Below are 230,686 nucleotides of genomic sequence, written 5' to 3' on the forward strand. Positions count from 1 at the left end.
GATGGCGGATGCGGTGATGTCTTAGCAGCTGCAGCGCTTCGGCGATCGTATTGGTGGCGCGAAGCGTGATAACCGGTGCTTTCATCACTTGTTCGACAAGCATCGTTCTCCTCTCCCCTTTGTGCGAGGCATTTAGTACATGTAACGGTTCATAAACCGAAGCCGGTCGAACCGTTGAATCGATTCGGCGTCGACCCGTTTGCCGATGCGGACCATCAGGCAGTTCGCCGGATGCGAGCAAATTTCCGGGTCGTCGGTCGCATACCAGACGAGCCCGCCGGCGTTCATCATTTTCTCCATCACTTTTCGGTACTCCCATACGTTCAGCCCCGTGCCTTTTAAATCCCAATGCCAGTAATATTCAGTTGTAATGATGATGTAGTCTTCCATGGCGTCGTCCATCATCGAGACGATCAACAAATTTTTTCCGACGCCAAACCCGCGGAACTCCGGAATGACTTCAATGGCGCCAAGCTCGAGCAAATTTTCCATGTTCCCTTCCGACCAACGCTCAAGCGGATCGGGATACAAAAACGTCACATATCCGACAATCACCTCGCCGCGGCGGGCGATGATGATCCGCCCTTCCGGCAGCTTGGCGATTTCGATCAACGCTTTGTGCTGTTTGGCAGGCGGGCGGAAGGAAGTGAGGTCATGGTGGAATTCGTAGCTGGCCAACGCTTCCGGCGTCACCGGCCCTTCGATGAGGAGCGTTCCTTTCGGGGTTTTCAGCTCTTTGGCGTTATACGTTTTTTTATGTTCCATTCGTCCACCACCTGAATTGGTCGTTCTGCTTCCATTATACATAAAAATGGCGCCGGCTGGCGCGGTTCAAAAAAATTTCAAAAAAGCGGGGACAAGGAATATTTTAAAAATTGAGAAATGGTTTTCAATCGACTATAATAGAAATGTAATCACTTACATAAGGGGGATCGGAGAATGAACACAGAACGGCTTCCCGTCATACAAGGGGACTACAATTTGAAAAACTACGAAGAAACATATAAACAGTTTCAATGGTCGGAAGTGGAGAAAGAGTTTTCTTGGCATGAAACGGGCCGAGTCAACATGGCGTATGAGGCGATCGACCGCCATGCTGAGTCGTTCCGTAAAAATAAAGTGGCGCTCTATTACCGCGACGCGGTGCGGAACGAGAAATATACGTTCAAAGAAATGAAAGAGATGTCCAATAAAGTGGCGAACGTCTTAAAACAGGCGGCGGACATTCAGAAAGGCGACCGTGTGTTCGTGTTCATGCCGCGTTCTCCGGAACTGTACTTTGCGGTTTTGGGCATCATCAAAACCGGCGCCATCGTCGGTCCGCTGTTTGAGGCGTTCATGGAAGGCGCGGTGCGCGACCGCCTCGAAGACAGCGGGGCGAAAGCGATCGTGACGACGCCGGAGCTCTTGCCGCGCGTGCCGGTCGGCGATTTGCCGGAGTTGAAGTACGTCTTTTTGGTTGGCGACGGCATTGTCGAGGAAGGGCCGTACATCGATTTGAAAAAGCGGATGAATGAAGCAAGCAAGCACTTCGACATCGAATGGGTCGACCGCCAAGACGGCTTGATTTTGCATTACACATCCGGCTCGACCGGCAAGCCGAAAGGCGTTTTGCACGTCCATAACGCGATGATTCAGCACTATCAAACGGCGAAATGGGTGCTCGACTTAAAAGAAGATGACATTTACTGGTGCACGGCTGACCCGGGGTGGGTGACCGGGACGTCGTACGGCATCTTCGGCCCGTGGCTGTGCGGAGCGTCAAGCGTCATCGTCGGCGGCCGCTTCAGCCCGGATGCTTGGTATCAAACGATCCAAGATTTCGGCGTCACCGTCTGGTACAGCGCGCCGACGGCGTTCCGCATGCTGATGGGCGCCGGCGATGAAGTCGTGAAAAAATATGATTTAAGCTCGCTCCGCCACATTTTAAGCGTCGGCGAGCCGCTCAACCCGGAAGTCATCCGCTGGGGGATGAAAGTGTTCGGCCGCCGCATCCATGATACGTGGTGGATGACGGAAACAGGCGGGCATCTCATTTGCAACTACCCGTGCATGGAAATCAAGCCGGGATCGATGGGGAAACCGATCCCAGGCGTCGAGGCGGCGATCATTGATGACCAAGGAAACGTCCTGCCGCCGTACCGGATGGGCAACTTGGCCATCAAAAAAGGCTGGCCGTCGATGATGAAAACGATTTGGAACAACCCGCAAAAATATGAATCGTACTTTATCGGCGACTGGTACGTATCCGGCGACTCGGCCTACATGGATGAAGACGGCTACTTCTGGTTCCAAGGCCGTGTTGACGATGTCATCAACACATCCGGCGAGCGCGTTGGACCGTTTGAAGTCGAAAGCAAGCTCGTCGAGCATCCGGCCGTTGCCGAAGCCGGCGTCATCGGCAAGCCGGATCCGGTGCGCGGGGAAATCATCAAAGCGTTCATCGCGCTTCGCGAAGGGTACGAGCCGTCCGAGGAACTGAAAGAAGACATCCGCCAGTTCGTCAAAAAAGGGCTCGCCGCTCATGCCGCGCCGCGTGAGATCGAGTTCCGCGACAAACTGCCGAAAACGCGGAGCGGGAAAATCATGCGCCGCGTCTTAAAAGCGTGGGAGCTCAACTTGCCGACCGGCGATTTGTCGACGATGGAAGACTGATGAGCGAAAAGCGTCTGGAACATCCGCAGTTCCAGGCGCTGTTGTTCTTTTCAGGCTGAGGCCGAAGCGGGGCGGCTGCAAAGACGGTGATGGAACGGAAAACGCGGCCAACAGCGTGATGTCTCCATTTGAAAAACCTGATACATGCCCGCTTTCTTTTCGCTTAAGAACCATCCATTTGCCGAAAATCGTTGTGCTTTCCCCATCTTCACAAAACAAGAAAGGGTGTCCCAACAAGGATCGGGACACCCTCTTTTCGATCACCATATATACGCGCCAACTTTTTGTTCAAAACGAATGGCATCTTCTAAAGAAAGCCAATCAAAGAAAGACAATCAAAGAAAGACAATCTTTTGGGTCAGCTCCTTGTCACTCCACATCACCCGACGGCGGGGGAGAAGACGGCTCGCCGCTCTTTTGATGACCGGAATTGGGCGGCGAGGCGGACGGCAGCGAAACGGGGTTCGACGGCGCCGATTCCTGTCCGGCGATATCCACAGCAGTGACGCAGTACGCGGCGCCCGGCTGCAGCGGCGAAAACGAGGCCGCCTCGTCCGCTTTAACAGCGGCGGCGAGGCGTCGTTCCCCCGTTTCGTTCACTAGATAGACGCGGTAGCCGATGACATCCGGCTCGTTATGGCGATTCCAGACGAGCTTGCCCCCTGCAAGCCGAGCGGCGGGTGGAGCCGGAGGACGGCCGTTTTCCTTTAATGTGGAGACGAGCGATGCATCGCCCGCCTGCCCCTCTCCGTTGATCCCCCAATCGGCGAGAAGCTTCGGATTCACGATCACTTCGCGAGTGACAAACTCTTCCGGCGTCGTCTCAAGCGCCACATAGCGGCGTCCGCCGATGACGACGACCCGGCTTTCCATCACTTCCTCGCCGCTTCCTTCCCGCGGCGCAAACTTCGTATTGTACAGATCGTAGCGGACGAGCCCGGCTTTTTCGCACGCGGCCGACGGACTGAAGCCGCTCGCGGCGCAGTAAGCGCGGCGGACGATGCCGCCTGGCATGAGAAACCGCTTCGGCGGAGCGATGAGCTGCGGATTTTGGTCATAAGCCGCATTCATCAGCTGCGCCCATAACAGCTGGGTGCGCTGGCTGTAGGAAAGCCCTTTGTAGCGGGACTCAAGCGGCGCCGGCCGGTCATAGCCGATCCAAACGCCGAACGTGACGTTCGGATTGACGGCGATAAACCACGAATCGCGCTTGTCTTGCGATGTCCCGGTTTTTCCCGCCCAATCGGCGGAAAAGGTCAAGTAGCGCGGCACCGACGAGGCCGTTCCGCCGTGAAGCACGTCGCGCATCATATCGATCATCAAGTACGACGTTTGCGGCGAAAACACCGGGACGGGTTTGCTTTGATGTTTGTAAACGATCTTTCCGTTTTTGTCCACAATCTTCTCAATCATGTAAGCGTCCACGAACGATCCGTAATTGGCGAACGTCGCATAGGCGTTGACGTTTTCCTCGACCGTGACGCCAATGTGCGTCCCGCCGATCGCCAAAGCCGGATTGGCTTCTTCTTGCTTCGAAACGCTCGTGATCCCCATTTTATGCAAATAGTCGATCGGATGGCGGGATCGAATTCTCATATACGTCCGAACGGCCGGAATGTTGAACGATTGCTGCAAGGCATAGCGCGCCGTGACGAGCCCGTGCGTTTTTCCGTCCGCGTTTTTCGGTGTATACGAACCGATCGAAAGCGGCAAGTCGGGAATGATCGTCGCCGGCTGGATGACGCCCATCTCCATCGCCGGCGCGTATACTAAGAGCGGTTTCATCGTTGACCCGTTGGACCGGTGCGCTTGGGTGGCGTGGTTCAACTGCTCGCGCCCATAATCGCGGCCGCCGACGAAGCTGATGATTTTTCCCGTTTTGTTTTCGATGAGCATCGCCCCGACTTCGACCGGTTGGCGATGGGGGATCGTTTTTCCTGTTTTCTTGTCTTTGGTGTAATACACATTGTCGCTTCCGTAATACGGGTAGCGGGCGGCGATGCGCTGCATTTGTTCATAAATCTTTTTGTCGATTGTCGTATAAATCCGATATCCGCCTTGGCGCAGCTCTTTTTCCGCTTCGCCGAGATAGCGGCGGAAACGAGCGGGTTCGCGCTGCACTTCTTCTGGCTTATAGCCGTCGCGCTTGGCGAACGTCTCGGCGAGCACCTCTTTCGCCCGCCGCTCAATCTCCATCGTCAAAAACGGATATTGTTCAAACGGCGACGGCTTCGGGGCGGCGAAATGCTTCGCCACATCATAGGCAAGCGCTTCCTTATACTGCCTTTCGGAAATATAGCCGGCCCGTTTCATCCGGTACAGCACCGTTTTCATCCGCTTCAAGCCCGCCGAGATGTCCGATTTGACGCTGCCGTCAGCGGCAAACGGGGTGTAGACGAACGGGTTTTGCGGCAGTCCGGCCAAAAACGCCGCTTGAGCGAGATTCAACTCTTTGGCGTTGACGCCAAAGACGCCTTGGGCCGCGGCTTGGATGCCGGCGATGTTGCGCCCTGAAGAATTGCGGCCGAACGGAACGACGTTTAAATACGCCTCTAAAATGTCTTCTTTGGAAAAAAATTTCTCCAGACGAAGCGAAAGCAGCATTTCTTTCGCCTTCCGCTCAAACGACACCTCGTTCGTCAACATCTGGTTTTTGACGAGCTGCTGCGTAAGCGTGCTCCCGCCGCTTTTGACCGGCGAGTTGGTCAGCTCTTGAAACACGGCGCGGATAACGGCCTTCGGAACGACACCGTGATGTTCATAAAAATGTTCGTCTTCGGTCGCGATGATGGCTTGCACGACGTACGGAGACACGTCGGACAGGCGCACCGCCTCGCGGTCGAGGTCAGACCGGAACCGCCCTAAATACACGCCGCCGTCAAAGTACATATGGCTCGTTTCGCCGTAGCTGTAAATCTCCTTTTTCATCTCGTCGGGCGAGGGAACGGGCATATCCTTGACCAAAAAGGCAAAATAGCCGGCGCCGGCGCCGATGGAAAAGCAAATGAGGCAGAGCGCGGCGATGAGCAAAATTAAGATGACGTTCCAAACGACATCGTATGTAAGGGAAAAATAATGCCACGCTTTTTCAAGAGAAATGGAAAGTTGGTTTCGCTTCATGCCAGCCCCCCTATGCGGCAAGTCATTATATATCAGTATACCATAGGAAGGGGAGGCATTGTGGAATTTTGCCGATTTTTCGCCGTTTGTGCGAAAAGCGTTACGGTTGACAGCGGGTGCATTGCTATGGTAATAAGAATGTATATATTTCATATGAGAAAGCGATGATGGGAATAAGTAGCGGCTGTCTCCCTGGTGCAGAGAGCTGGCGGACGGTGCGAGCCAGTCCACAGGCAGGCGTGAATTACCTCCCTGAGCAGCGATGGCGAACGGTTTTGGCACCTAGTAGCCATCCGCCGGCCGGCGCCGTTACCCAAATGAGTGAGAAAGCACCATGCTTTCTAAGTAGGGTGGTACCGCGACGAACACTCGCCCCTTCATCACGGGCGGGTGTTTTCTTTTTTATGACATTCATAGAGAGGTGAAGGACATGGATTTGCTTGCGGAATTGCAATGGCGCGGGCTCGTCAACCAAACGACGGATGAAGACGGGTTGCGCAAGCTGTTGAATGAGGAGCGGGTGACGCTTTATTGCGGGTTTGACCCGACGGCGGACAGCTTGCATATCGGCAACTTGGCCGCCATTTTGACGCTGCGCCGCTTCCAGCAGGCGGGCCATCAACCGATTGCGCTAGTCGGAGGGGCCACTGGTCTGATCGGCGATCCGAGCGGGAAAAAAAGCGAGCGCACGCTCAATGCCAAAGAAACCGTCGAGGCATGGAGCGCGCGCATTCAAGAGCAGCTCTCCCGCTTTTTGGACTTTGAAGCGCACGGCAACCCGGCGAAAATCAAAAACAACTACGACTGGATCGGGCCGCTGGATGTCATTACGTTTTTGCGCGACGTCGGCAAGCATTTCAGCGTCAACTACATGATGGCGAAAGAGTCGGTGCAATCGCGCATCGAGACGGGCATTTCATTTACCGAGTTCAGCTATATGATGCTGCAGGCATACGATTTTCTCCGCCTGTACGAGACGGAAGGCTGCCGCCTGCAAATCGGCGGGAGCGACCAATGGGGCAACATCACGGCAGGGCTTGAGCTTATTCGCAAAACGAAAGGCGAGGCGCGGGCGTTTGGCTTGACGATCCCGCTTGTGACGAAAGCGGACGGCACGAAATTCGGGAAAACGGAAAGTGGCACAATTTGGCTCGACAAAGAGAAAACGTCGCCGTACGAGTTTTACCAGTTTTGGATCAACACCGATGACCGCGATGTGATCCGTTACTTGAAGTACTTTACGTTCCTGTCGAAAGAGGAAATCGAAGCGCTTGAACAAGAGCTTCGTGAGGCCCCAGAGAAGCGGGCGGCCCAAAAGGCGCTTGCTGAGGAAGTGACAAAGCTCGTGCACGGCGAAGAGGCGCTCAGGCAAGCGATTCGCATTTCTGAAGCGCTCTTTAGCGGCGACATTGCCAATTTGACAGCGGCGGAAATTGAGCAAGGGTTCAAAGATGTGCCGTCATTCGTTCATGAAGGAGGCGACGTTCCGCTTGTCGAGCTGCTCGTTTCTGCCGGCATTTCGCCATCGAAGCGGCAAGCGCGCGAAGACATCCAAAACGGCGCCATTTACGTCAACGGCGAGCGCCTTCAAGACGTCGGAGCCATATTAACGGCTGAACACCGCCTTGAGGGGCGGTTTACGGTCATCCGCCGCGGGAAGAAAAAGTATTATTTGATTCGCTACGCCTAAGAAAAAAGATCCGAAATGCATCGGCATTTCGGATCTTTTTTGCGCCTTAACGCGAGTAGAACTCGACGATGAGCGCTTCGTTGATTTCCGCCGGCAGTTCGGAACGCTCCGGCAAGCGGGTGTACGTCCCTTCCATTTTTTCCGGATTGAACGTCAAGTAATCTGGAATGTAGTTGTTCGCTTCGAGCGCTTCTTTAATCACTTGCAAGTTGCGCGATTTTTCGCGAACGGCGATCGTTTGTCCCGGTTTGACGCGGTACGACGGGATGTTGACGCGGCTGCCGTCGACCAAAATGTGGCCGTGCGTCACGAGCTGGCGGGCTTGACGGCGCGTGCGGGCCAACCCTAAGCGATAGACGAGGTTGTCTAGGCGCGATTCTAACAAAATCATGAAGTTTTCGCCGTGTTTGCCTGGCATTTTGCCTGCTTCTTCAAACGTTTTGCGGAATTGGCGTTCGTTCACGCCGTACATATGGCGCAGCTTTTGTTTTTCTTGCAGCTGCAAGCCATATTCTGACAATTTCCGCCGTTGCCCCGGACCATGTTGGCCAGGCGGATATGGACGTTTTTGCAATTCTTTCCCCGTGCCGCTCAACGAGATGCCGAGGCGGCGGGAAACTTTCCACATTGGACCAGTATAACGAGCCATTCGTTGCTCCTCCTTACGCTTTTATTCCCGTAAAATAAAAGCAGATGTGCGCCAACAATTATGGCCATTTTGTTTTCATGCATCCTCGCTCTCGCAGCTAAGAGTTACACGATGCACCTCGGCGGGCCGAGGAACAAAATGAACCATAAAGGTGGGCACAAAGGCTGCTATATTTTACACAAAGGCTATTATATGATTTTTAGAGGATAAAGTCAACATTTTGTTTCCCTTCTTTTCTATTCTTATGATATAATAAAAGATGCAATTTTTAGAAAAAAATTTGTCATCCCATTCTCTCGTTATGGAATGATGATGCTAGTTTGGGTGGAAAAGGCGATGAACAAGGATGAAATGAAGCGGTATGAATCGTTTAAACAAAAATTTTTCCACTGGTTTTTGGCGTTTCAGGACGACGGGCCGTTTTCGGCGGCGGCGGGCGAGTTGCTCGCGCTGCTGAAAGAAGAGCTGGCGCTCGAGCAAGCCGTTTTTTATTCGTACGACCCGGTGCGGGTTGCCTTTTATCCGGAAGCGGCCGCGGTTGGGACGCCGGACGTTGGGCTGATCGCGGCTGAAGGAGAGCGTGAAGTAGTGGTTGTCGATGCCGGTGGGCCGCATATGGCGGCCCGGCTCTTTTTCATGCTTTCCGATGAGGCGTCGGCGATGGTCGAGCTGATGTATCGAAAAGATGGTGGTTTTGACGAGCGATTGTTGTGGGAGATCCGGACGGATTTGGCGCGATTGTTTCGGAAACTTAGCGCGGTGCTGCAAGGAGAGGGCGAAGAGAAACGGTATGGACAGCTGCATCGCTTCGCCGCAAAAATTCATTCCTCGATGCATATCGATGTTGTGCTTGAAGAAATTATCCGCACGCTGCAAAACGTCTATCCATCGTTCACCTACCACCTTCTGTTGTCGCATGACAACCATCTGCGCGGAAATTTGCCGATTAAAACGCTTGTATTGGATGAAAGGGAAAAACAGACGGCGGCGTTGCGGGCGTTTTTGACTGGACAAGTGCAATGCGAGGAGATGGAGGCGCCGCCGCGCTCGGTGCTGTACGCCCCGATTAAAGGGGTGCAGGCGGTATATGGGGTGATTGAAATTATCGCCCCATACGCTGCGCCATTTCCAAAACGAGAGATTCATTTTATTTCGCTGCTGGCGAGCACGGCTGGAAGCGCGCTGGAGAACGCCAAGTTGTATGAACAGTCGCGCCGGCTTGTCGCCGATTTGCAGCTGATCAACGACACAATGCGCCAATTGAATGCCCGGCCGCGGCTTCATGAAGCCATTGAGTACATGATATCGCAAATCCAACAATCGTTCGGCGCGGATGAAGTCGGTTTTTTCTTGTTTGCCGACGGCAAGCGGGAGCTTTTGCCAGGCAGCACGCCGTTTTTTTTCGACCATCGGTCCGAGCCCTATATCGAATGGGTGGAAAAGCGGCGCCAAAGCGGAAATGACATTTTATTTGCCGGCGATGTATGCGTGTCCGCTTTCGGTCCGTTTCGCTCCATCATGGCGGCGCCGATGCAGCAAAACAAGGAAACGAAGGGACTGTGCATTGCGCTCGCCAGCGAGCCATACCGATTTACGTTTGAGATGTTCAAGCTCTTGGAATCGCTCGTTCAACATTCAACGCTGGCGTTTATGAACGCGATGCTGCACGAAGAGCTTGAGAAGCTGGTGGTCACCGATTATTTGACAAAGCTGCATACGCGCCGCTACTTGGACGAGGTGATCCAAACATCCATGGGATCCGATGCATCCGGGGCGCTCATTTTGTTTGACATTGACAACTTTAAGCAAATCAACGATGTGTACGGCCATCAAACAGGCGATGAAGTGCTTGTTCAAGTGGCTGAGACGGTGCGCGCCAACATTCGCGATGGCGATGTGGCGGCGCGTTGGGGCGGGGAAGAGCTGGCGGTGTATTTGCCGAAAGTGCCGCTGTCTGACGCCATTTCGATTGCCCGCCGCATCACAGAAAAAGTCAGAGAACAAACAATTCCGACGGTGACCGTTTCGTGCGGCGTGTCATGGTGGGAGCGCCATGGCTGCGAGGATGCCAACCAGCTGTTCAAACGAGCCGACGCCGCGCTTTATATGGCGAAGGAGACGGGAAAAAACTGCATTTTTGTGCACGATGACTGTCATTTGTATAAGGTGTAAAAAAGAGGAATCCGGGCAAGCGGATTCCTTCTTCGCGCTTGGTGCGCTTTTTTCGTCAGGTGGACATGAGTACGCTGGAAAATTGCTCTAAGTAGCGGCGGTCGATGTCATCGAAGCGGTTTTTCACCGGGCTGTCGATGTCAAGAACACCGATGACGCGTCCGTCTTTGATGAGCGGCACGACGATTTCCGATTGAGACGCCGCATCGCAGGCGATATGGCCCGGGAATTGGTGAACGTCTGGAACGACCACCGTCCGCCGCTCGGCGGCCGCCGTGCCGCACACCCCCTTGCCGAACGGAATGCGCACGCATGCCGGCAAGCCTTGGAACGGGCCAAGCACAAGCTCCTCGCCGTCTGCGAGATAAAACCCGACCCAATTGATGTCGGTGAAAAACTGGTTGAGCAAGGCCGCCGCGTTCGCCAAGTTGGCGATGAAATTCGGCTCTCCGGCAATGAGCGCCTTTAACTGCTCGATGACGAGTTGGTAATTTTCTTCGCGCGTTCCTCTGTAAGCGATTGGATGGAACATGAAACAATCCTCCTTTTTCAACAAGTTCCGATCCCAATACCGGACAGGAAGTAAATGGAATGCGGGCGATTGGCTATATGCGGCTGTCAGTCCGAAAGCGCCGTGCGCTCCATTTCCTCACGCCCCTGGTGCAAGTCGGCGGCGCGATGGGCGTCGGATCCGTAGACGATCGGGATGCCCCGCCGCCGCGCCTCGGCGATCACGCCGCCCGGCGGATACGGCTCAAGGCAGAGCGGTTTGGCGGCGCCGGCACCGTTGTAGTCCAATTCATAGCCGAACTGCTTGATGTCATCGAGAATGGCAACAATCCACTCATCCATTGGTTCCAAGCATGGGAAACGGCGTTGGAACTTGCGCACAAGCGTCATATGGCCGATGCGTCTCGGTTTGTAGCGGCCGAGCTCTGTGCGGATCGATTGCCGCACCGTTTCGTAGTAGGCGCGGTGGACGCGTTCGACCGATCCGAACAAGCGGACGATGTCAGCGAACATATCTTCGCTGTAATCAAGGCATACATATTGCCCTTCGTGGGCCAAAAAGTGAACCGATAAAATGCTGTCGTCAAGCAGTGGGCCGACCTCGTCGAGCAGGCGGGTTGTTTCTTCCTCAAAGCCAGGAATAAAATCGACTTCGAGCCCGACACGGATGGCAATGTCGTTTCGGTAGCGGGCTTTCACCTCAGCGACGGCGTGCAAATAGCGCTCAAGCTGGCTAAGCTTCATCGAACAGTCCTGGTTGGGCGTTGGATCGATAAACTGCTCAGGAAGCGGGGCATGCTCCGTAAAGGAAATGTCGGTATAGCCCAGTTCGATCGCGCGCTCTACATAGGCCTCAAGCGGATCTTGGCTTCCGTGCGGACAAAACGGCGTATGAATATGCCCGTCGCGCATGATCGATTTTCCTCCTTTCTCCCTTATGTATCATAGCAAAAATAGTGAAGATTCTTGTAAAAAAAATAAAAATTTTGGTCAAAAAATGTCGTTAACATGGTATCATAAAAACATTGAAAAACATATATTTTTGCCTTCTCCGCTATTTTCGTTTGTTCGATAGAAGTAGCTTGAATGCAAGGAGGGCATCAGCGGATGGGAATGGCATGGATCGTTCTGCTCCTCGGAGCGGGGGCAATCATATATAATCATGTGTACCGGAAGCGGATGTACCGGGAAATCGATCGGCTCGAGGAATGGAAAATCAACTTGATGAACCGGCCGGTGCCGGATGAGCTGGCGAAAGTGAAACAGCTGAATATGACAGGGGAGACGGAGCAGCTGTTTGAACGATGGCGCCAGCAATGGGACGACATTGTGGCAGTGAAGCTGCCGAATGTGGAAGAACAGCTGTTTGACGCGGAGCGGCTGCTCGACAAATACCGCTACCGGCAGGCGCGCCGGCTGCTTGGGCAGATCGCCGATGGATTGCGTCGTCTTGAGGAAGAAGTGCATGAAATCATTCATGAAGTGAATGAGTTGATCGGCAGCGAAGAACAAAGCCGGGCGGAGATCGAGGAACTGCGTGCGGCTCACCGGGAAGCGAAAAAGGCGCTGCTTGCTTACCGTTATACGTTCGGTTCGGCTGCCGACTTGCTTGACGTCCGTTTAACGGAAGCGGAAAATCAGTTTCAGCGGTTTGCCGAATTGACGGAAGCCGGCAACTATTTGGCGGCGCGCGATGTGGTTCTGACGCTGAAGGAAGAGCTCGGCCGGCTCACATCCATGATGGAAGAAATTCCTAAACTTCTTGGCGAATGCCAAACGTCGTTGCCAGCTCAGCTCGCTGAGTTGGCTGATGGCTATCGAGAGATGGAAGAGCGCGGATACATCCTTGACCATTTGCACATGGAGCGCACGCTTCAGGAAAAACGGGAAAAAATCGAGCAATGTCTGGCCATGATCCATGGGCTGCGCATCGAAGAAGCGAAGCAGATTGTCGCTGAGCTGAAAGAAGAGATCGACGCGCTCTACGATTTGCTCGAAAACGAAGTGCTCGCGCATCAATATGTGCAAACGGAAATGCCGCGCCTCAGCGGCATGCTTCAGGAGCTCGCCGCCGAGGCGAAGGAAACCGAGGCCGAGGCGCTGTTCGTCCAGCAAAGCTACCATTTGGCGCCAAGCGACCTCGAAAAGTACCGGAGCATCGAAAAGCAGCTGCACCAGTTGCAAAAGCGGTTTTTTCTCATTCAAGACCGCGTTGCCGAGGCGAAAACAGCGTATTCGCTCCTAAAAGAGGAGCTTGAGCAGCTTGTGTCCCAAATCGACCTCATGAAGGAAGAGCATGAACAGTTTCGAACGATGCTGCAGACGCTGCGCAAAGACGAATTGATCGCCCGCGAAAAGCTTGACGGCATGAGAAAAACATTGGCCGAGGCGCTCCGCCTTGTGCAAAAAAGCCGGCTGCCGGGGCTGCCTGAACCGTATGCGCTTGAATTGGCGGAAGCGAGACGCAGCTTGCAAGCCGTTGCCGCGCGTCTTGAAGAAAAGCCGCTTGACATGCCGGCGGTCGACCAAGCGTTGGAGGAGGCGAAAGCGGCTGTGGAACGGTTGTATGAGCGGACGGTGGAAATGATCGAACAGGCGACGCTGGCGGAGCGGACGATTCAATACGGCAACCGCTACCGCCGCCGCTATCCAGCGGTCCGCAAAGGGCTGGAAGAAGCCGAATTTTTATTTCGCCATTATGATTATGAGGAGGCGCTCCGGCAGGCGGTGGCGGCCGTTGAAGAAGTCGAGCCGGGCGCGTTTGACCGTGTGCAGAAATTATGGCAGGAGGATAACAGCCGGGAACAGTGATAAACCACCCGATCACGAGTATTGATTATCCATTATTTTACCTAAAAAACACAGAATCATATGGCTGAACACAAGCTTTTCTGCCTCTTCCCTCGAACAAGAACGCCGCCCGGAATATCTTGAATGAGGGGCTTCGTTTGCTGTCTTCGTAAGGCAGCCAAACCGTGGGACGCACGGGGATGGCTTGGCTGACAGCCTGCCGTAGGGCGGGTGTTCCCAAGAATCTCCCACCTCTAAGCGCAGGTGGGAGATTGTTCAATGGGTTTTTGGTGAATAATGTAAATGACTGTGTGTTTTCGTTGCCGATTGGCGCCTGTTTTGGTTAAGATGGACGATGTACAGCGATATTTTGCCGGCAATGAGCGGAGGATGGAAGCGATGATTTATCTTGACAACAGTGCGACGACCAAACCATTTCCCGAGGTGGTCGATTCGTTCGTCGCCGTCGCAACGAACTATTTTGCCAATCCGTCGTCGCTCCATGGGCTGGGCATGAAGGCGGAGCGGCTTTTGGCGCAGGCGCGTGAACAAATCGCCGCCATGCTGCGCGTTAAGCCGAACGAAATCGTTTTTACCTCCGGCGGAACGGAGGCGAACAATTTCGCCATCAAAGGGGTCGCCTGGCAATATCAGCGGCGCGGCCGGCATATCATTACGACGAAAATCGAGCATCCGTCTGTCGCTGAACCGTGCCGCCAGCTTGAGGAGCTTGGTTTTGAGGTGACGTACTTGCCGGTCGACCGCGAAGGAAGGGTATCGGTTGAGCGAGTGGAACGCGCGCTGCGCGACGATACGATTCTCGTGTCGGTCATGCACGTCAATAACGAAGTTGGCACGGTGCAGCCGATCGAAGAAATCGGCGCCCTCTTGTCCCGCTATCCGAAAACATTGTTTCACGTCGATCGGGTGCAAGGGATCAGCAAAGTGCCGCTCGACTTGAAGCAAGCCGGTGTTGATTTATGCACGATATCGGCGCATAAATTTCACGGATTGCGCGGCGCCGGCTTGCTTTACGTCCGTGAAGGCGTCCGCTTGGCGCCGTTGATTGCCGGCGGCGGGCAGGAGCGGCAGCTTCGGTCCGGAACGGAGAACGTCGCCGCCATCGTGGCGATGGCAAAGGCGCTTCGCTTGGCCATGGAGCGGTATGAGCGGGACATCGGCCGGCTTCAGGCGCTAAAAGACGAGTGGCTTGAAGCGCTCTCGGCGATTCCGGACATCGAGATCAACACGCCGCGCGATGGCGCCGCTCCTCACATCATCAATTTTTCGCTGAAAAGCGGCATCAAGCCGGAAGTGTTTGTTCACGAACTGGAGAAAAGCGGAATCTACGTCTCCACGACGTCGGCCTGTTCATCAAAAAAAAAGGCGCCGAGCAAGACGCTTTTGGCTATGGGGCTTGGTGAAGACCGAGCCGAGCGCGGCATTCGCATCAGCTTGTCGTTTGACAACAGCCGGGAAGAAATCGCGCCGGCGGTGGCAGCGATCAAGCAGGCGATCAAAACATTAAGCGAGGTAACGGAATAAGATGATGAACTATGACCGCATTTTGATTCGCTACGGAGAAATGACGACGAAAGGAAAAAATCGGAACATCTTCGTCCGGCGTCTTAAAAACAACATTGCCCGCAAACTGCAGGCGTTCGAGCGGATTCAGATTGAATATATGCGTGACCGAATGTACATTTTATTAAACGGCGAGCCGCATGAACCGATCATCGAAAAGCTGAAAACCGTTTTTGGCATTCATTCGTTCAGCCTGGCGATGAAGTGCGAAAACGATTTGGACGCCATTAAGGAAACGGCGCTCGCCGCCGTCCGCCAGCTCCCATACAAAGGAAAAACGTTTAAAGTGAGCGCCCGCCGCGTCGACAAGCAGTTTCCGTATCGAAGCGACGAGCTGAACTACGAGGTGGGGGCGCATATTTTGCGGCATACGGATGGACTTACGGTCAACGTGCGCGAGCCGGATATTGACGTGCGCATTGAAGTGCGCCAAGACGGGACGTATATCACGTGCCGCGACATTTTCGGCGCCGGCGGCCTGCCGGTCGGGACGAGCGGCAAGGCGATGCTCATGCTCTCCGGCGGCATCGACAGCCCGGTCGCGGGATATTTGTCGATGAAGCGCGGCTTGGAAATCGAGGCCGTCCACTTTTTCAGCCCGCCGTTTACAAGCGAACGGGCGAAGCAAAAAGTGATTGACCTTGTGCGCAAGTTGACGACATACGGCGGGAGAATCAAGCTTCACATCGTGCCGTTTACGGAAGTGCAACAAGCCATTTATCAAGGAGTTCCGAACGAGTACTCGCTCATTTCCACTCGGCGGGCGATGCTTAGGATCACCGATGCGTTGCGCCGCCGCCAGCGGGCGTTGGCGATCGTCACGGGCGAAAGCCTCGGCCAAGTCGCGAGCCAGACGCTAGAAAGCATGTACGTGATCAATGAGGTGACAAATACCCCGATTTTGCGCCCGCTTGTTTCGATGGATAAACTTGAAATTATCGAGCTGGCGAAGCAAATCGGCACACATGATATTTCCATTCTTCCGTATGAAGACTGTTGCACCATTTTTACGCCAAGAGCGCCGAAAACGAAGCCGAAAAAAGAAAAAGTGTTCCATTATGAGAGCCAGCTCGACCTCGCTCCGCTTCTGGAAAAGGCAGTCAATGACACAGAAACGCTCGTCATTGATGAAGAAACAGGGCAGGGCGATGAGTTTGCCGAGCTGTTTTGAATCTCAAAATTTACCAAAAAGCATCGCTGCATATCGCCATCTGTTTTCACACATTCTATAGGTACAAGGAGGTGAAAACAGATGGCACGCAACAACAGCAATCAACTGCTCGTTCCGGGTGCGCAACAAGCGCTGGAGCAAATGAAATATGAGATCGCTCAAGAATTTGGCGTGAACTTAGGCGCTGACACGACTTCGCGCGCCAACGGTTCGGTCGGCGGCGAGATCACGAAACGTCTCGTAGCCATGGCGCAGCAACAATTGGGCGGCGCACGCCAATTCTAATTTCATAATGATGGCTTACGCGGCGGGGGCATTCCCCGCCGCTTTCATATGAGAAAAACGGTATTCAAAATAGAATGACTATTTTGTATAATAAAGATGCCGACCAAGGCGAAACAAGACAGAGGGGGAGAGGAACGATGAGGCGGGAAGACTTGATTGCTCCCGAGCGCTACAATTTAACATCGGAAATGGAACGGCATGCGGCCGCCGGCCCGGATCGGATCGCGTTGAAATGGGAGAGCGAGCAAGGCGAAACGAAAGAGATTACATACGGCCGCTTGATGGCGCGCGCCAACCAAATTGGAAACGCTTTCTTATCGCATGGGCTCGAAAAAGGCGATAAAGTGCTCGTCATGATGCCGCGCCTCATTGAAACATACGAAGTGTATATAGGGGCGCTCAAAGCCGGGCTTGTCGTCATCCCAAGCTCGGAGATGCTGCGGACAAAGGATTTGCAATATCGGCTCGTCCATAGCGAAGCGAAAGCGGTTGTCGCTTATGCGCCGTATACGGACGAATTTGCGCCGATTGACGGCATCGAACGTTTGACGAAGTTCGTCATCGGGGAACCCCGGGACGGATGGATTCCGCTTGAAGACGCCATGGCCAAAGAGAGCGAAACGCTTGAGGCGGCGGATACCTCGCGCGATGATATGGCGTTTTTGTCGTACACATCCGGCACGACCGGCAATCCGAAAGGGGTCGTCCATTGCCATGGTTGGGCGTACGCCCACTTGCGCACGGCTGCGAAAAACTGGCTGTGCATTGAAGAAGGCGACCTCGTTTGGGCGACAGCCGGACCGGGATGGCAAAAATGGATTTGGAGCCCGTTTTTATCGGTGCTCGGCTCGGGGGCGACCGGTTTCGTCTACTACGGCCGCTTTGAGCCGGAAAAATATTTGCAGCTATTGGAAAAATACAACATCAATGTGCTGTGCTGCACGCCGACCGAGTATCGTTTGATGGCGAAAGTGCCGGACATCGGCCGCTATCATCTATCTCATTTGCACAGCGCCGTGTCCGCCGGAGAGCCGCTCAACCGCGAAGTGATCGACACGTTTGCCAAGCATTTCGGCGTCGAAGTGCGCGACGGCTACGGCCAGACAGAAAACACGCTGCTTGTCGGCGTCATGAAAGGAATGCCCATCAAGCCGGGTTCGATGGGGAAACCGACGCCAGGCAACCGCGTCGAAATTATCGATGAAAACGGCGAGCCGTGCCCGCCCGGACAAGTCGGCGACATCGCCGTCCATATCGAGACGCCGGCGCTGTTTAAGTATTATTACAAAGATCCGGAGCGGACAGCGATGCAGTTCCGCGGCGACTACTACATTACGGGAGACAAAGCGCGCAAAGACGAAGACGGCTATTTCTGGTTTGAAGGCCGCGGGGATGACATCATCATCAGCGCCGGCTATACGATCGGCCCGTTTGAAGTCGAAGACGCGCTTGTCAAGCACCCAGCCGTAAAAGAGTGCGCCGTCGTCGCCAGTCCGGATGAAGTGCGCGGCCATGTTGTCAAAGCGTTTGTCGTGCTGCGCGACGGGGTCGACAAAGACGATCCGTCTCTGATTCCGGCCCTGCAAGAACATGTGAAACAGTTGACGGCGCCGTACAAATACCCGCGCAAAATCGAGTTTGTCGACGATTTGCCGAAAACGGCGTCCGGAAAAATCCGCCGCGTCGAGCTGCGCGAGCGGGAAGCCCGCCTTGCCGGCCGGTCGTCGTAAGCAGAAAGAGCCGGTTGAGCTGGCCGTTGCCAGAAGCGGAGCGATGTCCGCGCGGCGACCAAACAAGAGGGTGTCTCGTTGCGAGACACCCTCTTGCCGCATGCGCGTCGAACGGATTCGCCATTTTAGATCCGGTGTTTCGCCGGGAGAACAGACACACGCTTCACAAAAAGACGCGTTTCACTTTATCCCAGAACGAATTGTCTTTCAAGCGCACCGTTTTGACCACCCGGTCGCTTAAACGAATGTCAATCCGCTCAATATGCTGGATGCTGAGCGCTTCATTGTCGAGGCCGATGATCGGAAAATGGCTTGTTTCTTCCGACATTTTCAGCGTCAACGTCCGCGAGCCGCTCAAAATGAACGGCGAGCCGAGCGTCCGATAGCGGTTGCTGTTGAGCGAGGCGAGTTCGCTCACTTGAAAGCACGGCAAGAGCGGATCGACGACCGCTCCGTGCACCGATTTATTGTAGCCGGTGCTGCCGGTCGGCGTCGAAACGATGATGCCGTCGCCGCGGAACGTCTCGAAATGCAAGTCGTCGATGAAAACGTCGATCGCCATCGTTTTAATGATTTGCGAGCGGATCGAACATTCGTTTAAGCAGAAAAACGAAGCCGCACCGTCGATCGTCACTTCGATGATTGGGTAGCGCCGCACTTCGAGTTTCCAATTTTTCGCCGCTTCCACCATATGATCGATGTCGTCAATATGGAAATCGCAGTAAAACCCGCGCGCCGGCAAGACGGACACGCCGACGTACAAACGGTCAGGAAGAAATCCCGTCTGCCGCACCGCTTGCAAAAACGCGCCGTCGTCCCCGATGCTGACGATGATGTTCGCTTCCCGATAGTCGTCGGCGACAACAAACGGACCGCGCTCTGCCAGCTCAATGAGCGGCTTCACCCGTTCGATGAGCTTGTCGTCGCGCTTATAAAAAAATAAAGACGGTTGCGTTCCATATCCATGTTTTGCCCTCCTGCTGGCATCATCTAATCAATCGATGTACAATGAATATTGTACCACGTTTGCCAGGATTCTAAAAATATGGGCAGCCGATGCAGGGGGGAAGACGATGAATCGAAAACGATGGACCGCGTTGGCCATCGCCGCCGCCTTGTTTGTGATCTCGGTGCTTGTTCAAGCGGTTGGCGTTCTTTTGTCCGACAAGGCCGGCGGCTGGTCGGAAAGCTGGCTGGCGCTCATGGAGTCGCCATTTAGCGAAGAAGTCATCGCCGAGGGCGACCCGTTGAAAAAAATCGCTGTGTTGGAAGTGAACGGAGTTATTCAAGATGCGGGGGAAGCGGAGTCGTTTCTTTCCTCATCACAGTACAACCACCAAACGTTTTTGCAAATGATCAAACAGGCGAAAGAGGATCAAGACGTCAAAGCGATCATCTTGCGCATCAATTCGCCGGGCGGCGGTGTCGCGGAAAGCGCGGAAATTTACGATCAGCTGATGAAGCTGAAAAAGAAGACGAACAAGCCGATTTACGTATCGATGGGGGCCATGGCCGCCTCGGGCGGTTACTATATCGCGGCGGCCGGCGATAAAATTTTCGCCAGCCCGGAGACGATCACCGGCTCCATCGGCGTCATCATGCAAAGCGTCAACTATGAAGGGCTGGCAAAGAAGTACGGCGTGGAGCTTGTCACGATCAAAAGCGGGCCGTACAAAGACATCATGAATCCGGCGCGCAAAATGACCGAAGCGGAACGGGAGATTTTGCAGCAGCTGATCAATGATTCGTATGATGCGTTTGTTGATGTGGTAGCCAAAGGGAGAAAGCTGCCGGAAGACACGGTGCGCAAGCTGGCGGACGGCCGCATTTATGACGGGCGACAGGCGAAGGCGCTCCTCCTTGTCGACGAGTTCGGCTACTTGGATGACGCGATCGCTGCGCTCAAAAAAGAGCATCATTTAACCGGCGCTCAAGTCGTAAAATACGTGAACGATGCGCCGTGGAGCTCTCTCTTTGAGATGGTGTCGAACCGGATGAAGCCGGACAGCGAGGCGGCCGGGCTCATCCGCCTGTTGTCGCGCCCATCCTCGCCGCGGCTTATGTATTTATACGCCGAATAAAGGAGTGGAAACATGACGGACATGCAAATAACGGCGACGCTGGCGGATCATCTCCCGCCGGCAGAGCGCCCCCTCTGCTACGGCGGCTTTTGGCTTCGTTTTTGGGCGTATTGCCTTGATGTCATTGTTGTCTCGAGCCTCAACCGGCTCATCGTTTGGCCGCTTTTTCGCCTGTTCGATTGGCCGCTTGCGCAGGACGGTTTGTTCGCGCCAGCGGCGGTCGCGGCCGCCGTCGTCTTTTACGCCTATTTCGTGTTGATGACAAAATGGTTCGGGCAGACACTTGGCAAAATGGTGTTCGGCTTAAAAGTGGTCGATGAGCGCGGCGAGCCGCTCACCTGGCTGACCGTGTTGTTTCGCGAAGTCGTCGGCAAATTCATCGCGAAAAAATTGCTGTTCATCGGTTTTTTGTTTGTTGCGTTTTCCGAAAAGAAAAAAGGGATGCATGACCAGTTCGCGGATACGATCGTCGTCCGCGAGTAACAATCCGCCTGCATCAAGAACAGACCGTCAACCAATGTCCGCCTGCCGAAACGGCAGGTTTATTTTTTTTCTAGATGGCGACAATGGATGATGAAAGGGAGGGCGGACATTGAAAGCAGTCATCGCGGTCATCGCAACGGTTGTTCTTTTGCTTCTTCTCGTCGCCTGGATGAAAGTATCGGTGACGGTCGTGTTTCGCCATATGAAAGACGACGATGAATGCAAAATCGTGGTGCGCACGCTGTTTGGCCTCCTCCGCTATACCGTCCGCATTCCGCTCATCAAGCTGGACATGGATCCGGATGCGCCGGGAGTGGCGTTTCTCCATAAAAAAGGAATGGGGGGCACGCACGGAAAAGAGGAACAGAGAGGAAAAGTGACGCCGCAAAAAATCGCCGACCTGTTTCAGCAGCTGAAACGGTTTCTCGAGCAAGTCGTCGACTTGCATGAAATTATGAAACAATTTTACCGCCACGTGACGATTACGAAATGGGAGTGGAAAACGAGAATCGGCACCGGCGACGCCGCGTCAACGGGCTTGCTCGTGGGGCTTGGCTGGTCGCTGAAATACATGATCATCGGCGCTGCGAGCCGCTATATGAACATGAAAACAACTCCGGCTGTCGCCATCGTTCCGGCCTACGATCGGGCCGCTTCGGAAACGGTGTTTTTATGTATGATTCAGTTTCGAATCGGGCATGCTATGGTAGCAGGATTGCGAGTGGTCAAACATTGGCGCGGACGGCGGTTGCCAAAGCGAAACCCATTGGCGGCCAAGCAGGCAAATGAAGGCTACTAGGAGGAATGACGATGACGAACCATCCGATTCAAGGGCTGATGACAACAGCGATGGAAAACTTAAAACAAATGATCGACGTCAATACGATTATCGGCGACCCGGTGGAGACGCCTGACGGCAGTGTCATTTTGACCGTTTCGAAAGTCGGGTTTGGCTTTGCCGCCGGCGGCAGCGAGTTTATGCTTGACGGCCAACAAAATGGCCACCAAGGGGCGCAAGCCGACGGGAACGGGCAGGCCCAAGGGAACGGACATCCGTTTGGCGGCGGCAGCGGCGGCGGCGTCTCGATTACGCCGATTGCGTTTCTCGTCGTCAACTCGTCCGGGGTGAAGCTGCTCCATTTGGATGAAAGCACGCACTTATACGAAAAAATTCTCGATGTCGCGCCGCAGGCGTTTGAGAAGATTCAGGCGATGCTGAAGAAAAACAAGAAAGACGGCGCCGCAGGCCAAAAAGCAGACGACTTTGACATTTAGCCGGACCGTTGGCGTCCGGCCTTTTGTTTGTCCGCTGTCATGAACGGACAAAATCGTTGAAAAATTCCGTTCCGCGTTTTAGTATGGAAGTAGTACATATTTTTTCTAAAGGGGGAGAGAACCCATGGCCTATGTGACGTTTAAAGGGCAGCCGGTGACGCTTGTCGGCAACGAAGTGAAAGTCGGCGACAAAGCGCCGGATTTCACCGTGCTTGATCAAAACTTGCAGGAAGTGACGCTCGCGGATACGAAAGGGCACGTCCGCCTGATCAGCGTTGTTCCGTCGCTCGACACCGGGGTTTGCGACGCGCAAACGCGCCGGTTTAACGAGGAAGCGGCAAAGCTCGACAATGTGAAAGTGTTGACGATCAGCGTCGATTTGCCGTTTGCGCAAAAGCGGTGGTGCGGCGCCGCCGGCATTGAGAACGTTCAAGTGTTGTCCGACCATCGCGATGTTTCGTTCGGACAAGCATACGGCGTCTTGATCAAAGAACTGCGCCTGCTTGCCCGCGCCGTGTTTGTCATCGACAGCAATGACACAGTGACGTATGTCGAATACGTGCCGGAAGTGACGAACCATCCGAACTACGAAGCGGCGATTGAAGCGGCGAAAGCGGCGAAATAATGAAAAGGCCCCGACCCGTTCGGGGCCTTTTCCGTTCCTATCGGCGCTTTTCTTGCGGCGCGAGGCGGACGGTCGTACAATATACAGAAGGGACGTTGGCAGAAAGGTGGGGACGTACAGATGATGACGCCAGTCGAACGGTTGTTCACGGTATTCGATGAAACGGCCCAACTTTTGCAAGAAGAACTGCAATGCACGTATTTAGAAGCCGTCGCGGAGACGGGGGAGAATTTGTTCCACGGCGACGTGCTGCAAAGCGAAGTGAGCGAGCTGAACGCGAAACGGCTGAAAAAGCAGTATCGCGAACTGATGCTGGAACGGTTTCAAAACGAAGAAATCCGCAAGGCGTTTCAGCTTGCGGTGTTAAAAGGGATGCGCAAGCATGTTCAGCCGCACCACCAAATGACTCCGGATGCGGTCAGTTTGTTTTTGGCGTATTTGGTCCGCGAGTTTACGCGCTCGCATTTGGCGCTTAAGATCCTCGACCCGGCCGTCGGCACGGCGAATTTATTGACGGCGGTGTTAAACGGCCTTCGGGGAAAACAGGCGGCGAGCTACGGCAGCGATGTCGATGATCTGCTTGTCAAATTGGCGTACGTCAACGCGAACTTGCAAAAGCATCCGGTGCAGCTGTTTAACCAAGACAGCCTAAGGCCGCTGTTTGTTGAGCCGGTTGACGTCGTTGTCTGCGATCTGCCGGTCGGCTATTACCCGGATGACGACAATGCCGCCCGCTTCGCCTTAAAAGCGAAGGAAGGCCGGTCGTATGCCCATCATTTGTTCATCGAGCAAAGCTTGCGCTATACGAAAGAGGGCGGCTACTTGTTTTTCCTCATCCCGAATACGTTGTTCTCAAGCCCGCAGGCGGGGCAGCTGAACGAATTTTTAAAAGAGGCGGCCATTGTCCAAGGAGTCTTGCAGCTGCCGCTGTCGATGTTTAAAAACGATCAGGCGGCAAAAAGCGTGTTGATTTTGCAAAAGAAAGGGCCGAACGTCAAAAAGCCAAAACACGTGCTGCTTGTCGAGCTGCCGCGGTTTTCCAACAAATTGGCGATGCAGGCGATGATGGCGAAAATCGACGCCTGGATCACCGCGGAAAAAGAACGTTGAAGAAAGGGTGTCCCAAACGCAGCGGGACGCCCTTTTTGATCACCGTATAGGCCGTCAAGCCCCTTCACAAAACGAGAGGTTGCATCTTCCTCCCCACTTACGCTCACGCGTGGAAGTGGGGGTCTTCTCGGCTCAAGATGATAAATGTTGCTCTTTTCTTCATCGAAGAATCGCTGTTTTTCACCCACCTTTTCGGTCAGCTCCGTTTTCATTTTTCACAACATAAAAACTTTTTCTTGCAACCGGTTGCGAAACAAAGCCGCGCTTGAAACGCGAAAACGGGAGGCATACAATGAAAAAGGCATAGTGAAACGGCGCCCAATCGCGCACACTAACGGTAAGCGCGAGCGGATTTTGGCAAAAAAGGAGCTGTGTTTTCGATGGCGAAAGTGCTAGCCATTAATGCGGGAAGTTCCTCGTTGAAATTCCAGCTGTTTGAGATGCCGGCAGAAACGGTGTTGACCAAAGGGGTCGTCGAACGGATCGGCTTTGACGACGCGATTTTCACCATTGTCGTAAACGGTGAAAAACATCAAGAAGTGACGGCGATTCCGGATCATGCCGCGGCCGTTAAAATGCTGCTTGATAAGCTCATTCGCTACGGCATTATCCGTTCGTTTGACGAAATTGACGGCATCGGGCACCGCGTCGTCCACGGCGGGGAGAAGTTCAGTGATTCGGTGCTCATCACCGAGGACGTCATCAAGCAAATTGAAGAAGTGTCCGAGCTCGCCCCGCTCCATAACCCGGCCAACCTCGTCGGCATTCGGGCGTTTCAGGAAGTGCTGCCGGACGTGCCGGCCGTGGCGGTGTTTGACACGGCGTTCCACCAGACGATGCCGGAACAGTCGTTTTTATACAGCTTGCCATATGAGTATTACACGAAATTCGGCATCCGCAAGTACGGATTCCACGGCACGTCGCACAAATACGTCACCCAGCGGGCGGCGGAGCTTCTCGGCCGGCCGATCGAACAGCTGCGCCTCATCTCGTGCCATTTAGGCAACGGGGCGAGCATCGCGGCGGTTGAGGGCGGCAAGTCGATCGACACGTCCATGGGCTTTACGCCATTAGCCGGCGTGGCGATGGGAACGCGCTCCGGCAACATCGACCCGGCGCTCATCCCGTACATTATGGAAAAAACGGGAATGACTGCGGATGAAGTGATTGAAGTGCTGAACAAAAAGAGCGGCATGCTCGGTCTGTCCGGCATCTCGAGCGATTTGCGCGACTTGGAAAAAGCGGCCGCCGAAGGAAATGAGCGCGCGGAACTGGCACTTGAAGTGTTTGCGAACCGCATTCATAAGTACATCGGCTCGTATGCGGCGCGCATGTGCGGGGTCGATGCCATCATCTTCACCGCCGGCATCGGCGAAAACAGCGAAGTCGTGCGGGCGAAAGTGTTGCGCGGCCTCGAGTTTATGGGAGTTTACTGGGATCCCATCCTAAACAAAGTGCGCGGCAAAGAAGCGTTCATCAGCTATCCGCACTCGCCGGTCAAAGTGCTCGTCATCCCGACCAATGAAGAGTTGATGATCGCCCGCGACGTCATGCGGCTGGCGAATTTGTAAGCGGATTGTAATAAAAAGAATCGTTGCAGCCATGTTGGCCAAAACGGCTGCCCCAAACAAACGGGGCAGCCATTTTTTTGTTTTGCCGCTTTGGTGCGCTTGATTCGTGTTTCAACAACTCGGGGGGGGGGGAGATGTCTTGCGTTTTTCGTCTCCCCGGCAATCGTCGGAATTGCCGGCGGCGTTGTTTCACGCCAAAATGAGAGTGCATACTCGGTTGAAGGGAGTGAACGGATATGGCATTGTTTCGTGATGATGCTCATGTGTATCGGGTGATCGGCGAGTTTATGCAAATCCCGTCGCGCCCAAGGACGGAAATGGAGCTGCGCAGCTGGTGGGGACAGCATCCGGCGTATCAGGAATACGGCGATGAGGTGGAGCAAATCAATCGGATTGGAGAACAAATCCGCCGTTCCCGCGCCGCGTTCGTCTTTTATTTGACCGATCCGGGGGCGGTCATCAGCATCGATGCGAGGCGGCCGGAAACCGGTGAAAACTACGCCATTTATTTCGGGCAGGCAATCGATGCGCCTGATGTCGCCATCAAGACGACCGGCGATATCGCCCACCAATTTTGGGGCGGCAACATCAACGTTCCATTGGCGCTCATGACCGGAAAAATGAAGGCAAAAGGATCGAAAGCGAAGGCGTTGCAGCTGTTGCCGCGCATCGTGCCGGCGTTTCCGCTTTATCGGCGCTATTTGGAACTGATCGATGAGCGCGCGCTTCTCCATGCTTTAAAGGCGTAAAAACATCGGGGAGCGCCGCGAGGGAGGAAAGAAAGTTCCGACGATTTTCGGGATAGGACATGAAACGGAAACGCGATATAGTAAAATTACAAAATGAAATTTCAGACAGTTCTAAATTTTTAAGGAGGCCATGAAGATGACGACGGTAAGAGACATTTTCCAACTGATCGATTCGCAATTGAGGGAAGACCCATCCCGCGCCGATGGGATTGTCGCGGTGTACCAGTTTAACTTAAGCGGGTCTGATGCGGGGGTGTACCAAGTCGTCCTTCGCCCAGACGCTGGATTTGTCATTGAAGGGGAGCAAGAAACGCCTGATTGCACGCTCAGCATGGACAGCGAGGATTTTAAAAAAATGGTGGACGGCGAGCTCAACGGAACGGAAGCGTTTATGAGCGGGCGGCTTCGCATTGACGGGGACATGGGGCTGGCGCTGCGGCTCCAAGAAGTGCTGTCCGCCTACAACAGCGCCAATCAAAACCAATAAGCACAACAAGAAAGCCGGCCGGCATGTTTTTCCGTGCATTGACAACAGCGCCGACCGTCAGAAGGAAGGAGACGAAAGGCGGCGGGCTTGGCCTTTTTCGCAGGCCCGCCTAATTTGGTTAAAGGAGACGGGGGAATGGATTTACGAACGGTTTGGACGAAAAATATCGAGCGGTTCGGTCCTTATCCGGCACTGATTTTTGAAGGAAACGAATATACGAACGTGGACTGCGACGCCCGTTCGTCCCAGCTGGCTCATGCGTTGATTGAACTTGGGGTCAAGCCGGGCGACCGCGTTGTTGTAACGATGCCGAACAGCCCGGAAGTAGTAGTCGCCTTCAGCGGCGTCTTGAAAGCAGGAGCGGTTGTCGTGCCGGTGTTGCCGCTGTTGCAGACGCAGGAGCTCCATTACATTTTTAAAGATTGCGAACCGAAAGTTGTGCTGACGGCGGAAATGCTGTGGGCGAAAGCGAAAGAGGCCGCCAATGGCTTGCCGGCGCCTCCGATGATGTTTACGATTGACGATCCTCATTCACCGCGCTCTCTGCGAACAAGAATGGAGCAAGCTCCTGCCAGCATGCCGCTGGCGGCAGTCACCGAAAATGCCCCTGCCGCCTTGCTTTACACATCGGGAACGACCGGCCATCCGAAAGGGGTCGTGCTGACGCACCGCAATTTGTATGCCAACGCGGAAGCAGCGGCCGAGATGGCGAAGCGGCTGCCTACCGAATATGACCGCGTCGGTCTTGGCGTGCTGCCGATCTCCCATGCGTTCGGTTTTACGATGATGAACGTCGCGCTGTTATTGGGCGACAAGATCGTCCTCCTGCCGTATTTCGAGCCGAAAAAAGTGCTGGAGACGATCGAACGGCATCGGGTGACGCATACGGCGATGGTGCCAGCGATGTTTCACGCTTTATGCCATTACTCGGATGCCGACCGATACGACACATCGAGTTTGGCGGCTTGCGTGTCCGGCTCGGCTTCGTTGCCGCCGTCGCTCGCTTGGCAGTTTCAACGCAAGTTCAATTGCCTGATTTTGGAGGGGTACGGACTGTCCGAGGCAGCGCCGATTGTGACGGCGACCGATCCGACGAAGACGATCAAACCAGGGTCGGTCGGGCTTCCGTTGCCTGGCGTGCAAGTGGCTGTCGTCGATGAACACGGCAACCGCCTGCCGCCGAACGAAGTCGGAGAACTGATTGTTTCCGGCCCGAACGTTTTCCAAGGCTACTACGGAAAAGACGAGGAGACCCGCCAGGCGCTGCGCGACGGCTGGCTGTATACCGGCGATATGGCGCGCATCGATGAAGACGGGTACGTGTTTATCGTCGACCGGAAAAAAGATGTCATCATTCGCGGCGGATTCAATATTTATCCGCGCGATATCGAGGAACTGCTGATGTCCCATCCGGATGTGCTGGAAGCCGGCGTTGTCGGCGTTCCTTCGCCGAAAATGGGGGAAGAAGTCGCCGCGTATGTCGTCGTCCGGCGTGGGGCCCAAGTGACCGAAGAGGAGCTGATCGAGTTTTGCCAAAAGCGGGTGGCGAAATACAAAAGCCCGCGCTTTTTGAAAAAGGTCGGCTACCTGCCGAAAAACATCATCGGCAAAATCGACAAAAATAAGCTGCGTGAATGGGCCAGCGAGTTTATTCCCGCTGTCCAATCGTAATGGAAAAGGAGAGGGACAAGGTGATTTCGTTTCAACCGACTGAAGAAGAACAGGCGTTTTTTCAAGTCGCCCGCAGCCTTGCCGTCGAGAAAATTCGGCCGGCCGCGAGAGAGTGTGAGAAACGCCGGACCGTTTCGGCTGACTTGAGTGACCGGGTGGATGAGCTCGGCTTGTCGGCGCTCGAGCTCCCGGAATCGTGGGGAGGCTTGGAACTGCCCCTTCTTTCGCAAGCGCTCATTTGGCAAGGGCTCAGCTATGGCGATTTAGGCGTCATTCAAGGGCTTCCGGGGGCCGGGGAGGCGTCTTCCCTCTTTCGTCTGTCTTCCGAGCACCGCGTGTGGCACCGGTACCGGGAGATGGCGAAAGGAGGATGGCCGACTGTCGCCTGGATCGACGAAGCGGAACAAAAAGAACCGCTGAAGGAAGCGATTCGCGTGCGCCGGCGCGGCAGCGGATATATTGTGGACGGGGTGTCGTCTCCAGTCCGCTTGGCGTCGAAAGCCGACTGGGCGGTCATCGCCGCTAGGGACGAAGAAGAGGAAACGGTATTGCTCGCCTTTGATGAGCGAGTATGGGAGATCGAAGAAGGAGACATAAGGCTTGGGCTGCTGGCTGCCGGCATCGCTCGCCTTCGGTTTGCGGAAGTGTACGCCGGTCCGGAACAACTCGTTGCCTGGGGCTCGGAAGCGGACGCATTGCTCAACCGCGTGCGCGCCCGAAACCAAGTCATCGAAGCGGCGAAGGAAGTCGGCTTGATGGAGGCGGCGCTTGATTACACCATTGAATACACCGCGGGAAGAAAGGCGTTCGGACAAGAGATCGCCAAGTTCCAAGGGGTGTCATTTACGATCGCAGAGATGGCGTTCGAATGCCGCGGGGCGAAACTGCTTGTATGGCAAGCGGCCGCTGCAGTTGACCGAGGGGATGAACAGGCGGGCGGCTACGCCTGGAGCGCGTTGTCGCGAGCTCATCGCTCCCTGCGCTATGTCACCGACCAAGCGGTGCAAATGCTCGGCGGGCACGGGTACGTGCAAGAATACCCGGCTGAAAAATGGATGCGCGACGCCCAGGCGCAAGTGATGCTGTACGGCCGGGAGCGAGACTGGCTCATCCGCCGCGGCGAACAGCTGCTCAATGAACGGAAAGAGAGGGTGGCGCAATGATTTCGTTTACCTTATCACCGCAGCAAAAACAAATGAAAGAGCTCGTCCATTGGTTCGCCAAACATGAAGTGCGTCCGATCGCGCTGGAGGCCGACCGGCTCGGGCGGGTGCCGGACGAATGGCTGCAAAAAGTCAACAAAATGGGCATCCAGCTGAATGCGTCTTCGTTTGGCGGAGGGCGTCCGCCGTCTCATGCGGAAGGAAAGAAAGAGAAAAAAGAGCGCGAAGGCAACCGCGTGGCCGTCATCGCCGCTGAGGAGCTCGCGTGGGGATGCCCAGGCATCGCCCTTTCCCTTCCCGGCCCTGGCTTAGGCGGTCCGCCGATTCAATCGAGCGGCACGCCCGAGCAAAAACAGCGGTTTTTGTCCATTTTCACAAAAGATGAGCCGCGCTGGGGAGCTTACGCCTTGACGGAACCGGAAGCCGGCTCGGACGCGTCCGGCATCCGCACGACGGCGAAAAAAGTGGACGGCGGCTATCTCTTAAACGGGCAAAAAATTTTCATCACCAACGGCGCCCGCGCTTCTTGGGTCGTCGTGTTCGCCACGGTTGATCCGAAGTTGGGCCGCGCCGGGCACCGGGCGTTTGTCGTCGAAAAAGGGACGCCGGGATTTGTCGCGACCCGCACCGTCCATAAGATGGGTTTGCGCGCCAATGAAACGGCGGAGCTCTTGTTTGAAGACTGCTTTGTTCCTGATGAAAATTTGCTTGGCGGTGAAGAGTTGTATAGCGCAAATGCGAATAAACCGTCCGGTTTCCAAGTGGCGATGAAAACATTTGACAGCACGAGGCCGATCGTCGCGGCCATGGCCGTCGGCATCGCCCGCGCCGCCTATGAATATACGCTTGACATCGTTCGCAGCGAGTACCCGAAACAAGGACGGTTGTACTATGAAGCAGCCGCCCTGCTTGCCGAGGCGGAGCAAGAGATTGACGCTGCTCGCCTGTTGACGTGGGAAGCGGCGTGGAAAGCCGACATTGGCGAGCCGAATGCGATGGAAGCGGCCGTCTGCAAAGCCGTGGCGGGGAAAATGGCGCTTCATGTCTGCGCTATGTGCCTTGAACTGCTCGGTCCCGTCGGCCTTGGCGGACATTTGGTCGAGAAATTGTACCGCGATGTGAAAGTGTTTGATATTTTTGAAGGCACGCAGCAAATCCAGCGCCTTGTCACAGCAAGACGGTTGTATGCGCCATACGGCGTGCACGTATAGAAGAGCGAGGCGGCGACCCAAACATCTCCGCTCGCGGTGGAGAGCGATGATCATTTGTGAAGTTTGCCGGTTCGATTGAACGAAAGGGGGAATTCCGATGCCTTATGAAACGTTGCGCATAGAGCGGCGAAACAAAGGAGTCGCTTGGGTGATGATCCACAACCCGCCGGCGAACGCCATTAGCGAGCGATTAATGGAAGAATTGGAGAAAGCGGCCGATGAATTGGAAGCCGACCGCGGAGTGCGCGTTGTCGTCATCGCGTCGGCCCATCCGAAAACGTTTCTCGCCGGCGCTGATTTAAAGGACATGATTCAGCGAGGAACCCAGTTTGCCGGCAATGAAGCGGGCATCGCCGAACAAAGCGCCCGCATGCAGCGCTGCTTCGACCGATTCGCGACGATGCCGAAGCCGGTCATCGCGGCCATCAACGGCTACGCGCTCGGCGGCGGTTGCGAATTGGCGCTGGCGTGCGATTTCCGCATCATGGGCGGCGGCAAGATCGGCCTGACGGAAGTCTCGCTCGGCCTGATCCCTGGCGCGGGCGGCACGCAGCGGCTGACGCGCCTCGTCGGGCGGGCGAAAGCGACGGAACTCATTTTTCTCGCCAGACGGCTTGACCCGCAAGAAGCGCTCGAACTCGGCCTCATTCATCGCGTCACGCCCCCGGAGCGGTTGGAAGAAGAGGCGTCGGCGTTTGCCGAGCAACTGTCAGAAGGGGCCGTGCGGGCGATGGGGCTCGCCAAGCGGGCCATCTATGCGGCCGAAGGGCTTCCAGAAGACGGATTTGGCATCGAAGCGGCGTCATTTGCGGCAACGTTTAAGACAGGAGAGCCGGCGATTGGGCTGGCGGCGTTTTTCCAAAAGAAACAACCGCAATTTTTACGTTAAACGGAGGGATCACCGATGTCGTCATGGGCGGAACTGCTGAAAGGAAAAGTGGCGGTCGTCACCGGCGCCTCACGCGGCCTCGGGCGCGCGGATGCCTTGGCGCTTGCCGAAGCGGGAGCGGATGTCGTCATTACCGATATTTTGCTCGAATCGGATGAAGAAAGCAAACAGACGGCGCAAAAATATGGGCCGCTCTCACAAGTGATGCAGAGTACAAAAGTGGTGTACGCCGAAAAGACAGCGGAAGACATTCGCGCCATGGGGCGGCGGGCGCTGGCTCTCAAAATGGACGTCACCGACCGCGAGCAAGTGAAAGAAGTGTTTGCCCGCGTCAAAGAAGAGTTTGGTTCCATTGATATTTTGGTCAACAACGCCGGCACGCTCGACCACGTTTCGCAAATCGAAAAGCAAAACGATGAGTTTTGGGAGCGCGATTTGCGGGTGAACCTGACCGGCACGTACAACTGTACAAAAGCGGTATGGCCGTATATGAAAGAGCAAGGATGGGGGCGGATCATCAACATGTCGTCCGTCGCCGGGACGCTTGGCGGCTTCGGCCAGGCGAGCTATTCGGCGACGAAAGGAGCGGTGCTGAGCTTTACGAAAAGCATGGCGCTTGAAGGGGCGCGCTACGGCATTACGGTGAACGCCATCGTCCCGGGCATCATCAACACAGAAGCGTTCCGCATGGGCAACCCGAAAATGAATGAGCGCATGATTCAGCGCACCGCGTTCCGCCGTCCGGGCGAGCCGGAAGATGTGGCCAACGCCATTGTGTTTCTTTGCTCGGATAAGGCGAAATACATCACTGGGATTGGCTTAAACGTCTCCGGCGGCATTGAATTGTTTACGTTTTGACGAAACGGACGCCGCGCTTCGGGGCGTGCTGAAGGAAGTTCGATGTTCAGACAGAAAAGGAGGAGCGGCATGAGGGAAGTGGTGATTGTTGACGCCGTGCGCACGGCGATCGGCAAGAAAAAAGGGGCGCTCTCAAGCGTCCATCCGGTCGATTTGCTTGTTCCGGTGCTGCGGGCGCTTGTCGACCGAAATGGGCTGGATGCCGGCCTGGTGGAAGATGTCATCGTCGGCTGTGTGACAATGACCGGAGAGCAAGGGGGCAACATCGCCCGCCAAGCGGTGCTCGCCGCCGGATTTCCGGTCGGAGTGCCGGCGTTTTCCTTAAACCGGATGTGCGGCTCGAGTCAGCAGGCCATCCATAACGCGGCGCAAGCGATTTTGGCTGGCGACATCGACATCGCCATCGCCGCCGGGGTCGAAAGCATGACGCGCGTTCCGATGGGAAGCGACATGGGGCGGTTCAGCCGCCAGCTGACAAGTCGGTACAACATCGTGCCGCAAGGGATTTCTGCGGAGATGATCGCGAAAAAATGGGGATTGTCGCGGGAAGAGCTTGATGCGTTTTCCTTGCAAAGCCATGAAAAAGCGGCGGCGGCAACCGACCGCGGGATGTTTGAGCGGGAGATTCTTCCGCTTGACGTGCCGGGAGAAGATGGCGCGGTGCGCTTTGCCCGCGATGAAGGGATTCGGCGCGACACCTCGCTCGAAAAGTTAGCAGCGTTAACGCCATCATTTCAGCCAAAAGGCGGTGTCATCACGGCCGGCAACTCAAGCCAAGTGAGCGACGGAGCGGCCGGCGTGCTGCTCATGTCGGCAGAAAAAGCCCGGCAGCTCGGTTTGCGACCGAGAGCCCGCATCGTCGCCCGCGCGGTCGTCGGAGAAGATCCGGTCATGATGCTCACCGGCATTATTCCCGCGACGAGAAGCGTTTTGCAAAAGGCCGGTTTGCGCCTCGATCAGATGGATGCGATCGAGGTCAATGAAGCGTTCGCTTCCGTCGTCAAGGCGTGGGAGCGGGAACTCGAACCGAACATGGCGAAAGTGAATCCGCGCGGCGGGGCGATTGCCCTTGGCCATCCACTCGGCGCGAGCGGCGCCCGGCTGATGACGACGCTGCTCCATGAGCTTGAGGACATGGACGGGACATACGGATTGCAAGTGATGTGCATCGGCTTTGGCATGGCAACCGCCACGATCATCGAGCGGCTGTAAGCAGAAAGGAGGGAAGCGGGTTGCACGCATCACTCGAAACGGCCAAGCCAAAACCGGCGCGCGACTTTGCGGCCATTGGCGCTGCCATTGAAGAGGAGCTGGCCGCCATTACGGCGGGAAAACGACGGCGGAAAATCATCGCTGTGCTTGTCAAAAACGGGCTCGGCATGGTGCTGGGCGACGCCATCGCCCATAAGCTGCGGGGAAAGGGAGGGGACAACGACTATTGGCGCCATGTCGGCCGAAGGCTGCGCCTGGCGTTTGAGGAGCTCGGCCCGACGTTCATCAAGCTCGGGCAAGTGCTTGTCACAAGGCAAGATTTATTGCCAGAGCCGATTACGCTTGAGCTGGAGAAATTGCTTGACCGGGTGCCGCCGATCGAGTTTGCCAAAATTCAATACATTCTCGAACGCGAGCTGTCCGACGGCCTCGAGACGTTTGAGTGGATCGACGAAACGCCGCTCGGTTCAGCGTCGCTTGCCCAAGTATACAAAGCGAAGCTGAAAGATGGTCCGGTCGTCGCCGTGAAAGTGGTGCGCCCGACGGTCGAAAAGCTGTTTCAAACCGATATCGCCATTATCAAAAAAATGGCCGCCCGCTTACAGAAGCGGCTGCCGCCCGAGCTGCAGGCCGCTTTGGATCTTGGAGGGCTCGTGCAAGATTATTACAGCAGCGCCATGGATGAGCTCGACATGACGGAAGAAGCAAGAAAAATGCAAGAAATGAAGCAAAAGTACGAAAGGAGGGCTGAACATGTCACGGTTCCGCACGTGTACGACGCGACGAAAAGCGTCCTAATTATGGAATATATCGACGGCTGGCTCATTAAAGACTTCCCTGTCGATTTTCTCACCTTCGAAGAGCGGGTCAACATTATGATTGACCTTGTCCATCATTACGTGCAAACGATGCTCGACGGCCATTACCACGCCGATGCCCACGGTTCCAACATTATGATCGACAAGCGGACGAAAAAGGCGGTCATCATCGACTGGGGGATGACCGGGCGGATGGACAGCGTGATGGCGCAAATTTTAATGCGCGTCATTTTGCACATCCAGCTCAACCAGGCGGAAGACGCCGCCGAAGTGTTTATGGAACTGATGTCGCCCACCATTTACACCGATGTTGTCAAATTGAAAGATGAACTGCGGACGTTGACGTTAAACTATGTGTCCGCCCATCAAGGGAGCAGCCGCTACAACTACGGCCGCCTCGTCCTTGAAGCGACGGCGATCGGGCTCCGCAACTACTGCAAAGTCCCGAACGGCTTGGCGCTTTGGGCGAAAGGATTTTCCGCCACCGAAGGGACGGCGCGCTGGATTTGCCCGGAAATTTCGTACGGCGAAGTCGTTGAGGCGTATGAAATTCCGATTTTAAAAAGCATCCTCGGAAAGCGCTTTAATTTTCGCGCCAACGCGAGTCTTGTCGCTGAAACGGCGGAAATGATCGCCACCTTCCCGCGCCGGTTCAACAAAGTGTTGGAGACGATGGCCGAAAACAAATGGCGCATGACCGTGCAAGTCCAAACCGACCCGGTGACGCGCAATACGCTCAATCAAATCGCCAACCGGCTGGCGCTTTCCATCATCGCGTTTGCCATCATTATGGCCACCGGGTTTATTGTCGCCAGCATCCCGGGCGGAACGTTTCTCGGCATGGAGAAAACGACGATCGCCAACATCGGGTTGGCCGCTTCTGTCATTTTGGTCGTTTTCCTTGGCTGGCGGCTGTTCCGGACGCGCAAACAGCGGCCGCGATTTTAAAGAGGGAGGAAGGAACATGCGCGAGGAACAAGAAGAGCTGACGATGTCAAAGCGCATCGAGGCGTTTTACCGGCAAAGCGGCGGGCCGGGAAGCCCGACGATCCGACGGTTGCTCGATAAGCATTTGCTGTATGGGAAAGACCACGGCCTGCCGGGGAAAAAGGAAGAGTTTGAGGATGTCATCCGCGATGTGTTTTTGCAAGACCATTCGACCCGGCCGCTCGTCATCGGCCTTTTCAAGCTGAAAGAAACGCTCAAGCAGGAATGGGACGCCTATTTGGATGCATTGCGGGGCCGCGGCATCCGTGAAGAGGAAGCGGATATGGCCGGCAAGCGGGCGTAATGGGCGGATGGAAAAGGAGGGAACGACATGGCAAAAGCCGCAGTATTGCACCGCTACGGGGAGCCGATGTCAATCGAAGAACTGGATTTGGCAAGCCCCAAGAGCGGGGAAGTCAAAGTGAAAATGAAAGCGGCGGGCCTTTGCCATAGCGATTGGCATGTGGTTCAAGGGCAATTGCCGCTCCCGCTTCCCATTGTGCTCGGCCACGAAGGAGCGGGCATTGTCGAGGAAGTCGGGGAAGGGGTGACAAGTGTCAAACAAGGCGACCATGTGGTGCTCAATTGGGTGCCGTCATGCGGGACGTGCAGCTACTGCCGCACCGGGCGGCCCGATATGTGCGAGGAGGCGGCTCGACTGACGGCGACCGGCACGCTGCCGGATGGGACGACGCGCTTTTCGCTGCGTGGGAAACCCGTCTATCAATTTTTAACCGCCGGAGCGTTCAGCGAGTACACCGTCGTGCCGGAACAGGCAGCCATCCCGATTCGCCGCGATGTGCCGTTTGAGTTGGCGGCATTGATCAGCTGCAGCGTCATGACCGGGGTGGGAGCGGTCATTCATACAGCGCAAGTGCGCCCGGGCAGCACAGTCGCTGTGATTGGCGCCGGCGGCGTCGGATTCAATATCATTCAAGGAGCCGCGTTAGCGGGGGCGAAACAAGTTATTGCCATTGATGTCGTCGATGAAAAATTGGCGATGACGAAAACGTTCGGGGCGACGCACACCGTAAACGCCCGCGAGGACGATGCCGTCAGCGCCGTGCTCGACTTGACCGACGGCATCGGCGTCGACTATGCGTTTGAAGCGATCGGCCGCCCGGAGACGATGGCCGACGCGTACAACATGACAAGAAAAGCGGGAACGACGGTCATCGTCGGCATCGCCGCGCCGCATGAAACGGTGGAGATCAACGCCTTTTCGCTGCCGTCCCAATCCAAAACGTTGACCGGTTCGTGGCTTGGCCAAGGCAATCCGCCGGTTGACTACCCGAAGTTGCTTGATTTGTACGCGGCGGGCAAGCTGAAGCTCGAACCGCTCATCAGCGCCGTCTATTCGCTCGACCAAATCAACGACGGATTCGCCGCCCTAAAGAGCGGGCAAAACATTCGCGGCATCATCCGCTTTGATGAATAAAAAAGAGGGCCGCAGCGCCTTGGTCCATCGATGCTTAGAGGGAGGGGGATATGCATGCCGGTGTTTCAAAGCGAGCAGGAAGTATACGACGTTCTCGGCCGCTTTTTTGAACGCGTGGCCGAAACGGAAGAGTCAAAAGAATTGATTGCGGCGACGGAGCTAGGACCTGGATATGACGCGTTTGTCCAATACATTTTCCATAAGCCGGAAGCGAAAATTACATGGGCGCAGGAAAACGGGAAATTGAAAATTGTCTGCGGCGAAACAGCGCTGCACCCGGAGCTCATTTTTGAGCAGACGGCTGATGTGGGGCATAAATTTTGGCTCGGCAAGCTTGATTTGCAGCAGGCGCTCGCCCGCCAGCAAATCAAAGTGCAAGGGCCGCTTGTGAACGCCTTGAAAGTATTGCCGCAGCTTGACGCCATTTACCCGGCGTACCGCGAATATTTGCAGGAAATCGGGCGGAGCGACTTGTTGCCATAGCAGGCGAGCTTGGGAATGCATGGCGGGATGTCGCCAGGGGCGCTGTAAGCACTTGAAAACGCGCTGTCTCCATCGGCTTTGCGCCCGATATAGCGGTTGGGAAAGGAGAAACGACGATGATTTCTATGAAAACAACAGAAGCTGGTTTATGGATTGGCGGCGAATGGAGGCCGGCGGCGGATGGCGCGATGTTTGACGTCATCGACCCGGCGACAGGCCAAGTGACGGCCCGTGTGGCCAACGCCGGGGAAAAAGATGTCGACGCGGCGGTCGCCATCGCCGAAGAGGCGTTTTCGGACCGGCGTTGGCTGTCGATTCCGCCGCTCGAGCGCGGGCGCATCTTGCGGCGCATCGCCGAACTGATCCGCCAGCATCATTACGAGCTGGCGCAGCTCATGACGCGGGAAAACGGCATGCCGATCAATCTAGCGTTGTTTATTGAAATTCCGCTTGCCGCCGACTGCTTCGACTTTTTCGCCTCGCTCGTCGTCAAGCCGCAAGGGGAGGTGCTGCCGTTTTCCGTCGCCGGCTCGGCGCCGGATTATATGGCGTGGACGATGAAGGAGCCGATCGGGGTGGCTGGGCTCATCACCCCGTGGAACTTTCCGCTTTTGATGCCGACGTGGAAAATCGCCCCAGCGCTGGCGGCGGGCTGTACGATGGTGTTAAAACCGGCGCCGGAAACGCCGCTGACGGCGTTGAAGCTTGCTGAGATTTGCCATGAGGCCGGCGTGCCGGAAGGCGTCGTCAACGTCCTGCCTGGACTCGATGAGGCCGGAAAAGCGCTCGTCAGCCACCCTGGCGTGCCGAAAATCGCGTTTACCGGCGAGACGGAAACCGGGCGCCACATCTTGCAAGCGGCCGCTCCCCACATTAAGCGGGTGACGCTCGAGCTTGGCGGGAAGTCGCCGAATATCATCTTTGCGGACGCGGATCTTGAACAGGCGGCGAAAAGCGCGCTGTTTGGCGTGTTCTACAATTCAGGGCAAGTGTGCCAAGCGGGAAGCCGCATTTTAGTCGAACGGCCGGTTTACGAAACGTTTGTCGAGCTGTTGGCCAGCAAAGCGAAAAAGCTGAAAGTCGGGCCCGGCACGGATGCGCGCAGCGACCTTGGCCCCGTCATCAGCCGGGAGCAATACGAGAAAGTATTGCGCTACATTGACATCGGCAAGCAGGAAGGGGCGAAGCTCGTTGCGGGAGGGAGCGCTTTAGATGGGCTTGGCGGCGGCTATTTCATTGAACCGACCGTCTTTGCCGATGTATCGCCATCGATGTGCATCGCCCGTGAAGAAATTTTCGGGCCGGTCGCCGCTGTCATTCCGTTTCAAGATGAAGAGGAAGCCGCCTCCATTGCCAACGATACGATTTACGGCTTGGCGGCGGCGGTTTGGACGAATGACATCAAACGGGCGCTCCGCTTAGCGCGGCGGGTGAAAAGCGGAACCGTGTGGATCAACACGTACCAAGTGCTGTCGCCGACTGCGCCGTTTGGCGGTTATAAGCAGAGCGGCCTCGGCCGCGAGCTCGGGATGCAGGCGCTTGAAGCGTATTTAGAAACGAAAACGGTCATTTGCGATATGAACGACCGGCCGATGACATTGTTTTAAGGAGGGGAATCCGATGGTCCACCATAACGGATTTCATAAGGAGGGGAAAACGATGGTTCACCATGACGGATTTCAAACGGTGAAAGGAACGATCGATTGGGAGCATCCGATGTACAAATTGTATGAAAAAGCAAAGCGGAACGGGAAATGGAACCCGGCGGACATCGATTTCAGCCAAGACAAAGAAGATTTCGCCCGTTTGACAAGCGAAGAAAAGATCGCGGCGTTGCCGCTCGTTGCCGGCTTTTCCGCTGGCGAGGAGGCCGTGACGCTCGATATTTTGCCGATGACCAACGCCCTCGCGCGCCAAGGGCGGCTCGAAGATGTGATGTTTTTGACGACGTTTATGCATGATGAAGCGAAACATGTCGAGATGTTTTCCCGCTGGCAGCAGGAAGTCGGCATCGGGGCCATGGACTTGTCCGTCTTCCATAACGACCATTATAAACGCATTTTTTACGAAGCGCTGCCGGAAGCGATGAACCGGCTGTACACCGACGACTCGCCGGAAGCAGTCATCCGCGCCGCCACGGTATACAACATGATCGTCGAAGGGACGCTCGCCGAATCGGGCTATTACACGTTCCGGCAAATTTACAAAAAAGCCGGGCTGTTCCCTGGCCTTTTGCAAGGCATCGACTATTTGAACATGGACGAAGGCCGCCATATCCAATTCGGCCTTTATACGATCCAGCGGCTCGTCAATGAAAATGAGCGGTATTACGACTTGTTCATCCAATATATGGACGAATTATGGCCGCATGTCGTCGGCTACGTCGCCTATTTGACCGAGCTCGGAAAGCGCCAGCAGCAGCTCGCCCGCACATATGCGCTCGAGATCGACTACGACATGCTGAACAACTATGTCGTCAAACAGTTCAACATCCGCAAAAAACAAATCAGCCGGGCGAAGCGGGTTGACAGCATCGAAGAGCTTGAAAAAACAGTTGCTGAATCATAGAGTGGACGGGCGGGTTGGTCCGCCCGCCTGACCCTAAAAGCAGAGGAAAACGGATCTGCGCCAGCATCCTTTGGGGGTTGGCGGAAAAACAACAGCAAAGAGGCGCGCGATGCGTGCGGCGTGTCAGGAAAATTCGCTTGAGTTGTGGCTGGTTTTGAAGAAAAACAAGGTGTTTATTTTGGGGGGAATAGGAATGAATCCAAGTTTGTCACACAAAGGGGGCATAAAAAATGGGAAGCTTGTTTGCGGTCAATCCAAAACGATTCGTTATTGCGGGCGGAGCGGGATTTCTCGCGGTAATCGCCCTAGTTGCCATGTTGCTTTTGTCAGGGACGGCGTTTGCCGCGTTTCCGCTGTCAGGAGTCGGGGGATTTACAATTAGTGCAGATAAAATTACGGGCACTGGGTTTAAACTGTACCCCGCCATCGGTGAAACCGAACAAAGAGGGGCTTGGGGACAGGCCGCCATCGACTTGGCATCGGCGAACATTACCAACTTGGTGCTGACGAAAAACATTAACACCGAATCGGCGCTCGGCGCTTACGGCATTAAAAGCATTGATGTTGTCGTCACGGGCGGCAATGTGAGCGGGCAAAATTTAAAACTGCGCGTCACTGGCATTCAAGCGGACAGCACGTCATTTGCCGGCTTGGAGACGCAAGAGCATAAAACCGACAACCCGCTCAATGTCATCGATTTGAGCGCACCGAACTTGACTCTTGATAAGCCGAGTTTGAACACGCATTACATGTCAGCAGGGGCGATCACCATTCCAAACATGAAGTTGAAAGTGATAGCCAACATGAAAGACGGCAGCCGTGTCGGCGATTTTTAATCCGGTCTGATCCATCGCTTGGATGGGGCGGTCCATCTCCTATTCCTCCCAAAATGAGCTTGTTATCTTGTTCCGTGCGTCATGATTGATTTCGGTATAAGGATTGCACTGTTTCTTTTCAGACAAAACCGTTTTCTTCTTCCTTCATCGTATAGATAGGCTGCATCACGTTGATCAAAAAGGATGGAAAAAAAGAGAACGCAGAGTGTTCAACTTGTTCTCCATCGTCATTCGCTAAAGGAAAAATGAAAACGGATAAAGGGGGGCTGGACAATGAGAAAGGGGTTCGAGATGATGCAAATAGCGGTCATTGGTGCGCTGACGGGCGCGTTTATCGGCGGAATCGCGCTCCAGGGGGGAGCGGGCGGAGCGGTGTGGGGCGGATCAGTGCTGGCGGTCGTTCTCGCGGCCGTTGTCTGGCCGCTTCTCGAACGTCCAACCGCTTTGATGCGGCTGAAATATGGAACCGCTGCTTTTCTGCCCGGGCTGCTTGTTGGAGGAAGCCAGTGGGTGTCGTTTGGGGTTGTCGGCGCGGCGGTCGGAGGGATGGCGAGCAGCGCTCTGGCGGCTTTTTTCGCTCCTCGCATTATCATTCGCCAAGAAGAACAAGGACGCTATATTCGCACACGTTTCCATTATGTCTGGATGTTTTTCGGTGCCTCCATGGCAACATTTTTCGCTTTGAACGTTCTTTTTGCTGCTGAACGGGCGGCACCGTGGCAAACATGGGCGGGCTCCATTTCTATGGCCGTTCAGTCATCCATCGTTCTTGCTCTCGTGTTGCTCGGATACGTCATTTGCATCAGCTGGAAAAAGAGAAAGACCGAAACATGGAAGCAAGCGCGGGCATCTGCTCGCCGCATGGGGAGAGGGTTGCTTGCAGGGGGAATGGTGGTCATCGGCGCCGCTTCGTTGTTCCATTACGGTTTTTTATCTGTTCACACCGCCTCCCGCGTTGTCGGCCCTCTGTTGTCGTATATCTTGGGTTGGTTGTTGCCGTATGCTGTTGGATGGTTGCTGGCCGCCAACCGCCATCGCCCCGTGCTGGGGTCTATGTTGGCGATCATTGGCGCGATATTCGTCTTGATTGTCGGCATCAGCGTGCTTCCGATGCTGCTGCTTCCTGGAAGCGGACTGATGTGGGCTGGGGTGGTGACGGGGCTAGTAATGATCGTTTTGGCCATTTTAAGCATCATCAAGCCGCAAAGTCACGTAACAATCGGCAGTTTTCTCATTGTTGCTTCCATTCTTTCTTTCGTTGGCGCCGCAGGAGGCTTGATCATCGGAGGGATCATCGGGCTTTTGGGAGGGGCGCTTGTCGTCGGATGGAGCGGTGAGCAGGCCAAAAAATCGAGCCGTGATTCATCTCCTCCCACCTCTCCTCTCCCGCCGCATTCGTCCATGATGACAGGATAAAGAAAAGTATAAGGGAATTTGTCGAAAAATAGTTTTTCGACACCCCTAAGAGGTCGAAAATCTTTTTTAGAGGGAGGAAGCAAATGGGATCCATCAAAGGACTGAAAATGTTGCTTCTTGCTTTGACGCTTCTTCTCTGTCTGCCGCTTGGCGGGGGGCGCTCACTTGCCGCTGGGGAAGAACAAGGATTTGTCATTCATGCTGACAAAGTGGTCGGCATCTTCGATTTAGGCGGGATTATCCTTGGTTCGCCGAAAGTAATCGTCGGCAAGCTTCCGATCGCTTTCATTCAAGCTGACATCAGCGGCTTGTCAATGGAACGGGTCGTCGACACGCCGCAAGGGACAATCGTGTTGTCGATTCGAGCGGGAGAAACGGCGAGCGCCACCTGGATGAAGCTTGATGTGACGAAATTGAAGTTCGGAGGGCTTTGTTTGGATGGATTTCCGGTTAAGCAATGTTTGAAAGACGTCACATTGGTGGCGACGAAAATGACGGCTTCCCGCCTCTCCATTCCCGGCATGTCGCTGTCAGCCTCATTTTCCGGAGCATCTCGGATGCAAGCGGAGCAAAAGGCACTTGAACAAACGGATCTCGCCCAAGAAGCTGAACGGCTCATCTGGCAGCTTGATGAGCAAAAGCAAGGCGACAACAGCGCTGCTCGCATGGTGGAGACGATGCAAGCTAATGTTCGGGCGCTTGAGAAGCGCATAAAAGACAGAACGGACGAATGGGCAGTGCTTGTGGAAAAACAAAGCACCGTTTCGGCTTCCCTCAAACAGCTTGAGCAAGCCATGTCGGGCGGTCAAACAGCTGAAGGAAAAGAGCAGACGAAATATGAAGAAGTACTGATGCACTTTCGCGATTGGAAACAAATGCTTGATCAACAAAGGGTCGCCCTTAGTCAAGACATAGAGAAATGGAATGAACAAGATGCTTTATGGAAGAAAACGGCTTCTTATGTAGCAGAAAAGTTAAACCTCGGCGAACGATCGGAAGCGATGGATCTTCTGTCGGATTTGCGTTCATCGCTTGATGGCATCAAGCGGCGGCTTGATGAGCAGGAGAAGGATGAAGAGGTTTGGAGTCAAATAGTGCACGATTTGGAAGGGAGACTGGATGCGGTGGCTGAATGGTTGAAGCGAAAACCGGATGATGGAGGAAATAGTGCGGAAGAACGTTTCCGACCGCCGCTTTCTTCATCAGGAACAGACGGGGAAGCCACCCCATAAAGACATAGAAATCGAGAGGGCAAGGGGGTTGAGGCCTTGCCCTCCCGGTGTGAAATGATTCCCTCGAGAAGCGCATATCCGGCGATTCGTTAAATGATTCCGTCGCGAATCGCCTTGACGATCGCTTCCGTCCGGTTTTTGGCGTTCATTTTTTGCAAAATGGCCGAAACATAATCGCGCACCGTGTACTCGCTCAAATGAAGCCGTCTCGCTGCCTCATACGTCGACGCTCCTTCGGCAACGAGCTTCAGCACCTCAATTTCTCTCGGTGATAAATGCGGCATTGGCTGAACGAGATCGGAACGCCCTCCGTTGCATTTGGACAAAATCTCCCCCGCGCTTTGTCCGAATTTCATCACCGCTGTGTAGAGGTCATTGGACAATTGAAAGGACGTCTTTGGGCCGCAATCCAAAATGGCGGCGCCGATGAGACGATTTTCCGAAGGCGCGTAAATGGGAGCGATGACAATCGATTCAAGTTGAAACTGCTTCACATACTTCATCGGCAATCCTTGCGCTGCATGGCGGACATAAATCGGCGGCACGTTTGTCATCTGGCGGCCAAGCAGCTGTAGCCGCTGAATGTATTGCTTAATGAATGGAAGGCTATCAATGTGTTCATGAATGCTTTTGATTTCATGATTGTTCAGTTGATAACCGTACAGTCCGAATCCGCTTTCATGAGTGCTCGAATAGGCGAACAGTGCACATCGTTCAAACGGCAAGTAGGTGACAAATCCGGTTGAAATGTATTCAATCGCTTGGTGGAGCGATTTGGCCCGCATAATCCATTGGTCAAACAGCAAGACGGCGTCTTTCCAAAGATGTTGCTCTCTCGTGCGAATGGAGACCTTCTGGGCGGCTTGAAACTGTTCGAAGGCGTGAAGAAGAAATGGGATGATGAGCCGTTCTTCTCCTTCGGCGCAAACGAGCAAAAGATCGCTCCCCCACGGAAGTGGAATCAACTGTTTTCCGCTGGCATCCATGCGGGAAAGAATGTGTTCACATAAAACGAAAATCGTTTCCCCGTACATGCTGCTGTCTGTGAGTGCATCACCCGCATTTCCATACCATTTGGCGACGACGAACCCACCGTCCGCTGTTCTGGACAGCTGGGCGATCCATATGATCGGCAACTGTTTGGATGAAACGATTTGCCCAAGAAACTGCTCCAAATCGAATGACGAGCAGTCAGAAGCATTGACGGACTCATGAAGCCTCGAAAAGACGTATTGAACAGCTTGATGGACGCGAAATTCCACAACGCCAGCCGATTGGATGGTTTCGTGAACCACGTTTTCCATCATTGACAAGATGGCGGTGGACTGGTTGGGCGACAGCTCCCCGTTTCGTTTTTCCCATTCGCGTTGAAACGACGCCAGCCATTCGGCGATATCCTTCACTGGGCCAAGCCATTGCGAAGAGAACGTGTCAATGGCAAGCCGCAAAGGCTGAGCGGCGGCGTGCTGCTTGTCCTCCAGTTCGCCGCATTTGTCCAGCCAAGCGGATAAAATGTCGTCGCGGTGTTGGCGAATCGTCTCCCATCCTTCTTTCAAAATGGCGTCCAATTGGCTTGACAAGCGCAAGTTCATTCGTTTTCCCTCCTTATGTTTCTTGACTTGTTTTTTGTTCCAAAAAATAAAATCGCTTTCGTTTTGTCCGGCGGTCTTTCCATAAAAACGGGCATCTTGAGCGACGGATATTTGTCAAGGTCGGGAGAGAAAAACGAGTCCAAAGGTTTTGAGAACAAGAGCAACCGACTGTGGAACGGCCTTTTATCGTCGTGGTAATATAATTAATAATATTATAACAATTCTGTTTATTATGATACAAATGATTTGCGAACCGTATTTCAGTTGTGTACGATAGAGACAAAAAATAAAGAAAGGGGGATCGTGAACCGATGAGCACAAGCGAACATAAACAAGAAGCCCCCAAAACCGTCCGCTGCAAAGTCATCACCATCAGCGACACAAGAACCGAGGAAACCGACCGAAGCGGCCGGTTGATGATCGAGCTGCTCACGGAAGCCGGGCATGAGGTCGTCGGCTATGAGATCGTCAAAGACGAAGCGGACGCCATTCGCGAGGCAGTGCTTGACGGCTGCCGCCGCGCCGATGTCGATGCGGTGCTCACGAACGGCGGCACCGGCATCGCCAAGCGCGACGTGACGATCGAAACGGTGAAAGCGCTGCTTGAGAAAGAACTCGTCGGCTTTGGCGAGCTGTTCCGCTTCTTGAGCTACACCGAAGACATCGGCCCGGCCGCCATGCTGTCGCGCGCCGTCGCCGGCGTGGCGATGGACACCGCCGTCTTTTGCACTCCCGGCTCCACCGGCGCTGTGCGCCTCGCGATGACGAAGCTCATTTTGCCGGAGTTGGGGCATGTCGTGAGGGAGATTCGAAAGGATAGGGCGCCGCGTTGACGAAAAGAGAACATAAGCGAAAAAGGGGCTGACCCAAAAGGGTCATTTTCCTTAACAAAACACAACATATTGTTTCTTAATGATTGTTTTATACCTATATACGGTAATAAGAAAGGGTGTCCCGATCCTTTTGGGACACCCTCTTTCATTCATCAAGCCTTGATGCATTTTTCCCGCTCTTGATTGCGCAGGATGAACCGCTGGATTTTGCCGCTTGGCGTTTTCGGCAGTTCAGCGACAAATTCGACTTCGTGTCCTTATGCATCCTACGATTTAGCTTCTTTACAAAGACAGCAAATATTCATCTAATTACCATTTGTCCTCACGTGTAGAGGTTGGAGATTTTCTCAAAACCCCCTGTGTTTTGGTGAAGAGCCGAACACATCTTTTTTATTAATGTTGACAAAAAAATAAATTAATAGTAACATTAATTACGTAATTACGTAATTACGTAATTACGTAATTTTAGGGGGTGCATTCGATGATTGATTTGAGAAGCGATACATTGACCTTGCCTACAGAGGAAATGAGAAATGTTATTGCCAATGCCTTGGTAGGTGATGATTGTTATGGAGAGGACAGCAGTGTTATTGAATTGGAAGAATATTGCAAACAATTGTTTCATGTGGAGGATGCTCTGTTTGTTCCGACAGGTACAATGGCTAATCAATTGGCTATAAAGTCACAAGTAACGGAAGGGAATGAAGTGATTACAGAAACAAACTATCATATAAACTTTTACGAAAGTGCTTCGATTGCCATGTTAAGTAGAGTCGTTTTGCATACATGCAGAACAGCCGATGGGATCCTAAGAGTCGAACATGTTGAGGAGTTAATTCATTCTAAACCTATAGGTCCTTTTTACGCTCACCCTCAATTAGTTTCCATTGAGAACACCATTAATTATTATCAAGGGAAAATATTCCCTCTGAAAGTAATTGAGCAACTATATGGGTTTACGAGAGAGAAGAATATATCTTTACATATGGATGGAGCAAGGTTGTTTAATGCACACGTAGCAACGAATATTCCATTAAGGGACTATGCAAAATTTGTGGATTCACTTAGTGTATGTTTTGCAAAAGGACTTGGTGCTCCATTTGGGTCGATGCTTATGGGAAGAAAAGAAGTGATCAGCAAAGCTAGGATTTACAGAAAACAATTTGGAGCCGGGTTTCATCAAATAGGTATGTATGCAGCTGCGGCACTGTATGCTTTAAAACATCATATATCCCATTTGCGTACAGACCATCTGCTTACTAAAAAATTAGCAATGATGTTATCGAAAATAGATGGGCTGTATGTTGATCCTCGTGCTGTTGAAACAAATATGATCTTTTTTCATGTGAATAACTTTCATATAAGTTCATTTGAGTTTGTCGATAGGTGCAAGAAAAAAGGCTTGCTTTTATTTCCTTGGTTACCTGATGAAGTAAGGATTGTGGTTAGTAGAAATGTTAATGAAAAAGATATAGATGAAGCAGCTAATATTATTGAAGCAGTATGCAAAGAGTTGACGAGAGGGGTCATGTATGTTTCCTAAGGTTAATGAGGGAATTTTGACGTTTGGCATCAGGGTTTTCAATTCCGTTGGTTTTTTTGTGTATGTTCCGCTGCTTTCTTTATGGCTAGTTAAAATGAAAGATCTGGATATTACGGAAACCAGTTTGGCAGTGGCGGCATTTACGTTTGTATCGAAGGCGGGTAATGTGCTGGTTGGGGGAGTTGTCAACAAGTTTGGGATCAAAAACAGTCTTATCGTTGGTCTATGGGGATCCGCTTTGTTGCTAACAATGTTAACGATCATTCATTCTTATACATTGATATTCGTGATCGTGTTGCTATTGGGGATATCGATCTCGCTTTACAATGTAAGCTTGAAAACACATATTTCCTTATTAGAGGAAAATGAGAGGCTGCAGGCTTTTGCGTTATTAAACATCGCTGTCAACGTCGGTGCTTCTATTGGGCCTTTTCTAGGTGGATGGTTATTGGACTGGAATTCTTTTGGTATCATCATTGCGGCGATTGTTTGTTATGTTTTGGCCGGGGGGGTTTCGTTGCTATTGCCTCGCATCACCATTGAGGATGCAGAGAAGGGAATCAATATCGTGCAATTCGTTAAAAACAGCAGATCGGACCCGCATTTCTTTATCTTTATAAGATTTATTGCTTTTTCAGGGTTATTTTGGTTTTTGTACACACAACTATTTACAACTTTTCCTGTTGTCGTTTCTCAACATTTTTCAGGAAAAACGATTGGGTTGTTTTTTACGGTGAATGCGATGACGATTATTGCACTTCAAGGTTTCTATCCAAAAATACAGCCGAAATGGAAAATGGAGTATTGGTATGCGCTGGCCTTGGTGCTTATCACTGCATCTTATTTCTTGCTATGGATTTCACATCATTTTTGGATCATCTTTGTTAGCGTGATCTTGTTCAGCATGGCTGAAATCATTTGGGTTCCTACGATTGATCATCAGATTGTAGAAAAAAAGGGGGTGTTAAGCTCTTCATGGGCCTTCGGAATATCAGGGGTGCTTTGGGGAATGTGGGAGTCTATCGGTGGATTCGTTGGTTTGAATTTATATCAGTACGTTGGACATCAAACCTTTTTCTACTTGACCATGATAGGCATTGTGATTTTTATTGGCTATATGTTTCAGCTGCCATATAGAAAAATGTCTTTCTTTACGAATAAAAATCAAGTAGAGAGAAAGGACTGTCGATGATGCACTTGTTATTTGTCGAGACGAATACAACAGGTACCGGTACGAAGGCGATGAAAATCGCTAAACAACTAGGTTATAAAATCCATTTTTGGACGATGGACTTAGAACAATATAACGCAATGACAGATGACCATCCGCTGAACTTCGCTGATCAAGTCGTCATCATCAATACGTATGATACGAATCGAATGAAAGAAGAACTGGCACGCTCTGAGGTGAAATTTGCCGGAATCCTCGCTTTTGATGATTATCACTTGATTCCAGTTGCTGAATTAGCGAGTTATTTGGGAGTGAGGGGTCACGATATCGAAGCATTGAAAAGGGCCCGTTATAAACATATAACGAGAACTTATCTAGAAAGTCAACATTTTAGAGAGTTTTTGCAACCTGCTTTCCATATCATCCATCATCCTGACGAAATCATAAATTTGGAGATCTCGTTTCCTTGTGTCATCAAACCTGTAGATGATAGTGGAAGTAATGGGGTGACGATTTGTCAAAATCGTCGTGATTTAGAACTGTCCCTGCGCCACGAATGGCAAAGACAGCGTAATGAACGCGGATATGAACTGGCAAGGAAATGGCTGATTGAAGAATGGATTGAAGGACAAGAATTTTCAGCCGAGATGTTATACACAGTTGATGGCTGGAAATTAATATCCGTTACGAAAAAAGAAACGTACGGTCCTCATGCCGTTGAATGTGGACATGTAACGGGTCCGAAACTAAATCCTTTTTCCGATTTAGAAGAAAGATGCAAAAAACTGCTGGATCTATTGGGATTAAACTATGGAGCGGCGCACATAGAATTTTTTGTTCGCGGAAACAACTTATATTTGGTTGAAGTCAATCCTAGACTAGCTGGTGACTGCATCCCCGAATTAGTAGAATTCGCTGCAGGGGTGGATATGGTTAGGCATGTTGTTTTACAATCAATCGGGACATATGAAGAGGTAACGATCACTAGACAACGCTATGCCGCCATTAAGTTTATCCTGCCTGTTGAACAGGGGATATATCAAACGGTTAGGGGAATGGAGGAAGCGCAAAAAGTAGCGGGAGTAAAAAGGATAAGTATAGGGAAGTTGCCGTTTAAGGCGAATGGAATTAAAAGCAGCTACCAAAGGTTAGGGTTTGTCATGGCAGAAGGCGATAGTATGGAAAACGTGATCTCCTCGACACAAGAGGCGATGGATCGATTGGAATGGGGGATTGTACATGAATAAATACATCATCATTTTAGGGGCAAGCCGTTATGGAGCGGAAGCAGCATTTCAATGTGGACTCAAACCCATTATTGTCGCGGATCGGTACTCAAGCATTGATAAGGAAATAGCGCAGTTGGCCGAAGTTGTATTTTATGTTCGTGACATTGCAGAGAAAACAGAGGTGTTTTGTACTGTTGAGAAAATCATGAGTTTATATCAAACAGTGGAGCTCGTCGTAAGCTTTACAGAATTAGGGCTAGAGACGGCTGCTTATATTAGTGAAAGGTTGCAATTACCAACGAATTCGCTCGAAACGGTCGTGAATACGAGGAATAAAGGATTGATGCGCCAGATTTTGCGGAAGGATCCGGAATTACGATTAGACGTTGTGAGTGGCAAGGTATCTGTTCTTCCTAAACAGTTTCCATATTCAAGGCCGGCCATCATCAAGCCGCTTGACGGATTTGGAAGCAAAGAGGTTGATTATATTTCCAATCAACAGGAGTGGGAAAAATGGTTAAAGAGAAGTCAAGATCATCCTCACGAGTGGATCTTGGAGCCGTATATTAAAGGCCTGGAATATAGTGTGGAGACGGTATCTTGGAGAGGAACCCATTTCATTTTAGGAATAACCGAAAAACAAACAACCGGAAAACCTCACTTTATAGAGACTGGGCATATTGTGCCGGCGAGACTGGAACAACAGAAAGTCAAACGAATCGAACAAGTGGTGATGAAAGCGTTGCATTTGTTGAATGTCCAATATGGACCGGGGCATATTGAGATTAAATGGGATGTGGAAGAAGATAGACCAGTGGTGATTGAAATGCATACGAGACCGGGGGGAGATTTTATCCCTTATTTACATCGATTAGCGTCTGGTTTCAACCAGTATGAGTTAGGAATTTTATCTTATATGAACCAAATGCCGCCCGATGTAAAACCGATTTATAAAAAAGCAAGCCTTGTCAAGTTCTTTATGTTTCCAGAGGGCATGTTGCGACAAATCTCTCTTGACACAGAAGTCAATCGAGAATATATCCGAGATTGGGCCATCTACTATCAAGTAGGGGATCATATAAAGAAAACGGTGGACTCTTATACGCGCTCCGGTCATGTGATTGTTTGTTCGTCGACAGTTGAAGAATGCCAGCGGTTATGCGACAATTTTGTTGATCAGTTGAAGTATCAAATTGTTCATGAATAAAAACAGAAAGTATGGGATGTCGAATGGCTGTATACACAATGGAAGAAGTGAACCATTATTGTAAAGTAGAACTATCGACCTCTTCTTTATTTGAAATGATGGCGTGTTTAAGGAAGTGTTACATTTCATCGGGAAAAATGGATGGTGAACCTCATTTCTCGGTTGCTCGTTTTGAGCAGTTTTTTCGGGAACATGAATCGTTGCTGAAAAAATTTTACGGTCGGTATGAGTATGGGGCACAGCTCGCAGAATTTTTGGTCGATTTGCCTGCCCCTCATACCTTTTCTCAACTCATGGCATATATCGACCGTGTGTCCCAGTATGAGTTTTTGTATTATTTATTCGGTCGTTACTTGTCTGAAAAGGAGATCGAGATTTGTCTAACGCAAACCGCTTCCCCGTTCGATGAAATTCGCTCGAAAATCACGTCGTTGGGCGGATTTGTGAATGCCGAACAGCTTGAATTCGCGCAGAACTATGAGCAATATTTGCAGGAACTGACCTATCTTTGGGAACATTTTTATCAGCAATGCTACGTCCATATTGAGCCAATCCTGTCCCCTCTTTGGGATCAGGCGAATGAGCGATTGAGAGCAGAACTCAACCAGTCGGGGATTGAGAAAATGGTTCGAAAACTATTGTACGATTACCCAATCCCAGAACAGTTTCCGACGAAAGAGACGAAGTTGATCAAACTGTATCCCTCGTATTTTGTGTCACCGAAATTTATTTTGGTTTGGGGGCTCGGTGAACTTCATATTATTTATGATATAAGGCATTATATAAACGGGAAAGAGCTTTCCTTGAGCGGAAATCGGATGGAGATCCGATATGATGAGGAGCAGCTTCAGTATGTTGCCGATATTGCCAAATCATTGTCTGAAATCGTTCGGATGAAAATATTGTCATTTATTGCGAATGAAGAAAACATGAAGTCGCAGGAGATGGCCGATCAGTTAAATATTACGGTTGCTACCGTTTCACGGCATTTAAATCTCCTGAAGCAATCCAATCTGATCATGGAGCGGAAAGAAAACGGTTATCACCTCTATGAGATCAACGAAAAGGAAGTGAAGAACTATTGCTCCGTTTTAAAGAAGATCTTGGGCATCGGAAACGATGAGCCATAACGGCCAAGAGGATGCTCCGGTGCCGGGGCATCCTCTTTATGGGTTAGGCTTTTTTTTGCTTTTCCCTTTCTTGATTGCGCAGGATGAACCGCTGGATTTTTCCGCTCGGCGTTTTCGGCAGTTCGGCGACAAATTCGACTTCGCGCGGGTATTCATGCTTGGATAAGCGCGTTTTGACGAACAAGGACAGCTCGTCGGCCAGCTCGTCCGACGGCGCAAAGCCTTCTCTGAGCACGACAAACGCTTTGACGATTTCCCCTTTGACGGGATCCGGCTTCCCGACGGCGGCTGCTTCGACGACAGCCGGATGCTCAAGGAGGCAGCTTTCGATTTCAAACGGCCCGATGCGGTAGCCGGCGCTCGAGATGATGTCGTCCGCCCGTCCTTGGAACCAGAAATACCCGTCTTCGTCTTTTGTCGCCAAATCGCCGGTCAAAAACCACTTGCCGACGAGCCGCTCGGCGGTTTTTTCAGGGTCTTTCCAATACCCCTTAAAGACGTTGGGGATCGAGTCGGTGTTAAAGGCAATTTGTCCGACTTCGCCGTCGGCGACTGGGTTTCCGTTCTCATTGAGCAGGGCGACGTCAAAGCCCGGCAGCGGCCATCCCATCGATCCGGGCCGGATTTCCATCTCGGCGGCGTTGAAGTTTCCGATCAGCATCAACGTTTCCGACAAGCCATAATGGTCATGGATCGTAACGCCCACGTGCTCTTGGAAAAAGCGGATGACTTCCGGATTGAGCGGCTCGCCGGCCGAGCTCATGGCGCGCACGTTCAGTTGATAGCGGCGAATGACGTCCGCGCCGGCCGCCGCCATCGCCCGGTACGCGGTCGGGGCGTACGCGAAATTGGTCACCCGGTATTTTTCCATCAAGGAATAGCACGTCTCCGGCTTAAACGGCCCTTCGTAAAAGACGATCGGCACGCCAAAGGCCATCGGTGCAAAGGTGCAAAAGATCAGCCCGTACGCCCAGCCCGGATCCGCCCCGCCGAAAAAGACATCGTCATCGCGCAGGCCAATCGCATAGCGCATATACGGATAAATGTTGATGAGCACGTTATGCGGCCACATGGCGCCTTTTGGCATCCCGGTCGAGCCGGATGTATACTGAATCGCGAGCAGATCGTCGACCGTCGTTTCTTCGATCGAGTGCTCAGTCGACTCTTTCGAAAGCGTTTCCCAAAATGGCTGGTCTTGATCATGAGACGGTCCGTCAATGACAAAAATGTGTTCCAATGTCGGCATGTTGTCCTGCGGCGGCAGTTTGGCGCGCTGTTCCTTGTTCGTCAAGAGGACTTTCGCCTCGGAATGGTTGATGCGATATTCAATCGCCTGTGGGCCAAACGCGGTAAAGAGCGGCACATACACGGCGCCGACTTTCCAAGCCGCCAAAATGTAGACGACAAGGGCCGGGTTTTTCGGCATCAGCGCGCAGACGCGATCCCCTTTTTTCACGCCCAGCTTGCGGAACACGTTCGCCATTTGGTTGGACCAATCGCGCAATTGCCGATAGGTGATCGTTTTTTGCTCTCCTAAAGCGTTTTCATAAAATAGCGCAATGCGGTTCGGATCCTCGGCATACCGGTCGCATACTTCATGGGCGGCGTTGAACCGGCTGCGGGGATCCCAGTCGTAATGAGCGAATGCCTGATCCCAAGAAAATGATTGAATGAGTGAGGCAGGTGATCGATTGTTGGCCATGTCTGATCCCTCCGTTGTGTGAAAAGGAGTCAAATCAATAATAATTCAAATAGAAATAAAATTCAATATATTTTTTAAGGATAATAAATGGAAACCATTTGAGAAAGGGGATAGAATGAAAAAAGAGGAGCTCCCCAGCTTGAGCGCTCCTCTCAATCGCGAAGAAAGCTTTCGTTTGCGACAGCGTATCCTTCGTCATCGCGGCGGAATCCGCCGCATCAATCCCCGATCTTCTGGTCAAAATCGTTGCGGCCGCATGGTTTGTCTGCCGTCTTCAAAAAGGGATAAGCGGCATCGGCGCTCATTTGTTATGGGGTGTTATGGTTTTTCGACCCGCTTTTTTCCGTGTCTGCGATGAAACGGATGGATCAATGCGATACCAAATCCACAAATCGTTGACGATCGAAGCGAGTTCGGCGATGTCAGCATTGAGCTGGCACGAGCGCGCGAAATCCGCTTCTTGGCCGAGTTCGTCTTGTTTTTTGTTGATTTCCCGCTCCAGTTCGGCGATGCGTTCGGGGATCAAGCCGCGGATCGTTTCCCATTCCAGTAAAATCGCCTCTTGTTCGTTTGGGCTGTAGTCCTCCCAAGGCTTGTCCAGATGCGGCAGGCGGATGCCGAGCCGTTTGTCTTCGATGAAGATGCCGTTCATCCTCATGGCCTCCTTTTCTTCTATTATACGAAACGTCCCCTTAGAGCGTGGTGGAATTTTTATGCTTTTTCATGAATACGTATTGAAAAATGATCCGAAAGCTGATAAAGTGATAATGTATTAAATTTGAATATTTATTTATATTTAAGTATATTTATGTGACAGGAGAGGGGAACGACCATGGCAAATCCGAAATTGGTGCTGGCATACTCTGGCGGTTTAGATACATCAGTCGCGATCAAGTGGCTCCAGGAGCGCGGATATGATGTGATCGCGTGCTGCTTGGACCTTGGGGAAGGGAAAGACCTCGATTTCGTGAAAGAAAAAGCGCTCAAAGTCGGGGCGATCAAATCGTATGTCATCGACGTCAAAGACGAATTTGCGAACGAGTATGCGCTCATCGCCTTGCAGGCGAACGCGTTGTACGAAGGGAAATATCCGCTCGTTTCGGCGCTGTCGCGTCCGCTCATCGCGAAAAAACTCGTTGAAATCGCCGAGCTCGAAGGCGCGGTGGCGGTGGCTCACGGCTGCACGGGGAAAGGGAACGACCAAGTGCGCTTTGAAGTGTCGATCAAAGCGCTCAATCCGGATTTGGACGTGATTGCCCCGGTGCGCGAGTGGAGCTGGTCGCGCGAGGAAGAAATCGAATACGCGAAAAAGCACGGCATTCCGATTCCGGTTGACCTTGACAGCCCGTTTTCCATCGACCAAAACTTGTGGGGACGAAGCAACGAGTGCGGCATTTTGGAAGACCCGTGGGCGGCGCCGCCGGAAGAGGCGTATGAGCTGACGGCTTCGCTTGAGAACGCGCCGGATGTGCCGGATGTCATCGAGATCGGCTTTGAACAAGGCGTGCCGGTGACGTTAAACGGGAAGGCGTATCCGCTTGCGCAATTGATTTTGGAGCTGAACGCGTTGGCCGGCAAGCATGGCGTCGGCCGCATCGACCACGTCGAAAACCGCCTTGTCGGCATCAAGTCGCGCGAAGTGTACGAATGCCCCGGGGCGATCACGCTCATTAAAGCGCATAAAGAGCTGGAAGACTTGACATTGGTGAGAGAAGTCGCCCATTTCAAACCGATCATCGAACAAAAAATCGCCGAAGTCATTTACAACGGTCTTTGGTTCTCACCGCTGAAAGACGCGTTGGTCGCGTTTTTGAAAGAAACGCAGAAAAACGTCACCGGCGTCGTGCGCGTGAAGCTGTTTAAAGGCCATGCGATCGTCGAAGGGCGCAAATCGCCGTTCTCGCTCTATGATGAAAAATTGGCGACGTACACGGCGGACGACGAATTTGATCATCAAGCGGCGGTCGGATTCATTTCGCTGTACGGCCTGCCGACGAAAGTGCACAGCATCGTGAACAAGCAAAACAAGGCGTCGGTGCCGACCGGCCAATGAAGGAAAATGAAGGAAACTTCATGAAAGGAAGGAGGAAGTCGCATTCCTCTGCGGCGAGATTCGTGAAAAAGCTTTGGGGCGGACGGTTTACGAAAACAGCGGAAGAATGGGTCGACGAGTTTGGCGCGTCGATCCCATTCGACCAAGAGCTCGTTGAAGAAGACATTGAAGGCAGCCTTGCCCATGTGACGATGCTTGGCGAATGCGGCATCCTGCCTGAAGACGATGTGGAGCAGATCAAAGGCGGGCTCATCCGCCTGTTGGAAAAGGCGAAGCAAGGGGAGCTCGAATTTTCCATTGCCTACGAGGACATTCATTTAAACATTGAAAAAATGCTCATCGACGACATCGGACCGGTCGGCGGCAAGCTGCACACTGGACGGAGCCGGAACGACCAAGTGGCGACCGATATGCATCTATACTTGCGCAAGCGGGTTGAAGAGATTCTCGGCCTCATCCGCGGGCTGCAGCGGGCGCTTGTCGCTCAAGCCGAAAAGCATGTCGAAACGATCATGCCTGGATATACGCATTTGCAGCGGGCGCAGCCGATTTCGTTCGCCCACCATCTGCTGGCTTATTTTTGGATGCTCGAGCGCGATTATGAGCGGTTTTCCGAGTCGCAAAAGCGCATCAACCGCTCGCCGCTCGGCGCCGGGGCGCTCGCCGGGACGACGTTTCCGATCGACCGGCATCGGACGGCGGAGCTTTTGGGCTTTGCCGATATTTACGAAAACAGCCTCGATGCGGTGAGCGATCGCGATTTCATCATCGAGTTTTTAAGCAACAGTTCGATGCTCATGATGCACCTGTCGCGGTTGGCCGAGGAGTTGATTCTTTGGTCAAGCCAAGAGTTTCAGTTCATTGAGCTGGATGATGCGTTTGCGACTGGCAGCAGCATCATGCCGCAAAAGAAAAACCCGGACATGGCCGAACTCATCCGCGGCAAAACCGGGCGCGTGTATGGGCACTTAATGGCCTTGTTGACGGTGATGAAAGGGCTGCCGCTCGCCTACAACAAAGATATGCAAGAAGATAAAGAAGGCATGTTCGACACGGTGAAGACGGTCGTCGGGTCGCTGAAAATTTTCACCGGCATGATTGAGACGATGAACGTGCGCACGGACGTGATGGAGCGGGCGACGAAACAAGACTTTTCGAATGCGACCGAGCTCGCCGATTACTTGGCGGCAAAAGGCGTCCCGTTCCGCGAGGCGCATGAGGTCGTCGGCAAGCTCGTCTTGCATTGCATCGAACAAGGCGTCTTTTTGGCCGACTTGCCGCTTGAGGTGTATAAGGAAGCGTCGCCGCTGTTTGAAGCCGATATTTATGACGCCTTGAACCCGCGCACGGCCGTCAACCGCCGCAACAGCGCCGGCGGCACCGGTTTTGCCGAAGTGCGCGCGGCGCTGGCGAAGGCGAAACAGTTGCTTAGCACCCCGTAACGGCGGGGTGTTCTTTTTTGACCGTCACATGTTTTCGCATCGGACAAGGAAGTTTTTCGGTCCATCTGCTTCATGTGACGAAGACATTATTCTTTCGGCGTCCTTACAACGAGCACATCGCATTTCGCATGGCGGACGATGTTTTCGGAAACGCTGCCGATCAAGAGCCGTTCGACAGCGTTCAACCCGGTCGCCCCGCAAACGATGAGGTCGGCTTTGTATTTCGGAGCGACGTCTTTGGCGATTTTCACTTTCGGCGAGCCGAATTCGACCGCGATGTCCACATCGTCGAGCCCGGCGGCGATGGCTTCGTTTTTATACCGTTCCAGAAGTTCGTTCGCATATTGCTCACATCGTTCGGCGAGGGCGTAATCGTGCGCTTCCACGGTTGTGAACCCGCGCAAATCGATGATGTGGGACAAAATGAGTTTCGCTCCGTTGCGCTTGGCGATTTGAACCGCTTTTTTGAACGCCCATTCCGCTTCCTTCGAGCCATCGACGGCGACGACGATCGTTTGGTAGGTCATGGTCATGTTCTCCCCTCCCTTTGGTGAAAAATGCTATCTCTATATATGGTATACCCATCGCCCTTTGACGAGAAACTAGGCCATATATTGAGATTTTGTGAACAGGGGAGGAAGAGCAATGGAAAAGCGGTATAACGACTGGCCGTACGATGAGGAGGAAGTACGGACGATCACCGAGCAAATTACCGAGTCGTATGAAAGCGGGATGGTGGACGATGACGAATCGTATTACGACCCGCGCCGCGAAGTCGGCGAATAGCCATAGCGCCTACGCGTTATGGTTATTTTTTTGTGTTCGCCCCGGTTTATAGTAAAGTAAAAATGAGACAGCAAATCGCGACGAGGAGGGAGAAGGGTGCGGCACGCCTTGATTACGGCCGGAGCGAAAGGATTGGGGAGAAAAGTGACCGAGCTGCTGCTTGATAAAGGCTACTCGGTGACGGTGAACTACCGGAGCGATGAACAGGCGGTGCGCTCGCTTGCCGAGAAGTACCGCGGCGCCGCTGACCGCCTCCAGTTTGTGCAGGGAGATGTGACGGACAAAAACGATTTAGCGGCGCTTGTGGACGCCGCCATGGAGCGGTTCGGCCGCATTGACTGCCTCATCAACAATGCAGGGCCGTACATTTTTGAGCGGAAAAAGCTGGCCGATTATACGGAAGACGAATGGTACGAAATGATTGAAGGCAATTTGAGCTCGGTCTTCCATTTAGTAAGGCGGACGATCCCGATTATGCGAAAACAGCGGTTTGGCCGCATCATTACGTACGGATTTCAAGGAGCGGCGGATGCCCCGGGCTGGGTGCACCGCTCGGCGTTCGGCGCGGCGAAAGTCGGGCTTGTGTCGCTGACGAAAACGATCGCCCTGGAAGAGGCGGAATATGGAATTACCGCCAATATGGTGTGCCCGGGCAACATTGTCGGCGCCATGAAAGAGGCGGGGATCGCCGACGCCCGCGCGAGAAGGGATGCGGAAACGCCGGTCGGGCGCCCGGGGACTGGCGAAGATATCGCCCGCGTGATCGCGTTTTTATGCGAGGACGACTCGGATTTCATCACCGGCGCCGTCATTGACGTCACCGGCGGAGCGAACGTCATTTACCGCCACCTTTTCCGTTGAGAACAGCGCCCCCTCCTTTTTTCGTTTGCTTTTGCGCGAAACGGGGCACAATAAAAGAAGAAGCGGGAAGGAAAAAGGAGGAAAAAGTGATGAAGATCGGCATTCCAAAAGAAATCAAAAACAATGAAAACCGCGTCGCCATCACTCCGGCAGGCGTGATGACGCTCGTCAAAGCGGGGCATGACGTGTATGTGGAGACGGAAGCCGGCGCTGGGTCGGGTTTTTCCGATTCCGAGTATGAAAAAGCCGGGGCAGTGATCGTGACGAAAGCGGAAGATGCCTGGGCGGCGGAGATGGTGTTGAAAGTGAAAGAACCGCTGCCTGAGGAGTTCCGCTATTTTCGCCCCGGATTGATTTTATTTACGTATTTGCATTTAGCCGCGGCCGAAGCGCTCACGAAAGCGCTCGTCGAGCAAAAAGTGGTCGGCATCGCTTACGAGACGGTGCAGCTTGCGAACGGCTCGCTGCCGCTGTTGACGCCGATGAGTGAAGTCGCCGGCCGCATGTCGGTGCAAGTCGGCGCCCAGTTTCTCGAGAAGCCGCACGGCGGGAAAGGCATTTTGCTTGGCGGCGTGCCCGGGGTGCGGCGCGGCAAAGTGACGATCATCGGCGGCGGCACAGCGGGGACGAACGCGGCGAAAATCGCGATCGGCCTCGGGGCGGACGTGACGATTTTGGACATTAACGCCGAGCGGCTGCGCGAGCTCGATGATTTGTTCGGCGACCAAGTGACGACGTTGATGTCCAACTCGTATCATATCGCCGAATGCGTGCGGGAATCGGATTTGGTCGTCGGCGCCGTCTTGATCCCGGGGGCGAAAGCGCCGAAGCTTGTGACGGAAGAGATGGTGCGCTCGATGACGCCAGGCTCGGTGTTGGTCGACGTCGCCATTGACCAAGGCGGCATTTTCGAAACGACCGACCGCGTCACGACGCACGACGATCCGACATACGTCAAGCACGGCGTCGTTCATTACGCCGTCGCGAACATGCCGGGCGCTGTGCCGCGCACGTCGACATTCGCGCTTACGAACGTCACGATCCCATACGCCTTGCAAATCGCCAACAAAGGCTACCGCGCCGCGTGCTTGGATAACCCGGCGCTGTTAAAAGGGATCAACACGCTCGACGGGCACATCGTGTACGAAGCGGTCGCGGCGGCGCACAACATGCCGTATACGGATGTTCATTCGTTGCTGCAGGGATGAAACCATGAAGATGGAGCCGCCTTGATGGCGATGAGAAAACAAAGCTGTCCGAATCGGCTTAGGGATCGGGCCGGTGGACAGCTTTTTTGATGCGCTCATTCGCGGCAGCTTTTGCCAATGACCTCTCTCGTTAAACAATGATCAACTCCTTCGAAAACGACGTCAACACCTCAACCCCATGATCCGTGACCGCGACGTCGTCTTCAATGCGCACGCCGCCGATGGATGGGACGTAAATGCCCGGTTCGATTGTAAACACCATGCCGGGGGCGAGCGGTTCGTTGTTGGCGCCATGAAGCGATGGGTATTCGTGGATCTCGATCCCTAAGCCGTGCCCGACGCGGTGGGTGAAATAGTCTCCGTAGCCGGCTTGTTCGATGACGTTTCGGGCGGCGCGGTCGATCTCGCCCATCGCGGTTTGCGGGCGGCAGGCGTCGATCGCCGCCTGCTGGGCGCGCCGAACGGTATCGTAAATGAGCCGCTGTTCGTCGCTTGCCGTCTGACAGACGACGGTGCGGGTAATGTCGGAGCAATACCCATCGACGATGACGCCTAAATCGAACAGCACGAAATCCCCCGGTGCGACCGCCGCCGTTCCCGGCACGCCGTGCGGATCGGCTGATTTTGCGCCCGTGAGCACGGTCGTGGGAAACGACATCCCTTCAACGCCGAGTTTTTTCAGCTCATATTCAATAACGGCGACAAGTTCGAGCTCCGTCACGCCCGGGCGGATGGCCGAGACGCCGATTTCGATCGCTTTGTCGGCAAGTTCCGCCGCCTGGCGCAACACCTTCATTTCCTGCTCATCCTTGATCAGGCGAAGCTGGCGCAGCTTTTCTTCGGCGTCGTGCCACTTGGCGTTCGGAAACAACGCCGAGAGACGCTCGAAATGGGCGAACGACAAATGGTTTTTCTCGATGGCAATCAAGCCGGGTTTTGCGCCGCGCGCTTCGAGATGGCGCCCGATCTCTTCCCATGGGTCGGTGCTGTCGTCGTAGCCGATCACCGTATACCCAAAGCCGCTCCGGCGGGCGCGCGGGACTTCCATTTGCGGACAGACGAGCGCGGGCTCGCTGTCAGGGAAGACAAGCAATGCAAGCAGCCGCTCGTGTGGATCGCAAAAAAAGCCGCTCAAATAAAAAACGTTGGCGCTTGACGTAATGAAGGCAAATGAATCATCATGATGTTGAAGCCATGATGAAAAAGCATCCAGCCGTTGGTTCATCGTTCCCTTCCTTCCTTTTTTCGTGATCGTCCATTTTGAGCGTACCAAGAAACGGGCCGTTTGTAAATGGACAGGCGGGAAAAGAAGGAAATGGATGGGCGGCGGCGAATCATGTGTAGTGGAAAGGAGAGATGTGACGATGAAAATCAGCTACCATGGCCATTCGGTCGTCCGCATTGAGACGAACGGAAAAACGATTTTGATCGACCCGTTCATCACCGGCAATACGACGACCGATTTGAACGCGGCGGATGTGAAAGCGGATGTCATTTTGTTGACGCACGGGCACGGGGATCATGTCGGCGATACGGTTGAAATCGCCAAGCGGAACAACGCCCTTGTCGTGGCCACATTTGAGCTGGCGACGTATTTAAGCTGGCAAGGCGTCGAGACGTTTGGCATGAACATCGGCGGGGCGCGCGAATTTGACTTTGGCACGGTCAAGTTCACGCAGGCGTTCCACAGCTCCGGGTTTGTGACGGACGACAAGCAAATCATTTATTTAGGCATGCCGACCGGCATTTTGTTCACGGCCGAAGGCAAAACGATCTATCATGCCGGCGATACCGGGCTGTTTTCCGACATGAAGCTGATCGGCGAGCGCCATAACATCGATGTCGCCTTTTTGCCGATTGGGGACAGCTTCACGATGGGGCCGGAAGACGCGGCGGTCGCCGCCGAGTGGCTCGGGGCGAAACTCGTCGTGCCGATCCATTACAACACGTTCCCGCCGATCACCCAAGACCCCGAGCGGTTCGTCTCGCTCCTTCCGCAGGGCGTCGGCCGCGCGTTGAAACCGGGGGAAAGCATCGAGCTGTAACAGAGGCGCCCTTCCCGCTTTGGGAAGGGCGCTTTATGATGGCCGGCGCGACCGTTGAATCCCCGCCGCCAGGCCCGTTATAATGAAAGTAACAAACGCGTAAAGGGTGAAGAACCGTTGGCGACAAAACACGAGCAAATTTTGGAATACATCCACCGGCTGCCGATCGGCGAGAAAATTTCTGTCCGGCAGATCGCCAAGGAAATGGGCGTAAGCGAAGGGACGGCGTACCGGGCGATCAAGGACGCCGAGAACAAAGGGTATGTGAGCACGATTGAACGCGTCGGCACGATCCGGATTGAGAAGAAACGGAAGGAAAACATTGAGAAGCTTACGTACGCCGAGGTTGTCAACATTGTGGACGGCCAAGTGCTTGGCGGACGTGAAGGGCTGCATAAGACGCTCAACCGTTTTGTCATCGGCGCAATGCAGCTGGAGGCGATGATGCGCTATACGGGCGCAGGGGATTTGCTTATCGTCGGCAACCGGACGAAGGCGCACGAGCTGGCGCTTCAGGCGGGGGCGGCCGTGCTCATCACCGGCGGGTTTGACACGGCCGACCACGTGAAAAAGCTCGCCGATGAGCGGCAGCTGCCGATCATTTCGACGAGCTATGACACGTTTACGGTCGCGACGATGATCAACCGGGCGATTTACGACCAGCTCATCAAAAAAGAAATTGTGTTGGTCGAGGATATTCTCATTCCGCTTGACAAAACAGCGTACTTGCGCGTCAATGATCCGATTGAGCGGTGGTATGCGTTGAACAAAGAGACGCGCCATAGCCGGTTCCCGGTCGTCGATGATGAGCTGAAAGTGCAAGGGGTTGTGACGGCAAAAGACGTGCTGGATGTTGACCGGCAGCTGCCGATCGAAAAGGTGATGACGAAGCAGCCGATTACGGTGAACGGAAAAACGTCAGTGGCGTTTGCTTCTCATATTATGGTATGGGAAGGAATTGAGCTTCTCCCGGTGGTGGATGACTATAACCGGCTGCAAGGGATCATCAGCCGCCAAGACGTGTTAAAAGCGCTGCAAATGGCGCAGCGTCAGCCGCAAGTCGGGGAGACGATCGATGATCTCATCACCGCCCAGTTTCGTGAGTCAGGCGACAAAGAAACGCTGTTTCGCTGCACGATTACGCCGCAGATGACGAACTATTTAGGGACGCTCTCGTACGGCGTGTTTACGACAATCGTCACCGAAGCAGCGGCGCGCATGCTTCGCGCGTACAAACGCGGCGATTTGGTGATGGAAAATATCACGATTTACTTCATCAAGCCGGTGCAAATCGACAGCACGGTCGACGTGCGGGCAAAGCTTTTAGAGCTCGGGCGCAAGTTCGGGAAAGTGGATGTCGAAGTGTATAACGAAGGTGATCTTGTCGGCAAAGCCATGATGATGTGCCAGCTGATCGACCGATAAACGGTAAAGGCAAAAAAAGGATGTCCACTTCCTCATTGGAACATCCTTTTCCTTTATCGTTGGCCGGCGCATACACCAAACGGCATTACCCTTGTTTTGCCGCTTCCTTTGCCTCTTCGACCGCCTGCGGCAGATAGCAGCGGTAGGCGCGGTAGCCGGCCCAAACGCTCCCGAAGCCTAAGGCGATAAAAATGGCGCAGATGATATAGGTCACGGTTGTCTGATACAAAAACAATTGGTTGATCCCGAACAAGGCAACAAACAGTCCAAGCGCCATGCTCGATTTCGCCGAGAGAAAGCGGCGTTCCATCGGACGATGGGAGCGGACGTAGCGGATTTTATAATAGACGTAAAACGAAAAGGAAAATATAATGAAAATAACCAGGGCTGGCATGGTTGGGTCCCTCCGTTGTTCATTTCTTTTTTCATTGTACATAGAAGCAGGGAAAAATGCCAGCGGTTGAATATGACAGGTGACTAAAGGGGAAGAACGAATGAAACCGGTTCATCAACAAATTCTTGATGCGATTCGTGAATTTGACACGATCATCATCCACCGCCATGTTCGCCCGGACCCGGACGCGTACGGGGCGCAAGGCGGGTTGGCGGCGTTGCTTCGGGCGTCGTTTCCGAAAAAAAGGGTGTACGCGGTCGGAACGGACGATCCGTCGCTGTCGTTTTTGCGGAACATGGATGTCATTGATGATTCTGTGTACGCGCAGGCGCTCGTGATCGTCTGCGATACAGCTAATGAGGAGCGGATTTGCGACAGCCGCTATCGGCTCGGGCGAAAGCTCATTAAAATTGACCATCACCCGAACGACACGCCGTATGGCGACATTATGTGGGTCGATACCGCCGCCAGTTCGACAAGCGAGATGATTTATGAGTTTTATTTGGCGGGGAAAGAGGAAGGGTTGACGATGACCGTTGAGGCGGCGCGTCTCATTTACGCCGGCATTGTCGGCGATACGGGCCGCTTTTTGTTTCCGCGCACAAGTGAAAAAACGTTCCGCTACGCTGGGGAGCTCATTTCGTACGGCTTTTCGCTGACGGAATTGTACGACGGATTGTATCGGACGAGCTTGCCGCTCGCCCGCTTAAGCGGTTATGTGTTGTCGAACTTTATGATCGAGGAAGGGGTGGCGGCTGTGAAAATGCCGCGGGCGCTGCTTGAGGAATACGGCGTCACCCCGCTTGAGGCGTCGCAGCTCGTCAGTTTGCTCGGCAATATTGACGGCATTGTCGCCTGGGTGTTTTTCATTGAGGAAGAACGGGAAATCCGCGTCCGCTTCCGTTCCAAAGGGCCGGTCATCAATGTGGTCGCCAAACGCTACGGCGGCGGCGGCCATCCGCTCGCAGCCGGTGCGTCCATTGCTTCTTGGGAGGAAGCGGATCGCGTGATTGAAGACGTAAAAGCGGTCTGTCGGGCTGAGCGGTGACGGAAACGGGTGGTTTTAAAAAGTTGTTGTTTCAAATGAAGCGTCATGTTGATAGGAGAAGGCGTCCCGAAGGCTTTCGGGACACCCTCTTTTCCCGCAAGACGCGCTTGTTTGGCACTCCACCGCGGCGGAATGGGGCGGCAAGGCGCGCTCTACGGAAGCGGCGTCAGTTTCACTTCGACGGCCAACAAGGTAAAGATCGTGAGTGTGTGAAGTTCAAGCCGGTATGTCTTCTCGTGGATCGTATACGTTTTGTTTTCAATTGCCCGCTCAATCAGTTCGCGGCTGTTGTACACCGTTTCGATATCTTTCGTAATCAAATGGGACAAATCTTCTTTGACGCTGTCTTCAATGCGAAACGTCGTGTATGAATCAAGTTTATATTGCTCGGCGTTGGCGAGATGGACGGAAACGTCCTGCACGGTCAGCTTTTTTTTCATTTCCTTATTGTAATGAATATAGTCTTCCTGCCAAATGCGAATTTCGTTTTGCAAATCGGCGATCTGTTCGTTGAGCTCATTGACGTGCCGCACTTGTTTTTCCTGCAAGACGCCGAAAATATACAAAAAGACAAACCAACTGATGAGCGCTCCGATCGCCGCGCCGGCAAAAAAGCGCTGCCATGACGGGTATTGGTAATACGGAGGAATTCTCATGGCGAAATGTGCTCCTGCGTCAGCCACGTGATGATCGCCACTCCGGTCTGTGCTCCGCCCATGGCGGACAAAATGAGCAAAAATTGCCGCACGATGTCTTTCGTTTCCCCTAAAAACAGCCCTCGCTCAACGACGTAAAACGTGTCAAACGTCCCGCCGATGGCGGCGACGACCGCCCAAATGCGCAAATCGCCGGCAAATCGGTACATGGCCGTCAGCGGCTGGCCGCCGCTCAAAAACGCGCCGAGCGCGCCGATGATGGCGCCGCCAAGCAGCACGCCGACGGCGATAAAATAGCTTTGAATAAACGCCGGCAAGAAGGCTGCTTTTTCGTTCATGCGTTTCCCCGCCCTTTCTTTCTCTCTTATCTATGTATATCAATAGGGTGGACGGAGTATGTAGCCGAAAGAAAAGTTTTCGCCCGTCAAGCGCACGGATGAGGGAGGGATGGTCATGATGTTCGTTCACTTGCATGTGTTGAGCGGATACAGTTTGTTTCAAAGTGCGGCGGCGGTGGAGGCGCTTGCAGCGAGGGCGAAACAGCTCGGCTATCAAGCGCTCGCGCTCACGGACCGGAATGTGTTGTATGGCGCTATTCCGTTTTACCGGGAATGCAAGCAGAACGGCATTCGCCCGATTATCGGCGTGACGGCTGATGTCGCTCTTTCTGGGGAGGAAGCGTTCCCGCTCGTGCTGTTGGCCGCCAATGAAGAGGGGTATCGCCATTTGCTTGAAATCAGCACCATGATGCAAATGGGGGAAACAAAGCATATGGAGGAAGCCGCTCTTGTGCGCTTAAGCGGCGGCATCATCGCCATCACTCCCGGAAGCGAGGGACGCGTCGAGTCGCTTGTAGCCGCCGGCGAATGGGAGCGGGCGAAAGAGGCGCTTGGCCGCTATCATCAGCTGTTTCCAGGACGGCTGTATGTCGCCGTTCAGCGCGGCGAGCAAACGCGAGCCCCATATGAAGCCGGGTTGTTGCAGCTGGCGGAGGAAACCGGCGTCCCGATCGTGGCGACGAACGACGTCCGTTACGTGGAGCGCAGCGATGCCGTGGCGTGGCGTTGCTTGCAGGCCATCGGCCGCGGCGCGCTGCTCGCTGACATTGAGGACGATAACGGCCGCTATTTGGCGGGGCCAGAGGAGATGGCGCGCCGGTTTGCGGACTTGCCGGAGGCGCTCGAGAACAGCCTGGCGATCGCCGATCAATGCGAGTTGCAGATCGAGTTTGGCGGCTGGCGGCTGCCGGCGTATCCCGTTCCGGACGGAGAGACGGCCGACAGTTATTTGCGCCGCTTATCGGAACAAGGGCTCGCCCGACGCGTGCCGTCGGCCGATGAGCGCTACTGGCGTCGGCTTTCGCATGAGCTGGATGTGATTCAGTCGCTTCATTTCAGCGACTATTTTTTGATCGTCGCCGATGTGCTCGCCTACGCCCGCCGACGCGGCATCTTAACCGGCCCGGGCCGCGGTTCGGCGGCCGGGTCGCTTGTCGCCTATGCTCTGTCGATCACCGATGTTGACCCGATCAAGTATGGGCTTTTGTTTGAACGGTTTTTAAACCCGGAGCGGGCGTCGGTGCCGGATATTGACTTGGATTTTCCTGATGGCCGGCGCGAAGAAGTGATTCGCTATGTGGCGGATAAATACGGGCGCGACCGCGTTGCGCAAATCATTACGTTCGGCACGTTCGGCGCCAAAGCGGCGCTGCGCGAGACGGCCAAAGCGCTTGGCGTCCCTGGGCGGGAGGCGGAACAGGTCGCGGCGCTGCTGCCGAGCAAACAAAGTGTGACGCTCCGCCAATGGCATGCCGAGTCCGCCGCTTTTCGGCGCGCGGTGGCAGCGGTTCCGCAAGGGAGAGAGTGGCTGGCTGTTGCGCAAAAACTGGAAGGGCTGCCGCGCCATACGTCGATCCACGCTGCTGGTGTCATCATCAGCCCGGAGCCGCTCGTTCGCTTCGTGCCGCTGCAGCCAAGCCATGGCGAATGGCCGCTGACGCAATACGCGATGGGGGCGCTTGAAGCGCTTGGATTGCTGAAAATTGATTTTCTCGGCTTGCGCACGCTCACGTTGATCGAGCAGATCGTGCGCTTGATCGAGCGGCAGACAGGAAAGCCGTTTGACATCCGCACGCTGCCGCTCAATGATGAAAAAACGTACGCGCTGCTTGGTGCTGGAGATACAAACGGCATTTTTCAGCTGGAATCAAGCGGGATGAAGCGCATTCTCGCCGAGCTGCGGCCGTCCGAGTTTGAAGATGTCGTCGCCGTCAATGCTTTGTATCGGCCGGGGCCGATGCAAATGATCCCGGTTTACATCCGGCGCAAGCGCGGCGAGGAGCCGGTCGAGTACATCCATCCCGACCTTGCGCCGATTTTGGCGCCGACATACGGGGTATTGATCTATCAGGAGCAAATTATGCAAATCGCCGCCCGGCTTGCCGGCTTTTCGCTCGGACAAGCGGACGTGCTTCGCCGGGCGGTGGCGAAAAAAGAAAAAGCGCTGCTTGCCAAGCAGCGTCAGGCGTTTGTCGCCGGCTGCGCGGCGAACGGCTATCCGAAAGAAATCGCTGAAGAATTGTATCAGCACATCGCCCGTTTCGCCGATTACGGCTTCAACCGAAGCCACGCGGTCAGCTATGCGCTGTTGTCGTATGCGATGGCGTATATGAAAGCTCATTACCCGCTTTGTTTTTATGCGGTCATGCTCACCAATGCTTCCGGCGACCGAGAAAAAGCGGCGGTGTACTATTGGGAGGCGGCGCGAAAAGGGATCAACGTCCTTTTGCCGTCGGTCAACAAAAGCGGTTTTCGCTCTTCCGTGGAGGGGAGCGCCATTCGCCTTGGGCTCGCGATGGTGAAGCAAGTCGGCTCGGCGGCGAAGCTGATTGTCGAGGAGCGGAAAGCGAACGGACCGTTTGCCGACTTCTTTGATTTCGCTGCTCGCCTGCTGCCAAAAGGGCTCGGGCGTCCGGCTCTCGAGGCGCTCATTTCCGTTGGGGCGTTTGACGAGTTCGGTGCAGATCGGGCTTCGCTTCTTGCCAGCATTGACATTGCGATCGAACATGCGCAATGGGTTCAGGCGCTCGAAGCCGGAGGGCTGTCGTTAAAACCGAAATATGCTGCCGCACATTCGTGGCCTTTGTCCGAACGGCGGCGGCGGGAAGCGGAGTTTCTTGGCTTCGCCGTCACCCCGCATCCGGCGGCGGTGTGCCGCCCGTTGCTGCAAGCGGCGGGGGCGGTGTGTGTTGCCGATGTGCAAGGTCCGTCAACTGTAGTCGGGGGAGCGGTCGTCCGCATACGGAAAACGAGAACAAAGCAGGGTGAAGAAATGGCGTTTTTCACCGTCGGCGATGAGAGCGGCGAATTGGAGGCGGTGGCGTTTCCGAACGTTTACCGCCGCGCGGCGGACATATTGAAAGAAGGACAGTTTGTATTGCTTGCCGGAACGATTGAGGTGCGCGGCGGACGGCGCCAGCTCATCATTCGCCGCGCCGAGCGCCTGCTCGTGTCAGCGCTGTATATTAGCGCAGGCCATGCGCTATCGGACGGACCGCGGCTTGCGGCGTTGAAGCAGCTGCTCGAACAACACCACGGAAGCACTCCGGTTTATTTATACGACGAAGCGAAGCGGAAGCTTCTCCGCCTGCCGGAACGGTATGCGGTTGACTTCACCGCGCCGCTTGTCGACGAATTGCTCTCTCTATTCGGTGCTGGGCGCGTCGCTGTCAAATAAGTCACCCTTTACTATTTCGCTATTTTGTTATATCGTATAACCATTAGGTGGTCAGACCAGTGGATGAAGCGAAGGAGAGGGGTCATTGTATCAAAGAGGAGAACGTGTATGCCGAGACGTTGAAACACATCCACCGCATGATGGCGGAAGACAACCTAGCCCCTGGCGACAAGCTGCCGTCGGAGCGCGAGCTGGCCGAACGGCTCGGCGTCGGGCGTTCATCGGTGCGCGAGGCGTTGCGGGCGCTTGAATTTCTCGGCTTGATTGAAACGCGGCGCGGCGAGGGGAGGTATATGCGTGAGGTCGGCAGCCACCAGCTGATCGACCTGTTGGCGATGTTTTTGTTGGAAAACGAACGGGCGAAGGCCGATTTGGCGGAAACAAAATGGCTCATCGAGCGCCTGTTGCTTGCCCTTGCGTGTCGGCGCCGGAGCGCGGAGGACGTAGACGAGTTGAAAAAAATCGTTCGTCAAAAACCGATTGATTTCGCGCGGTTTTTCGAGACGGTGGTGGAAGCGGCTGGAAATGTTTTGCTCGCCCGCATTTGGCGGGTGCTGTCGGGGTTTGCCGCTTCATTTGCGCCCGAGCCGCCCCTTGCCGACGCCGGTTATGAACAGCTGCTCGCCGCTTTGGAAAGGCAAGATCCGGCGGAGACTGTCGCCGTTTGGGAGGCGCAACGGCCTTCGCCGTTGTCGAAACGGGCCGGACATCGTTTGACAAACAATGATGTCCATTTTCGATAAAGTAGTAGAGAGGCGAAAACGCAAAGGAGGGGCTCCCTCGTGTGGAAAGACTTGTTTGTGAAAAAGAAAAAGTATGCACCGCTGCCTTCAGAACAAGCGAGGCATGAAGTGCCGGAAGGCGTGATGACGAAATGTCCGCAATGCAAGAAAATTATGTATACAAAAGAGTTGATCAAAAACTTGCGCGTTTGCCTAAGCTGCGGCTACCATCATCCGATGCCGGCGCGTGAACGGATTGCAAGCCTTCTTGATGACGGCAGCTTCCGCGAGTATGACGCCGATATGATCTCGGTCAATCCGCTCGGCTTTCCGGGCTACATCGAAAAACTGGAAGAAGACCGGCGCAAGTCAGGGCTGAACGAGGCGGTCGTCACCGGCGAAGGAGCGCTTGACGGCCATCCGCTCGTCATTGCTGTCATGGATTCATCGTTTCGCATGGGCAGCATGGGCTCGGTCGTCGGCGAAAAAATCACCCGCGCCGTCGAACGGGCGCGCGAACAGCAGATGCCGTTTCTCATTTTCACCGCTTCCGGCGGCGCCCGCATGCAGGAAGGGGTGTTGAGCCTCATGCAAATGGCGAAAACAAGCGCGGCGCTCAAACGGTTCAGCAACGACGGCGGCTTGTTCATCTCCGTCATGACCCACCCGACGACCGGCGGTGTATCGGCGAGTTTCGCCTCGCTTGGGGATTATAACTTTGCCGAGCCGGGGGCGCTCATTGGTTTTGCCGGCCGCCGCGTCATCGAGCAGACGGTGCGCGAAGAGCTGCCGGACGATTTCCAGACGGCGGAGTTTTTGCTGAAGCACGGGCAGCTTGATGCCGTCATTCACCGCCACGAGCTGAAAGAAACGCTTGCGGTCGTCTTGGATATTCATCAAAAAGGAGGGGAAGAGGGATGGTGGCGGAATTAGAATTCGAAAAGCCGCTTGTCGAGCTGCGCCGCAAAATTCAAGAGTTGAAAGAGTTCATGAAAACGGCGGATGTCGATTTATCGGCGGAAATCGAAAAGCTTGAGGCGCGCCTCGCCAAGCTGGAAAACGAGATTTATGCGAATTTGACGCCGTGGGACCGCGTGCAAATCGCCCGCCACCCGCAGCGGCCGACGACGCTCGATTACATCGAGCGGTTGTTTACGAACTTTCTTGAGTGCCACGGCGACCGCTGCTTTGGCGATGACGAGGCGATCGTCGGCGGCATCGCCAAATACGACGGACTCCCCGTGACGGTCATCGGCCACCAGCGCGGCAAAGATACGAAAGAAAACTTGCGCCGCAACTTTGGCATGCCGCATCCGGAAGGATACCGGAAGGCGTTGCGGCTCATGAAGCAGGCAGAAAAGTTTTCGCGGCCGATCATCTGCTTTATCGACACGAAAGGCGCCTACCCGGGCAAAGCGGCCGAAGAGCGCGGGCAAAGCGAGGCGATCGCCCGCAACTTGTTTGAAATGGCTGGGCTCACGGTGCCTGTCGTCTGCATCGTCATCGGAGAGGGCGGAAGCGGCGGGGCGCTTGCCCTTGGCGTCGGCAATCATATCCATATGCTGGAAAACTCGACGTACTCGGTCATCTCGCCGGAAGGGGCGGCGGCGATTTTGTGGAAAGACGCCTCATTGGCGCAGCGGGCGGCGGAAACGATGAAAATCACCGCTCATGACTTAAAGGCGCTCGGCGTCATCGATGAAATCATTCCAGAAGTCAAAGGCGGCGCTCATCGCAACGCCGACGAGCAGGCAAAAGAAATTGACCGCGTGCTGCGCCGTTCGCTCAAACAGCTGTTGGCGCTTGACGGCGAAGAGCTCGTCCGGCAACGCTATGAAAAATTTAAACAAATGGGCCAAGTGTCGTTTTTGCCGGAAACGATTCGGGCAAGATAAGGAAAAAGCTGTCTCCGTCGCGGGACAGCTTTGTTCTATCGTGAAAAAAATCCACTTTTGTAAGCCGTTTCAGCGATCGCTTCTATATTGTGTTCCGCTGTTGTTCATGGTACATTAGGGATGTTCAAGAAGACGTATGAGGTCGGACGTGTGCAATTCGATGCAAACGAGGTGGAAATGATGAAACGGATTGGTGTGTTGACAAGCGGCGGCGACTCGCCGGGCATGAATGCGGCCATTCGCGCTGTCGTCCGCAAAGCGATTTACCATGGGGTGGAAGTGTACGGAATCTACCACGGGTATGCCGGGTTGATCGCCGGCAATATCAAAAAGCTGGAAGTCGGGGACGTCGGGGACATCATCCATCGCGGCGGCACCATCCTTTATACCGCGCGCTGCCCGGAGTTTAAGACGGAAGAAGGACAGAAAAAGGGGATCGAGCAGCTGAAAAAGCACGGCATTGAAGGGCTGGTCGTCATCGGCGGCGACGGGTCGTATCAAGGGGCGAAAAAATTGACGGAGCACGGCTTCCCGTGCGTCGGCGTGCCCGGGACGATCGACAACGACATTCCAGGCACCGATTTCACGATCGGTTTTGACACCGCGCTCAATACGGTCATTGACGCCATTGACAAAATCCGCGACACGGCGACGTCGCATGAGCGGACGTACGTCGTCGAAGTGATGGGCCGCCATGCCGGCGATATTGCGCTATGGTCGGGGCTTGCCGGAGGGGCGGAGACGATTTTGATTCCGGAAGCGGACTACGACATGGACGACATCATCGCTCGCTTGAAGCGCGGCCATGAACGCGGCAAAAAACACAGCATCATCATCGTCGCCGAGGGAGTCGGCAGCGGCGTCGACTTCGGCCGGCAAATTCAAGAGGCGACCGGCTTTGAGACGCGCGTGACGGTGCTTGGCCACGTGCAGCGCGGCGGATCGCCGACGGCGTTTGACCGCGTGTTAGCGAGCCGCCTCGGCGCCCGTGCGGTCGAGCTGCTCCTTGAAGGCAAAGGCGGCCGCTGCGTTGGCATTCAAAACAACCAAATCGTTGACCATGACATTGCCGAAGCGTTGGCGAAAACACATACGGTCGATCAGCGGATGTATACATTGTCGAAAGAGCTGTCGATTTAATTCCCGAGGGGAAAGGAAGAAGAAGTGATGAAGCGGAAAACGAAAATCGTCTGTACGATCGGGCCGGCAAGCGAGAGCGTAGACAAGCTCGTGCAATTGATCGAAGCGGGGATGAACGTGGCGCGCCTCAACTTTTCGCACGGAGATCATGAGGAACACGGGCGGCGCATCGCCAACATTCGCGAGGCGGCGAGGCGGACGGGCCAAACGGTCGCCATTTTGCTCGATACGAAAGGTCCGGAAATCCGCACGCACAATATGGAGAACGGCGCCATCGAACTGAAGGAAGGGGCAAAGCTCATCATTTCGATGAGCGAAGTGCTCGGCACGCCGGAAAAAATTTCTGTCACCTATCCGGGGCTGATCGATGATGTGTCCGTTGGTTCGAAAATTTTGCTGGACGACGGGTTGATCGGCCTTGAAGTCAACGCGGTCGACAAGCAAGCTGGAGAAATTGTCACGACCGTCTTAAACAGCGGTGTGCTCAAAAACAAAAAAGGGGTCAATGTCCCCGGCGTGCGTGTCAATTTGCCGGGCATCACCGAGAAGGACCGAGCCGATATTTTATTTGGCATCCGCCAAGGCATCGACTTCATCGCCGCCTCGTTTGTGCGCCGGGCGTCTGATGTGCTCGAAATCCGCGAGCTGCTCGAGGCGAATGACGCCTTACATATCCAAATTATCGCGAAAATTGAAAATGAAGAAGGCGTCGCCAACATCGATGAAATTTTGGAAGCCGCCGATGGCCTCATGGTGGCGCGCGGCGACCTTGGCGTTGAGATTCCGGCTGAGGAAGTGCCTCTCATTCAAAAAATGCTCATTAAAAAGTGCAACATGCTTGGCAAGCCGGTCATCACAGCGACGCAAATGCTCGACTCGATGCAGCGCAATCCGCGGCCGACGCGGGCTGAGGCGAGCGATGTCGCCAACGCCATTTTTGACGGCACCGACGCCGTCATGCTTTCCGGAGAAACCGCAGCCGGCCAGTATCCGGTCGAAGCGGTAAGGACGATGCACCAAATCGCGCTCCGCACCGAGCAGGCGTTGGAGCATCGCGACATTTTGTCCCAGCGCACGAAAGAGAGCCGAACGACGATCACCGATGCCATCGGCCAATCGGTCGCCCACACGGCGCTCAATTTGGATGTCGCGGCGATCGTGACGCCGACGGTGAGCGGAAAAACGCCGCAGATGGTGGCGAAATACCGCCCGAAAGCCCCGATCATCGCGGTGACATCAAACGAAGCGGTCTCGCGGCGGCTGGCGCTCATTTGGGGTGTGTATACGAAAGAAGCACCGCATGTCAATACAACCGATGAAATGCTCGATGTGGCGGTCGACGCGGCAGTGCGCTCCGGCTTGGTGAAGCACGGCGACTTGGTCGTCATCACGGCCGGCGTGCCGGTCGGCGAAACGGGATCGACGAACTTAATGAAAGTGCACGTCATCAGCGACTTGCTTGCCAAAGGGCAAGGCATCGGCCGCAAGTCGGCATTCGGCAAGGCGGTCGTCGCCAAAACGGCGGAAGAGGCGTGCCGAAAAATGGTAGAGGGCGGCATTTTAGTCACCATCAGCACCGATGCTGATATGATTCCGGCTCTCGAAAAAGCAGCGGCGATCATTACTGAGGAAGGCGGGTTGACGAGCCATGCGGCGGTCGTCGGCTTAAGCCTTGGCATTCCGGTCGTCGTCGGGGTGGAAAATGCCACAAGCTTGTTTAAAGATGGGCAAGAGATCACGGTCGATGGCGGCTTTGGCGCCGTCTACCGCGGCCATGCGAGCGTGTTGTAACGGACGTTGCAGCAAAACAGGGTGTCCCAAAAGCAGCGGGACACCCTTTCGCATCGTCCTGTATACCCATTAAACATCTTTGTGAAACCGAAAGATTGTATTCCTATTATAGAAAGTCGAGCTTTTGAGACAGCTCCCTTCGATTACGTGGTCGGCTTGCCGATAATAAAGCGCCAAAGATCACGAAAAACATTGGCGCTATGGAGCGTGCGGATGATGACAAGCGCGACGGGGCCGGCAATCAAGCCGAGAAAGCCGAGCAGCTTGAAGCCGACGAACAAGGCGATGAGCGTGGCGAGCGGATCGAGGCCGATCGTTGAAGAAAGCACTTTCGGCTCCATGATTTGCCGTTGGACGAGGACGACGACATACAGCACGCCCAATCCGATGGCAAACGGAATGTCGCCGCTAGCCATGGTGTAAATGATCCAAGGAACAAATACAATCCCCGTTCCCAAATATGGCAAAAGATCGACGAACCCGATGATCAATGCGATCGTAATGGCGTAATCGACGCGCAAAATAAGCAAGCCGATCAACACGATGACCGTCGTAATCGAAATGAGCGTCGCCTGCGCTTTAATAAAGCCAAACAGCGCCCGCTTTAAATCAAGAAACACCGTTTTTCCGCTTGTGCGGGCTTTCGTCGGCAGCCATTGCTGCGCCATGCGCACGAGACGCCGCCAGTCTTTGCTGATGAAAAACGTCGCCAACAGCGAAAAAATAAACACGGTCGCGGCATTCGGCAGCCAGGCGAGAAGCTGCGGAATGTTTTGCAGGATGCTCTGGACAAATTCACCAACCGTCGTCCCAATTTTTTTTCCGACGGCTTGAATGTTTTGCATAATCGTATCCTGTTGGGTGGCGCTTAAACTTTTAAACATCCCGGCCAAATCTTTGTAAATCGGGATGATTTGGTCGGCGACGAACGTCTCCATGTACGTGATCAATGCTTGAAATTTTTCCGGCACGACGCGGGCTAAATATTGCGTTCCCGAAACGATTTCGGCAACAAGAAGCGTGACCAAGCCGGCGACTGCGGCAAACAACATGATGAGCGTGACGCTGACCGCGAGCCAGCGCGGCATTTTCGCTTTCCGCTCCAAAGCATCGACGAGCGGGTTGATGATCATCGCGATGAAAAAGGCGATGATGAACGGATACGTCACCGTCGCGATGTAGTACGCAGCGATGGCGCCGAGCGCGACAGCGGCGATGACAAGAAAAAAGCGCAAAAAGCGATCAACATAAACTCGGGACAATGTTTCACCTCCAACGACGTTCCATATTGATATATTACACGTTTTCTTACGGGGAAGCAAAAAGACAAGTTTCATAGGAAAGGACGGACGACCGTGAACGAACCGGTGTTGTTTTTATTGTTGTTGCTTGCGCTCGGCTTTCTTGCGAAAAACAAGTCGCTTATTGTCGCCGTCGTTGTGCTGTTGGCCATCAAACTTGTCGGCTTGGATCAAAGAGTGCTGCCGATCATTCAGTCCAAAGGGATCAACTGGGGAGTGACGGTCATTACGATCGCCGTGCTCGCTCCCATCGCTTCTGGGGAGATCGGCTTTCGGCAGCTTGTCGGCTCTCTGCAGTCGTTGTCGGCCTGGGTGGCGCTCGCATCTGGCATTTTTGTCGCCTTGATCGCCAAAAATGGAGTAACGCTCCTTGCCAATGACCCGCATATGACCGCCGCGCTTGCATTCGGCACCATCCTCGCGGTTTCGCTGTTTCATGGGGTGGCGGTTGGTCCATTGATCGGCGCTGGCATTGCCTATACGGTCATCAAAATGGTAGAATATTTTTGATCATCAGGCGGCGTGTGGGATCCTCCGTTTTGAGATGAATGGATTTCCGTTTTATTCCTGATCATCATTTCTTTTGACGTGTGACAGCTGACAAAAGTCTGATAATTGTTTATAATAATAAACGTGAGTGAGTTTTCGGCCAAGCATTGTGCAGCTGTTGCGACGGGGCGGTTGTCGCCGGCTTCATGTAAGCACTTTCGCGCGCGCGTTTGTTTTTGCCTCCATTTCGAGCAAGCGCTCATCGGCCATCGGTCGTTATGGCTGGAACTTATGAAGAGAAGGGGAGATTGAACATGACAGTAACCCGTGGGTTAGAGGGAGTTGTGGCCACAACTTCAAGCATCAGTTCGATCATCGATGACACGTTGACGTATGTCGGTTATGACATTGACGATTTAGCCGAAAACGCTTCCTTCGAAGAAGTCGTTTATTTGCTTTGGCATCGCGAACTGCCGACGAAAGAGCAGCTTGAGGAATTAAAGAAACAGTTGGCGGAAAACGCTGAAATTCCAAATGAAATCATTGAACACTTCAAGCTGTATCCGATTGACAAGGTGCATCCGATGGCGGCTTTGCGCACCGCGGTATCGCTTCTCGGCTTGTATGACGAAGAGGCGGATGTGATGACGAAAGAGGCGAATTATCGGAAAGCCATTCGCCTGCAGGCGAAAATCCCGACGATTGTCACCGCCTTCGCCCGCGTGCGCAAAGGGTTGGAACCGGTTGCGCCGCGCAAAGATTTGAGCTTTGCCGCCAATTTCTTGTACATGCTGACCGGCAAAGAACCAGACGACATCGCCACGGAAGCGTTCAACAAGGCGCTCGTGCTGCATGCCGACCACGAGTTGAACGCGTCGACGTTCACGGCGCGCGTCTGCGTAGCAACGCTGTCCGATATTTATTCCGGCATCACGGCGGCGATCGGAGCCTTGAAAGGACCGCTTCACGGCGGGGCGAACGAAGCGGTGATGAAAATGTTGACGGAAATCGGCACGGTCGACAACGTCGAGCCATACATCCGCAGAAAGCTCGCCAACAAAGAAAAAATTATGGGCTTTGGCCATCGCGTTTACCGAAAAGGCGACCCGCGCGCCAAACATTTGAAAAAAATGTCGGAAAAACTGACGAAGCTCGTCGGCGAGCCGCATTGGTATGAAATGTCGACGAAGATTGAAGAAATCGTCACATCGGAAAAAGCGCTGCCGCCGAACGTTGACTTTTATTCCGCCTCGGTTTACCATTGTTTAGGAATCGATCATGATTTGTTTACGCCGATTTTTGCCGTCAGCCGCACCTCGGGATGGTTGGCTCACATCTTGGAACAATACGACAACAACCGTCTCATCCGTCCGCGCGCTGAGTACACCGGCCCAGGCAAGCGGGCGTACGTGCCGATCGACGAGCGCGGCTAAAACAAGTGGACAAGGCGGTGAAGGCGCGCCTTCACGCCTTTTTATAAAAAAACTGCATTGGGGGTTTTGCTCGTGACGCAAGGAGAAAAAATTACAGTCCAAAATGGTGTGCTCAACGTTCCGAACAACCCGATCATTCCGTTCATCGAGGGGGATGGAACCGGCCCGGACATTTGGGCGGCCGCTTCGCGCGTGCTCGAAGCAGCGGTGGAAAAAGCGTACAAAGGTGAGAAAAAAATCGTCTGGAAGGAAGTGCTCGCTGGTGAAAAAGCGTACAAGCTGACGGGCAGCTGGCTTCCGGATGAAACGCTTGAGACGATCCGCGAATACATAATCGCCATTAAAGGGCCGTTGACGACGCCGGTCGGCGGCGGCATCCGCTCGCTGAACGTCGCGCTCCGTCAAGAGCTCGACCTGTTTGTCTGCTTGCGCCCGGTTCGCTACTTCCCAGGCGTTCCGTCGCCGGTGAAACGCCCGGAAGACACCGATATGGTCATTTTCCGGGAAAACACGGAAGACATCTACGCTGGCATTGAATATGCCAAAGGCACGCCGGAAGTGAAAAAAGTCATCGACTTTTTGCAAAACGAAATGGGCGTGCGCAAAATCCGCTTCCCGGAAACGTCCGGCATCGGCATTAAACCGATTTCCGAACAAGGGACGAAACGGCTTGTGCGCGCGGCGATCAACTACGCGATCGAACACGGCCGCAAGTCGGTGACGCTCGTTCATAAAGGGAATATTATGAAATTCACCGAAGGCGCGTTTAAAAACTGGGGTTATGAACTGGCGGAGGAAGAATTCGCCGACAAAGTGTTCACGTGGGCGCAATACGACCGAATCGTTGAAACGGAAGGCAAGGAAGCGGCGAACAAAGCGCTTGCTGATGCGGAAGCGTCCGGCAAAATCATTATCAAAGATGTCATCGCCGACATCTTCCTGCAACAAATTTTGACGCGTCCGCGCGAATTTGACGTCATCGCGACGATGAACTTAAACGGCGACTACATTTCCGACGCGCTGGCCGCTCAAGTCGGCGGCATCGGCATCGCGCCGGGGGCAAACATCAACTACGAAACCGGCCACGCGATTTTCGAAGCGACGCACGGCACGGCGCCGAAATACGCAGGGCTTGACAAAGTCAACCCGTCGTCCGTCATTCTCTCGGGCGTCATGATGTTTGAGCATCTTGGTTGGAACGAAGCAGCGAAATTGATCATCAAAGCGATGGAGAAAACGATCGCTGCGAAAATCGTCACGTATGACTTCGCCCGCCTGATGGAAGGGGCGACGGAAGTGAAATGCTCCGAATTTGCTGATGCGCTCATCCGCAATATGGACTAACCTTTGAAGGAAAGGGATGGCAAACGATGGCGATGAAACGGAAAAAAATCTCGGTGATCGGCGCCGGATTCACGGGGGCGACGACGGCGTTCCTTTTGGCGCAAAAAGAGCTCGGCGACGTCGTGTTGGTCGATATTCCGCAGCTTGAGAACCCAACGAAAGGGAAGGCGCTCGATATGCTCGAGGCAAGCCCGGTGCTCGGCTTTGACGCGAATATCATCGGCACATCGGATTACGCTCACACAGCCGATTCCGACATCGTCGTCATCACAGCAGGCATCGCCCGCAAGCCGGGCATGAGCCGCGACGATTTGGTGACGACGAACCAAAAAATTATGAAGCAGGTGACGAAGGAAGTCGTCAAATACTCGCCGAACTGCTACATCATCGTCTTGACGAACCCGGTCGATGCAATGACATACACGGTGTTTCAAGAGTCCGGGTTTCCGAAAAACCGCGTCATCGGCCAGTCGGGCGTCTTGGATACGGCGCGCTTCCGCACGTTCGTCGCCGAGGAGCTGAACATTTCGGTAAAAGATGTCACTGGGTTTGTTTTAGGCGGCCATGGCGATGACATGGTGCCGCTCGTCCGCTACTCGTACGCCGGCGGCATTCCGCTCGAAAAACTCATTCCGAAAGATCGTTTGGACGCCATCGTTGAGCGGACGCGCAAAGGCGGCGGTGAAATCGTCAACCTGCTCGGCAACGGCAGCGCCTACTACGCACCGGCCGCCTCGCTTGTCGAAATGGTCGAAGCGATTTTGAAAGACCAGCGCCGCATTTTGCCGGCGATCGCCTACCTTGAAGGCGAATACGGCTATGAAGGCATTTATTTGGGCGTGCCGACGATCCTCGGCGGCAACGGCATCGAGAAAGTGATCGAGCTCGAGCTGACCGAAGAGGAAAAAGCGGCGCTCGCCAAATCCGTCGAATCCGTTAAAAATGTCATGCGCATGCTGGAATAGCGGCGAGGCAAAAATTCGGGCATTGCCCCGGATTTTTGCCCACAGTCAATGAAAGCGCTTTCTAGACAACGAAGGGGTGGGAACATGTTGAAAAAACGAAAGCTCGGGAGACGGATCGGGGAAATTCAAGCGGGGGAAAAGCTCGTGTTCCAAGCCGCCATCGAAGACAAAGACTTGCTTCTTTATCTTGGGCTGACGGATGATGCCAATCCGCTCTATATCCAGCATGATTATGCTTCACAGACGCCGTTTGGAAAACCGGTCGTGCCGCCGGTCATGTTGACGGGGATGATCACTTCCGCGGTCTCCAAATATTTGCCAGGCCCGGGCAGCTACATTACGCGGCAGGATCTTCGCTTTCTCCGCCCAGTTTATCATTATGAAACGCTCGAATTTTTGCTCGAAGTCGCCGATGTCGATGAGGCGGGCCATTGCGTGACGTTGTCCGTCATGGCGACGCGCGGTGCGGAAACGGTGCTTGACGGAACGCTGTCTGTCTGCCCGCCGCATACGTTGCCGCGCCTAGACGGGCGGGTGCTCGAGAACTTTTGACCTCATGTTGAAAGCAGTCCCCCACTTCGAAACAAAGGGGGAGTTTTATGCCGCTTTCCGCCAAAGGAAGCCAACCAAACGCGAGAGGCAGTTTTCCGCGGGCAACCTGTCCGCAGGAAAACCGCCCTTTTTTTCTTTTTTGTCCGAATCATGGCGTCAATTGTGGTATCATAAAGGCAGAAACCATTGGACGGGATGGAGGAGCGGCATGGGACGAAAAATTTTAGTTGTCGATGACGAACAGCCGATTGTGACTCTGTTGTCGTACAATTTGGAGAAAGCCGGATTTCACGTCGTGACCGCTCACGATGGCGAAGAGGCGCTCGTGAAAGTAGCGTCCGAGCAGCCGGCGCTCATTATTTTGGACTTGATGTTGCCGAAGCTTGACGGCGTTGATGTGTGCAAGCGGCTTCGCCAGCAGCAAATCATGACGCCGATTTTAATGTTGACGGCTCGCGATGATGAATTTGACAAAGTGCTTGGTCTTGAGCTTGGCGCCGACGACTATATGACAAAGCCGTTCAGCCCGCGCGAAGTCATTGCACGCGTCAAGGCGATTTTGCGCCGCACGGAGATCGTTCAGCCGGCGGCTGAATCGAGCGAGCGGCTTGTTGTTGGCGAGCTGGAAATTTTTCCGGAACGCTATGAAGCAACGATCGGCGGCAAGCCGCTTGAGCTGACGCCGAAAGAGTTTGAGTTGCTCCTTTATTTGGCTCGCCATAAAGGGCGGGTGTTGACGCGCGACCAGCTGCTCAGCGCCGTGTGGAACTACGAGTTTGCCGGCGATACACGCATTGTCGACGTCCATATCAGCCACTTGCGCGAGAAGATCGAAACCGATACGAAAAAACCGATGTACATTAAAACGGTGCGCGGCCTTGGCTATAAATTGGAGGAACCGAAGCGGCATGAATAGCTTCCGCACCCGCCTTTTGTTTTGGCTCGTGACGCTCATCGCCACGGTGTTGATCGCCCTCGGGCTTTTGCTCGGGCAATTGCTGAAAGATTTTTACGCCGAGACGATGAACAAACGGATGGAAAAAGAGGCCCAAGCGCTTGCGATTTTGCTTGAAAATGAACCGCTCGAGCAAATCCGCGCCGATTTGCAGGAAATGGGAAATGAGCTGTCGTCCCGCATCACCGTGCTCGATAAAGAAGAACGGGTGCGGTTTGACAGCGGTCGCGTCGCAGGGATCAGCGACAAAGACCATGAGCGCATCGTCCGCGCGATTTTGCGCAAAAAGCAGTTTCCCCGTTTTTCCGTGATTGAAAAAACAAACGACGTCTATTACTACATCGTCCCGTACGAGCGCGGTGAACGGAGCGGGTACGTCGTTTTAAGCACACCGACGAGCTCACTCCAAAAAGTAAACGAGCAAATTTGGGGCGTGCTCACGAGCAGCCTCGGGATGGCGCTCGTTGTCATCATCGCCCTCGTCTGGAAAATCGCCAATCAATATATGAAGCCGATTGAAGAAGCGACGAAAGTGGCGTTTGAGCTGGAAAAAGGCAATTACGCCGCCCGTGTGCCCGATGGTGAATATAACGAGGCCGGGATGCTTGTGCGCTCGATCAACCGGCTGGCCCGCCATTTGCAGGAGATGAGCAGGGCGCGGGAAATTCAGACCGATCGGCTTCACACGCTCATTGAAAACGTCGGCAGCGGCCTGTTGTTTATTGACCACCGCGGACATATTTCTCTCATCAATCGGGCGTTCCAGACTCAGTTTCATCTCGATCCGTCGGATTGTTTGCACCGTCCGTACGCCGATGTGCTGCCGCATGGCGACATCGTCCGGTTTATCGATGATATTTTCATCACCGAAACGACGATGCGCCGGCATATGCGGCTGACGATTGGGATCGAGCGGAAACATTTCGATGTATACGGGGCTCCCATCATTGGCACGAACGCCGAATGGAAAGGGATTGTCGTCGTGTTTCACGACATTACGGAGCTGAAGCGTCTTGAGCAAATCCGCAAAGACTTTGTCGCCAACGTTTCGCACGAATTGAAAACGCCGGTGACGTCCATCAAAGGATTCGCCGAAACGCTATTGGATGGCGCCATGAAGGATGAAGCGGCGCTCGAACATTTTTTGACCATCATCTTAAAAGAAAGTGAACGGCTGCAAACGCTCGTTGAGGAACTGTTGGACTTGTCGAAAATCGAGCAGCACGGATTTCAGCTGCAACTCGAAGACGTGGATATCGCTCAAGTCATCGCCGAAGCGGCTGCTGTGTTTCGCCAAAAAGCGGCGGAAAAACAAATTGATTTGCATATCGAATCGCCATCCGGGCTTGTCATCCGCGGTGACAGAAATCGGATGAAGCAAATTTTGCTGAACTTGCTCGCCAACGCCATCACGTATACGCCGGAGCACGGACGGGTTGCTGTCGAGGCGGAAGAGAGGGAGAAAGAAGTGCTGATCCATGTGAAAGACACCGGAATCGGCATTGAGGAAAAGGAAATCCCGCGCATTTTTGAGCGTTTTTACCGCGTCGACAAGGCGCGCAGCCGCGATTCCGGCGGAACGGGGTTGGGCCTGGCGATTGTGAAACATTTGGTTGAGGCTCACCATGGATATATTACCGTAGCGAGCAAAGTGGGGCGCGGCACCGTGTTCACGATCCATTTTCCAAAGCCGGGGCGGTAGCCGGCTTCTTTTGATCATCTCCAACCGAGAAGCCTCCCATTTTTCAGCGTGAGCGTAAGCAGGGGATGAATCGGCGCCTCCCATCATGGTGGGAGAGCGTTCAAGGCAAGCCGCAGGCATGGTACAATAGGACAAGGAAGCATCCGAGGAGGGATGAGATTGAAAAAAAAGCTTGTTTTAATCGACGGCAGCAGCGTGGCGTACCGCGCCTTTTTTGCCTTGCCGCTTTTGCATAACGACAAAGGCATCCATACGAACGCCGTCTACGGGTTTACGATGATGTTGAATAAAATTTTGGCGGAAGAAGAGCCAACTCATATGCTTGTCGCGTTTGACGCCGGGAAAACGACGTTCCGGCATGAAGCGTTTCAAGAGTATAAAGGTGGGCGCCAGCAGACGCCACCGGAGCTGTCGGAGCAGTTTCCGCTGTTGCGCGAGCTGCTGAGGGCGTATCGCATCCCCGCCTATGAACTCGAGAACTACGAAGCGGACGATATTATCGGAACGCTTGCCGCCCGCGCTGAGCAGGAAGGGTTTGAGGTGAAAGTCATTTCCGGCGACCGCGATCTGACCCAGCTCGCCTCCCCCCATGTGACGGTGGACATTACGAAAAAAGGGATTACCGATATCGAACCATACACGCCGGAGACGGTCCGCGAAAAATACGGCTTAACTCCGGAACAAATCGTTGATTTGAAAGGATTGATGGGCGACAAATCGGACAACATCCCCGGAGTGCCGGGCATCGGGGAAAAGACGGCGGTCAAGCTGCTCAGGCAATTCGGCACGGTCGAAAACGTGCTTGCCTCCATTGACGAGATCAAAGGCGAAAAGTTGAAAGAAACGCTGCGCCAACACCGGGAGATGGCGCTGTTAAGCAAAAAGCTCGCCGCCATTCGCCGCGACGCCCCGGTCGAGCTCTCGCTTGATGACATCGCCTATCAAGGGGAAGACCGGGAGAAAGTGGTCGCTTTATTTAAAGAGCTTGGGTTTCAATCGTTTTTAGAGAAAATGGAATCGCCGTCATCAGAAGAGGAAAAACCGCTTGCCAAGATGGCATTTACGCTTGCTGACCGCGTGACGGAGGAGATGCTTGCCGACAAGGCGGCGCTTGTCGTTGAAGTGGTCGAGGAAAATTATCATGATGCGCCGATCGTCGGCATCGCTGTGGTCAACGAACATGGACGGTTTTTCCTGCGCCCGGAGACGGCGCTTGCCGATCCGCAGTTTGTCGCCTGGCTTGGTGATGAAACGAAGAAAAAAAGCATGTTTGACTCAAAGCGCGCGGCAGTCGCCTTGAAATGGAAAGGAATTGAGCTATGCGGCGTTTCCTTTGATTTATTGCTGGCCGCCTATTTGCTTGATCCGGCGCAAGGTGTTGATGATGTAGCTGCCGCAGCAAAAATGAAGCAATACGAAGCGGTGCGCCCGGATGAAGCGGTGTATGGCAAAGGGGCGAAGCGGGCCGTGCCGGATGAGCCAGTGCTCGCCGAGCATCTCGTCCGCAAGGCGGCGGCGATTTGGGCGCTCGAACGGCCGTTTTTGGATGAGCTGCGCCGCAACGAACAAGATCGGTTGCTCGTCGAGCTCGAGCAGCCGTTGTCTTCGATTTTGGCGGAAATGGAATTTGCCGGAGTGAAAGTGGATACGAAGCGGCTCGAACAGATGGGCGAAGAGCTCGCCGAGCAGCTGCGCACGGTCGAGCAGCGCATTTATGAGCTCGCCGGCCAAGAATTCAACATCAATTCACCGAAACAGCTCGGCGTCATTTTATTTGAAAAACTGCAGCTGCCCGTCTTGAAAAAAACGAAAACCGGCTACTCCACTTCGGCGGATGTGCTTGAAAAACTTGCGCCTTATCACGAGATCGTGGAAAACATTTTGCATTACCGCCAGCTTGGCAAGTTGCAGTCGACGTATATTGAAGGATTGCTGAAAGTCGTGCGACCCGATACAAAGAAGGTGCATACGATTTTCAATCAGGCGTTGACGCAAACCGGACGGCTCAGCTCGACGGAGCCGAACTTGCAAAACATTCCGATTCGGCTTGAGGAAGGACGGAAAATCCGCCAAGCGTTCGTGCCGTCGGAGTCTGATTGGCTCATTTTCGCCGCCGACTACTCACAAATTGAGTTGCGCGTCCTCGCCCATATTGCGGAAGATGACAATTTAATGGAAGCGTTCCGCCGCGATTTGGATATCCATACGAAAACAGCGATGGACATTTTCCAAGTGAGCGAGGACGAAGTGACGCCCAACATGCGCCGTCAGGCGAAGGCGGTCAACTTTGGGATCGTTTACGGGATCAGTGATTACGGCTTGGCGCAAAACTTAAATATTTCGCGCAAAGAGGCGGCTGAATTCATCGAGCGCTACTTCGAAAGCTTCCCTGGCGTGAAGCGGTATATGGAAAACATTGTGCAAGAAGCAAAACAGAAAGGGTATGTGACGACGCTGCTGCATCGGCGCCGCTATTTGCCGGATATCACGAGCCGCAACTTCAACGTCCGCAGTTTTGCTGAACGGATGGCGATGAACACGCCGATTCAAGGGAGCGCCGCTGACATTATTAAAAAGGCGATGATCGATCTGAACGCCAGACTGAAGGAAGAGCGGCTGCAAGCGCGCCTTTTGCTGCAGGTGCATGACGAGCTCATTTTGGAGGCGCCGAAAGAAGAGATGGAGCGGCTGTGCCGGCTCGTTCCGGAAGTGATGGAGCAAGCGGTCACACTTCGCGTGCCGCTCAAAGTCGATTACCATTATGGCTCGACGTGGTATGACGCGAAATAAAGAGAAGTCTTGGTGTGGAGCGCCGGCATCCCTAAGAAGGCCTGTGATGGAATGAAAAAGCAGTTTCACAACGACTCTCCTCCAGTTGGGAAGCCTTGAACATCGAGCCGTCCTTCTCAACCAACATGACCGATTTTGTGAAAATCAGCGTTTCTCACCGGCCTTTTAGGCAGAATCTTTCGGTGCGACGATTCTCGGCTGCGGGTCGATGAATGGGAGCGAAACAGCTGCCGCCCCATGGAGAATCTTTCTCTCGGCGGATGAACCGGCGTCAATGTGAAAGCGTCGGCAGGAACGATGCAGGAAAACGGAGGAAAGGGGGGATCGCCATGCCGGAATTGCCGGAGGTGGAAACGATCCGTCGTACGCTTTTGCCGCTTATTGTCGGAAAAACGATTGAGGATGTGCGCATCTTTTGGCCGAACATCATCCGCCATCCGCGAGACCCCGAGGCGTTTGCGGCAAGAATGATCGGACAGACGGTGCGTGGTTTGGAACGGAGAGGGAAATTTTTGAAATTCCTGCTCGACCGCGATGCGCTCATTTCCCATTTGCGCATGGAAGGGCGCTACGCCGTTGCTTCTGCCCTCGAGCCGCTCGAACCGCATACGCACGTCGTGTTTTGCTTCACGGACGGCAGCGAACTCCGTTACCGCGACGTGCGCAAGTTCGGAACGATGCACGTTTATGCCAAAGAAGAAGCTGACCGCCGGCCGCCGCTTGCTGAGCTTGGGCCGGAGCCGCTTTCCCCGGCGTTTTCCCCAGCTGTATTGGCGGAGCGGGCGGTGAAAACGAAACGGTCGGTCAAAGCGTTGCTCCTTGATCAGACGGTCGTGGCTGGGTTTGGCAATATTTATGTCGACGAATCGCTGTTTCGCGCCGGCATTCTTCCCGGCCGGCAGGCTGCCTCGCTCTCCAGCAAAGAGATCGAGCGCCTGCATGAGGAAATGGTGGCGACGATCGGCGAGGCGGTCATGAAAGGGGGAAGCACGGTGCGCACGTACGTGAACACGCAAGGCGAGGCCGGTACGTTTCAACATCATTTGTACGTGTATGGCCGCCAAGGCAATCCGTGCAAACGATGCGGCACGCCGATTGAAAAAACGGTCGTCGCCGGCCGCGGCACGCATTATTGCCCGCGCTGCCAGCGCTAGGCGGCGCGTAAAAAGGAGAGGGGTTCCATGACGTTGACGATCGGATTGACCGGCGGGATCGCCAGCGGCAAAAGCACGGTGAGCGCGATGATGCGCGAGCTCGGCCTTCCGGTCATTGATGCTGACGAAGCGGCGCGCGCCGTCGTCCGACCGGGGGAAGACGCCTACCGTCAGATTGTCGCCGCCTTCGGTCCGGGCATTTTGCAGACAAATGGAGAGATCGATCGGGCGAAACTCGGGGCGATCGTGTTCAACAACGAAGAAGAACGGAAAAAGCTAAACGCCATCGTTCACCCGGCGGTGCGTCAGAAAATGCTCGCGGAGAAAGAAGCGCTCGTCCGTTCCGGGGCGAAAACGGTCGTATTGGACATTCCGCTTTTATTTGAAAGTGGATTGACATCCTGGGTCGATAAAGTACTTGTCGTGTATGTTGACGATGACATCCAGCTTCGCCGGCTGATGGAGCGGAACGGGTTCACTGAGGAAGAAGCGCGCGCCCGCATTCGCGCTCAATGGCCGCTGGCGGAAAAAATGAAGCGGGCCGACGCGGTCATCAACAATAACGGAACGAGGGAAGAGACACGCCGTCAGCTGTTGGCTATTTTGAAACAATGGGACGCCTTGGAAAAATAGGCGTCTTTTTTGTTCGCTTTCGGTCATTTTGTTCTCCACATTTCCTAAAAATATGATATACTATTTATACAAATATAAGAAAATAGTATAACATATATGAGAGGAGAACAAAGTGAATGAAGGCGAAAGTGGCGATTAACGGTTTCGGACGAATCGGACGGATGGTGTTCCGGCGCGCCATCAATTCCCCTGATCTCGACATTGTGGCGGTGAACGCCAGCTATCCGCCGGAAACGTTAGCCCATTTAGTGAAATATGACTCAAACCACGGCAAATTTGACGGTGAGGTCATCGCCTTGGAAGACGGCCTGCTCGTCAACGGCAAAAAAGTGAGGCTGTTAAACTCGCGCGACCCGAAACAGCTGCCGTGGAAAGAGCTTGATATCGATATTGTGATTGAAGCGACCGGAAAATTCAACGATCGTGAAAAGGCGAGCCTTCACCTTGAGGCAGGGGCGAAGCGCGTCATTTTAACCGCCCCGGGCAAAAATGAAGATGTGACGATCGTTGTTGGCGTCAACGAGCATATGCTTGACATCGACCGCCATTTCATCATTTCGAACGCCTCGTGTACGACAAACTGTTTGGCTCCGGTCGTCAAAGTGCTCGATGAAGCGTTTGGGATTGAAAACGGCCTGATGACGACGGTTCACGCGTATACGAACGACCAAAAAAACATCGACAACCCGCATAAAGATTTGCGCCGCGCCCGCTCATGCGCGCAGTCGATCATCCCGACGACAACGGGAGCGGCGAAAGCGCTTGGCCTAGTGCTGCCGCATTTAAAAGGGAAGCTTCATGGCATGGCGCTCCGCGTCCCGACGCCGAACGTCTCGCTCGTCGACTTGGTCGTCGACTTGAAGCGCGATGTGACGGTTGATGAGGTGAACGAGGCGCTTATCCGCGCTGCCAACGGCCCATTGAAAGGCATCTTGGATTTCACGATGGAGCCGCTTGTCTCGATCGATTTCAATACGAATCCGCATTCTGCGATTATCGACGGCCTGTCGACGATGGTGATGGAAGGGCGAAAAGTGAAAGTGCTCGCTTGGTATGACAATGAATGGGGCTATTCGTGCCGCGTCGTTGATTTAGCCCATCTTGTCGCGGCCAAAATGAATGAGCGTCTCAGCGTCAATGCGTAACAGCGGTTCGATGTGAAGCGCGCCGCCTGCGCTATGGCTTTTGCGATCCGCACAAACGGATCGGGCCACGGTGCGGGCGTGGGCGCTTTTTCTCTTTTTTATGCAAAAAATTAAAAAAGCCTGTTGCAAAAACCCCCTAAACAAAGTATACTATGTCTCGTGAACTTCTTAACGGCAAGGGTAATGTGACTACTTAAAGGGTTAGGACCTCTTAGGACTAACTTTCCCCCGTGGTAGTTATACATGCCATTTTGCAACTCACCTTCTGTTTTTTTATTTGTTTGAGAAAATTGGTTAAAGGGGGATTCTTTTCATGGACACGATGGGTCGTCACGTTATCTCGGAACTTTGGGGATGCGACTTTGACAAACTGAATGATATTGATTTTATTGAAAAAACGTTCGTTGACGCCGCGTTAAAGTCGGGAGCGGAGATTCGCGAAGTGGCGTTCCATAAATTCGCTCCGCAAGGCGTAAGCGGGGTCGTCATTATTTCGGAATCGCATTTGACGATTCACACGTTTCCCGAACACGGCTATGCGAGCATTGATGTGTATACATGCGGCCATTTAGACCCGACGATTGCCGCCGATTACATTGCCGAAATGCTGGGCGCGCAAACGCGGGAAACGATTGAACTTCCGCGCGGCATGCGCCCAATCGAAGTGAAAAAGGCGCAGGCGCTGTAATTGGATCATGATAAACCGAAAGGAGCGTAAGCGAAACGCTCCTTTTTTTGCGCCCTCGGCGGTACAACAGCGGCGAAAATCATGGTATGATGGAAGAAAAAGAATGACTAGGGAGACGTGGCAATGAGCATGTGGAAAACACTCAAATACGCCTTCACAAACCATTGTGAAACGCGGGAAAATCATGAAGATGAAGAGCTAAGAAGCCATTATTACAAAGCGACGAACCGCGCCGTCATCGATGCGGTCAAGGAGCTGCTCTCGTCGCTGCCCGACGCCGAGCTCGTTTCTGTTTCCGAAGAGCGCGGCGAAATTTGTGCGCAAACAAGGCGCGGCAAAAAGTTGTTCATCGTCGCTACCGTCATTTCCGTGCGGCCGTTTGAAACGGCGGTCGACTTTTCCGCGACGACGGAGACGAAGCTATTGCCGTTTGATTTTGGGCATAGCCGGGCGGTCATTCTCGATTTGTATCGGAAGCTCGACGCCCGCCTTCCCTATATCGGTTCCGGACTGAACAGCTAACTATATCTTGTCTGCTTTCGTCCATTCCGGTATGATAGAAAATAAGAAGATCAACGGAGTGGATGTTATGCGATGTCCTTCATGCCATCATCAAGGCACGCGCGTGCTTGACTCGCGCCCGGTTGAAGAGGGTCGTTCGATCCGCCGTCGGCGGGAGTGCGAACAGTGCCATTATCGGTTTACGACGTTTGAGCGGATCGAGGAGCCGCCGCTGATTGTTGTGAAAAAAGAGGGAACGCGCGAAGAATTCAGCCGGGAGAAAATTTTGCGCGGCTTGATCAAAGCGTGCGAGAAGCGGCCGGTGGCGCTCGAGGAGCTTGAAAAAGTGACGCAGGAAATTGAGCGCGAACTGCGCAATCAAGGCGTCTCGGAAGTGAAAAGCGAAACGATCGGCGAAATGGTGATGGAGCGCCTGTCACACATCGATGAGGTCGCCTATGTCCGCTTCGCTTCCGTCTATCGGCAGTTTAAAGATATTAATGTGTTCATTGAAGAACTGAAAGAGCTGATCAAAAAAGGGCAACGGTAAAAAGGGCTTTGGCGTTAGGCGGCAAGCCCTTTTTTCAACGTCTTTTCGGCAGGAAAGGGGAGAGCCGGTTTGAAACGAATACGGCGGAATGGAAGGTCGGAGCGATGCAACACCATTGGAAAGAGCTGATTGCTGTCGACCGTTATACCGTGCAAAGCCGTGGGGTGTTGCAAGAGGTGGACCGTAAAGTGCTGACGCTGCTTTACCAGCCGCTCATCGGCTGCCGGGCGTTGGCGCTTTATATGACGCTTTGGGGGGAGCTTGAGCTGCTTGACGGCCAGGAAGCGACCCATCATCGGCTTATGGCGCTCATGCAGTGCGGACTGCCGGACATTTACAGCGAACGGTTGAAACTCGAAGGAATCGGGCTGCTCAACACATACGTCCACGCTAAAGAGGCGGATGAACCGAAGCTGTTTCTTTATGAGCTGCGTCCGCCGCTGGCGCCAGACCAGTTTTTCCGCGACGAGATGTTGAGCGTTTTTTTGCACCGGCAAGTCGGCCGCCACTTGTTTATCCAGCTGAGCAACTTTTTTGCCCGTCCGTCCATTGATGAAACGAAATTCACCCAGGTGACGCGGTCGTTTTCCGACGTGTTTTCGGCCGTGCCCGCTGAACAAATCGTCGCCGGCCTCAGCGAAGAAGCCGGGCCCGAGCTGCTTGAAGGGAAGGATCACATCAGGCGGGATGAGGCGTCGTATGTGCTCGATGATGATGTATTCGACTTTGAGCTGTTTTTTGCCGGCCTGTCCAAGCAGCTTGTGCCGCGCCGGGCTGTGACAGCGAAAGTGAAGGAAGCGATTAAAAAGCTGGCGTTTTTATACGGCATTCCGCCGCTTGAGATGCAAAAACTGGTCCTTGGCGTCATCGATCCGGCCTATCATATCGATATTGACGCGTTGCGCCGGGCGGCGCGCGAATGGTATGAGCTCGAACATGGCGGTGTCGAGCCGCGCCTCGTCGAACGAGTGCAGCCGCTCGCCTACCGGACGATGGAAAACATCGAACCGCGCACAAAAGAGGAGCAACTAATGAAACAGCTGGAAACAATTTCCCCGCGCCAGCTGCTGAAAGAGATTTCAGGCGGCGCTGAGCCGTCGCTTGCTGATTTGCAGTTGATCGAAGACATTATGTTCCAGCAGCAGCTGCTCCCCGGAGTTGTCAACGTGCTCATTTATTATGTCATGCTCCGGACGAATATGAAGCTGTCGAAAAAATACGTAGAAAAAATCGCCAGCCATTGGGCGCGCAAAAAGGTGAAAACCGTGAAGGAAGCAATGGAACTGGCGAAAGAAGAGGCGAAAACATACCAAAACTGGGCGAACGAAAAGGAAAAAGGGACGCGGACGGTGCGCAAAGTCGTGCGCACGGAAATCGTCCCGGACTGGCTGAACATGGATTACAGCCAGCCGGATGATGATTTTGACGTCGAACAGGCGCGCAAAGAGCTTGAGGAACGGCTGAAAAAATACCGTGATGAATCATAGAGGGAAAAGCCATGGAACGAGTAAACCACCTGTTGCAGCGGTTGCTTGGCAATCAACGGTTTAAACAACGCTACGAACAAATGAAACGCTACATTTTGGAGCATCCGGACGTGCAGCCGTTTTTGCGGGCGCACGAACGGCAATTGTCGGCCGATGCGGTTGACCGCAGCTTGATGAAGCTGTATGAGTTCATCGAGCAGCACGGGAATTGCCGCCAATGTCCGGGCCTTGAGCGATGCAACAACATGCTGCCGGGGTACCATCCAAATTTGGTGGTCAACGGTGGAAGGATCGACGTTGAGTACGACCGCTGCCCAAAAAAAGTGCAGCATGACGAGCGAAAACGGCAAGAGTCGCTCATTCAAAGCATGTTCATGCCGCGCGAAATCTTGCGTGCTTCGCTCTCTGACGTCGATCTCAATGACGATGGGCGGATCAAAGCGATCCGATTTGCCGAGCGGTTTGTGGCGGAATACGAGCCAGGGAAAAAAATGAAAGGCTTGTATTTGCACGGATCGTTTGGGGTGGGCAAAACGTATTTGCTCGCCGCGATCGCCAACGAGCTGGCGAAGCGAAACGTTTCGTCGCTGATCGTCTACGTGCCCGAGCTGTTTCGTGAGATGAAACATTCGCTTCAAGACCAGACGATGAACGAAAAGCTTGATTATATCAAAAAAGTGCCGGTGCTGATGCTCGATGACCTTGGGGCGGAGGCGATGTCAAGCTGGGTGCGCGATGATGTGTTTGGCCCGATCTTGCAATACCGGATGTTTGAAAACTTGCCGACGTTTTTCACGTCGAACTTTGATATGCAGCAGCTCGCCCATCATTTGACGTATTCGCAGCGCGGCGAAGAAGAGAAGGTGAAGGCGGCGCGCATTATGGAGCGAATCCGCTATTTGGCCTATCCGATTGAAATCACTGGACCGAACCGCCGCGAGCAAAATATATAAAGGCGATTTGAAACGTTGCCGTTTGCACAGGCATGTTGATTAACCCATAAAAACTAGTTGAGCAGGTTCTGTTTCTAGCTTTTCTGCCGTAGTCGGCAAGCGGTTCGTTTGCCGACTGGGGCTGACCCAAAAGGGTAATTTCCCTTAAACAAAACACAACATATTGTTTCTTAATTTAATTGTTTTATGCCTGTATACGGTAATAAGAAAGGGTGTCCCGATCCTTTTGGGGCACCCTCTCCTCGAACAATGAACGCCGCTAAGCTTTGTGGTTTTTTAGTCTAAACAGCCCGTTGTCCCCATATATATAAACCAAGCATTCCTTTCGGGCTAAAGGGGGGACAGCGGGTGATCGAAATCCATTTTGACGAGGCAAGCGAGGCGGAAAAATTGGTTGGGCTGCTATATCACCGGCAACCGGATGACGGTCCGCTGTTTCATGCCGCTTATGACGGGAACAAAACCGTGGCGGTTTACATACAGGGCGAGGAGAAGCGTGTGCTTGAGGAGCATATCATCCCAGCGATGACGGCGTTTATGCAGGAGGTGATGGAAGACCGGCTGCTGCTATCCATCATTGCCAATGTTTTTTATTTCCGCGACGTCGAAGAACAGCAGCAAATTTTGGCCCTCGCTCATTCGTTTTTGGACGGCGAGCGGCGCGATTACCGGAAAAGCGCGGCGTTTGCCGCCTCGCGCACCGTGATGTTGCGCGACGCTTTTGCCTCCTTTTTGCGCGACGGCTTGTCATTTTCGTTTTCTTCGTTCGTTACGTTCCGGTTAAAGCCGTATATGGAGCGCCTCCAACATTATGTCGAGCTGGCGATTGATGAATACAAGCTGGAGCAGGAGTATCAAAATTTTGTGCAAATGTTGCGCGACTGCCTGGCTGGTCGGACGCCGCAATGGCCGCGCCTGTATTTGGTGCACGATCCGCCGCACTTCGTATTTTACGACAGCGAGCGGCGGGAGCTGTCGGCGGCGGAAGTGAGACAGTTGATCGACCGCCATCTCGTCTTCAGCCAGCCGATGTATATTGATGCATCGGTGCTCGCTCCGCTTGTCTCGCTCGCTCCGGCGGAAATTGAGCTGTACACCGATCATCCGGATGACGGCATGGTGCAGACACTGCAAAACGTGTTTCAAGAACGGCTGATCGTCTGCCGCCGCGCCGATTTTTCCCGCTTGTTTGCCGCCAACGCTGGAAATGGGGGAGAAGCTTGATTTTTCCTGCTGTTTTCGCTATAATGTCGTCATGAATATGGATGAATACAAGCGATGACGAGGACATGGGTGCATTTTTACGGTTTCCAGAGAGGGAAGGCAGCGGCTGGAACCTTCCTAACACGAAAAATGCGCTTACCCCCTCAGAGCTGCGGCAGCGAACGCAACGCCCAGTAGTTGCCGCCGGTGGACGACCGTTATTCTTGTTGAGCCATGGCATGGCGAGGCGCTGCCATGGGAAGAAGGGTGGAACCACGATGAAAACTCGTCCCTTTAGGAGGGAGGAGTTTTTTTATTTTTCCATTTTCATCATCATGACAAAGGAGTGATTGCCGATGCCAGACGTCATTCGCATCACGTTCCCAGATGGGGCGGAAAAGGAGTTTCCGAAGGGGACGACGACGGAAGACATCGCTGCCTCGATCAGCCCGGGGCTGAAGAAAAAAGCGATCGCCGGCAAACTGAACGGCCGGTTCGTTGATTTGCGCACGCCGCTTCACGAAGATGGCGAGCTTGTCATCATTACCCAAGACATGCCGGAGGCGCTTGACATTTTGCGCCATAGCACCGCCCACTTAATGGCGCAGGCGATCAAGCGGCTGTATGGCAACGTCAAGCTCGGCGTCGGTCCGGTCATTGAAAACGGCTTTTACTATGATATCGACATGGAGCATAAGCTGACGCCAGACGACCTCCCGAAAATCGAAGCGGAAATGCGCAAGATTGTCAAAGAAAATTTGGACATCGTCCGCAAAGAAGTGAGCCGCGAAGAAGCCATCCGGCTGTATGAAGAAATCGGCGATGAGTTGAAGCTCGAGTTGATCGCCGATATTCCGGAAGGCGAGCCGATTTCGATTTATGAGCAAGGCGAGTTTTTCGACCTTTGCCGCGGCGTGCACGTGCCGTCGACTGGAAAAATCAAAGAGTTCAAGCTGCTCAGCATCTCGGGGGCCTACTGGCGCGGCGACAGCAACAACAAAATGCTGCAGCGCATCTACGGCACGGCCTTTTTCAAAAAGGAAGACTTGGATCGTTATTTGCGCCTGCTTGAAGAAGCGAAAGAGCGCGATCACCGGAAGCTCGGCAAAGAGCTTGAGCTGTTTACGACATCGCAACAAGTCGGACAAGGCTTGCCGCTATGGCTGCCGAAAGGAGCGACGATCCGCCGCATTATCGAACGGTACATCGTCGACAAAGAAGTGGCGCTCGGATACGATCATGTCTACACACCGGTGCTCGGCAGCGTCGAGCTGTACAAGACATCGGGCCATTGGGACCATTACAAAGAAAACATGTTCCCGCCGATGGAGATGGACAACGAAGAACTTGTGCTTCGTCCGATGAACTGCCCGCACCATATGATGATTTACAAAAGCAAGCTGCACAGCTACCGCGAGCTGCCGATCCGCATCGCCGAGCTCGGCACGATGCACCGCTATGAAATGTCTGGAGCGCTTACCGGCCTGCAGCGCGTCCGCGGCATGACGCTCAACGACGCCCACATTTTCGTGCGCCCGGACCAAATCAAAGACGAGTTCAAGCGCGTCGTCAACTTGATTTTGGAAGTCTATAAGGATTTCGGCATTGAGGAATACTCGTTCCGCTTGTCTTACCGCGATCCGCATGACAAAGAAAAATATTACGATGACGATGAAATGTGGGAAAAAGCCCAACGCATGCTGCGGGAAGCCATGGACGAGCTCGGCCTCGACTACTACGAAGCGGAAGGGGAAGCGGCGTTTTACGGGCCGAAGCTCGATGTGCAAGTGCGCACGGCGCTTGGCAAAGACGAGACGCTCTCGACGGTGCAGCTTGACTTCCTGTTGCCCGAGCGCTTTGATTTGACGTACATTGGCGAGGATGGGAAGCCGCATCGTCCGGTCGTCATCCATCGCGGCGTCGTCTCGACGATGGAGCGGTTTGTCGCGTTCCTCATCGAGGAGTATAAAGGCGCGTTTCCGACATGGCTCGCCCCGGTTCAAGTCAAAGTGATCCCCGTGTCGCCGGAGGCGCACCTCGATTACGCGTATGACGTGCAGCGGACGCTGAAAGAACGCGGCTTCCGCGTCGAAGTCGACGAGCGCGACGAAAAAATCGGCTATAAAATCCGCGAAGCGCAAATGCAAAAAATCCCGTACATGCTCGTTGTCGGCGATAAAGAAGTGTCTGAGCGAGCGGTCAACGTCCGCCGCTATGGAGAAAAAGAAAGCCGGACGATGGGGCTTGACGAGTTTATGGCCTTGCTCGCTGACGATGTGCGGGAAAAACGGACAAGATTAGGGAAAGCGCAATAAACCGTTGACAGGCGACATAAACGTTCAAGCGCCACAAGGAAGCAACGGTGGCGATGGCCCATGTCATGGGCGGTTTTTCAAAGAAATGGCGGCGTGAACAAGATTTTCTCTTGCCAATTGAATGTTGATCCGCTATAATAAAGGGCGTTGTGTTTATCAAGATCCGCTCCTTGACATGCCATCGCCAAGGTGGTATAGTGTATAAAGTGGAATGATTGCTTGTTTGTAACAAAAGCAGAAGCACCCCGCTTCTCACCTGACCGACGCCAAGACGGCTGTTGGCAGGTTGTTACGGTTCGTCAATGCGAGTGTAAGGACGTACTGCGCGGGTGCTTTGTGCATCTGCGCTTTTTTTTGGCTGGAAGTGGGGCTCTGCTGGCAAACAAGCCAGTCGGAAAAAACCTTGGAGGTGGCTCATTATTAGCAAAGATTTTATTATCAACGAACAAATTCGTGCCCGTGAAGTGCGCTTGATCGACCAAAACGGCGAACAGCTTGGCATCAAGTCGAAGCAGGAGGCGCTTGAGATTGCGGCAAGACGCAACTTGGATCTTGTGCTTGTCGCGCCGAACGCCAAACCGCCCGTTTGCCGCATCATGGACTACGGCAAATTCCGCTTCGAGCAGCAGAAGAAAGAGAAAGAAGCGCGCAAAAAACAAAAAGTGATCAACGTCAAAGAGGTGCGCCTCAGCCCGACGATCGAGGAGCATGACTTCAACACGAAGCTGCGCAATGCGCGCAAGTTTTTGGAAAAAGGCGATAAAGTGAAGGCGACGATCCGCTTTAAAGGTCGGGCGATCACCCATAAAGAAATTGGGCAGCGCGTCCTTGACCGCTTCTCGGAAGCGTGCGCCGACATTGCCGTTGTCGAAACGGCGCCGAAAATGGACGGGCGCAACATGTTTTTAGTGCTCGCACCGAAAAACGACAACAAGTAAGGAGGAACCTGCGATGCCAAAAATGAAAACTCACCGCGGCTCGGCGAAACGGTTCAAAAAAACGGCCAGCGGCAAATTAAAACGCGGTCATGCCTATACGAGCCACTTGTTTGCCAATAAAACGAAAAAACAAAAGCGTCATCTCCGCAAAGCGACGCTTGTCTCGCCTGGCGATTTCAAACGCATCCGCCAAATGCTTGACAACTTGAAATAACGACCGACTATAGGAGGGAACGATTATGCCACGCGTAAAAGGTGGACCAGTGACGCGCAGACGTCGCAAAAAAGTGTTAAAACTCGCAAAAGGCTATTTCGGCGCGAAACACGCATTATATAGAGTCGCGAACCAACAAGTGATGAAATCGCTCATGTATGCGTATCGCGACCGCCGTCAACGGAAGCGCGACTTCCGCAAACTGTGGATTGTCCGCATCAACGCAGCGGCTCGCCAAAATGGCTTGTCCTACAGCCGTTTGATGCACGGCTTGAAGCTGGCCGGCGTGGAAGTGAACCGGAAAATGCTCGCCGACTTGGCGGTGAACGACCAAGCCGCGTTCGCCCAACTCGCCGACTTGGCGAAAGCGAATTTGAATAAATAACAACGATGGCCATCCTTGATCAGGGTGGCCATTTTCTTATCAAGGAAAGGGATCGATATGGTACAATACGGGATAGCGATCAATCTTCTCGCTTTTTTCGTGATGGGGGTCGACAAATACAAGGCGAAGCGCCGCCGCTTTCGCACCGCCGAGCGGACGCTTTGGCTGCTGGCGTGGTTGGGCGGAGCTCTGGGGGCAATGGCGGGCATGTACACGTTTCGCCATAAAACGCGCCATCGGGCTTTTGGCTATGGCTTGCCGCTGTTGACAGCGGTGGAGCTGTTTCTCTATTGGCGATGGATGAGGTAGAAAGGGGAGGAGAGAATGAATTGGCCTTTGCTTTACGATATGCAGCGCATGTTGGATCGGCGCATTGAAACGGAGCATGGCTTGATGGAGGAAGATTTGTTTGCCCGCAAGCAGCTCGCCTTTCTTGTGGAGCTGGGTGAACTCGCGAATGAGACGCGTTGCTTTAAATTTTGGAGCATCAAACCGCCCGCGCCAGCCGAGCGAGTGCTTGAGGAATATGTTGACGGCTTGCATTTTTTATTGTCGCTCGGGCTGGAGTGCGGCTTGTTTTATGAAGAAAACGAAGCTCCGTCGGTGGGACGGCCGCTTGTCGAGCAGTTTCTTGCCGTGTTTCGCGCCGCCGAGCGGTTCGGGGAGACGAGAGCGCGAGGGGAATATGATGCGCTGTTTGCGGAGTATTGGCGGCTTGGCGTGGCGCTCGGTTTTTCTTCCGACGACATCGAGGCGGCGTATCGGCGGAAAAATGAAGTGAACCACAAGCGGCAAAACGAGCGCTACTGATCTTTTTTTCGGGTGGCGAATGATTCATTTTGCCAATCGTCAGCCTTTTCAAGTATAATAAAAAAGTGGACAAAACCGGAAAGGGGTGCCAAGATGGCGAAGTTGGACGAAACGTTGACGATGCTGAAAGCGCTGACCGATGCGAAAGGCGTCCCGGGCAATGAGCGGGAAGCGCGCGACGTGATGAAGACATACATAGCTCCGTATGCGGATGAAGTGACAACGGATGGCCTCGGCAGCTTGATCGCCAAAAAAGAAGGGAAATCGGGCGGGCCGAAAGTGATGATCGCCGGCCATTTGGATGAAGTCGGCTTTATGGTGACGCAAATCGACGACAAAGGATTCATCCGCTTCCAAACGCTTGGCGGATGGTGGAGCCAAGTAATGCTCGCCCAGCGCGTGACGATCGTGACGAAAAAAGGCGACATCACCGGCGTCATCGGTTCGAAGCCGCCGCACATTCTGCCGCCGGAGGCGCGCAAAAAACCGGTGGAAATCAAAGATATGTTCATCGACATCGGCGCGACAAGCCGCGAGGAAGCGATGGAGTGGGGCGTCCGCCCGGGCGATATGATCGTGCCGTATTTTGAATTTACGGTATTGAACAATGAAAAAATGCTGCTCGCGAAAGCATGGGACAACCGGATCGGCTGTGCGGTCGCCATCGATGTGCTCAAGCAGCTGAAAGGCGTCGACCATCCAAACACGGTATACGGCGTCGGCACGGTGCAGGAAGAAGTCGGCTTGCGCGGCGCGCGCACGGCCGCCCAATTCATTCAGCCAGATATCGCGTTTGCTGTTGATGTCGGCATTGCCGGCGATACGCCGGGCGTGTCGGAAAAAGAAGCGATGGGCAAACTCGGCGCCGGCCCGCACATCGTCTTGTACGACGCAACGATGGTGTCGCACCGCGGCTTGCGCGAATTTGTCATCGAAGTGGCGGAAGAGCTGAACATTCCGCACCATTTTGACGCCATGCCAGGCGGCGGTACGGACGCGGGAGCGATTCACTTAACCGGCATCGGCGTTCCGTCGCTCACGATTGCCATCCCGACGCGCTACATCCACTCGCACGCCGCCATTTTGCACCGCGACGACTACGAAAACACGGTCAAGCTGCTTGTTGAGGTGATCAAACGGCTTGACGCCGACAAAGTGAAACAACTGACGTTTGACGAATAAAAACACCGGCCGATTCGGCCGGTGTTTTTGGCAGTATGCCCATGAAGCCAGCTGGTCCTGTTTGGCAGACGGGGCGGTTGTGGGCGTTGCCGTGTGGAGAGGTTCAGGTGGATGAGGCAAGTGTGCCCGTAACCGCACCTGCTTCACGAAAGATGGATTCTCCCCTGCTTTCCCCTGCAAGGACGTGGGAGGGAAAGTCAAGCTTTTAGGCCTACGGCTTTGGATGCATGTCGATGCGATGTGGAAGCATCGCCGTAGAACAGAACGGCCGCAAGCGGCGGAAACGTGATGGTCAGCAGCAAAGCAACGAGCAGAATGGTAAAGGAGAACGGGCTCAGCTTTTTGCCTAGTTCATTTTTATGCTTTTTCTCAAATTGTTTGATGGCGTCATTTTTGGTGAGGGAAGCCGAGTCTAGAAGGGTTTGGCCATCAACATCGTAATAAAAAATTTGTTTGGTGTGAAAAATGAAAATGCTGTCCCGAATTTCGCTCCCTTGGGCCAACACGACTTTCACCGTTTTCGCTTCGGTCGTGTTGTTTTCGGCTACTTCAGCTGATGTGGTGATGCTGTCTAGAATTTGGACAGAGCCGTTTTTGTAGTAAGTCAAAGTGTCTTTAAACTGCTTGTTTACAGCATCTGTAAGAGCGGATGAACTGGCGCCCGACACGCTGAAAGGGATGGTAAACAGGAACAGGAAGAGAATGAGAGACGCCCATTTTTTCAAAATTATCATTCCTTTCTCTTTTTTGGCTCTTCACCAAAAGTTGTACTTGATTTTTTCTGAACACACCCTATTTACGCTTGTGAGGGAAAACCAGCAAATCAGTGATTTTTGCATATCCTTGTGCAGGAAACCGCATTGCTTGTCAAGTACATGTTGCGGTGAAGAGCCTCTTTTTTGTAAATTTTATCATATTGATTCCTATGATTCTAGTTATTTGTAGCATAAAATTAAAAAACCACATAGGCGGTAGGTTGTTCCCGACAGAAATGATTTCGTGGCATCTTCCTCAAACGGCTGGAGATTCGATCTTTTTGAACAGAGAAGCGTTGGGCGAAAGAGCAAGAAAAAGCAGGCGGTTACTGTTTAACCGCCTGCTCGAGTGTTGTGAGCATCATGTCTTTTTGCTGCTCATTGGCATGCGTCCAAATGGCTTCAAAGAGGACACCGAGGCCGGGCAAATATTTTTCCTCGCCTCGTTGGATCGCATCTTCGATCGTATGTTCCAGCTGCTCTTTCGAGTTGTTGGCTACGTTGTGCATAATGGCTTTCCGCAAGTTCAAATCCATTTGTCTCACCTCGTTGGCCGTATTGTACACCGTTATCGTTTGCCAATGGCGGCGGATTTATACATGGAGCGGCTCTCGTATATGGTATAATAGAGGAAAAACTAGACCGAAATGAGTGATGGCGACGATGGACGCGAAACCGCTCTATGGATTGGAACGAACGGTATTTCGCCAACTGCTCCATCTATTTTCCCGTTATGCTGATGTCATTGAAAAAGTCATTTTGTTCGGATCAAGAGCACGAGGCGATTACAAGGAAGGATCGGATATCGATTTGGCGATCAAATTTCGAAAACCGGGAGGCCCGCTGTACCTCCTGCAATCGGACTTGGATGAACTTCCGATCATTTATCCGATCGATGTTGTTGATTACAATCAAATTCACAACGAACAGCTAAAAATGAATATTGACCAAGAAGGAAAGACGATTTTTCAAACGAACGAGCACGGGAAGGTGATGGTCACAATGAGCCGGCTGATGGATCGATTTTACGATTTCGAACGGGCGCTCTCCAAACTCCGGCAAAGTGCCGCAAGAGACGCCCAAACGGATGACCTTGTTGTTGATGCGACCATTCAACGCTTTGAATTCACGTACGAACTAGCATGGAAATGGATGAAACTTTATTTGGAGCATCAGGGATACGCTGAAGTGACGAGTCCGAGGAAAACGATTCGCGAGGCGTTTCGGGAAGGGTTGATTCAAGACGGAGAGACATGGCTTCGCATGCTGGAAGACCGCAACCGGACGTCCCATACGTATGACGAAGAAACCGCAATGGACATTTACGAACGCATTCGCATCCACTATATCCCGCTGTTTGACCGCTTGCTTGACGAAATGAAACAACGGCTTGACTCAGCGACATGAGCGGCCGGCGTGCGGAACGGAACGAGCCTGGCTTTGTGAAGGAACTTGGCTTTGGTCGTGAAAGATGACAACGGCACACATTTTGCTATAATCAAAGGAAGAAACTTGACGCATGAGGTGACGACACAATGGAAAAAGCGACATTCGCCGGCGGCTGCTTTTGGTGCATGGTGACGCCGTTTGAGGAGCTCGATGGCATTTACGGCATCGTCTCCGGCTATACAGGGGGACATGTGGAAAATCCGACATACGAGCAAGTGAAAACCGGCACGACCGGCCACTACGAAGCGGTGCAAATCACCTTCGACCCGGACGTCTTTCCGTATGAGCGGCTCTTGGAGCTGTATTGGTGTCAAATCGACCCGACCGATGACGGCGGCCAGTTTCACGACCGCGGGCCGCAATACCGGACGGCGATTTTTTACCATAACGAAAAACAGCGCCAGCTCGCCGAGCAGTCAAAGCGGGCGCTCGAGGAAAGCGGGCGCTTCTCGAAGCCGATTGTGACGAAAATTTTGCCGGCGACGACGTTTTACCCGGCGGAAGAGTATCATCAAAACTACCATAAGAAAAATCCGGAGCATTACAAACAAGACCGCGCCGCGTCCGGGCGCGATGAGTTTATCGCCAAACATTGGGGGACGAAACGGTGAAGCGGATCGAATCGCCGAAAAATGCGCGCGTCAAACAATGGAAAAAGCTGCTGACAAAAAAAGGGCGCGATGAGACCGGATTGTTTTTGCTTGAAGGGTTTCATCTTGTCGAAGAGGCCATAAAAAGCAACGCGCCCCTTGTCGAGCTGATCGTTGATGAGCGGACGGCTGTCCCGCCCGGCTGGAACGTCACAGGTGTCCCGGTTACGATCGTGACCGAAGCGGTGATGAGGGCGATCAGCAGCACGGAGACGCCGCAAGGCATCGCCGCGGTGTGCCGAAAGTTGCCAGCCGAGCTTGAAGGCGTGAAGACCGCCTTGCTTATTGACGCCGTGCAAGATCCGGGCAATCTTGGGACGATGATCCGCACCGCCGATGCCGCTGGGATCGATGCCGTCATCCTCGGTGAGGGATGCGCCGACTTGTACAATCCGAAAGTGGTGCGGGCGACGCAAGGGTCGCTGTTTCACCTTCCGGTTGTCAAAGGCGATCTGGCACAATGGATCGCGCGTTTCAAGGAGCAGGGCATTCCGGTGTACGGCACCGCCTTGGAGAACGCCGTCGATTACCGCACCGTTCCACAATCGTCTTCGTTCGCCATACTCGTCGGCAATGAAGGAAGCGGCGTCCGACCCGACCTGCTGCGCCTAACGACAGAGAACGTGTACATCCCGATTTACGGCCGCGCCGAGTCGCTGAACGTCGCCGTTGCGGCCGGAATTTTGCTTTATTCCTTGCAGGCGGTGCGGTAAAATAGAATGGAAAATCAATAGGACAAGGGGGGCGGAGACGGATGGATGGCGAACTGCGGGCGTTATTGAACGCTGTGCTTGAGCGTCTTGATGTTCAAGGGGTCTACATCGAACAAATGCGCATGGATATCGTCAAGCTGCAAGGAAGCGTGAAACAACTCGAAGACAAAGTCGATCGCATCCAAAGTGATGTTGAGGCGATGAAAAAAGACATGGACGCTATGAAAAAGGACATGTTGGGGGTCAAAAAAGATGTCGCCGCGCTCAAGGGAGGGCAAGTGCGGCAGGAAAAAATTATGGAGCGCCTTGCCATCCGCTCGATTGAACAGGAAGCGGAAATCGATGAGCTGCGCAAAGAAATTTCGGCCTGACCTTGCCTTTGCCCACTCATTTGCGTATAATGAATAGCGACAATTTCCCATACGGACAACAACGATGACGGAGAAAAGTAGCTTGCTGCTCGCCATCCAGGGAGAAAACGCCATAGACTGGGAGCGTTTTTATGGCCGACGCAAGTGAAGTTCACCTCCTGAGTTGACACCGGGACCATCCCGACGAGGGATGTAAAGGTGTTCCGGCTTTCGGCCGTTATCGCAATGAAGTGAACAGCGCATTTCGGCTGTTAACAAGGGTGGTACCGCGAGCAACAACTCGTCCCTTACCGGGGCGGGTTTTTTTTATCATCTTAAACCGAGAAGCCCCCCGCTTCTACGCGTGAGCGTAAGTGGGAGAGCGTTCAACTGAAATGAGGAGGGATTGATGTGAAAGAACGGCTGTACGAGCTGAAACGCCAGGCGCTCGAACAAATCGGCCAAGCCCGCGACTTAAGAATGCTAAACGACGTGCGCGTCGCCTATTTAGGCAAAAAAGGGCCGATCACCGAAGTGCTGCGCGGCATGGGGGCATTGCCGCCGGAAGAGCGCCCGAAAATCGGCGCACTTGCCAATGAAGTAAGAGAGGCCATCCAACAGGCGCTGGAAGCGAAACAAGCGAAACTGGAACAGGAGGAAGTGGAGCGGAAGCTGGCTGCCGAGGCGATTGATGTGACGCTGCCGGGCCGTCCCGTGAGTCTTGGCAACCCGCATCCGCTGACGCGTGTCATTGAAGAAATTGAAGACTTGTTTATCGGCATGGGCTATACGGTCGCCGAAGGGCCGGAAGTGGAGACCGACTATTACAACTTTGAGGCGCTCAATTTGCCGAAAGGCCATCCGGCCCGCGATATGCAAGATTCGTTTTACATCACGGAAGAGATTTTGCTTCGCACCCATACGTCGCCGATGCAGGCGCGGACGATGGAAAAGCACCGCGGGCGCGGTCCAGTGAAAATCATTTGCCCGGGCAAAGTGTATCGCCGCGACACCGATGATGCGACGCATTCGCACCAGTTTACGCAAATTGAAGGATTGGTTGTTGACCGGAACATCCGGATGAGCGATTTGAAAGGGACGCTGCGCGAATTTGCCCGCAAGCTGTTCGGGGAAGGGCGCGACATCCGCTTCCGGCCGAGCTTTTTCCCGTTCACGGAACCATCGGTCGAAGTCGATGTGTCCTGCTTCCGCTGCGAAGGGCGGGGCTGTGGCGTCTGCAAAGGCACCGGTTGGATCGAAATTTTAGGAGCCGGCATGGTTCATCCGAACGTGCTTGAGATGGCCGGTTTTGATTCGAAAACGTACACCGGCTTCGCGTTCGGCATGGGGCCGGAGCGGATCGCGATGCTGAAATACGGCATTGATGACATCCGCCATTTCTATCAAAACGATCTACGTTTCTTGCGGCAATTTTTGCGTGTGTAACAGAAAAAGGAGGAGTTGGGAATGCTCGTTTCTTACCGTTGGCTAGGGGAATACGTCGATTTGACGGGTATCACCGCCAAAGAGCTCGCGGAGCGGATTACGAAAAGCGGCATTGAAGTCGAGCGGGTCGAGGCGCTTGACCGCGGGATGAACGGCGTTGTCATCGGTCATGTGCTTGAGTGTGAGCCGCACCCGAACGCGGATAAACTGCGGAAATGCCTCGTCGATCTCGGCGAAGGCGAGCCGGTGCAAATCATTTGCGGCGCCCCGAACGTCGCCAAAGGGCAAAAAGTCGCCGTCGCCAAAGTCGGGGCGGTGCTGCCGGGCAACTTTAAAATCAAACGGGCGAAGTTGCGCGGCGAAGAATCGAACGGCATGATTTGTTCGCTCCAAGAGCTTGGCGTCGAAACGAAAGTCGTGCCGAAAGACTACGCGGACGGCATTTTCGTCTTTCCAAGCGACGCGCCGGTCGGCGCCGATGCCATCGAGTGGCTCGGCTTGCATGACGAAGTGTTAGAGCTCGCCTTGACACCAAACCGCGCCGACTGTTTAAGCATGATCGGCATCGCCTATGAAGTCGCCGCCATTCTCGGCCGTGAAGTAAAGCCGCCGAAAGCGGCGGTCAAAGAAACGAACGAAAACGTTCACGACTATATTTCGGTGCGCGTTGAGGCGCCGGAAGACAATCCGCTGTACGCTGGACGGATTGTGAAAAACGTCCGGATCGGCCCGTCGCCTCTTTGGATGCAAGCGCGTTTGATGGCGGCTGGTATTCGCCCGCACAACAACGTCGTCGACATTACGAACTACATTTTGCTTGAGTACGGCCAGCCGCTTCATGCGTTTGACTACGACCGCCTCGGTTCGAAGGAGATTGTCGTCCGCCGTGCAAAAGCGGGCGAAACGATCATCACCCTTGATGATGTCGAGCGGAAGCTGACCGAGAACCACCTGGTCATCACCAACGGCTGCGAGCCGGTCGCCTTAGCCGGCGTGATGGGCGGGGCGAATTCGGAAGTGCGCGACGACACGACGACCGTGTTCATTGAAGCGGCGTACTTTACAAGCCCGGTCATCCGCCAAGCTGTGAAAGACCACGGGCTGCGCAGCGAGGCGAGCACTCGATTTGAAAAAGGGATCGATCCAGCGCGGACGAAAGAAGCGCTCGATCGGGCCGCGGCGTTGATGTCGGAATACGCCGGCGGCGAGGTTGTCGGCGGCATCGTCGAAGCGAGCGTGTGGCGCCAAGACCCAGTGGTGGTGACGGTCACGCTCGAACGCATCAACGGCGTCCTCGGCACGGCGATGACGAAAGAGGAAGTGGCCGCGATTCTTTCGAACTTGCAATTTCCGTTTACGGAAGACAACGGAACGTTCACGATCCACGTCCCGTCGCGCCGGCGCGACATTGCGATTGAAGAAGATATCATTGAAGAAGCCGCCCGTTTGTACGGCTACGACCGCCTGCCGGCGACGCTGCCGGTGGCTGAGGCGAAACCGGGCGGGCTCACGCCGCATCAAGCGAAGCGCCGCCGCGTCCGCCGCTATTTGGAAGGAGCCGGCTTGTTCCAAGCCATCACGTATTCGTTGACGAGCCCGGACAAAGCGACGCGCTTCGCGCTCGAGACGGCCGAACCGATCCGCTTGGCGCTGCCGATGAGCGAGGAGCGGAGCGTTCTTCGGCAAAGTTTGATTCCGCATCTGCTCGAAGCGGCGAGCTACAACCGCGCCCGCCAAGTCGAGAACGTCGCCTTGTACGAAATCGGCTCTGTCTACTTGTCCAAAGGAGAACACGTCCAACCAGCGGAAAAAGAGCGGCTTGCCGGCGTTCTCACCGGCTTATGGCACGCCCATTTGTGGCAAGGCGAGAAAAAAGCGGCCGATTTTTACGTCGCCAAAGGCGTTCTTGACGGGTTGTTCGACTTGCTCGGGCTGTCCAAGCGCATCGCGTACCGCCCGGCGAAGCGCGCCGATTTGCATCCGGGACGGACGGCGGACATTGTGCTTGACGGCCGGGTCATCGGCTTTGTCGGCCAGCTCCATCCGGCCGTGCAAAAAGAGTACGATTTAAAAGAAACGTACGTGTTCGAGCTCGCCTTGGCCGAGCTGTTGAACGCCGAAAGCGAAGCGATCCGCTATGAGCCGATTCCGCGCTTCCCGTCCGTCGTGCGCGACATTGCCTTGGTCGTCGATGAAAACGTCGAAGCCGGCGCCCTCAAGCAAGCGATCGAAGAAGCCGGGAAGCCGCTTGTCAAAGACGTCTCCCTCTTTGACGTCTACAAAGGCGACCGCCTGCCGGACGGGAAAAAATCGCTCGCCTTCTCGCTCCGCTACTACGATCCGGAGCGGACGCTCACGGATGAAGAAGTCGCCGCCGTCCACGAGCGGGTGCTCGCCGCAGTCGAGAAACAATTTGGCGCGGTGCTGCGCGGGTAAAACGAAAAGCTGTTCCAAAAAGCGACTCGCTTTTGGAACAGCTTTTTTTGATGAGAGCTCGTTTCCAAACGGATTCAGAAAACGAAGGATGCCAACAAAGGCGGATGCCCTGTCAGCCGTACTCGGCCATGATGCGCCCGGTTTGTGACACATCGTACCCGCCGAGCGCTTCGAGTTCGGCGCGGAACGAATCGGAGCGGAGCACGTCCAGCACGGAAGCGATGAGCGATTCATTCTCCGGCGTCCGCAACATGACGACATCATACTGTTCGTTCATCAGCGGAATGAACTCGACGCCGGCCATTCGCGCCACTTTTTCCGTGCCGATGCCGACATCAGCGAGACCCGCCGCCACCGCGGAGGCGACGCTCAAATGGCTTGTCTCCTCGCGCTCATAGCCGCGAATAGCGGACGGTGACAGTCCATGCAGGCGCAGCTGTTCATCCAAGAGCACACGCGCCCCCGCTCCTTTTTCCCGGTTGACGATCACGACGTCGCTCCTTCCTAAGTCGCTAAACGTTTGAATGCCGCGCGGATTGCCTTTTGGCACGTAAAACCCGATTGGCCTGCGCATCAAGTTCACCATGATGTACGCATGGCCTGTCAACAGCTTTTCAACGTAGGGGCGGTTGTACTCACCCGTTTGCCCGTCAAACAAATGCACGCTGACGATGTCACATTGCCCTTTGTACAGCGCAATCAACCCGTTGAGGCTGCTCGTATAGGTGCGAAGCGATTGATAAGAGCCGCCTTTCTCGAGATGGACGCCAAGCAAATCGAGCGCCATATCTTGACCGCTGATGATGATGGGGCGAAAGGCGGTTTCGGTCGGCCGTGAAACGGCGGAAAAAACGGTGCTTGCCTCCCCTTTTTGCCAGTCGATGTACCGCTTGAGATCATCCGCGGTGATCCGCATTTGCCGCCCAACGCGAAAGGCGGGCAGCTTCCCTTTTTTCACTAAATCATACACCGTTAGTTTTGACACCTTTAATAAGGAAGCGATTTCTTCAATCGTGTATGACCGCGGCTCCATCATCATGCCATCCTCCTTTCTTTCATTGTAGCGCAAAGAGAGCGATGTGAAAAAATTTTTCTTTTCTAACTAGTTATCATTATTTATAATTAGATATCATTACATATAAAAATCTGAATGGAGATAAGGGGGATGTAGATGCGAAAAATGGCATGGCTTGTCGCGGTGGTCTTGTTGTTCGGCTTGTATGGCTGCGACAGCGGTTCGAAAGAGGGGGCTGGGCAAACGAAATCGGCGGACAAAGTGGAGCTCACCATCTCCGCCGCCGCCAGCCTGCAAGAAGCGCTGGAAGAAGCGAAAACGGCGTTTGAACGAAAGCATCCGAACATCCGCATCCAATATAATTTTGGCGCGTCGGGCGCCTTGCAAAAACAAATTTCCGAAGGGGCGCCGGTCGATCTCTTTTTCTCCGCGGCTGCCGAGCCATTTGAGGAACTGAAAAAGGAAGGGCTGATCGATTCCAAACACGAAAAAACCGTGCTCGCCAACGAGCTGGTGCTCATCGTTCCGAAACAAGGAGAAGGGGCGATTCAGTCGCTCGATGACATCACCCGCGCCAAACGAGTGGCGATCGGCATCCCCGAGTCGGTGCCGGCCGGCATGTACGCCAAACAAACGTTGGAGAAGGCGGGGCTGTGGGAGCAGGTGAAAGCGAAGCTCGTTTACGCGAAAGACGTTCGTCAAGTGCTGACGTACGTGGAAACCGGCAACGTCGACGCCGGGTTTGTGTACCGGACGGACGCGCTCGTGTCGGACAAAGTCAAGATCGCCGCCGCCGTTCCGGATGGCATGCACGACCCGATCGTCTATCCGCTTGGTGTTGTCAAGACGAGCAAACATCTCAAGGAGGCGCGGGAGTTGTATGATTATTTGACGAGCGAACAGGCGCTCCAAATATTCGAACAACACGGGTTCCGACCAAGCCGTTGAATCTGCTTCCCATCGGGAGAGGATATATGGTAAAATAAAGGCGATGCCAATCGAATAGGCGATGGAGTTCGCCATAACCGCCGGCTTCCGGCTGATGACTCCTGCTGCGTGTAGAAGCGGCAGGAGTTTGTTTATTTTCGTTATTCAAAAGGGGGAATCATCATTGGTCTATTTCTCTGTCGGCGCAGCCGGCATGATCGGCGCGCTTGTCCGCTATGGCCTCGGTTTGGTTGTTCCCGCCGCCGCCGTCGGCGGCTTTCCGCTCGGGACGCTTTTCATCAACTGGACAGGCTCGTTTTTGCTCAGCTGGTTCACCGTGATGTTCACCCGCCGCCCCGCGTGGCCGCCATGGCTCAAAACAGCCGTAACGACCGGGTTCGTCGGTTCGTATACGACGTTTTCGACGCTTAGCGTTGAATGTGTGGAATTGATGGAACAAGTGCGCTTTGGCATGGCGGCCGTTTATATCGCTGCCAGCCTGTTTGGCGGGTTGCTCGCCTCATGGGCTGGATATGCCGCCGCTCAACCGGAACGGAAGGAAGGGATTGGATAATGTACGCACCGCTGTTTGTGGCGATCGGCGGTTTTTTCGGCGCCATCTGCCGTTATGCCGTCAGCCGCTGGGCGGTTCGGCGTTCGCCGCGTTTTCCTATAGGGACGCTCATTGTCAACTTGCTTGGGTCCTTCTTGCTTGGCTGGCTCGCCGGAAGCGGCGCCGCCGATGCCGCAAAACTGCTTGTTGGCACGGGCTTTATGGGCGCGTTCACCACGTTTTCGACCTTAAAATGGGAAAGCGTGCAAATGATGCAGCAACGCCAGTGGGCGAAGGTTGTCGTTTATTTGGCGGCTACATACTTGTTGGGCGTTTGTCTTGCATGGATCGGTTATCATGTGGGGCGGTGATCAGCAGCAATGAAAAACGGGCTTGATTTCTTATCGGGGAGAAAAGAGATCGCGGTTCTTTGAGCGAGAGGAGATCGAAAACGTTTCCCCGCAAACGATTCGTTCGCGGGGAAACGGAGATCGATGAAGGACAACGTTCGAAACACGGATGGCGTTATCTTTTGCTTTTTCCAAACAATAATTGTTCGAGAATGTCATGAATGCGCGTATTTTCATAAATGCCGGTGAATCGCTCCGCTCCCGGTCCCATGGCAGTCAGCGGCACATCGGCGGCGGTGTGGCCCGTTGTCGTCCAGTCGAGGGCGAACGTTTGCGTAGAGCGGGCGATTGGAAACGGGCCGTCTTCGCCGGAGATCGTTTTGCCGTCTCCCGACTCATCCGTGCCGCCCGGCGTTTCGATCGTCAAGCCGCCGCATTCATGGTCGGCGAGCACGAGGACGAGCGTATCCCGATGGCGCTTGGCGTACTGTTTCGCTACGGCGACCGCTTCGTCAAGCTGCTGGCCCGCTTTGATCATGAGCGATCCGTTGTTTTCATGGCTCATTTCATCAATGGCTTCTTCTTCGACAACGAGGAAAAAGCCCTTTTTATTTTGCGACAGCACGTCAAGCGCTTTTTTTGTCATATCGGGCAGCGACACGACGGGATTGTACACATCTCCTTCTCCTTCGGGGCGTTGCTGGAACATTTCTTCGTTGGCAAACAGTCCAAGCAGCTTGCGGCCGGACGCTTGTTTCAGCTCATCGGCGGTGCGGACGTACGTGTAGCCGAGCTGCTTGGCGCGTTCAACCAAGTTTCCTTGCGTGCCTTTGCTTGCTTCTTCCGGATCTTCGGCTGGATGGTCGGGGTAATAGCCGGGATTTCCAGAAGGATACCAGTAATCTTCCCCGCCGCCCAAAATGACATCCACTTTCGTTTGTTCAATGTATTGCTTGGCGATGTCGCTTTGGGCAGAGCGATTGGCGGTGTGGGCGGCAAACGCAGCCGGCGTGGCGTCCGTCACTTGGGCGGTCGTGACAAGTCCTGTTGCCTTGCCGGCTTTTTTCGCTTGTTCCAAAATCGTTTCCACCGGTTTTCCTTGCAAATCAACAGAGATGGCGCCGTTGTACGTTTTGACGCCCGTCGCCATCGCGGTCGCCGCAGCAGCAGAGTCAGTGATGAATGACTTCGAGTCGGCAGAGTTCGTATGGACGAGGCCGCTGTACGGCATGCTGTCCATTTCCAATTCTCCGCTCAATCCTTTTGTAGCGAGACGAATGGCGTTGCGATGCGCTGTGCCCATGCCGTCGCCGACAAAAAGGACGACATTTTTCACCTCAGACGGCTTCGATTGTTTCGCTGGGGCGGCCCATGCATCTTGCCCGGCTTGATGCAGCGCCAGTCCGGCGCTCAGCCCGGCGATGAGCAAAGCCGTGCGGCGTTTCGATTGGAACATCGTTCTCCTCTCCCTTTTCAGATGATTTTGTCATTTTTATTGTACAAGCCAGATGTTAAGCGTTCGTGAATGCAATGTAATGGCTTTGAAAAAATTTCCTCTCTATTCAGATTGGACGATAGAATGGTTTCTCCTTTGGCAACATTCCTTGTTGACTTTCTCTTTTTTCCTTGGTATCGTTACTAATAGTTCAACAGTTGAACAAAACGGATGACAGCTCTCCATCTACTGTTGAATCTGGTTGATTGTTCAATGATTGAACCATCGGAGGTGAGTCAATGCCGGGACGAACCATCGACGAATGGATTGACCGCTATTTGTCCGTCTCGTTTCTTGTGATGAAACGGGGGGCGGCGCTTGTCAAAGGCAGCCTTTGCGAAGAGATGACGCACGATCAATATTATTTGCTTCGCTACATCCGTCGGCGGGGGACGTGCACGTCAACGGAGCTCGCGGCGATGTTCGGCGTGAACAAAAGCGCGGTGACGGCGATGACGAACCGCCTCGTCGACAAAGGCTGGCTGCGACGCGACCGTGACGAAAACGACCGGCGCGTCATCGTCTTATCGCTGACGGAGCAAGGGGAAGCGTGGATCGCGGAAATGGACCGAAACGTCTACCGGCTCGTCGAAGAAGTGATCGCCCGCTTTCCGGAAGAAGAAATTGAAGCGTTCATCCGCACGTATGAGCGGCTGGCCCGCGTGCTGCAGGAGGTGGAAGAGGCGACATGAGAGCGATCATCAAAGGAAAATGGCTCGTACTTGCGGCATGGATCGCCATCGCGGCCGTGCTCATGGCGACGGCGCCGAACATGGGCGAGCTTGTCCGCGAGAAAGGGCAGCTGAGCGTGCCGGACGGCTACTCGTCGTCATTGGCGGCAAAGCTGATCAAAGAGGCGAACAGCCAGGAAAACAAACAAAATGAACGATCCGCGGTGCTTGTCTTTTACCAAAAAGGCGGGCTGACGGCGGACGATAAAAAAGAGATTGAACGGGCGGTAAACGCGCTCGAAAAGAAAAAAGAGGAACTTCATATCACGGACATCGTCTCGCCGTTTGCCAACCGGGAGCTGGAAAAAGAACTCATCTCCGAAGATGGAACGACGATGCTCATTTCCGTCAGCATCGACCCGGCTGGGCGGACGGCGAAGCAATTGACTGACGCCCTGTATAAAGCGGTCGATGGCGTCAAGGTCGAGCATTATTTCACCGGCGGCTGGATGATCGATGAAGATGTCGTAACGAGCTCGCAGGAAGGCGTGAAGAAAACGGAGGGGATCACGGTCGTCTTTATTTTAATTGTGTTGCTCGCCGTGTTCCGATCGCCGGTGGCGCCACTCATTCCGCTGCTCGCGGTCGGGGCGACGTATGTCGTCTCGCAGTCGGTCGTGGCGTTTTTGGTCGATCAAGTCAACTTTCCGTTGTCAACGTTTACGCAAACGTTTTTAGTCGCCGTGTTGTTCGGCATCGGGACCGACTATTGCATTTTGTTGCTGAGCCGGTTTAAAGAAGAACTGGCGAAACGCGGCGATCGGGTGGAAGCGATTATCGCCACGTACCGGACGGCTGGGAAAACGGTGGCGGCAAGCGGCATTGCCGTCATGATCGGCTTTGCGGCGATCGGGTTGTCGACGTTTAAGCTGTACCAATCGGCGGCGGCCGTCGCCGTTGGGGTCGCGGTGCTGCTTTTGGCGCTCGTGACGCTTGTGCCGTTTTTCATGGCCGTGCTTGGCGAGAAGCTGTTTTGGCCGGTGCGCGGGAAGCTCGAGCACGGGCAAAGCCGGCTTTGGCTTGCGGCTGGCCGATTTGCGTTCGCCCGTCCGCTTTTGGCGCTGGCGATTGTCGCCGTCGTGACCGTGCCGGTGTTGGCGACGTATGATGGCAAACTGTCGTTTGATTCCATGGAGGAGATCGGCGATCATTATCGTTCGGTCAAAGCGTTTGACATCATTGCCGATCATTTCAATCCGGGAGATGCCATGCCGACGCAGGTGGTATTGAAAAGCAAAGAGCCGCTCGATTCGGAAGAAGGACTGGCGTTAATTGAGAAAATGAGCCGTGAGATCGAAAAAGTTGACGGCGTGGCGAGCGTCCGCTCGGCGACGCGTCCGACGGGAGAGCCGATTCAGGAGCTGTATGTCACCGAACAGGCGAAACAGCTCAAAGACGGCCTTGGCGCCGGCAAAGAGGGGATTGAGAAAATCGGCGCCGGCCTCGAGACGGCAAGCGAAAAATTGTCCTCATCCGCACCGCAGTTGAAGCAGGCGTCGTCCGGCATCGGCCAGCTCGTCTCCGGAACAGAGCGGCTTGAAGACGGCCTGCGCCAGCTGCAAACCGGTCTCAGTCAAATTGAACAAGGGGTGCGCCGGGGAGCGATGGGCGCCGGCGAGCTGCAAAACGGCTTAGTGACGCTTCGCGACAACGCGAAAAAGCTGCAGGAAGGCGCCACGCAGCTGCTTGACGGCTACAAGCAGACAGAACAAGGGCTGTCAGCGCTAAGCGGCCAGTACCGGCAAATCGAAGCGGGATTAAAAGCTGTCGCCGCTCAGCTCGCCGCCGTGCAAACGATGCTTGCGCAAGTCGAGCAGTCGCATCCGGAACTCACGCAAGACGCGCAATACCAACAAGCGAAAATGACGGTCGCCGCTTTGTCCGAAAAGACGAACCAAATGGCGGACGGCCTCACGCAATTGAACGGGGCGCTTGAGCAGGCGCGCGCCGGTTTGGTGAAAGCGAACGAATCGTTCGCCCAACTCGCGGCTGGTCAAGCGGCGGTCAACGGCGGCTTGGACCGGATCATCGCCGGGCTTTCGGAGCTCGAAGCCGGATTGACGAAAGCGGCCGACGGCCAGAAACAGGCGGTTGAAAAACTGCCGCAATTCTCCCGAGGGCTTGAGCAAGTGAACGGCGGCCAGCGCCAATTGCTTGAGCATTTCTCCGCGCTTGGCGGCCAGCTCGGCCAGCTCGTAAACGGCTTGGACCAAAGCGCGTCTGGGCTGCATAAAGTGGCGGACGGCCTCGGAACGGCGGAAACGTATTTAGCCGATTTATCATCGGCCAAGGAGAAAGACATGGCTGGCTGGCACATGCCGAAAGAGGCGCGCGAAAGCAAAGACTTTGCGCAGGCGAAAGACGCGTATATGTCAAAAGACCGGCGCATCGTGACGTTCGATGTCATTTTAAAAGAAAATCCGTATTCGACATCGGCGCTCAGCCGCGTGGATGACATTCGCGCCGCGGCCGAACGGGCAGTGAAAGGAACGAAATGGGAAGACGCGACGATCGCTGTCGGCGGCGTGACGAGCACGTACGCCGATTTGCAGGCGATCTCAAACGCCGACTATAAACGGACGGCCGTGCTGATGTTGATCGGCATCGCCATCGTGCTCGCAGTGCTCCTTCGTTCGCTTATCATGCCGCTCTATTTGATCTTGTCGCTCGTCCTGACGTATTACACATCGATGGCGGTCACCGAGCTCATTTTCGTCAACGGCCTCGGCTACGCCGGCTTGAACTGGGCGGTGTCGTTCTTTGCCTTTGTGTTGCTGTTGGCGCTCGGCATCGACTACAGCATCTTCCTCATGGATCGGTTCAACGAATACCGCGGCCGGCCGGTGAAGGAAGCGATGCTGTCGGCGATGGGCCATATGGGGACGGTCATCATCTCGGCCGCCGTCATTTTGGGCGGAACGTTCGCCGCGATGTATCCGTCCGGCGTCTTGTCGCTTTTGCAAATTGCGACGATTGTGCTGACAGGGCTCCTGCTTTACGCCCTCGTCGTCCTGCCGCTTTTCGTGCCGGTCATGGTCCGCACGTTCGGCCGCGCGAACTGGTGGCCGTTTCGGCAGCCGGCAAGCGAGACAACCGGACTGGAACAACAAAAAATCAGTTAAGAAGGCGGGCCAACGCCGCTTCCCGAGATCCAGGAAGCGGCGTTCTTTTTTAGGGAGAACGGAAAGGATGTCGTCCTTCTAATCAAGAGAATATATGTTCTATTCGTGTTGCTTGATTCCCCTCAATAATGATTCCATTTCACAAGCATATTTTTTCCGCTTTTGCCCAACGTAAAGTATGATGAGTAGTAGAGAACATTCCAGAACCTAAAGGAGGGCTGCCGCATGTCGAAACGAGTGCTCATGGTGGTGACGAACCATACGACGATCACCGACGACCACAAAACCGGGCTTTGGCTTGAAGAGTTTGCCGTGCCGTACTTGGTGTTTCAAGAAAAAGGGTATGACGTGAAAGTGGCGAGCATTCAAGGCGGTGATGTGCCGCTTGACCCGCGCAGCATCAATGAAAAAGACCCGTCTTGGGCCGAGGCGGAAGCGGCGCTGAACAACACGGCGCGCTTAAGCAAAGACGATGCGAACGGGTTTGACGCCATTTTCCTTCCCGGGGGACATGGAACGATGTTCGATTTTCCGGACAACGAAACGTTGCAATACGTCTTGCAGCAGTTTGCCGAAGACGGCCGGATCATCGCCGCTGTCTGCCACGGTCCGTCGGGGCTGGTGAACGCCACATACAAAGACGGCACGCCGATTGTGAAAGGAAAAACGGTCACATCGTTTACGGACGAAGAAGAACGCGAAGTCGTACTGGATGTGCATATGCCGTTTTTGCTCGAGTCCACCTTGCGCCTGCGCGGGGCGAATTTCGTCCGCGGCGAGAAGTGGACCGATTTCTCGGTGCGCGACGGCAACTTGATCACCGGACAAAACCCGCAATCAAGCCGAAGCACGGCGGAGAAAGTCGTCGCCGCGCTGGAAGAACTGGCGTGAGCGATATCGGCTGAACTTGTGACAAGACGCTGCTTTTTTGGCGCGTCTTGTTTTTTTTGGCACGATTTTCTGGCCGTTGTCCGGAAATGAATCCCGGTCAGTCAAGAGTTTGTGGAGAACTCTTTTCGATTCACCACGTATGTTGTCGACCACCAGTTAGCAAACCATTTTTATGTATTGATATCGTAAGCGTTTTTGGACTTTCATCTGTCATGGTAAGGTAGTGAAGCTGCAATCGATTTTTTACACCAAAACAAAATTCCGAAGAACTGACAGTGCTTAATGGGGCGGCATCCCGGACGACTGATGAAGATAAGGGATATTTTGACGTACCGTACCGGGATTACAATTCTTTCACGTTCTGCTGGAATGGATTATTTTGTACGAGCAACGGAAAAATCGAAGGCCATCGATGGCGCGGCAGAATAGGCTGTCTAATGATCCCGGCTCACTAGGCTGGATGGGGACAGCCTTTTGGTTGTTTGCGGATGAAAAACGATTTTTCTTCATAACACCCCAATATGTGGTATGGGGGGAAACGGTGTCGTTCAGTTACTACGGGGCGACCTGTGCAACGGAGCCAACGCTGCCGTTTCCCATGGGTGTGATGGAAACCACTACCGGCGCTTGGCGATGTCAAGCGCCTTTTTCGTATTGGCGAAATGAAGCTTGGCGCATGTCTCAAGCACTTCCGCCCCCCGCGCGCGGATGATGTTGGCGGCGGCTTCATCGACGATGGAGCCGGCGCCTTTTGGAAGCGGGAGGCCGATGGCGCGGGATAATCGCTCCATTTCGTCTAAAAACACATAGCGGGCGATGATCGAGGCGGCGGCGACCGCCACGTGCACGCTTTCTGCTTTCGGCAGGCAATGCACCCGCTCGCGGATGATGCGATCTTCATCGGAAAGGTAACGGAAATACGAATCCCGTTTTAAAAATTCGTCGATGATGATTGCTTCTGGTTCGATGGGCGCGATGGCGTCAACGAGTTTCGCGAGCGTCCGGTTGTGAAGCAGCGCCTTCATTTTCGTCTGCGGCATGCCGCTTCGCTGCCAGCGGTTGTATTCGGCGTTATCAAGCACGGTGACGGCATAAGGCGCCGTTTCCATGATGGCTGGCGCGATCCGTTTGATCGCCTCATCGTTCAATTGTTTCGAATCTTTCACGCCAAGCGCCGCGATTTTGGCGATATGCGACCGATCAACGTAGGCGGCGGCGACGACGATCGGGCCGAAATAGTCCCCGGTGCCGACTTCATCCGAACCGATCGCAGAAAGCTTCTCGAGCCTACGTTCCAATGGGGGCGAGGCGGTCTCTCTCTCCTGTCGTTTGCCTGGATCAGCCCCCCTCTTCCCCATCCATTTGGCTGCTTCTTGCTCCGCCGCTTTCCCTTGAAACAGCACTTTCCCCGAGCGGTAGGCGGTGATGACGACATCCGGGCGCTTGACGGCAAACAAAGCTCCAGCCGGAAGCCGGTCGGACAAGGCGTCTTCGTAGTGGGCGCGCAAGGCGTCAAGCAGCTGTTGGTCGGCTTGAATCACATAGTTTGACAACGTTCGATCGCTCCTTTATCTTCTCTATCGTCGCTGTGTGTCGCATCTTTCCATTATACCAGCGTTCATGATATGATAAACAGTAGGATTTTGCGAAATGGGGGAGAAAGTTTGACAGGACAGCCAAAAACGCGGGTGAGCGTCCGCATCTATGGTCAAGACTACACGATCGTCGGCGCGGAAAGCCCAGCCCATATCCGGCTCGTGGCGGCGTTCGTTGACGATAAAATGCATGAATTCAGTGAGAAAAATCCGATGCTCGATGTGCCGAAACTGGCCGTGTTGACGGCCGTCAACATCGCCAGTGAGTATCTCAAATTGAAAGAAGAATATCAACGGCTGGCGGAAAAGCTGAAACAGGAAAAGGACGGGAAACAGGATGATTGATGTCGTGCTGCTGTTTATCCTGCTGCTGGGGGCGATGATCGGGCTGAAGCGCGGCTTTATTCTCCAATTCATTCATATGGCCGGGTTTTTCATTGCCTTTTACGTCGCTTACCGGTATTATGAACGGTTGGTGCCGACATTGCGCCTTTGGATTCCATATCCGACGTTCGGCGATCCGGAGACGATGAAGCTGCTGTTTCAGAGCACCCATTTAGACGATGCCTATTATCGAGCGATTTCCTTTGCTCTTTTATTTTTTGTGGTGAAAATCGTGCTTCAAATCGTCGGTTCGATGCTCGATTTCGTCGCCCAGCTACCGCTGTTGCGCAGCGTCAACCGTCTGGCGGGGGCGGCGCTCGGATTTGCGGAAGTGTATTTGCTCGTCTTTTTGCTTTTGTATATCGGGGCGCTCGTGCCGATTGACAGCGTGCAGGAGCAGCTGCAGCATTCGCTCATGGCGACCGTGATTGTGAAACATACGCCGGTGTTGTCGGAGATGCTTGGCAACTGGTGGATTCATGGCCGCGTCTGATGACCTGCTTGAAGGACGACAAACGCTTTCACCGATTCATGACTGTGTTTGCTGGAATGTGGCCGTGGTGTTGGAAAGAGAGGGGACGGCATGGACATAAACAAAAAAGATGTCATCCGCCTGTTGGAAACGATTGCGTTATATTTGGAAATCAAAGGGGAGAATCCGTTTAAAGTGAACGCATTCCGCAAGGCGGCAAGCGCGTTGGAGGCGGATGAACGAAGCCTGACGGAGATCAGCGACTTTACCGCCATCCCTGGCATCGGCAAAAGCACAGCGGCGATCATCACCGAATTTATCAAGAGCGGCTCGTCGTCGGTGCTGAATGAACTAAAACACGATGTTCCGGAGACGCTGCTCGCCTTGCTCAAACTGCCGGGGCTTGGCGGCAAAAAAATCGCCAAGCTGCATCAGGAGCTTGGCATTGTCGATATGGACGGATTGAAAGAAGCGTGCTTGGCTGGAAAAGTGCGCGCGCTTGCCGGTTTTGGCGCGAAAACGGAAGAAAAGCTGCTTGCGGCCATTGAAAAGGCAGGCAAACGCCCCGAGCGGCTGCCGCTCGCTCGGGTGCTCGCGATCGCGGCGGACATTGAACGCCAGCTCGCTTGTCTTGATGGCGTGATTCGCTTCTCGCGGGCCGGCAGCTTGCGGCGCTTGAACGAAACGGTGAAAGATTTGGATTATGTCATCGCTACCGACCGTCCGGCCGAGGTGCGCGACGGGCTGCTCGGCTTTGAGCGCGTCCGCGGGGTGCTCGCCGCTGGGGAGACGAAAGTGTCGCTTCTTTTCCAGTATGAGGATGAAGTGGCCGTTGACTTTCGGCTGGTCAGCGAGGCGCAATTCGCGACCGCGCTTCATCATTTCACCGGATCGAAGGAGCATAACGTGCGCATGCGCCAGCTCGCCAAAGAGCGCGGCGAGAAAATCAGCGAATACGGCGTGGAAGACGAAGCGACAGGCAAGGTGAAAACGTTCCCGGATGAAGCGGCGTTTTACGCCCATTTCGGGCTGCCGCACATTCCGCCGGAGCTGCGTGAAGATGGCACGGAAATCGAGCGGTTTTCCGCTGATCGGCCGCTTGTGCGCCTTGAAGACATTCAAGGCGATTTGCATATGCATTCGGCGTGGAGCGACGGAGCATGTTCGCTTGCGGAGCTCGTCGAGGCGTGCCGCCGCCGCGGCTACCGGTATATCGCCATCACCGACCATTCGCACTATTTGAAAGTCGCCAACGGCTTGACCCCGGATCGGTTGCGGCGCCAGCGCGAGGAAATTGAGCGGCTGAACGCGCGCTATTCGGATTTTACGATTTTGGCCGGCATTGAGATGGATATTTTGCCGGACGGGACGCTCGATTACGACGATGACGTGCTCAAGGAGCTTGATTTTGTCATCGCCGCCATTCACTCTGCGTTCAAACAGCCGCGCGAGACGATCATGAAACGGCTTGAGGCGGCGCTTCGCCACCCGTACGTCGATGTCATTGCCCACCCGACCGGAAGGCTGATCGGCCAGCGCGACGGCTATGACGTCGATATCGAGCGGCTCATCGAGCTGGCGGCGGAGACGAACACGGTGCTTGAGTTAAACGCCAACCCAAACCGGCTCGACTTGTCGGCGGCCTACGTGAAAAAAGCCGAGGAAGCGGGGGCGTATATTGCCATTAACACGGACGCCCACCATTTGGACATGCTCGAGGATATGGCGATCGGCGTAGCGACGGCAAGAAAAGGTTGGATCTATAAGGAAACGGTCATCAACACATGGCCGCTTGAAAAGCTGCAACAGTTTTTGCGCGACAAACGAAAGAAATGAATCAGCTGGGGGTCAGATACGTGCAACGAAAAGTGCTTCACACCTTGGAGTTTGACAAAGTGAAAAAGCAGTTGGCTGAGCATGCGTCCTCGCCGCTCGGTTTGGAAAAAATCGACGCTCTCATGCCGTCATCCGACTTGGAGGAGGTGGCCGCTTGGCTTGACGAAACGGATGAAGCCGCCGCTGTTTTGCGGCTTGCTGGCTATGCGCCGCTTGACGGAGCGGTGGACATTCGCCCTCATTTGAAACGGGCGGCGATCGGCGGCACGCTCAGCCCGCAAGAGCTGCTTGAAGTGGCGGCCACCTCGGCCGCAAGCCGGCAAATGAAGCGGCTGATTATGGATCTGCATGAAGAGCACGGGGGATTGGACCGTCTGTCCACTTATGCCGATGAGCTCGTGGAGGTGCCGGCGCTTGAACATGACATTCGCCGCTCGATCGACGACCATGGCGAAGTGCTGGATGCCGCAAGCGACCGCCTCCGCTCGCTGCGCGGGCAAATTCGGTCAGTGGAAGCGCGCATCCGCGAGAAACTCGAGAACATCATCCGCTCGCCGTCGGCGCAAAAGCGGCTGTCGGACGCCATCATTACGATCCGCAATGACCGATATGTCATCCCGGTGAAACAAGAGTATCGCGGCGCCTACGGCGGCATCGTCCACGACCAGTCAGCGTCCGGGGCGACGCTGTTTATTGAACCGCAGGCGGTCGTCGAGTTGAACAATGCGCTCCGCGAAGCGCGGGCGAAAGAAAAGCAAGAAATCGAACGCATTTTGCGCGAACTTTCGGCAAAAGTCGCTGAGCAGGCCGAGCCGCTTGCGCGGGCGGTCGAAGCGCTCGCGGCGCTTGATTTTGCGTTCGCCAAGGCGAAATACGCCCGCCGGTTGCAAGCCGCGAAGCCAGCGGTCAATAGCCGAGGCTATCTTCGCTTTTTGCAGGCACGCCATCCGCTGCTGGATCAAGAAAAGGCGGTGCCCAATGACATTGAACTCGGCGGCGACTATACGACGATCGTCATCACCGGGCCGAACACCGGCGGAAAAACGGTGACGTTAAAAACGATCGGCTTGTTGACGCTCATGGCGCAAGCGGGGCTGTTCATCCCGGCGGCCGACGGATCGGAAGCGGCGGTGTTCCGTTCCGTTTTCGCCGATATCGGCGATGAGCAGTCGATCGAACAAAGCTTGAGCACGTTCTCGTCCCATATGGTCAATATTGTTGATATTTTGCGCCATGTCGATGGTGAAAGCCTTGTGCTGTTTGACGAGCTTGGGGCTGGCACCGACCCGCAGGAAGGGGCGGCGCTCGCCATCGCCATCTTGGATGAAGTGCACGGGCGCGGGGCGCGGACGGTGGCGACGACGCATTATTCCGAGTTGAAAGCGTACGGCTACAACCGCCCCGGCGTCGTGAATGCCAGCGTCGAGTTTGACACCGAAACGCTCCGCCCGACGTATAAACTGTTGATCGGCATCCCCGGCCGCAGCAACGCCTTTGATATTTCGCGCCGCCTTGGGCTTGATGAACGCATCATCGAGCGGGCGAAAGCGCAAGTGAGCGCGGAAAGCCATAACGTGGAAAACATGATCGCGTCGCTTGAACGAAGCAAAAAGCAAGCGGAGGAAGAGGAAGCGCGGGCGCGGGCGGCGCTGGAGGAGGCTGAGCGTCTGCGCGCCGAATGGGAACAAAAATGGGAAGAGCTCGAAGAAGAAAAAGCGGAGCGGCTGGCGGAAGCAACGCAAAAAGCAGCCGACATCATCCGCGCCGCGGAACGCGAAGCCGAGCGGATCATTCAAGAGCTGCGCCGCTTGCAAAAAGAAAAGCAGGCGGAAGTGAAAGAGCATGAGCTCGTCGAGGCGAAACAGCGGCTCGCTGCCGCTATGCCGAAAGTGGAGAAGCGGAAAAAGGCGAAAAAGGCTGCTTCACGCCATGTGTTCCAGCCGGGTGATGAAGTGAAGGTGACGAGCCTCAACCAAAAAGGCTATTTGATCGAAAAAGTGTCGGACGACGAATGGCAAGTGCAGCTCGGCATTTTAAAAATGAAAATCCGTGAACGCGATTTGGAGTATATCGGCAGCGCGTCGGCGAAAGATGTGACGCCGATTGCGACGGTGAAAGGCAAGGACGCCCATGTGAGTCTCGAGCTTGACTTGCGCGGCGAACGGTACGAAGACGCTCTCATTCGGCTTGAGAAATACTTGGATGATGCTGTGCTCGCCGGATATGCGCGCGTTTCGATCATCCACGGCAAAGGGACGGGCGCGCTCCGCCAAGGAGTACAGCAGTTTTTAAAACAACACCGGGCGGTGAAAAGCTTCCGGTTCGGAGAGGCGAATGAAGGCGGCACCGGGGTGACGATCGTGGAACTGAAATGATGGGGGCGATGGCAATGGCGTCGTTTTGGGAGCACGACATGGTGAAAACGGCGGCCAATTTCAGCGTCGCCGTGTTGTGCATCGTCGTCTTTTTAGCCGTATTTGAATTGGTGACGAAGTACAAAAACTGGGAAGAGATTCGCAAAGGCAATGTGGCGGTGGCGATGGCAACCGGCGGGAAAATTTTCGGCATCGCCAACATTTTTCGCTATGCGCTCGCCCGCCATGAGTCGCTGCCGTCGATGATTGGCTGGGGGCTGTACGGGTTTTTGCTTCTGCTCGCCGCGTACTTTATTTACGAATTTTTGACGCCGAAATTCAATATTGATGACGAAATTGCCAATGACAACCGGGCCGTCGGCTTGATTTCCATGGTGATTTCCGTCGGCTTGTCGTTTGTCATCGGCGAAGGCATTCAGTAAAGGGGAACAACGAATGAACGCAGTAGTCAAATGGTTGTTGATCGCCGTCGGACTGCTTTTAATCGCCGGCATCGTCTATATGGCCGTGCGCAACCGATCGGTCGATGTGCTGGCGAAAATCTTGTTTGTCATCTGCGCGTGCTTTTTCTTCGTTGGTTTGGTGTACTGGTTTTGGTAACGCTCGGTTCAAGCCCGGCGTTCTTTTTTTTTGATGAAAAATTAGAAAAAGTAAAATAAAATAGAAGCAAGGGGGGATTGCATATGGAAAAACCGTGGCTCGCTCACTACCCGCCGGAGATTCCGCATACGCTCGACTATCCAAAGAAAACGCTTTCCGACCATTTGCGGGAGACGGCGGAACAATTCGGAGACCATGAGGCGATCGACTTTTTCGGAAAGACGATGACGTTTCGCGAGCTGTACGAGCAAGCATTGACATTCGCGCATTATTTGCGGACGATCGGATTGAAAAAAGGGGATCGGGTGGCGGTGATGCTGCCGAACTGCCCGCAGGCCGTCATCAGCTACTACGGGACGCTCCTAGCCGGCGGCATCGTCGTGCAGACGAACCCGCTTTACACCGAGTATGAGCTTGAATACCAGCTGAACGACAGCGGCGCCTCGGTGCTCGTGACGATGGATCTTCTGTATCCAAAGGCGGAAAAGGTGAAAGGGAGGACGCCGGTCAAACATTGGATTGTCACGAGAATGCAAGATTATTTGCCCACGGTGAAGAAATGGCTGTATCCGCTTGTGCAGCGGAAGCAAAACATGCCCATCGTCCGCATCGAGGAAAGCGAAACCGTTCATATGTTCCGCACGATCGTCAGTCAGAAGGAAACCGCTCCGATCGGGGTGGACATCGATCCGGTGGAAGATGTGGCGCTGCTGCAATATACAGGCGGCACGACGGGGCATCCGAAAGCGGCCATGTTGACGCATCGCAATTTGATCGCCAATACGCTCATGTGCGCCCATTGGGTGTATAAATGCGAAAAAGGAAAAGAAACGGTGCTCGGTGTGCTTCCGTTTTTCCACGTGTACGGCATGACGACGGTGATGAATTTGTCCGTGATGATGGCGAGCAAAATGGTGCTGCTCCCGCGCTTTGATGTCAAGCAAACATTAAAAGCAATCGAGCGCACCCGGCCGACGATGTTCCCAGGCGCGCCGACGATGTACATCGCTTTGTTGAACCATCCGGATTTGCCGAAATATGATTTATCCTCGATCAACGTCTGCATCAGCGGCTCCGCTCCGCTGCCGGTCGAGGTGCAGGAGCAGTTTGAGCGGGCGACGGGCGGAAAATTGATTGAAGGCTATGGGTTAACCGAGGCGTCCCCTGTCACCCACAGCAACTTCCTTTGGGACGGGGAGCGGGTGAAAGGAAGCATCGGCGTCCCGTGGCCGGATACGGACGCGAAAATCATTTCCTTGGAAACGGGTGAGGAAGCAAAGCCGGGAGAGCGTGGAGAACTCGTCGTGCGCGGGCCGCAAGTGATGAAAGGTTACTGGAATCGTCCGGAAGAGACCGAGCAAGTGCTGCGCGACGGATGGCTGTATACAGGTGACATTGGATATATGGATGAGCGGGGGTATTTTTATATCGTCGACCGCAAGAAAGATGTCATTATCGCCGGCGGTTACAACATTTACCCGCGCGAAGTCGAAGAAGCGCTGTACGAGCACCCGAAAGTGCAGGAAGCGGCCGTGATCGGCGTTCCGGATCCGTACCGCGGCGAGACGGTGAAAGCGTTCGTCGTGTTAAAGCCAGGGGAGATGTGCAGCGAACAGGAGCTTGACGCGTTTATGCGCCAGCGCCTGGCTGCTTACAAAGTGCCGCGCATCTACGAGTTCCGCAGCGAATTGCCGAAGACGGCGGTCGGCAAAATTTTGCGCCGCGTGTTGGTGGAAGAGGAGAAAAAGAAGCTTGACAAATCGGCAGAATTGCCCGTAAAATGAAAATATGAATGATGGTTCATTCATTTGACGGATGGAAAGTGAGAAAAGGAGAATCCATATTGCGGAGGGAAAAGCCGAAATTTAAGCAAATCATTGACGCTGCCGTCGTCGTCATCGCCGAGCACGGCTACCATCAAGCACAGGTGTCGAAAATCGCCAAGCAGGCCGGTGTCGCCGACGGCACGATCTACCTTTATTTTAAAAACAAAGAGGATATTTTAATTTCGCTTTTTCAGGAAAAGATGGGGGCGTTCATCGAGAAAATTGAACAAGAGACAGAAGGAATTTCAAGCCCCCTAGAGAAATTGTATGTATTGGTGAAGACTCATTTTTCCGCCCTCGCCGCTGATCCGCATATGGCGGTCGTGACGCAGCTTGAGCTGCGCCAGTCGAACAAAGAGCTGCGCCATCGCATCAATGAGGTGCTGAAAGGATATTTGCGGCTCATCGACCGCATCATCATGGAGGGGATGGAAAAAGGGGAGTTTCGCCAAGATTTAGACGTCCGGCTCACTCGGCAAATGATCTTTGGCACCCTTGATGAAACGGTGACGACGTGGGTGATGAACGAGCAAAAGTATGACTTGGCCGCCCTCGCCGATCCGGTGTACGAACTGCTCGTCAAAGGGTGCGCCGCCGGACGTTAGGAAAGGCAGAAAGGGGAGAGGCTTCATGGACTTTTTTCGTTTGGCGAAAGAGGAGTTCGTCGCCGTCGTGACGTTTTCGCGGCCGCCGGCGAACGCCCTTTCATCAGCGGTTTTGAAAGAGTTTTCAACCGTGTTGGACGAGCTCGAGACCGACCCGGAAGTACGCGTCGTGCTGCTTCATGGCGAAGGAAGATTTTTCTCAGCCGGCGCCGATATTAAAGAATTCACGTCCATCGCTTCCGCTGAGGAGGCATCCGGCTTGTCGCGCAACGGCCAACTCGTGATGGAGCGGATCGAACGCTTTTCCAAACCAGTCATTGCGGCGATTCACGGCGCCGCATTAGGCGGTGGGTTGGAGCTGGCTATGAGCTGCCACATTCGCGTGGTGGCGGAAAACGCCAAACTCGGCCTTCCGGAGCTGCAGCTTGGCATCATCCCTGGATTTGCTGGCACGCAGCGGCTTGTGCGCTACGTCGGCTTTGGCAAAGCGGCGGAAATGATGTGGACGAGCGAGCCGATCACCGGACTCGAAGCGGTTGAATGGGGGCTTGCCAACAAGGCGGTGCCGGAAGAGCGGCTTCTTGATGAAGCAAAAGCGTTGGCGAAAAAGATTGCCGCCAAAAGTCCGCTTTCCGTCCGTGCGACGATTGAAGTGCTCAACGCCGCGAAGGAAAAATCGTTTGCCGAGGCAGTGCGCGAGGAAGCGGAATGGTTTGGCCGCGTGTTTGTATCCGAGGATGCAAAAGAAGGCGTGCAGGCGTTTTTGGAAAAACGGCCGCCTGTCTTTAAAGGGAAATGATCCCTGTAAATATCTGAATGTTGGAACATGAAACAATGTTCGACCAAACCGAGGAGGGGAACGACATGAACATTTTTGTGTTGATGAAACGCACCTTTGACACTGAAGAAAAAATCTCCATCGTCAATGGCAAGATTAACGAGGAAGGCGCTGAATTCATCATCAACCCGTACGACGAATACGCCATTGAAGAAGCCATTCAAGTCCGCGACAAACACGGCGGTGAAGTGACGGTCGTCACCGTCGGCAGCGAGGAAGCGGAAAAAGAGCTGCGCACGGCGCTCGCCATGGGCTGCGATAAAGCGGTGCTCATCAACATTGACGATGATGTCGAAGAACAAGACCAATATACGACGGCGAAAGTGCTCGCTGAATACTTAAAAGACAAAAACCCGGACTTGATTTTAGCCGGCAACGTCGCTATTGACGGCGGTTCCGGGCAAGTCGGCCCGCGCGTTGCGGAATTGCTCGGCATTCCGTATGTGACGACGATCACGAAGCTGGACATTGCTGACGGCGGCAAAGTGACCGTTGTGCGCGACGTCGAGGGGGATGAGGAAATCATCGAAACGTCGCTGCCGCTCCTTGTCACCGCTCAACAAGGGCTGAATGAACCGCGCTATCCGTCGCTGCCGGGCATTATGAAGGCGAAGAAAAAGCCGCTTGACGAGTTGGAGCTTGACGACCTGGATCTTGATGAAGAGGATGTCGAAGCAAAAACGAAAACGATCGAAGTGTTCTTGCCGCCGAAGCGCGAAGCGGGCAAAATTTTGCAAGGCGAGATCGCTGATCAAGTGAAGGAACTCGTTCAGCTGCTCCGCTCCGAAGCGAAAGTGGTATAAGCGGAAACCGCTGTCGGCGTTCGGATGAAGCACAACGGGGAATCAAAGGATAGGGGGACTGAAACATGGCACGTAAAGTATTGACCTTAGCAGAAGTGCGGGATGGATCGCTGCGGAACGTTTCGTTTGAAGCCATTGCAGCGGCCAAAACGATCGCCGAAGGCGGGGAAGTCGTCTCGGTGCTCGTCGGCGACCAAGTGCAGGCGCATGCGAACGAACTCATTTACCGCGGTGCGGACCGCGTCGTCGTCATCGAACATCCGAATTTGAAATTTTATACATCAGATGGCTATTCGCAAGCGTTAAAAGCCGTGATTGACAAAGAGCAGCCGGAAGGCATCGTCTTCGGCCATACGGCGCTCGGCAAAGACTTGTCGCCGAAATTGGCCATCAAGCTCGACGCCGGCCTCGTTTCCGACGTCATCGCCGTCGAAGAGGCAGGCGGCAACATCGTCTTTACCCGTCCGATCTACTCCGGCAAAGCGTTTGAAAAGAAAATCGTCACCGATGGCATCATCTTTGCGACGGTGCGTCCGAACAACATCGCGCCGCTTGAGCGCGACGAGTCGCGCACAGGCAGCGTGGAAGCGCTCGCCGTCGAGATTAAAGACTTGCGCGCGATTGTCAAAGAAGTCGTCCGCAAAACGGCGGAAGGCGTCGACTTGACCGAGGCGAAAGTGATCGTCGCCGGCGGCCGCGGCGTCAAAAGCGCCGAAGGCTTCAAGCCGCTCCAAGAGCTCGCCGAAGTGTTGGGCGGCGCGGTCGGCGCTTCGCGCGGGGCGTGCGATGCCGGCTATTGCGACTACTCGCTGCAAATCGGACAAACGGGGAAAGTCGTCACGCCGGATCTTTACATCGCTTGCGGCATCTCAGGCGCCATCCAGCATTTAGCGGGGATGTCCAACTCGAAAGTCATCGTCGCCATTAACAAAGACCCGGAAGCCAACATCTTTAAAGTCGCGGACTACGGCATTGTCGGCGATTTGTTCGAAGTCGTTCCGCTCCTCACCGAAGAGTTCAAAAAACTGAAAGTGCATTCGTAATGAACAACACGGGCGGCTGCAGCCGTCCGTTTTTTGACGGATAAATTCCGCGGCAAAAGCGAATAGTAGAAACGAAGCAAAACATTCGCGCCGACATGCATTCCATGGTATACTTTGCTTGCAGCATTCAAGAAGATGGGAGGGAATCCATATGGCGATTGTCAACGCCACTGACCAAACGTTCGCCGCAGAAACGAAAGACGGCCTTACGCTCGTTGACTTTTGGGCGCCATGGTGCGGACCGTGCCGCATGATCGCTCCGGTGCTGGAAGAGCTTGACCGCGAAATGGGCGACAAAGTGAAAATCGTCAAAGTGAATGTCGATGAAAACCAAGAAACAGCGTCGAAGTTCGGCGTCATGAGCATCCCGACGCTGCTTCTGTTCAAAGATGGCCAACTTGTCGACAAAGCGGTCGGCTATCAGCCGAAAGAGGCGCTTGTGCAGCTGGTTGGCAAACATGTGTCATAACGGAGAAAGAAGGAAATCCAGAGGGGAAGAAGCCTCTGGATTTTTTTATTTAAGGTGTGATCAGCCAGGAAGAGAGGATTTTCAGCAAGAGGGGAGTCCTCTCTTTTTCATCATGTGTTGACATTGAAATTCATTTTCTCTTATAATCTTATTGTATTGATATTGATTATCATTTTTTTGGGTGTGTGAACGGGGGGATACATAATGTCATTGAAATGGAAGTGGCTCGCCGTGTTCGCCGCCGCGGCGTTGGCGCTTGGCGCGTGCGGCCAGAGCAAGCAGACGGCGGGAACAGAAAAAGAAAGCAGCAACCAAACGGCTGGGGAAAAACAAGAAAAGCCGAAAGAGGAAGAGAAGACGGAGAACGAGAAGGAAGAAGCGGAAGTCGATTATGCGGGAGCGTTCAGCGAAGCGCTCGCGGAGCTTGAGAAGGCGAAGCAAGGCGGGGCGGTCGACTTCGGCAAAGTGGAGAGCATCTACAAAGAAAAGCTGCAGCCGCTTGTACAAAAACGTGACGCGGAATTTGAAGATACGCTTGACCAACATATTACCAACGCACTGGCCGCCGGCAAAGACGGGTCGCTTGAGCCGTTGGTTGTCAAGCAAATTTTTGACAAGCTGATGCAAAAAGTGTTTTACACGACGATCAAACATGAGTTTACCGAAGCAGAAGAGCATTGGGCCAATAAGGAAGAAGTAAAGGAAGAGCTTGAGGAAGCGAAGGCATTTTACGCGATTTTGCAGTCGACCGTGGAAAAGCGCGATGCGGCTTACGGAACGAAGTTGGTTGACGCGATCAACGGGGCGTTTGCCCAAATGGAGCAAGCGGTCCAAAACGATGATGCGCTCTCATTTGCCCTCGGCAAGCAAGTCGTGGACAAAACATTGATGAAAACATTCTATTTAGCGAGCGGAGCGCTGCCGCACGGCTATGCGGCGAAGGCGGCGGCTGCGGCCAAGGAAAACGCCGAAGAAGCCAAAGTGGAGCAGGCGGAAGGCTGGGCGTTTTATCAGTCCGTCTATCCGTATATGAAACGGCATGCCGCGGAGGAGGCGGATTACATTTTGAAACAGTTTGACCTGCAAACCGATGTCAAAACGCTCGATCCGAAAGCGGTGAACCATGCGTTCGTGCGCGGATGGGCGAAAGTGGCGCTTCACGAATATGAAGAAAGCAAAGAAAATTGGGGGCAAGACAAGTCGGTGATCACCGCCTTAGAAGGCGCGCTCTTTATTAACATGATCGAAAATGATATCAAAACGCTGCTCGGCGACAAGGCATACACCGACTTGAACGAACAGGCGACACGCTACCTAGAGGCGGCAAAGGCAAAAAACAAAGCTGAGGGTGACAAATGGCTGCCGCAAATTGAAGCCGCCCTGCAACAAGTGATTGAAAAAGCGAAATAACCTAGCAACAAGGGCGTCCTGTGGACGCCCTTGTTTGACGAAGGAGGCAGCAGATTTGATGTCGGCAGAGTGCTCGATGGTGGATGTCAGGCAGCTTGTGTGTCTTCAGGGCAGTCGTCTGTCCGGAAACGTTTGGTTTTTTTCATGGCGCCGCGACTTTTCCAAGCGGCTGTGGTAAGATGCTGATGGACAGCCAATTTTGTAATGGGGTGAAACCGTTGAAAATCGTTGTTACTGGAGGAGCCGGATTTATTGGCAGCCATCTAGCCGCCCGGTTAAGCGGACTCGGATATGACGTGGCTGCAGTGGATTGTTTTCATCCATATTATTCTGCTGAACGGAAAGAGCGGCAGTTTCAGACGCTCACCGGCGGTCGGGTGCCGCTTGTCCGCTTGGATTTGCTTGATGGGGAGCGAACGAAAAGGTGGCTGGTCGAGTTTCGCCCCGATGTCGTCTACCATTTGGCGGCGCTGCCGGGCGTGCCGTATTCCATTGAGAAGCCGCTCGCGTATATCGACTATGACATCAAAGCGACGGTCAATGTGTTGGCGGCGGCGGGGGAAGCGGGTGCGGCGCACGTGCTGTTTGCCTCATCGTCATCGGTGTACGGCGACCGAGGCAATGTGCCGCTCCGGGAAGAGATGGCTGACGGCCGCGTCGTGTCGCCGTATGCGGCGGCGAAATACGGAGCGGAATCGTTTTGTCATGCCTATGCCCATTTGTATGGCTACCAAATGACGATTTTCCGCTATTTCACCGTTTACGGGCCGTGGGGTCGTCCGGATATGGCGATCGGCACGTTTTTGCGCCGATTGCTGGCGGGCGAGGAGATTGTCGTGTATGGCAAGGGGACGGCGCGCGATTATACGTACATCGATGATATTGTGGAGGGCATGATCGCAGCACTTCACCGCAGCGGCGGGCGAAGCGAAGTGTTCAACTTGGGCGCCGGGGCGCCCGTCACCATGGAGCAGCTGCTCGCTGAGTTGCGGAAGCACTTTCCCGATATGAAAAACGTGCACGCGCCGGAGCGGAAAGGCGATGTGAAAGCGACATGGGCGGACATCACGAAGGCGGAGCGGGCGTTTGGTTACAAGCCGAAGGTGGCGTTTGCCGAAGGGCTCGCCCGCACGGTGGCGTGGGCGCGCGAATATGAGCGGTAAACCGGCGGCTAAAAGCGCGACCGTTTCCGGACAAATTGCCCAAAACGCTCCCGGTGGACTCGGAACGTATGAGGCGGTGATGGGGTTTGCCTTAACTACGGTTGGTGCACCGTGGGATGTGGCGTATATGGCCGCGGTGTTGACACATGCGTTTAAATTTCTGTTTTCTTACGCCGCTGGTGCCGCGGTATTGTGGTTTTGGCGGTCCGACTGGCAAGCGGTGCGGAGCGTATGGAGAAAGGAAAGGGAGAGGCGATGAAAGAAGCGTCACGATTCGAAAAAATGGCGGCGCGCTGCTGGAATTTGCTGAATGAAGGAAAGCCGTTCACGCCGATTTTTGTCGTGGGAACGATGAGCATCTACCATGCCGCTGATTTGATGGGCGGCCATGCATGGACATGGCTGATTGGCCTGACGGCGGTGCTGCCGTTGTTTGTTGTCTATTATGTGTACGATTATCCACTGTTTTTGCGCAATTATTTATGGATCCCTTATGTCGTGTTTCTCATCGTTTGGTCGTTCGCTGATGCGTCGTTGTTGTTGTTGGCGTCGGGGCTTTACTTTTTCTTTACCGTCTTTTTTTGGGGAACGCTTTATTACCATTTGCGCATCGGCACGTCGTGGTGGAATTTCACCCGCTTTTGGAAGCTGGTGCTGAAAAACAGCGATTCGACAAGCGGCAACGCCCAAGAGCAGCTGCCAAAATGTTTTCTTCTTTTGTCTGTATGGGAATACGCTTCGCGGCAGATCGATCAAGGAGCGGCTTTGGCGCCGCTGTGCGGGGCGCTTTGGCTGTTTGCCGCTGGGGTGTGGCTGTTTTCATGGATTTTGCATCGGAATTTGTTCGACTGGCAGCCGGAGATCATTCCGACTTATACGAACAATGTGCCGAGTCCAACCGTGCCGATCAGTGACAAAGTGTATGTCATCGTGATTGATGGGATGCGCAAAGACCGGTTTGAAGCGGCCAACGCCCCGTTTTTGAAACGGTTGCGCGCTCAAGGGACGGAATTTGCGCAAATGGAGACGGTCTATCCGGCGCGCACGGTCGTTTGCTTTACATCGATGTTGACGGGCACGTATCCGTTTGAGCACGGCATTCGCTCGAATATGGTATGGAAGCTCGGAGCGAAAGTGGAAACGATCTTCGACTCGCTCCGCAAAGTAGGGAAAACAGGCCGCTTGCTTGGCATCGCTCATTTGGTCGATTCGTTCGGAGATGATGTCGAAACGGTGACGGCCGTCATGCCTAACGAACTAGCTGACCGCTATATTATCGAGCGGGCGAAACGCATTGTGGAAGAGCAGCACCCGGACTTGCTTGTCGTGCAATTGATCGCCACCGACCAGACCGGCCATAGCCGCGGTGTGCTGTATGACGAGTATATCGAAAAAATTGAAGAAGCCGACGCGTTGATCGCGGAGTTTGTCGGCTGGCTTGAGGAACGGGGCGAGCTCGAGCGCGCGACATTGATTGTCTGCGCCGACCATGGCCAAGCGGATGGCATCGGCGGCCACGGCCACCTCGATGAAGGGGAGCGGTATGTGCCGTTTTTTTTATACGGCCCGGCGATTGAAGCAGGAAAACGAGTCGATGAGAAAAAAAGCCTCGTTTCGCTGGCGCCGACGATCGCCTATTTGCTTGGTGCGCCGTATCCGAGCCATAGCCGCGGTCCGGTTTTGATCGAAGCGATGCGAAAGGAGGAGAGCGATGAAGAAGCAGCGCGTCATCGTCTTTTTGCCGGCGCACAATGAAGAAGAAGCGATTGGGGAAGTGATTCGCCGCATTCCGCGTCATTTCCATCCCGATGTAGAGGTCAGCGTCTTGGTCATTGATGACGGGTCGACCGATCGGACTGCTGAAGCGGCGCAAGAAGCGGGAGCCGATTACATTTGCCGCTGGCCGGAAAACCGCGGCCTCGGGGCGGCGGTGCGGCGAGGGCTTGAAGAGTGTGTCCGTCTTGGCGCGGATATCGGCGTGATGATCGATGCCGATAACGAATATCCGCCGGAACAAATTCCTGACCTTTTGGCGCCGATTTTCACCGGTGAAGCGGACTATACGATCGGCTCGCGCTTCCTTGGCACGATTCGCGGCATGAAATGGCACCGACGCCTCGGGAATTATTTGTTCACGTGGCTGCAGTCGCTCCTTCTCGGCCAGCGGTTGTATGACGGGCAGTCGGGGATGCGCGCGTTTTCCCGCCAAGCGATGGAAGAGGCGGAAATCATTCATGATTACAACTACGCCCAAGTGCTGACGCTCAATTTAGTGCGCAAAGGGTTTCGCTTGAAAGAAGTGCCGATCCGCTATCAAGTGCGGACGACCGGCCGCTCGTTCATCAAGTTCACCGCCTATATAACCGCGGTCATCCCGGCCATCTGGAAGGAAATGCGCCGCCCGGTCAAAAAAGCTGTCATTGACCCCAAAGCGCATGTGCTTTCTTTGGAGCGGGAGCGCCATTGTTCGTGAGGCGGCCGCATCTGGCCGCCGGCCGTTTTTTTCTATATTGACAACGATGGTGATAATGATTATCATTGATCTTGATAGGAGGAGCAGAAACGTGAAAACATCCCGTTTCTTTTTTTACATAGCAGTGATCATTATTCTCAATCTCATTCCGCTGAAAGTGTTCGCTTATTCGTATGGAGATCCGAACAAAGAAGCGGTTGCTGAGGCGTATAAAGAGATGAAAGAAAAGTTGAACGAGCAGCCGCCGAACTTTGCCGCAGCGAAGGAAATTTTCGGAACCATAAAAGAAGAAATCGACATGCATATGGGACCTGAGCCGTCCAAGGCGGTGCTTGCAGCCATCGAAGCGAAGGACCGCCAGGCGGTGATCAAAGACATGGAAAAAATTTTAGTGCTCAATATCGCCCGACGTTTGGACAATATTGAGGCGAACTTTGATCAGTACGACACGAGCAAGCGGCTGTTGGCGAAGGCGTTTGCGACGTATGAAGCGCTGTCGCCGATCATCCAAGGGAAAGACCCTGCGCTTGACAAACAGCTGCGCACCGAGTTTGACAAGGCGCTTCAGTCGCTTGGCAACCCGGGGCTGTTCGGCGTCGGCGAGAAAAAGTCGGACATCGATACATTTAAGAAAAGCAAAGAAACCATTTTAACGGTGTTGCAAAAACAATTTGGTCTAGAAAGTTTAGAAGTTGGCCATTTTTCGGACAGCGCCATCGAGAAGCCAGATGAGGTACGAAAAAAAGAATGGACTGATTTGTCCAAAGCAAAAAACTGGATTCCGCTCATTGTCATCGTTGTCGTGGTTCTCGGCGCGGCCCTCATTTATGTGCGGCGTCGGAAGCGGGCTTAGTCCAAATATAAAGGGGAGGCGGAGACATGGAAGTCCAAGCGCTGCTCATTACGTTTCGCGAAGCGCTGGAAGCGCTGCTTATCGTCGGCATCATTACATCGTATTTGAAACGGGTCGATCACCGCGAATACACGAAGTACGTATGGCTTGGTGCTGGTTTGGCCGTGTTGGCGAGCATCGGCGCGGCCATTTTGTTCCAAGTCGTGTTCACGGGATTTGCCGCGATGGGCAGTGAAATCTACTTAAAAATCGGCATCATGATCGTCTCCGCGTTGCTTTTGACGCAAATGGTGTTTTGGATGGCCGAGCATAGCCGGGACATGAAAAAAAACGTCGAAGGGAAAATGGACCAGTTTATTACCGCCGGCAATGTCGCCGGCATGGTCATCCACTCGTTTTTAGTCGTGCTGCGCGAGGGAGTGGAAACGGTCTTCTTCTTCGCCGCGATTACGCATGGCAACATCGGCGCGGCCATACAAGGCTGGGGGGCGGCGACAGGAATCGCCATTGCCGCTTTGGTCAGCTACTTCTTCTTTAAAGGAACGATGCGCATTCCGCTGAAAACGTTCTTTAAAGTGACTGGAGCCTTTATCGTCTTGATCGCCGCCGGGTTGCTCGTGCAAGCGATTTCGATGATGCAGGACATTGGCCTCATTGGCAGCGTCATGCCGCACGTATATGATTTGACATGGCTGCTTCCAGAACATCCGATCGATTACGAACATTACGTGCGCGATCATGGCGTCGCCCCCGTCTTTTCCGGCGAAGTCGGCGTCTTTTTAAAAGCGCTGTTTGGCTATTCAGCGATGCCGTCGCTTGAAGAAGTGATCGCCTATATCGGCTACTTCGTCGTCGTGTATTTGTTGGTGGCGAGCCGCCGCGGTCAAAAGAGCGCTGTGGTCGAGAAACCGCCGGCTGCCGCGTTGGATGAAAATAAAAAACGCGTCATGTAAACGTACAAGGCTGCAGCGCCTTGTACGTTTTCTTTGGAGGGGGACACGGTGGACAAACGGTTCGGCGACCGCTTTTGGATTGGCTTTGGTGTCGGAACGGCCGCTTGGTTGGTTGGCGCCTGTTTGTATTGGGCGAGCCCGTATGCGGCCACATGGGATGAAGTTGATTTTGCTTTGGCGCTTAGGCGCTATGATGTGTTGGCCATGCAGCCGCATTTCCCGGGCTATCCGTATTTTATTCTTGGCGGCATGGCAGTGCACGCTCTGGTCGCCAATCCGGCCAAAGCGCTTTCGATCTTGAATGTGCTCGTGTTGTTTTCCGCCGTCTTTCCCATCGTTTGGCTGCTCGCTCGCCATATGCCGCGTTCAGCGGCGCTATGGGCGGCGCTTTCGGTGCTTTCTTCAAGCTACGTGCTCCTTGCCGCCGCCAGACCGATGTCGGACGGCGCGGCGCTTGGCGTGCTTTGGTGGTACATATGGGCGGTGGAATGGGCGCGGCGGCGAACAACATGGATGGCGCAGCTTTGGCCGGCTGCGTTGTTTAGCATCCTCATGGGCATCCGTTTGTCTTATGCCCCGTTTGCTGCCGCGTTGTTGATCCTTTGGCATGAAGACTGGGAAACGCACCGCCGCCTCGGCCGCGTGGCGGCATCGCTGTTGGCGGCGGCCGCCTTTCAATTTGTTTGGGTGGCGGCGGTCGCGGCGACGGAAGGCGGCCTTTGGCCGTTTTTCAAGCTTGGATGGGCGTTTGTCGTCGGTCATTTCAGCGACTGGGGGGGAACGGCGGCGGCGAGCCCGCTTCCATTTTGGGAGCGGGTGTGCCGCTTTGTCCTTGACAACTTTCTTTGGACCGGCATGGCCAGCCGAAATGCTTGGCTGCTGGCTGCCTATGCAGTGGTCGGCGCCATCGCCTGGCGCACTGGGCCGTTTCGGCTGCCGCGCCCGCTTGTCGTTTCCGCGTTGCTGTATGCTTTGTGGGCGCTTTTCGGACAAAACATTGACAAGCCGCGTCATCTCCTTCCGCTCGTTCACATTGCGCTCGTTTTCGTGTGGGGGCGCGTATTGGCTGCACCGCGATCATGGAAGCACGTGTTGGCGGCGGCGGTTGTGCTGCTGCAGTCTACAATCGGCATCGGGCAGCTGCGCGAGCAGGCAAAGACGCCGCCGGCAGTGTATCAGCTTGCGGACGATTTGCGTGACAAACGGCAGCCGTTTGTGGTATATACGTGGGAAGAGACGCGCGTCCTAGACTATTTGAACGTGCCCTTTCCACATAAAGACGTGCTCCATTTTTCCTTCTTTTTGCAAGACAAAGAAAACTACCGCCATGCTACGATATATATGACCAATCACGTTGTCCAAGGGTTCGAGGCTCAAGGGATCGATGTTTCCCGCCATGTGCGCAAAGTGAAAACGTATCGTTCCAGTCTGCTTGCTGATCCAGTGTATGGGACGATTACGCTGTACGAATGGGTTGATGGAGCAGTGAGGTGATGGCCAATGAACGAGCGGCTGAAAGAAAAGCTGGCCGTGCTGCCGGAACAGCCGGGCTGCTATTTGATGAAAGACAGACACGGAACGGTCATTTACGTCGGCAAAGCGAAGTCGCTGAAAGCGCGCGTCCGCTCGTATTTTACCGGGACGCATGACGGCAAGACGCAGCGGCTTGTTGAGGAGATCGCTGATTTCGAATACATCGTCACCTCGTCAAACGCCGAGGCGCTCATTTTGGAGATGAATTTGATCAAAAAGCATGATCCGAAATACAACGTCATGCTGAAAGATGATAAAAGCTACCCGTTTATTAAAATCACCGCGGAAAAGCATCCGCGCCTGCTTATCACCCGCAAAGTGAAAAAAGACGGCGGCAAATATTTCGGCCCGTATCCAAACGTGCAGGCGGCGAACGAAACGAAAAAGCTGCTCGACCGCTTATATCCGCTCCGCAAATGTTCGACGCTGCCTTCGCGCGCCTGTTTGTATTACCATATGGGCCAATGCCTTGCCCCGTGCGTCCACCCGGTGTCGGACGAACAAAATAAGGCGATGGTTGAACAAATCGTCCGCTTTTTAAACGGCGGGTATGAAGACGTGAAGCGGGAGTTGGCCGAGAAAATGCACGAGGCGGCGGAAGCGCTCGAGTTTGAACGGGCGAAAGAATACCGCGATCAAATCGCGGCGATTGAGATGACGATGGAAAAGCAAAAAATGATGCTCAACGACTTCATCGACCGCGATGTATTCGGCTATGCGTACGACAAAGGCTGGATGTGCGTGCAAGTGTTTTTCCTTCGCCAAGGGAAGCTGATTGAGCGCGACGTGTCGATCTTCCCGCTTTACCAAGACCCGGATGAGGAAATGCTTACGTTTTTGGGTCAGTTTTATGCGAAAGCGCATCATTTGAAGCCAAAAGAAGTCGTCCTCCCGTCCGACATTGACGGCGAGCTCGCCCGCGAATTGCTCGGCGTTGCCGTCGTCCAGCCGAAAAAAGGGAAGAAAAAAGAGCTTGTTGAGCTGGCGAGCAAAAACGCGGCCATTGCTCTGAAAGAAAAATTTTATTTCATCGAGCGGGACGAAGAACGGACGATCAAAGCGGTCGAACGTCTCGGAGAGCGTCTTGGCATTCCGGCGCCGCGCCGCATCGAGGCGTTTGACAACTCGAACATTTACGGGGCCGATCCGGTCTCGGCGCTCGTCGTTTTCCTCGATGGCAAGCCGGCGAAAAAAGAATACCGGAAATATAAGGTGAAAACGGTCGCGGGGCCGAACGATTATGAAACGATGCGCGAAGTCGTGCGCCGCCGCTATACGCGCGTGTTGAAAGAAGGATTGCCGCTTCCTGATTTGATCATCATCGACGGCGGCAAAGGCCACTTGTCGGCGGTGCGGGATGTGCTCGAAAACGAACTTGGACTGGATGTGCCGCTGGCTGGATTGGCGAAAGACGAAAAACATCGCACATCAGAGCTTTTGGCCGGCGACCCGCCGGATGTCGTGCCGCTTGACCGGCAAAGCCAAGAGTTTTATTTATTGCAGCGCATCCAGGATGAAGTGCATCGGTTTGCCGTTATGTTTCACCGAAAGACGCGGCAGAAAACGATGTTCCATTCCGTGCTTGATGACATCCCCGGCGTCGGGGAAAAGCGGAAAAAAGCGCTCTTGAATTATTTCGGCTCGGTGAAAAAGATGAAAGAGGCGACGGTGGAAGAGTTGCAGCGGGCGAACATTCCGCGAGCGGTGGCGGAGAAAATCTATGAAAAACTGCATGAATAATGGCTGAACGGGCGCCCGTTTTGCGAGCGGACGCCCGTTCTTTGCCTGTCATTCGATCGCCTGCTTCCGATCCCATTTCACCAAAATGCGCGCTTTGCCGTCCCGCTTTGGCGGCAGTTCGACCGCTTCGGTGACGAACCGCTTTTGTTGTTCGATTTGCTGGGCGAGAAATCCCGCCTCAAGCTGGAACGAGCAGCTGCCGTACAAGGAAAAGCGGGCGGCGATGATGGGGCCCGACAGCTCGATATATAGTTCGTCGTTTCGCTCTTCGCCGGTTGATAGCTCCCCCCAGCCCGCCCGTTCAAAAAATACGGCGACGTCATCGAGCGTTCCGAGCGGATAGCGCCGCGCCAGCTGTTTGCCGGCCCAGTACAGCAGCGAAGCGGCATCTTTGCCAAGCAGCTCGGGAAGAAGCGAATGGCGAAGCAGCTCAGCCCCGAATGCGGAAAGCGCAATCGACCCAAACATTTGATATTGGTCCTCTAATGGTGGCTGTTTCATCGTTTTCCCCTCTTTCTATCCATTTCCCCATTATAGCTGAATTGCTGCCGGAGTGCATCCTCTTTCCTAAGGTGGCGCAACTATGAGAATGTTTGAACATTTTGTGTCAGTGTTTTCTTGACGCTTGTACAATGTGGGAGTACAATGAATGTGACAAGCGAATAGGGGAATGGAAGACGTTTCCGTTTCCGCATGGCGAGCGAGAGGGACATATTTTTTATTCAATTGAAGGGGGTTTACATAATGGCAGGGAATCGCGAGTTTTACTATCGCCGGCTCCATTCGCTGCTGGGGGTTGTTCCCGTCGGCATCTTTTTAGTGCAGCACTTGGTCGTCAACCATTTTGCGACCCGTGGGCCGGAAGCGTTTAACCGGGCGGCGGCGTTTATGGAAAACTTGCCGTTCCGCTATTTTCTTGAAATTTTTGTTATTTTTCTTCCATTGTTGTTCCACGCTGTATACGGCATTTATATCGCGTTTACAGCCAAATTCAACACTCGCCAGTACGGCTATTTCCGCAACTGGATGTTCATGCTTCAGCGGATCACCGGCATCATTACATTGATTTTTGTCGTCTGGCATGTGTATGAAACGCGGGTGCAGGCTGCATTCGGCGCCGAAGTGAACTACGACATGATGGCCAACATTGTCGACAATCCGTTTATGCTCGGATTTTATATTGTTGGAATCTTGTCCACGGTCTTTCACTTCGCCAACGGCTTATGGTCGTTCTGCGTCAGTTGGGGATTGACGGTGTCCCCTCGTTCGCAGCAAGTATTTACGTACATTACGATGATCATTTTTGTTGCGCTTTCGATTGTGGGCATTCGCGCCATTTTGGCGTTTGCGTGAAATCAATTTGACGGGGAACGACGTCGCTTCTAAAAAGGAAGCGGTTGAAGTCACTTAGGTTGGTGTGAGATCAATTCGACGACGAATCGTTGCGTTGGCCCGCGGTGGATCACGTCTCAGCCGCCTCCGAACGATCGCTTGGTCGATGGCGGGCCGGCAAGGCAAAACGTGCGGCATGCAAGCAAAAGCAGCAATCTATTAGGGAGTGAGTAGCTATGAAAAAAGGGAAAATCATCGTTGTTGGCGGTGGGTTGGCCGGTTTGATGGCCACGATTAAAATCGCCGAAGCGGGAGTGCCTGTCGAGCTGTTTTCGCTCGTTCCGGTAAAGCGTTCTCACTCCGTCTGTGCCCAAGGCGGCATTAACGGAGCGGTCAACACGAAAGGGGAAGGCGACTCGCCGTGGGAGCATTTTGACGACACCGTCTATGGCGGGGACTTCTTGGCGAACCAGCCTCCGGTCAAAGCGATGTGTGAAGCGGCGCCGGGGATCATTTACATGCTCGATCGGATGGGCGTCATGTTCAACCGGACGCCGGAAGGGTTGCTTGATTTCCGTCGTTTCGGGGGGACGCAGCATCACCGGACCGCCTATGCTGGAGCCACGACCGGGCAGCAAATTTTGTATGCACTTGATGAACAGGTGCGCCGCCATGAAGTGGCCGGGCTCGTCACGAAGTACGAGCATTGGGAGTTTTTAGGCGTCGTTTTGGATGACGAGCAAATTTGCCGCGGCATCGTCGCACAAGATTTGCGGTCCATGGAAATCAAAGCGTTTCCAGCCGATGCCGTCATTTTGGCGACCGGCGGCCCGGGGATCATTTTTGGGAAATCGACGAACTCGGTCATCAACACTGGTTCAGCGGCTTCGATCGCCTATCAGCAAGGCGTTTACTACGCGAACGGCGAGTTCATCCAAATTCACCCGACCGCCATTCCGGGCGATGACAAGCTCCGCCTTATGAGCGAATCGGCGCGCGGGGAAGGCGGACGCATTTGGACGTATAAAGACGGGAAACCGTGGTACTTCCTTGAGGAAAAATATCCGGCTTACGGAAACTTGGTGCCGCGCGACATCGCCGCACGGGAAATTTTCCACGTCTGCGTCGATTTGAAGCTCGGCATCAACGGCGAAAACATGGTGTATTTGGATTTGTCACATAAAGATCCGAAAGAGTTGAATGTTAAGCTCGGCGGCATTATCGAAATTTACGAGAAGTTCATGGGCGAAGACCCGCGCAAAGTGCCGATGAAGGTGTTCCCGGCCGTTCACTACTCGATGGGCGGCTTATGGGTCGACTATGACCAAATGACGAACATCAAAGGGTTGTTTGCTGCCGGCGAGTGCGATTATTCGATTCATGGCGCGAACCGCCTCGGGGCAAACTCGCTTCTGTCGGCGATTTACGGCGGAATGGTCGCCGGCCCGAACGCCGTCCGCTACATCCGCGGCCTCGAGAAATCGGCGGATGCGATGCCGTCGACGTTATACGACAGCTATGTGAAACGGGAGCAGGAAAAATGGGAGAACATTTTGGCGATGGACGGCACGGAAAACGCCTATGTGCTGCATAAAGAGCTCGGTGAATGGATGACAGCGAACGTGACGATCGTCCGCTACAACGACCGGCTGCTCAAAACGGATGAAAAAATTCAAGAGCTGATGGAGCGGTACAAAAACATCAGCGTCACCGATACGTCGAGATGGAGCAACCAAGGAGCGACGTTTATCCGCCAGCTGTACAACATGCTGCAGCTTGCCCGCGTCATTACGCTTGGCGCTTACTATCGCAATGAAAGCCGCGGCGCGCACTACAAGCCGGAGTTTCCGGAGCGCAACGACGAAGAATGGCTGAAAACGACGATGGCCCGCTACACGCCAGATGGTCCGGCGTTCCATTATGAAGACGTTGACGTCTCGTTGATTAAACCGCGCAAGCGCGACTACAGCAAAAAGAAAGAGGAAGTGAAGTAAGATGAGCGAGAACAAAACGGTTCGTTTGATCATCACGCGCCAAGATCGTCCGGATTCTGCGCCGTATGAAGAGGAGTTTGTCATTCCGTACCGCCCGAACATGAACGTCATTTCGGCGCTCATGGAAATTCGCCGCAATCCAGTCAACGCCAAAGGGGAAAAAACGACGCCGGTCGCTTGGGAAATGAACTGTCTGGAAGAAGTATGCGGAGCCTGTTCGATGGTCATTAACGGCAAACCGCGCCAGGCGTGCGCCGCGCTCATTGACAAACTCGAGCAGCCGATCCGCCTTGAGCCGATGCGCACATTCCCTGTCATCCGCGACTTGGTCATCGACCGGAGCCGGATGTTTGATGCGTTGAAGCGAGTGAAAGCATGGATTCCGATCGACGGAACGTACGACTTGGGCCCGGGGCCGCGCATGCCGGAGCGGAAGCGGCAATGGGCGTACGAGCTGTCAAAATGCATGACGTGCGGCGTCTGCCTTGAAGCGTGCCCGAACGTCAACAGCAAGTCGAACTTTATCGGCCCGGCGCCGCTGTCGCAAGTGCGGCTGTTTAACGCCCATCCGACCGGGGCGATGCATAAAGCCGAACGGTTGCGGGCGATTATGGGCGACGGCGGACTGGCCAACTGCGGCAACTCGCAAAACTGCGTGCAATCGTGCCCGAAGGGCATTCCGTTGACGACATCGATCGCGGCGTTAAACCGCGAAACGACGATTCAAATGTTCCGCGATTTCTTTGGCAGCGACGAAGTGTAGCGGCAGAATCAAAATCCCCTTCATTCGAACAGACATGAGGGGGATTTTTTGTTTTGCTAGACAAGCGGCAGCCAACCGTCTCCGGCGAATCGAAAGATAAAGAAAAAAAAGACCCATTTTTCTATTAGATAAGCAAATTTTCGTCACCGCCGCTCTTGCTCTCACATACGATATGGCGAGGAAATACCCATCCGGCAGTTCGGGCCCATTGAGAGCAAGGAGGGTTACAACCGTTGAAGGACAAATCGTTTCAATCGAAGCCGCTTTTGACAAAAAGAGAAAAAGAAGTCTTCGAATTGCTCGTGCAAGACAAGACGACGAAAGAGATCGCCAAAGAGCTGTTTATCAGCGAGAAAACGGTCCGCAACCATATTTCGAATGCGATGCAAAAGCTTGGGGTCAAGGGGCGCTCGCAAGCTGTCATTGAATTGCTTCGAATGGGCGAACTTGAACTATAAACGATGCCGGCTTTCCTTGTTGGACAGCCGGCTGTTATGTTCCCTTGCGGCCGGACGAGGCTTGGCGCCCGTCCGGCCTTCGTCCGCGGCGGCCGCCGCATTTTTTTGTTGATTATCTTTGCCGGTGTTGTAAAATGAAAAGTAAGAATAGCTGTCGACGCAAGCCGCCGTTTGAGGCTGGCCGCGGAAACGATCAAGGAGAGATGGTATGCCGTCTGCGATGAATGAAAGAACGGTCGCCGAGTTGGAAAAATTGCTTCGCTATATCGCCGCAAATTTGAAACAGCGCGGCCGTGAAATTTTAACCAACTATCCGATCACCCCACCGCAATTTGTCGCCCTGCAGTGGCTGCTTGAAGAAGGGGACTTGACGGTCGGCGAGTTATCGAACAAAATGTATTTGGCGTGCAGCACGACGACCGACTTGGTCGACCGCATGGAGCGGAACGGACTTGTCGCCAGAGTCCGCGATGAACACGACCGCCGCGTCGTCCGCATTCGCCTTCTTGAAAAAGGGGAGCGCATTATCGAAGAAGTGATTGAGAAACGCCAGCGCGATCTGGCCAATGTGCTGGAAAGCTTTTCAGACGAGGAAATCGTCGTCTTTGAGCGTTGTTTGCGCAAATTGCATCAAGAAATGACGAAAGAATGAGGCGATCACTTGGAAAGAGCAATTGGTGTCATTGACTCAGGAGTCGGCGGTTTGACCGTCGCCAAAGAAATTATGAGGCAGCTGCCGAAAGAACAAATTATTTACTTAGGCGACACCGCCCGTTGCCCGTACGGGCCGCGGCCGGTGGAAGAAGTCCGTCGATTTACGTGGCAAATGATTGATTACTTGCGGCAATATCCCTTGAAAATGCTTGTTATCGCCTGCAACACCGCGACGGCGGTCGCGCTTGACGACGTGCGGGCGAAGCTTGACATTCCTGTGCTTGGCGTTATTCATCCCGGCGCTCGCGCCGCCCTGAAAGCGACTAGGCGCGGGCACATCGGCGTCATCGGCACGATTGGCACGATCCGAAGCCGGGCGTATGAAAAGGCGCTTCAATCCATCAATCCGCGTGTCCAAGTCGAGAGCTTGGCCTGTCCGAAATTCGTTCCGCTAGTGGAAAGCGGCGACTTTGAAGGGCAGGAGGCGATGGCGATCGTCGCCGAATCGCTCGCTCCGCTCCGTCCGCTGCCGATCGATGTGCTGATTTTAGGCTGCACGCATTATCCGTTGCTCGCGCCGCTCATTCGCACGTATATGGGCAAACGCGTGAAGCTCATTTGCTCGGGTGGTGAGACGGCTCGTGAAGTGAGCGCGATTTTGCACCACAGCCAGCTCCTTTACACCGGCGAGCGCGAACCGGAGCATTTGTTTTTCACGACCGGGCCGAAAGAGCTGTTTGAAAAGATTTCCGGGAAGTGGTTTGGCAAGCCGATCGGCACGGTCGAAGCGATTCGGCTGTAACCAACAAATCCTTTAGCGTCCATGCGCTAAAGGATTTTTTTTTATTCTAATTTTGGAAAACGGCTCGTATACATAGTAGTACAAACTACGAGTAGGAGGGAACGTCAATGAAACGGACGAATCACATATGGGCGGCGCCGCTGCTCGCCTCGCTGTTGTTGCTTGGCGGCTGCGGTTTGTTTGGGCGAGATGAGGCGGTGAAGGAGATCGATCCGCCGCAAGAGACGAGTTATGTCAAAGACGGCCAAGCGCTTCAGGAAGCAACGGAAAGCCAAAAGGAAGGGAAAGAGAAAGCGAAGGCCACCGAGACGGTGAAAAGAGAGCTGTACTTGATTGACAAAAACGGCTTTGTCGTGCCGCAAACAGTGGAATTGCCGAAAACGCAGGCCGTGGCGAAACAAGTACTCGAATATTTGGTTGAAGACGGACCCGTGTCAGAAATGTTGCCGAACGGCTTCCGCGCGGTCATTCCGGCCGGAACGACGGTGCTTGGCACAAAATTGGAAAAAGACGGAACGTTGATCGCTGACTTTTCGCCGGAATTTAAAAACTATAAGCCGGAGGACGAAAAACGAATTTTGCAGTCCATTACGTGGACATTGACGCAATTTGACAATATCAAGCGCGTCAAAATCCGCATCAACGGCTACGATCAAAACGTGATGCCGGTCAATAAAACGCCGATCCAAGATGGGGTAAGCCGCGCCGATGGCATCAATATGGAAGCGAACGGCGTGCCAGACATTACGAATACGCATCCGGTCACCGTTTATTTTGTCGCCCAACAAGGGAACAGCACATACTATGTGCCGGTGACACGGCGCGTATCCAATAAAGAAAAGGATGATATCGCAGCGGCCGTCAACGAACTGATTCAAGGACCAGAGCAAGGGAGCGGGCTTGTCGGCGTCTTTCAGCCGGACGCGAAGCTTGTCGATGCCCCGAAATACGAGGATGGCAAAGTGACGCTCAACTTTAACGAAGGCATTTATGGAAGCAACAAGAAAAATGTCATTTCCGACGTCGTGTTGAATTCTCTCGTTTTGTCGCTCACGGAGCAAAAAGGAGTCGAAAGCGTGGCGATCACAGTCAATGGCAAAGCCAATCTTGTCACGGAAGACGGCAAGCCGCTCACCAAACCGGTCGCTCGGCCGCAAAACGTCAATACCGGGACATTTTAACCGGTGGGTGCTGACAGGCTGGAAACGAATAGGACGTTATGGTATAACAAAGAGGTGGAAACGTATTCCGCCTCTTTCTTTTTTTCGCTAGGCGGAAAGAAATGCGGCGTCTGGCATTCCGTTGAAGATGGAGAAAAGGAGGACTCAGTTGATGAGAGCGGACGGACGAAGCAGTTGCGAGCTGCGCCCTGTACATATACACCCGCATTACATGAAGCACGCTGAAGGGTCGGTGCTCATTGAAATCGGCGACACGAAAGTCATTTGCACGGCGACGGTCGAAGAGAAAGTGCCGTCGTTTATGCGCGGCGGCGGCAAAGGATGGATTACGGCCGAATATGGGATGCTGCCGCGGGCGACAGAGCAGCGGAATGTGAGGGAAGCGAGCAAAGGAAAAGTGTCGGGGCGGACGATGGAAATTCAGCGCTTAATCGGCCGCGCGCTTCGCTCGGTTGTTGATCTTGAACAGCTTGGCGAGCGGACCATTTGGATCGATTGCGACGTCATTCAGGCGGATGGCGGAACGCGGACGGCGTCGATCACCGGTGCGTATGTGGCGCTTGTGTTGGCGCTTGCCAAACTGGTGGAAGAAGGGAAGCTCGAGGCGCTTCCGATCCGCGATTTTCTCGCCGCTACCTCGGTCGGCATCGATCCGGAGCATGGGGTGATTCTTGATTTAGATTACAACGAGGATGCGCGGGCGAAAGTGGATATGAACGTCGTCATGACCGGAGCCGGTCAATTTGTTGAGATTCAAGGGACCGGAGAGGAAGCGGTTTTTTCGCGCGCCGAGCTCGATGAATTGCTTGAAGCGGCGCAAATAGGCATCGAGCAGCTCATCGCCGTTCAGCGCTGCGCATTGGGCGAGTGGGCGGCGCGCATCGGCGAAAAAAAAAGAAGCGGCAGAGGAGGACACAGAGTGAAGGAGATTGTCATCGCTACAAAAAATGCCGGCAAAGTGCGCGAATTCGCCGCTTTGTTCGCCAAGCGGGGCGTCGAAGTGAAATCGCTGCTTGACTTTCCGGACGCTCCGGATGTCGCAGAAACGGGAAGCACGTTTGCGGAAAATGCCGTGCTCAAAGCAGAAGCGGCGTCGCGGCGTCTAAAGCGGCCGGTGATCGCCGATGATTCCGGGCTCGTGGTCGATGCGCTCGGCGGCCGGCCGGGCGTTCATTCGGCCCGTTATGCCGGGGAAGATAAAAACGATGCACGCAACATCGCCAAGCTGCTTCGCGAGCTTGACGGGGTGCCGATGGAGCAGCGCACGGCTCGTTTTCATTGCGCGCTCGCCGTCGCGATCCCGGGGCGGCCGACCGCCGTTGTCGAAGCGACATGCGATGGTTATATCGCCGAAGCGCCGCGTGGGGAGGGGGGCTTTGGCTATGATCCGGTTTTTTACCTTCCGGAGTGGGGAAAAACGATGGCGGAGCTTGCGCCGGAGGAAAAAAATCAAATCAGTCATCGCGCCAAGGCGCTGACGAAGCTCGATGAGCAGTGGGAGGAGATCGTCAGTGGAAAGGGGCGGACGGAATGAAGGCGGTGATTGTGAGCGACAGCCATGGGCTGACTGCCGAACTTGCTGAAATTGTCAACCGTCATCGCCATGAAGCGGATTTGTTTATCCATTGCGGTGACTCGGAGTTGGAGGTGGGGGCGGACGAGATCGCCCCGTTTGCCGTCGTGCGCGGCAACTGCGATTTCGCCGCGTTTCCTGCTGAGCGCATCGAAGAGGTGGGCGGCGTTCGGTTGTTTGTCACCCACGGCCATTTATACGGGGTGAAAACGTCGCTTTTGCGTTTATCCTATCGCGCGCAAGAAACAGGGGCTCACGTCGTTTGTTTCGGCCACTCGCATTTGGCCGGCGCCGAGCAAATGGATGGGTTATTGTTCATCAACCCCGGCAGCATTGCTTTGCCGCGCGGAAGAAAAGAAAAAACGTACGCGGTGTTGACCATCGGCGGCGGGCGCGCGCATGTTCAATTTTATGAAGTGAATGGGCAGCCCGTTTCCGGAATGGAACGAACCTTTTCGATCTAAGCGGACAAAACGTCCGCTATTTTTTGTTTTTCGTCTTTGGCAGTTAGAGTGCGTCCGCTTTCTATGAGCCGCCAAGAAAGAAAAAATTTTTTGAATCGGCAAAACCTTGATTCTATCATAATGTAAGCGCATTCAAATAGTTTGACCAATCGGAATTTTCAAAAAACGTTATTGACGGCGCAAAGGTTTCGGATTATTATAATTTTCAAATAAGAGAAACGACTCAATACAATGATCGAGCCGTTCAAAGCAACTGCTGACTGATCAAGGAAGAGGGGAACCGAAGTGGGCGAACAATGGATCTTTTTAAACGGAGAATTTGTGACAAAAGAAAACGCCAAAATTTCCGTGTATGACCATGGATTTTTGTATGGCGACGGGGTATTTGAAGGCATTCGCGTCTATAGCGGCAACGTATTCCGCCTCGAAGAACATATAGATCGGCTATACAATTCAGCGAAGTCGATTTTGCTCGACATTCCGTACACGAAGGAAGAAATGATTGGCCACGTGCTCGAAACGATCCGCCGCAACGGCTATCAAGATGCGTACATCCGCCTGGTTGTTTCGCGCGGGGTCGGCGATTTAGGACTGGATCCGTACAAATGCAAAACGCCGCAAATCGTGATTATCGTCGAGCCGCTCGCGCTCTTCCCGAAACATTTATATGAAACCGGCATCGAAGTGGTGACAGTGGCGACGCGCCGCAACCGCTCTGATGTGCTGAGCCCGAAAGTCAAATCGCTCAACTACCTAAACAATGTGCTTGTCAAAATCGAGGCGCATTTGGCGAACGTAAGCGAAGCGCTGATCTTAAACGATCAAGGCTATGTCGCGGAAGGTTCGGGAGACAATGTTTTCATCATCAAAAACGGCGTCATTTACACGCCGCCTGGGTATGTCGGGGCGCTTGAAGGCATTACGCGCCAAGCGATCATCGAAATCGCGGAGGATCTCGGCTATACGGTGAAAGAGGAGCCGTTTACCCGCCATGACGTCTATGTCGCGGATGAAGTGTTTTTGACGGGGACGGCGGCCGAAGTCATTTCGGTCATTAAAGTCGATGGCCGGACGATCGGCGACGGGACGCCGGGACCGCATACCAAGCGGTTGCTTGAAGAATTCCGCCGCCGCGTGGTCGTCGAAGGAGTAAAGGTGTATCCGACGAACGCCAATGTCGGTTGATCGTCCATGACAAGTGGATAGCGAAAAAGCGTTGACGAGGATAAGTAGTCAGCGGGGTCAACATCCACAGAGAGCCGGGGGAGCTGCGAACCGGTGATGTTGCCGCTTGATGAACTCACCTCTGAGCGCCAGCCTGAACGCCGGACGGCTAGTAGGGCTGGACGAGTGGAGACGCGCGCTTCACTCGTTACCAAAATGAGCGGCCGGCTTCGGCTGGCCGCTCCTGAGGCGGCCGTCACGGCCGTGAAGAAGGGTGGTACCGCGGAAAGGAAACCTTTTCGCCCCTTTGGCTGGAAATGACAGCCATCGTGGGCGGAAAGGTTTTTTATATGGATGACAAATCACAGGGAGGATCGACGATGACAAAAATGAAAGTCGAGGAACAAGAAAAAGCGAGGACGAAGGCGAGAATGAGCGGGTCGCTGATGCTCATTGAAGCGCTCAAGGAAGAAAAAGTCGAAGTCATCTTCGGCTATCCGGGGGGGGCGGTGCTCCCGCTGTATGACGAGTTGTATAAAGCCGGCGTGTTCCACGTGCTGACGCGGCATGAGCAAGGGGCCATCCATGCGGCGGAAGGATATGCGCGCATTTCTGGAAAACCAGGGGTCGTCATCGCCACCTCCGGCCCGGGAGCGACCAACATCGTCACCGGGTTGACCGACGCGATGATGGATTCGCTGCCGCTCGTCGTCTTTACCGGGCAAGTGGCCACGAGCGTCATCGGCTCGGATGCGTTTCAGGAGGCGGACGTTGTCGGCATTACGATGCCGATTACGAAACACAACTACCAAGTGCGCGACATCAGCGAGCTGCCGAGAATCATTAAAGAGGCGTTTCACATCGCGACGACCGGGCGCCCCGGACCGGTGTTGATCGATATTCCAAAAGACATTACGACGGCCGAAGGGGAGTTTGATTACGATCAAGACGTTCATTTGCCTGGCTATCAGCCGACGACGCAGCCGAACCATTGGCAAATCCGCCGGCTTGTCGAGGCGGTCAGCCAATCAAAGCGGCCGGTCATTTTAGCCGGCGCTGGCGTCTTGCACGCCAATGCGTCCAATGAATTGCGGCAATACGCCGAACAGCAAAACATTCCGGTCATTCATACGCTCCTTGGCCTTGGCGGTTTCCCGGCCGACCATCCGCTGTTTTTAGGCATGGCTGGCATGCACGGTACGTATACGGCGAATATGGCGCTGTGTGAATGCGATTTGCTCATCAACATCGGCGCCCGCTTCGATGACCGGGTCACCGGCAATTTAAAATATTTCGCGCCGAAAGCGACCGTCGCCCATATCGACATCGATCCGGCGGAAATCGGCAAAAACGTGCCGACGAAAATTCCAATCGTCAGCGATGCGAAAGCCGCCTTGCAAGAGCTGATCGCCCAGCAAGGCAAGCCGGCGGACACCGCGGCGTGGCTTGAGCAGCTTGACGAATGGAAGCGGCGCTTCCCGCTCCATTATGAGCCGGAAGCCGGCACGATCAAACCGCAAAAACTGATCGAGATGATCTATGAAATGACAAACGGCGAGGCGATCGTGACGACGGACGTCGGCCAGCATCAAATGTGGGCGGCGCAATATTACAAGTTCAACCGGCCGCACCGGTGGGTGACGTCCGGGGGGCTCGGCACGATGGGCTTCGGGCTTCCGGCAGCGATCGGCGCCCAGCTCGCCGACCGGAGCGCTACGGTCGTTTCGATCGTCGGCGACGGCGGCTTCCAAATGACGTTCCAAGAACTGTCGGTCATCCAGGAGCTAGGGCTGCCGATCAAAATCGTCATCGTCAACAACCAGGCGCTCGGCATGGTGCGGCAATGGCAGGAGCTGTTCTATGACAAACGGTACTCCCATTCGCTCATTCCGAACCAACCGGATTTCGTCAAGCTTGCCGAAGCATACGGGATGCCAGGTCTGCGGGCGAAGACGGAGGCGGAAGCGGCCGAAGTGTTAAAACAAGCGTTTGCGATGGATGGGCCGGTGCTGCTTGATTTCCATGTCCGCGCCGACGAGAACGTCTATCCGATGGTGGCGCCCGGCAAAGGGCTTCATGAAATGGTGGGGGTGAAAGCATGCGAAGAATCATCACGATGACAGTCAACAACCGCCCCGGCGTCTTAAACCGCATTACCGGGTTGTTTACAAAGCGGCATTACAATATCGAAAGCATTACGGTCGGGCATACGGAAATCGAGGGCGTTTCGCGGATGACGTTCGTCGTCAACGTTGACGATGAACGGACGGCGGAGCAAATCATTAAGCAGCTGAACAAGCAGATTGATGTGTTGAAGGTGAATGACATCACCGACCAAGCGATCGTCGCCCGCGAGCTGGCGCTCATTAAAGTTGCCGCTCCTCCGGCGGTCCGCCAGGAAATTTACACGCTCATCGAGCCGTTCCGCGCCTCGATCGTCGACGTAAGCAAAGACAGCCTCGTCATTCAAGTGACCGGCGAGCCGGAGAAAGTCGAGGCGTTGATTGAACTATTGCGCCCGTATGGCATTAAGGAAGTGGCGCGCACGGGAACAACCGCGTTCACCCGCGGGGCGCAAAAAGCGACGACGAACCAAAAAACAGCGTTTATTATTTAACAGCTATCATACAAAACAGCGCTGATTGTTTCATGGAACCGCCAAACAAGGGGCGGCCAAGCTCTACAAAAAGAGAAAAAAATGGTACTTGGCTGTTGCGATCACATTTGAAGTCCAACAATGGGAAGAAACCAAGGTAATGGGCGTTGATTTGGGACTTCGTTATATCGCCGTTGCCAGTGTTGGAACTTGGGCGTTGTCTGAACCAGAAATGGATGAGGGCGTTAACGACCCAAGAATCCCACGCCTTTAGGCGTGTGGAGTGTCAAACTACAGGACAAAGGAGAGGGTAATCATGGCAAAAGTCTACTATAACGGGGATGCAAACGAACAATATTTGCAAGGGAAAACGGTCGCGATCATCGGCTACGGCTCGCAAGGCCACGCCCATGCGCAAAACTTGCGCGACAGCGGTGTCCGCGTCATCGTTGGATTACGAAAAGGAAAATCATGGGAACAAGCGGAACAAGACGGCTTTGACGTATACTCGGTCCGCGAAGCGGCGAAGCAGGCTGATATCGTCATGGTGCTGCTGCCGGATGAGAAGCAGCCGGCCGTGTACAAAGAGGAAATCGAGCCGGAACTCGAGCCAGGCAATGCGCTTGTGTTTGCGCACGGCTTTAACATCCATTTCAGCCAAATCGTCCCGCCGAATCATGTTGACGTCTTCTTGGTTGCGCCGAAAGGCCCAGGCCATCTCGTGCGGCGCACATATACGGAAGGAGCGGGCGTGCCGGCGCTCATCGCCGTCTACCAAGATGTGACCGGACACGCGAAAGAAACGGCGCTCGCCTACGCGAAAGCGATCGGCGCTGCTCGAGCTGGGGTGTTGGAGACGACGTTCAAAGAAGAGACGGAAACCGACTTGTTCGGTGAACAAGCGGTGCTGTGCGGTGGGCTGACGGCGCTCATCAAAGCCGGGTTTGAAACGCTCGTTGAAGCCGGGTATCAGCCGGAAGTCGCCTATTTTGAGTGTTTGCATGAGATGAAGCTCATCGTCGATCTCCTTTACGAAGGCGGTTTGTCGTGGATGCGCTATTCGATTTCCGATACGGCGCAATGGGGCGACTTTATCACCGGCCCGCGCATTATTAACGACGCTGTGAAAGCGGAAATGAAAAAGGTGTTGCATGACATTCAAACCGGCAAATTCGCGAAGAGCTGGATTTTGGAAAACCAAGCGAACCGTCCGGAGTTCAACGCCATCAACCGGCGTGAGAATGAGCATTTGATTGAGATTGTCGGACGCGAACTGCGAAGCATGATGCCGTTTGTGAAGGCAAAACAAATCGAGGCGGTGGTGCCAGGTGCGAAAAATTAAGTTTTTTGATACCACATTGCGCGATGGGGAACAATCTGCTGGTGTGAACTTGAATTTGCAAGAAAAGTTGGAAATTGCCCGTCAGCTTGAACGGCTGCGGGTTGACATCATCGAGGCGGGTTTCCCCGCCTCATCGAAAGGCGATTTTGAGGCGGTCAAACAAATCGCCGAAACGGTGAGAACATGCTCGGTCACCGGGCTGTCGCGCTCGGTCCGAAGCGATATTGATGCGGCGTGGGAGGCGTTAAAAGGCGGCGCGGAGCCGCGGCTCCACCTATTCATCGCCACCTCGCCGATCCATATGGTGCATAAATTGCGGATGACGCCGGAACAAGTGATTGAAGCGGCGGTTGAGGCGGTGAAATACGCGAAGCGCTTTTTCCCGATCGTCCAATGGTCGGCGGAAGATGCGTGCCGAAGCGAGTTGCCGTTTTTGGCGAAAATCGTCGCCGAAGTGATCAAAGCCGGCGCCTCGGTGATCAACATTCCGGATACGGTCGGCTATATTACGCCGAAAGAATACGGGGAAATTTTCCTCTATTTGCAAAACAATGTTCCGAATATTGAAAATGTTTCACTCTCCGCTCATTGTCATGATGACTTGGGCATGGCGGTGGTGAACTCGCTATCGGCCATTGAACATGGAGCGACGCAGGTCGAGTGCACGATCAACGGCATCGGCGAGCGGGCCGGCAATGCGGCGCTTGAGGAAATCGCTGTCGCCCTTCACATCCGCAAAGACTACTATCAAGTGGAAACGCGCCTCAATTTGCAGGAAATTAAGCGCACAAGCAATCTTGTCAGCAAGCTGACCGGGGTCGTCGTTCCACCCAACAAAGCGGTCGTCGGCAAAAATGCGTTTGCGCATGAATCGGGCATCCATCAAGACGGCGTCTTAAAAGAAAAAACGACATACGAAATCATTTCGCCGGAGCTCGTCGGCGTGCCGTCGAATTCGATGGTGCTCGGCAAACATTCCGGCCGCCATGCGCTTCGCAACCGGGTCGAGGAGCTCGGCTACACATTGTCCGATGAAGAAATCAATCAGCTGTTTGTCCGTTTTAAAGAATTGGCGGACAAAAAGAAGGACATTACCGACGACGATTTAATCGCGTTGATTTTCGAAGAGAAGTTCGACCACTTTAAAGATTTTTACCAATTGTCTTCCATCCAAGTGCAATACGGGACGAATCAAATTCCGACAGCGGTAGTTGTACTGAAAGACGGGAAGGGGAATGAAATCCAAGAAGCGGCGACCGGCGCCGGCAGCGTCGAGGCGCTGTACAATACATTGGAACGTTGCTTCCAAACGCCGGTGACGCTGCTTGACTACCGGATCGAATCGGTCGGCGGCGGCCGCGATGCGTTGGCCCAAGTGTTCGTCAAAGTGCGCGCCCATGACATCGAGACGAGCGGGCGCGGCACTGCACAAGACGTGTTGGAAGCATCGGCGAAAGCGTACATCAACGCCATCAACCGTGTGTTTATGATCGAAGCGATGCGCGGCGAAAACGAGAAAGTGGCAACACCATAAAACGGGGGGATTCAGAATGGGAAACTATCGGATTGCCGTCTTGCCAGGGGATGGCATCGGCAAAGAAGTGACGTCCGGAGCGGTCGAGGTATTGAAAGCGGTCGGCATCCGGTTTGGCCACGAGTTTACGTTTGAATATGGATTGATCGGTGGAGCGGCGATCGATGAGGCGGGGACGCCGCTCCCCGAGGAAACGCTCCGCCTTTGCCGAGAAAGCGATGCGGTGCTGCTTGGGGCGGTCGGCGGTCCGAAGTGGGATGACCACCCTCCGCATTTGCGCCCGGAAAAAGGATTGCTTGCCATTCGCAAGCAGCTCGACTTATATGCCAACTTGCGGCCGGTTGTTTGCTATGACAGTTTGGTTTCCGCTTCGCCGTTAAAACCGGATCTCGTGCAAGGCGTCGATTTTGTCATCGTCCGCGAGCTGACCGGCGGCATTTACTTCGGCCAGCCGAGCGGCCGCGTCATCGAAAACGGCGAAGAAAAAGCAGTGGACACCTTGTTATATAAAAAGGAAGAAATTGAGCGGATCGTCCGCATGGCGTTTATACTCGCACGCGGGCGGAAGAAAAAAGTGACTTCGGTCGACAAGGCGAACGTCCTTTCGTCAAGCCGTCTATGGCGGGAAGTGGCCGAAGAGGTGGCGAAGCAGTTTCCGGACGTCACGCTTGAGCATATGCTTGTTGACAATGCCGCGATGCAGCTCATCCGCGCGCCGAAGCAGTTTGATGTCATTGTGACAGAAAACATGTTTGGCGACATTTTAAGCGATGAAGCCTCCATGTTGTCCGGTTCGCTCGGGATGCTGCCGTCAGCCAGCTTATCCGCTTCCGGTCCGAGCTTGTATGAGCCGGTGCACGGTTCAGCGCCTGATATCGCCGGCATGAACAAAGCCAATCCGATTGCGGCGATTTTGTCAGCCGCGATGATGCTTCGCCTGTCGTTCGGGCTCACCGCGGAAGCGGAGGCGGTAGAGCACGCGGTGCGGCAGGCGCTCGCCCTAGGTTTGCGCACCGCCGACTTGGCGTCAAGCGGCGGCCGCATCGTATCAACGAACGAAATGGTCGAAGAAATCAAAACGGCGGTGCTGGATTATACGGCCATTGCTCAAATTATGACCGTTTATGCCTAAGACGTGCGAGGTGAAAGCCAATGAAGCCGAAAACGATCATCGATAAAATTTGGGAAAATCACGTCGTCTACCGTGAGGAGGGCAAACCGGATTTATTGTACATCGATTTGCACTTAGTGCATGAAGTGACCTCGCCGCAAGCGTTTGAAGGGTTGCGGCAAAAAGGGCGGAAGGTGCGGCGGCCGGATTTGACCTTTGCGACGATGGACCATAACGTGCCGACCGTTAACCGATTTGTGATTACCGACGAAGTGGCGCGCAACCAAATCGCTGCGCTTGAGCGCAACTGCCGCGAGTTCGGCATTCCGCTCGCCGACCTAAACAGCGAAGAGCAAGGAATCGTTCACGTCATCGGCCCAGAGCTCGGTTTAACCCAGCCGGGAAAAACGATCGTTTGCGGCGACAGCCATACGTCGACGCACGGGGCGTTTGGCGCCTTGGCGTTTGGCATCGGCACGAGCGAAGTCGAGCATGTATTGGCTACACAAACGCTTTGGCAGCATAAGCCGAAAACGCTGCAAATCTGCATCAACGGCCGCCTCGGCAAAGGAGTGACCGCCAAAGACGTCATCTTGGCCATTATCGGCCGCTATGGCGTTGGCGTCGGCACCGGTTATATTATCGAATTTACAGGCGAAGCGATCCGACGCATGTCGATGGAAGAGCGAATGACGATTTGCAACATGTCGATTGAAGCTGGGGCGAGAGCCGGCCTCATCAGCCCGGATGAAACAACGTTTGCCTATTTGCGCGGCCGCAAATATGCGCCAAAAGGCGAGGAGTTTGACAAGGCGGTGGAACGGTGGCGGGCGCTTGCAAGCGATGAGGGGGCGGAATACGATAAAACGATTGAAATCGATGCGTCGACGATCGCTCCGATGGTGACGTGGGGGACGAACCCCGCGATGAGCACTTCCGTCGATGGCGTCGTGCCGCATCCCGAGCAATTTGAAAGCAAAACAGAGCAAAACGCGGTGCGCCGGGCGCTTGAGTACATGGGGCTTGAGCCGGGCACGCCGATTACGGATATTCCGGTGCAGCACGTCTTCATCGGTTCGTGCACTAACTCACGCCTCAGCGATTTGCGCGCGGCGGCGAGCATCGTGAAAGGGAAAAAAGTGGCTCCGGGTGTACGGGCGCTCGTCGTGCCTGGATCGCAGCAAGTGAAAAAACAAGCCGAAGCGGAAGGGTTGGCGCAAATTTTCATCGACGCCGGTTTTGAATGGCGCGACTCCGGCTGCAGCGCCTGTTTGGGCATGAACCCGGATATCATCCCAGAAGGCGAGCACTGTGCGTCAACATCGAACCGCAACTTTGAAGGGCGGCAAGGAAAAGGGGCGCGCACGCATCTCGTCAGCCCGGTGATGGCCGCGGCGGCTGCGATTTACGGACATTTTGTCGATGTGCGCCAGCTTGAAGCCGAGCCGGTCTGTTAAATTGACGATCGTGATGGCAAAAGAGGCGGCGCGGCATCCTAGGAAGCCGAGCTCCTTTGCCATCAGTGACATCCATAACGGAAGGGGGAAAGGACGATGAAGCCGTTTACGATCCATCGCGGAAAAACCGCCGGCATCGATCGGGCGAATATTGATACCGATCAAATCATTCCAAAGCAGTTTTTGAAACGGATTGAACGCACCGGCTTTGGCCAGTTTCTCTTTTACGATTGGCGGTATTTGAGCGACGGCACGCCAAATCCGGAGTTTGAGCTCAACCGCCCGGAAAACGAAGGGGCGACGATTTTAGTTGCCGACGAAAATTTCGGTTGCGGTTCATCGCGCGAACATGCGCCGTGGGCGCTGCAAGATTACGGATTCCGCGTAATCATTGCCCCATCGTTTGCCGACATTTTTTACAACAACTGCTTAAAAAATGGGCTGTTGCCGATCCGGCTGGATAAAGAGGATGTCCGCTACTTGCTGCGCCAAAGCGAGCGCGCAGACTATGAACTGACGGTTTCGCTTGAAGAACAGCGGGTATTTGACGATGAAGGATTTTCGCGTCCGTTTGACATTGACCCGTATCGAAAACAGCTGTTGCTAAAAGGATGGGACGAAATTGATTTGACGTTTGTGTACGAAGCGCATATCGCTGCCTACGAAAGACGGCATTGTCCACGGCCGTAAGCGCCATGTGTTCCGGGCGGCAAGGAGAGATGGGTTGCTCTGCCAATCGGCGGGAGCAGCCTTTTTCGTGTTTGACGGCGCCTGCGTCCAGGGGCCGGCTGCTTTTTGGCAAACAAGCGGTTTGTGTTACCCAGCAAGGCGCGGGTTGTTTCGCGAGGGAAAACTTGTTACACTGATGGTAAATGCAAATGGGAGCGGGCGAAGATGGCCGGGAAAAAAGGAAAAATCATCATGTTTCCGCAAACGAAAGAACGGCTGATGGAAGAGGCGTTTGCTGCGCTCGAGGCGAAGCGGTATAAAGAAGCGCTCCGCTTTTTGCGCGCCGCCGAACAGCTTGGCGACCACAGCTTTCCGGTTCGGCTTGGGTTGGCTGTCTGTTGCTATGAGCTTGGGGAATATGATGAGGCGGAGCGGCGTCTTGCCGGTTTGCTTGACGAGCGACCGGGCAACGGTGAACTGTTGCAAATGTATATTGCCATATTGTTGCAAACGAATCGATACAGCAAGGCCGAAACCGTGATCCGCCACGCCTTGCGCCGTCCGTCGTTATCCGTTTCGCTGCGCGAACAGCTTCACCAGCTGCTTCGATTCAGTGAAAAAATGAATGCCCGCACGCTTCCGCCCGCGGAGTGGAAGCGGGTGAGACGGCTGCTTGAGTCCGGGGACATTGCTGAGCAGCTGCAACTGATTAAACAACTGGAAAAAGAAGACATCGATCCGGTGCTGCCGTTGCTCAAGCAATATTTACGCGCACCGGAAAAAAGCCCGATGGCGAAAACGATGCTTCTTCGCCTGTTGACAGGGAAGCGAGTCAATGAAACGGTGACGGTTGAAAAATTTGGCCGTTGCATGGAGGTTGTCCCGTCAGCGTTGGACGAACAGACGGAAACGGAATTTGCTTCATCGCTGCTGGGTCGGCTTGAACAGCAGCTCGCGGCGGAAAGCCCGAGTTTGTACGAAACGGCGGCGGAAATTTGGCTTCGCTATGCATATGTGTTGTACCCGTTTCCGCCGGAGCCGGCGGATGCAGCGGCCTGGCTTGCTGCTCTCCATTGGATGGCGAGCCGATTTTTAGGCTTGGATGCTGACGCGACCGCCTTGGCCGACCGCTACGGTGTGGAGGCGGCGGAGATGGCAAGGCTTTGCCAAAAGCTATACGAAATAGAGGAACTTTCCTCCCTCTAATGGCTCGTTCTCTGTTGAAACATGGCTGTTGTATGTTATAATATAATGGCTGTGCTATGTATCTGTTTTCGCATACTTGTCTACATAATCGGGCATCATAAAAAGATCTGGACAAGCGGAGTGCGCTATGGTCCGAGCAATGATTTCAGGTGGAGGGAACAAGGATGTCAGTCAAATGGGAAAAGCTTGAAGGGAACGAAGGCGTATTGACCGTTGAGGTTGACGCCGAGAAAGTGAACAAAGGCTTGGACGCCGCGTTTAAAAAAGTGGTGAAAAACATCACGCTTCCGGGCTTCCGCAAGGGGAAAGTGCCGCGCGTTCTGTTTGAAAAACGCTTCGGCGTCGAAGCGCTCTATCAAGATGCGCTCGACATTTTGCTGCCAGAGGCGTATGCCAAAGCCGTCGAAGAGGCAGGCATCGAACCGGTGTCAATGCCGGAGATTGACATTGAGCAAATGGAAAAAGGCAAAAGCTTAATTTTCAAAGCGAAAGTGACCGTAAAGCCGGAAGTGAAGCTCGGTCAATACAAAGGGCTTGAAGTGGAAAAAATGGATACAACCGTGACGGACGAAGATGTCGAAAACGAACTGAAACGCCTGCAAGAAGATTACGCTGAACTTGTCGTGAAAGAAGACGGGACAGTGGAAAACGGTGATACGGTCGTCATCGATTTCGAAGGATTTGTCGACGGCGAGCCGTTTGAAGGCGGCAAGGCGGAGAACTATTCGCTTGAAATCGGCTCTGGAACGTTCATTCCGGGGTTTGAAGAACAGCTTGTTGGCATGAAAGCCGGCGAGGAAAAAGAAATCCAAGTCACATTCCCGGATGAATACCACGCAAAGCAATTGGCCGGCAAACCGGCGACGTTTAAAGTGCAAGTGCATGAAGTGAAAGCGAAACAGTTGCCGGCGCTTGACGATGAGTTTGCCAAAGACGTCGATGAAGAAGTCGAAACGCTTGACGAACTGAAGGCGAAAATTCGCGCCCGTTTGGAAGAGGCGAAAAAGAACGAGGCGGAGACTGCCTTGCGCAATGCGGTTGTCGAAAAAGCGGCAGCCAACGCCGAAATGGATATTCCAGAGGTCATGATCAAAAATGAAACAGACCGGATGCTTCGCGAATTTGACCAACGCCTGCAAATGCAAGGTCTGAACTTGCAGTTGTATTACCAATTCTCCGGCCAAGATGAAGCGTCGTTGCGCGAGCAAATGAAAGAAGATGCCGAAAAACGGGTGCGCGCGGCGTTGACGCTTGAAGCGATCGCGAAGGCCGAAAACATTGAAGTAACCGACGAGGAAGTAAACAAAGAGCTCGAAAAAATGGCGGAAGCCTACAAGCTGAGCGTGGACAAGCTGAAAGAGCTGCTCGGCAGCTTAGATGGCGTCAAAGAAGATTTGAAATGGCGGAAAACAGTCGATTTTCTTGTAGAGCACAGCAAGGTTGCGGCATAATATATCTTAAGGAAAGAACAAGGCGCGAGACGTTCGTGCCTTGTTCTTTATCCACAACAATGGCGCCTGAGCGGCAATTTTCAAACTTTTCTAAACAAATAACAGTTTTTTCATTCGCTTTTTCAGGAACATTTATGGTAAAATAGCGAATACATACGTTTTTACGACATAAGAGATGGCGGAAATGGATACATAAGCAGGCGCGATTTCGTTGGCAAGGGGTGAATGATATGTTTAAATTCAATGATGAAAAAGGGCAGTTGAAATGCTCGTTCTGCGGCAAAACACAGGATCAAGTGCGAAAGCTCGTTGCCGGTCCGGGGGTTTACATTTGCGACGAGTGCATTGAGCTATGCACGGAAATTGTTGAAGAGGAGCTCGGCAATGAAGAGGAATTTGAATTTAAAGACGTGCCGAAACCGTTGGAAATTCGGGAAATTCTAGATGAGTACGTCATCGGTCAAGATGAGGCGAAAAAATCGCTCGCCGTTGCTGTTTACAATCATTATAAACGGATCAATTCCGGCAGCAAAATCGATGATGTCGAGCTGTCGAAAAGCAACATTTTAATGATCGGGCCGACCGGGAGCGGGAAAACGCTGCTGGCGCAAACATTGGCGCGCATTTTGAACGTGCCGTTTGCCATCGCCGATGCCACCTCGCTTACAGAGGCCGGCTATGTTGGCGAAGACGTCGAAAACATTTTGTTAAAGCTCATCCAAGCGGCTGATTATGACGTCGAACGGGCGGAAAAAGGCATTATCTACATCGATGAAATTGACAAAATCGCCCGCAAATCGGAAAACCCTTCCATCACTCGCGACGTATCCGGCGAAGGGGTGCAACAGGCGCTGTTGAAAATTTTAGAAGGCACCATTGCCAGCGTTCCGCCGCAGGGCGGCCGCAAACATCCGCATCAAGAATTCATTCAAATCGATACGACGAACATTTTGTTCATTTGCGGTGGAGCGTTTGATGGCATTGAGCCGATCATCAAGCGCCGTCTTGGCAAAAAAGTGATCGGTTTTGGCGCGGAAATGAACCAGACGGATGTCGACGAGAAAAACTTGTTGTCGAAAGTGCTGCCGGAAGACTTGCTCAAATTCGGACTTATTCCGGAGTTCATCGGCCGTCTGCCGGTCATTACGACGCTCGAGCCGCTCGACGAACAGGCGTTGATCGACATTTTGACGAAACCGAAAAATGCCATTGTGAAGCAATACCAAAAAATGCTTGAGCTTGACGGCGTTGAGCTCGAGTTTGAAGAAGCGGCGCTCCGTGAAATCGCGAAAAAAGCGATTGAGCGGAAAACGGGCGCGCGTGGCCTTCGCTCGATCATCGAAGGCATTATGCTCGATGTGATGTTTGAGCTGCCGTCGCGCGAAGATGTGCAAAAGTGCATCATCACGCTCGACACGGTGCGCGGCACAAAGCCGCCGACGCTGATCCGTCATGATGGCACCGTCATCGAGCTGGAACGGAAAACATCTGCCTGATGGGAAAACCGCCTTTTTTCGGCGGTTTCTTTTTTTGCCGCCCATGCCCTGGGCGCCGGTCGGCGCTTTTTTGGTTTATTCCCGCCAGTTCGCGGAGATACTATCATACTACATACCATCTAAAGGCAGGAGGATATCGGGGCATGGATTGGACGAACATCGTACTGGTCATACAGCTGTTTTTCGGGGTCATCATCGGCCTTTATTTTTGGAATTTGCTAAGAGGGCAGCGTGTGCAAAAAGTTTCGATTGATAAAGAGTCGCGCAAAGAGATGGAACAGCTCCGCAAGCTGCGTTCGATTTCGCTCACCGAGCCGCTGGCGGAAAAAGTGCGGCCGAAAAGTTTTGACGACATCGTCGGTCAGGAAGACGGCATCAAGGCGTTAAAAGCCGCTTTATGCGGCCCCAACCCGCAACATGTCATCATTTACGGGCCGCCCGGCGTCGGCAAGACGGCAGCTGCTCGGCTCGTGCTTGAGGAAGCGAAAAAAAATCCGCTCTCCCCGTTTAAGAAAAATGCGGTGTTCGTGGAGCTTGACGCGACGACGGCGCGCTTTGACGAGCGCGGCATCGCCGACCCCCTCATCGGCTCGGTGCACGACCCGATTTACCAGGGGGCCGGGGCGATGGGGCAAGCCGGCATTCCTCAGCCGAAGCAAGGGGCGGTGACGAACGCCCACGGGGGCGTTTTATTCATCGACGAAATCGGCGAGCTTCATCCGATCCAAATGAACAAGTTGTTGAAAGTGCTTGAGGACCGGAAAGTATTTTTTGAAAGCGCCTATTACAGCAAAGAAAATCCGCAAATCCCAAGCCATATTCACGATATTTTCCAAAATGGACTGCCGGCTGATTTCCGTCTTGTCGGGGCGACGACGCGCACGCCGAACGAAATTCCTCCGGCCATTCGCTCTCGCTGCCTGGAAGTATTTTTCCGTGAATTGGACCAAGATGAAATCGCCCTCATCGCGAAAAAGGCGGCGGAAAAAATCCGCTTGAACGTGTCAGAAAGCGGCATTCGCCTCCTTGCCGCCTATGCGCGCAACGGGCGGGAGGCGGTCAACATGATGCAAATTGCCGCTGGCCTAGCCATCACGGAAAACCGAGAAAACATTTTGGACAAAGATATTGAATGGGTCATTCAATCGAGCCAAATGACTCCGCGCTATGAGAAGAAAATCGCTTCCGCTCCGGCGGTCGGCGTCGTCAATGGCCTTGCCGTGTACGGCCCGAACACCGGCGCGCTGTTGGAAATTGAGGTGACCGCTTTGCCGGCCAAAGGGAAAGGGTCGATCAATGTCACCGGCATTGTCGAGGAGGAAAGCATCGGCAGTGCAGAAAAATCGGTGCGGCGCAAAAGCATGGCGCGCGGCTCGGCGGAAAACGTCATTACGGTGTTGCGGGCGATGGGCGTGCCAGCGGACCGCTACGACATTCATGTCAACTTTCCGGGCGGGGTGCCGGTTGACGGCCCGTCAGCCGGGGTGGCGATTGCCGTCGGCATTTATTCCGCCATCTACCAGCTGCCAGTCGATCATACGGTCGCGATGACCGGAGAAATCAGCATCCGTGGCTGCGTGAAACCGGTCGGCGGCGTGTTCGCCAAAATCAAAGCGGCCAAACAAGCCGGGGCGAAAAAAGTCATCATCCCGATTGAGAATATGCAATCGTTGCTAGGCGAAGTCAGCGGCATTCAAATCATCGCCGTCCGCCGCCTCGAGGAAGTGCTCGTCCATGTGTTCGGCGAAGAGGCGCTCCGCCGCGGCCCCGCGCTGCTGCCAGCGGCTATGGACCGCTCGGAGAAAAAGCTCGTCTAGCCAAAGGAAACGGCGGCAAGGCGAACGATTGGCAACGAAAGCGGGCGGTCCGCTCGTAACCGAGTCGGGCGGTTCGCCCGGCTTCTCTTTTATGTACGGCTTCGGCGCAAGCGGATCGTCGCTGAAGTCGGTTTTTCTTTGCCTGCAGACGGAGCGCCGCGCGCTTTTTCGTTCGTCAAATTTTACAAACCCGGCTGCCGTACTATACAATAAACGAATAGAAGCGAGAGATGGAGGTGTTCGGCGTGAACGGAAAGAAAAAGGAGACGGTCGTTCCGCTTTTGCCGCTGCGTGGGCTGCTCGTGTTTCCGACGATGGTGCTCCATTTGGATGTCGGGCGCGAGAAATCGGTCAAAGCGCTCGAACAAGCCATGGTTGAGGATCATATGATTTTGCTGACGTCGCAAAAAGACGTTGCCATCGACGAACCGGACATGGATGACTTATATAAAATGGGAACGATCGCGCGCGTCAAGCAACTTCTAAAACTCCCGAACGGCACGTTCCGCGTGCTTGTCGAAGGCGTCGCTCGGGCGCTCATTACGGAAGTGATCAGCGAGGAGCCGTACTTTCTCGTCAAAGTCGAAAAGTTTGCTGATCGGGCGGCGAAAGATTTAGAAGATGAGGCGCTCAAGCGGACGATGCTTGAATATTTCGAGCAGTACATAAACTTGTCCAAGCGGCTGTCGGTCGACATTTACGCCTCGATCGTCGACATCGATGAGCCGGGGCGAATGGCGGACATCATCGCCTCGCACTTGCCGCTTAAGCTTGAGGAAAAGCAGCGCATTTTAGAAACGATCGACGTGAAAGAGCGCCTCAATAAAATCATCCAAATTTTGCACAACGAAAAAGAAGTGCTCCAGCTTGAGAAAAAGATCAGCGCCCGCGTCAAGCAGTCGATGGAGCGGACGCAAAAAGAGTATTATTTGCGCGAGCAAATGAAGGCGATTCAAAAAGAGCTTGGCGAAAAAGAAGGAAAAACGGGCGAAGTCGAGGAGCTGAAAGAAAAAATCGAGGCGGCCGGCATGCCGGAGCATGTGAAACAAACGGCATTGAAAGAGCTTGACCGCTATGAAAAAATTCCGGCGACCTCAGCGGAAAGCGCAGTCATTCGCAACTACCTCGATTGGCTCATCGCCTTGCCGTGGTCGAAAGAAACGGAAGACATCCACGACATTAAGCGGGCGGAAGCGATTTTAAACGAGGAGCATTACGGGCTCGATAAAGTGAAAGAACGGGTGCTTGAATTTTTATCCGTCAAGCAGCTGACGAAATCGTTAAAAGGTCCGATTCTTTGCCTCGCCGGACCGCCGGGGGTCGGCAAAACGTCGCTCGCCCGCTCGATTGCCAAAGCGCTCGGCCGCCGCTTCGTCCGCGTTTCGCTCGGCGGCGTCCGCGACGAATCGGAAATTCGCGGCCATCGCCGCACGTATGTCGGCGCCATGCCGGGACGCATTATCCAGGGGATGAAAAAAGCAGGCACGATCAACCCCGTCTTCTTGCTTGATGAAATCGACAAAATGTCGAGCGATTTCCGTGGCGATCCATCGGCGGCCATGCTGGAGGTGCTTGACCCGGAGCAAAATCATACGTTCAGCGACCATTACATTGAAGAGCCGTACGATCTATCGAAAGTCATGTTTATCGCCACGGCCAACCATTTGGCGGCGATTCCGCAGCCGCTCTTGGACCGGATGGAAGTGATCCACATACCAGGCTACACAGAAGAGGAGAAGCTGCATATCGCCAAGCGGCATTTGCTGCCGAAACAAATCACCGAGCACGGGCTGAAAAAGGCGGCGTTGCAAATTCGCGATGACGCGATGCTCGATATCATCCGCCATTATACGCGCGAAGCCGGGGTGCGGGAGCTTGAGCGGCAGCTCGCCGCTATCTGCCGAAAAGCGGCCCGCCTCATCGTTTCCGGCGAGAAAAAGCGGGTTGTGATCACAGAAAACAATCTTGAGGAATTTTTAGGGAAGCGAAAATACCGCTACGGCCGAGCCGAGGCGGAAGACCAAGTTGGCGTGGCGACCGGGCTGGCGTATACGGCGTTTGGCGGCGATACGCTCGCCATCGAAGTGTCGCTCGCGCCAGGCAATGGGAAACTCGTGCTGACCGGCAAGCTCGGCGATGTCATGAAAGAATCAGCGCAAGCGGCGTTCAGCTACGTGCGGTCGCGCGCTGAGGAGCTTGACATTGATCCGAAGTTCCATGAGAAATATGATATTCACATCCACGTTCCGGAAGGAGCGGTGCCGAAAGACGGGCCATCGGCCGGCATTACGATTGCGACCGCACTCATTTCCGCTTTGACGGGCAAGCCGGTGAGCCGCTTTGTCGGCATGACCGGGGAAATTACGCTGCGCGGCCGCGTTCTTGCGATCGGGGGGCTGAAAGAGAAAACGTTAAGCGCCCATCGTGCCGGATTGAAAACCGTCATTTTGCCGAAAGACAATGAAAAAGATTTGGCTGACATTCCGGAAACGGTGAAGCGCGACTTGCGCTTTGTGCTCGTCTCTCATCTCGATGAGGTGCTGCCGCACGCGCTGGTGGGGTGGAAGCGATGAATGTGAAGAAAGCAGAGCTTGTGACCAGTGCCGTCAAGCCGGAACAATATCCGGACGGCGGACGGCCGGAGGTGGCGCTCGCCGGCCGTTCGAACGTCGGCAAATCATCATTCATCAACAAAATGATCAACCGGAAAAACTTGGCGCGCACCTCCTCAAAGCCAGGTAAAACGCAAACGTTGAATTTTTATTTGATTAACGACTCGTTTTACTTTGTGGACGTGCCAGGTTATGGGTTCGCCCGCGTGTCGAAGCAGGAGCGGCAAAAATGGGGGAACATGATGGAGACGTACTTTACGACGCGCGAGGTGCTTAAGGCGGCGGTCCTGCTCGTTGATTTGCGCCATCCGCCGACGAAAGACGATGTGATGATGTACGAGTTTTTAAAACATTACGAGATCCCGGTGATCGTCATCGCGACGAAAGCGGATAAAGTGCCGCGCGGCAAGCATCAAAAACACGCGAAAATCGCGCGCGAGACGCTGCGGATGGCTGACGGCGACCCGCTCATTTTGTTTTCCGCCGAGACCGGACAAGGGAAAGACGAAGCATGGGCGGCGCTTTTGCCGTTTGTGGCCTCATGACGAAAACACCAGCGATTCCGCTGGTGTTTTCACTTCCAAGGCTATTTTCGCCTAGTCCATAATATATAGACGCCGATGGCGATGAGTCCGAGCGGCCAAAACTTCCAGACAGAGGAAAGTCCGGCTTGGACGAGGTGAAAGAATGGCTGGCCGCGCCCGGAAAACGTCAGCACGACAGCGAGAAGCAAAAAAAGCACGCCAAAGCCGGCCCCGCCTTTTTGTTTGCGGCTGCTGGCGAAAAAAGCGAGCGCGATGAGGAAAAAAAACATGTTCACGCCGCGGGGCCAGGCCGAAAATGCACTCGCAAGGAGCAACTCAACGCCAAATCCGAGTAAAAGAAAGCCGGGGAAAAGGTAAGCATATTCGCGCGCTGAATGCGCCTGGCCAAGCAAAGCCGCGCCGCAAATGGCAAGCAAGGCCGGCCACCCTTGGAAGAAATGGAAAAGGGGGGATTCCATCTGTCCGGCGAGAAAATACAGTCCGAGGCCAATGAATAAGATGCCGGCGAATACCGTTCGGGTTTTCATGATCGTCGCGTCCTCCGTTTCCCTTTTGGACATGTTTATGATAGAATGATCACTGTCTACAGTTTAGCATAGCTTTGGAGGCATGTTCACAATTTTTTCAAACCGGAACGATGGACGGTTGTGATATAATGATAAAAGGGATTCGGTCAATAAGGGGGTTGGCATCGTGCAAATCGTAGTCGTTGGCGTCGACTATAAAACCGCCCCTGTAGAAATCCGCGAAAAGCTCGCGTTTGCGGAAGCGGAACTCGGTGCGGCGATGAAACAGCTCGCCAAGCAAAAAAGCGTGCTCGAAAATGTGATCGTCTCGACGTGCAACCGGACGGAAGTTTATGCAGTGGTTGATCAACTGCATACCGGCCGTTACTATATGAAAGCATTTTTAGCCGAATGGTTTGGCGTCAAAGTGGAAGCGATTGCTCCGTATTTGCGTGTGCTTGAAGGAGAGGCGGCCATAAAGCATTTGTTCCGCGTGGCGGCCGGCCTTGATTCGATGGTGCTTGGGGAAACGCAAATTTTAGGGCAAGTGAAAGACAGCTATTTGCTCGCTCAAGAGGTCGGGACGAGCGGCACGATTTTCAATCATCTGTTCAAGCAGGCGGTGACGTTTGCGAAGCGCGCCCACTCGGAAACGGGCATCGGCGCGCACGCTGTATCGGTCAGCTATGCGGCGGTTGAGCTGGCGAAGAAAATTTTCGGCCGCCTTGCCGGCAAGCACGTCTTGATTATCGGGGCCGGCAAAATGGGGACGCTGGCGGCGCAAAACTTGTACGGCAGCGGCGTCGGGAAGGTGACGGTCGTCAATCGGACGCTTGAAAAAGCGCAACAGCTTGCTAAGCAGTTTGCCGGCGAAGCGAAGCCGCTCGGCGAATTGTCATGCGCTTTGCTGGAAGCGGATATCGTCATCAGCTCGACGGGAGCCAAAGGCTATATTTTGACGAAGGAAATGGTGGCGCCGCTTGAGAAAATGCGCAAAGGCCGCCCGCTCTTTATGGTTGACATCGCGGTGCCGAGGGATTTGGATCCGGCGTTGGCTGATTTGGAAACGGTGTTTTTGTACGACATTGACGATTTGCAAGATGTGGTGGCGGCCAACTTGGCGGAACGGCAAAAGGCAGCGGCTCGCATTGAAATGATGATCGAAGCGGAACTTATGGCGTTCAGCCAATGGCTGCAGACGCTCGGCGTCGTGCCAGTCATTGCCGCATTGCGCGAAAAGGCGCTGGCCATCCAAGCGGAAACGATGAAAAGTTTGGAGCGGAAACTGCCGCATTTGTCGGAGCGCGACTGGAAAGTGTTGAATAAGCATACGAAAAGCATTATTAACCAGCTGCTCCGCGATCCGATTTTGCAGGCGAAGGAACTCGCTGCCGGCCCGAATGCCGAGGAGGCGCTTTTGCTGTTTATGAAAATTTTCAATATCGAAGATGCGGTGAAAGCCGAGCGGCATATGCAGCAGGCGAAATCCGTGCAATGCGATGAACAAGACGCGGAAGCGGTCCGTGCCGCCCGCCCATCATGGCAGCTGTAAGGTGGGATGGATGGTGGCGCTGTTGTATGAGTTGTCTATTTTGCTTTACATCGCTTCGATCCTATTCTATTTCATCGATTTTTTGCAACAAAACCGGAAGGCGAACGACATCGCCTTCTGGTTGCTTTCTATTGTGTGGCTTTTGCAGACAGTGACGTTTGTTTCTCGCATCATGGAGACGAAGCGCTTTCCGATTTTAACGATGTCGGAAGGGCTTTATTTTTACGCTTGGCTGCTCATTACGCTGTCGCTCGTCATCAATCGGCTGCTGCGCGTCGATTTCATCGTCTTTTTTACGAACGTGCTTGCTTTTTTTATTTTGGCCATTCATACGTTCGCACCGTCTTCGCAGTCGCCGGCTGTTGCGGAGCGGCTCGTTTCGGAGCTGCTTATCATCCACATCACCCTTTCGCTCGGAGCGTATGCGGCGTTTACGCTGTCGTTTCTGTTTTCGGTGCTTTACATGTTGCAGTACAGTTTGCTGAAAAAGAAAAAGTGGGGGGCGCGCCTTTGGCGCATGGCGGATTTGTCGCGGCTTGATTTTTTGTCGTATGTTTTAAATGCGCTCGGCTTGCCTATGTTGTTATTAGGGCTCATTCTTGGCGTGATTTGGGCGTATATTCAAATCGACCATTTCCATTGGTATGATGCGAAAGTGCTCGGGTCGTTTGTCGTTCTTCTCGTCTATGGAGTCTATTTTTACAAGCGAGCCGTCCGGCAGATGCAAGGGAAGGCGATCGCGCTATGGAATATCGGTTCGTTTTTATTTTTGCTTGTCAACTTTTTCTTGTTTGGCAGTTTGTCAAAATTTCATTTTTGGTATTCGTAATTGAGGTGGAACGAGATGCGGAACATTGTCGTTGGCTCGCGGCGCAGCAAGCTTGCCTTGACCCAGACGAAGTGGGTGATCAACGAATTGAAACAGCTTGGGGCGCCGTTTACGTTTGAAGTGAAAGAAATCGTCACGAAAGGAGATCGGGTGCTTGATGTTACGCTCTCGAAAGTCGGGGGCAAAGGGTTGTTTGTGAAAGAGATTGAGCATGAATTGCTCGCCGGCGGCATCGATATGGCGGTCCATAGCATGAAAGATATGCCGGCTGTGCTGCCCGAAGGTTTAGTGATCGGTGCGGTTCCGCGCCGCGAAGATGCACGCGATGTGCTTGTCAGCAAAGGAAACCGGATGCTCTCCGACTTGCCGCCTGGGTCGGTCATTGGCACGAGCAGCTTGCGCCGTTCGGCGCAGCTGCTTGCCTATCGCCCGGATTTGACGATCAAATGGATTCGCGGCAATATTGACACAAGGTTGGCGAAGCTCGAAAGCGAAGAGTACGATGCGATCGTGCTGGCGGCGGCGGGTCTTGCGCGCATGGGTTGGGGCGATGACGTCATCAGCGACTATCTTCCTTTTGATGTCTGTGTTCCGGCGGTCGGCCAAGGGGCGCTGGCGGTCGAATGCCGGGAGGATGATGACGAATTGCGCCAATGGCTCAGCCGGTTAAACGACGAGCAAACCGAGCGGGCTGTTCGGGCGGAGCGCGCCTTTTTGCAGCAAATGGAAGGCGGCTGTCAAGTGCCGATTGCCGGCTACGCTGAAGCAGACGGCGGCATGGTGCGCCTCACGGCCCTTGTCGCTTCGCCGGATGGAAAAGAAAAGTATAAAGAAATGGTCACGGGCGCCGATCCGGAGGCCGTCGGCCGGCAGGCGGCCGCTGTCTTGATCGAACAAGGGGCGAAAGCGCTCATCGAGCGGGTGAAACAGGAGTTGAGCCAATCATGACACACAGCGCGCTCGCCGGCAAAACGGTGCTCGTGACGCGCGGCAAAGAGCAGGCCGCGTCATTTTCTGCCAAGCTGCGCGCTGTCGGCGCCGTGCCGGTCGAGATCCCGCTCATTGCCATTCGACCGGCGGCGCCGGAAGAAATCGCTTCTATGGTTGAGCGGCTTGGCGAATACCGTTGGCTCGTTTTCACAAGCGCGAACGCCGTCCGCTTCTTTTTTCCACATGTTTCGTTGCCGCGTCCGCTGCCGGAGATGGCTGTCGTCGGCCGGAAAACAGCGGCGGCGCTCGCCGAGCATGGTCTTTCCCCGGCGCTCGTGCCGGATGATTACACGGCTGAACGGCTGGCTGACTTGCTCATGCCGCGCGTCAAACAAGGCGACCGGGTGCTGTTTGTCAAAGGCAATTTGGCGCGCCCGACCTTGCCTGAGGCGTTGCGAAACGCCGGCGCCGCGGTCGACGAGCTCACGGTGTATGAGACCGAGCCTGATGAAAGCGGCCGGGAGCGGTTGTTGTCGCTGCTGCGCCGGCGGGAGCTTGATGCGGTCACCTTGATGAGCCCGTCGACGGTTGACAGCCTTGTCCGCCTTCTCGACAAAGAAGCGGATGTCCTTCTTTCCGGTGTTGCGGTCGCCTGCATCGGACCGGTGACGAAAGAAGCGGCCGAGCGGGCGGGCATTCCGGTCCATATTTGTCCGACGGATTACACCACGGATGGTATAATCAAAGCGATGGAACAATATTTTTCCATGGAGGGACGATGAATGGCACTGTCATTTGACCGCCATCGCCGTCTGCGGCAAACGGCTGCGATTCGGGCGATGGTGCGTGAGACGCATCTTCGCGTCGAGGATCTCATTTATCCGCTGTTTGTGGTCGAGGGAAGCGGCATTAAGCGGGAAGTGCCGTCGATGCCAGGGGTTTACCATTTGTCGCTTGACCGCTTATCCGAGGAAGTGGACGACATTGCCAAGCTTGGCATTCCCGCCGTCATGGTGTTTGGCGTGCCGAATGAAAAAGATGAAGTCGGTTCGCAGGCGTATTGCGAAACAGGGATTGTTCAGCGGGCGATCCGCCAAATCAAAGCCGAACACAAAGATCTAGTCGTCATTGCGGATACGTGTTTATGTGAATATACGAGCCACGGCCATTGCGGCGTCGTCGAAAACGAGCGTGTGCTGAACGACCCGTCGCTCGAGCTCCTCACCAAAACGGCGGTGAGCCAAGCGCAAGCCGGCGCCGACATCATCGCGCCGTCGAACATGATGGACGGCTTTGTCGCCGCCATTCGCCGTGGGCTTGATGAAGCAGGGTTTGAGTATGTGCCGATCATGTCGTATGCAATCAAATACGCTTCGGCGTTTTACGGCCCGTTCCGTGATGCCGCCGACAGCGCGCCGCAGTTTGGCGACCGGAAGACGTACCAAATGGATCCGGCCAACCGCCTTGAGGCGTTTCGCGAGGCGGAGTCGGATGTCAAAGAAGGCGCTGATTTCTTGATGGTGAAGCCAGCGCTTGCCTACATGGATATTATCCGCGACGTCAAAAACCGTTTTCCGTTGCCGCTTGTCGCCTATAACGTGAGCGGCGAGTATGCGATGGTCAAAGCGGCGGCGCAAAACGGTTGGATCGATGAGAAGCCGGTCGTCATGGAAATGTTGACAGGGATGAAACGGGCGGGCGCGGATTTGATCATTACGTATTTTGCCAAAGATGTCGCCCGCTGGCTGGCTGAATAGAGAGGAGGGCGGAATGATGCGGAGCTATGAACGGTCAAAGGCAGCATACGAAGAAGCGGTGAAATTGATGCCGGGCGGGGTGAACAGCCCGGTGCGCGCCTTCAAGTCGGTCGGGATGACGCCGATTTTTATGGCGCGCGGCCAAGGAGCGAAAATTTACGATATTGACGGCAATGAGTACATTGATTACGTACTGTCATGGGGGCCGCTCATTTTAGGGCATGCCAACCCGCAGGTCGTGGAAGCGTTGAAGCGCGTGGCGGAACAAGGGACGAGCTTTGGCGCTCCTACATTGCTTGAAAATGAGCTCGCTAAGCTCGTCATCGAGCGGGTGCCGTCGGTGGAAATCGTGCGGATGGTCAACTCCGGCACCGAGGCGACGATGAGCGCCCTCCGCTTAGCGCGCGGCTACACGAAGCGCAACAAAATTATCAAATTTGAAGGCAGCTACCATGGCCATGGCGATTCGCTGCTCATTAAAGCCGGCTCTGGCGTGGCGACGCTCGGCCTGCCGGACAGCCCGGGCGTGCCGGAATCGGTCGCCCAGCATACCATCACGGTGCCGTACAACGATTTGGACAGCGTCCGCTATGCGTTTGAGCGGTTTGGCGAAGACATCGCCGCGGTGATCGTCGAACCGGTCGCCGGCAACATGGGCGTCGTTCCGCCAGTGCCTGGCTTTTTGGAAGGGCTGCGCGAGGTGACGAAACAATACGGAGCCTTATTGATTTTCGACGAGGTCATGACCGGGTTCCGCGTCGATTACCACTGCGCCCAAGGGTATTATGGCATTGAGCCGGATTTGACGTGCCTTGGCAAAGTGATCGGCGGCGGCTTGCCGGTCGGGGCGTACGGGGGCAAAGCCGAGATCATGGAGCTTGTCGCGCCGAGCGGGCCGGTGTACCAAGCCGGCACGCTCTCCGGCAATCCGCTCGCCATGACGGCCGGGTACGAGACGCTCCGCCAGCTGACGCCGGAAACGTACGAAGAGCTTGGCCGCAAAGCGGCGCGCCTTGCGGATGGGCTTCATCAGGCAGCAGAGAAATACGACATCCCGCATACGATCAACCGCGCTGGGTCGATGATCGGCTTTTTCTTCACGAACGAGCCGGTGGTCAACTACGAGACAGCGAAAACGTCCGACTTGGAGCTGTTTGCCGCCTATTATCGGGAAATGGCGAATGAAGGCATTTTCCTGCCGCCGTCGCAATTTGAAGGGCTGTTTTTGTCGACGGCGCACAGTGATGATGATATTGAATATACGATTGCCGCTGCTGAGCGGGTGTTTGCCCGTCTGCGCGGATAAGGAAAGGGGCTGCCGACCGTCGGCAGCCCAATTTTTTATCATACCGCCTCGTTTCCGTTCATACAATGGATAATGTCATAGAAACCATTTGCCGAAGGGACGGAAGGAGGAGGCCCGGTTGGAGCAATCGTATTTGCGTTTTTCATTGGAAGAATCGGTCTGGTTTAAAAGGGGACAGGAAGTCGCCGAGTTTTTATCCATTTCTCTTGATCCGGTCATTTCCGTCGATGAGTACGACCAATACATTACGATCCGCGGCGCGCTTGAGTTGAGCGGCGAATTCCGCCAAGCGGGCAAAGGGCAGGCTGAAGCGGATGACGACGTGTTTGAGCTGGCTGGTTATCGGTTCATTCAGCACATTTCGGTGCGCGAAGACGGGATCAGCGAACTGTCGCACCGTTTTCCAATCGATATTACGATTCCAAAAAACCGCATTCGTTCCCTTGAGGATGTGTACGTGACAGTTGAATCGTTTGATTATGATTTGGATGAAAACGGAAGATTGCTGATCACTGCCGACATTTCGATCAGCGGCATCAGTGAAGCGCCGCTTGGCGATGATTTGCCGGACGATGAGGAGGACGATGAGCCGCTGTTTGCCCCGTTTGAATCAATCGCCCGCAAGGAAGCGGCCGGTGAGGAAGCGTTTGCTTCCGTGGATGATCTCGCCGATGAGGCGGATGAACAGCCGGCTTTTGCCGCCGGCGAAACGACGGTTTCCGTCATGGAGCCGGCTGCCATGCGTCATGAAGAAACGGAGGCTGAGGAAGAAGAGGAGGCCAAAGAGCCGTTTTTGCCGCTTGAGACGGAAACGAAGGCGGTCAGCGCACAGACGGAGGAAGACATCGCTTCGCTGCTGCCGCCAACTGAGGCGAAGGTATCGATCGGGGCGGCGAAAAAGGCGGTTGAGGAAGAAGAGGAAGAAGAAACGAAAACAAAAAGCGAAAATGCGCTTTACTTGACGAAACTGTTTGCGAAAAGCGAGGCGGAAGAGTTTACGAAACTGAAAATTTGCATCGTCCAGCAAGGAGATTCATTGGACAAGATTGCCGAACGGTATGATGTGACCGTCTCGCAGCTTTTGCGCGCCAATGATTTGGAAAGCCCAGATGACGTGCACGAGGGGCAGCTGCTGTATATTCCGGCCATGGCGGGAAGCCGTCCTTTCTCATGAAAGGGACGCTTTCCGTTTCTTTTGCCGATAAGGGGGCGTAACGATGGCCGCACAGTCTGACCGATATGATGCTGTGCTCGTCCAGTATGGGCTTCGTCCAGTGCGCATGGAGCAGCAAGGCAAAGCCGTCAAGGTATACACGAACCGCGGCGTTTTCGCTTTAAAGCCGCTTGAAAGCGAGCAAGAAGCCGCAGCCGTTTGGCAGTCTCTTCAGCATGGCGGCCCCCGTTGTCTCCCGCTTTACCTGACGCGGCGGCGGTCGCTGTTTGCCGCAGAAGGCGGCCGTCTTTATTATTTGCAAGCATGGCATGACGGCGAATCAAAGGTGGAGAAGGATGCGGCGGACGCCTTTTTTCGCGAGCTCGCCCGCCTCCATCGCGCCACCGTCCGCACGATCGAGGTGAGTGAGGAAGAGGCGGCGGCGTACCGAAAGCAAAAAAAGGACGAATGGCAACGGGCGCGGACGGTGTGGGAAGAACGGATTGAGCGGTACGAAGCGGCGTGGTACATGTCTCCGTTTCAGCTCCAATGCTGCACGTATTTTCATGAGGTGATGCGCGCGTACTCGTTCGCTGAAGAACGGCTCGATGTGTGGGAAGAGACGCTCAAAGAGACGAAGCAATGGCGCATCGCTTGGGTGCACGGCAAAGCGCGCCTCTCCCACTATATCCCGCCGTATTGGATCAGTTGGGAGCGGGCGCATTGGAATTCGCCGCTCTTTGATGTGATCGCCGCGCTCCGTTTTCATGTACAGACAATGCCGCCGCTTGGGCGCGAGTGGCTTGAAGGAATGGAGGAGTACGAGAAGGAGCTGCCGCTGTCCGACGGGGAGCGGGCGTTTTTATACAGCCATTTGGCGGAGCCGCGTGGGTTTGTCCGCTGTTTGGAGCGGTATGAGGCCGCTTCGCGGAACGAGCGGAACGAACGGGAATATGTGGCCGCGTTGCAGCGTCGTTATTTGGCGTTCAAAAATATGGAGGCGCTCGTTATGCACCTTGTCCAACGCGACGCCGCTCGGCAGCAGGAAGAAGCGGTGGACAACGAACCGCCGGCGGATGAAAGCAGCAATGGTTAAATCGATTTTGAATCCAGCCAAACAAAACGGCGTCGCACTAAATCCATTCCAAATGGAGCGCCACGGCAATGAAAACGAAGATGGCCAATAAAATGACATCAAACGTTGTTGGCAGAAAAATGGTGCGGATCGCTTGAAAAATGGTGAGCGGGATGATCACTTGGGCGCAGACGGCGCGCACTTGCCTCAGCCACGGCGGCCACGAATACGGGTTGAATCGCCGCATCGACATTCCCTCCTTCTCCGGTTTACTATACAATATGAAACGTGCGATGGTTTGTCACCAAATGCACACGGATGGAATAAATAAATAAAAACTTGGCAAAGATGATGGACAATGGTAGTATAATAATCGAACAATGATGACAAAAGCGAAGACGGGGAGGAGTACAGCGGTCCGCGCCTGCAGAGAGGGAAATCAGAAGCTGCGAGATTTCCTAGGATGACGGCTGCTGGAAGGTCGCCCTTGAGCTGCTTCTTTGAAAGGCGCTGCTGCCGAGTAGAGGAAGCCGGCATCATGCCGTTATGCCAATGAAGCGCTTAAGCCTTTGGGCTTAAGAAAAAAGGTGGTACCGCGAAAGCAGCTCCTTTCGTCCTTTTTGGATGAAAGGGGCTTTTTTGCTTGCCGGCTGCGCGGCATTGCTCAGTGGGAAGCCGCCGTCGGCCGCATTGTCCATTATGTTGAAGGAGGGAAATGAAACATGGCACAGCACGAAGTGTCGATGCCGCCCAAATACGACCACCGCGCGGTCGAAGCGGGGCGCTACGAATGGTGGCTGAAAGGAAAATTTTTTGAAGCGACCGGTGATCCGAACAAACGACCGTTTACGATCGTCATCCCGCCGCCCAACGTCACCGGCAAACTGCATCTGGGGCACGCGTGGGATACGACGTTGCAAGACATCATTACGCGCATGAAACGGATGCAAGGGTATGACGTCCTGTGGCTTCCGGGAATGGATCACGCCGGCATCGCCACCCAGGCGAAAGTGGAAGAGAAGCTGCGCCAGCAAGGGCTGTCGCGCTACGATTTAGGCCGGGAAAAATTTTTAGAAGAAACGTGGAAGTGGAAGGAAGAATACGCCGGCCATATTCGCAGCCAATGGGCGAAGTTAGGGCTTGGCCTCGATTACACGCGCGAGCGGTTCACGCTCGATGAAGGGCTCTCAAAAGCGGTGCGCGAAGTGTTCGTCTCGCTCTACCGGAAAGGGCTTATTTACCGCGGCGAGTACATCATCAACTGGGACCCGGTGACGAAAACCGCTTTGTCGGACATTGAGGTTGTTTATAAAGAAGTAAAAGGCGCGCTCTACCATTTGCGCTATCCGCTCGCCGACGGCTCCGGCTGCATTGAAGTGGCGACGACCCGTCCGGAAACGATGCTCGGCGATACGGCGGTCGCTGTGCACCCCGATGACGAGCGGTACAAGCACTTGATCGGCAAAATGGTGAAACTGCCGATCGTTGGCCGCGAAATTCCGATCATTGCCGACGAATATGTCGATATGGAGTTCGGCTCCGGAGCGGTCAAAATTACGCCGGCGCACGACCCGAACGACTTTGAAATCGGCAATCGCCACAACTTGCCGCGCATTCTCGTCATGAACGAAGACGGCACGATGAATGAAAACGCCATGCAATACCAGGGGCTTGACCGGTTTGAATGCCGGAAGCAGATCGTCCGCGATTTGCAAGAACAAGGCGTCCTCTTTAAAATCGAGGAGCACGTGCACTCAGTCGGTCATAGCGAACGGAGCGGCGCGGTTATTGAACCGTATTTGTCGACGCAATGGTTTGTGAAAATGAAGCCGCTCGCCGAAGCCGCCATCAAGCTGCAGCAAACCGACGGCAAAGTGCAGTTCGTGCCGGAACGGTTTGAAAAAACGTATTTGCATTGGCTTGAAAACATCCGCGACTGGTGCATTTCACGCCAGCTTTGGTGGGGGCATCGCATCCCGGCATGGTACCATAAAGAAACGGGTGAAATTTACGTCGACCATGAACCGCCCAAAGACATCGAAAACTGGGAGCAAGACCCAGATGTGCTCGACACATGGTTCAGCTCGGCGCTTTGGCCGTTCTCGACAATGGGATGGCCGGATGTGGAATCGCCGGATTACAAGCGCTACTACCCGACTGATGTGCTTGTCACCGGCTATGACATCATTTTCTTCTGGGTGTCGCGCATGATTTTTCAAGGGCTCGAATTCACCGGCAAGCGCCCGTTCAAAGACGTGCTCATCCACGGCCTCGTCCGCGACGCCCAAGGGCGGAAAATGAGCAAGTCGCTCGGCAACGGCGTCGATCCGATGGATGTGATCGACCAGTACGGCGCCGATGCGCTCCGTTACTTCTTGGCGACCGGCAGCTCGCCGGGGCAAGACTTGCGCTTCAGCACCGAAAAAGTCGAAGCGACGTGGAATTTTGCCAACAAAATTTGGAACGCCTCGCGCTTTGCCTTGATGAACATGGGCGGCATGACGTACGAGGAGCTTGATTTGAGCGGCGAAAAAACGGTCGCCGACCATTGGATTTTAACGCGTCTCAACGAAACGATCGATACGGTGACGAAGCTCGCTGAGAAATACGAATTCGGCGAAGCGGGGCGTACGCTGTACAACTTTATTTGGGACGACTTGTGCGACTGGTACATTGAAATGGCGAAATTGCCGCTTTACGGTGACGACGAAGCGGCGAAAAAGACGACGCGCTCCGTGTTGGCGTATGTGCTCGACAACACGATGCGCCTGCTTCACCCGTTCATGCCGTTCATTACCGAGGAAATTTGGCAAAACTTGCCGCATGAAGGCGAATCGATCACCGTCGCTCCGTGGCCGCAAGTGCGCCCTGAGCTGTCGAACGAAGAAGCCGCGGAAGAAATGCGGATGCTCGTCGACATCATCCGCGCCGTCCGCAACGTCCGCGCCGAAGTGAACACGCCGCCGAGCAAGCCGATTGCGCTCTATATTAAGGTGAAAGATGAACAAGTGCGGGCGGCGCTCATGAAAAACCGCGCCTATCTTGAGCGGTTCTGCAACCCGAGCGAGCTCTTGATCGATACAAACGTTCCCGCGCCGGACAAAGCGATGACGGCGGTCGTCACCGGCGCCGAGCTCATTATGCCGCTTGAAGGATTGATCAATATTGAGGAAGAAATTAAGCGGCTTGAAAAAGAGCTTGACAAATGGAACAAAGAAGTCGAGCGCGTCGAAAAGAAACTGGCGAACGAAGGATTTTTGGCGAAAGCGCCGGCTCATGTCGTCGAAGAAGAGCGGCGCAAGCGGCAAGATTACATGGAAAAACGCGAAGCCGTCAAGGCGCGCCTCGCCGAGCTCAAACGGTAGACAAACGATCTTGCTGTTGATTATGATGAAGACGAATCCGCTTTCCTGTGGATTCGTCTTTTTCGATGGATCATGATGGAAGGTTGGCATATTCTGAGAAGAGGTTTGTTGTCAACATATACTCGCTTTCGCCAGGCTTCTCGATGTGTGGCGCATCTGCCGCATGAAGCCGGCAGGGGGCGGCAAGACACCAATGGAAAAAGGAGGATGATGGACATGGTTCGAACGTATGAAGAAGCGGTCGCTTGGATTCACGGGCGGCTGCGGCTTGGCATAAAACCGGGATTGAAACGGATGGAATGGATGATGGAAAAACTTGGACACCCGGAACGCCGCGTCCGCGCCGTCCATATCGGGGGAACGAACGGCAAAGGGTCAACGGTCGCCTATTTGCGCTCCATTTTGCAGGCGGCGGGCTATTCGGTCGGCACGTTCACCTCGCCGTATGTCGAGCAGTTTAACGAACGAATCAGCATAAACGGCCAACCGATTCGCGATGAAGAGATCGTAGAGCTCGTGCAAACGATCAAACCGCTTGCGGACGAATTGGAACAGACGGAACTTGGCGGACCGACCGAGTTTGAAGTGATCACGGCGATGATGTTGTATTATTTCGGCAAACAAAACATTCAAGACATCGTGCTCATTGAAGTCGGGCTCGGCGGCCGCTTGGACTCAACCAACATCATTTATCCGCTCCTTTCCGTCATTACGAACGTCAGCTACGATCATATGAACATCTTAGGCGATACGCTCGATCAGATCGCCGCGGAAAAAGCGGGGATCATTAAATCAGGGATTCCGCTTGTGACAGCGGTCAACGAGCCCGAGGCGTGGGATGTGATCGCCAAGACGGCGGCGGAGCGGAAAGCGAAAACATATCGTCTCGGCGTCGATTTCACCGTTTCCGACCGGCAGGCGACGGTGGAAGGGGAGCAGTTTTCGCTTGTCACGCCGTTTGCCGAATATCGCGATTTGCGCATTCAAATGCCCGGCGCCCATCAAGTCGAAAACGCGGCGGTGGCGGTGATGGCGGCCGAACTATTGCGCCTTGGCTATTCGTTTTTGATCGATCCGGAGCATATCGCCGATGGGCTGGCCACAGCCGCTTGGCCCGGCCGGTTTGAGCAGGTGAGCGATAGTCCGCTCATCATCCTCGACGGCGCCCATAACGAAGCCGGGATTCGCTCGCTCGTGGAGACGGTGCGCGCCCATTATCCTGACAAACGGGTCCATGTCTTGTTCGCCGCGCTGACAGACAAGCCGCTTGAGCGGATGGTTCAACGGCTTGATGAGCTCGCGGATACGATCACGTTTACCACGTTTGATTTTCCGCGCGCGGCAGCGGCGGAACAGTTGGCGGACCTTTCGTCCCATCCGCAGAAAGCGGTGACAGGTGATTGGATCGGCTGGATCGGTGAAAAGAAAAACCAAATGGGAAGTGATGAGTTGATGCTCATTACAGGATCGCTTTACTTTATATCTGAAGTGCGAAAACGTTTAAAAAAATAATGCCAAGCGATGAAAACGATTGATATAATGGAAGAAAGATAGTTCTTTTGGCGCGGGAGGGGAGAAGCATGAAGCGGTGGCGCGGCTGGCTTTTATGGGGAATGTTGTTTTGGCTGATGGCAAGCCTATGGCCGATGAAAGCAGGTGTTGTGTATGCCGATCAAACAGAGGGGGCCATTACGTTCGTTTCGGATGAGAAGATTGAGGGATGGGCGACCGCACCAGGGAGCGGCAACGGGCAAGGGAACAGCATTCGCTACTTTATGATTCGCATTCAGCCGAAGGAACAAAGCGGCACGGCAGTCAGCTACCGAGCCGAAGCGGTGGAAGCGCCGGCGGACCGAAACGGTGAGAAAAAGTATACGTTTTCTCTTGATATGCGCGGCAAGTGGCCGTCGGCTCCGGGAACGATGGTGACTTACCAAATCACCGTCGATGCGTATCGCGTGTTAGGAAATGGAAAAGAGGATGTGTATTTTTCATTCCCACAGACGCCTTATCAATATACGAGGAAAACTGAGGCGAGCACGGCTAAATTGGATTTTTCCCTCTCGTTTTCACAGCCGGAATACGCCAAGCCGCCGAACGGCGATGCCCAAGGCCGGCTCGATGTGACGCTCATTCCGCAAGGGGCTGTTTCAGGAATCATCCGCCCGCCGATCGATGTCGTGTTTGTCATGGACGTGTCGGGGTCGATGACGGCAATGAAGCTGCAAAGCGCCAAATCTGCTCTGCAAGCGGCGGTCAACTACTTTAAGTCCAATTACAACCAAAATGACCGCTTTGCTCTTGTTCCGTTTTCCGATGGAGTGCGGGAAGCAAGTGTGGTTCCGTTTGGGAAGTACTCGAATGTTGCAAGTCAGCTTGATGCCATTCTCAATACCGGCAACAGCTTGACCGCCGGCGGCGGAACGAACTATTCGGCTGCTTTGTCTCTTGCTAAATCGTATTTCACGGATCCAACGAGGAAAAAGTATATCATTTTCTTAACCGATGGCATGCCGACGGTGTTGAATACAGTCGATACGATTACGTATCGGGAGGTCAAGCAGAATTTTTGGGGTGGATATTCCTATACAGGGAATAGAGTAACCGATTCTCTTTCGGTCACATACGAATTGTACAGCGATGGACGGACTGCCGGTATCCGTTTTACCGACAACAAAGGATATTCTCGCCGATTTTACAGCGACGGCCAAGATTATGTTAATGGATGGCGGGTGTCTTGGGATAACGGCTATTCGTTCACTTACAGCAGCATCGAAGGGAAAATCCGAGCCGATGCCACAGCGGTGGCGAAAACGCTCGGGATGAACAATATCACCCTTTACTCAATCGGCTTCGGCGACAATGATGAAGTCGATATGGACTATTTACGGTCGCTTTCAGCGACTGCCGGCGGCGAGGCGCGGCAAGGAACGACGCAAAATTTGACCGCTTTGTTCCAACAGTTTTCCCAGCTTGCCACCACGCCAGCGATCACAGGAACGATCCGCATCCCGCTTTCGTCGTTTGGCGGTAATGTCGCCGTTGCGGAAAACGGCCAAGTATGGCTGGATGAAAACAAGCAAAACGCGTATATTTCGTTTTCCATCCCGTACCAAGTTGGTCAAGGCACTCCGGCGCCGGTGACGATTCCGATTCCCGTGTCATTTAAAGCAAAAGGGACATATACGTTCACTGCTGAACTGACGTATCGCGATGTGTATGGCCAACTGCAGCCGGCTGTGACGAAAACGGTGACCGTCACGGTCAAAGACGAAGCGCCGCCGTCGTTTACTGGAACGGTGAAGCTGCAAGGGCTGACCAATGATGTCACAAGCTTAATCAAACGGGGGGCAACCGATGGCGACGACAACCGCTTCCGGGCCACGTATTCGTTGTCGCTTGTCGGGTATGTCGGCAATGCGACCGGGACGATCAGCAATGTGAGCATTGTCCAAGAACTGCCCGATGGCATCTCCGTTGTTCCCGATGGCAAAGTCACAACCTATGTGGAGAATGGCAAGCGTTATGCCAAATGGTCTTTCACCAATCAAACGTTCGACTACAGCCAGCTCAACAAACTGACGCTCTCGGCGCAATGGGTGATGCAGGCTGACTTTGCCATGAACAGTGTTCAATTGCCGCCAGCTTCGGTGACATTCACCGACAGCCGTTATGGCGCCAAAACATCGACGCTCGTTCCGCCGGCGGAACGAATCGGCATGACAGTTCGTTTGGATGATTTTCCAAACTTTTACTATGAAGGGGATGGAAAGGGTACTATTACAAAACACAAATTTTCTGCTTTATCAGACGACATTGTCGGACAGGCGAATCCTAATTCATATGGATTATTGCCGTTGCCTGTTAAAGCGCTGGAGTATGACCCGAATGATGATGGCGTGCTGCTTGTCACGTACAGCAACGGCCAGACGGTATCGGTGTACATTAAGCCTCATCTTTCCGTTGTGACAGCCAATGGCGTCTTGCCAAACGGAGCGACGACTTATGAGGTTCCGACCGTTAAAATAACCGGGTTGGTAGCCGGTGAAGGGGTGTCATATCAGTACCAAGCAGTGCGAAATGGGGTGGCATCCGCTTGGACGCCGCTCTCGTCGCCGTATGTTGTTGCCATTTCCAATGACGGTTCCTACACGGTGAATGTGCAGGCGTCAGGAGGATTGACGAGAGGAACGGGTTTAACGAGCGCGGCGTTTACGTATACAAAGCGGATTACGGACCTGCAGCTTGGTTCATATCAGCCGACGATGAATGTCGGAGATACGCAGACGATTCCAGTGACGATCGTTCCGAGCGACGCGACGAACCCAACGCTTGCGTGGACATCAAGCGACCCGAATGTCGCATCCGTAGACCAAAACGGCACGGTGACAGCGCTAAAGCCTGGAATGGTTACGATCACCGTCCGCGCGACTGATGGCAGCAACGCGTCGGCATCGGCGGCCATCAAGGTGATGAATCCGTACGTGGCGCTTCAAGGTATGGAGTTCCGCCGTCCGGTGTTGTATATGAAAGTCGGCGAACGGCTTGACGCAGCACCTGAGCTTCGTTTTGTTCCGTCCAATGCAAGCGATCGAACGCTCCGCTCTGTGACATCGTCTGACTCCCGGTTTGTCGACGTTGTCCAAGAAAATGGCCGATGGTATTTGGAAGCAGTGGATGTCGGCTATGCGTATGTGACGGCGACCGCCAATGCGAGAACGCCGGATGGCAGGCCAATTCAAGCCTCAGTGTGGGTCTTTGTCCAACCGCGTGAAGATGAGGGGGGAAGCGGCAGCAGTGGTGGGCGTTGGTAATGATGAAAAAAGCGGCCTCCTGAATTGGAGAGCCGCTTTTTTTCGTTTGTCCAGAGGATCGAGAGGATGAGAGAGGGAATTTAGCCATCTTCGTTCACTCAACTTCAAGCCGGTCGGCGACGAGCGAGATTTGATTGACAAACGGCAATCCTGTTCCTTGTTCGACTAACACCCGTGGATTATATTTGACGATCAGACGGGATTGTTGCATGTCAGAGCTTGGAATGAAGTTCCCCGGCTCACCGTCTTTCGGCTCGATCCGGCCGCGAAAGGCGTTGATGACGAGCCCGTTGATGTCTGTATCCGGAGCAGCCGCTCCGTTCCCGCGGGCGAACAACCCGCCTTCAATGTACAAATACGATCCGACAGCATAAATCGTCGCGCTGCTGTCCGTATAAAAATACCCTTTTAAGTTCGGGATTTCACTTGAGTCTTGAAATTCATTGATGCGGGCGATATCGAGCGTGCCTTTGGACAACAACACGAGCCCTTTTCCATCCGCTCCGTCGATATGGCTGTTGTAAATGGTCGTCTTGCCAGTGACGTAAATGCTCGCGTTCAACGCCAAGTTTCCGGTGAGCGTCAAATCACCGAACACGATCAAATTGCCGCGCACAGCCGCTGTTGATTTTGTCGGTCCTTCAATGCGGAGATCGCCATTGACAATGAGCCATTGGTTTTGGCCATTTTGCTGCACGTCAATGTCGCGATAAAGGGTGATCTCCTTCCCTTCTGCGTCCAACCAAAGCGGCTTGTCTTTTGGCATCTGATTGATGGATTGTTCATACGGCGTTTCGTCGTCTGTCACGACCCGAGACAATTTCCCTTCTTGATAAAGCTCCCGCGCTACATCGAGCGGCGGCTGGTGATCGTTTTCAATGCGCTCGATATACGCTTGTTGGGTTTCAGGCGACAACGGCGAGAGACCGGCCGCTTGAAGCAATTTATCTTTCACGGTGCGCTCGAAATCAGTATCGATGAAATCGTCCGTCTCTTGTTGAATGAGAGGGCCGCCATCGTCCGGCCATCCTGGGAAGAAAAGGCCTTCTTCCATTTGGAAAGCTCGGCCGCCAGTCTTCCAGCAACTGCTCGTTTGCGTGCATGAAAACAGCAGCTTGTCATGAATGTGCCAAATCGAATCGTTCATTGATGCGGGCAGTCCGGCATCGATAGGAGCGATCGTTAACTCGCCGCTTTTTTTCACGTAGTTTGCCGCGTTGCTGATGTAAGCGCTTTGTCCGGCGTATACGTTTCCTTGCTCCACGTAGACGCCGCCGTTTAAGATGACTGTTTCTTTTGATCCGAGCGCGTATTTGAGAAAGCTGGGCGTATTTGTTAAAAAGACGAGCCGTTTGACTTTCCGCTCGCGATGGCCGTCCGTAAACGGTTTGGACAAATCGAGCGCGCGGAGGAACACTTTGTTCGTCGGAATGTTGTACAAGCGATAGGACACGTCTTCCACCTCCACGCCGTAGCGCGCTTTCAGCTTGCCGGCGATCGTATCCGGGCCGGGGGTGTCCTCGTTAATGCCGAGAAATGCATCCCATTGACTGGGGGTGAAAATGTCATGACGAACAAAAAAATCGTCGTCTGAAAGCTCAGCTTTAAGTCCAGCAATTGCTTCATTAAGCGCTGTTTTGGCTTCATGAAACGATTCGATGTTCTCGACGCGCACCGCGGTAAATCGCGCTTGCTGGACGGCGACTGTTAAAATCGTCAAGCCGAGCAAAAAAAAGAGGGTGATCATGAGCATTGTTGTCACCAAGCTGTAGCCAGCAGCGTTCAAGCGCAGTCGGTTCATCGCGGCCCCTCCCTTCATAGGACAAAATTTCGGAACGCAATACTTAAAAGCCGAATTCTGTTGTTAATGTAAACGGCGGCACATACAGCCAACCACTCGGATCGGCGTGTCGACGGTCGGAGACAATGAGACGGATCGTCATGACGCCGCTGCGGCACAGGTTGCCTTCTTTTCGTGCGCAACGGAATGAAAACGATGAAGAGTCGTCCAGCAAAAAGCGGGAAGAGGTGATCGTTTCGCCATTGATCGCGAGCGCGCCGTCTTGGATGGACATCGTCATCCGCTCGATGCTTTCCGGCTTTTTCTTTTCACGGGAGACAAGCCCGGTGTCCGCATCGGCTTTGAATTCTTGGTTTTTCACAAAAGTGACGGCCGTTAACGGCGTGTTTTCTTCTTGACTTTCCATTCCATCCGGAGAGAGCGTGTACAGCTCGTTCATTATTCGGGCCATGGCGTAGTCCGCTTCGCTGCGCAAGTCGTTTTCGATGCCGATGCGCTCGTAGGCGCGAATGCCGGTTAAAAACACCGTGTAGATAGCGCCGATGATGAGCAAAGAAATGGAAACGGCGGCCAACAGCTCGATCATCGTCATGCCGGCTTCGCTTCTAGCGGATTGTTTCATCGGTGATCACCCCTTCGACCCACGCCGTTTCGTTCGTGCGCTCGCCCCAACGGACGGAGGTGTATAATTTGATCATGTAGCCGCCGGCGTTTGATTCGGCTGCTTTTTCCGTTTCAGCGCGGATGCGCGCCTGCAGCGGCGCAGGCAAGGAAGTGAATTCCGACGATGAAGTGAATGCATCCCATGCCTCCTTGTCGTATCGGACAAGGTAAACGGAAGCTTCGTAACGGACATTGTTGATTTTCGGGGCGAACTGCGCTTCACATACCGTATGCAGTTGGCCAGATTCACCGGGAAAAAACAGCGCCGCCAACGATTCGTTGCCGCAATCGTCTTTTGTTAGCTCAAGAAACGGTGTTTGATGGTCTTCCATATACTCTTTTAGCCGGGAGAAATCTGCGTTTTTTTCAAAATAGACAGCGACGCCGCGGGCGACGTTGACGGCCACCGTCCGACCTTGGTTGTAAGACGTATGCATCATCGCATTCGTGAAAAAGTAAAACAAACCGATCGCGACGCCCGATAAAAGAGTGATGGCCAGCAACGTTTCGATCAACGTAAATCCTGCTTGACGACTAGGAAGAGGAAAATTGCTTCCCGCCATTTGTCATAACCTTCTTTCAAAATATGTAACTTTATTATACAATATTTTCGAGTCGAACTATGTAGAATTTTAGGATAAGAGAACGAGCAATGGCATATTTGTCGCGTTATTGCCAATGATACGCCGGGAAGGAACGGGTGGGCATGTGGAAAGAGGCGGTTGTTTACGTTGTTGCATTCATAGTGGCGCTGTTGGCCGTTTGGCTGCTGCCGCTTGGCTTCAGCAGGGCCGGGGGCGCGGCGGTGGTGGCGGCTGCCTTTTTGGCTGCGGGGCTGGCGCAGTTGGCCGAATCGGTGATTCCGTTATGGCAAATCGTCCTGCTCGTCGGGCTTTTGCTGTTGGCGGGCTCGTATTTGCTTGATCGTTGGTTCGGTCCGCTTCTTTACCGGTCGGTGGAGACGGAGGAAGCTGGGGAACGGAGAAAGGGAGGATGGAAAGGGAGTGGCGACCGGACGGCAGCGGGCGATAGGGATGGGACGATGGTCCAGAATGCAACGGAAAATCTAGTCGATTCGGCCTGGCCGGCAGCTTTTGGACAAAACGGCGCTTCTAGGGAATTTCAAGGCGCTGACTCGAGTCGGGAAGCGTTGCGATCGCACGTGCAGGAAACCGGTAACACCGCTTCAGGAGCGTCGCCTGCAGAGTCGGAAGCAGCTTCGGGAGAGACGGAGCGGGCGCCGAAATCCAGCGAGGAGCCCTGGGAAGAACAGACTGCTTTCTTGCTTCGATCGATGGATGGCATAGAGGAAGCCGCTTCCGATCCCGGAGCGGATCAAACCGAGCCGGAGGAGCTGCTTTCGTTGGATTCGGCCGATGCGGAGCAAAAAATGCGCTCCGTGGACCGAGACGATGCCGAGCAAGAGGAGTTTTTCCCGTTGGATTCGGATCGTGTGGAGCTGGAGAAGTTGTCCGCCTTGGATTTGGATGCAGTAGAGCCGACTGCCATGACGGGTGACGGTGGCGGGCTGGATGTTGAGCCGGCGCGCCGTCTGCGCGATTGGCTCGATGAGCTGCCTGTCTCGATGACGCCAGACATCGAAGCGGCGGTGCTGCAGGCGGGAGCGGCCGCCGACGGCCGCGGCCTGTTGCAGGCGCTTGATCTCAGCCATGAAGAAGAGGATGGGCAACTTTCCGCGTTCATGTCTTCTAGCTCGGCGGGCGTTTCTGCTGTAGAAAACGGGCTGCCTTCCGGCCAGGCAATGCCGCGTGAAGGGGCGCTTTTGGAAGAAGCAATGCCGGGTATTGTCGACTGTTCGCTGCCGGAAACGGACGAGGCTGCCGAACCGCCCCGTCAGGAGGACGCGATGAAAGCAGAGCCTGACAGGCAGGAAGGGCAACGAACGGAGCATGGCCGATCGGAAGGCGAACAATCAACCGAGCGCCGCGAGCCGGAAGAAGATGGGCAAACGGAAAGCCGGCGGGAGGAAGAGAGCGAACGGCCAGCGCGAATGATCGGTGCGGAAGTCGTGCAGGCGGTCGTTCTTGAATTGCGCCTCAACCGCCGTCGTTTGGGCGCCGCCGATTACGAGCGCTGCCTCCGCCGCTGTTTGGACGCTCCGCTTTCTGACCGCGACTATTACGTATTGGCCCGTTTGTTAATGGAACATTATGTAGTAGAACAACAGTACGGCAAGCTCGCAGCGTGGCTTGAGGAGCTCGCTGACCGTTTTCGCGCCTATCCGGCTGTGGCCGAAGAGTTGGCGCTTTGGCGGCAGTTTGCCGCAACACTAAACAGTTGGGGTGAACAAGATGAAAGCTAGCGCGCAAATCATTGGGCTGCCGATCATCAGCATTGCTGACGGTGCACAAATCGGCACGGTGAAAAGTTTGGTGATCAACCCGGACAAAGGGTCGATCGATTTTTTGACCGTGGAACAAGACGATGTGCAACTCAGTTTAAAGGCCATTCCGTTTAAAAAAGTCGTCGGCATCGGCGAGTTTGCCGTGACGGTGGAGCAAGGGCACGATGTAATTGACCTCTCGGAAATTCCGATCGCCAATCAGCTCGTCAATAAGCAAATCCGGATTAAAAATACGAAAGCCATCACGCGAAAAGGGCAGCTGCTCGGCGAAGCCCGCGAGTTTTTCGTTGATGAAGAGTCAGGGGATATTGTCGGCATCGCTCTTCAGCTCGAGAAAGGGGAAGCGGTGCTGCCGGCCTCGGAAGTGTTGACGTACGGCAAAGATATTTTGATCATCAACGACGGAGCGAACGAGTCGCTTCTTGATGACCCGGCGCAGTTGTTGAAGGCAGAGAGCATCGAGCCAACCGGCGGCATGGCGGAAGAGGACGTTTCCGCGCAAATGGAGGCGATGGCCGAAAACGCGGAAAATGTTGAAGCGCTGCAGTCGCTGAGGGAAAAACAAGTTGCGCTGTTAGCTGGAAAGCGGCTGACAAAAGATATTTATGATGCAGACGGCCGCCTGCTGTTTAAAGCGGGCACTCTGCTTGGCGAAGAGGATGTGCGCAAGGCGCAAGAGGCGGGGCCAAGCGTCATCGTCGATGTCTCGATGAATGTGGAGGCGTAATGGAGGAGGGTCGGCGGTGAAAAAGGCTGCCGCGTGGAAATTGTTTGTTGTCATGGCTGTTTGCACCGTTTATTTTATCGCTTTTTCGCATCTGGGCACCTTCGCCTATGATGTTTTGGCCCCGGATGACGGCCGCCTTGGCCCGGGCACGGCGGTCGGTCCGGTGTCACTCTCCGGCATGACGCCGGAAAGAGCCCGACAGGCGGTTGTCGAGCGGGTGAACGAGTGGCGGGCGACCGCTTCCATTTCTTTGCAGTACCAAGAAAAGCGCATTGACCTGCCGGCGGACGCGTTTGCGTTCCGTCTTGCCGAGAGCACGAAGCGGTTTGTCGACGGGAGGCGCACGCCGCTGTTTGTGATCGCTGATTTAGAAAAATGCCTCCAAGCGGCGGCAGCCATCGTTCCGCCGGCGGCGTTATCGGCGCTTGACATCAAGAAGCTTGGGGCGGATTTAGAGGGACAGGCGGCTCAGCTGCAAAAGCCATCATCTCCGATCGACTTGGCTCGCTACATATCGTTTGCAAACGGCCGGCAGCCGGTCGTCAGCGAAGCGGCCGCATCGGCGCTTGACTCTTCGGCCGTCCGCTGGCTGTCTGGCGAGCGGCGCGCGGTGATCAAAGCGAAACAGCTGTTTTCGTTTGGCGATTATATGAAAAAGGTGAAGGCCGATTTGTCTGATGAAGCGGCCGATGCGATCGCTTCAGCGGTGTACCGGGCGGTGCTGGCGACCAATTTCACTGTCGTGGAGCGCTATACGAGCCGTATGTTGCCGGATGGAGTGACGCCCGGTTTTGAGGCGGCCATTAGCGGCGGCCGCGATTTGGAATGGTTCAACCCAAACACGACCGACTACACGCTTCTTCTCCGGCATGATGGACGAAAGGTGCGTGTTGCCATTATCGGGTTGCCGTTTGCCTATCAATATATCATTCGCCTAGGCGAGGCGGAGTCTATCGAACCGCGTGTCATCGTCCGCTATGACGCGCGCCTGGCGCCGGGCGAGAAGAGGACGGAACAGATCGGACGGCCGGGGCTGGTTGTGACGGTGGAACGCGAAGTGCGTGACGGCGCTCGGCTCGTGCGCAAAGAAACGGTGAGCGAAGATTTTTATCCGCCAACGTATACGATTAACGTGCGCGGCCTTGAAGTGCCGGAAGGCAATGTTGGGCAAAGCGGCGACGGAGAAGGCGGAACGATGGAGCCGGCGAATGGGGTGACGGAAAACAACGGAGCGGCGAACCAACCGGATTCGACTGCGGAAAACAGCGGCGGGAATATAGAGAGCCGGACCGCGTCAAAGAAAGGCGATGAGGCGGGCAACGGGGAATCGGCCCCCGCCGCTGGCAGTGAAGAGAAGACGGATGCGGGCGGAGGGGAGGAAAAATGAGCAAAAAGCAGGAACGGAAACGGCTTGGTGATTTGCTTGTCGAAGCGGGATTGATCACCGAAAGCCAGCTGGCCGAGGCGCTGCGCGAGAAGGCGCCCGGGCAAAAGCTCGGCGACGCCTTGTTGCAGCGCGGCTACATCACGGAACAGCAGCTGATTGAGGCGCTCGAGTTTCAGCTCGGCATTCCGCACGTCAGTTTGTACCGGTACCCGATCGATCCGAAAGCGACAAACCTCGTGCCGAAAGAGTTTGCCCGCCGCCATATGGTCATGCCGCTCAAGGTGGAAGGCGATCGGCTGCTCGTTGCCATGGCCGATCCGATGGATTTTTTTGCCATCGACGATTTGCGCCTGTCGACCGGGTTTCAAATTGAAACGGCGATCGCTTCAAAAGACGATATTTTGCGGGCGATCAATAAATATTACGACATCGACGAAGCATTTGAGGATTTTTTGCAAACGCCGCCGCCTGAGGTGCGCGACGACGAGCGGGCTGCTGAGGACGATTCTCCCATCGTTCGTTTGGTGAACCAAATTTTGCAGCTTGCTGTTGAACAGCGGGCGAGCGACATTCATATCGATCCACAGGAGACGAAAGTGCTCATCCGCTATCGGATCGACGGCCTGCTTCGCACCGAACGCGCGCTGCCGAAACATATGCAAAGCATGTTGACGGCGAGAATTAAAATTTTGGCCAATATAGACATCACCGAACACCGCGTGCCGCAAGACGGACGGATCAAAATGGACATCGATTTTCATCCGGTTGATTTGCGCGTTTCAACGCTGCCGACCGTATACGGTGAGAAAATCGTCATGCGCGTCCTCGACTTGGGCGCAGCTTTAAACGATATTCATAAACTTGGCTTCAATCCGGTTAATTTAGATCGATTCATCCGCTTGATCGAGCGGCCGAACGGCATCGTCTTGATCACCGGACCGACCGGTTCGGGGAAATCGTCGACGCTCTATGCGGCGCTCAACCATTTAAACAGCGAGCACGTGAACATTATTACGATTGAAGATCCAGTCGAATATCAGATCGAGGGCGTCAACCAAATTCAAGTCAACCCGAATGTCGGCTTGACGTTCGCCCAAGGGCTCCGCTCGATTTTGCGTCAAGACCCGAACATCATCATGGTTGGAGAGATTCGCGACCGCGAGACGGCGGAAGTGGCGATCCGCGCTTCGCTCACCGGTCATTTAGTGTTGAGCACGCTCCATACGAACGATGCATTAAGCACGATCACCCGCCTGATCGATATGGGGATTGAGCCGTTTTTAGTGGCCACATCGCTCGCCGGCGTTGTCTCGCAGCGGCTTGTGCGCCGCGTCTGCCGCGACTGCCAAGAGGTTTATGAGCCGACGAAGCGGGAGCGGGACATTTTCGCCCGCCGCGGCATTGAGGTTCATCAACTTGTCCGCGGCCGCGGCTGCCCGATGTGCAACATGACCGGTTACCGCGGACGGCTGGCGATTCACGAGTTGCTTGTTGTCACCGATGAGATGCGGCGCGTCATTTTAAACAACGAGCCGTTTTCGAAATTGCGCGAGCTTGCCCTGCAAAACAAAATGATTTTTTTGCTGGATGATGGGCTGTTGAAAGTGAAGCAAGGGTTGACCACGCTTGAAGAAGTGCTGAAAGTGGCCATTTTGCATTGATGGGTGAGACGGATGAAGGAAAAGCTTGAGGCGTTATTGCGCGCGGCCTTTGAATGCCGCGCTTCCGACGTGCATTTGACCGTCGGTGCGCCGCCGATTTTTCGCGTGAACGGGGAGTTGAGAGCTTACGGCCATGAGCGCCTGCACCCGGAGGAAACAGAGCAAATGGCGAAAGCCGTCATTCCGGCGCCGCTTTGGCAGCAGTTTCAGGAAACCGGAGAGCTTGATTTTTCGTATGGCATTGCCGGCGTTTCCCGCTTTCGCTTAAACGTGTTTAAACAGCGGTCATGCGTGTCGCTCGCCGTGCGCCTCATCCCGGTGCGCATCCCGACGCTGGAGGAGCTTGGCCTGCCGGATGTCTTAAAGCGCATCGCCGAAAAGCCGCACGGACTCGTGCTTGTCACCGGACCGACCGGCAGCGGCAAATCGACGACATTGGCGGCGATGATCGACTATATGAACAAAACGATGTCGAAACATATCATCACGCTGGAAGATCCAATCGAGTATTTGCATAAACACGGGAAATCGATCATCGACCAACGCGAGGTGGGATTCGACACTGGCAGTTTTGCCGCCGGATTGCGCGCTGCGCTTCGTCAAGATCCAGACGTCATTTTAGTCGGGGAAATGCGCGATTTGGAAACAATCCAAACGGCAATCACCGCCGCGGAAACGGGCCATTTAGTGCTTGGCACGCTTCATACGGCGAGCGCGCCGGCGGCGATTGAGCGGATGATTGACGTCTTTCCGCCGGCCCAGCAGGCGCAAATCCGGCTGCAGCTTGCTTCCGTGCTCGTTGCCATCATCGCTCAGCGCTTGTTTCCAAACAGACACAAAACCGGGCGGACGGTAGCGCTGGAAATTTTAGTGAACAATGCGGCCGTCGCCAACTTAATCCGCAACGAAAAAGAACATCAAATCATCAACATTATGCAAACGAGCCGCAGCATCGGCATGCAGACGATGGAAATGAGCGTTAAGGAGCTTGCAGCCGATGGACGCATCGATCCGCTGGCGGCTGAAGTGTATTTGGCGGGGGAGCGTGGGGACGATGGCGCAGTTTAAGTACGAGGGGCGCGACCGAAGCGGACGGAAAAAAGCTGGAGTGATCACTGCCGTTTCGCAGCGCGAGGCGGCGGCAAAGCTTCGGGAAAAAGGAATTCGCCCGCTGGCGCTTGCCGAAGTGCCGCCGTCCATATGGAACAAAGAAATTTCGTTTGGCCGCGCCGTCAAACTGCAGCACTTTGTCATCTTTTTGCGCCAGTTCGCAACGCTTGTGCGCGCCGGGGTGACGATCGTCGATTCGATCCGCATTTTGGCGGAGCAAACGGAAAGCAAGCCGCTCGCTAAGACGCTTCTTGACATCGAACAGTCATTGCGCAGCGGGAACCCGCTCTCAGCGGCAGCGGCGAATCATCCGCGCATCTTTCCGCCGCTGTTTGTCAACATGGTGCGCGCCGGTGAAGCGAGCGGGACGCTTGACGAGACGCTTGACCGCTTGGCCGATCATTTTGAAAAAATGCATCGGACGCGGCAAAAAATCGCCTCGGCGCTCGCCTATCCGATTGCTGTTGCCATCATTGCCACCGCGGTCGTTATTTTTTTGCTTGTCGCCGTTGTGCCAACGTTCGTCGAAATGTTCGCCGAGTTTCACGCCGAACTGCCGGCGATTACGAAGTTTGTGCTCAAGGCAAGCAGTGTGATGCAGCGGTATTGGTGGGCCGTCGTCCTGCTTTTTGCCGGCGTGTACGCATCGTTTGTGGTTCTTCGGCGGCAAAAGACAACGAAGTACTATTTGGATTATGCCGCCCTGCGGATGCCGATGTTCGGCACGCTCGTGCAAAAAGCGGCGCTCGCCCGCCTGACACGGACGCTCAGCTCGCTTGTTGCAAGCTCGGTGCCGATTTTAGAGGCGCTTTCCATCGCCGGGCGCGTCGTTGAAAATGAAGTGATCGCATCTGTGCTGGCTGAAGCGCGGACCTCCCTCGAGCGCGGGCAATCGCTCTCGGAGCCGATCCGCCGCCATTGGGCGTTTCCGCCGCTTGTTGCGCAAATGATCACGATCGGCGAACAGACCGGTGCGCTTGACGCCATGCTCGGCAAAGTTGCTGATTTTTACGAAGCGGAAGTCGATGCGGCCACCGACCGGTTGAAATCGCTCATCGAACCGCTCATGATCGTGCTTCTCGCCGGCGTCGTCGGGACGATCGTCACTTCGATCATCGTGCCGATGTATGATATTTTCAACCATATTCAACAATAAAATAAGAATATATTCCTATTTTTCTCCTTATGTTGTAGAATAATAGGGAAAACAGGCTAAAAATGAAAGAAAGGGAGAGTGAACCATGTTCAAACGGGTGTTGAAAAACGAGCGCGGCTTGACGCTCATCGAACTGCTCGCCGTCATCGTCATTTTAGGGATTATCGCGGCGATTGCCATTCCGGCGATCGGGGGGTTGATTGACAATTCGAAAAAAGACGCGCACGTTTCGAATGCGCAGCAAATGATCAACGCAGCGAAAATCGCCGTGACGGCGGATAAGGATTTGATACCGGCGAATGGGAAGGCCAAAATCATTACATTAGCCTATTTAGAGAATAAAGGATATTTGGAAACAGTTAAAGATCCTGATAAATCTGAAGGTGGCTATAAAGAAGGAAACGATGAAGTAATCGATACCACAGTTGACAGTGATGGAAAACCTAATAGTGAGCCAGCGAATAGTTCTTATGTAGTCATTATAAATAATAACAACAAGCTATCGTATATGGTTAAGCTAATCAATGCTTCACGGGGAGTGCAAGACGCAAATAGCAAAGCTGTTGCGGAAGATAATTTGAAACGTTCTGAAGTTCGTCAATGGTTTAAGTGACATGCAATACATTTTCGTGTTTCTTTGTTCCCTCCTCCTCGCCTCATTTTTCAACGTTGTCGGGCTGCGGGTGCCGGTCGGGGAGTCAATCATCAGGCCGCGGTCGCATTGTCCGGCGTGCGGACGGACGCTATCGGCGGGGGAGCTCATTCCGGTTGTGTCGTATGTCGTGCAGCGCGGGCGGTGCAAAGGGTGCGGGGGGCGCATCTCCCCCCTTTACCCGGCGATGGAATTGGCCACCGCTGCCTTGTTTACGGCCGCGCCGATGTGGGTCGGCTGGAGCGGGCGGCTCGTTGTGGCGTGGACGTTGATCAGCTTGTTTGCCATCATTGTCGTCTCCGATCTTCGCTACATGCTCATCCCCGACCGGGTGCTTTTGGTGTTTGCCGGTTTGTTTTTGGTTGAGCGGCTTGTGATTCCGTTTTTGCCGTGGGCCGATATGCTCCTTGGGGCGGCGGTCGGATTTTCGCTTTTATGGCTGATCGCCGTTTTGTCCAAAGGCGGGATGGGGGGCGGCGATGTGAAGCTGTTTGCCGTGCTTGGGTTTGTGCTCGGTTGGAAAATGGTGTTGCTCGCGTTTTTCTTGGCGACGTTGTACGGAACGGTGATCGGGCTTGTCGGCATGGCGTTGGGCCGCGTGCGGCGCGGCAAGCCGATGCCGTTTGCGCCGGCGATCGCACTCGGGGCGTTGACCGCGTTTTTCTTCGGAGAAGCGATCGTGCGCGCGTATATTTCACTCATTATGTAAAGACGGCAGAAAGGAAGCGGAATGAAGATGGCGTTATGGCGGCGAAAGGCGAAACAGGCGAACATCATCATCAAAGATCATGTCCTCCGCTATGTGGAAGCAAAGCCGGGGCAGCCGCCCGAGGCGAGGCGATGGGGCGAGCGAGCCTTGCCGCCCGGCATCATTCGCGATGGAAAAATCGCCGATCGGGAAACGTTGGCGATGATTTTGGACGAATGTGTTGACGAATGGAAACTTGACGGGCGGCGTGTCCGCTTTGTCGTTCCTGATCCGTTTGTGATGATCCGCCATTTGCCGCTTCCCGCTCATTTGCCGGACGAGGACATCCGCGGCTATTTGTTTATGGAGCTTGGTGAATCGATTCCGCTTCCGTTCGCCGATCCGGTGTTTGACTACGTCGTGGCCGAGAGAACAAGCGAGGTGCTGAACGTGCTGTTGTTTGCCGCGCCGGAAGAGGCGGTGGCCGAATATGCGGCGCTCTTGGAAGACGCCGGCCTGCGCCCGGTGGCGGCCGATGTGTCCCCGCTTTGCGCCTATCGCCCGTTTTTTGTTGCCGGACAAGCCGCGGCGGACGACCACATTTTGCTTGTCCAGTTTGACGAATCGGCTGTCAATTTGAGCGTCTTCCACCGCCATTTGCCGCAGTTTATGCGCCATGTGCCGCTTGAGGCGCCCGGGGAGCCGACGGCGGCGATCGTCGACCCGTTTATTGACGTGTATAAAGAAATCGAGCGGATGATGAGCTTTTATTCGTTTTCCATCCAGCAAGGAAAACAGCAAATTACGCGCCTCTTCCTCACCGGCGACCATCCGCGGCTTGACGATGTGTTTGCCGTTATGTCGGAGCGGCTTGATGTGCCGCCGGAGCGGCTTTCTCGCTCGCTTGATCCGTTGCCGGACCGTTATCATCTCGCCTGGGGTTTGGCGTTGAAAGAAGGAATGGCTGACCATGATCGTTGACATCAACTTGCTGCCGCGCAAAGAGCCGCGCCGTGCGGCGGGCGCCGTGCTGGCGGCCTTCGCCGTTTTGCTTCTGCTGCTTGGCGCTGGGGGAGGCTACTGGCTGATGGAGCGTGCGAATCAACGGCTCGCGGCGCTTGAAGGGGAGCTTCGGCAAGTGCGCGCCGAGCAGGCGGCGATGGAGGCGAAGGGAAAAACGACGGAGCAGCAGCAAGCTGAGCAAGAGCTTGCTAAAGCGGTCGAATGGGCGAACCGTTATCCGCTCAAAACGGTGCCGCTGTTGCGCGCGTTGGCCAAACAACTGCCGGAGCGCGGCTTTATCATGAACTTTTCGTATGCCGGTCAAAAGACGGTGACGATGACAGTGCAGTTTGATGCGGCGGAAGAAGCGGCCTATTATTTAGATCGGCTTGAGGAAGTTCATTTGGTCAAAGCCGTCAAATTGACCGGCATCTCGGCCAGCGGCGAAAGCGGCGGGGCAGAGGGGGAAACGATCGTGCCGCGGTATATCGCGCAATATGAGCTGGAACTTCAGCCGACAGGAAAAGAGGGGGACAACGAATGATGGGCCGTTTTGGAAAATGGCCGCTCGTGTTTACCGGGGTGTTTCTTCTTGCCGCTCTTTTGTTTGCCGCTTTCTATGTTTTTGTGCTCATGCCGCGCTACGAACAAATGGATCGGCTCGAGGCGGTCGTACAAAGCGAGAAAAACGTGTTGGCTGCAATGAAAAAGCAGGCGGCGGGGAATCGAGAAGAAACGGCAGAGAGCCTGGCGGCTTTGCAGAGGAAAGTGCCGGTGCGCCCGTTCGCCGACCAACTGTTGCTGGCGTTTCAAAAAGCGGAATATATTTCTGACAGCCGGCTATTGAGCGTCAGCTTCGCTGAAGGGCAAGGAACCGGAGAATCTCCTTCGCAAGGGAACGCGAATGGAGCGGAAAGCAAGGCGTCCGGAGACAAGGCGTTGATTCCTCCAAGCGGCATCCAGTCTATTACCGCCCAATTGACGGTGGAATCTCCCTCCTATTATCAGCTTGAACGGTTTTTAGAGGTGCTTGAGCACTCCGAGCGCATTTTGGCGGTGGAAGGATTGACGTTTACCGGCCCGTCGGAGTTGACGTCCACCGCTGTCGACGTGCAACCGCTCGCCTATTCCATCAATGTCCGCGCCTTTTACGCGCCGCAACTTGAGAAATGGAAGCAGCTCATTCCCATCCGCGATGTCCCTCCGCCAAGCGGCAAAGACAATCCGCTCGTGGAAGTGGCGCCGCCTTCGGGCCGGTAGCGGGGATGGTGGAAGGCCGATATGCTCATTCGCATGAAGCGGGGGATGACCCTCATTGAGCTTTTGGCTGTGCTTGTCATCATCGGTATTGTGGCGATGATCGTCGGTCTTGCCATGTGGACGGTGATTGATCGGGCGCGCGAGCGGGCGTTTGTTTCCGATGCGTATGGACTATATGAAGCGGCGCGGCTGTATGTCGGCGCCGAGAAAGTGGAATTTTTGCCAGCCCGTTCTTCTGCCATATTGTCGTATGGAGAATTGGTGGGCAACGGTTTGCTGGATCCAATCGAAGATCCGTTTACCGGAAATGTATTGCCGCCGGAAACGAATCCATCGTACGTGCTTGCCACGAAGCGGGAAGACGGCGGGATCGATTATGCCGTTTGCTTAAAAGGCGAGACAAAGCAGCTTTGCACCTATGAGGGGCGCGAGCAGCCGATTCCTGTCGAAGCGCTGGGGACCGAGGCGATTCGCAACCGTTGATGTCGGAAAATGAAGAACAGAAGCGGGGACAAGACGACAAATGTCTTGTTCTTTTTTTTTCCGTTTGTGGTAAGATAGGCGAAAGAAATCGAAGCATGAAGAAGGACGGTGGCCAAATGGACAAGCAGCGCATGCGCATTATGGTGAATATCAACGGCAAGCCCCGCCCATTTACCGTGGAGCGTTCGTCGGAAGGACGGCCGTCCGAGGAGTCGGGTGGATATCCGGTGGACAGCCATCTAGGGAAAGGACAGCGAGCAGAAAACGAGGCGGATGACAGCTGCCAAGTGAGCGCGTTTCAAGAAGGCGGGCCATCCGCAGGCAAGCCATCAACAGGCCTGTGGTTTACGGAGGATGGGCAAGTTCGAGAAGAGGTTGAAACGACGGGTTGGGAAGAGGCGGCCGCCCTTGAGGCGGATGAACGGGTCATTTCCGTTTCCGAGGCGATGCAACAAAAGAAAAGCGGCAGACGTCGGACATGGCGGCTGCCGGCTCAAGCCAAGTCGCTGCTCGCCGCCGCGTTGGTCGCTGCGTTGGTCGGCATGGCGTTTGGCATGACGGTGCTACGCATCATTCCGAAGGAAAAATTGGCTTCGTCGCCGGCATCTGAAGCGATGACGGAATTGACAAAGCCTGAAACAGCGGCGGGCGAAGAAGGAAGAGAAAGCGTCATACGAGCGCCGTTTTCCATTGCGGTCATTCAAGCTGGCGTCTATTCGAATGCGGCGGCGGCCAAGCAGGCGTCCGAATCGATCAAAACAGCAGGCGTGCCGGTCGTCGTCGCGGGGCAAAAACCGGCAGCGCTCTATATCGCCGTCGGCGCGGATAAGGAAACGTTGCGGACGGTCAACGACCAATACCGCCAAAGGGTGCCAAGCACGTATGTCAAAGAGCTGTCGTTTGCCGCCGAAGCGGCGGCGCGCCGGTCGGAGGCCATCCAAAAAGGGGAGGTTTTGTATGAAAACATGGCAGCGGTCTCCGCGGCTTTGCTTGGCGGCAGGAAAGCAGGAGAAGATGACTGGCAGGCGCTCCAAAAGGCGTATGACGCGTTAGAAAAAAGCAACGCTTCAAGCGACAAAACAGTCGGTCGGTATGTTGAAGCGCTGAAGCAGGCGTATGTCGCCCTTGCCGCATACAAAGAGCAACGGGACGAAGCGCTGTTGGCCAAAGCCCAGCAACAGCTGCTCGAGGCGCTCGCCGTTTATATCGAATTGGTGCCGCTAGGGAGCTAGAAGCCCCGTTTTTTTTTTTTTGCCTATTGCATATATAAAGAATTTCCGATTTTTCGTTTCTATATTTATCTCCATACAAGTCGACTATGATATAACGTGGCGAGTGATCGGCTGGATGTAAAACAAAATTTCAACTTTATATAGATGGCAACGAAAACGTTTCACATATCCTTGACGGAAAAGCCGTTTGTCCATTTTTCGACTGTCGAAGGCAAGCCTGTGGCTTGGAAGACCGAACAACCACCCGCTTCACAGACCCATACATGGGTCTGAAAGCCGCGTTGTTCGGTCGCCCGACAGTCGATCAAATGCCTAGTAAAATCTGCAAATGTTCATGCTTCAAATTGCATCTATACAGAAAATTGCCTTTCACCGCAAAATTTGCTACGATACAAATGAATCTTCCGAGCCGAAACGAGTGAAAGGAGAATGAACGATGCCTCCACGGTTCGTGCTTGCTTCCCGCTCCCCGCGCCGCAGGCAGATCCTCGAGCTGGCCGGTTGGCCGTTTGACGTTCAAGAAAGTCAAGCCGATGAGACGATCGCCCCCGGAACGCCCCCTGATGAAGCTGTCCAACTGCTTGCCCGCCGGAAAGTTGAGGCGGTGGCGCCGTCTGTCCCTGATGCGTACGTTCTTGGCGCTGATACAATCGTTGTGTGCGATGGCCGCTTGTTAGGGAAGCCGCGCACGGAAGAGGAAGCGTTCGCCATGTTGCGCCTCTTGTCCGGAAAGACGCATGATGTATGGACCGGCGTCGCCATCGCACTCCCTCATGGTGTCATCACATCGTTTGCGGAAAAAACAGCCGTCACGTTTTGGGAGCTCGATGACGAGGAAATCGCCGCCTATATTGCGACCGGGGAGCCGATGGACAAGGCGGGGGCGTATGGCATCCAAGGCCGCGCCGCCCTGTTTGTCAAACGGATCGAAGGCGACTATTTGACGGTCGTCGGCCTGCCGCTGTCGCGGACGGTGAGGGAATTGCGCCGGCTCGGGTGGCCGCCGGCATAGATGAAAGCACAGGCGGCCGCCGTCTGGCGCCTTTTTGGCAAAAGAACGCCCCCGCAAACGGATTCTGCTGTCGTACCGAGGGGCGGTTCAAGCCTCTCCATCTTTCGATGAAGCAAAACAAAAAAGGGGGAGTATGATGGCGTGGATGATCCGCGATGTTCCGAAAGACAGCCGGCCGCGTGAACGGCTGCTGTCATCAGGGCCAGAAAGTTTATCCGACCATGAACTGATCGCCATTTTGTTGCGCACGGGCACGAAGGAGGAGTCGGTCGTGCAGCTCGCCCAGCGTCTCCTTCGCCATTTTGAGGGGCTGAGGTCGCTCAAAGACGCAACGGTCGAAGAAATGACGAACATCAAAGGGATCGGGCCGACGAAAGCCGTGCAAATTTTGGCGGCGTTGGAGCTCGGCCGACGCATCCACCAGTCCGGCTGCGCCGACCGCTATGTGATTCGTTGCCCGGAAGACGGAGCGAAATACGTCATGGAAGATATGCGCTTTTTATCGCAAGAACATTTTGTCGCCATTTATTTAAATACGAAAAATCAAGTCATCTACCGCAAAACGGTGTTCATCGGCAGTTTAAACGCCTCGATTGTCCATCCGCGCGAAGTGTTTAAAGAGGCGATCAAACGTTCCGCCGCCTCAGTCATTTGTGTGCATAACCACCCTTCTGGCGATCCGACTCCAAGCCGCGAAGACATCGATGTGACGAAACGGCTCGCGGAATGCGGCCGCATCATCGGCATCGAGCTCTTGGATCACCTCATCATCGGCGATCAAAAATTCATCAGTTTGAAAGAAAAAGGCTATGTCTGACGGTTCTCATTTTTTGTCGAATCAGTTATAATATCAACTATGGGTTTTTCCGAATCCGTTCGGGCGGTGTTGTACAATTTATAAATGACTTGACATCCGATCCATGTTGTCAATAGAAAATCATATGCATTTCGTTTCGGAAAGGAAGATCGATCATATGTTTGGGATTGGGACGAAAGATCTCGGGATTGATTTAGGAACAGCGAATACGCTCGTTTATGTGAAGGGAAAAGGGATCGTTTTGCGCGAGCCGTCGGTTGTCGCCATTCAGCGCGACACGAAGCAAATCGTCGCCGTCGGCAATGAAGCGAAAAACATGATCGGGCGCACGCCGGGCAACATCGTGGCGCTTCGTCCGATGAAAGACGGCGTCATCGCCGATTATGAAACGACGGCGACGATGATGAAATATTTCATTCGCAAGGCCGTCAAAACGAAAGGGTTGTTTGCCAGCAAGCCGTATGTGATGGTATGCGTACCGTACGGCATCACAGCCGTGGAGGAGCGCGCGGTCATCGATGCGACTCGCCAGGCTGGAGCACGCGATGCCTATACGATTGAAGAACCATTTGCGGCCGCGATCGGCGCCAATTTGCCGGTGTGGGAGCCGACCGGGAGCATGGTCGTCGACATCGGCGGCGGTACGACTGAAGTGGCCGTGATTTCGCTCGGCGGCATCGTGACGAGCCAGTCGATTCGCATCGCCGGCGATGAAATGGATGAGGCGATCATTCAATACATCCGAAAAACGTACAATTTGATGATCGGAGAACGGACGGCGGAGGCGATTAAAGTCGAGATCGGCTCAGCCGGGAATCCGGAAGGAATCGGAAACATGGAAATTCGCGGCCGCGACTTGCTCACTGGGCTGCCAAAAACGATCGAAATCAGCGCCGAAGAAGTGGCTGAGGCGCTGCACGATACGGTCTATGCGATCGTCGAGTCGGTGAAAAACACGCTCGAAAAAACACCGCCGGAGCTGGCGGCTGACATTATGGACCGCGGCATCGTGCTGACAGGCGGCGGCGCTTTGTTGCGCAATTTGGACAAGGTCATCAGCAAAGAGACGGACATGCCGGTCATCGTCGCGGAAAATCCGCTTGATTGCGTGGCCATTGGCACCGGGAAAGCGCTCGACCACATCGACTTGTTTAAAAACAAGGCGAGAGACCATCGCTGACGGTAAGAAGGTGTGACGCATGCCACAGCTTTTTGGGAATAAGCGTCTCATTTTTTTGCTCGTCAGCATCGTCATCCTTGTCATGTTGATCGGCTTTTCCCTGCGCAGCCGCGAAGAATTGACGTGGCCGGAGCAGTTTGTCAAAGATACGGTCGGTTTTGTTCAGCTTCTGTTTGGGAAGCCCGCCCAGGAGATCGCGGGCTTCTTTGAAAATGTGAGCGATCTTCGCCGTACATATAAGGAAAACGAACTGCTGAAGGCAAGACTTGAGGAATATGCGGCGCTTGAGACCGAGGTCGAGGCGCTGCGGCAAGAAAACGAACGGCTGCGCGCGTTGCTCGATAAAAAAGAGAGCTTGCGTGATTTTGTTTCGATTCAGGCGACGGTGATCGGGCGGAACCCGGATCGTTGGCGGGAAACGATCATCATCAACAAAGGCGAGCAACACGGCGTGAAAAAAGATATGGCCGTCATCACCCCAGCGGGGCTTGTCGGCAAGGTGCAGCACGCTTCCCAATTTACGTCCACTGTGCAGCTGTTAAGCGCGCTTGACCAAAACAACCGCATTTCCGCTTATATCCAAGGAAAGGAAAACGTGTTTGGGTTGATCGAAGGCTACGATGAGAAGCGGCGCGAGTTGCTGCTCGGAGAAATTCCGATTGACGCCAAAGTGGAAAAAAGGCAAAAAGTGTTGACTTCCGGCCTTGGCGGCGTGTTTCCGAAAGGGCTGCCGATCGGTGAGGTGACTGAAGTCAAGCCGGACCAATACGGATTGACGAAAGTCGTCTATGTCAAGCCGTTTGCCAACTTGTATGATATTGACGACGTCATGATTGTGAAACGAACCATCGATGCAGCACTGCAGGAAAAGGAGGAGGCAAAGTGAACAAGTGGCGTCTCCCTTTCCTTGCGGTGTTATGTTTTGTGAGTGAGAGCCTTTTTGTTGATGTATGGCCAAAAGGCGACTTGTATGTCCACTATTTTTTTGTTCCCCGGTTTTTTCTTGTTTTTCTCGTGTTCACAGCGATGCATTTCGGCGGGACGCGGGCGATGGGGTACGGGTTCATCTTCGGGTTTCTGTATGACTGCGTCTACACAGAGCTGCTCGGTGTTTATGCGTTTGCCTATACGCTTATAGCCTACTTGGCGGGCAAAGCGATGAAATGGTTCCACCAAAACTGGTTCGTTGCATCGCTCTTGTCGCTGCTTTCCATTGTGCTGCTTGACAGTTATATCTACGGCATCCAGCTGTTGATCGGGCGGACCGATTGGTCGTTTTCTGTTTTTTGGGACCGCCGTCTATGGCCGACGCTGCTTCTGAACGTCGCGTTTTTGCTCGTCTTTTCGTACCCGCTCGAACGGCGATTGGCCAAAATTCGCCGGTTTGAGCAGGAAGAATAAAAGAGGAAAAACGGCCCGTTTTGTAGAATTATTCGTTGGGGTGAACGTTGTGGCGAAACAAAAGCAGCAGTACGTGACGATTAAAGGGACGAAAGATGGGCTGACGCTGCATCTCGATGACCGCTGCTCGTATGACGATTTATTGAAAGAAATCGAGGAGCGGCTTGTCAAACAAGCTGGCGTCGCGCCAGACAGCCCCCTTGTCTCTGTTCATCTGAAAATTGGGAACCGCTATTTGACGCCTGCCCAAGAGGAAGAGGTGCGTGCGCTCATCCGCCGTTCAAAAAATTTGGTCGTCGATTCGATCGAAAGCAATGTCATGTCGAAAGCAGAAGCGATAGAATGGATGAGAAAAACGGAAATTGTGCCCGTTTCGCGCATTGTCCGTTCGGGACAAGTGCTTCATGTCGAAGGGGATTTGCTGCTGATCGGCGACGTGAACCCTGGCGGAACGGTCATTGCCGGAGGCAACATTTTCATTCTCGGCGCCTTGCGCGGCATCGCCCATGCCGGGTATGCCGGCAATAAACAGGCGATCATCGCTGCATCGGTCATGAAACCGATGCAGCTGCGCATCGGCGACATCATGAGCCGAGCGCCCGATTCGAAAACGGATGAAGGAAATGAAATGGAATGCGCCTATATTGATGAGCATAACCAAATTGTTGTCGACCGCCTTCAGCTGCTTATGCATTTGCGGCCGAATTTGACGCGCTTAGAAAGGAGAATGTGACCGTGGGAGAAGCGATCGTCATCACTTCCGGAAAAGGCGGCGTCGGCAAAACGACGACGACCGCGAACCTTGGGACGGCCCTCGCCATTCTAGGGAAGCGGGTGTGCCTTGTCGACACCGACATCGGGCTGCGCAACCTCGATGTCGTGCTTGGGCTTGAGAACCGAATTATTTATGATTTGGTTGATGTCGTTGAAGGGCGTTGCACAGTGCAAAAAGCGCTTGTGAAAGACAAGCGGTTCGATAACTATTTGTATTTGTTGCCGGCCGCGCAAACGAGCGATAAGTCGGCGGTCAACCCCGCGCAAATGAAACAGCTCATTGAGGAGCTGAAACAGGAATACGATTATGTGCTCATCGACTGTCCGGCTGGAATCGAACAAGGCTATCGCAACGCTGTCGCCGGCGCGGACGAAGCGATCGTCGTCACGACGCCGGAAGTGTCGGCGGTCCGCGACGCCGACCGCATCATCGGCTTGCTTGAAGCGGAGGAGCACGTCAAACCGCCGCGCCTCATCATCAACCGCATTCGCAGCCATATGGTGAAAAACGGCGATATGTTGGATGTCGACGAAATCATCTCGCATTTATCGATCGAGTTGCTCGGCATTATCGCCGACGATGAAAACGTGATCAAAGCGTCGAACCGCGGCGAGCCGATTGTGCTGGACCCAAACAGCAAAGCATCGATCGCCTTCCGCAACATTGCCCGCCGCATCCTCGGCGAGTCGGTGCCGCTGCCGCCGCTTGAGGAAGAGGAGAAGGGGCTGTTTTCAAAGATTCGGAAAATATTTAGTTTGAAATAATGAAATTGGCGCAAGAAGGCCGTTGAATGGGCCTTCTTTTTTTATTCATATTGTTGTGCCGTTTGGAATTCCTGATCTGTAACAACGGAAGCAGATGGTATCGATCGGTTGCGGCGCTCAGCCGAAACGTTGGTGTGAAACTGTTTGAGGGATTTGTTCGCGGACGTGTTCGGCGAGGCGCGGCGAAAAACGCTCGTTCATATTCCATGAGGTTGTCTCATAAATTAGTACAAACGTTGTTGGAAAGGTGGAGGGGGGACGTATGGATCGACGCGTCCGTGAGATGAAAAAACGCATTGAAAAACGAAGAAGGGAACGTCAATATAAGGGGCAGGATCCAAAAGAATCTAGATGGAGCGCCGCTGATGAGGAGCGGTACGGGCTGCCGGTCGTCACGTATGACCGCTATTCGTTTGAATCCGCTCCCCATCCGTTGTTCCGCAAAGAATGGTTTTTATTCAAAACACTCATCGCTGCCTGTCTCGTGCTCGTGACGGCCATGTTGTTCCGGCATCCGTCCGCTTCCCTCGAGCCGGCGCGGCAGTTTATTGCCCGGACGATGGAAACCGAGTTTCAGTTTGCGGCCGTCTCAGCCTGGTATGAAAAAACGTTCGGTGAGCCGCTCGCTTTTTTTGCCCCGAAAAAGGAAGAAAAGGTGAAAACGGCTTCATCCTATGCAGTGCCGGCTTCTGGACGGATTCTCGAAAGTTTTGAAAAAAACGGGGAGGGCGTGACGATCGAAACCGAGAATGGAGCCAAAGTGGAGGCGATGAAAGAAGGGATTGTCACCTTTGCCGGTACGAAAGACCGTCTCGGCAAAACGGTCATCATCCAACATGCGGACGGCACGGAGACGTGGTATGGACGTTTGGGGGCCATTTCGGTGAAATTGTATGATTTTGTAGAAATGGGGCAGGAAGTTGGCACGGCCGAGGCGAGCGAGGAAAATAAACAGAAAGGGCTGTTTTATTTTGCGATTAAACAAGGAGATGAATTTATCGATCCGATTCAGGTGATTTCCTTTGAATAAGTATATGGCGCTGCTCGGGAAGCTGCACGTCCACCCGCTGTTATGGCTGATCGGCGGCATCGCGGTGCTTACCGCCCATTTCAAGCAGCTTTGCCTGCTGTTTTTCATCGTCCTCGTTCATGAGCTCGGCCATGCGGCGGCAGCCGCGTTTTTCTCTTGGCGGGTGAAGCGGATTTTGCTGCTGCCGTTCGGCGGAGTGGCGGAAGTCGAAGAGCACGGCAACCGGCCGTTCCGCGAGGAGTGGATCGTGACGCTCGCCGGGCCGGCCCAGCATCTGTGGCTCACAGCGGCGGCGTTTTTTTTGTGGAAGGCCGGCATGATGGATGGCGGGAGCTGGGAGCTCTTTTTTCGCTACAATGCGGCCATTTTCGCTTTGAACTTGCTGCCGATCTGGCCGCTGGATGGAGGCAAGCTATTGTTTTTGCTGCTGTCCTACCGCCGCCCGTTCAGCGAAGCGCACCGGAACACGGTCGCCATATCGGCCGCCGTGCTTGCTGTCGGCGTCGTTCTTTTGTTTGTGTTGGCGCCGCGCCAGCTTGATTTATGGGCGATCGCCGCCTTTTTGGCGCATGCTCTTTGGCAGGAGCAAAAGCAGCATCCGTATGTCGTTATGCGCTTTTTGCTTGAGCGGTATTATGGAAACAAAGGCGGCTATACAAAGCTGCGGACGATCACGGCGCCGGCGGACGAACGCATCTCAGCCGTGCTGCAGCGATTTTACCGCGGACAAAAGCATGCGATCATCGTCGTTCGCGACGGGCGCGAACGGGCGACGCTCGATGAAAACGAGCTGCTGCATGCGTTTTTTGCCGAAAAGCAAGCCGATGCGCCGCTTGGCGCTCTCATCTATTGATCGTGGCTATATATAGATGCAACGAAAAAGTTTCACATATCCTTGATGGAAAAGTTGCTTATCTATTTTTGGACTGTCGGAGGCAAGCCACAGGCTTGCCCCCGTCACGCCAAGGCGTGACGGGAGGCCGAACGACCGCTCGCTTCACAGACCCATACATGGGTCTGAAAGCGGCGTTGTTCGGTCGCTCGACAGTCGATCCAATGCTCGGTAAAAGCTGCAAATGTGAAAGCTTCAAATGGCATCTATATAGTCGTTTGCACCGTTTCATCATCGCCCGCCGGGGGACGAAGATGACGGTTGACGGACGGCCGTTTCTATGTTACGATAGATGACGTTGTAGACTTTTTGTCCTGCCAACAAGGGCAAAAGAGGGCGGCTGTCGCAAAAAGACGCACCCGCACTACAACCGCTCAGCGCGGGCGATGAAGCGCTCCGTCTTGGGCCGCCTTGGCGCTGGCGAGTCTGAGTCCATGAAGGAGGTGCGATGCATGTACGCAATTATCGAAACTGGCGGCAAACAATTGAAAGTCGAAGAAGGCCAAGAAATTTACATCGAAAAATTGGATGCGAATGAAGGCGATACGGTCACGTTTGACAAAGTGCTGTTCGTCGGCGGGGAAACGGTGAAAATCGGCAACCCGACGGTCGAAGGCGCAACCGTGACGGCGAGAGTGCAAAAACACGGCCGACAAAAGAAAATTATCGTCTTCAAATATAAAGCGAAAAAGAACTATCGCCGCAAACAAGGCCACCGTCAGCCGTACACGAAAGTCGTCATCGAAAAAATCAACGCGTAAAGATGATCCGCGTCACGATTGAACGGGAAGCGGACGGCCGCATCCGCGCGTTTACGATGGAAGGGCACGCCCATTTTGCGAAACGCGGGCAGGACATTGTATGCGCCGGCGCTTCGGCGGTCTCGTTCGGCACGATCAACGCCATCGAGACACTTATTGGCGTAAGCCCGCATGTTTCGCTCGGCAAAGACGGCGGCTACCTCCGCTGCGAGCTTCCGGAGCTGGAAGAAGCGGCGGCAGAGAAAGTGCAGTTGTTGTTGGAAGCGATGGTCGTTTCGCTAAAGACGATCGAACGCGATTACGGAACATTTATCCGCGTGACATCTATCTAGCGGGAGGTGACTGCCATGCTGAGACTTGACCTGCAATTTTTTGCTTCGAAAAAAGGGGTCGGTTCGACGAAAAACGGCCGCGACTCGATCGCGAAACGTCTTGGCGCAAAACGGGCTGACGGTCAATTCGTCACCAGCGGTTCGATTTTGTACCGTCAACGCGGAACGAAAGTCCATCCGGGCTTGAACGTCGGCCGCGGCGGCGACGATACGCTGTATGCGAAAATCGACGGCATCGTCCGCTTCGAGCGGCTCGGCCGCGACCGCAAACGCGTCAGCGTCTACCCGGTCAGCCAAGAAGCGTAATCGATGTGGAAAAACTCTAACCGTTCGGTTAGAGTTTTTTCTTTTTGGCGTAGAAAAAATCGTTCCCGTTCAATGTCAAAAAATGTTATAGTAAAAGTACATGCCTCCCCCATGGAGGCGGAAGTCCAAGCGAGGCAGGGAGCCTACGCTTAGTGGATAGGGGAGCGTCGGATGGAGAAGCGATGGACTGTCGTTGAGGTGATGCGCCATGCCCGCCATGACTGGCTGAACAAAATCCAGCTCATCAAAGGGCATTTGGCGCTCAATAAAATCGAACGGGTGCAGGAAATCATTGAAGACATTATCGGCGAGATGCATCAGGAAACACGGTTGACGAACTTGAAAGCCGAGCAGTTCGCTGAGCTTATCATGACCTATAACTGGGAGCCGCGCCCGCTTTTTCTTGAGTATGAAATCACGGACGGCGAAGGCGATTGGTCGCGGTGCGATGAGCAGCTGACTGAATGGTGCCGCCAATTTTTTCGCCTGCTTGAAGCGCAATCCGATGAGCGGACAGAAAACCATTTATGTTTGTCCATTGAGCTGTCCGATCGACGGGCGGCGCTGTTTTTGGATTATTGCGGCACGTTTCGAGACGGCGAAGCCATTCGCACTTGGCTTAAGCGCTGCGAACCATCACCGCCGCTTCGGCTCGCGTCGTTTGCCGTTGGCGAGGGCGAATTGACGGTGGAGCTTGAGCTTTTGGCGGCGGAATCTTGACCATTGGTTGGACGAAGGAAAATGGAAGGCAAAGCTTATTTTGCCCTAAGAGGTGCGAACGAATCGATCCAATCGGACCGAAAAGCGGCGGCTGGGCTTGAACCGCCCGCCAGCCTGCAGACGGCCGGTGCTTGCGTACATATTGACATTATGGAATCGACTCTGTATACAATAATAAGTATTAGTCATACTCATTTCGCCATGATACCATGATGGAAGCGAATCGGAGGAACAGCCATGTTTGTTGATCAGGTGAAAATTTATGTGAAAGGCGGGGACGGCGGCAACGGCATGGTCGCGTTCCGCCGGGAAAAATACGTCCCAAAAGGCGGGCCGGCCGGCGGAGACGGCGGCAAAGGCGGCGATGTCGTCTTTGTCGTTGATGAAGGGCTGCGGACGTTGATGGATTTCCGCTACCAGCGCCATTTTAAAGCGCCGCGCGGCGAAAACGGCATGTCGAAAAACCAGCATGGCAAAAATGCGGAAGACTTGATTGTCAAAGTGCCGCCAGGCACCGTTGTCATCGATGCGGATACGAACGAAGTGCTCGCCGATTTGACCGAGGCGGGGCAGCGGTTTGTCGTCGCCAAAGGCGGGCGCGGCGGGCGCGGCAACACTCGATTTGCGACGGCGTCCAACCCAGCGCCGGAAATTGCGGAAAACGGCGAACCGGGCGAAGAGCGCAACATCATTTTAGAGCTGAAGCTTCTCGCTGACGTCGGGCTGGTCGGGTTTCCAAGCGTCGGCAAATCGACGCTGCTGTCGGTCGTCTCCGCAGCCCGTCCGAAAATCGCCGAGTACCATTTTACGACGCTCGTTCCGAACTTGGGCGTTGTCGAAACGGAAGACGGGCGCAGTTTTGTGATGGCCGACTTGCCGGGATTGATTGAAGGGGCCCATCAAGGGGTCGGGCTCGGGCATCAGTTTTTGCGCCATATTGAACGGACGCGTGTCATCGTCCATGTCATCGACATGGCGGCGGTCGAAGGGCGCGATCCGTACAACGATTATCTCGTCATCAACGAAGAGCTGAAACAGTACAATTTGCGCTTGACCGAGCGGCCGCAAATTGTTGCCGCCAATAAAATGGACATGCCGAACGCCGAAGAAAATTTGCGCCGCTTCAAAGAGAAAGTCGGCGATGCGGTGCCGGTCTTTCCGATTTCTGCAGCGACAAGACAAGGAGTGCGCGAGCTGTTGTTTGCCATCGCCGACCTGTTGGAAACGACGCCGGAATTCCCGCTTCATGAACGAGAAGATCCGGCCGTGCAGCGCGTCGTGTACAAATATGAAAAAGAGGAGCCGCCGTTTACGATCACCCGCGCCAGCGACGGAGCATTCATTTTGGCGGGCGACAAAATTGAAAAGTTGTTTAAGATGACGGATTTCTCGCGCGAAGAATCGGTGCGCCGCTTCGCCCGCCAGCTTAAGGCGATGGGGGTGGATGATGCGCTGCGCGAGCGCGGCGCGAAAGACGGAGACACGATCCGGTTGCTTGATTACGAGTTCGAGTTTGTCGACGACTGGGATGAATAGAGCGGGGGAAGGTGCGGTGGAGAAAAAATTTTATTTGGTGCGCGAAGACGTCCTGCCGGAAGCGATGAAGAAAGTCGTGCTCGCGAAACAGCTGCTTGAGCGGAAAAAAGCCGCCTCGGTCGCCGAGGCGGCGCAGCTCGCCAACATCAGCCGCGGTGTGTTTTACAAATACCGCGATGCCATTTTTCCGTTCCAAGCGGTGACGAAAGAAAACATCGTCACGCTCTTTTTCCATTTAGAAGACCGCTCCGGAACGTTGTCACAGCTGCTTGGCGTTGTGGCGGCGGCCGGCTGCAACGTGCTGACCATCCATCAAACGATTCCGCTTCAAGGGAGGGCGAACGTGACGCTGTCGGTCAGCACAAACGATATGAACGAGGAGATTGATGAGCTCCTCGCTAAGCTCAAACAGCTCGAATTTGTCGAAAAAGTGGAAATTGTCGGTTCGGGAGTGTATTAAAGCAAGGGAGAGGCAAACGAGATGAAAATCGGTTATTTAGGACCGAAGGCGACGTTCACCGAAGCGGCGGCTGCTCTTCTTTTTCCATCGCAGCCGCGGGAGCCGTATGACACGATTCCCGATTGCATTGACGCCGCGGCGGCCGGAGAGATTGAAGCGGCCGTGGTGCCGCTCGAGAACGCCTTGGAAGGATCGGTCAATTTGACACTCGACTATTTAATTCACGAACAGCCGTTGCCGATCATCGGCGAAATCGTTGTGCCGATCGAGCAACATTTGATGGTGCACCCATATTTCACCCCGCATTGGCGCGAAGTGAAAGAAGTGTATTCCCACTCGCACGCCATTGCCCAATGCCGGAAGTTTTTGCATACGGTGCTGAAAGGGGCGAAGCAAGTGCCGATGACGTCAACGAGCGCCGCCGCGAAATTTGTGAGCGAGCATCCGCACTTGCCGGCGGCGGCGATCGCCAACCGGCTGGCGGCGGAAAAATACGGGCTAGTGATCGTGCAGGAAAACGTCCACGATTACGATTACAACCATACGCGCTTTATTGTCGTCAGCCGGCGCAAAGAACCGCTTTCGCCTGCTTCGCCTCTTTATGCCGGCGACAAGACGACCGTGGTCGTCATGCTGCCGCAAGACCGTCCGGGCGCACTCCATCAAGTGTTATCAGCGTTTGCCTGGCGGCGGCTCAACTTGACGAAAATCGAATCGCGCCCAGCGAAAACGGGCCTTGGAAATTATTTCTTTATTATTGACATCGACGCGCCGATGGATGACGTCCTCATCCCGGGGGCGATCGCGGAAATTGAGGCGCTCGGCTGCACAGTGCAGCTGTTGGGCAGCTATCCATATTATTTTGCTTGACACAGACAAAAACACGCGGGCGGTCTGCTGCCGTCCGCCTGTTCCTTTTTAGACGGCCCGCCGCGCAGTATTCCGCAGGGAATGAACCGATGTTCGGCCAGGTCCAGTTTACGCTTCGATGAGAAAGCCGGCTTGTTTCAAGGCGCGGCAGGCGGCGTCAAGCTTCACTGGTGAATCGGCTTCCAGCGTATGCAAATGGGTTCCGTCCGTCAGCTGCAACAAATACGACGATTTTGTCGCCTCGATTTTGGCGATGAATTGGTCGACTTCCAGGCGGTTGCTCACCATGATCGAGGCGGTTAAATCGCCGTAAACCGGATGCTCGATTTTGACGTCCTTGACTGTCACGCCGCAATCCACGAGCAAATACAACTCTTCTTTCGTCTGTTCTGGCGTATGGAAGCAGGCGACCGTCCTCGTGTACGTTTTGGCCGGTTCAGCCGGCTTTAAATACAAATAGCCTTGGCTTGTGGCGATGATTGGTTCGTTGCGCGCCTTTAACAGTGAAATGTCTTGGACGATCACTTGGCGGCTGACGTTCGTTTTCGCTGCCAGCTCAGCCCCCGTGAGCGGCGCTTCGCTTTCTTTCAACCATTGCAAAATGAGCTGGCGCCGCCTTTCCCCTAAAATTTTCTTTTCCTCTTTCACCTGCCATTCCTCCTTTCATGCCGATGTAAGTCGCTCCAATGTGGAAACGAACTGGTCGATCTCCGCTTCGGTCGTGGCCGCGCCCAATGAGACGCGGATGAATTGCTTCGCTTCTTCAGGCGTTTTCCCGACGGCGAGCATCGTCCGCGACGGCGCTTGCAGCCCGACTTGGCAGGCGCTGCCGGTGGAAATGGCGATGCCGGCGCGGTTGCATTCAAGCATCACAAGCTGCCCTTCGTACCCAGCGACGGACAAACCGATAATATGGGCAAGACGGAAATCGGGATGGCCTTCCACCGCCACCGGCAGCTGTTTGGCGGCGATGGCGTGAAGCAACCGATTCCGCAGTCGTTCCAAACGCGACTGTTCGTCCGCCATTCGTCGATGGAGCTGCTGCGCGGCCGTAATGAAGGCGGCAATACCCGGTACGTTGACCGTTCCCGGCCGAAAGCCTGATTCGTGCGTCGCTCCCGGGAATACCGGCTTCCAATGCCGGCGCGGGTTGATGTACACAGCGCCGACCCCTTTGGGACCGTACACTTTATGGGCGGAAACGGATAGGCTGTCTAGTCCTATCTCTTGAACATCTAGCTGTATTTTAGCAAAAGTTTGCACGCAGTCGCTATGAAAAAGGACGCCGTGCGCCCGCAGGAGGCGGCCGATGTCGGCAAGCGGCTGAATCGTGCCGATTTCCGAGTTGGCGTGCTGGATGGAAGCAAGGATCGTCTTCGGCGTGATCGCCCGCTCCAAATCGGCAAGTCGAATGCGCCCGAATCGGTCGACGGGCAAATACGTGACCGTATATCCTTCTGTTTCCAGCTGTTTGAACAGGTGATGGAGCGAGGCATGCTCGATTTCGGTCGTGATCAGGTGGTTTCCCTTATGCCGGTAGGCGGCAGCTAGCGAACGGATCGCAAGCACGTTCGCTTCCGTTCCGCCGCTTGTGAAATAGATCCCTTCCGCTTCTCCGTTAATCATGGCGGCGAGTTCGCGCCGGCATAAGGCAAGCAGTTGTTTCGCTTTCGTTCCGATGTCATGCAAGCTGCTTTCGTTGCCAAAGTAAACGGACGCCGCTTCAGCGTAAGTGGAGATCGCCTCTTGGCACATTGGCGTCGTTGCCGCGTAATCCAAATAAATCATATTCCCCCGCCTTTGCATCATTTTTTTCGCCAAACCTCTTGCCATTAGTTTAAATATGTGTAAATATAGATGTCAAGACAGGTGAAAAGAAAGGGGCGTCCGAGAGTGAAGGAAGGTGGCGTGATTATCGTCGGAAGCGGGCTGGCGGCGTTAACGGTCGCGTATCATTTATCTGAGCTCGACCATGTGATGATATTCACAAAAAAACGTTGCACCGACAGCAATTCATGGCGGGCGCAAGGAGGGGTGGCCGCGGCGCTGGCAGAGAGCGACGATTGGCGCGCTCATTTCCGCGATACGATGGTCGCCGGCTGCTTTCATAACGATGAACGAATGGTCGAACGGCTCGTCCGCGAAGGGCCGAGGCGGCTGCAAGAATGGATCAACGCCGGCATCGCGTTTGATCGGGACGAACGCGGCCGGTTTTGTTTCGGCCTTGAAGGCGGGCATAGCCATCGCCGGATTTTGCACGCCGGCGGCGATCAAACGGGCAAAGCACTCGTTTCGTTTTTGCTTGAGCGGCTCGAGGGACGCGTATGGATGGAAGAAGGCGAGCAGGTGATTGATTTGCTTGTGGAAGAGGGGCGTTGCGTCGGGGTGAAAACGAAGCGGGAAGACGGTTCGGTGTCCATTTGGCCGGCGTCGGCCGTCGTGTTGGCGACCGGTGGATGCGCCGGATTGTATACGTTCACTTCCAATGCGCCGACGGCGACTGGCGACGGCATTGCCATGGCGTACCGCGCCGGTGCGGCGGTGGCGGATATGGAGTTTATCCAATTTCATCCGACGATGCTCGTTGCCGGCGGAAAAGCGGTCGGGCTCGTCTCGGAAGCGGTGCGCGGCGAAGGGGCGGTGCTTGAGGCGGAAGATGGAAGACCGCTGATGGACGGCGTCCATCCGCTTCGCGATCTCGCTCCGCGCGACATCGTCGCCCGAGCGATCGCGGCGGAACTCGATCGCGGCGGCCGCGTCTATTTGAATATTTCCCGCGTGTCCCACTTCCGCCGCCGCTTTCCGACGATCGCTGCGCTATGTGAGGCCTATGGCGTCGACCTTGAAGCCGGCCGCCTTCCTGTCGCGCCGGGCGCCCATTTTTTAATGGGCGGCGTTGTCGTCAACGAGTGGGGACAGACGACGGTTCCGGGCTTGTACGCCGTCGGGGAAGCGGCGTGCACCGGTGTGCACGGCGCCAACCGGCTCGCAAGCAACTCGTTGCTTGAAGCGATCGTCTTTGGATTCCGTGCGGCCTGCGCCATCCGCCGTCAAGCGGCGTGGCCGGAAACGGTGCACCGAGCGGATTCATCCAGCCCGCGTCGTTTGATTGTACCACGGCTGCCAGAGCGGGCGCTCATTCGCGAACAGCTGTCAACGTTTGTCGGCATCGTCCGCAACGGCGATCGGCTTCGCGAAGCGGTCGACTGGTTGGAACAGTTTTCGTTGCCGGATTGGCTGGATGGCGACCTTGAACGATTGTCGGCAGAGGAGATTGAAACAGGATACATGTTGCTAGTGGGCTGGCTTGTCGCTTCATCAGCGCTTGGGCGCACGGAAAGCCGCGGCGGCCATTACCGGAGCGATTTTCCGCGTGAATGCCCAAAGTGGCGGGGGCGGCGCCTCGTGCGGACGAAAGAAGAGTGGGCCCGCCTTGGGGCTGGGAGGTAAAGCGGCAAAGAAAACGGAGGGATGAAAGATGAACCGGTTGAAGCTCGAACAACTGCTGCGACAGTTTTTTCTTGAAGATATTGGCGACGGCGATGTGACGAGCGAGACGATTTTTCCGGCTCATGAACGGGCATCAGGCATGTTTATGGCCAAAGCGGACGGGGTGGTGGCCGGCGTCGGCATTATTGCGGCGGGCTATCAGCTGCTGGATCCGCGCGTCGAAGTAACCATCATGAAACAGGACGGCGAACGGGTCAAAGCCGGCGAAACGATCGCCGTCGCATCCGGCCCGGTCGGGCCGCTGTTGTCCGGTGAGCGCGTCATTTTAAACTTGCTGCAGCGGTTAAGCGGCATTGCCACCGTGACGCGACAGGCCGTTGACTTGCTTGGCAATAGCTCCACACGCATTTGCGACACGCGGAAAACGACGCCGGGGCTGCGCATGCTTGAAAAATATGCCGTCACATGCGGCGGCGGCTATAATCACCGCTTTGGTCTGTACGACGGTGTCATGATTAAAGACAACCATATCGCCTTTTGCGGATCGATCGCCCGCGCCGTCAAAACGGTGCGGGAGCGGCTTGGGCATATGGTGAAAATCGAAGTAGAGACCGAAACGGAAGACGAAGTGCTCGAGGCGGTCGAAGCCGGGGCGGATGTCATTATGTTTGACAACCGGACGCCGGATGAGGTGCAGGCGTTCGTCCGGCTTGTGCCAAAGCCAATCATCACGGAAGCGTCGGGGGGAATTACGCTCGCCAATGTGGTGGCGTACGGCGCGACCGGAGTCGACTACATTTCGCTCGGATGTTTAACCCATTCCGCCCCGGCGCTCGATATGAGTTTCAATTTGCGATAATGGAGGGGAGAACCGTGAACGTCCTTGAACAGTTGAAACGGCTGGATGAGATGCCGGAATGGTATAAAACGATGGAACGAAGCGAGCTCGAAGCACGCGCCCGCGCGGTGAAAGAACGGTTCGGCCGGCGCCTTTTCATCCCGGGTCATCACTACCAAAAGGATGAGGTCATTCAGTTCGCCGATGCGACCGGCGATTCGCTTCAGCTTGCCCAGCTCGCGGCAAAAAACAGCGAAGCCGAATATATTGTGTTTTGCGGCGTCCATTTTATGGCGGAAACCGCCGATATTTTAACGAGCGACGCCCAAACGGTCATTTTGCCGGACTTGCGCGCCGGCTGTTCAATGGCTGATATGGCCGATCTTTTCCAAGTCGAGCGGGCATGGGCGGCGCTTATGGAGCGGTTTGGCGAGACGATCGTGCCGCTTGTGTACGTCAATTCGACCGCGGCGATTAAAGCGTTTGTCGGCCGCCATGGCGGAGCGACCGTCACCTCGTCGAACGCGAAAAAGATGATGGCTTGGGCGTTTTCACGGAAGGAACGGATTTTCTTTTTGCCGGATCAGCATTTAGGGAGAAATACGGCCTATGCGCTCGGCATCCGTCTTGACGAGATGGCGGTGTGGGATCCGCATGAGGAGACGCTCCAAGGGGCGGACGATCTCGACAAGGTGAAAGTCATTCTTTGGAAAGGACATTGCTCCGTGCATGAAAACTTCACCGTGCGACAAATCGAGCATATTCGACGGATGAAGCCGGGAATCCATGTCATCGTCCATCCGGAATGTAGCTGGGAGGTCGTCCAGCAAGCAGACTACGCCGGTTCGACAAAATACATTATTGAAACGATCCGCAATGCTCCACCCGGCACCCAGTGGGCGATTGGAACGGAAATGAATTTGGTGAACCGGCTGAAGCATGAACATCCAGACAAAGAAATCGTTTCTCTCAATCCATATATGTGCCCGTGTTTAACGATGAATCGAATTGATTTGCCGCATTTCGTCTGGGCGCTCGAATCGCTTGAGCAAGGAGCGATCGTCAATCGCATCACCGTTCCGCAAGACATCGCCGCAGAGGCAAAAGAGGCGCTCGACCGCATGCTTTCGCTTGCCTAGCTTTTTCCCTGGCTTGACGAGGAGAGATCCTCGTTCGGTCAGGGATTTTTTTATCATAAATCAACGATCATCGTCATACATTGTGTTGAAAGACGATAACGGGAAACAAGCATCGGTTCGATCGAGCGTAAACAGTCTCGGTTTAGGGAGGGGAACGGAGTGAAAATCCATATTGTCCAAAAGGGCGACACCCTTTGGAAAATCGCCCAAAAATATGGAGTGGATTTTGAACAATTGAAAAAAATAAATGGGCATTTGAGCGACCCGAATATGATTATGCCTGGAATGAAAATCAAAGTGCCGACAGCAGGGGTGCCGGTCAAAAAAGAGACGAAAGCGCCTGTGTCACCCAAAAAAATGCACGTAAAAGAGCACCCGTACGCGGAGGCGAAACCGTTCGTCTCATTCCACATTGATACCGAGCTTGACACTGCTGTCGCCCCTGTTCCGGAAGGCGAGGCAGCGGTAAACGAACCGGCGGGTGAGGCGCCGAAAGCGGTGGTCAACGAAGCGCCAAAGGCCGTCGAGAAAAAAGCGCCAAAAGCGGCACCAAAAGCAGTGGTGAATGAAGCGCCGAACGTGCCGGTGAACGAAATGCCAAATGTATCAGTGAATGAAACGCCAAATGTGCCCATCAATGAAGCGCCAAAGGCACCGGCGGGTGAGGCGCCGAAAGCGGTGGTCAACGAAGCGCCAAAGGCCGTCGAGAAAAAAGCGCCAAAAGCGGCACCAAAAGCAGTGGTGAATGAAGCGCCGAACGTACCGGTGAACGAAACGCCGAATGCGCCCATCAATGAAGCGCCAAAGGCACCGGCGGGTGAGGCGCCGAAAGCGGCGATGAACGAAACGCCAAAAGCTGTCGAGAAAAAAGCGCCAAAAGCAACGGCACAAGAAGCATCAAAAACGCCGAAAGCGGAGGCAAAAGAAGGGGCAAACGCGAAAGGCGCCTCTGTGCCGCCGCTTGTGCATACGATTCCGCCGGTGGTCCCGCCTCCTCAACTTTCGTTCGCTCAATCGCTGGCCAATGTGCCGCCGATTCCGCCGAAGCCGAGCAATATTTTGCCCAACATGATGAAAGAGGAGGATCATGAAAGCCCAGCTGAGTGGAAAGGGGAATCGGCGGCTGAGAGCGAAGACGCGCCGCCGCTGCCGAACATTCCATATGTTCCTGTCGCCCCGCCGACGGCCCCAACATTTGGAACTGACCAAGGATGTACGCCAGTGCCGCCAGTTTGGTCGGGATTTTACGCGCCGCCGCTTCCGGTCATGCCGCCGTCTTATCCGCCATCGGCTGCGCCGCCGGCCGTTGAGAAAAGCGGCGAAAGTCCGGAAAACGGTTCAGCGCCGTTTTCCGGCATTCACGAAAGCAGCAGCGAATCATTAGAACCGCCGTTTTCTGGGCCTGGGGCCGCCGCCCCGTTTGCCCCGCCGGCGGGGGGCGTTTTCCCACCGCCCGGCGCTGCAACGCCAGTTTATGCGCCGCCTGCGGCGTACACTTCGCCTGTCGGCTATCCGCCTTTTGGGTATGCGCCGGCCTATGCACCGCCCCCGTACTATGGAGGGTACGCCCTGCCGGCTCCATACGGATATGCGCCGCAGTCAGCGCCGCCGCTTCCGTGGCCAGGCGTCGTGTATCCGACAAGTCCAGCGGGATACTCGCCGCCATCCTACCCGCCATCATCCGCCCCGCCGGTTGCCGGCCCCCGTTTGTTTAGCGAACCGCCGGATGAGGAGAGCGGGCATGGCGAGGAACCATAACCAAGTGAAAAGAGACGCCGCCGGCCGTCTCTTTTTTCTTCTTGACCGCCAATATCGGCTTGTGATTCAACAAGTTGTGGCATTGAAACCGCATGTCTTCGCCATTGCCGCCCGGCAAGGAATGTTTGTCGCCAAAGCGTATCGCTTTCCCGTTGCGGCCGCGCGGCACGCCTGGCTTCTTGCCGCATTAAGGAAGGCCGGTTTTTCCGCCGCGCCGGCCCCTATGCCGGTCGGGCGCGGAGGAGTGGTGGAAGCCGGCGGATGCTATTGGCTGCTGACGGAATATGTGGCCGGAGCGCGTCCAATCTCGTTTGCCGCTTGGGCTGACGCCGCTGACGGACTTCATTTGCTCGAACGTTACCATACCATAACGGCAAACATCGCCAGCAGCAAGCAGGAGGCAATGGGGCTGCCGCGTGCGCAGCTGTATGACAAATGGCGGCGCCGCTATGAGGAGTTTTGCCGACATTTGCCTGTTGTTGAAACGATCATGGACAAAGAAGACATTTTCTTTACGCTGAGCTGGGCGGATTACTGTCTATCAACGTGTCGCGAGCATGCTCCAGAGTTGACGGCGGATTCTGCTGCCATCATTCATGGTGATGTCGCTTCCCATAATTTTTTGCGCACCACAACCGGCCAGATGTACCTCATCGACTATGACGCGGCCGCTCTTGCCTCGCCCGGGCTTGACTATTGCCAATACGCCAATCGCCTCTTGCCGTATATCGGTTGGTCATATTCAACACTCGCCCGTTTCGCTCCGCTTCGCCGTTGGTTGGAAAAACGCTGGTTTTTGCATGCGCTCTTATTTCCGGCTGATGTGTTTCGCGAATGGCGGTCAGCCGCCGCGCGCCGCCGCCCCCTTGTGTTTGACCGCAAGCGGAGAGAACGGTTTGTCCGCCGCCTTTATGCTATGCTACAATGAAGAATGGAATCTTTGGAAAAGGAGTCGAGGACGGATGCAAGAAAAAATTGACAAACTCGTGCAATGGTTGCGTGACCAAGTCTCATCAGCCGGTTTAAACGGGGCGGTCGTCGGCATCAGCGGCGGCATCGACTCGGCGGTTGTCGCCCATTTGATTAAGCGTGCCTTTCCGGACGATTCGCTGGGGCTGATCATGCCTTGCAAAAGCAATCCGAAAGATATGGAAGATGCGCTGAAAGTGGTGAAAAGCTGCGGCATCCGGCATTTGGTCATCGATTTGACCGAGGCGCACCGGACGTTGTTTGGCGCGGTGGAGGCCGAGCTGAAAGCCATCGGAGAATGGAGCGAAGAGCGCGCGCGCCTCGGCGATGCGAATACAAGGGCGCGTTTGCGCATGACGACGTTGTATGCGGTCGCCAACAATTACGGCTATCTCGTCGTCGGTACGGACAACGCCGCCGAATGGCATACGGGCTACTTTACGAAATACGGTGACGGTGGAGTCGATTTAGTGCCGCTCATTCACTTTACAAAAGGCGAAGTGCGCGAAATGGGCCGTCTGCTCGGCGTCCCGGAAGAAATTATCAAGAAAGCTCCAAGCGCCGGACTGTGGGAAGGGCAGACGGATGAAAGCGAAATGGGCACGACGTATGAAATGATCGATAAATATTTAAAAGGGGAAGATATTCCAGAACGCGATCGAAACATTATTGAACGGCTTCATGAACGTTCGCATCATAAACGGCAGTTGGCGATTGCGCCGCCGAAGTTTTAGCTGTCACCTCGTTGGGTTGAACTGACAGCGATAAACCCCCCGCGTTTGCCGCAAGCTAAACGTAAGGCTGGCTTCATGCCAGCCTTGGGCGAAGGAAACCAAGGGGGGTTTTCCATTGAGATACGCGGTCAGATGGATCGGCGCGTTGTCGGTCGCCGGATTGCTCGCCTCATGCACCAACTACCGGGCCAATGAGGAAGGGGCGCAGCGTTATCATGATGCGGCGAGACCGATCGGTTTTTACTCGACGGAGCGAGGCGACGATTTCCGCTATGGCCGATACGGGACGAATGCGCTCAATTATGACAACCGTTATATATGGGCGCGCCGCGGTCCGGTCACCGATTATTTGACGGACGGCGGCCGCCTCGGAGGACCAGCAGCGACCCGGTTTGACACGGACGTTCCGGCCCTTCCGCCCGACGTCGATTTCGGTGACAGCGATTACAACTACCATGGGCATTTGCACTCGCTAAACGTCGATCCGCACCCGTCGTACTACCGAAGCTATGCCGGCGGTTTGGCTGAGAAGCTCTCCCGCCGCGCCGCAGCGGTGAACGGAGTCGACGATGCCCGCGCGGTTGTGTATGGCGATCAGGCGCTCATCGCGATTGCCACAGACGACCGCCATCCCAAGCGGCTTGAGAAGCAAATCGAGCAAGCGGTCGCTCCGTACGCGGACGGCAAGCGGGTGCGCGTCACCTCGAATCCGAGCATGTACCACCGCATCCGCACGATTGACAACGCGCTTCGACGCGGGACTCCAATCAATATGGAAGAAATCCGCCGTGATTTGCGCACCATTTTTATCGATGGCACGATTCAAGAACGGCCGGAAAACACTCGGTGACAAACGAAAAAGGCGTCCCAAAAAAGCGGGGCGCCTTTTTTCATGGCTGCTCCTTCGCTGGAGCTTGGCTGACAATTTCCGCGTTTTTTGCTATAGTAATAGTCGGAACATTCCGTTGTGATGAGAGGAGAACTGTCGATGGCTGGACATTCGAAGTGGAAAAATATCCAACGGCGGAAAAATGCTCAAGATGCCAAACGCGGCAAACTGTTCATGAAACTGGCGAAGGAAATTTATGTGGCCGCCAAAAGCGGCGGAGGCGATCCAGCGTCCAATCCGAGCCTGCGCCTTGTCATTGAGAAGGCGAAAGCGGCCAACATGCCGAGCGAAAACATTGAACGGGCGATTAAAAAAGCAACTGGAACCCAAGAACATACCAACTATGAGGAAATTCGCTACGAAGGATATGGACCAGGCGGCGTTGCCGTCATGGTCGTTTGCCTGACGGATAATAAAAACCGCACCGCCGCCAACGTGCGTGCGGCGTTTTCGAAAAACGGCGGCAATTTAGGGGAAACGGGCTGCGTCTCCTATTTGTTCGAGCGCAAAGGGCTGCTCGTGATTGACCGCGAACAGCACAACGTTGATGAGGATGAATTGCTGCTGTTGGCCATTGAAGCGGGCGCCGAGGAGATGGAAACAACGGACGAATCGTTCGAAATTTATACAGCGCCCGAATCGTTTGAAACGGTGAAAGATGAGCTGGAACAGCAAGGATTTACGTTTGCCAGCGCGGAAATTACGATGATTCCGCAAACGTATACGACGCTTGAGGGCGACGATTTGAAAAAAATGCTGAAGTTGATCGATACGCTTGAAGATGATGACGACGTCCAAGAAGTGTACTATAATTTGGACGAATCGGTGCTTGAGGAGTAGCGGCGTCCGTCGGCGAAGCCGGCGGATTTTTTTTGTACATACGTTCGAAGGTCGTGGAACATAATGGAATATGATGATCGAGCGCCGTTGGCTTGAATCCTCGCCCCATTTTTTGGATCGGCGGCAGCTTGCTTGGCAAAAAAGCTGATGGATCAAGGAATAAAATGGCGTCCGCTGGTGAAACTAGTGGCGTAAAGGAACCATCATCCGAGAAGAGAGGAACAAACGATGCGAATTCTTTCCCTCATACTGTGGATCGCCGCCATCGTGTTGCCGGTTCATTCGGCCTCCGCCGCACCGGTCAAGATGACGATTGTGCTCGAGCGGCAATACTTGGACGGAGAGATGAGCGAAGAGAAAGTCACCGAAACCGTCGATTCGATGACAGAAATATGGAAAAAATATCGCGGTTGGCAACTCGTGACGCTCGATGATCAGACGATCGTGTTTCATAAAACCATCAACGACATTTCGCCGTTGTTAAAAACAAACGGCTACTTCGGAATTACGGACGATGGAACGTTGTCTATCTTCAACGGCAAACCGGGCCGGTCGAGCGAAATCATCCAGTCGTTTTTCCAAATCGACGTGCAAAAGCTCGAAAGCCGTCAGCAAGAAAAGCTGAAGAAAGGAATTCGCGTCCTCTCGAAAGAGCGGTATGAACAAGTGATCGAAATGTACCGCCATTTTGCGGTCGTCCAATAAACCAAGCGAAAGCCCGTGGTGCAAAGCGCATCGCGGGATTTCTTTTTGCTATAATGAAATCATATGATACAATGAAAGGACGAAAAAAGGAGAGGAGCATCCATTGATCGAGTTTATCCGTGGGTATGTCGATTACGTCTGCCCGGAATATATCGTCATCGACCATAACGGCATCGGCTACGAGATCTTTACGCCGAACCCGTTTGCGTTTCAGGAAAGCCGCGAGGCGGCGGTGACCGTCTATACATACGAATATGTGCGCGAAGGTGTGCACGCCTTGTACGGGTTCCCAACACGCGAGGAGCGCAACTTGTTCGCCAAGCTGCTGCAAGTGTCGGGCATCGGGCCGAAAGGCGGCCTCGCCATTTTGGCGGCCGGGCGTCCAGATGAACTGGCGCGGGCCATCGAGGAAGAAAACGAGGCGTTTTTATGCAAGTTTCCAGGCGTGGGCAAAAAGACGGCCCGGCAAATGATTTTGGATTTAAAAGGGAAGCTCGGGGCGCTTGCGGCGCCGGCGGCTGCACGTTCGGCCGCCCCGCTTTCCGGTGCGCTCGCCGAGGCGGTGGCGGCGCTCAAGGCGCTCGGCTACGCTGAACGGGAGATCGAGAAAATCATTCCGGCGCTCCGCGAAGAAGCGATGTCGACGGAACAGTATGTGAAGCGGGCGCTGGCGCTGCTTTTGGGATAAACAGCGGCCAAAGGGAGGAATGACGGTGGAGGAACGGCTTGTATCCGGGGAGGTCTTAGGGGAAGAGACTGCGCTTGAACCGAGTTTGCGCCCGCAATATTTGCATGAATATATCGGGCAAGATAAGATCAAAGAAAACTTAAAAGTGTTCATTGAAGCGGCCAAGCTCCGCGAAGAGACGCTCGACCATGTGTTGCTGTACGGACCGCCGGGGCTTGGGAAAACGACGCTCGCCGTGATCATCGCCAATGAAATGGGCGTCGAGCTGCGAGCGACATCTGGACCGGCGCTCGAGCGGCCGGGAGATTTGGCGGCGCTTCTCACTTCGCTTGAGCCGGGGGATGTGCTCTTTATTGATGAGATCCACCGGCTGCCGCGGGCGGTGGAAGAGGTGCTCTATCCGGCGATGGAAGATTATTGCTTAGATATCGCGATCGGCAAAGGGCCGGATGCGCGCACGCTTCGCCTCGACTTGCCGCCATTTACGCTCGTCGGGGCGACGACGAGAGCCGGGGCGCTGTCGGCGCCGCTGCGCGACCGGTTTGGTGTCATCAGCCGGCTCGAATACTATCACGTCGACCAACTCGCCCAAATCATTGAGCGGGCGGCGGCCATCTTGCAAATCGGCATCGAGCGCGAAGCGGCGCTTGAGCTTGCCCGTCGGGCGCGCGGCACGCCGCGCATCGCCAACCGTTTGCTGCGGCGCGTCCGCGATTTTGCGCAAGTGCGCGGAGAGGGGAGAATTACGCTGCCGCTTGCTGTCGAGGCGCTCGAGCGGCTGCAAGTCGACCGGCTCGGGCTCGACCAAATCGACCATAAGCTGCTTTCAGCGATGATTGAAAAATTCGCCGGCGGCCCGGTCGGGCTCGAAACGCTGGCGGCCGTCATCGGCGAAGAAGCACAAACGATTGAAGAAGTGTATGAGCCGTACTTGATGCAGATCGGTCTCTTGCAGCGTACGCCGCGCGGGCGCGTCGTCACGCCGGCTGCGTACACCCATTTCGAAATGGAGGTTCCGAAGCGGTGAACAGCTTGCCAAAGTTGATCATGACGATCGGCGTTGTGCTCATCATGGTCGGGTTTGTCATGCAGTTTGTCAAACTCGGCCGCTTGCCGGGGGATATCGTCATCCGCAAAGGGAATATGACGTTTTATTTTCCCGTTGTGACATCCATCTTGCTGAGCGTTGTGTTATCATTGATTTTTTACGTGCTCGGACGATTTCGCTGAAGGAAGGAGAACTGCATGAAAGTCGATTTGTTTGATTTTCATTTGCCGGAAGAGTTGATTGCGCAAACGCCGCTTCCAGACCGGGCGGCATCAAGGCTCATGGTGCTCGATAAACGAACGGGCGCCATTCGCCATGAAACGTTTCGCAACATTATTTCGTACTTGAATCCGGGCGACTGCCTCGTTTTAAACGATACGCGCGTCATGCCGGCGCGGCTTTACGGCGAAAAAGAGGAAACGGGCGGAACAGTCGAAGTGCTGCTGTTAAAGCAATTGGACGGCGACCGTTGGGAGACGCTCGTCAAGCCGGGAAAACGAGTCAAGCCAGGAACGAAACTCACCTTTGGCGGGGGGAAGCTTGAAGCCGTCTGCCTCGATACGCTGGAACACGGCGGGCGAGTGCTTGAGTTTTCGTATGACGGCCTGTTTTATGAAGTATTGGCCGAACTTGGGGAGATGCCGCTGCCCCCGTACATTAAAGAAAAGCTTGACGACCCGGAACGGTATCAGACGGTGTACGCCCGTGAAATTGGTTCGGCAGCGGCGCCAACCGCCGGTTTGCATTTCACCGAAGAGCTGCTTGACGCCATTCGCGAAAAAGGGGTGCATATCGTCTTCATCACCCTTCATGTCGGGCTTGGCACGTTTCGGCCGGTGCAAGTGGACGAAGTCGAGAAGCACGATATGCACGCCGAATTTTATCAAATGAGCGAGGAAACGGCCGAGACGTTAAACCGCGTCCGGGAGCAGGGCGGCCGCATCATCGCCGTCGGCACGACGTCGACACGGACGCTCGAGACGATCGCCGGCAAACATAACGGCCGATTTGTTGCAGAAAGCGGCTGGACCGACATTTTCATCTATCCGGGCTATGAGTTCAAAGGGATTGATGGGCTGGTGACGAACTTCCACCTGCCGAAATCGACGCTCATCATGCTCGTGAGTGCGCTCGCCGGGCGCGAAAATATTTTGCACGCGTATCAAGTAGGGGTCAAAGAGCGATACCGCTTTTTCAGCTTCGGTGATGCGATGCTCATCATTTGAGAAAGGAGACGAGCACGTTGACGACACCGATTCGCTTTGAACTGATCAAAACGTGCCGGCAGACGGGCGCGCGCCTTGGCATCCTCCATACGCCGCACGGCTCGTTTGAAACGCCGATGTTTATGCCGGTTGGGACGCTCGCCACGGTCAAGACGCTGTCGCCGGAAGAGCTGAAGGAAATGGGGGCCGGCGTCATTTTAAGCAACACCTATCATCTTTGGCTGCGCCCGGGGCATGACATTGTCGCGGAAGCGGGCGGGTTGCATGCGTTTATGAATTGGGATCGCGGCATTTTGACGGATTCCGGCGGCTTCCAAGTGTTCAGCCTCAGCGAATTCCGCCGCATCGAGGAAGAAGGCGTCTATTTCCGCAACCATTTAAACGGCGATAAGCTGTTTTTATCGCCGGAAAAAGCAGTCGAAATTCAAAATGCGCTTGGCGCCGACATCATCATGGCGTTTGATGAGTGCCCGCCGTATCCGGCGACGTATGAATACATGAAACAGTCCATCGAGCGGACGAGCCGTTGGGCGGAGCGCTGCTTGAAGGCGCACCGCCGCCCGAATGAGCAAGGGCTGTTTGGCATCGTCCAAGGCGGCGAGTATGAGGAGTTGCGCCGGCAGAGCGCCCGCGATTTAGTGTCGCTCGATTTCCCGGGCTATGCGGTCGGCGGGTTGTCGGTCGGCGAGCCGAAAGAGGTCATGAATCGGGTGCTCGAGTTTACAACGCCGCTTCTGCCGGCGGACAAGCCCCGCTATTTAATGGGCGTCGGTTCGCCGGATTCGCTCATCGACGGAGCGATCCGCGGCATCGACATGTTCGATTGCGTGTTGCCGACGCGCATTGGCCGCAACGGCACCGTGATGACGAGCGAAGGGCGAGTCGTCATCAAAAATGCTCAGTATGCCCGGGACTTTTCGCCGCTCGATCCGAACTGCGACTGCTACACGTGCCGGAACTATACGCGCGCGTACATCCGCCATCTCATCAAATGTGATGAAACATTTGGCATCCGCCTCACTTCTTACCATAACGTCTATTTTTTGATAAAATTGATGGAGCAGGTGAGGCAGGCGATCCGTGAAGATCGACTCGCCGATTTCCGTGAGGAATTTTTCGAACGCTACGGCTTCAATAAGCCGAATGCAAAAAACTTTTGACGACCGGAAAGGAGGGGGATT

213 protein-coding genes, 4 pseudogenes, 1 riboswitch and 6 other annotated features (1 of these 224 running past the window's edge) are annotated in these 230,686 nt (G+C 54.4%); of the genes and pseudogenes, 188 read left to right on the forward strand and 29 right to left on the reverse strand.

Annotation, left to right across the window (positions count from 1 at the left end):
• Both GC56T3_RS03805 and GC56T3_RS03810 read right to left on the reverse strand, forming a co-directional pair.
• A protein-coding gene (locus GC56T3_RS03805) for an acetoin utilization AcuB family protein (RefSeq protein ID WP_013144456.1) crosses the window boundary here: on the reverse strand, positions 1 to 103 show its beginning. 542 nt of this gene lie to the left of the window's left edge; the window shows 103 of its 645 coding nt (coding positions 1-103); the start codon lies at positions 101 to 103; its stop codon lies off the left edge, out of view.
• A 29-nt stretch (positions 104 to 132) separates the two neighbouring features.
• The gene (locus GC56T3_RS03810; protein ID WP_011232281.1) at positions 133 to 765 is read right to left on the reverse strand and encodes a GNAT family N-acetyltransferase; all 633 of its coding nucleotides are present in this window, start codon (positions 763 to 765) and stop codon (positions 133 to 135) included.
• 174 nt (positions 766 to 939) lie between these two features.
• Between GC56T3_RS03810 and acsA the strand changes: the two genes are divergently transcribed.
• A complete protein-coding gene (gene acsA, locus GC56T3_RS03815; RefSeq protein WP_013144457.1) occupies positions 940 to 2,655 on the forward strand; it encodes an acetate--CoA ligase in 1,716 nt (571 codons plus the stop codon).
• 369 nt (positions 2,656 to 3,024) lie between these two features.
• On the opposite strand, the gene GC56T3_RS03820 is transcribed toward acsA, so the two are convergent.
• Positions 3,025 to 5,775 carry a transglycosylase domain-containing protein gene (locus GC56T3_RS03820; RefSeq protein ID WP_013144458.1) on the reverse strand — a complete coding sequence of 917 codons (2,751 nt, stop codon included), beginning with the start codon at positions 5,773 to 5,775 and terminating at the stop codon, positions 3,025 to 3,027.
• Positions 5,776 to 5,930: 155 nt separating this feature from the next.
• Positions 5,931 to 6,155: a binding site (T-box leader), on the forward strand.
• 50 nt (positions 6,156 to 6,205) lie between these two features.
• On the opposite strand from GC56T3_RS03820, the gene tyrS reads away from it, so the two are divergent.
• On the forward strand, positions 6,206 to 7,465 hold the full coding sequence (gene tyrS / locus GC56T3_RS03825; RefSeq protein ID WP_013144460.1) for a tyrosine--tRNA ligase: 1,260 nt from the start codon (positions 6,206 to 6,208) through the stop codon (positions 7,463 to 7,465).
• Between the two features lie 46 nt (positions 7,466 to 7,511).
• Here the strand turns inward: tyrS and rpsD are convergent, their stop codons facing one another.
• Positions 7,512 to 8,114, reverse strand: a complete 603-nt coding sequence (gene rpsD / locus GC56T3_RS03830; RefSeq protein ID WP_013144461.1) for a 30S ribosomal protein S4 — start codon at positions 8,112 to 8,114, stop codon at positions 7,512 to 7,514.
• Between the two features lie 336 nt (positions 8,115 to 8,450).
• Between rpsD and GC56T3_RS03835 the strand changes: the two genes are divergently transcribed.
• The gene (locus GC56T3_RS03835; protein ID WP_041468701.1) at positions 8,451 to 10,286 is read left to right on the forward strand and encodes a sensor domain-containing diguanylate cyclase; all 1,836 of its coding nucleotides are present in this window, start codon (positions 8,451 to 8,453) and stop codon (positions 10,284 to 10,286) included.
• 55 nt (positions 10,287 to 10,341) lie between these two features.
• On the opposite strand, the gene GC56T3_RS03840 is transcribed toward GC56T3_RS03835, so the two are convergent.
• Together GC56T3_RS03840 and hisJ are read right to left on the reverse strand one after the other, a co-directional pair.
• Entirely contained in the window at positions 10,342 to 10,818 is a 477-nt protein-coding gene (locus tag GC56T3_RS03840; RefSeq protein WP_013144463.1) for a GAF domain-containing protein, read from the reverse strand.
• 86 nt (positions 10,819 to 10,904) lie between these two features.
• Positions 10,905 to 11,708 carry a histidinol-phosphatase HisJ gene (hisJ, locus tag GC56T3_RS03845; protein ID WP_013144464.1) on the reverse strand — a complete coding sequence of 268 codons (804 nt, stop codon included), beginning with the start codon at positions 11,706 to 11,708 and terminating at the stop codon, positions 10,905 to 10,907.
• Positions 11,709 to 11,903: 195 nt separating this feature from the next.
• Here hisJ and ezrA point away from each other — a divergent pair, with 195 nt between their 5' ends.
• The 5 genes from ezrA to mbcS all read left to right on the forward strand — a co-directional run bounded on the left by ezrA (position 11,904) and on the right by mbcS (position 18,356).
• Complete coding sequence (ezrA, locus tag GC56T3_RS03850; RefSeq protein WP_013144465.1) at positions 11,904 to 13,607, forward strand: septation ring formation regulator EzrA; 1,704 nt, start codon at positions 11,904 to 11,906, stop codon at positions 13,605 to 13,607.
• A gap of 378 nt (positions 13,608 to 13,985) precedes the next feature.
• A complete protein-coding gene (locus GC56T3_RS03855; RefSeq protein ID WP_013144466.1) occupies positions 13,986 to 15,131 on the forward strand; it encodes a cysteine desulfurase family protein in 1,146 nt (381 codons plus the stop codon).
• Between the two features lie 4 nt (positions 15,132 to 15,135).
• Positions 15,136 to 16,341, forward strand: coding sequence for a tRNA uracil 4-sulfurtransferase ThiI (thiI, locus tag GC56T3_RS03860; protein WP_041468702.1), 1,206 nt, complete (start codon positions 15,136 to 15,138; stop codon positions 16,339 to 16,341).
• A gap of 81 nt (positions 16,342 to 16,422) precedes the next feature.
• Positions 16,423 to 16,626 (forward strand): alpha/beta-type small acid-soluble spore protein, encoded by a 204-nt coding sequence (locus GC56T3_RS03865; RefSeq protein WP_011232268.1) that lies wholly within the window; start codon positions 16,423 to 16,425, stop codon positions 16,624 to 16,626.
• A 137-nt stretch (positions 16,627 to 16,763) separates the two neighbouring features.
• Positions 16,764 to 18,356 carry an acyl-CoA synthetase MbcS gene (gene mbcS / locus GC56T3_RS03870; RefSeq protein WP_013144468.1) on the forward strand — a complete coding sequence of 531 codons (1,593 nt, stop codon included), beginning with the start codon at positions 16,764 to 16,766 and terminating at the stop codon, positions 18,354 to 18,356.
• 163 nt (positions 18,357 to 18,519) lie between these two features.
• Here the strand turns inward: mbcS and GC56T3_RS03875 are convergent.
• A pseudogene (locus GC56T3_RS03875) lies at positions 18,520 to 19,322 on the reverse strand (NAD kinase).
• Between the two features lie 107 nt (positions 19,323 to 19,429).
• Between GC56T3_RS03875 and sppA the strand changes: the two are divergent.
• The 24 genes from sppA to GC56T3_RS03995 all read left to right on the forward strand — a co-directional run bounded on the left by sppA (position 19,430) and on the right by GC56T3_RS03995 (position 43,519).
• Positions 19,430 to 20,437, forward strand: a complete 1,008-nt coding sequence (gene sppA / locus GC56T3_RS03880; RefSeq protein ID WP_013144469.1) for a signal peptide peptidase SppA — start codon at positions 19,430 to 19,432, stop codon at positions 20,435 to 20,437.
• A gap of 12 nt (positions 20,438 to 20,449) precedes the next feature.
• Positions 20,450 to 20,920, forward strand: a complete 471-nt coding sequence (locus GC56T3_RS03885; RefSeq protein ID WP_013144470.1) for an RDD family protein — start codon at positions 20,450 to 20,452, stop codon at positions 20,918 to 20,920.
• A gap of 109 nt (positions 20,921 to 21,029) precedes the next feature.
• Complete coding sequence (locus GC56T3_RS03890; RefSeq protein ID WP_013144471.1) at positions 21,030 to 21,719, forward strand: DUF2953 domain-containing protein; 690 nt, start codon at positions 21,030 to 21,032, stop codon at positions 21,717 to 21,719.
• Positions 21,720 to 21,730: 11 nt separating this feature from the next.
• Positions 21,731 to 22,195, forward strand: coding sequence for a GerW family sporulation protein (ytfJ, locus tag GC56T3_RS03895; RefSeq protein WP_013144472.1), 465 nt, complete (start codon positions 21,731 to 21,733; stop codon positions 22,193 to 22,195).
• 124 nt (positions 22,196 to 22,319) lie between these two features.
• Positions 22,320 to 22,820 carry a thiol peroxidase gene (tpx, locus tag GC56T3_RS03900; protein ID WP_011232261.1) on the forward strand — a complete coding sequence of 167 codons (501 nt, stop codon included), beginning with the start codon at positions 22,320 to 22,322 and terminating at the stop codon, positions 22,818 to 22,820.
• Positions 22,821 to 22,940: 120 nt separating this feature from the next.
• Entirely contained in the window at positions 22,941 to 23,930 is a 990-nt protein-coding gene (locus GC56T3_RS03905) for a class I SAM-dependent methyltransferase (protein WP_013144473.1), read from the forward strand.
• Between the two features lie 380 nt (positions 23,931 to 24,310).
• Positions 24,311 to 25,501, forward strand: a complete 1,191-nt coding sequence (locus tag GC56T3_RS03910; protein ID WP_011232259.1) for an acetate kinase — start codon at positions 24,311 to 24,313, stop codon at positions 25,499 to 25,501.
• Positions 25,502 to 25,737: 236 nt separating this feature from the next.
• Positions 25,738 to 26,250 carry a hypothetical protein gene (locus GC56T3_RS03915; RefSeq protein WP_013144474.1) on the forward strand — a complete coding sequence of 171 codons (513 nt, stop codon included), beginning with the start codon at positions 25,738 to 25,740 and terminating at the stop codon, positions 26,248 to 26,250.
• Positions 26,251 to 26,386: 136 nt separating this feature from the next.
• Positions 26,387 to 26,737 (forward strand): SCP2 sterol-binding domain-containing protein, encoded by a 351-nt coding sequence (locus GC56T3_RS03920; RefSeq protein WP_011232257.1) that lies wholly within the window; start codon positions 26,387 to 26,389, stop codon positions 26,735 to 26,737.
• Between the two features lie 135 nt (positions 26,738 to 26,872).
• A complete protein-coding gene (locus tag GC56T3_RS03925; RefSeq protein ID WP_013144475.1) occupies positions 26,873 to 28,408 on the forward strand; it encodes a long-chain fatty acid--CoA ligase in 1,536 nt (511 codons plus the stop codon).
• Between the two features lie 20 nt (positions 28,409 to 28,428).
• A complete protein-coding gene (locus tag GC56T3_RS03930) occupies positions 28,429 to 29,571 on the forward strand; it encodes an acyl-CoA dehydrogenase family protein (RefSeq protein ID WP_013144476.1) in 1,143 nt (380 codons plus the stop codon).
• A complete protein-coding gene (locus GC56T3_RS03935) occupies positions 29,568 to 30,782 on the forward strand; it encodes an acyl-CoA dehydrogenase family protein (protein WP_013144477.1) in 1,215 nt (404 codons plus the stop codon). The genes GC56T3_RS03930 and GC56T3_RS03935 overlap by 4 nt, the downstream gene beginning before the upstream one ends.
• Before the next feature lie 97 nt (positions 30,783 to 30,879).
• Positions 30,880 to 31,671, forward strand: coding sequence for an enoyl-CoA hydratase/isomerase family protein (locus tag GC56T3_RS03940; protein WP_013144478.1), 792 nt, complete (start codon positions 30,880 to 30,882; stop codon positions 31,669 to 31,671).
• A gap of 15 nt (positions 31,672 to 31,686) precedes the next feature.
• Positions 31,687 to 32,529, forward strand: a complete 843-nt coding sequence (locus tag GC56T3_RS03945; RefSeq protein ID WP_011232252.1) for an SDR family NAD(P)-dependent oxidoreductase — start codon at positions 31,687 to 31,689, stop codon at positions 32,527 to 32,529.
• Between the two features lie 69 nt (positions 32,530 to 32,598).
• The gene (locus tag GC56T3_RS03950; RefSeq protein ID WP_013144479.1) at positions 32,599 to 33,741 is read left to right on the forward strand and encodes a thiolase family protein; all 1,143 of its coding nucleotides are present in this window, start codon (positions 32,599 to 32,601) and stop codon (positions 33,739 to 33,741) included.
• Between the two features lie 20 nt (positions 33,742 to 33,761).
• A complete protein-coding gene (locus tag GC56T3_RS03955; RefSeq protein WP_013144480.1) occupies positions 33,762 to 35,507 on the forward strand; it encodes an AarF/ABC1/UbiB kinase family protein in 1,746 nt (581 codons plus the stop codon).
• A gap of 16 nt (positions 35,508 to 35,523) precedes the next feature.
• Complete coding sequence (locus GC56T3_RS03960; protein ID WP_011232249.1) at positions 35,524 to 35,850, forward strand: hypothetical protein; 327 nt, start codon at positions 35,524 to 35,526, stop codon at positions 35,848 to 35,850.
• A gap of 27 nt (positions 35,851 to 35,877) precedes the next feature.
• Positions 35,878 to 36,984 (forward strand): Zn-dependent alcohol dehydrogenase, encoded by a 1,107-nt coding sequence (locus GC56T3_RS03965; protein ID WP_013144481.1) that lies wholly within the window; start codon positions 35,878 to 35,880, stop codon positions 36,982 to 36,984.
• Between the two features lie 54 nt (positions 36,985 to 37,038).
• Positions 37,039 to 37,467 carry a hypothetical protein gene (locus GC56T3_RS03970; protein ID WP_013144482.1) on the forward strand — a complete coding sequence of 143 codons (429 nt, stop codon included), beginning with the start codon at positions 37,039 to 37,041 and terminating at the stop codon, positions 37,465 to 37,467.
• A 116-nt stretch (positions 37,468 to 37,583) separates the two neighbouring features.
• Positions 37,584 to 39,074 (forward strand): aldehyde dehydrogenase, encoded by a 1,491-nt coding sequence (locus tag GC56T3_RS03975; protein WP_013144483.1) that lies wholly within the window; start codon positions 37,584 to 37,586, stop codon positions 39,072 to 39,074.
• Between the two features lie 13 nt (positions 39,075 to 39,087).
• A complete protein-coding gene (locus GC56T3_RS03980; protein ID WP_013144484.1) occupies positions 39,088 to 40,035 on the forward strand; it encodes a R2-like ligand-binding oxidase in 948 nt (315 codons plus the stop codon).
• Between the two features lie 230 nt (positions 40,036 to 40,265).
• Positions 40,266 to 40,871 (forward strand): DUF6230 family protein, encoded by a 606-nt coding sequence (locus GC56T3_RS03985; RefSeq protein WP_013144485.1) that lies wholly within the window; start codon positions 40,266 to 40,268, stop codon positions 40,869 to 40,871.
• Between the two features lie 273 nt (positions 40,872 to 41,144).
• Positions 41,145 to 42,287, forward strand: a complete 1,143-nt coding sequence (locus GC56T3_RS03990; protein ID WP_013144486.1) for a DUF6114 domain-containing protein — start codon at positions 41,145 to 41,147, stop codon at positions 42,285 to 42,287.
• A gap of 83 nt (positions 42,288 to 42,370) precedes the next feature.
• Complete coding sequence (locus GC56T3_RS03995) at positions 42,371 to 43,519, forward strand: hypothetical protein (RefSeq protein ID WP_013144487.1); 1,149 nt, start codon at positions 42,371 to 42,373, stop codon at positions 43,517 to 43,519.
• 89 nt (positions 43,520 to 43,608) lie between these two features.
• On the opposite strand, the gene GC56T3_RS04000 is transcribed toward GC56T3_RS03995, so the two are convergent.
• Complete coding sequence (locus GC56T3_RS04000; RefSeq protein ID WP_013144488.1) at positions 43,609 to 45,111, reverse strand: response regulator transcription factor; 1,503 nt, start codon at positions 45,109 to 45,111, stop codon at positions 43,609 to 43,611.
• A gap of 311 nt (positions 45,112 to 45,422) precedes the next feature.
• Here GC56T3_RS04000 and GC56T3_RS04005 point away from each other — a divergent pair, with 311 nt between their 5' ends.
• The 6 genes from GC56T3_RS04005 to GC56T3_RS04030 all read left to right on the forward strand — a co-directional run bounded on the left by GC56T3_RS04005 (position 45,423) and on the right by GC56T3_RS04030 (position 52,224).
• Positions 45,423 to 45,944 carry a molybdenum cofactor biosynthesis protein B gene (locus GC56T3_RS04005; RefSeq protein ID WP_013144489.1) on the forward strand — a complete coding sequence of 174 codons (522 nt, stop codon included), beginning with the start codon at positions 45,423 to 45,425 and terminating at the stop codon, positions 45,942 to 45,944.
• Between the two features lie 481 nt (positions 45,945 to 46,425).
• Positions 46,426 to 47,487, forward strand: coding sequence for a low specificity L-threonine aldolase (locus GC56T3_RS04010; RefSeq protein WP_013144490.1), 1,062 nt, complete (start codon positions 46,426 to 46,428; stop codon positions 47,485 to 47,487).
• A complete protein-coding gene (locus GC56T3_RS04015) occupies positions 47,477 to 48,679 on the forward strand; it encodes an MFS transporter (protein WP_013144491.1) in 1,203 nt (400 codons plus the stop codon). The genes GC56T3_RS04010 and GC56T3_RS04015 overlap by 11 nt, the downstream gene beginning before the upstream one ends.
• Positions 48,676 to 49,905 carry an ATP-grasp domain-containing protein gene (locus tag GC56T3_RS04020; RefSeq protein WP_013144492.1) on the forward strand — a complete coding sequence of 410 codons (1,230 nt, stop codon included), beginning with the start codon at positions 48,676 to 48,678 and terminating at the stop codon, positions 49,903 to 49,905. Before GC56T3_RS04015 ends, GC56T3_RS04020 begins: the two co-directional genes overlap by 4 nt.
• Positions 49,898 to 51,094, forward strand: coding sequence for an ATP-grasp domain-containing protein (locus GC56T3_RS04025; RefSeq protein WP_013144493.1), 1,197 nt, complete (start codon positions 49,898 to 49,900; stop codon positions 51,092 to 51,094). Before GC56T3_RS04020 ends, GC56T3_RS04025 begins: the two co-directional genes overlap by 8 nt.
• A 38-nt stretch (positions 51,095 to 51,132) precedes the next feature.
• Positions 51,133 to 52,224, forward strand: coding sequence for a helix-turn-helix transcriptional regulator (locus GC56T3_RS04030; RefSeq protein WP_227456689.1), 1,092 nt, complete (start codon positions 51,133 to 51,135; stop codon positions 52,222 to 52,224).
• Between the two features lie 43 nt (positions 52,225 to 52,267).
• Here the strand turns inward: GC56T3_RS04030 and GC56T3_RS04035 are convergent, their stop codons facing one another.
• Both GC56T3_RS04035 and GC56T3_RS04045 read right to left on the reverse strand, forming a co-directional pair.
• Entirely contained in the window at positions 52,268 to 53,926 is a 1,659-nt protein-coding gene (locus tag GC56T3_RS04035; protein WP_013144495.1) for an acyl-CoA synthetase, read from the reverse strand.
• A gap of 301 nt (positions 53,927 to 54,227) precedes the next feature.
• Positions 54,228 to 54,578, reverse strand: a complete 351-nt coding sequence (locus GC56T3_RS04045; protein WP_013144497.1) for a hypothetical protein — start codon at positions 54,576 to 54,578, stop codon at positions 54,228 to 54,230.
• 180 nt (positions 54,579 to 54,758) lie between these two features.
• On the opposite strand from GC56T3_RS04045, the gene GC56T3_RS04050 reads away from it, so the two are divergent.
• Together GC56T3_RS04050 and argH are read left to right on the forward strand one after the other, a co-directional pair.
• Entirely contained in the window at positions 54,759 to 55,979 is a 1,221-nt protein-coding gene (locus tag GC56T3_RS04050; RefSeq protein WP_013144498.1) for an argininosuccinate synthase, read from the forward strand.
• 62 nt (positions 55,980 to 56,041) lie between these two features.
• Positions 56,042 to 57,421 (forward strand): argininosuccinate lyase, encoded by a 1,380-nt coding sequence (gene argH, locus GC56T3_RS04055; RefSeq protein ID WP_041468224.1) that lies wholly within the window; start codon positions 56,042 to 56,044, stop codon positions 57,419 to 57,421.
• An 86-nt stretch (positions 57,422 to 57,507) separates the two neighbouring features.
• Here the strand turns inward: argH and GC56T3_RS04060 are convergent, their stop codons facing one another.
• Positions 57,508 to 57,954 (reverse strand): universal stress protein, encoded by a 447-nt coding sequence (locus GC56T3_RS04060; RefSeq protein WP_013144500.1) that lies wholly within the window; start codon positions 57,952 to 57,954, stop codon positions 57,508 to 57,510.
• Between the two features lie 112 nt (positions 57,955 to 58,066).
• On the opposite strand from GC56T3_RS04060, the gene GC56T3_RS19565 reads away from it, so the two are divergent.
• From GC56T3_RS19565 to ald, 3 genes are all read left to right on the forward strand, one after another.
• Positions 58,067 to 58,207, forward strand: a complete 141-nt coding sequence (locus tag GC56T3_RS19565) for a hypothetical protein (protein ID WP_013144501.1) — start codon at positions 58,067 to 58,069, stop codon at positions 58,205 to 58,207.
• Between the two features lie 96 nt (positions 58,208 to 58,303).
• On the forward strand, positions 58,304 to 59,068 hold the full coding sequence (locus tag GC56T3_RS04065) for an SDR family oxidoreductase (protein ID WP_013144502.1): 765 nt from the start codon (positions 58,304 to 58,306) through the stop codon (positions 59,066 to 59,068).
• An 89-nt stretch (positions 59,069 to 59,157) separates the two neighbouring features.
• Entirely contained in the window at positions 59,158 to 60,276 is a 1,119-nt protein-coding gene (gene ald / locus GC56T3_RS04070; protein WP_013144503.1) for an alanine dehydrogenase, read from the forward strand.
• Between the two features lie 130 nt (positions 60,277 to 60,406).
• On the opposite strand, the gene GC56T3_RS04075 is transcribed toward ald, so the two are convergent.
• On the reverse strand, positions 60,407 to 61,501 hold the full coding sequence (locus GC56T3_RS04075) for a Xaa-Pro peptidase family protein (RefSeq protein WP_013144504.1): 1,095 nt from the start codon (positions 61,499 to 61,501) through the stop codon (positions 60,407 to 60,409).
• 139 nt (positions 61,502 to 61,640) lie between these two features.
• On the opposite strand from GC56T3_RS04075, the gene GC56T3_RS04080 reads away from it, so the two are divergent.
• Both GC56T3_RS04080 and GC56T3_RS04085 read left to right on the forward strand, forming a co-directional pair.
• On the forward strand, positions 61,641 to 62,321 hold the full coding sequence (locus GC56T3_RS04080; protein WP_013524309.1) for a metal-dependent hydrolase: 681 nt from the start codon (positions 61,641 to 61,643) through the stop codon (positions 62,319 to 62,321).
• Positions 62,322 to 62,438: 117 nt separating this feature from the next.
• Positions 62,439 to 63,746 carry a CBS domain-containing protein gene (locus GC56T3_RS04085; RefSeq protein ID WP_013144506.1) on the forward strand — a complete coding sequence of 436 codons (1,308 nt, stop codon included), beginning with the start codon at positions 62,439 to 62,441 and terminating at the stop codon, positions 63,744 to 63,746.
• A gap of 85 nt (positions 63,747 to 63,831) precedes the next feature.
• On the opposite strand, the gene GC56T3_RS04090 is transcribed toward GC56T3_RS04085, so the two are convergent.
• On the reverse strand, positions 63,832 to 64,140 hold the full coding sequence (locus tag GC56T3_RS04090) for a YtpI family protein (RefSeq protein WP_013144507.1): 309 nt from the start codon (positions 64,138 to 64,140) through the stop codon (positions 63,832 to 63,834).
• 100 nt (positions 64,141 to 64,240) lie between these two features.
• Between GC56T3_RS04090 and GC56T3_RS04095 the strand changes: the two genes are divergently transcribed.
• Positions 64,241 to 65,188, forward strand: coding sequence for a bifunctional oligoribonuclease/PAP phosphatase NrnA (locus tag GC56T3_RS04095; RefSeq protein ID WP_013144508.1), 948 nt, complete (start codon positions 64,241 to 64,243; stop codon positions 65,186 to 65,188).
• 152 nt (positions 65,189 to 65,340) lie between these two features.
• Here GC56T3_RS04095 and ytrI read toward each other — a convergent pair whose 3' ends face one another.
• Both ytrI and GC56T3_RS04105 read right to left on the reverse strand, forming a co-directional pair.
• Positions 65,341 to 65,844: a sporulation membrane protein YtrI gene (gene ytrI, locus GC56T3_RS04100; protein WP_013144509.1), complete on the reverse strand. Its 504-nt coding sequence runs from the start codon at positions 65,842 to 65,844 to the stop codon at positions 65,341 to 65,343.
• Positions 65,841 to 66,182 (reverse strand): YtrH family sporulation protein, encoded by a 342-nt coding sequence (locus GC56T3_RS04105; protein WP_011232219.1) that lies wholly within the window; start codon positions 66,180 to 66,182, stop codon positions 65,841 to 65,843. The genes ytrI and GC56T3_RS04105 overlap by 4 nt, the downstream gene beginning before the upstream one ends.
• A 115-nt stretch (positions 66,183 to 66,297) precedes the next feature.
• Here GC56T3_RS04105 and dnaE point away from each other — a divergent pair, with 115 nt between their 5' ends.
• From dnaE to pyk, 6 genes are all read left to right on the forward strand, one after another.
• A complete protein-coding gene (dnaE, locus tag GC56T3_RS04110; RefSeq protein WP_041468226.1) occupies positions 66,298 to 69,579 on the forward strand; it encodes a DNA polymerase III subunit alpha in 3,282 nt (1,093 codons plus the stop codon).
• Positions 69,580 to 69,638: 59 nt separating this feature from the next.
• Positions 69,639 to 70,322 (forward strand): FadR/GntR family transcriptional regulator, encoded by a 684-nt coding sequence (locus GC56T3_RS04115; protein WP_013144511.1) that lies wholly within the window; start codon positions 69,639 to 69,641, stop codon positions 70,320 to 70,322.
• A gap of 39 nt (positions 70,323 to 70,361) precedes the next feature.
• On the forward strand, positions 70,362 to 71,234 hold the full coding sequence (accD, locus tag GC56T3_RS04120; protein WP_013144512.1) for an acetyl-CoA carboxylase, carboxyltransferase subunit beta: 873 nt from the start codon (positions 70,362 to 70,364) through the stop codon (positions 71,232 to 71,234).
• Positions 71,219 to 72,196 (forward strand): acetyl-CoA carboxylase carboxyl transferase subunit alpha, encoded by a 978-nt coding sequence (gene accA / locus GC56T3_RS04125; protein ID WP_011232215.1) that lies wholly within the window; start codon positions 71,219 to 71,221, stop codon positions 72,194 to 72,196. The genes accD and accA overlap by 16 nt, the downstream gene beginning before the upstream one ends.
• Positions 72,197 to 72,376: 180 nt before the next feature.
• Positions 72,377 to 73,336, forward strand: coding sequence for a 6-phosphofructokinase (gene pfkA / locus GC56T3_RS04130; RefSeq protein ID WP_011232214.1), 960 nt, complete (start codon positions 72,377 to 72,379; stop codon positions 73,334 to 73,336).
• A 27-nt stretch (positions 73,337 to 73,363) separates the two neighbouring features.
• Entirely contained in the window at positions 73,364 to 75,127 is a 1,764-nt protein-coding gene (pyk, locus tag GC56T3_RS04135; RefSeq protein WP_013144513.1) for a pyruvate kinase, read from the forward strand.
• Between the two features lie 143 nt (positions 75,128 to 75,270).
• On the opposite strand, the gene ytvI is transcribed toward pyk, so the two are convergent.
• The gene (ytvI, locus tag GC56T3_RS04140; protein WP_013144514.1) at positions 75,271 to 76,389 is read right to left on the reverse strand and encodes a sporulation integral membrane protein YtvI; all 1,119 of its coding nucleotides are present in this window, start codon (positions 76,387 to 76,389) and stop codon (positions 75,271 to 75,273) included.
• 93 nt (positions 76,390 to 76,482) lie between these two features.
• Between ytvI and GC56T3_RS04145 the strand changes: the two genes are divergently transcribed.
• The 24 genes from GC56T3_RS04145 to GC56T3_RS04270 all read left to right on the forward strand — a co-directional run bounded on the left by GC56T3_RS04145 (position 76,483) and on the right by GC56T3_RS04270 (position 100,816).
• Positions 76,483 to 76,938 carry a DUF441 domain-containing protein gene (locus GC56T3_RS04145; protein ID WP_013144515.1) on the forward strand — a complete coding sequence of 152 codons (456 nt, stop codon included), beginning with the start codon at positions 76,483 to 76,485 and terminating at the stop codon, positions 76,936 to 76,938.
• A gap of 293 nt (positions 76,939 to 77,231) precedes the next feature.
• Positions 77,232 to 78,350, forward strand: coding sequence for a citrate synthase (gene citZ / locus GC56T3_RS04150; protein ID WP_011232210.1), 1,119 nt, complete (start codon positions 77,232 to 77,234; stop codon positions 78,348 to 78,350).
• A 72-nt stretch (positions 78,351 to 78,422) separates the two neighbouring features.
• Entirely contained in the window at positions 78,423 to 79,694 is a 1,272-nt protein-coding gene (gene icd, locus GC56T3_RS04155) for an NADP-dependent isocitrate dehydrogenase (RefSeq protein ID WP_011232209.1), read from the forward strand.
• Between the two features lie 26 nt (positions 79,695 to 79,720).
• On the forward strand, positions 79,721 to 80,659 hold the full coding sequence (gene mdh, locus GC56T3_RS04160; RefSeq protein ID WP_013144516.1) for a malate dehydrogenase: 939 nt from the start codon (positions 79,721 to 79,723) through the stop codon (positions 80,657 to 80,659).
• 84 nt (positions 80,660 to 80,743) lie between these two features.
• Positions 80,744 to 81,211 carry a MaoC/PaaZ C-terminal domain-containing protein gene (locus GC56T3_RS04165; RefSeq protein ID WP_011232207.1) on the forward strand — a complete coding sequence of 156 codons (468 nt, stop codon included), beginning with the start codon at positions 80,744 to 80,746 and terminating at the stop codon, positions 81,209 to 81,211.
• Between the two features lie 208 nt (positions 81,212 to 81,419).
• On the forward strand, positions 81,420 to 82,127 hold the full coding sequence (locus GC56T3_RS04175; protein WP_011232206.1) for a response regulator transcription factor: 708 nt from the start codon (positions 81,420 to 81,422) through the stop codon (positions 82,125 to 82,127).
• Complete coding sequence (pnpS, locus tag GC56T3_RS04180) at positions 82,120 to 83,868, forward strand: two-component system histidine kinase PnpS (RefSeq protein ID WP_013144517.1); 1,749 nt, start codon at positions 82,120 to 82,122, stop codon at positions 83,866 to 83,868. The genes GC56T3_RS04175 and pnpS overlap by 8 nt, the downstream gene beginning before the upstream one ends.
• A gap of 153 nt (positions 83,869 to 84,021) precedes the next feature.
• Positions 84,022 to 86,658: a DNA polymerase I gene (polA, locus tag GC56T3_RS04185; protein ID WP_041468233.1), complete on the forward strand. Its 2,637-nt coding sequence runs from the start codon at positions 84,022 to 84,024 to the stop codon at positions 86,656 to 86,658.
• Positions 86,659 to 86,987: 329 nt separating this feature from the next.
• The gene (gene mutM, locus GC56T3_RS04190; protein ID WP_013144519.1) at positions 86,988 to 87,812 is read left to right on the forward strand and encodes a DNA-formamidopyrimidine glycosylase; all 825 of its coding nucleotides are present in this window, start codon (positions 86,988 to 86,990) and stop codon (positions 87,810 to 87,812) included.
• A 27-nt stretch (positions 87,813 to 87,839) separates the two neighbouring features.
• The gene (gene coaE / locus GC56T3_RS04195; protein ID WP_013144520.1) at positions 87,840 to 88,445 is read left to right on the forward strand and encodes a dephospho-CoA kinase; all 606 of its coding nucleotides are present in this window, start codon (positions 87,840 to 87,842) and stop codon (positions 88,443 to 88,445) included.
• 116 nt (positions 88,446 to 88,561) lie between these two features.
• A complete protein-coding gene (locus GC56T3_RS04200) occupies positions 88,562 to 89,590 on the forward strand; it encodes a glyceraldehyde-3-phosphate dehydrogenase (protein WP_011232200.1) in 1,029 nt (342 codons plus the stop codon).
• A gap of 313 nt (positions 89,591 to 89,903) precedes the next feature.
• On the forward strand, positions 89,904 to 90,278 hold the full coding sequence (speD, locus tag GC56T3_RS04205; protein ID WP_011232199.1) for an adenosylmethionine decarboxylase: 375 nt from the start codon (positions 89,904 to 89,906) through the stop codon (positions 90,276 to 90,278).
• Between the two features lie 123 nt (positions 90,279 to 90,401).
• Positions 90,402 to 90,800 (forward strand): hypothetical protein, encoded by a 399-nt coding sequence (locus GC56T3_RS04210; protein WP_013144521.1) that lies wholly within the window; start codon positions 90,402 to 90,404, stop codon positions 90,798 to 90,800.
• Between the two features lie 67 nt (positions 90,801 to 90,867).
• Positions 90,868 to 91,329, forward strand: a complete 462-nt coding sequence (gene nrdR / locus GC56T3_RS04215) for a transcriptional regulator NrdR (RefSeq protein WP_013144522.1) — start codon at positions 90,868 to 90,870, stop codon at positions 91,327 to 91,329.
• Between the two features lie 104 nt (positions 91,330 to 91,433).
• Positions 91,434 to 92,816 carry a replication initiation and membrane attachment family protein gene (locus GC56T3_RS04220; RefSeq protein ID WP_013144523.1) on the forward strand — a complete coding sequence of 461 codons (1,383 nt, stop codon included), beginning with the start codon at positions 91,434 to 91,436 and terminating at the stop codon, positions 92,814 to 92,816.
• A gap of 11 nt (positions 92,817 to 92,827) precedes the next feature.
• A complete protein-coding gene (gene dnaI / locus GC56T3_RS04225; RefSeq protein WP_013144524.1) occupies positions 92,828 to 93,769 on the forward strand; it encodes a primosomal protein DnaI in 942 nt (313 codons plus the stop codon).
• Between the two features lie 348 nt (positions 93,770 to 94,117).
• Complete coding sequence (gene ytxC, locus GC56T3_RS04230; protein ID WP_013144525.1) at positions 94,118 to 94,993, forward strand: putative sporulation protein YtxC; 876 nt, start codon at positions 94,118 to 94,120, stop codon at positions 94,991 to 94,993.
• Between the two features lie 335 nt (positions 94,994 to 95,328).
• Positions 95,329 to 97,287 (forward strand): threonine--tRNA ligase, encoded by a 1,959-nt coding sequence (gene thrS, locus GC56T3_RS04240; RefSeq protein WP_011232193.1) that lies wholly within the window; start codon positions 95,329 to 95,331, stop codon positions 97,285 to 97,287.
• Positions 97,288 to 97,513: 226 nt separating this feature from the next.
• Positions 97,514 to 97,647: a sequence feature (ribosomal protein L20 leader region), on the forward strand.
• 56 nt (positions 97,648 to 97,703) lie between these two features.
• Complete coding sequence (gene infC / locus GC56T3_RS04245) at positions 97,704 to 98,225, forward strand: translation initiation factor IF-3 (protein WP_074044349.1); 522 nt, start codon at positions 97,704 to 97,706, stop codon at positions 98,223 to 98,225.
• A gap of 13 nt (positions 98,226 to 98,238) precedes the next feature.
• Positions 98,239 to 98,439: a 50S ribosomal protein L35 gene (gene rpmI, locus GC56T3_RS04250; protein ID WP_011232191.1), complete on the forward strand. Its 201-nt coding sequence runs from the start codon at positions 98,239 to 98,241 to the stop codon at positions 98,437 to 98,439.
• Positions 98,440 to 98,464: 25 nt separating this feature from the next.
• Positions 98,465 to 98,824: a 50S ribosomal protein L20 gene (gene rplT / locus GC56T3_RS04255; RefSeq protein WP_011232190.1), complete on the forward strand. Its 360-nt coding sequence runs from the start codon at positions 98,465 to 98,467 to the stop codon at positions 98,822 to 98,824.
• 57 nt (positions 98,825 to 98,881) lie between these two features.
• Positions 98,882 to 99,133 carry a DUF1294 domain-containing protein gene (locus GC56T3_RS04260; RefSeq protein WP_013144527.1) on the forward strand — a complete coding sequence of 84 codons (252 nt, stop codon included), beginning with the start codon at positions 98,882 to 98,884 and terminating at the stop codon, positions 99,131 to 99,133.
• Between the two features lie 15 nt (positions 99,134 to 99,148).
• Entirely contained in the window at positions 99,149 to 99,634 is a 486-nt protein-coding gene (locus tag GC56T3_RS04265) for a dUTP diphosphatase (protein ID WP_013144528.1), read from the forward strand.
• 93 nt (positions 99,635 to 99,727) lie between these two features.
• Positions 99,728 to 100,816 (forward strand): M42 family metallopeptidase, encoded by a 1,089-nt coding sequence (locus GC56T3_RS04270; protein WP_013144529.1) that lies wholly within the window; start codon positions 99,728 to 99,730, stop codon positions 100,814 to 100,816.
• Between the two features lie 197 nt (positions 100,817 to 101,013).
• Here GC56T3_RS04270 and GC56T3_RS04275 read toward each other — a convergent pair whose 3' ends face one another.
• Entirely contained in the window at positions 101,014 to 101,550 is a 537-nt protein-coding gene (locus GC56T3_RS04275; RefSeq protein ID WP_013144530.1) for a hypothetical protein, read from the reverse strand.
• Positions 101,551 to 101,897: 347 nt separating this feature from the next.
• Positions 101,898 to 102,107, reverse strand: a complete 210-nt coding sequence (gene sspI, locus GC56T3_RS04280; RefSeq protein WP_013144531.1) for a small acid-soluble spore protein SspI — start codon at positions 102,105 to 102,107, stop codon at positions 101,898 to 101,900.
• A 127-nt stretch (positions 102,108 to 102,234) separates the two neighbouring features.
• On the opposite strand from sspI, the gene GC56T3_RS04285 reads away from it, so the two are divergent.
• The 6 genes from GC56T3_RS04285 (at position 102,235) to pheT (ending at position 108,615) form a co-directional block, all read left to right on the forward strand.
• A complete protein-coding gene (locus tag GC56T3_RS04285; protein ID WP_013144532.1) occupies positions 102,235 to 102,978 on the forward strand; it encodes an HI0074 family nucleotidyltransferase substrate-binding subunit in 744 nt (247 codons plus the stop codon).
• A 128-nt stretch (positions 102,979 to 103,106) separates the two neighbouring features.
• Positions 103,107 to 103,631 (forward strand): peptide-methionine (S)-S-oxide reductase MsrA, encoded by a 525-nt coding sequence (gene msrA, locus GC56T3_RS04290; RefSeq protein ID WP_013144533.1) that lies wholly within the window; start codon positions 103,107 to 103,109, stop codon positions 103,629 to 103,631.
• The gene (locus GC56T3_RS04295) at positions 103,628 to 104,383 is read left to right on the forward strand and encodes an RNA methyltransferase (protein ID WP_013144534.1); all 756 of its coding nucleotides are present in this window, start codon (positions 103,628 to 103,630) and stop codon (positions 104,381 to 104,383) included. Before msrA ends, GC56T3_RS04295 begins: the two co-directional genes overlap by 4 nt.
• A gap of 41 nt (positions 104,384 to 104,424) precedes the next feature.
• Positions 104,425 to 104,754 carry a hypothetical protein gene (locus GC56T3_RS04300; RefSeq protein ID WP_013144535.1) on the forward strand — a complete coding sequence of 110 codons (330 nt, stop codon included), beginning with the start codon at positions 104,425 to 104,427 and terminating at the stop codon, positions 104,752 to 104,754.
• A 55-nt stretch (positions 104,755 to 104,809) separates the two neighbouring features.
• Positions 104,810 to 105,045 (forward strand) — a binding site (T-box leader).
• A 99-nt stretch (positions 105,046 to 105,144) separates the two neighbouring features.
• On the forward strand, positions 105,145 to 106,179 hold the full coding sequence (pheS, locus tag GC56T3_RS04305; protein ID WP_013144536.1) for a phenylalanine--tRNA ligase subunit alpha: 1,035 nt from the start codon (positions 105,145 to 105,147) through the stop codon (positions 106,177 to 106,179).
• Between the two features lie 21 nt (positions 106,180 to 106,200).
• Positions 106,201 to 108,615 (forward strand): phenylalanine--tRNA ligase subunit beta, encoded by a 2,415-nt coding sequence (gene pheT / locus GC56T3_RS04310; protein WP_013144537.1) that lies wholly within the window; start codon positions 106,201 to 106,203, stop codon positions 108,613 to 108,615.
• Positions 108,616 to 108,727: 112 nt separating this feature from the next.
• On the opposite strand, the gene GC56T3_RS04315 is transcribed toward pheT, so the two are convergent.
• Positions 108,728 to 109,651, reverse strand: coding sequence for a helix-turn-helix transcriptional regulator (locus GC56T3_RS04315; protein WP_013144538.1), 924 nt, complete (start codon positions 109,649 to 109,651; stop codon positions 108,728 to 108,730).
• Between the two features lie 135 nt (positions 109,652 to 109,786).
• Between GC56T3_RS04315 and modA the strand changes: the two genes are divergently transcribed.
• The 3 genes from modA (at position 109,787) to crcB (ending at position 111,481) form a co-directional block, all read left to right on the forward strand.
• Positions 109,787 to 110,578 (forward strand): molybdate ABC transporter substrate-binding protein, encoded by a 792-nt coding sequence (gene modA / locus GC56T3_RS04320; protein WP_013144539.1) that lies wholly within the window; start codon positions 109,787 to 109,789, stop codon positions 110,576 to 110,578.
• Positions 110,579 to 110,626: 48 nt separating this feature from the next.
• Positions 110,627 to 110,689, forward strand: a riboswitch (Fluoride riboswitch).
• A 52-nt stretch (positions 110,690 to 110,741) separates the two neighbouring features.
• Positions 110,742 to 111,131: a CrcB family protein gene (locus GC56T3_RS04325; protein WP_013144540.1), complete on the forward strand. Its 390-nt coding sequence runs from the start codon at positions 110,742 to 110,744 to the stop codon at positions 111,129 to 111,131.
• Positions 111,131 to 111,481: a fluoride efflux transporter CrcB gene (gene crcB / locus GC56T3_RS04330; protein WP_013144541.1), complete on the forward strand. Its 351-nt coding sequence runs from the start codon at positions 111,131 to 111,133 to the stop codon at positions 111,479 to 111,481. The genes GC56T3_RS04325 and crcB overlap by 1 nt, the downstream gene beginning before the upstream one ends.
• Before the next feature lie 154 nt (positions 111,482 to 111,635).
• Here the strand turns inward: crcB and GC56T3_RS04335 are convergent, their stop codons facing one another.
• A complete protein-coding gene (locus GC56T3_RS04335) occupies positions 111,636 to 112,916 on the reverse strand; it encodes an alkaline phosphatase (protein ID WP_013144542.1) in 1,281 nt (426 codons plus the stop codon).
• A 278-nt stretch (positions 112,917 to 113,194) separates the two neighbouring features.
• On the opposite strand from GC56T3_RS04335, the gene GC56T3_RS04340 reads away from it, so the two are divergent.
• From GC56T3_RS04340 to GC56T3_RS04350, 3 genes are all read left to right on the forward strand, one after another.
• On the forward strand, positions 113,195 to 113,647 hold the full coding sequence (locus GC56T3_RS04340; protein WP_013144543.1) for a MarR family winged helix-turn-helix transcriptional regulator: 453 nt from the start codon (positions 113,195 to 113,197) through the stop codon (positions 113,645 to 113,647).
• Positions 113,644 to 116,808, forward strand: coding sequence for an MMPL family transporter (locus GC56T3_RS04345; RefSeq protein ID WP_013144544.1), 3,165 nt, complete (start codon positions 113,644 to 113,646; stop codon positions 116,806 to 116,808). The genes GC56T3_RS04340 and GC56T3_RS04345 overlap by 4 nt, the downstream gene beginning before the upstream one ends.
• Positions 116,809 to 117,033: 225 nt before the next feature.
• Positions 117,034 to 117,699 (forward strand): type 1 glutamine amidotransferase domain-containing protein, encoded by a 666-nt coding sequence (locus GC56T3_RS04350; protein ID WP_013144545.1) that lies wholly within the window; start codon positions 117,034 to 117,036, stop codon positions 117,697 to 117,699.
• 617 nt (positions 117,700 to 118,316) lie between these two features.
• Here the strand turns inward: GC56T3_RS04350 and rnhC are convergent.
• Positions 118,317 to 119,252: a ribonuclease HIII gene (gene rnhC, locus GC56T3_RS04355; protein WP_013144546.1), complete on the reverse strand. Its 936-nt coding sequence runs from the start codon at positions 119,250 to 119,252 to the stop codon at positions 118,317 to 118,319.
• A 111-nt stretch (positions 119,253 to 119,363) separates the two neighbouring features.
• Between rnhC and zapA the strand changes: the two genes are divergently transcribed.
• From zapA to uvrC, 21 genes and pseudogenes are all read left to right on the forward strand, one after another.
• Positions 119,364 to 119,639: a cell division protein ZapA gene (gene zapA, locus GC56T3_RS04360; protein WP_013144547.1), complete on the forward strand. Its 276-nt coding sequence runs from the start codon at positions 119,364 to 119,366 to the stop codon at positions 119,637 to 119,639.
• Positions 119,632 to 120,171 carry a CvpA family protein gene (locus tag GC56T3_RS04365; RefSeq protein WP_013144548.1) on the forward strand — a complete coding sequence of 180 codons (540 nt, stop codon included), beginning with the start codon at positions 119,632 to 119,634 and terminating at the stop codon, positions 120,169 to 120,171. Before zapA ends, GC56T3_RS04365 begins: the two co-directional genes overlap by 8 nt.
• A 90-nt stretch (positions 120,172 to 120,261) precedes the next feature.
• The gene (polX, locus tag GC56T3_RS04370) at positions 120,262 to 121,986 is read left to right on the forward strand and encodes a DNA polymerase/3'-5' exonuclease PolX (RefSeq protein WP_013144549.1); all 1,725 of its coding nucleotides are present in this window, start codon (positions 120,262 to 120,264) and stop codon (positions 121,984 to 121,986) included.
• A gap of 20 nt (positions 121,987 to 122,006) precedes the next feature.
• Positions 122,007 to 124,361, forward strand: a complete 2,355-nt coding sequence (locus tag GC56T3_RS04375; protein ID WP_369769991.1) for an endonuclease MutS2 — start codon at positions 122,007 to 122,009, stop codon at positions 124,359 to 124,361.
• 14 nt (positions 124,362 to 124,375) lie between these two features.
• Positions 124,376 to 124,783: a DUF350 domain-containing protein gene (locus tag GC56T3_RS04380; protein WP_015375560.1), complete on the forward strand. Its 408-nt coding sequence runs from the start codon at positions 124,376 to 124,378 to the stop codon at positions 124,781 to 124,783.
• A 13-nt stretch (positions 124,784 to 124,796) separates the two neighbouring features.
• Complete coding sequence (locus GC56T3_RS19570; RefSeq protein ID WP_013144552.1) at positions 124,797 to 124,961, forward strand: hypothetical protein; 165 nt, start codon at positions 124,797 to 124,799, stop codon at positions 124,959 to 124,961.
• Positions 124,962 to 125,044: 83 nt separating this feature from the next.
• Positions 125,045 to 126,745 (forward strand): long-chain-fatty-acid--CoA ligase, encoded by a 1,701-nt coding sequence (locus tag GC56T3_RS04385; RefSeq protein ID WP_013144553.1) that lies wholly within the window; start codon positions 125,045 to 125,047, stop codon positions 126,743 to 126,745.
• Between the two features lie 59 nt (positions 126,746 to 126,804).
• On the forward strand, positions 126,805 to 127,392 hold the full coding sequence (locus GC56T3_RS04390; RefSeq protein WP_011232163.1) for a TetR/AcrR family transcriptional regulator: 588 nt from the start codon (positions 126,805 to 126,807) through the stop codon (positions 127,390 to 127,392).
• A 25-nt stretch (positions 127,393 to 127,417) separates the two neighbouring features.
• Positions 127,418 to 128,191 carry an enoyl-CoA hydratase gene (locus tag GC56T3_RS04395; RefSeq protein ID WP_013144554.1) on the forward strand — a complete coding sequence of 258 codons (774 nt, stop codon included), beginning with the start codon at positions 127,418 to 127,420 and terminating at the stop codon, positions 128,189 to 128,191.
• A 65-nt stretch (positions 128,192 to 128,256) separates the two neighbouring features.
• Entirely contained in the window at positions 128,257 to 129,033 is a 777-nt protein-coding gene (locus GC56T3_RS04400) for an electron transfer flavoprotein subunit beta/FixA family protein (protein ID WP_013144555.1), read from the forward strand.
• A 65-nt stretch (positions 129,034 to 129,098) separates the two neighbouring features.
• Positions 129,099 to 130,076: an electron transfer flavoprotein subunit alpha/FixB family protein gene (locus GC56T3_RS04405; RefSeq protein WP_013144556.1), complete on the forward strand. Its 978-nt coding sequence runs from the start codon at positions 129,099 to 129,101 to the stop codon at positions 130,074 to 130,076.
• 151 nt (positions 130,077 to 130,227) lie between these two features.
• Positions 130,228 to 130,545, forward strand: a complete 318-nt coding sequence (trxA, locus tag GC56T3_RS04410) for a thioredoxin (RefSeq protein ID WP_013144557.1) — start codon at positions 130,228 to 130,230, stop codon at positions 130,543 to 130,545.
• Between the two features lie 204 nt (positions 130,546 to 130,749).
• A complete protein-coding gene (locus tag GC56T3_RS04415) occupies positions 130,750 to 131,955 on the forward strand; it encodes a hypothetical protein (RefSeq protein WP_013144558.1) in 1,206 nt (401 codons plus the stop codon).
• Positions 131,956 to 132,173: 218 nt separating this feature from the next.
• The gene (locus GC56T3_RS04420; protein WP_041468706.1) at positions 132,174 to 133,118 is read left to right on the forward strand and encodes an NAD-dependent epimerase/dehydratase family protein; all 945 of its coding nucleotides are present in this window, start codon (positions 132,174 to 132,176) and stop codon (positions 133,116 to 133,118) included.
• A 7-nt stretch (positions 133,119 to 133,125) separates the two neighbouring features.
• A pseudogene (locus GC56T3_RS04425) lies at positions 133,126 to 133,377 on the forward strand (UPF0104 family protein); the annotation flags it as partial.
• Positions 133,374 to 134,873 (forward strand): alkaline phosphatase family protein, encoded by a 1,500-nt coding sequence (locus GC56T3_RS04430; RefSeq protein WP_013144560.1) that lies wholly within the window; start codon positions 133,374 to 133,376, stop codon positions 134,871 to 134,873. The pseudogene GC56T3_RS04425 and the gene GC56T3_RS04430, both read left to right, overlap by 4 nt.
• On the forward strand, positions 134,830 to 135,591 hold the full coding sequence (locus GC56T3_RS04435) for a glycosyltransferase family 2 protein (RefSeq protein ID WP_013144561.1): 762 nt from the start codon (positions 134,830 to 134,832) through the stop codon (positions 135,589 to 135,591). The genes GC56T3_RS04430 and GC56T3_RS04435 overlap by 44 nt, the downstream gene beginning before the upstream one ends.
• 91 nt (positions 135,592 to 135,682) lie before the next feature.
• Positions 135,683 to 136,444: a hypothetical protein gene (locus GC56T3_RS04440; protein WP_013144562.1), complete on the forward strand. Its 762-nt coding sequence runs from the start codon at positions 135,683 to 135,685 to the stop codon at positions 136,442 to 136,444.
• A 26-nt stretch (positions 136,445 to 136,470) separates the two neighbouring features.
• On the forward strand, positions 136,471 to 137,397 hold the full coding sequence (locus GC56T3_RS04445; RefSeq protein ID WP_013144563.1) for an FTR1 family protein: 927 nt from the start codon (positions 136,471 to 136,473) through the stop codon (positions 137,395 to 137,397).
• Positions 137,398 to 137,445: 48 nt separating this feature from the next.
• Positions 137,446 to 138,891 carry a hypothetical protein gene (locus tag GC56T3_RS04450; protein WP_013144564.1) on the forward strand — a complete coding sequence of 482 codons (1,446 nt, stop codon included), beginning with the start codon at positions 137,446 to 137,448 and terminating at the stop codon, positions 138,889 to 138,891.
• Positions 138,892 to 138,897: 6 nt separating this feature from the next.
• On the forward strand, positions 138,898 to 140,670 hold the full coding sequence (gene uvrC, locus GC56T3_RS04455; RefSeq protein WP_013144565.1) for an excinuclease ABC subunit UvrC: 1,773 nt from the start codon (positions 138,898 to 138,900) through the stop codon (positions 140,668 to 140,670).
• A 48-nt stretch (positions 140,671 to 140,718) separates the two neighbouring features.
• Here the strand turns inward: uvrC and GC56T3_RS04460 are convergent, their stop codons facing one another.
• Positions 140,719 to 141,171: a YslB family protein gene (locus GC56T3_RS04460; RefSeq protein ID WP_013144566.1), complete on the reverse strand. Its 453-nt coding sequence runs from the start codon at positions 141,169 to 141,171 to the stop codon at positions 140,719 to 140,721.
• Positions 141,172 to 141,414: 243 nt separating this feature from the next.
• On the opposite strand from GC56T3_RS04460, the gene GC56T3_RS04465 reads away from it, so the two are divergent.
• The 25 genes and pseudogenes from GC56T3_RS04465 (at position 141,415) to yihA (ending at position 168,891) form a co-directional block, all read left to right on the forward strand.
• Entirely contained in the window at positions 141,415 to 142,023 is a 609-nt protein-coding gene (locus GC56T3_RS04465; protein ID WP_013144567.1) for a succinate dehydrogenase cytochrome b558 subunit, read from the forward strand.
• Positions 142,024 to 142,238: 215 nt separating this feature from the next.
• A complete protein-coding gene (gene sdhA / locus GC56T3_RS04470; RefSeq protein WP_013144568.1) occupies positions 142,239 to 143,996 on the forward strand; it encodes a succinate dehydrogenase flavoprotein subunit in 1,758 nt (585 codons plus the stop codon).
• A 1-nt stretch (position 143,997) separates the two neighbouring features.
• Complete coding sequence (gene sdhB / locus GC56T3_RS04475) at positions 143,998 to 144,759, forward strand: succinate dehydrogenase iron-sulfur subunit (RefSeq protein WP_011232145.1); 762 nt, start codon at positions 143,998 to 144,000, stop codon at positions 144,757 to 144,759.
• A 233-nt stretch (positions 144,760 to 144,992) separates the two neighbouring features.
• Positions 144,993 to 145,217: a response regulator transcription factor gene (locus GC56T3_RS04480; RefSeq protein ID WP_008881129.1), complete on the forward strand. Its 225-nt coding sequence runs from the start codon at positions 144,993 to 144,995 to the stop codon at positions 145,215 to 145,217.
• A gap of 208 nt (positions 145,218 to 145,425) precedes the next feature.
• A complete protein-coding gene (locus GC56T3_RS04485) occupies positions 145,426 to 145,869 on the forward strand; it encodes a MarR family winged helix-turn-helix transcriptional regulator (RefSeq protein ID WP_013144569.1) in 444 nt (147 codons plus the stop codon).
• 9 nt (positions 145,870 to 145,878) lie between these two features.
• Complete coding sequence (gene racE / locus GC56T3_RS04490; RefSeq protein ID WP_011232143.1) at positions 145,879 to 146,673, forward strand: glutamate racemase; 795 nt, start codon at positions 145,879 to 145,881, stop codon at positions 146,671 to 146,673.
• Positions 146,674 to 146,780: 107 nt separating this feature from the next.
• Positions 146,781 to 147,854, forward strand: coding sequence for a GerMN domain-containing protein (locus GC56T3_RS04495; RefSeq protein ID WP_013144570.1), 1,074 nt, complete (start codon positions 146,781 to 146,783; stop codon positions 147,852 to 147,854).
• 151 nt (positions 147,855 to 148,005) lie between these two features.
• Positions 148,006 to 148,746 (forward strand): annotated as a pseudogene (gene rph / locus GC56T3_RS19875) (ribonuclease PH); the annotation flags it as partial.
• Between the two features lie 27 nt (positions 148,747 to 148,773).
• Positions 148,774 to 149,388, forward strand: coding sequence for an XTP/dITP diphosphatase (locus tag GC56T3_RS19880; RefSeq protein ID WP_013524265.1), 615 nt, complete (start codon positions 148,774 to 148,776; stop codon positions 149,386 to 149,388).
• The gene (locus tag GC56T3_RS04505) at positions 149,385 to 149,891 is read left to right on the forward strand and encodes a metallophosphoesterase family protein (RefSeq protein ID WP_041468241.1); all 507 of its coding nucleotides are present in this window, start codon (positions 149,385 to 149,387) and stop codon (positions 149,889 to 149,891) included. The genes GC56T3_RS19880 and GC56T3_RS04505 overlap by 4 nt, the downstream gene beginning before the upstream one ends.
• A gap of 285 nt (positions 149,892 to 150,176) precedes the next feature.
• Positions 150,177 to 151,076, forward strand: coding sequence for a branched-chain-amino-acid transaminase (ilvE, locus tag GC56T3_RS04510; RefSeq protein WP_011232138.1), 900 nt, complete (start codon positions 150,177 to 150,179; stop codon positions 151,074 to 151,076).
• Between the two features lie 22 nt (positions 151,077 to 151,098).
• Positions 151,099 to 151,365 (forward strand) — a binding site (T-box leader).
• A gap of 70 nt (positions 151,366 to 151,435) precedes the next feature.
• Positions 151,436 to 153,175 (forward strand): acetolactate synthase large subunit, encoded by a 1,740-nt coding sequence (gene ilvB / locus GC56T3_RS04520; RefSeq protein WP_013144573.1) that lies wholly within the window; start codon positions 151,436 to 151,438, stop codon positions 153,173 to 153,175.
• The gene (gene ilvN / locus GC56T3_RS04525; RefSeq protein WP_013144574.1) at positions 153,154 to 153,672 is read left to right on the forward strand and encodes an acetolactate synthase small subunit; all 519 of its coding nucleotides are present in this window, start codon (positions 153,154 to 153,156) and stop codon (positions 153,670 to 153,672) included. The genes ilvB and ilvN overlap by 22 nt, the downstream gene beginning before the upstream one ends.
• Before the next feature lie 25 nt (positions 153,673 to 153,697).
• A pseudogene (locus tag GC56T3_RS04530) lies at positions 153,698 to 153,871 on the forward strand (RNA-guided endonuclease TnpB family protein); the annotation flags it as partial.
• A gap of 96 nt (positions 153,872 to 153,967) precedes the next feature.
• Positions 153,968 to 154,993 carry a ketol-acid reductoisomerase gene (gene ilvC, locus GC56T3_RS04535; protein ID WP_013144575.1) on the forward strand — a complete coding sequence of 342 codons (1,026 nt, stop codon included), beginning with the start codon at positions 153,968 to 153,970 and terminating at the stop codon, positions 154,991 to 154,993.
• Positions 154,980 to 156,527, forward strand: coding sequence for a 2-isopropylmalate synthase (locus GC56T3_RS04540; RefSeq protein WP_011232134.1), 1,548 nt, complete (start codon positions 154,980 to 154,982; stop codon positions 156,525 to 156,527). The genes ilvC and GC56T3_RS04540 overlap by 14 nt, the downstream gene beginning before the upstream one ends.
• 16 nt (positions 156,528 to 156,543) lie before the next feature.
• The gene (gene leuB, locus GC56T3_RS04545; RefSeq protein WP_013144576.1) at positions 156,544 to 157,659 is read left to right on the forward strand and encodes a 3-isopropylmalate dehydrogenase; all 1,116 of its coding nucleotides are present in this window, start codon (positions 156,544 to 156,546) and stop codon (positions 157,657 to 157,659) included.
• Between the two features lie 20 nt (positions 157,660 to 157,679).
• A complete protein-coding gene (leuC, locus tag GC56T3_RS04550; RefSeq protein ID WP_013144577.1) occupies positions 157,680 to 159,095 on the forward strand; it encodes a 3-isopropylmalate dehydratase large subunit in 1,416 nt (471 codons plus the stop codon).
• A 96-nt stretch (positions 159,096 to 159,191) separates the two neighbouring features.
• A complete protein-coding gene (gene leuD / locus GC56T3_RS04555) occupies positions 159,192 to 159,785 on the forward strand; it encodes a 3-isopropylmalate dehydratase small subunit (protein ID WP_011232131.1) in 594 nt (197 codons plus the stop codon).
• A gap of 204 nt (positions 159,786 to 159,989) precedes the next feature.
• Positions 159,990 to 160,970, forward strand: a complete 981-nt coding sequence (locus tag GC56T3_RS04560) for a M48 family metallopeptidase (protein ID WP_013144578.1) — start codon at positions 159,990 to 159,992, stop codon at positions 160,968 to 160,970.
• A gap of 164 nt (positions 160,971 to 161,134) precedes the next feature.
• The gene (gene tig / locus GC56T3_RS04565; RefSeq protein ID WP_013144579.1) at positions 161,135 to 162,421 is read left to right on the forward strand and encodes a trigger factor; all 1,287 of its coding nucleotides are present in this window, start codon (positions 161,135 to 161,137) and stop codon (positions 162,419 to 162,421) included.
• A gap of 230 nt (positions 162,422 to 162,651) precedes the next feature.
• The gene (gene clpX / locus GC56T3_RS04570) at positions 162,652 to 163,917 is read left to right on the forward strand and encodes an ATP-dependent protease ATP-binding subunit ClpX (RefSeq protein ID WP_011232128.1); all 1,266 of its coding nucleotides are present in this window, start codon (positions 162,652 to 162,654) and stop codon (positions 163,915 to 163,917) included.
• Positions 163,918 to 164,060: 143 nt separating this feature from the next.
• A complete protein-coding gene (gene lonB, locus GC56T3_RS04575; protein WP_013144580.1) occupies positions 164,061 to 165,734 on the forward strand; it encodes an ATP-dependent protease LonB in 1,674 nt (557 codons plus the stop codon).
• A 230-nt stretch (positions 165,735 to 165,964) separates the two neighbouring features.
• Positions 165,965 to 168,307 (forward strand): endopeptidase La, encoded by a 2,343-nt coding sequence (gene lon / locus GC56T3_RS04580; RefSeq protein ID WP_041468244.1) that lies wholly within the window; start codon positions 165,965 to 165,967, stop codon positions 168,305 to 168,307.
• Complete coding sequence (gene yihA, locus GC56T3_RS04585; protein ID WP_013144582.1) at positions 168,304 to 168,891, forward strand: ribosome biogenesis GTP-binding protein YihA/YsxC; 588 nt, start codon at positions 168,304 to 168,306, stop codon at positions 168,889 to 168,891. Before lon ends, yihA begins: the two co-directional genes overlap by 4 nt.
• Positions 168,892 to 168,932: 41 nt before the next feature.
• Here yihA and GC56T3_RS04590 read toward each other — a convergent pair whose 3' ends face one another.
• On the reverse strand, positions 168,933 to 169,418 hold the full coding sequence (locus GC56T3_RS04590; RefSeq protein WP_013144583.1) for a LiaI-LiaF-like domain-containing protein: 486 nt from the start codon (positions 169,416 to 169,418) through the stop codon (positions 168,933 to 168,935).
• A gap of 166 nt (positions 169,419 to 169,584) precedes the next feature.
• Between GC56T3_RS04590 and hemA the strand changes: the two genes are divergently transcribed.
• From hemA to ysxE, 8 genes are all read left to right on the forward strand, one after another.
• Positions 169,585 to 170,949 (forward strand): glutamyl-tRNA reductase, encoded by a 1,365-nt coding sequence (gene hemA / locus GC56T3_RS04595; RefSeq protein ID WP_013144584.1) that lies wholly within the window; start codon positions 169,585 to 169,587, stop codon positions 170,947 to 170,949.
• A gap of 10 nt (positions 170,950 to 170,959) precedes the next feature.
• A complete protein-coding gene (ccsA, locus tag GC56T3_RS04600; RefSeq protein WP_013144585.1) occupies positions 170,960 to 171,778 on the forward strand; it encodes a cytochrome c biogenesis protein in 819 nt (272 codons plus the stop codon).
• 15 nt (positions 171,779 to 171,793) lie between these two features.
• On the forward strand, positions 171,794 to 172,726 hold the full coding sequence (gene hemC / locus GC56T3_RS04605; RefSeq protein ID WP_013144586.1) for a hydroxymethylbilane synthase: 933 nt from the start codon (positions 171,794 to 171,796) through the stop codon (positions 172,724 to 172,726).
• Complete coding sequence (locus GC56T3_RS04610) at positions 172,723 to 173,490, forward strand: uroporphyrinogen-III synthase (RefSeq protein WP_013144587.1); 768 nt, start codon at positions 172,723 to 172,725, stop codon at positions 173,488 to 173,490. The genes hemC and GC56T3_RS04610 overlap by 4 nt, the downstream gene beginning before the upstream one ends.
• Positions 173,491 to 174,465, forward strand: a complete 975-nt coding sequence (gene hemB / locus GC56T3_RS04615; protein WP_013144588.1) for a porphobilinogen synthase — start codon at positions 173,491 to 173,493, stop codon at positions 174,463 to 174,465.
• A 16-nt stretch (positions 174,466 to 174,481) separates the two neighbouring features.
• Entirely contained in the window at positions 174,482 to 175,771 is a 1,290-nt protein-coding gene (hemL, locus tag GC56T3_RS04620; protein ID WP_013144589.1) for a glutamate-1-semialdehyde 2,1-aminomutase, read from the forward strand.
• Between the two features lie 118 nt (positions 175,772 to 175,889).
• Positions 175,890 to 176,945 carry a stage VI sporulation protein D gene (spoVID, locus tag GC56T3_RS04625; protein WP_013144590.1) on the forward strand — a complete coding sequence of 352 codons (1,056 nt, stop codon included), beginning with the start codon at positions 175,890 to 175,892 and terminating at the stop codon, positions 176,943 to 176,945.
• Between the two features lie 43 nt (positions 176,946 to 176,988).
• Positions 176,989 to 178,020, forward strand: coding sequence for a spore coat protein YsxE (gene ysxE / locus GC56T3_RS04630; RefSeq protein ID WP_013144591.1), 1,032 nt, complete (start codon positions 176,989 to 176,991; stop codon positions 178,018 to 178,020).
• 37 nt (positions 178,021 to 178,057) lie between these two features.
• Here the strand turns inward: ysxE and GC56T3_RS04635 are convergent, their stop codons facing one another.
• Positions 178,058 to 178,246 carry a hypothetical protein gene (locus GC56T3_RS04635; RefSeq protein ID WP_011232115.1) on the reverse strand — a complete coding sequence of 63 codons (189 nt, stop codon included), beginning with the start codon at positions 178,244 to 178,246 and terminating at the stop codon, positions 178,058 to 178,060.
• 139 nt (positions 178,247 to 178,385) lie between these two features.
• Positions 178,386 to 178,621, forward strand: a binding site (T-box leader).
• Between the two features lie 100 nt (positions 178,622 to 178,721).
• Here GC56T3_RS04635 and GC56T3_RS04640 point away from each other — a divergent pair.
• The 3 genes from GC56T3_RS04640 to GC56T3_RS04650 all read left to right on the forward strand — a co-directional run bounded on the left by GC56T3_RS04640 (position 178,722) and on the right by GC56T3_RS04650 (position 186,178).
• A complete protein-coding gene (locus GC56T3_RS04640; protein WP_013144592.1) occupies positions 178,722 to 181,364 on the forward strand; it encodes a valine--tRNA ligase in 2,643 nt (880 codons plus the stop codon).
• Positions 181,365 to 181,580: 216 nt separating this feature from the next.
• Complete coding sequence (locus GC56T3_RS04645; RefSeq protein ID WP_013144593.1) at positions 181,581 to 182,876, forward strand: folylpolyglutamate synthase/dihydrofolate synthase family protein; 1,296 nt, start codon at positions 181,581 to 181,583, stop codon at positions 182,874 to 182,876.
• 68 nt (positions 182,877 to 182,944) lie between these two features.
• Complete coding sequence (locus tag GC56T3_RS04650; RefSeq protein ID WP_013144594.1) at positions 182,945 to 186,178, forward strand: VWA domain-containing protein; 3,234 nt, start codon at positions 182,945 to 182,947, stop codon at positions 186,176 to 186,178.
• A gap of 94 nt (positions 186,179 to 186,272) precedes the next feature.
• On the opposite strand, the gene GC56T3_RS04655 is transcribed toward GC56T3_RS04650, so the two are convergent.
• The 3 genes from GC56T3_RS04655 to GC56T3_RS04665 are packed head-to-tail and all read right to left on the reverse strand — an operon-like array spanning position 186,273 to position 189,205.
• Positions 186,273 to 187,979 (reverse strand): hypothetical protein, encoded by a 1,707-nt coding sequence (locus GC56T3_RS04655; RefSeq protein WP_013144595.1) that lies wholly within the window; start codon positions 187,977 to 187,979, stop codon positions 186,273 to 186,275.
• A 43-nt stretch (positions 187,980 to 188,022) separates the two neighbouring features.
• Positions 188,023 to 188,601, reverse strand: coding sequence for a PilW family protein (locus GC56T3_RS04660; protein ID WP_013144596.1), 579 nt, complete (start codon positions 188,599 to 188,601; stop codon positions 188,023 to 188,025).
• A complete protein-coding gene (locus GC56T3_RS04665; protein ID WP_013144597.1) occupies positions 188,585 to 189,205 on the reverse strand; it encodes a prepilin-type N-terminal cleavage/methylation domain-containing protein in 621 nt (206 codons plus the stop codon). The genes GC56T3_RS04660 and GC56T3_RS04665 overlap by 17 nt, the downstream gene beginning before the upstream one ends.
• A gap of 143 nt (positions 189,206 to 189,348) precedes the next feature.
• Between GC56T3_RS04665 and GC56T3_RS04670 the strand changes: the two genes are divergently transcribed.
• The 29 genes from GC56T3_RS04670 (at position 189,349) to pheA (ending at position 215,221) form a co-directional block, all read left to right on the forward strand.
• Entirely contained in the window at positions 189,349 to 190,965 is a 1,617-nt protein-coding gene (locus tag GC56T3_RS04670; RefSeq protein ID WP_013144598.1) for a hypothetical protein, read from the forward strand.
• Positions 190,955 to 191,734 carry a PRC-barrel domain-containing protein gene (locus GC56T3_RS04675; protein WP_013144599.1) on the forward strand — a complete coding sequence of 260 codons (780 nt, stop codon included), beginning with the start codon at positions 190,955 to 190,957 and terminating at the stop codon, positions 191,732 to 191,734. The genes GC56T3_RS04670 and GC56T3_RS04675 overlap by 11 nt, the downstream gene beginning before the upstream one ends.
• A 16-nt stretch (positions 191,735 to 191,750) precedes the next feature.
• Positions 191,751 to 193,121: a VanW family protein gene (locus GC56T3_RS04680; protein WP_013144600.1), complete on the forward strand. Its 1,371-nt coding sequence runs from the start codon at positions 191,751 to 191,753 to the stop codon at positions 193,119 to 193,121.
• Positions 193,118 to 194,782 (forward strand): GspE/PulE family protein, encoded by a 1,665-nt coding sequence (locus GC56T3_RS04685; RefSeq protein WP_013144601.1) that lies wholly within the window; start codon positions 193,118 to 193,120, stop codon positions 194,780 to 194,782. Before GC56T3_RS04680 ends, GC56T3_RS04685 begins: the two co-directional genes overlap by 4 nt.
• A 12-nt stretch (positions 194,783 to 194,794) precedes the next feature.
• Positions 194,795 to 195,850, forward strand: a complete 1,056-nt coding sequence (locus GC56T3_RS04690; protein ID WP_013144602.1) for a type IV pilus twitching motility protein PilT — start codon at positions 194,795 to 194,797, stop codon at positions 195,848 to 195,850.
• A complete protein-coding gene (locus GC56T3_RS04695; protein ID WP_013144603.1) occupies positions 195,837 to 197,048 on the forward strand; it encodes a type II secretion system F family protein in 1,212 nt (403 codons plus the stop codon). The genes GC56T3_RS04690 and GC56T3_RS04695 overlap by 14 nt, the downstream gene beginning before the upstream one ends.
• An 85-nt stretch (positions 197,049 to 197,133) precedes the next feature.
• Positions 197,134 to 197,661, forward strand: coding sequence for a prepilin-type N-terminal cleavage/methylation domain-containing protein (locus tag GC56T3_RS04700; RefSeq protein ID WP_013144604.1), 528 nt, complete (start codon positions 197,134 to 197,136; stop codon positions 197,659 to 197,661).
• 1 nt (position 197,662) lies between these two features.
• Positions 197,663 to 198,409 (forward strand): A24 family peptidase, encoded by a 747-nt coding sequence (locus tag GC56T3_RS04705; RefSeq protein WP_013144605.1) that lies wholly within the window; start codon positions 197,663 to 197,665, stop codon positions 198,407 to 198,409.
• 21 nt (positions 198,410 to 198,430) lie between these two features.
• Entirely contained in the window at positions 198,431 to 199,369 is a 939-nt protein-coding gene (gene pilM / locus GC56T3_RS04710; RefSeq protein WP_013144606.1) for a type IV pilus biogenesis protein PilM, read from the forward strand.
• Positions 199,359 to 199,934, forward strand: coding sequence for a fimbrial protein (locus GC56T3_RS04715; RefSeq protein ID WP_013144607.1), 576 nt, complete (start codon positions 199,359 to 199,361; stop codon positions 199,932 to 199,934). Before pilM ends, GC56T3_RS04715 begins: the two co-directional genes overlap by 11 nt.
• A complete protein-coding gene (locus GC56T3_RS04720) occupies positions 199,931 to 200,650 on the forward strand; it encodes a hypothetical protein (RefSeq protein ID WP_013144608.1) in 720 nt (239 codons plus the stop codon). The genes GC56T3_RS04715 and GC56T3_RS04720 overlap by 4 nt, the downstream gene beginning before the upstream one ends.
• A gap of 21 nt (positions 200,651 to 200,671) precedes the next feature.
• Positions 200,672 to 201,133 (forward strand): type II secretion system protein, encoded by a 462-nt coding sequence (locus tag GC56T3_RS04725; protein WP_011232097.1) that lies wholly within the window; start codon positions 200,672 to 200,674, stop codon positions 201,131 to 201,133.
• Between the two features lie 116 nt (positions 201,134 to 201,249).
• Positions 201,250 to 202,365: a hypothetical protein gene (locus GC56T3_RS04730; RefSeq protein WP_013144609.1), complete on the forward strand. Its 1,116-nt coding sequence runs from the start codon at positions 201,250 to 201,252 to the stop codon at positions 202,363 to 202,365.
• Positions 202,366 to 202,801: 436 nt separating this feature from the next.
• Positions 202,802 to 203,377, forward strand: a complete 576-nt coding sequence (locus tag GC56T3_RS04735) for a nucleoside triphosphate pyrophosphatase (protein ID WP_013144610.1) — start codon at positions 202,802 to 202,804, stop codon at positions 203,375 to 203,377.
• A 136-nt stretch (positions 203,378 to 203,513) separates the two neighbouring features.
• Complete coding sequence (radC, locus tag GC56T3_RS04740) at positions 203,514 to 204,194, forward strand: DNA repair protein RadC (RefSeq protein ID WP_013144611.1); 681 nt, start codon at positions 203,514 to 203,516, stop codon at positions 204,192 to 204,194.
• Between the two features lie 157 nt (positions 204,195 to 204,351).
• Positions 204,352 to 205,374: a rod shape-determining protein gene (locus GC56T3_RS04745; protein ID WP_011232093.1), complete on the forward strand. Its 1,023-nt coding sequence runs from the start codon at positions 204,352 to 204,354 to the stop codon at positions 205,372 to 205,374.
• 19 nt (positions 205,375 to 205,393) lie between these two features.
• Positions 205,394 to 206,260 (forward strand): rod shape-determining protein MreC, encoded by an 867-nt coding sequence (gene mreC / locus GC56T3_RS04750; RefSeq protein ID WP_013144612.1) that lies wholly within the window; start codon positions 205,394 to 205,396, stop codon positions 206,258 to 206,260.
• Positions 206,257 to 206,775, forward strand: coding sequence for a rod shape-determining protein MreD (gene mreD, locus GC56T3_RS04755; protein WP_013144613.1), 519 nt, complete (start codon positions 206,257 to 206,259; stop codon positions 206,773 to 206,775). The genes mreC and mreD overlap by 4 nt, the downstream gene beginning before the upstream one ends.
• A gap of 40 nt (positions 206,776 to 206,815) precedes the next feature.
• Positions 206,816 to 207,508: a septum site-determining protein MinC gene (gene minC / locus GC56T3_RS04760; protein ID WP_013144614.1), complete on the forward strand. Its 693-nt coding sequence runs from the start codon at positions 206,816 to 206,818 to the stop codon at positions 207,506 to 207,508.
• A gap of 2 nt (positions 207,509 to 207,510) precedes the next feature.
• Entirely contained in the window at positions 207,511 to 208,314 is an 804-nt protein-coding gene (gene minD / locus GC56T3_RS04765; protein ID WP_013144615.1) for a septum site-determining protein MinD, read from the forward strand.
• Between the two features lie 262 nt (positions 208,315 to 208,576).
• Positions 208,577 to 209,344, forward strand: a complete 768-nt coding sequence (locus tag GC56T3_RS04770; RefSeq protein ID WP_013144617.1) for a M23 family metallopeptidase — start codon at positions 208,577 to 208,579, stop codon at positions 209,342 to 209,344.
• Positions 209,337 to 210,197, forward strand: coding sequence for a site-2 protease family protein (locus tag GC56T3_RS04775; RefSeq protein ID WP_013144618.1), 861 nt, complete (start codon positions 209,337 to 209,339; stop codon positions 210,195 to 210,197). Before GC56T3_RS04770 ends, GC56T3_RS04775 begins: the two co-directional genes overlap by 8 nt.
• A gap of 397 nt (positions 210,198 to 210,594) precedes the next feature.
• Positions 210,595 to 210,674 (forward strand) — a sequence feature (ribosomal protein L21 leader region).
• 14 nt (positions 210,675 to 210,688) lie between these two features.
• Positions 210,689 to 210,997, forward strand: coding sequence for a 50S ribosomal protein L21 (gene rplU / locus GC56T3_RS04780; protein WP_011232086.1), 309 nt, complete (start codon positions 210,689 to 210,691; stop codon positions 210,995 to 210,997).
• Between the two features lie 2 nt (positions 210,998 to 210,999).
• On the forward strand, positions 211,000 to 211,329 hold the full coding sequence (locus GC56T3_RS04785; protein WP_011232085.1) for a ribosomal-processing cysteine protease Prp: 330 nt from the start codon (positions 211,000 to 211,002) through the stop codon (positions 211,327 to 211,329).
• A gap of 15 nt (positions 211,330 to 211,344) precedes the next feature.
• On the forward strand, positions 211,345 to 211,635 hold the full coding sequence (gene rpmA, locus GC56T3_RS04790; RefSeq protein WP_011232084.1) for a 50S ribosomal protein L27: 291 nt from the start codon (positions 211,345 to 211,347) through the stop codon (positions 211,633 to 211,635).
• Between the two features lie 171 nt (positions 211,636 to 211,806).
• Positions 211,807 to 212,355 carry a sporulation initiation phosphotransferase B gene (locus GC56T3_RS04795; RefSeq protein ID WP_013144619.1) on the forward strand — a complete coding sequence of 183 codons (549 nt, stop codon included), beginning with the start codon at positions 211,807 to 211,809 and terminating at the stop codon, positions 212,353 to 212,355.
• Positions 212,356 to 212,592: 237 nt separating this feature from the next.
• Positions 212,593 to 213,891 carry a GTPase ObgE gene (gene obgE / locus GC56T3_RS04805; protein WP_011232082.1) on the forward strand — a complete coding sequence of 433 codons (1,299 nt, stop codon included), beginning with the start codon at positions 212,593 to 212,595 and terminating at the stop codon, positions 213,889 to 213,891.
• Between the two features lie 16 nt (positions 213,892 to 213,907).
• On the forward strand, positions 213,908 to 214,351 hold the full coding sequence (locus tag GC56T3_RS04810) for an ACT domain-containing protein (protein ID WP_011232081.1): 444 nt from the start codon (positions 213,908 to 213,910) through the stop codon (positions 214,349 to 214,351).
• Between the two features lie 21 nt (positions 214,352 to 214,372).
• Positions 214,373 to 215,221, forward strand: coding sequence for a prephenate dehydratase (pheA, locus tag GC56T3_RS04815; protein ID WP_011232080.1), 849 nt, complete (start codon positions 214,373 to 214,375; stop codon positions 215,219 to 215,221).
• 108 nt (positions 215,222 to 215,329) lie between these two features.
• Here pheA and GC56T3_RS04820 read toward each other — a convergent pair whose 3' ends face one another.
• Both GC56T3_RS04820 and GC56T3_RS04825 read right to left on the reverse strand, forming a co-directional pair.
• Complete coding sequence (locus tag GC56T3_RS04820) at positions 215,330 to 215,869, reverse strand: transcription repressor NadR (protein WP_013144620.1); 540 nt, start codon at positions 215,867 to 215,869, stop codon at positions 215,330 to 215,332.
• 15 nt (positions 215,870 to 215,884) lie between these two features.
• The gene (locus GC56T3_RS04825; protein ID WP_013144621.1) at positions 215,885 to 217,009 is read right to left on the reverse strand and encodes an IscS subfamily cysteine desulfurase; all 1,125 of its coding nucleotides are present in this window, start codon (positions 217,007 to 217,009) and stop codon (positions 215,885 to 215,887) included.
• Positions 217,010 to 217,078: 69 nt separating this feature from the next.
• Between GC56T3_RS04825 and nadB the strand changes: the two genes are divergently transcribed.
• The 14 genes from nadB (at position 217,079) to tgt (ending at position 230,665) form a co-directional block, all read left to right on the forward strand.
• A complete protein-coding gene (gene nadB / locus GC56T3_RS04830) occupies positions 217,079 to 218,671 on the forward strand; it encodes an L-aspartate oxidase (protein WP_193568253.1) in 1,593 nt (530 codons plus the stop codon).
• Positions 218,672 to 218,699: 28 nt separating this feature from the next.
• The gene (gene nadC / locus GC56T3_RS04835) at positions 218,700 to 219,530 is read left to right on the forward strand and encodes a carboxylating nicotinate-nucleotide diphosphorylase (protein ID WP_013144623.1); all 831 of its coding nucleotides are present in this window, start codon (positions 218,700 to 218,702) and stop codon (positions 219,528 to 219,530) included.
• Between the two features lie 14 nt (positions 219,531 to 219,544).
• The gene (gene nadA, locus GC56T3_RS04840; protein ID WP_013144624.1) at positions 219,545 to 220,648 is read left to right on the forward strand and encodes a quinolinate synthase NadA; all 1,104 of its coding nucleotides are present in this window, start codon (positions 219,545 to 219,547) and stop codon (positions 220,646 to 220,648) included.
• 159 nt (positions 220,649 to 220,807) lie between these two features.
• Complete coding sequence (safA, locus tag GC56T3_RS04845; RefSeq protein WP_013144625.1) at positions 220,808 to 222,406, forward strand: SafA/ExsA family spore coat assembly protein; 1,599 nt, start codon at positions 220,808 to 220,810, stop codon at positions 222,404 to 222,406.
• Positions 222,390 to 223,334, forward strand: a complete 945-nt coding sequence (locus GC56T3_RS04850; RefSeq protein ID WP_013144626.1) for a phosphotransferase — start codon at positions 222,390 to 222,392, stop codon at positions 223,332 to 223,334. Before safA ends, GC56T3_RS04850 begins: the two co-directional genes overlap by 17 nt.
• Positions 223,335 to 223,368: 34 nt before the next feature.
• The gene (gene nadE, locus GC56T3_RS04855; RefSeq protein ID WP_013144627.1) at positions 223,369 to 224,109 is read left to right on the forward strand and encodes an NAD(+) synthase; all 741 of its coding nucleotides are present in this window, start codon (positions 223,369 to 223,371) and stop codon (positions 224,107 to 224,109) included.
• A 115-nt stretch (positions 224,110 to 224,224) separates the two neighbouring features.
• Positions 224,225 to 224,959: a YhcN/YlaJ family sporulation lipoprotein gene (locus tag GC56T3_RS04860; RefSeq protein WP_013144628.1), complete on the forward strand. Its 735-nt coding sequence runs from the start codon at positions 224,225 to 224,227 to the stop codon at positions 224,957 to 224,959.
• A gap of 138 nt (positions 224,960 to 225,097) precedes the next feature.
• Entirely contained in the window at positions 225,098 to 225,838 is a 741-nt protein-coding gene (locus GC56T3_RS04865; RefSeq protein ID WP_013144629.1) for a YebC/PmpR family DNA-binding transcriptional regulator, read from the forward strand.
• Between the two features lie 228 nt (positions 225,839 to 226,066).
• Positions 226,067 to 226,543: an intercompartmental signaling factor BofC gene (locus GC56T3_RS04870; protein WP_013144630.1), complete on the forward strand. Its 477-nt coding sequence runs from the start codon at positions 226,067 to 226,069 to the stop codon at positions 226,541 to 226,543.
• A 103-nt stretch (positions 226,544 to 226,646) separates the two neighbouring features.
• Positions 226,647 to 227,231, forward strand: coding sequence for a Holliday junction branch migration protein RuvA (ruvA, locus tag GC56T3_RS04875; protein WP_011232068.1), 585 nt, complete (start codon positions 226,647 to 226,649; stop codon positions 227,229 to 227,231).
• Between the two features lie 25 nt (positions 227,232 to 227,256).
• Positions 227,257 to 228,258, forward strand: a complete 1,002-nt coding sequence (gene ruvB, locus GC56T3_RS04880) for a Holliday junction branch migration DNA helicase RuvB (protein WP_013144631.1) — start codon at positions 227,257 to 227,259, stop codon at positions 228,256 to 228,258.
• A complete protein-coding gene (locus tag GC56T3_RS04885; protein ID WP_011232066.1) occupies positions 228,255 to 228,461 on the forward strand; it encodes a DUF2905 domain-containing protein in 207 nt (68 codons plus the stop codon). The genes ruvB and GC56T3_RS04885 overlap by 4 nt, the downstream gene beginning before the upstream one ends.
• 15 nt (positions 228,462 to 228,476) lie before the next feature.
• Positions 228,477 to 229,505, forward strand: coding sequence for a tRNA preQ1(34) S-adenosylmethionine ribosyltransferase-isomerase QueA (queA, locus tag GC56T3_RS04890; RefSeq protein ID WP_013144632.1), 1,029 nt, complete (start codon positions 228,477 to 228,479; stop codon positions 229,503 to 229,505).
• Positions 229,506 to 229,522: 17 nt separating this feature from the next.
• Positions 229,523 to 230,665 carry a tRNA guanosine(34) transglycosylase Tgt gene (tgt, locus tag GC56T3_RS04895; protein WP_013144633.1) on the forward strand — a complete coding sequence of 381 codons (1,143 nt, stop codon included), beginning with the start codon at positions 229,523 to 229,525 and terminating at the stop codon, positions 230,663 to 230,665.
• The last annotated feature ends 21 nt before the right edge of the window (positions 230,666 to 230,686 follow it).

It is taken from the genome of Geobacillus sp. C56-T3 (assembly GCF_000092445.1).
GTDB classification, from domain to species: domain Bacteria; phylum Bacillota; class Bacilli; order Bacillales; family Anoxybacillaceae; genus Geobacillus; species Geobacillus thermoleovorans.

Coding starts and splice junctions, on each gene's coding strand:
- GC56T3_RS03810 (WP_011232281.1), bottom strand. CDS start 765: ATGGAACATAAAAAAACGTATAACGCCAAAGAGCTGAAAACCCCGAAA.
- acsA (WP_013144457.1), top strand. CDS start 940: ATGAACACAGAACGGCTTCCCGTCATACAAGGGGACTACAATTTGAAA.
- GC56T3_RS03820 (WP_013144458.1), bottom strand. CDS start 5,775: ATGAAGCGAAACCAACTTTCCATTTCTCTTGAAAAAGCGTGGCATTAT.
- tyrS (WP_013144460.1), top strand. CDS start 6,206: ATGGATTTGCTTGCGGAATTGCAATGGCGCGGGCTCGTCAACCAAACG.
- rpsD (WP_013144461.1), bottom strand. CDS start 8,114: ATGGCTCGTTATACTGGTCCAATGTGGAAAGTTTCCCGCCGCCTCGGC.
- GC56T3_RS03835 (WP_041468701.1), top strand. CDS start 8,451: ATGAACAAGGATGAAATGAAGCGGTATGAATCGTTTAAACAAAAATTT.
- GC56T3_RS03840 (WP_013144463.1), bottom strand. CDS start 10,818: ATGTTCCATCCAATCGCTTACAGAGGAACGCGCGAAGAAAATTACCAA.
- hisJ (WP_013144464.1), bottom strand. CDS start 11,708: ATGCGCGACGGGCATATTCATACGCCGTTTTGTCCGCACGGAAGCCAA.
- ezrA (WP_013144465.1), top strand. CDS start 11,904: ATGGGAATGGCATGGATCGTTCTGCTCCTCGGAGCGGGGGCAATCATA.
- GC56T3_RS03855 (WP_013144466.1), top strand. CDS start 13,986: ATGATTTATCTTGACAACAGTGCGACGACCAAACCATTTCCCGAGGTG.
- thiI (WP_041468702.1), top strand. CDS start 15,136: ATGAACTATGACCGCATTTTGATTCGCTACGGAGAAATGACGACGAAA.
- GC56T3_RS03865 (WP_011232268.1), top strand. CDS start 16,423: ATGGCACGCAACAACAGCAATCAACTGCTCGTTCCGGGTGCGCAACAA.
- mbcS (WP_013144468.1), top strand. CDS start 16,764: ATGAGGCGGGAAGACTTGATTGCTCCCGAGCGCTACAATTTAACATCG.
- sppA (WP_013144469.1), top strand. CDS start 19,430: ATGAATCGAAAACGATGGACCGCGTTGGCCATCGCCGCCGCCTTGTTT.
- GC56T3_RS03885 (WP_013144470.1), top strand. CDS start 20,450: ATGACGGACATGCAAATAACGGCGACGCTGGCGGATCATCTCCCGCCG.
- ytfJ (WP_013144472.1), top strand. CDS start 21,731: ATGACGAACCATCCGATTCAAGGGCTGATGACAACAGCGATGGAAAAC.
- tpx (WP_011232261.1), top strand. CDS start 22,320: ATGGCCTATGTGACGTTTAAAGGGCAGCCGGTGACGCTTGTCGGCAAC.
- GC56T3_RS03905 (WP_013144473.1), top strand. CDS start 22,941: ATGATGACGCCAGTCGAACGGTTGTTCACGGTATTCGATGAAACGGCC.
- GC56T3_RS03910 (WP_011232259.1), top strand. CDS start 24,311: ATGGCGAAAGTGCTAGCCATTAATGCGGGAAGTTCCTCGTTGAAATTC.
- GC56T3_RS03915 (WP_013144474.1), top strand. CDS start 25,738: ATGGCATTGTTTCGTGATGATGCTCATGTGTATCGGGTGATCGGCGAG.
- GC56T3_RS03920 (WP_011232257.1), top strand. CDS start 26,387: ATGACGACGGTAAGAGACATTTTCCAACTGATCGATTCGCAATTGAGG.
- GC56T3_RS03925 (WP_013144475.1), top strand. CDS start 26,873: ATGGATTTACGAACGGTTTGGACGAAAAATATCGAGCGGTTCGGTCCT.
- GC56T3_RS03935 (WP_013144477.1), top strand. CDS start 29,568: ATGATTTCGTTTACCTTATCACCGCAGCAAAAACAAATGAAAGAGCTC.
- GC56T3_RS03940 (WP_013144478.1), top strand. CDS start 30,880: ATGCCTTATGAAACGTTGCGCATAGAGCGGCGAAACAAAGGAGTCGCT.
- GC56T3_RS03945 (WP_011232252.1), top strand. CDS start 31,687: ATGTCGTCATGGGCGGAACTGCTGAAAGGAAAAGTGGCGGTCGTCACC.
- GC56T3_RS03950 (WP_013144479.1), top strand. CDS start 32,599: ATGAGGGAAGTGGTGATTGTTGACGCCGTGCGCACGGCGATCGGCAAG.
- GC56T3_RS03960 (WP_011232249.1), top strand. CDS start 35,524: ATGCGCGAGGAACAAGAAGAGCTGACGATGTCAAAGCGCATCGAGGCG.
- GC56T3_RS03965 (WP_013144481.1), top strand. CDS start 35,878: ATGGCAAAAGCCGCAGTATTGCACCGCTACGGGGAGCCGATGTCAATC.
- GC56T3_RS03970 (WP_013144482.1), top strand. CDS start 37,039: ATGCCGGTGTTTCAAAGCGAGCAGGAAGTATACGACGTTCTCGGCCGC.
- GC56T3_RS03975 (WP_013144483.1), top strand. CDS start 37,584: ATGATTTCTATGAAAACAACAGAAGCTGGTTTATGGATTGGCGGCGAA.
- GC56T3_RS03980 (WP_013144484.1), top strand. CDS start 39,088: ATGGTCCACCATAACGGATTTCATAAGGAGGGGAAAACGATGGTTCAC.
- GC56T3_RS03985 (WP_013144485.1), top strand. CDS start 40,266: ATGGGAAGCTTGTTTGCGGTCAATCCAAAACGATTCGTTATTGCGGGC.
- GC56T3_RS03990 (WP_013144486.1), top strand. CDS start 41,145: ATGAGAAAGGGGTTCGAGATGATGCAAATAGCGGTCATTGGTGCGCTG.
- GC56T3_RS03995 (WP_013144487.1), top strand. CDS start 42,371: ATGGGATCCATCAAAGGACTGAAAATGTTGCTTCTTGCTTTGACGCTT.
- GC56T3_RS04000 (WP_013144488.1), bottom strand. CDS start 45,111: ATGAACTTGCGCTTGTCAAGCCAATTGGACGCCATTTTGAAAGAAGGA.
- GC56T3_RS04005 (WP_013144489.1), top strand. CDS start 45,423: ATGAGCACAAGCGAACATAAACAAGAAGCCCCCAAAACCGTCCGCTGC.
- GC56T3_RS04010 (WP_013144490.1), top strand. CDS start 46,426: ATGATTGATTTGAGAAGCGATACATTGACCTTGCCTACAGAGGAAATG.
- GC56T3_RS04015 (WP_013144491.1), top strand. CDS start 47,477: ATGTTTCCTAAGGTTAATGAGGGAATTTTGACGTTTGGCATCAGGGTT.
- GC56T3_RS04020 (WP_013144492.1), top strand. CDS start 48,676: ATGATGCACTTGTTATTTGTCGAGACGAATACAACAGGTACCGGTACG.
- GC56T3_RS04025 (WP_013144493.1), top strand. CDS start 49,898: ATGAATAAATACATCATCATTTTAGGGGCAAGCCGTTATGGAGCGGAA.
- GC56T3_RS04030 (WP_227456689.1), top strand. CDS start 51,133: ATGGAAGAAGTGAACCATTATTGTAAAGTAGAACTATCGACCTCTTCT.
- GC56T3_RS04035 (WP_013144495.1), bottom strand. CDS start 53,926: ATGGCCAACAATCGATCACCTGCCTCACTCATTCAATCATTTTCTTGG.
- GC56T3_RS04045 (WP_013144497.1), bottom strand. CDS start 54,578: ATGAACGGCATCTTCATCGAAGACAAACGGCTCGGCATCCGCCTGCCG.
- GC56T3_RS04050 (WP_013144498.1), top strand. CDS start 54,759: ATGGCAAATCCGAAATTGGTGCTGGCATACTCTGGCGGTTTAGATACA.
- GC56T3_RS04060 (WP_013144500.1), bottom strand. CDS start 57,954: ATGACCATGACCTACCAAACGATCGTCGTCGCCGTCGATGGCTCGAAG.
- GC56T3_RS19565 (WP_013144501.1), top strand. CDS start 58,067: ATGGAAAAGCGGTATAACGACTGGCCGTACGATGAGGAGGAAGTACGG.
- ald (WP_013144503.1), top strand. CDS start 59,158: ATGAAGATCGGCATTCCAAAAGAAATCAAAAACAATGAAAACCGCGTC.
- GC56T3_RS04075 (WP_013144504.1), bottom strand. CDS start 61,501: ATGAACCAACGGCTGGATGCTTTTTCATCATGGCTTCAACATCATGAT.
- GC56T3_RS04080 (WP_013524309.1), top strand. CDS start 61,641: ATGAAAATCAGCTACCATGGCCATTCGGTCGTCCGCATTGAGACGAAC.
- GC56T3_RS04090 (WP_013144507.1), bottom strand. CDS start 64,140: ATGCCAGCCCTGGTTATTTTCATTATATTTTCCTTTTCGTTTTACGTC.
- GC56T3_RS04095 (WP_013144508.1), top strand. CDS start 64,241: ATGAAACCGGTTCATCAACAAATTCTTGATGCGATTCGTGAATTTGAC.
- ytrI (WP_013144509.1), bottom strand. CDS start 65,844: ATGAGAATTCCTCCGTATTACCAATACCCGTCATGGCAGCGCTTTTTT.
- GC56T3_RS04105 (WP_011232219.1), bottom strand. CDS start 66,182: ATGAACGAAAAAGCAGCCTTCTTGCCGGCGTTTATTCAAAGCTATTTT.
- dnaE (WP_041468226.1), top strand. CDS start 66,298: ATGATGTTCGTTCACTTGCATGTGTTGAGCGGATACAGTTTGTTTCAA.
- accA (WP_011232215.1), top strand. CDS start 71,219: ATGGTGGCGGAATTAGAATTCGAAAAGCCGCTTGTCGAGCTGCGCCGC.
- pfkA (WP_011232214.1), top strand. CDS start 72,377: ATGAAACGGATTGGTGTGTTGACAAGCGGCGGCGACTCGCCGGGCATG.
- pyk (WP_013144513.1), top strand. CDS start 73,364: ATGAAGCGGAAAACGAAAATCGTCTGTACGATCGGGCCGGCAAGCGAG.
- citZ (WP_011232210.1), top strand. CDS start 77,232: ATGACAGTAACCCGTGGGTTAGAGGGAGTTGTGGCCACAACTTCAAGC.
- mdh (WP_013144516.1), top strand. CDS start 79,721: ATGGCGATGAAACGGAAAAAAATCTCGGTGATCGGCGCCGGATTCACG.
- GC56T3_RS04165 (WP_011232207.1), top strand. CDS start 80,744: ATGTTGAAAAAACGAAAGCTCGGGAGACGGATCGGGGAAATTCAAGCG.
- GC56T3_RS04175 (WP_011232206.1), top strand. CDS start 81,420: ATGGGACGAAAAATTTTAGTTGTCGATGACGAACAGCCGATTGTGACT.
- pnpS (WP_013144517.1), top strand. CDS start 82,120: ATGAATAGCTTCCGCACCCGCCTTTTGTTTTGGCTCGTGACGCTCATC.
- polA (WP_041468233.1), top strand. CDS start 84,022: ATGAGATTGAAAAAAAAGCTTGTTTTAATCGACGGCAGCAGCGTGGCG.
- mutM (WP_013144519.1), top strand. CDS start 86,988: ATGCCGGAATTGCCGGAGGTGGAAACGATCCGTCGTACGCTTTTGCCG.
- coaE (WP_013144520.1), top strand. CDS start 87,840: ATGACGTTGACGATCGGATTGACCGGCGGGATCGCCAGCGGCAAAAGC.
- GC56T3_RS04200 (WP_011232200.1), top strand. CDS start 88,562: ATGAAGGCGAAAGTGGCGATTAACGGTTTCGGACGAATCGGACGGATG.
- speD (WP_011232199.1), top strand. CDS start 89,904: ATGGACACGATGGGTCGTCACGTTATCTCGGAACTTTGGGGATGCGAC.
- GC56T3_RS04210 (WP_013144521.1), top strand. CDS start 90,402: ATGAGCATGTGGAAAACACTCAAATACGCCTTCACAAACCATTGTGAA.
- nrdR (WP_013144522.1), top strand. CDS start 90,868: ATGCGATGTCCTTCATGCCATCATCAAGGCACGCGCGTGCTTGACTCG.
- GC56T3_RS04220 (WP_013144523.1), top strand. CDS start 91,434: ATGCAACACCATTGGAAAGAGCTGATTGCTGTCGACCGTTATACCGTG.
- dnaI (WP_013144524.1), top strand. CDS start 92,828: ATGGAACGAGTAAACCACCTGTTGCAGCGGTTGCTTGGCAATCAACGG.
- thrS (WP_011232193.1), top strand. CDS start 95,329: ATGCCAGACGTCATTCGCATCACGTTCCCAGATGGGGCGGAAAAGGAG.
- rpmI (WP_011232191.1), top strand. CDS start 98,239: ATGCCAAAAATGAAAACTCACCGCGGCTCGGCGAAACGGTTCAAAAAA.
- rplT (WP_011232190.1), top strand. CDS start 98,465: ATGCCACGCGTAAAAGGTGGACCAGTGACGCGCAGACGTCGCAAAAAA.
- GC56T3_RS04260 (WP_013144527.1), top strand. CDS start 98,882: ATGGTACAATACGGGATAGCGATCAATCTTCTCGCTTTTTTCGTGATG.
- GC56T3_RS04265 (WP_013144528.1), top strand. CDS start 99,149: ATGAATTGGCCTTTGCTTTACGATATGCAGCGCATGTTGGATCGGCGC.
- GC56T3_RS04270 (WP_013144529.1), top strand. CDS start 99,728: ATGGCGAAGTTGGACGAAACGTTGACGATGCTGAAAGCGCTGACCGAT.
- GC56T3_RS04275 (WP_013144530.1), bottom strand. CDS start 101,550: ATGATAATTTTGAAAAAATGGGCGTCTCTCATTCTCTTCCTGTTCCTG.
- sspI (WP_013144531.1), bottom strand. CDS start 102,107: ATGGATTTGAACTTGCGGAAAGCCATTATGCACAACGTAGCCAACAAC.
- GC56T3_RS04285 (WP_013144532.1), top strand. CDS start 102,235: ATGGACGCGAAACCGCTCTATGGATTGGAACGAACGGTATTTCGCCAA.
- msrA (WP_013144533.1), top strand. CDS start 103,107: ATGGAAAAAGCGACATTCGCCGGCGGCTGCTTTTGGTGCATGGTGACG.
- GC56T3_RS04300 (WP_013144535.1), top strand. CDS start 104,425: ATGGATGGCGAACTGCGGGCGTTATTGAACGCTGTGCTTGAGCGTCTT.
- pheT (WP_013144537.1), top strand. CDS start 106,201: ATGCTCGTTTCTTACCGTTGGCTAGGGGAATACGTCGATTTGACGGGT.
- GC56T3_RS04315 (WP_013144538.1), bottom strand. CDS start 109,651: ATGATGGAGCCGCGGTCATACACGATTGAAGAAATCGCTTCCTTATTA.
- modA (WP_013144539.1), top strand. CDS start 109,787: ATGCGAAAAATGGCATGGCTTGTCGCGGTGGTCTTGTTGTTCGGCTTG.
- crcB (WP_013144541.1), top strand. CDS start 111,131: ATGTACGCACCGCTGTTTGTGGCGATCGGCGGTTTTTTCGGCGCCATC.
- GC56T3_RS04335 (WP_013144542.1), bottom strand. CDS start 112,916: ATGTTCCAATCGAAACGCCGCACGGCTTTGCTCATCGCCGGGCTGAGC.
- GC56T3_RS04340 (WP_013144543.1), top strand. CDS start 113,195: ATGCCGGGACGAACCATCGACGAATGGATTGACCGCTATTTGTCCGTC.
- GC56T3_RS04345 (WP_013144544.1), top strand. CDS start 113,644: ATGAGAGCGATCATCAAAGGAAAATGGCTCGTACTTGCGGCATGGATC.
- GC56T3_RS04350 (WP_013144545.1), top strand. CDS start 117,034: ATGTCGAAACGAGTGCTCATGGTGGTGACGAACCATACGACGATCACC.
- GC56T3_RS04365 (WP_013144548.1), top strand. CDS start 119,632: ATGATTGATGTCGTGCTGCTGTTTATCCTGCTGCTGGGGGCGATGATC.
- polX (WP_013144549.1), top strand. CDS start 120,262: ATGGACATAAACAAAAAAGATGTCATCCGCCTGTTGGAAACGATTGCG.
- GC56T3_RS04380 (WP_015375560.1), top strand. CDS start 124,376: ATGGCGTCGTTTTGGGAGCACGACATGGTGAAAACGGCGGCCAATTTC.
- GC56T3_RS19570 (WP_013144552.1), top strand. CDS start 124,797: ATGAACGCAGTAGTCAAATGGTTGTTGATCGCCGTCGGACTGCTTTTA.
- GC56T3_RS04385 (WP_013144553.1), top strand. CDS start 125,045: ATGGAAAAACCGTGGCTCGCTCACTACCCGCCGGAGATTCCGCATACG.
- GC56T3_RS04395 (WP_013144554.1), top strand. CDS start 127,418: ATGGACTTTTTTCGTTTGGCGAAAGAGGAGTTCGTCGCCGTCGTGACG.
- GC56T3_RS04400 (WP_013144555.1), top strand. CDS start 128,257: ATGAACATTTTTGTGTTGATGAAACGCACCTTTGACACTGAAGAAAAA.
- GC56T3_RS04405 (WP_013144556.1), top strand. CDS start 129,099: ATGGCACGTAAAGTATTGACCTTAGCAGAAGTGCGGGATGGATCGCTG.
- trxA (WP_013144557.1), top strand. CDS start 130,228: ATGGCGATTGTCAACGCCACTGACCAAACGTTCGCCGCAGAAACGAAA.
- GC56T3_RS04415 (WP_013144558.1), top strand. CDS start 130,750: ATGTCATTGAAATGGAAGTGGCTCGCCGTGTTCGCCGCCGCGGCGTTG.
- GC56T3_RS04430 (WP_013144560.1), top strand. CDS start 133,374: ATGAAAGAAGCGTCACGATTCGAAAAAATGGCGGCGCGCTGCTGGAAT.
- GC56T3_RS04435 (WP_013144561.1), top strand. CDS start 134,830: ATGAAGAAGCAGCGCGTCATCGTCTTTTTGCCGGCGCACAATGAAGAA.
- GC56T3_RS04445 (WP_013144563.1), top strand. CDS start 136,471: ATGGAAGTCCAAGCGCTGCTCATTACGTTTCGCGAAGCGCTGGAAGCG.
- uvrC (WP_013144565.1), top strand. CDS start 138,898: ATGAACGAGCGGCTGAAAGAAAAGCTGGCCGTGCTGCCGGAACAGCCG.
- GC56T3_RS04460 (WP_013144566.1), bottom strand. CDS start 141,171: ATGAAACAGCCACCATTAGAGGACCAATATCAAATGTTTGGGTCGATT.
- GC56T3_RS04465 (WP_013144567.1), top strand. CDS start 141,415: ATGGCAGGGAATCGCGAGTTTTACTATCGCCGGCTCCATTCGCTGCTG.
- sdhA (WP_013144568.1), top strand. CDS start 142,239: ATGAAAAAAGGGAAAATCATCGTTGTTGGCGGTGGGTTGGCCGGTTTG.
- sdhB (WP_011232145.1), top strand. CDS start 143,998: ATGAGCGAGAACAAAACGGTTCGTTTGATCATCACGCGCCAAGATCGT.
- GC56T3_RS04485 (WP_013144569.1), top strand. CDS start 145,426: ATGCCGTCTGCGATGAATGAAAGAACGGTCGCCGAGTTGGAAAAATTG.
- GC56T3_RS04495 (WP_013144570.1), top strand. CDS start 146,781: ATGAAACGGACGAATCACATATGGGCGGCGCCGCTGCTCGCCTCGCTG.
- GC56T3_RS04505 (WP_041468241.1), top strand. CDS start 149,385: ATGAAGGCGGTGATTGTGAGCGACAGCCATGGGCTGACTGCCGAACTT.
- ilvB (WP_013144573.1), top strand. CDS start 151,436: ATGACAAAAATGAAAGTCGAGGAACAAGAAAAAGCGAGGACGAAGGCG.
- ilvN (WP_013144574.1), top strand. CDS start 153,154: ATGCGAAGAATCATCACGATGACAGTCAACAACCGCCCCGGCGTCTTA.
- ilvC (WP_013144575.1), top strand. CDS start 153,968: ATGGCAAAAGTCTACTATAACGGGGATGCAAACGAACAATATTTGCAA.
- leuB (WP_013144576.1), top strand. CDS start 156,544: ATGGGAAACTATCGGATTGCCGTCTTGCCAGGGGATGGCATCGGCAAA.
- leuC (WP_013144577.1), top strand. CDS start 157,680: ATGAAGCCGAAAACGATCATCGATAAAATTTGGGAAAATCACGTCGTC.
- leuD (WP_011232131.1), top strand. CDS start 159,192: ATGAAGCCGTTTACGATCCATCGCGGAAAAACCGCCGGCATCGATCGG.
- GC56T3_RS04560 (WP_013144578.1), top strand. CDS start 159,990: ATGGCCGGGAAAAAAGGAAAAATCATCATGTTTCCGCAAACGAAAGAA.
- tig (WP_013144579.1), top strand. CDS start 161,135: ATGTCAGTCAAATGGGAAAAGCTTGAAGGGAACGAAGGCGTATTGACC.
- clpX (WP_011232128.1), top strand. CDS start 162,652: ATGTTTAAATTCAATGATGAAAAAGGGCAGTTGAAATGCTCGTTCTGC.
- lonB (WP_013144580.1), top strand. CDS start 164,061: ATGGATTGGACGAACATCGTACTGGTCATACAGCTGTTTTTCGGGGTC.
- lon (WP_041468244.1), top strand. CDS start 165,965: ATGGAGGTGTTCGGCGTGAACGGAAAGAAAAAGGAGACGGTCGTTCCG.
- yihA (WP_013144582.1), top strand. CDS start 168,304: ATGAATGTGAAGAAAGCAGAGCTTGTGACCAGTGCCGTCAAGCCGGAA.
- GC56T3_RS04590 (WP_013144583.1), bottom strand. CDS start 169,418: ATGAAAACCCGAACGGTATTCGCCGGCATCTTATTCATTGGCCTCGGA.
- ccsA (WP_013144585.1), top strand. CDS start 170,960: ATGGTGGCGCTGTTGTATGAGTTGTCTATTTTGCTTTACATCGCTTCG.
- hemC (WP_013144586.1), top strand. CDS start 171,794: ATGCGGAACATTGTCGTTGGCTCGCGGCGCAGCAAGCTTGCCTTGACC.
- GC56T3_RS04610 (WP_013144587.1), top strand. CDS start 172,723: ATGACACACAGCGCGCTCGCCGGCAAAACGGTGCTCGTGACGCGCGGC.
- hemB (WP_013144588.1), top strand. CDS start 173,491: ATGGCACTGTCATTTGACCGCCATCGCCGTCTGCGGCAAACGGCTGCG.
- hemL (WP_013144589.1), top strand. CDS start 174,482: ATGCGGAGCTATGAACGGTCAAAGGCAGCATACGAAGAAGCGGTGAAA.
- ysxE (WP_013144591.1), top strand. CDS start 176,989: ATGGCCGCACAGTCTGACCGATATGATGCTGTGCTCGTCCAGTATGGG.
- GC56T3_RS04635 (WP_011232115.1), bottom strand. CDS start 178,246: ATGCGGCGATTCAACCCGTATTCGTGGCCGCCGTGGCTGAGGCAAGTG.
- GC56T3_RS04640 (WP_013144592.1), top strand. CDS start 178,722: ATGGCACAGCACGAAGTGTCGATGCCGCCCAAATACGACCACCGCGCG.
- GC56T3_RS04645 (WP_013144593.1), top strand. CDS start 181,581: ATGGTTCGAACGTATGAAGAAGCGGTCGCTTGGATTCACGGGCGGCTG.
- GC56T3_RS04650 (WP_013144594.1), top strand. CDS start 182,945: ATGAAGCGGTGGCGCGGCTGGCTTTTATGGGGAATGTTGTTTTGGCTG.
- GC56T3_RS04655 (WP_013144595.1), bottom strand. CDS start 187,979: ATGAACCGACTGCGCTTGAACGCTGCTGGCTACAGCTTGGTGACAACA.
- GC56T3_RS04660 (WP_013144596.1), bottom strand. CDS start 188,601: ATGAAACAATCCGCTAGAAGCGAAGCCGGCATGACGATGATCGAGCTG.
- GC56T3_RS04665 (WP_013144597.1), bottom strand. CDS start 189,205: ATGGCGGGAAGCAATTTTCCTCTTCCTAGTCGTCAAGCAGGATTTACG.
- GC56T3_RS04670 (WP_013144598.1), top strand. CDS start 189,349: ATGTGGAAAGAGGCGGTTGTTTACGTTGTTGCATTCATAGTGGCGCTG.
- GC56T3_RS04675 (WP_013144599.1), top strand. CDS start 190,955: ATGAAAGCTAGCGCGCAAATCATTGGGCTGCCGATCATCAGCATTGCT.
- GC56T3_RS04685 (WP_013144601.1), top strand. CDS start 193,118: ATGAGCAAAAAGCAGGAACGGAAACGGCTTGGTGATTTGCTTGTCGAA.
- GC56T3_RS04690 (WP_013144602.1), top strand. CDS start 194,795: ATGAAGGAAAAGCTTGAGGCGTTATTGCGCGCGGCCTTTGAATGCCGC.
- GC56T3_RS04695 (WP_013144603.1), top strand. CDS start 195,837: ATGGCGCAGTTTAAGTACGAGGGGCGCGACCGAAGCGGACGGAAAAAA.
- GC56T3_RS04700 (WP_013144604.1), top strand. CDS start 197,134: ATGTTCAAACGGGTGTTGAAAAACGAGCGCGGCTTGACGCTCATCGAA.
- GC56T3_RS04705 (WP_013144605.1), top strand. CDS start 197,663: ATGCAATACATTTTCGTGTTTCTTTGTTCCCTCCTCCTCGCCTCATTT.
- pilM (WP_013144606.1), top strand. CDS start 198,431: ATGAAGATGGCGTTATGGCGGCGAAAGGCGAAACAGGCGAACATCATC.
- GC56T3_RS04715 (WP_013144607.1), top strand. CDS start 199,359: ATGATCGTTGACATCAACTTGCTGCCGCGCAAAGAGCCGCGCCGTGCG.
- GC56T3_RS04720 (WP_013144608.1), top strand. CDS start 199,931: ATGATGGGCCGTTTTGGAAAATGGCCGCTCGTGTTTACCGGGGTGTTT.
- GC56T3_RS04725 (WP_011232097.1), top strand. CDS start 200,672: ATGCTCATTCGCATGAAGCGGGGGATGACCCTCATTGAGCTTTTGGCT.
- GC56T3_RS04730 (WP_013144609.1), top strand. CDS start 201,250: ATGGACAAGCAGCGCATGCGCATTATGGTGAATATCAACGGCAAGCCC.
- GC56T3_RS04735 (WP_013144610.1), top strand. CDS start 202,802: ATGCCTCCACGGTTCGTGCTTGCTTCCCGCTCCCCGCGCCGCAGGCAG.
- radC (WP_013144611.1), top strand. CDS start 203,514: ATGGCGTGGATGATCCGCGATGTTCCGAAAGACAGCCGGCCGCGTGAA.
- GC56T3_RS04745 (WP_011232093.1), top strand. CDS start 204,352: ATGTTTGGGATTGGGACGAAAGATCTCGGGATTGATTTAGGAACAGCG.
- mreC (WP_013144612.1), top strand. CDS start 205,394: ATGCCACAGCTTTTTGGGAATAAGCGTCTCATTTTTTTGCTCGTCAGC.
- GC56T3_RS04770 (WP_013144617.1), top strand. CDS start 208,577: ATGGATCGACGCGTCCGTGAGATGAAAAAACGCATTGAAAAACGAAGA.
- rplU (WP_011232086.1), top strand. CDS start 210,689: ATGTACGCAATTATCGAAACTGGCGGCAAACAATTGAAAGTCGAAGAA.
- GC56T3_RS04785 (WP_011232085.1), top strand. CDS start 211,000: ATGATCCGCGTCACGATTGAACGGGAAGCGGACGGCCGCATCCGCGCG.
- rpmA (WP_011232084.1), top strand. CDS start 211,345: ATGCTGAGACTTGACCTGCAATTTTTTGCTTCGAAAAAAGGGGTCGGT.
- GC56T3_RS04795 (WP_013144619.1), top strand. CDS start 211,807: ATGGAGAAGCGATGGACTGTCGTTGAGGTGATGCGCCATGCCCGCCAT.
- obgE (WP_011232082.1), top strand. CDS start 212,593: ATGTTTGTTGATCAGGTGAAAATTTATGTGAAAGGCGGGGACGGCGGC.
- pheA (WP_011232080.1), top strand. CDS start 214,373: ATGAAAATCGGTTATTTAGGACCGAAGGCGACGTTCACCGAAGCGGCG.
- GC56T3_RS04825 (WP_013144621.1), bottom strand. CDS start 217,009: ATGATTTATTTGGATTACGCGGCAACGACGCCAATGTGCCAAGAGGCG.
- nadB (WP_193568253.1), top strand. CDS start 217,079: ATGTCAAGACAGGTGAAAAGAAAGGGGCGTCCGAGAGTGAAGGAAGGT.
- nadC (WP_013144623.1), top strand. CDS start 218,700: ATGAACCGGTTGAAGCTCGAACAACTGCTGCGACAGTTTTTTCTTGAA.
- GC56T3_RS04850 (WP_013144626.1), top strand. CDS start 222,390: ATGGCGAGGAACCATAACCAAGTGAAAAGAGACGCCGCCGGCCGTCTC.
- nadE (WP_013144627.1), top strand. CDS start 223,369: ATGCAAGAAAAAATTGACAAACTCGTGCAATGGTTGCGTGACCAAGTC.
- GC56T3_RS04865 (WP_013144629.1), top strand. CDS start 225,098: ATGGCTGGACATTCGAAGTGGAAAAATATCCAACGGCGGAAAAATGCT.
- GC56T3_RS04870 (WP_013144630.1), top strand. CDS start 226,067: ATGCGAATTCTTTCCCTCATACTGTGGATCGCCGCCATCGTGTTGCCG.
- queA (WP_013144632.1), top strand. CDS start 228,477: ATGAAAGTCGATTTGTTTGATTTTCATTTGCCGGAAGAGTTGATTGCG.